Source organism: Variovorax sp. F042, assembly GCF_057814215.1.
In genome coordinates, this window is sequence record NZ_JBVASX010000001.1 from 165,517 (window position 1) to 388,023 (window position 222,507).

General features: G+C 66.7%; 209 protein-coding genes, 2 tRNA genes and 1 pseudogene (2 of these 212 cut by a window edge). 112 read left to right on the forward strand and 100 right to left on the reverse strand.

The window, feature by feature from the left end; genetic code table 11:
- The 6 genes from ACZYSP_RS00810 to ACZYSP_RS00835 form a co-directional block, all read left to right on the forward strand.
- Positions 1–683, forward strand: the 3' portion of a protein-coding gene (locus ACZYSP_RS00810; RefSeq protein ID WP_093074700.1) for a TauD/TfdA dioxygenase family protein. 265 nt of this gene lie to the left of the window's left edge; 683 of the gene's 948 nt are visible here — the last part of the coding sequence; its start codon lies off the left edge, out of view; the stop codon is at positions 681–683.
- Positions 684–811: 128 nt separating this feature from the next.
- Positions 812–1,294 (forward strand): rhodanese-like domain-containing protein, encoded by a 483-nt coding sequence (locus ACZYSP_RS00815; protein WP_093074697.1) that lies wholly within the window; start codon positions 812–814, stop codon positions 1,292–1,294.
- 37 nt (positions 1,295–1,331) lie between these two features.
- On the forward strand, positions 1,332–2,249 hold the full coding sequence (epsC, locus tag ACZYSP_RS00820) for a serine O-acetyltransferase EpsC (protein ID WP_093054607.1): 918 nt from the start codon (positions 1,332–1,334) through the stop codon (positions 2,247–2,249).
- Entirely contained in the window at positions 2,246–2,515 is a 270-nt protein-coding gene (locus tag ACZYSP_RS00825) for a helix-turn-helix domain-containing protein (protein ID WP_081269389.1), read from the forward strand. The genes epsC and ACZYSP_RS00825 overlap by 4 nt, the downstream gene beginning before the upstream one ends.
- 64 nt (positions 2,516–2,579) lie before the next feature.
- Positions 2,580–3,512, forward strand: coding sequence for a family 2A encapsulin nanocompartment shell protein (locus ACZYSP_RS00830; protein WP_093054609.1), 933 nt, complete (start codon positions 2,580–2,582; stop codon positions 3,510–3,512).
- Between the two features lie 66 nt (positions 3,513–3,578).
- Positions 3,579–5,459, forward strand: coding sequence for a family 2A encapsulin nanocompartment cargo protein cysteine desulfurase (locus ACZYSP_RS00835; RefSeq protein WP_256216684.1), 1,881 nt, complete (start codon positions 3,579–3,581; stop codon positions 5,457–5,459).
- On the opposite strand, the gene ACZYSP_RS00840 is transcribed toward ACZYSP_RS00835, so the two are convergent.
- The gene (locus ACZYSP_RS00840) at positions 5,456–6,451 is read right to left on the reverse strand and encodes an alpha/beta hydrolase family protein (protein ID WP_093075236.1); all 996 of its coding nucleotides are present in this window, start codon (positions 6,449–6,451) and stop codon (positions 5,456–5,458) included. The genes ACZYSP_RS00835 and ACZYSP_RS00840 overlap by 4 nt on opposite strands.
- Positions 6,452–6,594: 143 nt before the next feature.
- On the opposite strand from ACZYSP_RS00840, the gene ACZYSP_RS00845 reads away from it, so the two are divergent.
- A complete protein-coding gene (locus tag ACZYSP_RS00845; RefSeq protein WP_093074694.1) occupies positions 6,595–7,953 on the forward strand; it encodes an NAD(P)/FAD-dependent oxidoreductase in 1,359 nt (452 codons plus the stop codon).
- On the opposite strand, the gene ACZYSP_RS00850 is transcribed toward ACZYSP_RS00845, so the two are convergent.
- From ACZYSP_RS00850 to solA, 3 genes are all read right to left on the reverse strand, one after another.
- A complete protein-coding gene (locus tag ACZYSP_RS00850) occupies positions 7,940–8,602 on the reverse strand; it encodes an aspartate/glutamate racemase family protein (protein WP_093074692.1) in 663 nt (220 codons plus the stop codon). The genes ACZYSP_RS00845 and ACZYSP_RS00850 overlap by 14 nt on opposite strands.
- A 5-nt stretch (positions 8,603–8,607) precedes the next feature.
- Positions 8,608–9,540 (reverse strand): 2-dehydropantoate 2-reductase, encoded by a 933-nt coding sequence (panE, locus tag ACZYSP_RS00855; RefSeq protein WP_093074689.1) that lies wholly within the window; start codon positions 9,538–9,540, stop codon positions 8,608–8,610.
- 71 nt (positions 9,541–9,611) lie between these two features.
- Positions 9,612–10,850 (reverse strand): N-methyl-L-tryptophan oxidase, encoded by a 1,239-nt coding sequence (gene solA, locus ACZYSP_RS00860; RefSeq protein WP_093074686.1) that lies wholly within the window; start codon positions 10,848–10,850, stop codon positions 9,612–9,614.
- 151 nt (positions 10,851–11,001) lie between these two features.
- On the opposite strand from solA, the gene ACZYSP_RS00865 reads away from it, so the two are divergent.
- Complete coding sequence (locus tag ACZYSP_RS00865; RefSeq protein ID WP_093054619.1) at positions 11,002–11,556, forward strand: NADPH-dependent FMN reductase; 555 nt, start codon at positions 11,002–11,004, stop codon at positions 11,554–11,556.
- A gap of 72 nt (positions 11,557–11,628) precedes the next feature.
- Here the strand turns inward: ACZYSP_RS00865 and ACZYSP_RS00870 are convergent, their stop codons facing one another.
- Positions 11,629–12,276: an FMN-dependent NADH-azoreductase gene (locus tag ACZYSP_RS00870; protein ID WP_093054621.1), complete on the reverse strand. Its 648-nt coding sequence runs from the start codon at positions 12,274–12,276 to the stop codon at positions 11,629–11,631.
- Positions 12,277–12,412: 136 nt separating this feature from the next.
- Here ACZYSP_RS00870 and ACZYSP_RS00875 point away from each other — a divergent pair, with 136 nt between their 5' ends.
- The 8 genes from ACZYSP_RS00875 (at position 12,413) to ACZYSP_RS00910 (ending at position 19,089) form a co-directional block, all read left to right on the forward strand.
- Complete coding sequence (locus ACZYSP_RS00875; protein WP_093074682.1) at positions 12,413–13,327, forward strand: LysR family transcriptional regulator; 915 nt, start codon at positions 12,413–12,415, stop codon at positions 13,325–13,327.
- Positions 13,328–13,429: 102 nt separating this feature from the next.
- Entirely contained in the window at positions 13,430–14,071 is a 642-nt protein-coding gene (locus ACZYSP_RS00880; RefSeq protein WP_093054625.1) for a peroxiredoxin, read from the forward strand.
- Between the two features lie 21 nt (positions 14,072–14,092).
- Positions 14,093–14,668 carry an RBBP9/YdeN family alpha/beta hydrolase gene (locus ACZYSP_RS00885; protein ID WP_093074679.1) on the forward strand — a complete coding sequence of 192 codons (576 nt, stop codon included), beginning with the start codon at positions 14,093–14,095 and terminating at the stop codon, positions 14,666–14,668.
- Complete coding sequence (locus ACZYSP_RS00890; RefSeq protein WP_093054629.1) at positions 14,665–15,681, forward strand: sulfate ABC transporter substrate-binding protein; 1,017 nt, start codon at positions 14,665–14,667, stop codon at positions 15,679–15,681. The genes ACZYSP_RS00885 and ACZYSP_RS00890 overlap by 4 nt, the downstream gene beginning before the upstream one ends.
- Positions 15,682–16,569 carry a sulfate ABC transporter permease subunit CysT gene (gene cysT, locus ACZYSP_RS00895; RefSeq protein WP_093054631.1) on the forward strand — a complete coding sequence of 296 codons (888 nt, stop codon included), beginning with the start codon at positions 15,682–15,684 and terminating at the stop codon, positions 16,567–16,569. It abuts the gene before it with no gap.
- Between the two features lies 1 nt (position 16,570).
- Positions 16,571–17,473, forward strand: a complete 903-nt coding sequence (gene cysW / locus ACZYSP_RS00900) for a sulfate ABC transporter permease subunit CysW (protein WP_093054633.1) — start codon at positions 16,571–16,573, stop codon at positions 17,471–17,473.
- A gap of 18 nt (positions 17,474–17,491) precedes the next feature.
- The gene (locus ACZYSP_RS00905) at positions 17,492–18,589 is read left to right on the forward strand and encodes a sulfate/molybdate ABC transporter ATP-binding protein (RefSeq protein WP_093054635.1); all 1,098 of its coding nucleotides are present in this window, start codon (positions 17,492–17,494) and stop codon (positions 18,587–18,589) included.
- The gene (locus tag ACZYSP_RS00910) at positions 18,586–19,089 is read left to right on the forward strand and encodes a disulfide bond formation protein B (protein ID WP_093054637.1); all 504 of its coding nucleotides are present in this window, start codon (positions 18,586–18,588) and stop codon (positions 19,087–19,089) included. The genes ACZYSP_RS00905 and ACZYSP_RS00910 overlap by 4 nt, the downstream gene beginning before the upstream one ends.
- Before the next feature lie 60 nt (positions 19,090–19,149).
- Here the strand turns inward: ACZYSP_RS00910 and ACZYSP_RS00915 are convergent, their stop codons facing one another.
- Positions 19,150–19,476 carry a hypothetical protein gene (locus tag ACZYSP_RS00915; RefSeq protein ID WP_093074676.1) on the reverse strand — a complete coding sequence of 109 codons (327 nt, stop codon included), beginning with the start codon at positions 19,474–19,476 and terminating at the stop codon, positions 19,150–19,152.
- A 255-nt stretch (positions 19,477–19,731) separates the two neighbouring features.
- Here ACZYSP_RS00915 and macA point away from each other — a divergent pair, with 255 nt between their 5' ends.
- From macA to ACZYSP_RS00930, 3 genes are read left to right on the forward strand one after another with little or no spacing between them, the layout of a single operon-like run.
- Entirely contained in the window at positions 19,732–20,898 is a 1,167-nt protein-coding gene (gene macA / locus ACZYSP_RS00920) for a macrolide transporter subunit MacA (protein WP_093054641.1), read from the forward strand.
- A complete protein-coding gene (macB, locus tag ACZYSP_RS00925) occupies positions 20,895–22,886 on the forward strand; it encodes a macrolide ABC transporter ATP-binding protein/permease MacB (protein ID WP_093074673.1) in 1,992 nt (663 codons plus the stop codon). Before macA ends, macB begins: the two co-directional genes overlap by 4 nt.
- Before the next feature lie 19 nt (positions 22,887–22,905).
- Positions 22,906–24,264 (forward strand): efflux transporter outer membrane subunit, encoded by a 1,359-nt coding sequence (locus ACZYSP_RS00930; RefSeq protein WP_177192738.1) that lies wholly within the window; start codon positions 22,906–22,908, stop codon positions 24,262–24,264.
- Positions 24,265–24,302: 38 nt separating this feature from the next.
- On the opposite strand, the gene ACZYSP_RS00935 is transcribed toward ACZYSP_RS00930, so the two are convergent.
- The 4 genes from ACZYSP_RS00935 to ACZYSP_RS00950 are packed head-to-tail and all read right to left on the reverse strand — an operon-like array spanning position 24,303 to position 27,714.
- Positions 24,303–25,079, reverse strand: a complete 777-nt coding sequence (locus ACZYSP_RS00935; RefSeq protein WP_093074668.1) for a glycosyltransferase family 2 protein — start codon at positions 25,077–25,079, stop codon at positions 24,303–24,305.
- The gene (locus tag ACZYSP_RS00940; protein WP_093074666.1) at positions 25,046–25,843 is read right to left on the reverse strand and encodes a lysophospholipid acyltransferase family protein; all 798 of its coding nucleotides are present in this window, start codon (positions 25,841–25,843) and stop codon (positions 25,046–25,048) included. The genes ACZYSP_RS00935 and ACZYSP_RS00940 overlap by 34 nt, the downstream gene beginning before the upstream one ends.
- A 42-nt stretch (positions 25,844–25,885) precedes the next feature.
- Positions 25,886–26,923, reverse strand: coding sequence for a chorismate transformation FkbO/Hyg5 family protein (locus tag ACZYSP_RS00945; protein WP_489012819.1), 1,038 nt, complete (start codon positions 26,921–26,923; stop codon positions 25,886–25,888).
- 2 nt (positions 26,924–26,925) lie between these two features.
- Complete coding sequence (locus tag ACZYSP_RS00950) at positions 26,926–27,714, reverse strand: class I SAM-dependent methyltransferase (RefSeq protein ID WP_093074661.1); 789 nt, start codon at positions 27,712–27,714, stop codon at positions 26,926–26,928.
- A gap of 118 nt (positions 27,715–27,832) precedes the next feature.
- On the opposite strand from ACZYSP_RS00950, the gene ACZYSP_RS00955 reads away from it, so the two are divergent.
- Genes ACZYSP_RS00955 through rng form a run of 9 tightly spaced genes read left to right on the forward strand, consistent with a single transcriptional unit; the run spans position 27,833 to position 35,420 of the window.
- On the forward strand, positions 27,833–28,558 hold the full coding sequence (locus tag ACZYSP_RS00955) for a YebC/PmpR family DNA-binding transcriptional regulator (protein WP_056518292.1): 726 nt from the start codon (positions 27,833–27,835) through the stop codon (positions 28,556–28,558).
- 41 nt (positions 28,559–28,599) lie between these two features.
- A complete protein-coding gene (gene purD, locus ACZYSP_RS00960; RefSeq protein ID WP_093054657.1) occupies positions 28,600–29,898 on the forward strand; it encodes a phosphoribosylamine--glycine ligase in 1,299 nt (432 codons plus the stop codon).
- Complete coding sequence (hemF, locus tag ACZYSP_RS00965) at positions 29,898–30,824, forward strand: oxygen-dependent coproporphyrinogen oxidase (RefSeq protein WP_093074659.1); 927 nt, start codon at positions 29,898–29,900, stop codon at positions 30,822–30,824. The genes purD and hemF overlap by 1 nt, the downstream gene beginning before the upstream one ends.
- The gene (nadD, locus tag ACZYSP_RS00970; protein ID WP_093074656.1) at positions 30,821–31,453 is read left to right on the forward strand and encodes a nicotinate (nicotinamide) nucleotide adenylyltransferase; all 633 of its coding nucleotides are present in this window, start codon (positions 30,821–30,823) and stop codon (positions 31,451–31,453) included. Before hemF ends, nadD begins: the two co-directional genes overlap by 4 nt.
- Positions 31,453–32,115, forward strand: a complete 663-nt coding sequence (gene rsfS / locus ACZYSP_RS00975) for a ribosome silencing factor (RefSeq protein ID WP_093074654.1) — start codon at positions 31,453–31,455, stop codon at positions 32,113–32,115. Before nadD ends, rsfS begins: the two co-directional genes overlap by 1 nt.
- Entirely contained in the window at positions 32,112–32,579 is a 468-nt protein-coding gene (rlmH, locus tag ACZYSP_RS00980; protein WP_042579728.1) for a 23S rRNA (pseudouridine(1915)-N(3))-methyltransferase RlmH, read from the forward strand. The genes rsfS and rlmH overlap by 4 nt, the downstream gene beginning before the upstream one ends.
- Positions 32,576–33,280, forward strand: coding sequence for a phytanoyl-CoA dioxygenase family protein (locus ACZYSP_RS00985; RefSeq protein WP_093074651.1), 705 nt, complete (start codon positions 32,576–32,578; stop codon positions 33,278–33,280). The genes rlmH and ACZYSP_RS00985 overlap by 4 nt, the downstream gene beginning before the upstream one ends.
- 3 nt (positions 33,281–33,283) lie before the next feature.
- Entirely contained in the window at positions 33,284–33,886 is a 603-nt protein-coding gene (locus tag ACZYSP_RS00990; protein ID WP_093074648.1) for a Maf family protein, read from the forward strand.
- Positions 33,887–33,893: 7 nt separating this feature from the next.
- Positions 33,894–35,420 (forward strand): ribonuclease G, encoded by a 1,527-nt coding sequence (rng, locus tag ACZYSP_RS00995; protein WP_093054667.1) that lies wholly within the window; start codon positions 33,894–33,896, stop codon positions 35,418–35,420.
- A gap of 3 nt (positions 35,421–35,423) precedes the next feature.
- Here rng and msbA read toward each other — a convergent pair whose 3' ends face one another.
- Positions 35,424–37,208 (reverse strand): lipid A export permease/ATP-binding protein MsbA, encoded by a 1,785-nt coding sequence (msbA, locus tag ACZYSP_RS01000; protein WP_093074645.1) that lies wholly within the window; start codon positions 37,206–37,208, stop codon positions 35,424–35,426.
- 164 nt (positions 37,209–37,372) lie between these two features.
- On the opposite strand from msbA, the gene tolB reads away from it, so the two are divergent.
- The 5 genes from tolB to ACZYSP_RS01025 all read left to right on the forward strand — a co-directional run bounded on the left by tolB (position 37,373) and on the right by ACZYSP_RS01025 (position 40,978).
- Entirely contained in the window at positions 37,373–38,689 is a 1,317-nt protein-coding gene (gene tolB, locus ACZYSP_RS01005; RefSeq protein WP_093054671.1) for a Tol-Pal system beta propeller repeat protein TolB, read from the forward strand.
- Between the two features lie 28 nt (positions 38,690–38,717).
- Positions 38,718–39,233 carry a peptidoglycan-associated lipoprotein Pal gene (pal, locus tag ACZYSP_RS01010; protein ID WP_093074643.1) on the forward strand — a complete coding sequence of 172 codons (516 nt, stop codon included), beginning with the start codon at positions 38,718–38,720 and terminating at the stop codon, positions 39,231–39,233.
- Positions 39,233–39,982 (forward strand): tol-pal system protein YbgF, encoded by a 750-nt coding sequence (gene ybgF, locus ACZYSP_RS01015; protein WP_093054675.1) that lies wholly within the window; start codon positions 39,233–39,235, stop codon positions 39,980–39,982. The genes pal and ybgF overlap by 1 nt, the downstream gene beginning before the upstream one ends.
- Before the next feature lie 19 nt (positions 39,983–40,001).
- Positions 40,002–40,850, forward strand: a complete 849-nt coding sequence (locus ACZYSP_RS01020) for a tRNA threonylcarbamoyladenosine dehydratase (protein WP_093074640.1) — start codon at positions 40,002–40,004, stop codon at positions 40,848–40,850.
- A gap of 52 nt (positions 40,851–40,902) precedes the next feature.
- Positions 40,903–40,978 (forward strand) — tRNA-Lys (locus ACZYSP_RS01025).
- Between the two features lie 55 nt (positions 40,979–41,033).
- Here ACZYSP_RS01025 and ACZYSP_RS01030 read toward each other — a convergent pair.
- A pseudogene (locus ACZYSP_RS01030) lies at positions 41,034–41,159 on the reverse strand (manganese efflux pump); the annotation flags it as partial.
- Between the two features lie 98 nt (positions 41,160–41,257).
- On the opposite strand from ACZYSP_RS01030, the gene chrA reads away from it, so the two are divergent.
- The gene (gene chrA / locus ACZYSP_RS01035) at positions 41,258–42,628 is read left to right on the forward strand and encodes a chromate efflux transporter (RefSeq protein ID WP_093074637.1); all 1,371 of its coding nucleotides are present in this window, start codon (positions 41,258–41,260) and stop codon (positions 42,626–42,628) included.
- A 54-nt stretch (positions 42,629–42,682) separates the two neighbouring features.
- On the opposite strand, the gene ACZYSP_RS01040 is transcribed toward chrA, so the two are convergent.
- The 4 genes from ACZYSP_RS01040 to ACZYSP_RS01055 form a co-directional block, all read right to left on the reverse strand.
- Positions 42,683–43,708: a DMT family transporter gene (locus ACZYSP_RS01040; protein ID WP_093074634.1), complete on the reverse strand. Its 1,026-nt coding sequence runs from the start codon at positions 43,706–43,708 to the stop codon at positions 42,683–42,685.
- Positions 43,709–43,830: 122 nt separating this feature from the next.
- Positions 43,831–46,911 (reverse strand): efflux RND transporter permease subunit, encoded by a 3,081-nt coding sequence (locus tag ACZYSP_RS01045; protein WP_093054681.1) that lies wholly within the window; start codon positions 46,909–46,911, stop codon positions 43,831–43,833.
- Between the two features lie 10 nt (positions 46,912–46,921).
- On the reverse strand, positions 46,922–48,094 hold the full coding sequence (locus tag ACZYSP_RS01050; protein WP_093074631.1) for an efflux RND transporter periplasmic adaptor subunit: 1,173 nt from the start codon (positions 48,092–48,094) through the stop codon (positions 46,922–46,924).
- Positions 48,095–48,134: 40 nt separating this feature from the next.
- Positions 48,135–49,637 (reverse strand): efflux transporter outer membrane subunit, encoded by a 1,503-nt coding sequence (locus ACZYSP_RS01055; protein WP_093074628.1) that lies wholly within the window; start codon positions 49,635–49,637, stop codon positions 48,135–48,137.
- 369 nt (positions 49,638–50,006) lie between these two features.
- Between ACZYSP_RS01055 and ACZYSP_RS01060 the strand changes: the two genes are divergently transcribed.
- On the forward strand, positions 50,007–50,567 hold the full coding sequence (locus ACZYSP_RS01060) for a fasciclin domain-containing protein (protein ID WP_093054685.1): 561 nt from the start codon (positions 50,007–50,009) through the stop codon (positions 50,565–50,567).
- A gap of 291 nt (positions 50,568–50,858) precedes the next feature.
- Here ACZYSP_RS01060 and ACZYSP_RS01065 read toward each other — a convergent pair whose 3' ends face one another.
- Positions 50,859–51,575 (reverse strand): helix-turn-helix domain-containing protein, encoded by a 717-nt coding sequence (locus tag ACZYSP_RS01065; RefSeq protein WP_093054687.1) that lies wholly within the window; start codon positions 51,573–51,575, stop codon positions 50,859–50,861.
- 70 nt (positions 51,576–51,645) lie between these two features.
- Here ACZYSP_RS01065 and ACZYSP_RS01070 point away from each other — a divergent pair, with 70 nt between their 5' ends.
- Both ACZYSP_RS01070 and ACZYSP_RS01075 read left to right on the forward strand, forming a co-directional pair.
- Complete coding sequence (locus tag ACZYSP_RS01070; protein WP_093074625.1) at positions 51,646–51,879, forward strand: helix-turn-helix domain-containing protein; 234 nt, start codon at positions 51,646–51,648, stop codon at positions 51,877–51,879.
- 7 nt (positions 51,880–51,886) lie between these two features.
- Positions 51,887–52,123 (forward strand): hypothetical protein, encoded by a 237-nt coding sequence (locus ACZYSP_RS01075; RefSeq protein ID WP_143042582.1) that lies wholly within the window; start codon positions 51,887–51,889, stop codon positions 52,121–52,123.
- On the opposite strand, the gene ACZYSP_RS01080 is transcribed toward ACZYSP_RS01075, so the two are convergent.
- The 10 genes from ACZYSP_RS01080 to ACZYSP_RS01125 all read right to left on the reverse strand — a co-directional run bounded on the left by ACZYSP_RS01080 (position 52,074) and on the right by ACZYSP_RS01125 (position 64,255).
- Entirely contained in the window at positions 52,074–52,577 is a 504-nt protein-coding gene (locus tag ACZYSP_RS01080) for a hypothetical protein (RefSeq protein WP_093054693.1), read from the reverse strand. The two genes, ACZYSP_RS01075 and ACZYSP_RS01080, sit on opposite strands and share 50 nt — an antisense overlap.
- 31 nt (positions 52,578–52,608) lie before the next feature.
- A complete protein-coding gene (locus ACZYSP_RS01085; protein ID WP_489012820.1) occupies positions 52,609–54,603 on the reverse strand; it encodes an ABC-F family ATP-binding cassette domain-containing protein in 1,995 nt (664 codons plus the stop codon).
- Positions 54,604–54,772: 169 nt separating this feature from the next.
- Entirely contained in the window at positions 54,773–55,654 is an 882-nt protein-coding gene (gene prmB, locus ACZYSP_RS01090) for a 50S ribosomal protein L3 N(5)-glutamine methyltransferase (protein WP_489012821.1), read from the reverse strand.
- Positions 55,651–56,829, reverse strand: coding sequence for a succinyl-diaminopimelate desuccinylase (gene dapE / locus ACZYSP_RS01095; protein ID WP_489012822.1), 1,179 nt, complete (start codon positions 56,827–56,829; stop codon positions 55,651–55,653). The genes prmB and dapE overlap by 4 nt, the downstream gene beginning before the upstream one ends.
- Before the next feature lie 16 nt (positions 56,830–56,845).
- Positions 56,846–57,994, reverse strand: a complete 1,149-nt coding sequence (locus tag ACZYSP_RS01100; protein WP_093054701.1) for a PilT/PilU family type 4a pilus ATPase — start codon at positions 57,992–57,994, stop codon at positions 56,846–56,848.
- Between the two features lie 66 nt (positions 57,995–58,060).
- A complete protein-coding gene (gene dapD / locus ACZYSP_RS01105; RefSeq protein ID WP_093054703.1) occupies positions 58,061–58,885 on the reverse strand; it encodes a 2,3,4,5-tetrahydropyridine-2,6-dicarboxylate N-succinyltransferase in 825 nt (274 codons plus the stop codon).
- A gap of 40 nt (positions 58,886–58,925) precedes the next feature.
- Positions 58,926–60,137 carry a succinyldiaminopimelate transaminase gene (gene dapC, locus ACZYSP_RS01110; RefSeq protein WP_093054705.1) on the reverse strand — a complete coding sequence of 404 codons (1,212 nt, stop codon included), beginning with the start codon at positions 60,135–60,137 and terminating at the stop codon, positions 58,926–58,928.
- Positions 60,138–60,211: 74 nt separating this feature from the next.
- On the reverse strand, positions 60,212–60,850 hold the full coding sequence (locus ACZYSP_RS01115; RefSeq protein ID WP_093173888.1) for a LysE family translocator: 639 nt from the start codon (positions 60,848–60,850) through the stop codon (positions 60,212–60,214).
- A gap of 35 nt (positions 60,851–60,885) precedes the next feature.
- Positions 60,886–62,232 (reverse strand): amino-acid N-acetyltransferase, encoded by a 1,347-nt coding sequence (argA, locus tag ACZYSP_RS01120; RefSeq protein ID WP_307614096.1) that lies wholly within the window; start codon positions 62,230–62,232, stop codon positions 60,886–60,888.
- A gap of 40 nt (positions 62,233–62,272) precedes the next feature.
- Positions 62,273–64,255, reverse strand: coding sequence for an AAA family ATPase (locus ACZYSP_RS01125; RefSeq protein WP_489012823.1), 1,983 nt, complete (start codon positions 64,253–64,255; stop codon positions 62,273–62,275).
- Between the two features lie 475 nt (positions 64,256–64,730).
- On the opposite strand from ACZYSP_RS01125, the gene hrpA reads away from it, so the two are divergent.
- Positions 64,731–68,516 (forward strand): ATP-dependent RNA helicase HrpA, encoded by a 3,786-nt coding sequence (gene hrpA / locus ACZYSP_RS01130; RefSeq protein WP_489012824.1) that lies wholly within the window; start codon positions 64,731–64,733, stop codon positions 68,514–68,516.
- 67 nt (positions 68,517–68,583) lie between these two features.
- Here the strand turns inward: hrpA and ACZYSP_RS01135 are convergent, their stop codons facing one another.
- The 7 genes from ACZYSP_RS01135 to lptF all read right to left on the reverse strand — a co-directional run bounded on the left by ACZYSP_RS01135 (position 68,584) and on the right by lptF (position 74,079).
- Positions 68,584–68,742 carry a DUF3309 family protein gene (locus ACZYSP_RS01135; RefSeq protein ID WP_093054714.1) on the reverse strand — a complete coding sequence of 53 codons (159 nt, stop codon included), beginning with the start codon at positions 68,740–68,742 and terminating at the stop codon, positions 68,584–68,586.
- A gap of 98 nt (positions 68,743–68,840) precedes the next feature.
- Complete coding sequence (locus ACZYSP_RS01140) at positions 68,841–69,296, reverse strand: DUF3592 domain-containing protein (RefSeq protein ID WP_426392974.1); 456 nt, start codon at positions 69,294–69,296, stop codon at positions 68,841–68,843.
- A 22-nt stretch (positions 69,297–69,318) separates the two neighbouring features.
- Positions 69,319–70,491, reverse strand: a complete 1,173-nt coding sequence (locus ACZYSP_RS01145) for a pyridoxal phosphate-dependent aminotransferase (RefSeq protein ID WP_489012825.1) — start codon at positions 70,489–70,491, stop codon at positions 69,319–69,321.
- Positions 70,488–71,429: a CysB family HTH-type transcriptional regulator gene (locus ACZYSP_RS01150; protein WP_007832298.1), complete on the reverse strand. Its 942-nt coding sequence runs from the start codon at positions 71,427–71,429 to the stop codon at positions 70,488–70,490. Before ACZYSP_RS01150 ends, ACZYSP_RS01145 begins: the two co-directional genes overlap by 4 nt.
- A gap of 66 nt (positions 71,430–71,495) precedes the next feature.
- On the reverse strand, positions 71,496–71,855 hold the full coding sequence (locus tag ACZYSP_RS01155) for a sirohydrochlorin chelatase (protein WP_093074602.1): 360 nt from the start codon (positions 71,853–71,855) through the stop codon (positions 71,496–71,498).
- Positions 71,852–72,961, reverse strand: a complete 1,110-nt coding sequence (gene lptG, locus ACZYSP_RS01160) for an LPS export ABC transporter permease LptG (RefSeq protein ID WP_093054722.1) — start codon at positions 72,959–72,961, stop codon at positions 71,852–71,854. Before lptG ends, ACZYSP_RS01155 begins: the two co-directional genes overlap by 4 nt.
- Positions 72,958–74,079: an LPS export ABC transporter permease LptF gene (gene lptF / locus ACZYSP_RS01165; protein WP_093054723.1), complete on the reverse strand. Its 1,122-nt coding sequence runs from the start codon at positions 74,077–74,079 to the stop codon at positions 72,958–72,960. The genes lptG and lptF overlap by 4 nt, the downstream gene beginning before the upstream one ends.
- 21 nt (positions 74,080–74,100) lie before the next feature.
- On the opposite strand from lptF, the gene ACZYSP_RS01170 reads away from it, so the two are divergent.
- The 4 genes from ACZYSP_RS01170 (at position 74,101) to ACZYSP_RS01185 (ending at position 77,803) form a co-directional block, all read left to right on the forward strand.
- A complete protein-coding gene (locus tag ACZYSP_RS01170; RefSeq protein ID WP_093074600.1) occupies positions 74,101–75,618 on the forward strand; it encodes a leucyl aminopeptidase in 1,518 nt (505 codons plus the stop codon).
- Entirely contained in the window at positions 75,615–76,055 is a 441-nt protein-coding gene (locus ACZYSP_RS01175; RefSeq protein WP_093074597.1) for a DNA polymerase III subunit chi, read from the forward strand. The genes ACZYSP_RS01170 and ACZYSP_RS01175 overlap by 4 nt, the downstream gene beginning before the upstream one ends.
- 1 nt (position 76,056) lies before the next feature.
- Complete coding sequence (locus ACZYSP_RS01180; RefSeq protein WP_093074594.1) at positions 76,057–76,452, forward strand: hypothetical protein; 396 nt, start codon at positions 76,057–76,059, stop codon at positions 76,450–76,452.
- A 136-nt stretch (positions 76,453–76,588) separates the two neighbouring features.
- Positions 76,589–77,803 (forward strand): branched-chain amino acid ABC transporter substrate-binding protein, encoded by a 1,215-nt coding sequence (locus tag ACZYSP_RS01185; protein WP_093054731.1) that lies wholly within the window; start codon positions 76,589–76,591, stop codon positions 77,801–77,803.
- 92 nt (positions 77,804–77,895) lie between these two features.
- Here ACZYSP_RS01185 and ACZYSP_RS01190 read toward each other — a convergent pair whose 3' ends face one another.
- The 5 genes from ACZYSP_RS01190 to ACZYSP_RS01210 form a co-directional block, all read right to left on the reverse strand.
- Positions 77,896–78,285 carry a response regulator gene (locus tag ACZYSP_RS01190; RefSeq protein ID WP_093054733.1) on the reverse strand — a complete coding sequence of 130 codons (390 nt, stop codon included), beginning with the start codon at positions 78,283–78,285 and terminating at the stop codon, positions 77,896–77,898.
- A gap of 91 nt (positions 78,286–78,376) precedes the next feature.
- On the reverse strand, positions 78,377–78,733 hold the full coding sequence (locus ACZYSP_RS01195; RefSeq protein WP_093054735.1) for a hypothetical protein: 357 nt from the start codon (positions 78,731–78,733) through the stop codon (positions 78,377–78,379).
- A gap of 206 nt (positions 78,734–78,939) precedes the next feature.
- Positions 78,940–79,030, reverse strand: a tRNA-Ser gene (locus tag ACZYSP_RS01200).
- Between the two features lie 25 nt (positions 79,031–79,055).
- Positions 79,056–79,985: an SPFH domain-containing protein gene (locus ACZYSP_RS01205; RefSeq protein ID WP_093054740.1), complete on the reverse strand. Its 930-nt coding sequence runs from the start codon at positions 79,983–79,985 to the stop codon at positions 79,056–79,058.
- A 33-nt stretch (positions 79,986–80,018) separates the two neighbouring features.
- On the reverse strand, positions 80,019–80,444 hold the full coding sequence (locus tag ACZYSP_RS01210) for an NfeD family protein (RefSeq protein ID WP_093054742.1): 426 nt from the start codon (positions 80,442–80,444) through the stop codon (positions 80,019–80,021).
- Positions 80,445–80,660: 216 nt separating this feature from the next.
- On the opposite strand from ACZYSP_RS01210, the gene ACZYSP_RS01215 reads away from it, so the two are divergent.
- The gene (locus tag ACZYSP_RS01215) at positions 80,661–82,958 is read left to right on the forward strand and encodes an arginine/lysine/ornithine decarboxylase (RefSeq protein WP_093054744.1); all 2,298 of its coding nucleotides are present in this window, start codon (positions 80,661–80,663) and stop codon (positions 82,956–82,958) included.
- Between the two features lie 27 nt (positions 82,959–82,985).
- Here ACZYSP_RS01215 and ACZYSP_RS01220 read toward each other — a convergent pair whose 3' ends face one another.
- Positions 82,986–83,861, reverse strand: coding sequence for a DNA ligase (locus ACZYSP_RS01220; RefSeq protein WP_436318300.1), 876 nt, complete (start codon positions 83,859–83,861; stop codon positions 82,986–82,988).
- A 31-nt stretch (positions 83,862–83,892) separates the two neighbouring features.
- Entirely contained in the window at positions 83,893–84,675 is a 783-nt protein-coding gene (gene fabI, locus ACZYSP_RS01225; protein ID WP_007832278.1) for an enoyl-ACP reductase FabI, read from the reverse strand.
- Positions 84,676–84,781: 106 nt separating this feature from the next.
- Between fabI and ACZYSP_RS01230 the strand changes: the two genes are divergently transcribed.
- The 12 genes from ACZYSP_RS01230 (at position 84,782) to ACZYSP_RS01285 (ending at position 100,941) form a co-directional block, all read left to right on the forward strand.
- Positions 84,782–86,545 carry an extracellular solute-binding protein gene (locus ACZYSP_RS01230; RefSeq protein WP_354336080.1) on the forward strand — a complete coding sequence of 588 codons (1,764 nt, stop codon included), beginning with the start codon at positions 84,782–84,784 and terminating at the stop codon, positions 86,543–86,545.
- A 22-nt stretch (positions 86,546–86,567) separates the two neighbouring features.
- Positions 86,568–87,581 (forward strand): microcin C ABC transporter permease YejB, encoded by a 1,014-nt coding sequence (locus ACZYSP_RS01235; protein WP_093054750.1) that lies wholly within the window; start codon positions 86,568–86,570, stop codon positions 87,579–87,581.
- Positions 87,574–88,617 carry an ABC transporter permease gene (locus tag ACZYSP_RS01240; protein ID WP_093054752.1) on the forward strand — a complete coding sequence of 348 codons (1,044 nt, stop codon included), beginning with the start codon at positions 87,574–87,576 and terminating at the stop codon, positions 88,615–88,617. Before ACZYSP_RS01235 ends, ACZYSP_RS01240 begins: the two co-directional genes overlap by 8 nt.
- A complete protein-coding gene (locus tag ACZYSP_RS01245; RefSeq protein ID WP_093074588.1) occupies positions 88,617–90,254 on the forward strand; it encodes an ABC transporter ATP-binding protein in 1,638 nt (545 codons plus the stop codon). The genes ACZYSP_RS01240 and ACZYSP_RS01245 overlap by 1 nt, the downstream gene beginning before the upstream one ends.
- Positions 90,255–90,270: 16 nt before the next feature.
- The gene (locus ACZYSP_RS01250; RefSeq protein ID WP_093074585.1) at positions 90,271–91,470 is read left to right on the forward strand and encodes a YbfB/YjiJ family MFS transporter; all 1,200 of its coding nucleotides are present in this window, start codon (positions 90,271–90,273) and stop codon (positions 91,468–91,470) included.
- 177 nt (positions 91,471–91,647) lie between these two features.
- Positions 91,648–92,295, forward strand: coding sequence for a ribosome maturation factor RimP (gene rimP, locus ACZYSP_RS01255; protein WP_093074583.1), 648 nt, complete (start codon positions 91,648–91,650; stop codon positions 92,293–92,295).
- A gap of 16 nt (positions 92,296–92,311) precedes the next feature.
- Positions 92,312–93,805, forward strand: a complete 1,494-nt coding sequence (nusA, locus tag ACZYSP_RS01260; RefSeq protein ID WP_093054760.1) for a transcription termination factor NusA — start codon at positions 92,312–92,314, stop codon at positions 93,803–93,805.
- A gap of 24 nt (positions 93,806–93,829) precedes the next feature.
- A complete protein-coding gene (gene infB / locus ACZYSP_RS01265) occupies positions 93,830–96,817 on the forward strand; it encodes a translation initiation factor IF-2 (RefSeq protein WP_093054762.1) in 2,988 nt (995 codons plus the stop codon).
- A gap of 21 nt (positions 96,818–96,838) precedes the next feature.
- On the forward strand, positions 96,839–97,210 hold the full coding sequence (gene rbfA / locus ACZYSP_RS01270; protein ID WP_062479819.1) for a 30S ribosome-binding factor RbfA: 372 nt from the start codon (positions 96,839–96,841) through the stop codon (positions 97,208–97,210).
- Positions 97,211–97,212: 2 nt separating this feature from the next.
- On the forward strand, positions 97,213–98,169 hold the full coding sequence (truB, locus tag ACZYSP_RS01275; RefSeq protein WP_093074580.1) for a tRNA pseudouridine(55) synthase TruB: 957 nt from the start codon (positions 97,213–97,215) through the stop codon (positions 98,167–98,169).
- A complete protein-coding gene (typA, locus tag ACZYSP_RS01280) occupies positions 98,166–100,004 on the forward strand; it encodes a translational GTPase TypA (protein ID WP_093054766.1) in 1,839 nt (612 codons plus the stop codon). The genes truB and typA overlap by 4 nt, the downstream gene beginning before the upstream one ends.
- Positions 100,005–100,023: 19 nt before the next feature.
- Positions 100,024–100,941 carry a DMT family transporter gene (locus ACZYSP_RS01285; protein WP_093074578.1) on the forward strand — a complete coding sequence of 306 codons (918 nt, stop codon included), beginning with the start codon at positions 100,024–100,026 and terminating at the stop codon, positions 100,939–100,941.
- A 17-nt stretch (positions 100,942–100,958) separates the two neighbouring features.
- On the opposite strand, the gene ACZYSP_RS01290 is transcribed toward ACZYSP_RS01285, so the two are convergent.
- The 6 genes from ACZYSP_RS01290 to smpB all read right to left on the reverse strand — a co-directional run bounded on the left by ACZYSP_RS01290 (position 100,959) and on the right by smpB (position 105,291).
- Positions 100,959–102,380 (reverse strand): hypothetical protein, encoded by a 1,422-nt coding sequence (locus ACZYSP_RS01290; RefSeq protein ID WP_093074576.1) that lies wholly within the window; start codon positions 102,378–102,380, stop codon positions 100,959–100,961.
- Positions 102,381–102,492: 112 nt separating this feature from the next.
- Entirely contained in the window at positions 102,493–102,888 is a 396-nt protein-coding gene (locus ACZYSP_RS01295; RefSeq protein WP_093054772.1) for a COG4315 family predicted lipoprotein, read from the reverse strand.
- Positions 102,889–102,980: 92 nt separating this feature from the next.
- The gene (locus ACZYSP_RS01300) at positions 102,981–103,799 is read right to left on the reverse strand and encodes an anti-sigma factor family protein (protein ID WP_093074574.1); all 819 of its coding nucleotides are present in this window, start codon (positions 103,797–103,799) and stop codon (positions 102,981–102,983) included.
- Between the two features lie 13 nt (positions 103,800–103,812).
- Positions 103,813–104,328: an RNA polymerase sigma factor gene (locus ACZYSP_RS01305; RefSeq protein ID WP_093074572.1), complete on the reverse strand. Its 516-nt coding sequence runs from the start codon at positions 104,326–104,328 to the stop codon at positions 103,813–103,815.
- Positions 104,329–104,346: 18 nt separating this feature from the next.
- Positions 104,347–104,715 carry a COG4315 family predicted lipoprotein gene (locus tag ACZYSP_RS01310; protein WP_093054778.1) on the reverse strand — a complete coding sequence of 123 codons (369 nt, stop codon included), beginning with the start codon at positions 104,713–104,715 and terminating at the stop codon, positions 104,347–104,349.
- 99 nt (positions 104,716–104,814) lie between these two features.
- Complete coding sequence (smpB, locus tag ACZYSP_RS01315; RefSeq protein ID WP_007832247.1) at positions 104,815–105,291, reverse strand: SsrA-binding protein SmpB; 477 nt, start codon at positions 105,289–105,291, stop codon at positions 104,815–104,817.
- Positions 105,292–105,354: 63 nt separating this feature from the next.
- On the opposite strand from smpB, the gene ACZYSP_RS01320 reads away from it, so the two are divergent.
- Positions 105,355–105,801: a type II toxin-antitoxin system RatA family toxin gene (locus ACZYSP_RS01320; RefSeq protein WP_093054780.1), complete on the forward strand. Its 447-nt coding sequence runs from the start codon at positions 105,355–105,357 to the stop codon at positions 105,799–105,801.
- Positions 105,801–106,139, forward strand: coding sequence for an RnfH family protein (locus ACZYSP_RS01325; RefSeq protein WP_093074570.1), 339 nt, complete (start codon positions 105,801–105,803; stop codon positions 106,137–106,139). The genes ACZYSP_RS01320 and ACZYSP_RS01325 overlap by 1 nt, the downstream gene beginning before the upstream one ends.
- 15 nt (positions 106,140–106,154) lie before the next feature.
- On the opposite strand, the gene ACZYSP_RS01330 is transcribed toward ACZYSP_RS01325, so the two are convergent.
- A complete protein-coding gene (locus tag ACZYSP_RS01330; RefSeq protein ID WP_093074568.1) occupies positions 106,155–106,685 on the reverse strand; it encodes a DUF4124 domain-containing protein in 531 nt (176 codons plus the stop codon).
- Between the two features lie 128 nt (positions 106,686–106,813).
- Here ACZYSP_RS01330 and guaB point away from each other — a divergent pair, with 128 nt between their 5' ends.
- From guaB to guaA, 4 genes are all read left to right on the forward strand, one after another.
- Positions 106,814–108,283, forward strand: coding sequence for an IMP dehydrogenase (gene guaB / locus ACZYSP_RS01335; RefSeq protein WP_093054786.1), 1,470 nt, complete (start codon positions 106,814–106,816; stop codon positions 108,281–108,283).
- Positions 108,284–108,448: 165 nt separating this feature from the next.
- Positions 108,449–108,697, forward strand: a complete 249-nt coding sequence (locus ACZYSP_RS01340; protein ID WP_093074566.1) for a type II toxin-antitoxin system Phd/YefM family antitoxin — start codon at positions 108,449–108,451, stop codon at positions 108,695–108,697.
- 11 nt (positions 108,698–108,708) lie between these two features.
- On the forward strand, positions 108,709–109,128 hold the full coding sequence (locus ACZYSP_RS01345) for a type II toxin-antitoxin system VapC family toxin (protein WP_093054789.1): 420 nt from the start codon (positions 108,709–108,711) through the stop codon (positions 109,126–109,128).
- Between the two features lie 11 nt (positions 109,129–109,139).
- Positions 109,140–110,759, forward strand: a complete 1,620-nt coding sequence (gene guaA, locus ACZYSP_RS01350) for a glutamine-hydrolyzing GMP synthase (protein WP_093074564.1) — start codon at positions 109,140–109,142, stop codon at positions 110,757–110,759.
- A 67-nt stretch (positions 110,760–110,826) separates the two neighbouring features.
- On the opposite strand, the gene ACZYSP_RS01355 is transcribed toward guaA, so the two are convergent.
- The gene (locus ACZYSP_RS01355) at positions 110,827–111,891 is read right to left on the reverse strand and encodes an AraC family transcriptional regulator (protein ID WP_093074562.1); all 1,065 of its coding nucleotides are present in this window, start codon (positions 111,889–111,891) and stop codon (positions 110,827–110,829) included.
- Between the two features lie 56 nt (positions 111,892–111,947).
- Here ACZYSP_RS01355 and ACZYSP_RS01360 point away from each other — a divergent pair, with 56 nt between their 5' ends.
- Positions 111,948–112,811, forward strand: coding sequence for an SDR family NAD(P)-dependent oxidoreductase (locus ACZYSP_RS01360; protein ID WP_093075231.1), 864 nt, complete (start codon positions 111,948–111,950; stop codon positions 112,809–112,811).
- 58 nt (positions 112,812–112,869) lie between these two features.
- Here the strand turns inward: ACZYSP_RS01360 and ACZYSP_RS01365 are convergent, their stop codons facing one another.
- Positions 112,870–113,478 (reverse strand): porin family protein, encoded by a 609-nt coding sequence (locus ACZYSP_RS01365; protein ID WP_176928782.1) that lies wholly within the window; start codon positions 113,476–113,478, stop codon positions 112,870–112,872.
- A gap of 1 nt (position 113,479) precedes the next feature.
- Here ACZYSP_RS01365 and ACZYSP_RS01370 point away from each other — a divergent pair, with 1 nt between their 5' ends.
- A complete protein-coding gene (locus tag ACZYSP_RS01370) occupies positions 113,480–113,632 on the forward strand; it encodes a hypothetical protein (RefSeq protein ID WP_177192722.1) in 153 nt (50 codons plus the stop codon).
- An 8-nt stretch (positions 113,633–113,640) separates the two neighbouring features.
- Positions 113,641–114,267, forward strand: a complete 627-nt coding sequence (locus tag ACZYSP_RS01375) for a 2'-5' RNA ligase family protein (RefSeq protein WP_093074558.1) — start codon at positions 113,641–113,643, stop codon at positions 114,265–114,267.
- Positions 114,268–114,300: 33 nt separating this feature from the next.
- Here the strand turns inward: ACZYSP_RS01375 and ACZYSP_RS01380 are convergent, their stop codons facing one another.
- Positions 114,301–115,215, reverse strand: a complete 915-nt coding sequence (locus ACZYSP_RS01380; protein WP_093074556.1) for a LysR family transcriptional regulator — start codon at positions 115,213–115,215, stop codon at positions 114,301–114,303.
- A gap of 127 nt (positions 115,216–115,342) precedes the next feature.
- On the opposite strand from ACZYSP_RS01380, the gene ACZYSP_RS01385 reads away from it, so the two are divergent.
- The 5 genes from ACZYSP_RS01385 to ACZYSP_RS01405 all read left to right on the forward strand — a co-directional run bounded on the left by ACZYSP_RS01385 (position 115,343) and on the right by ACZYSP_RS01405 (position 119,014).
- Positions 115,343–116,332 carry a 2Fe-2S iron-sulfur cluster-binding protein gene (locus ACZYSP_RS01385; protein WP_093074554.1) on the forward strand — a complete coding sequence of 330 codons (990 nt, stop codon included), beginning with the start codon at positions 115,343–115,345 and terminating at the stop codon, positions 116,330–116,332.
- Between the two features lie 36 nt (positions 116,333–116,368).
- On the forward strand, positions 116,369–117,625 hold the full coding sequence (locus tag ACZYSP_RS01390; protein WP_093074552.1) for an aromatic ring-hydroxylating dioxygenase subunit alpha: 1,257 nt from the start codon (positions 116,369–116,371) through the stop codon (positions 117,623–117,625).
- A complete protein-coding gene (locus tag ACZYSP_RS01395) occupies positions 117,622–118,104 on the forward strand; it encodes an aromatic-ring-hydroxylating dioxygenase subunit beta (protein WP_093054805.1) in 483 nt (160 codons plus the stop codon). The genes ACZYSP_RS01390 and ACZYSP_RS01395 overlap by 4 nt, the downstream gene beginning before the upstream one ends.
- An 8-nt stretch (positions 118,105–118,112) precedes the next feature.
- On the forward strand, positions 118,113–118,433 hold the full coding sequence (locus tag ACZYSP_RS01400; protein ID WP_093074550.1) for a non-heme iron oxygenase ferredoxin subunit: 321 nt from the start codon (positions 118,113–118,115) through the stop codon (positions 118,431–118,433).
- 86 nt (positions 118,434–118,519) lie between these two features.
- Positions 118,520–119,014, forward strand: a complete 495-nt coding sequence (locus ACZYSP_RS01405; RefSeq protein ID WP_093074548.1) for a RidA family protein — start codon at positions 118,520–118,522, stop codon at positions 119,012–119,014.
- Here the strand turns inward: ACZYSP_RS01405 and ACZYSP_RS01410 are convergent.
- Positions 119,011–120,075, reverse strand: coding sequence for a DUF72 domain-containing protein (locus ACZYSP_RS01410; protein WP_093074546.1), 1,065 nt, complete (start codon positions 120,073–120,075; stop codon positions 119,011–119,013). The two genes, ACZYSP_RS01405 and ACZYSP_RS01410, sit on opposite strands and share 4 nt — an antisense overlap.
- Positions 120,076–120,137: 62 nt before the next feature.
- On the opposite strand from ACZYSP_RS01410, the gene ACZYSP_RS01415 reads away from it, so the two are divergent.
- From ACZYSP_RS01415 to ACZYSP_RS01450, 8 genes are all read left to right on the forward strand, one after another.
- Positions 120,138–121,619, forward strand: a complete 1,482-nt coding sequence (locus ACZYSP_RS01415; RefSeq protein ID WP_489012826.1) for a sensor histidine kinase — start codon at positions 120,138–120,140, stop codon at positions 121,617–121,619.
- Entirely contained in the window at positions 121,616–122,254 is a 639-nt protein-coding gene (locus tag ACZYSP_RS01420) for a response regulator transcription factor (RefSeq protein ID WP_093074543.1), read from the forward strand. Before ACZYSP_RS01415 ends, ACZYSP_RS01420 begins: the two co-directional genes overlap by 4 nt.
- 117 nt (positions 122,255–122,371) lie before the next feature.
- The gene (locus tag ACZYSP_RS01425) at positions 122,372–122,872 is read left to right on the forward strand and encodes a GlcG/HbpS family heme-binding protein (RefSeq protein ID WP_093054817.1); all 501 of its coding nucleotides are present in this window, start codon (positions 122,372–122,374) and stop codon (positions 122,870–122,872) included.
- Positions 122,872–123,570, forward strand: a complete 699-nt coding sequence (locus ACZYSP_RS01430; RefSeq protein WP_093074541.1) for an ankyrin repeat domain-containing protein — start codon at positions 122,872–122,874, stop codon at positions 123,568–123,570. The genes ACZYSP_RS01425 and ACZYSP_RS01430 overlap by 1 nt, the downstream gene beginning before the upstream one ends.
- Positions 123,571–123,613: 43 nt before the next feature.
- Entirely contained in the window at positions 123,614–124,258 is a 645-nt protein-coding gene (locus ACZYSP_RS01435; RefSeq protein ID WP_093074539.1) for an FMN-binding negative transcriptional regulator, read from the forward strand.
- A 1-nt stretch (position 124,259) separates the two neighbouring features.
- Entirely contained in the window at positions 124,260–124,496 is a 237-nt protein-coding gene (locus tag ACZYSP_RS01440) for a hypothetical protein (protein ID WP_093074537.1), read from the forward strand.
- Positions 124,486–125,595, forward strand: a complete 1,110-nt coding sequence (tadA, locus tag ACZYSP_RS01445) for a tRNA adenosine(34) deaminase TadA (protein WP_093074535.1) — start codon at positions 124,486–124,488, stop codon at positions 125,593–125,595. Before ACZYSP_RS01440 ends, tadA begins: the two co-directional genes overlap by 11 nt.
- The gene (locus ACZYSP_RS01450) at positions 125,592–126,563 is read left to right on the forward strand and encodes an LD-carboxypeptidase (RefSeq protein ID WP_093074533.1); all 972 of its coding nucleotides are present in this window, start codon (positions 125,592–125,594) and stop codon (positions 126,561–126,563) included. The genes tadA and ACZYSP_RS01450 overlap by 4 nt, the downstream gene beginning before the upstream one ends.
- A gap of 59 nt (positions 126,564–126,622) precedes the next feature.
- On the opposite strand, the gene ACZYSP_RS01455 is transcribed toward ACZYSP_RS01450, so the two are convergent.
- On the reverse strand, positions 126,623–126,961 hold the full coding sequence (locus tag ACZYSP_RS01455) for a hypothetical protein (RefSeq protein ID WP_093074531.1): 339 nt from the start codon (positions 126,959–126,961) through the stop codon (positions 126,623–126,625).
- Positions 126,962–127,272: 311 nt separating this feature from the next.
- Here ACZYSP_RS01455 and ACZYSP_RS01460 point away from each other — a divergent pair, with 311 nt between their 5' ends.
- The 5 genes from ACZYSP_RS01460 to ACZYSP_RS01480 all read left to right on the forward strand — a co-directional run bounded on the left by ACZYSP_RS01460 (position 127,273) and on the right by ACZYSP_RS01480 (position 132,607).
- Positions 127,273–128,220, forward strand: coding sequence for an adenylate/guanylate cyclase domain-containing protein (locus ACZYSP_RS01460; RefSeq protein ID WP_093054831.1), 948 nt, complete (start codon positions 127,273–127,275; stop codon positions 128,218–128,220).
- Positions 128,221–128,351: 131 nt separating this feature from the next.
- Positions 128,352–128,702: a hypothetical protein gene (locus ACZYSP_RS01465; protein ID WP_093054833.1), complete on the forward strand. Its 351-nt coding sequence runs from the start codon at positions 128,352–128,354 to the stop codon at positions 128,700–128,702.
- Between the two features lie 210 nt (positions 128,703–128,912).
- Positions 128,913–130,745, forward strand: a complete 1,833-nt coding sequence (locus ACZYSP_RS01470) for a DUF1800 domain-containing protein (protein WP_489012827.1) — start codon at positions 128,913–128,915, stop codon at positions 130,743–130,745.
- A gap of 27 nt (positions 130,746–130,772) precedes the next feature.
- Positions 130,773–132,239: a DUF1501 domain-containing protein gene (locus ACZYSP_RS01475; protein ID WP_093054837.1), complete on the forward strand. Its 1,467-nt coding sequence runs from the start codon at positions 130,773–130,775 to the stop codon at positions 132,237–132,239.
- A gap of 5 nt (positions 132,240–132,244) precedes the next feature.
- Positions 132,245–132,607, forward strand: coding sequence for a hypothetical protein (locus ACZYSP_RS01480; protein WP_256216662.1), 363 nt, complete (start codon positions 132,245–132,247; stop codon positions 132,605–132,607).
- Here the strand turns inward: ACZYSP_RS01480 and ACZYSP_RS01485 are convergent.
- Entirely contained in the window at positions 132,580–133,491 is a 912-nt protein-coding gene (locus ACZYSP_RS01485; RefSeq protein ID WP_093074526.1) for a LysR family transcriptional regulator, read from the reverse strand. The genes ACZYSP_RS01480 and ACZYSP_RS01485 overlap by 28 nt on opposite strands.
- Positions 133,492–133,593: 102 nt before the next feature.
- Here ACZYSP_RS01485 and ACZYSP_RS01490 point away from each other — a divergent pair, with 102 nt between their 5' ends.
- Together ACZYSP_RS01490 and ACZYSP_RS01495 are read left to right on the forward strand one after the other, a co-directional pair.
- Complete coding sequence (locus ACZYSP_RS01490) at positions 133,594–134,577, forward strand: aldo/keto reductase (RefSeq protein WP_093074524.1); 984 nt, start codon at positions 133,594–133,596, stop codon at positions 134,575–134,577.
- Between the two features lie 36 nt (positions 134,578–134,613).
- Positions 134,614–135,444: an SDR family oxidoreductase gene (locus tag ACZYSP_RS01495; RefSeq protein ID WP_093074522.1), complete on the forward strand. Its 831-nt coding sequence runs from the start codon at positions 134,614–134,616 to the stop codon at positions 135,442–135,444.
- A 10-nt stretch (positions 135,445–135,454) separates the two neighbouring features.
- On the opposite strand, the gene ACZYSP_RS01500 is transcribed toward ACZYSP_RS01495, so the two are convergent.
- From ACZYSP_RS01500 to ACZYSP_RS01520, 5 genes are read right to left on the reverse strand one after another with little or no spacing between them, the layout of a single operon-like run.
- Positions 135,455–135,811, reverse strand: a complete 357-nt coding sequence (locus tag ACZYSP_RS01500) for a response regulator (protein WP_093074520.1) — start codon at positions 135,809–135,811, stop codon at positions 135,455–135,457.
- A complete protein-coding gene (locus ACZYSP_RS01505; RefSeq protein WP_093074518.1) occupies positions 135,808–137,037 on the reverse strand; it encodes a hybrid sensor histidine kinase/response regulator in 1,230 nt (409 codons plus the stop codon). Before ACZYSP_RS01505 ends, ACZYSP_RS01500 begins: the two co-directional genes overlap by 4 nt.
- Complete coding sequence (locus tag ACZYSP_RS01510; RefSeq protein ID WP_256216661.1) at positions 137,027–137,644, reverse strand: chemotaxis protein CheB; 618 nt, start codon at positions 137,642–137,644, stop codon at positions 137,027–137,029. Before ACZYSP_RS01510 ends, ACZYSP_RS01505 begins: the two co-directional genes overlap by 11 nt.
- Entirely contained in the window at positions 137,641–138,477 is an 837-nt protein-coding gene (locus tag ACZYSP_RS01515) for a CheR family methyltransferase (RefSeq protein WP_093075227.1), read from the reverse strand. The genes ACZYSP_RS01510 and ACZYSP_RS01515 overlap by 4 nt, the downstream gene beginning before the upstream one ends.
- Positions 138,478–138,512: 35 nt before the next feature.
- The gene (locus ACZYSP_RS01520; protein ID WP_093074516.1) at positions 138,513–141,989 is read right to left on the reverse strand and encodes a response regulator; all 3,477 of its coding nucleotides are present in this window, start codon (positions 141,987–141,989) and stop codon (positions 138,513–138,515) included.
- A 151-nt stretch (positions 141,990–142,140) separates the two neighbouring features.
- Here ACZYSP_RS01520 and ACZYSP_RS01525 point away from each other — a divergent pair, with 151 nt between their 5' ends.
- The 3 genes from ACZYSP_RS01525 to ACZYSP_RS01535 are packed head-to-tail and all read left to right on the forward strand — an operon-like array spanning position 142,141 to position 145,653.
- The gene (locus tag ACZYSP_RS01525) at positions 142,141–144,462 is read left to right on the forward strand and encodes an ATP-dependent DNA helicase (protein WP_093074514.1); all 2,322 of its coding nucleotides are present in this window, start codon (positions 142,141–142,143) and stop codon (positions 144,460–144,462) included.
- Positions 144,449–145,066, forward strand: coding sequence for an alpha-ketoglutarate-dependent dioxygenase AlkB (locus ACZYSP_RS01530; protein WP_093074512.1), 618 nt, complete (start codon positions 144,449–144,451; stop codon positions 145,064–145,066). Before ACZYSP_RS01525 ends, ACZYSP_RS01530 begins: the two co-directional genes overlap by 14 nt.
- Positions 145,063–145,653, forward strand: a complete 591-nt coding sequence (locus tag ACZYSP_RS01535; RefSeq protein ID WP_093054858.1) for a DUF4304 domain-containing protein — start codon at positions 145,063–145,065, stop codon at positions 145,651–145,653. The genes ACZYSP_RS01530 and ACZYSP_RS01535 overlap by 4 nt, the downstream gene beginning before the upstream one ends.
- 7 nt (positions 145,654–145,660) lie before the next feature.
- On the opposite strand, the gene ACZYSP_RS01540 is transcribed toward ACZYSP_RS01535, so the two are convergent.
- Genes ACZYSP_RS01540 through ACZYSP_RS01565 form a run of 6 tightly spaced genes read right to left on the reverse strand, consistent with a single transcriptional unit; the run spans position 145,661 to position 152,744 of the window.
- Positions 145,661–147,226, reverse strand: a complete 1,566-nt coding sequence (locus ACZYSP_RS01540; protein WP_354336090.1) for an ABC transporter substrate-binding protein — start codon at positions 147,224–147,226, stop codon at positions 145,661–145,663.
- Between the two features lie 35 nt (positions 147,227–147,261).
- Positions 147,262–148,926, reverse strand: a complete 1,665-nt coding sequence (locus ACZYSP_RS01545; protein ID WP_489012828.1) for an ABC transporter ATP-binding protein — start codon at positions 148,924–148,926, stop codon at positions 147,262–147,264.
- The gene (locus ACZYSP_RS01550) at positions 148,923–149,750 is read right to left on the reverse strand and encodes an ABC transporter permease (protein ID WP_093054950.1); all 828 of its coding nucleotides are present in this window, start codon (positions 149,748–149,750) and stop codon (positions 148,923–148,925) included. Before ACZYSP_RS01550 ends, ACZYSP_RS01545 begins: the two co-directional genes overlap by 4 nt.
- A 5-nt stretch (positions 149,751–149,755) precedes the next feature.
- Positions 149,756–150,700 carry an ABC transporter permease gene (locus tag ACZYSP_RS01555; protein ID WP_093054864.1) on the reverse strand — a complete coding sequence of 315 codons (945 nt, stop codon included), beginning with the start codon at positions 150,698–150,700 and terminating at the stop codon, positions 149,756–149,758.
- A gap of 15 nt (positions 150,701–150,715) precedes the next feature.
- Positions 150,716–151,597 carry an alpha/beta hydrolase family protein gene (locus ACZYSP_RS01560; protein WP_489012829.1) on the reverse strand — a complete coding sequence of 294 codons (882 nt, stop codon included), beginning with the start codon at positions 151,595–151,597 and terminating at the stop codon, positions 150,716–150,718.
- A 13-nt stretch (positions 151,598–151,610) separates the two neighbouring features.
- The gene (locus ACZYSP_RS01565) at positions 151,611–152,744 is read right to left on the reverse strand and encodes a C45 family autoproteolytic acyltransferase/hydrolase (RefSeq protein ID WP_489012830.1); all 1,134 of its coding nucleotides are present in this window, start codon (positions 152,742–152,744) and stop codon (positions 151,611–151,613) included.
- A gap of 166 nt (positions 152,745–152,910) precedes the next feature.
- On the opposite strand from ACZYSP_RS01565, the gene ACZYSP_RS01570 reads away from it, so the two are divergent.
- The 6 genes from ACZYSP_RS01570 to bioD all read left to right on the forward strand — a co-directional run bounded on the left by ACZYSP_RS01570 (position 152,911) and on the right by bioD (position 158,724).
- On the forward strand, positions 152,911–153,804 hold the full coding sequence (locus tag ACZYSP_RS01570) for a LysR substrate-binding domain-containing protein (protein WP_093054870.1): 894 nt from the start codon (positions 152,911–152,913) through the stop codon (positions 153,802–153,804).
- Between the two features lie 103 nt (positions 153,805–153,907).
- Entirely contained in the window at positions 153,908–154,219 is a 312-nt protein-coding gene (locus ACZYSP_RS01575) for a plasmid stabilization protein (RefSeq protein ID WP_093074500.1), read from the forward strand.
- A gap of 13 nt (positions 154,220–154,232) precedes the next feature.
- The gene (locus tag ACZYSP_RS01580) at positions 154,233–155,102 is read left to right on the forward strand and encodes an NmrA family NAD(P)-binding protein (RefSeq protein WP_489012831.1); all 870 of its coding nucleotides are present in this window, start codon (positions 154,233–154,235) and stop codon (positions 155,100–155,102) included.
- Positions 155,103–155,385: 283 nt separating this feature from the next.
- Complete coding sequence (gene bioA / locus ACZYSP_RS01585) at positions 155,386–156,768, forward strand: adenosylmethionine--8-amino-7-oxononanoate transaminase (RefSeq protein ID WP_489012832.1); 1,383 nt, start codon at positions 155,386–155,388, stop codon at positions 156,766–156,768.
- A complete protein-coding gene (gene bioF, locus ACZYSP_RS01590; protein ID WP_489012833.1) occupies positions 156,752–157,984 on the forward strand; it encodes an 8-amino-7-oxononanoate synthase in 1,233 nt (410 codons plus the stop codon). Before bioA ends, bioF begins: the two co-directional genes overlap by 17 nt.
- Complete coding sequence (gene bioD, locus ACZYSP_RS01595; protein ID WP_093074492.1) at positions 157,981–158,724, forward strand: dethiobiotin synthase; 744 nt, start codon at positions 157,981–157,983, stop codon at positions 158,722–158,724. Before bioF ends, bioD begins: the two co-directional genes overlap by 4 nt.
- On the opposite strand, the gene ACZYSP_RS01600 is transcribed toward bioD, so the two are convergent.
- Complete coding sequence (locus ACZYSP_RS01600; RefSeq protein WP_093054881.1) at positions 158,707–159,759, reverse strand: aldo/keto reductase; 1,053 nt, start codon at positions 159,757–159,759, stop codon at positions 158,707–158,709. The two genes, bioD and ACZYSP_RS01600, sit on opposite strands and share 18 nt — an antisense overlap.
- Positions 159,760–160,003: 244 nt before the next feature.
- On the opposite strand from ACZYSP_RS01600, the gene ACZYSP_RS01605 reads away from it, so the two are divergent.
- Both ACZYSP_RS01605 and ACZYSP_RS01610 read left to right on the forward strand, forming a co-directional pair.
- On the forward strand, positions 160,004–160,996 hold the full coding sequence (locus ACZYSP_RS01605; protein WP_093054883.1) for an AraC family transcriptional regulator: 993 nt from the start codon (positions 160,004–160,006) through the stop codon (positions 160,994–160,996).
- A gap of 154 nt (positions 160,997–161,150) precedes the next feature.
- Positions 161,151–162,383, forward strand: a complete 1,233-nt coding sequence (locus ACZYSP_RS01610; RefSeq protein ID WP_258355008.1) for an SAM-dependent methyltransferase — start codon at positions 161,151–161,153, stop codon at positions 162,381–162,383.
- A 49-nt stretch (positions 162,384–162,432) separates the two neighbouring features.
- Here ACZYSP_RS01610 and ACZYSP_RS01615 read toward each other — a convergent pair whose 3' ends face one another.
- Positions 162,433–164,166, reverse strand: a complete 1,734-nt coding sequence (locus ACZYSP_RS01615) for a carboxylesterase/lipase family protein (RefSeq protein WP_489012834.1) — start codon at positions 164,164–164,166, stop codon at positions 162,433–162,435.
- Between the two features lie 125 nt (positions 164,167–164,291).
- Entirely contained in the window at positions 164,292–165,224 is a 933-nt protein-coding gene (locus ACZYSP_RS01620; RefSeq protein WP_489012835.1) for a LysR substrate-binding domain-containing protein, read from the reverse strand.
- A 127-nt stretch (positions 165,225–165,351) separates the two neighbouring features.
- Between ACZYSP_RS01620 and ACZYSP_RS01625 the strand changes: the two genes are divergently transcribed.
- Positions 165,352–166,839, forward strand: a complete 1,488-nt coding sequence (locus ACZYSP_RS01625; RefSeq protein ID WP_489012836.1) for an MFS transporter — start codon at positions 165,352–165,354, stop codon at positions 166,837–166,839.
- A gap of 23 nt (positions 166,840–166,862) precedes the next feature.
- Here ACZYSP_RS01625 and ACZYSP_RS01630 read toward each other — a convergent pair whose 3' ends face one another.
- From ACZYSP_RS01630 to ACZYSP_RS01645, 4 genes are read right to left on the reverse strand one after another with little or no spacing between them, the layout of a single operon-like run.
- Positions 166,863–167,726, reverse strand: a complete 864-nt coding sequence (locus ACZYSP_RS01630; RefSeq protein ID WP_489012837.1) for a substrate-binding periplasmic protein — start codon at positions 167,724–167,726, stop codon at positions 166,863–166,865.
- A 13-nt stretch (positions 167,727–167,739) separates the two neighbouring features.
- Entirely contained in the window at positions 167,740–168,567 is an 828-nt protein-coding gene (locus ACZYSP_RS01635) for an ABC transporter permease (RefSeq protein WP_489012838.1), read from the reverse strand.
- Positions 168,564–169,373, reverse strand: a complete 810-nt coding sequence (locus ACZYSP_RS01640; RefSeq protein WP_093054897.1) for an ABC transporter ATP-binding protein — start codon at positions 169,371–169,373, stop codon at positions 168,564–168,566. Before ACZYSP_RS01640 ends, ACZYSP_RS01635 begins: the two co-directional genes overlap by 4 nt.
- A gap of 10 nt (positions 169,374–169,383) precedes the next feature.
- Positions 169,384–170,448, reverse strand: a complete 1,065-nt coding sequence (locus tag ACZYSP_RS01645) for an ABC transporter substrate-binding protein (protein WP_489012839.1) — start codon at positions 170,446–170,448, stop codon at positions 169,384–169,386.
- A gap of 215 nt (positions 170,449–170,663) precedes the next feature.
- Between ACZYSP_RS01645 and mgrA the strand changes: the two genes are divergently transcribed.
- From mgrA to ACZYSP_RS01700, 11 genes are all read left to right on the forward strand, one after another.
- A complete protein-coding gene (gene mgrA / locus ACZYSP_RS01650; RefSeq protein ID WP_093054901.1) occupies positions 170,664–171,704 on the forward strand; it encodes an L-glyceraldehyde 3-phosphate reductase in 1,041 nt (346 codons plus the stop codon).
- 106 nt (positions 171,705–171,810) lie between these two features.
- Positions 171,811–172,008: a hypothetical protein gene (locus ACZYSP_RS01655; protein ID WP_307614151.1), complete on the forward strand. Its 198-nt coding sequence runs from the start codon at positions 171,811–171,813 to the stop codon at positions 172,006–172,008.
- Positions 172,009–172,046: 38 nt separating this feature from the next.
- Positions 172,047–172,547 carry a P-loop nucleotide/nucleoside kinase family protein gene (locus ACZYSP_RS01660; RefSeq protein ID WP_489012840.1) on the forward strand — a complete coding sequence of 167 codons (501 nt, stop codon included), beginning with the start codon at positions 172,047–172,049 and terminating at the stop codon, positions 172,545–172,547.
- Between the two features lie 101 nt (positions 172,548–172,648).
- Positions 172,649–173,659 carry an LLM class flavin-dependent oxidoreductase gene (locus ACZYSP_RS01665; RefSeq protein ID WP_489012841.1) on the forward strand — a complete coding sequence of 337 codons (1,011 nt, stop codon included), beginning with the start codon at positions 172,649–172,651 and terminating at the stop codon, positions 173,657–173,659.
- A 42-nt stretch (positions 173,660–173,701) separates the two neighbouring features.
- A complete protein-coding gene (locus ACZYSP_RS01670; RefSeq protein WP_489012842.1) occupies positions 173,702–175,042 on the forward strand; it encodes an LLM class flavin-dependent oxidoreductase in 1,341 nt (446 codons plus the stop codon).
- A complete protein-coding gene (locus ACZYSP_RS01675) occupies positions 175,042–175,581 on the forward strand; it encodes a GNAT family N-acetyltransferase (RefSeq protein WP_489012843.1) in 540 nt (179 codons plus the stop codon). The genes ACZYSP_RS01670 and ACZYSP_RS01675 overlap by 1 nt, the downstream gene beginning before the upstream one ends.
- Entirely contained in the window at positions 175,578–177,413 is a 1,836-nt protein-coding gene (locus ACZYSP_RS01680; protein WP_489012844.1) for an amino acid ABC transporter permease/ATP-binding protein, read from the forward strand. Before ACZYSP_RS01675 ends, ACZYSP_RS01680 begins: the two co-directional genes overlap by 4 nt.
- Positions 177,414–177,449: 36 nt before the next feature.
- The gene (locus ACZYSP_RS01685) at positions 177,450–178,370 is read left to right on the forward strand and encodes an ABC transporter substrate-binding protein (RefSeq protein WP_489012845.1); all 921 of its coding nucleotides are present in this window, start codon (positions 177,450–177,452) and stop codon (positions 178,368–178,370) included.
- An 8-nt stretch (positions 178,371–178,378) separates the two neighbouring features.
- Entirely contained in the window at positions 178,379–179,317 is a 939-nt protein-coding gene (locus ACZYSP_RS01690; RefSeq protein ID WP_489012846.1) for an ABC transporter substrate-binding protein, read from the forward strand.
- Positions 179,314–180,321, forward strand: a complete 1,008-nt coding sequence (locus ACZYSP_RS01695) for an LLM class flavin-dependent oxidoreductase (protein ID WP_489012847.1) — start codon at positions 179,314–179,316, stop codon at positions 180,319–180,321. The genes ACZYSP_RS01690 and ACZYSP_RS01695 overlap by 4 nt, the downstream gene beginning before the upstream one ends.
- A 193-nt stretch (positions 180,322–180,514) precedes the next feature.
- Entirely contained in the window at positions 180,515–181,309 is a 795-nt protein-coding gene (locus tag ACZYSP_RS01700; protein ID WP_489012848.1) for a tetratricopeptide repeat protein, read from the forward strand.
- 8 nt (positions 181,310–181,317) lie between these two features.
- On the opposite strand, the gene ACZYSP_RS01705 is transcribed toward ACZYSP_RS01700, so the two are convergent.
- Genes ACZYSP_RS01705 through ACZYSP_RS01715 form a run of 3 tightly spaced genes read right to left on the reverse strand, consistent with a single transcriptional unit; the run spans position 181,318 to position 187,048 of the window.
- Complete coding sequence (locus ACZYSP_RS01705) at positions 181,318–183,255, reverse strand: esterase/lipase family protein (protein WP_489012849.1); 1,938 nt, start codon at positions 183,253–183,255, stop codon at positions 181,318–181,320.
- Complete coding sequence (locus ACZYSP_RS01710) at positions 183,255–184,286, reverse strand: Lnb N-terminal periplasmic domain-containing protein (RefSeq protein ID WP_093173748.1); 1,032 nt, start codon at positions 184,284–184,286, stop codon at positions 183,255–183,257. The genes ACZYSP_RS01705 and ACZYSP_RS01710 overlap by 1 nt, the downstream gene beginning before the upstream one ends.
- A 59-nt stretch (positions 184,287–184,345) precedes the next feature.
- Positions 184,346–187,048 (reverse strand): bifunctional acetate--CoA ligase family protein/GNAT family N-acetyltransferase, encoded by a 2,703-nt coding sequence (locus ACZYSP_RS01715; RefSeq protein WP_489012850.1) that lies wholly within the window; start codon positions 187,046–187,048, stop codon positions 184,346–184,348.
- Positions 187,049–187,149: 101 nt separating this feature from the next.
- Here ACZYSP_RS01715 and ACZYSP_RS01720 point away from each other — a divergent pair, with 101 nt between their 5' ends.
- Positions 187,150–187,644: an arsenate-mycothiol transferase ArsC gene (locus ACZYSP_RS01720; protein ID WP_489012851.1), complete on the forward strand. Its 495-nt coding sequence runs from the start codon at positions 187,150–187,152 to the stop codon at positions 187,642–187,644.
- 34 nt (positions 187,645–187,678) lie between these two features.
- On the opposite strand, the gene ACZYSP_RS01725 is transcribed toward ACZYSP_RS01720, so the two are convergent.
- The 6 genes from ACZYSP_RS01725 to ACZYSP_RS01750 form a co-directional block, all read right to left on the reverse strand.
- Positions 187,679–187,885, reverse strand: coding sequence for a dodecin (locus ACZYSP_RS01725; RefSeq protein WP_093058332.1), 207 nt, complete (start codon positions 187,883–187,885; stop codon positions 187,679–187,681).
- A 66-nt stretch (positions 187,886–187,951) separates the two neighbouring features.
- A complete protein-coding gene (locus ACZYSP_RS01730) occupies positions 187,952–189,115 on the reverse strand; it encodes a c-type cytochrome (RefSeq protein ID WP_489012852.1) in 1,164 nt (387 codons plus the stop codon).
- Position 189,116: 1 nt separating this feature from the next.
- On the reverse strand, positions 189,117–189,920 hold the full coding sequence (locus ACZYSP_RS01735; RefSeq protein ID WP_489012853.1) for an ABC transporter ATP-binding protein: 804 nt from the start codon (positions 189,918–189,920) through the stop codon (positions 189,117–189,119).
- Positions 189,914–190,987, reverse strand: coding sequence for an ABC transporter permease (locus tag ACZYSP_RS01740; RefSeq protein ID WP_093058335.1), 1,074 nt, complete (start codon positions 190,985–190,987; stop codon positions 189,914–189,916). The genes ACZYSP_RS01735 and ACZYSP_RS01740 overlap by 7 nt, the downstream gene beginning before the upstream one ends.
- Complete coding sequence (locus ACZYSP_RS01745) at positions 190,984–192,000, reverse strand: ABC transporter substrate-binding protein (protein WP_489012854.1); 1,017 nt, start codon at positions 191,998–192,000, stop codon at positions 190,984–190,986. Before ACZYSP_RS01745 ends, ACZYSP_RS01740 begins: the two co-directional genes overlap by 4 nt.
- Before the next feature lie 95 nt (positions 192,001–192,095).
- Positions 192,096–193,007, reverse strand: coding sequence for a LysR family transcriptional regulator (locus ACZYSP_RS01750; protein WP_307614165.1), 912 nt, complete (start codon positions 193,005–193,007; stop codon positions 192,096–192,098).
- 66 nt (positions 193,008–193,073) lie between these two features.
- Between ACZYSP_RS01750 and ACZYSP_RS01755 the strand changes: the two genes are divergently transcribed.
- The 3 genes from ACZYSP_RS01755 (at position 193,074) to ACZYSP_RS01765 (ending at position 195,698) form a co-directional block, all read left to right on the forward strand.
- Positions 193,074–193,724 carry an HAD family hydrolase gene (locus ACZYSP_RS01755; protein WP_489012855.1) on the forward strand — a complete coding sequence of 217 codons (651 nt, stop codon included), beginning with the start codon at positions 193,074–193,076 and terminating at the stop codon, positions 193,722–193,724.
- A gap of 11 nt (positions 193,725–193,735) precedes the next feature.
- Entirely contained in the window at positions 193,736–194,872 is a 1,137-nt protein-coding gene (locus ACZYSP_RS01760) for a DSD1 family PLP-dependent enzyme (protein WP_489012856.1), read from the forward strand.
- Between the two features lie 169 nt (positions 194,873–195,041).
- Entirely contained in the window at positions 195,042–195,698 is a 657-nt protein-coding gene (locus ACZYSP_RS01765; protein ID WP_489012857.1) for a dihydrofolate reductase family protein, read from the forward strand.
- A 46-nt stretch (positions 195,699–195,744) separates the two neighbouring features.
- Here ACZYSP_RS01765 and ACZYSP_RS01770 read toward each other — a convergent pair whose 3' ends face one another.
- Positions 195,745–197,079 carry an aminotransferase-like domain-containing protein gene (locus tag ACZYSP_RS01770; RefSeq protein ID WP_489013659.1) on the reverse strand — a complete coding sequence of 445 codons (1,335 nt, stop codon included), beginning with the start codon at positions 197,077–197,079 and terminating at the stop codon, positions 195,745–195,747.
- 85 nt (positions 197,080–197,164) lie between these two features.
- Between ACZYSP_RS01770 and ACZYSP_RS01775 the strand changes: the two genes are divergently transcribed.
- A complete protein-coding gene (locus tag ACZYSP_RS01775) occupies positions 197,165–197,767 on the forward strand; it encodes a DJ-1/PfpI family protein (protein ID WP_093074436.1) in 603 nt (200 codons plus the stop codon).
- A 26-nt stretch (positions 197,768–197,793) separates the two neighbouring features.
- On the opposite strand, the gene ACZYSP_RS01780 is transcribed toward ACZYSP_RS01775, so the two are convergent.
- From ACZYSP_RS01780 to ACZYSP_RS01865, 18 genes are all read right to left on the reverse strand, one after another.
- A complete protein-coding gene (locus ACZYSP_RS01780; protein ID WP_489012858.1) occupies positions 197,794–199,290 on the reverse strand; it encodes a mannose-1-phosphate guanylyltransferase/mannose-6-phosphate isomerase in 1,497 nt (498 codons plus the stop codon).
- Between the two features lie 28 nt (positions 199,291–199,318).
- On the reverse strand, positions 199,319–200,098 hold the full coding sequence (locus ACZYSP_RS01785) for a LuxR C-terminal-related transcriptional regulator (RefSeq protein WP_093058343.1): 780 nt from the start codon (positions 200,096–200,098) through the stop codon (positions 199,319–199,321).
- Positions 200,091–201,215 (reverse strand): UDP-glucose 4-epimerase GalE, encoded by a 1,125-nt coding sequence (galE, locus tag ACZYSP_RS01790; RefSeq protein WP_489012859.1) that lies wholly within the window; start codon positions 201,213–201,215, stop codon positions 200,091–200,093. The genes ACZYSP_RS01785 and galE overlap by 8 nt, the downstream gene beginning before the upstream one ends.
- Before the next feature lie 28 nt (positions 201,216–201,243).
- Complete coding sequence (locus ACZYSP_RS01795; protein ID WP_489012860.1) at positions 201,244–202,491, reverse strand: glycosyltransferase WbuB; 1,248 nt, start codon at positions 202,489–202,491, stop codon at positions 201,244–201,246.
- A complete protein-coding gene (locus tag ACZYSP_RS01800; RefSeq protein ID WP_093173719.1) occupies positions 202,488–203,747 on the reverse strand; it encodes a lipopolysaccharide biosynthesis protein in 1,260 nt (419 codons plus the stop codon). Before ACZYSP_RS01800 ends, ACZYSP_RS01795 begins: the two co-directional genes overlap by 4 nt.
- Positions 203,748–203,767: 20 nt before the next feature.
- Positions 203,768–204,700, reverse strand: coding sequence for a hypothetical protein (locus ACZYSP_RS01805; RefSeq protein WP_440531491.1), 933 nt, complete (start codon positions 204,698–204,700; stop codon positions 203,768–203,770).
- A gap of 45 nt (positions 204,701–204,745) precedes the next feature.
- Positions 204,746–205,705 (reverse strand): hypothetical protein, encoded by a 960-nt coding sequence (locus ACZYSP_RS01810; protein ID WP_489012861.1) that lies wholly within the window; start codon positions 205,703–205,705, stop codon positions 204,746–204,748.
- Positions 205,702–206,799, reverse strand: coding sequence for a glycosyltransferase (locus tag ACZYSP_RS01815; protein WP_489012862.1), 1,098 nt, complete (start codon positions 206,797–206,799; stop codon positions 205,702–205,704). The genes ACZYSP_RS01810 and ACZYSP_RS01815 overlap by 4 nt, the downstream gene beginning before the upstream one ends.
- 11 nt (positions 206,800–206,810) lie before the next feature.
- The gene (locus ACZYSP_RS01820) at positions 206,811–208,136 is read right to left on the reverse strand and encodes a hypothetical protein (protein WP_093173713.1); all 1,326 of its coding nucleotides are present in this window, start codon (positions 208,134–208,136) and stop codon (positions 206,811–206,813) included.
- 34 nt (positions 208,137–208,170) lie between these two features.
- On the reverse strand, positions 208,171–209,169 hold the full coding sequence (locus ACZYSP_RS01825) for a GDP-L-fucose synthase family protein (protein WP_093173711.1): 999 nt from the start codon (positions 209,167–209,169) through the stop codon (positions 208,171–208,173).
- Between the two features lie 79 nt (positions 209,170–209,248).
- Positions 209,249–209,953: a sugar transferase gene (locus tag ACZYSP_RS01830; RefSeq protein ID WP_093173709.1), complete on the reverse strand. Its 705-nt coding sequence runs from the start codon at positions 209,951–209,953 to the stop codon at positions 209,249–209,251.
- The gene (locus ACZYSP_RS01835) at positions 209,950–212,283 is read right to left on the reverse strand and encodes a polysaccharide biosynthesis tyrosine autokinase (RefSeq protein ID WP_093074420.1); all 2,334 of its coding nucleotides are present in this window, start codon (positions 212,281–212,283) and stop codon (positions 209,950–209,952) included. The genes ACZYSP_RS01830 and ACZYSP_RS01835 overlap by 4 nt, the downstream gene beginning before the upstream one ends.
- Positions 212,284–212,319: 36 nt before the next feature.
- Complete coding sequence (locus tag ACZYSP_RS01840; protein WP_426393096.1) at positions 212,320–213,531, reverse strand: polysaccharide biosynthesis/export family protein; 1,212 nt, start codon at positions 213,529–213,531, stop codon at positions 212,320–212,322.
- 67 nt (positions 213,532–213,598) lie between these two features.
- Positions 213,599–214,531, reverse strand: coding sequence for an alpha/beta hydrolase family protein (locus ACZYSP_RS01845; protein WP_256330728.1), 933 nt, complete (start codon positions 214,529–214,531; stop codon positions 213,599–213,601).
- A 1-nt stretch (position 214,532) separates the two neighbouring features.
- The gene (locus ACZYSP_RS01850) at positions 214,533–215,354 is read right to left on the reverse strand and encodes a serine aminopeptidase domain-containing protein (protein ID WP_093058355.1); all 822 of its coding nucleotides are present in this window, start codon (positions 215,352–215,354) and stop codon (positions 214,533–214,535) included.
- Positions 215,351–216,124: a 4'-phosphopantetheinyl transferase family protein gene (locus tag ACZYSP_RS01855; RefSeq protein WP_256330727.1), complete on the reverse strand. Its 774-nt coding sequence runs from the start codon at positions 216,122–216,124 to the stop codon at positions 215,351–215,353. Before ACZYSP_RS01855 ends, ACZYSP_RS01850 begins: the two co-directional genes overlap by 4 nt.
- 5 nt (positions 216,125–216,129) lie before the next feature.
- On the reverse strand, positions 216,130–221,127 hold the full coding sequence (locus tag ACZYSP_RS01860; protein WP_489012863.1) for an amino acid adenylation domain-containing protein: 4,998 nt from the start codon (positions 221,125–221,127) through the stop codon (positions 216,130–216,132).
- Positions 221,124–222,507, reverse strand: partial view of a hybrid non-ribosomal peptide synthetase/type I polyketide synthase gene (locus ACZYSP_RS01865; RefSeq protein WP_489012864.1) — the final stretch only. The gene runs 5,933 nt beyond the window's last position; 1,384 of the gene's 7,317 nt are visible here — the last part of the coding sequence; its start codon lies off the right edge, out of view — the gene reads right to left on this strand; it ends in the stop codon at positions 221,124–221,126. The genes ACZYSP_RS01860 and ACZYSP_RS01865 overlap by 4 nt, the downstream gene beginning before the upstream one ends.

The following is a 222,507-nucleotide window of genomic DNA, read 5'->3' on the forward strand; positions in this document are numbered from 1 at the left end:
ACGGCACGCGGCTGCTGGAGCTCGACTCACGCCACGGCGGTCGCGCCAATTCGTGGCACACCGACGTGACTTTCGAGGTCGCCTATCCGCAGGTGTCGATCCTGCGTGCGGTGGTGATCCCGGCCTATGGCGGCGACACCGTCTGGGCCAACACGGTGGCGGCCTACGAGAGCCTGCCCGATGACCTCAAGGCGTTGGCCGACCGCCTGCGCGCCATCCACGGCAACGACTACGACTACGCCGCCGCGCGCCTGCCGGTCGACCTGAACGACGAGGGCGCCCGTCGCTACAAAGAAGTGTTCACGCGCCGCCTGCTCGAAGCCGAGCACCCGGTGGTGCGCGTGCACCCCGAAACCGGCGAGCGCAGCCTGGTGCTGGGCCATTTCGTGAAGAGGCTGGCCGGCCATTCGACGCACGACTCGGGCCATCTGCTGAGCGTGCTGCAGAGCCATGTGCACCGCCTGGAGAACACGGTGCGCTGGCGCTGGACGCAGGGCGACGTGGCGATCTGGGACAACCGCGCCACGCAGCACTATGCAATCAATGACTACGGCGACCAGCACCGAGTGGTGCGGCGGGTGACGATCGCGGGCGACGTGCCGTATGGCGTGGATGGCGCGACGAGCGTGGACCGGACGGCTCCGGCCGTGCGCGCTGCCGAAGCTGCAGAAGCGGCTGCCTGAGCCTGTTTCTATAGATCGGATGGTTGTTAGGAATCGACTTTTCAGTTGTTTGAGCTTCGGCGTGCGGCTCCTACAGTGGTGGTTATCGCCATCAAGGCGTATCCAACGCACAACAGGAGCCGCACAGCATGTCAGTGGAAGTTGAAGAAGAACTCGTCTTGCCCGAAGCACTGGAACAGGCGCGCGCCAAGGCCGCCGAAAGCAATTGGCCCTATGCCGGCGGCGTGACGCCACCGGTGGCCTGGGAACTGGTGCAGAAGGGCCATGCCGTGCTGGTTGACGTGCGCTCGGGCGAAGAGCGCAAGTTTGTCGGGCACGTGCCCGACAGCCTGCACGTGGCCTGGGCCACGGGCACGGCGCTCACGCGCAACCCGCGCTTTGTGCGCGAACTCGAGGCCAAGCTGGCGAAAGACGGCGGCAAGGACGCCGTGGTGCTGCTGCTGTGCCGCAGCGGCAAGCGCTCCGCACTGGCTGCCGAGGCGGCTGCCAAGGCCGGTTTCACGAATGTCTTCAACGTGCTCGAAGGTTTCGAGGGCGAGATCGACGCGCACCAGCACCGTGGCGGTGCAGACGGCTGGCGTTTCCACAAGCTGCCGTGGGTGCAGGACTGAAATCCCCAACACAAGACGTTCCCCGAGAGAAAAACACATGGCCCATTTCGAGGTAAGCGACATCGTGCGTGCGCTGCATGGCGTGCGCGACGAGTGGCGCGATTCACAGCGCCGATCGCGGGAGCCCGGTGCGCGCGAGTTTCCGTCGCGCGACGCGCTCGCGCAGATCGTCGAGTCGCTGAAAGGTGCGCTCTTTCCGATGCGGCTCGGCCCGCCGGACCTGCGCCACGAGAGCGAAGACTTCTATGTCGGCCACACGCTCGATGCCGCCCTGCAGGCGCTGCTCGTGCAGGCCCGGCTCGAACTGAACTTCAACGCGCGCCACGAGCCGCGCCCCGCGAGCGAGATCGACGACACGGCCACCGAAGCCGTGCGCCGGTTCGCGAACGCGCTGCCCGGCCTGCGCCGCCTGCTCGACAGCGACGTGCTCGCTGCCTACCAGGGCGACCCCGCCGCGCGCAGCGTCGACGAGGTGCTGCTGTGCTACCCCGGCGTGCTCGCGATGATTCATCACCGCTTGGCGCATGAGCTTTACAAGCTCGGCCTGCCGCTGCTGGCGCGCATCGTGGCAGAGCTCTCGCATGGGCAGACGGGCATCGACATCCACCCGGGCGCGCAGATCGATGCGGGCTTCTTCATCGACCACGGCACGGGCGTCGTGATCGGCGAGACGGCCGTCATCGGCAAGCGCGTGCGGCTCTACCAGGCCGTCACGCTCGGCGCCAAGCGCTTTCCGACCGACACCGAAGGCAACCTGCAGAAGGGCCTGCCGCGGCATCCGGTGGTGGAAGACGACGTGGTCATCTACGCGGGCGCGACGATCCTCGGACGGGTCACGCTGGGCAAGGGCGCCGTCATCGGCGGCAATGTCTGGATTACCGACGACGTGCCGCCAGGCGCGAGCGTCACGCAGGCCAGCCTGCAGAACGCACCGAAAGCGGGTGGGGCAGCATGAAAGCATTTGTAGAAGACTTCGGCGTGACGATTCGCCAGTTGCGCGAGGGCAAGGGCTGGTCGCAGGAGGAGCTGGCTGAGCGCTCCGATCTGAACCGCTCCTACGTGGGCGAGATCGAGCGCGGCCGTGTCATTCCGTCGATCGTCACTGCGCAAAAACTCGCGACCGCGCTGGGCATCAACATGGTCGGCCTGCTCATGCGCTGCGAGCAACTGGAGCAATCGCGCCTCGCAAGAAGGATCAACTTGGCGGCTATAGCCTGTTGAGGGAAAACCCGTGGCCGCCGGACACTGGCGGCCACTTTTTCCTTAACACCCGGAGCCCTGATCCATGAGCGCAACAGTTGGTGGTACGACCGCCCTTGGCGACAACGCCGCAAGACAGCTAGCCAATGCCACCAAGACAGTCCCCCAGCTCGAGACCATCAGCCCCCGCTGGCTGACGCACCTGCTGCAATGGGTGCCGGTGGAAGCGGGCATCTACCGCGTCAACAAGGTCAAGAACCCCGAGTCGATCAAGGTCACCTGCACCTCGCGCGAAGAAGAAAACCAGCTGCCGCGCACCTTCGTCGACTACGAAGAGAACCCGCGCGAGCACTACCTCAATGCCGTGAGCACCGTGCTCGACGTGCACACCCGCATCTCCGACCTCTACAGCAGCCCGCACGACCAGATCAAGGAGCAGCTGCGCCTGACGATCGAGACGATCAAGGAGAACCAGGAGAGCGAGCTCATCAACAACCCTGACTACGGCCTGCTGGCCCAGGTGACGGAAGAGCAGCGCATCTTTCCGCTGACCGGCGCACCCACGCCCGACGACCTGGACGAGCTGCTGACCAAGGTGTGGAAGGAGCCCGCGTTCTTCCTCACGCACCCGCTGGCCATTGCCGCCTTCGGCCGCGAAGCCACGCGCCGCGGCACGCCGCCGCCGACCGTGAGCCTGTTCGGCTCGCAGTTCATCACCTGGCGCGGCATTCCGCTGATTCCGTCGAACAAGGTGCCGGTGGCTGACGGCAAGAGCAAGATCCTGCTGCTGCGCGTGGGCGACAAGCGCCAGGGCGTGGTGGGGCTGTTCCAGCCAGGTCTGTCGGGCGAGCAGGGCCCGGGGCTGTCGGTGCGCTTCATGGGCATCAACAACCATGCGATCGCGTCGTACCTGATCTCGCTGTACTGCTCGCTCGCGGTGTTGACCACCGACGCGCTGGCGGTGCTCGACGACGTCGAGATCGGCAAGTACCACGACTACACCGACACCTACAAGTAAGCCGCGGTGAGCAGCACTCCATCGATTCCGGGCGAGGCGCCGTTCGATCCGGCCATCCTCGCGCGCATGGCGAGCGCCATGTTCGCTGCACTGCCGGGCACGCCGCCAAGCTCGCTGCCCGGTGTGGCGAGCGGGCTGGTGCCGGGCGCGCAGTTTCCCGCCAACATTGCGCCGCCGGGTTCGCCGCTGGCGAGCCCTGCCGGCTTCGGGCCGAGCGTGCCGGGCACGCCGATTCCGCAAGGGCAGATTCCCGGCGCCAACGTGCTGCCGGCATCGCCCACGCAACTGCCTTCGCTTGCGAACCGCGCGCCGGCCTTGTTGCCGCACGCGGTGGCGGGCAATGGCGTGCCGGACACGGTGCTGTCTGTGGCGCCGGCTTTCGAGCCGCGCTCGGGTGGCACGGTGCAAGGCGTGCCACAGGTGAATGCGCCCACGACGCCGCAGGCCGCGGCCTCGCCGTTCTACTTCGTGGGCAACAGCTACGGCCATCCATCGGCGGGTGCTACCGATGGCATTGCGATCCACGATCCGTTCGCGGGTCTTGCGTTGCCGCCAACGGCCGCGCCCGTCTCGCCACCGAGCCCGCCATCGGCGCCGGCCGGCCGCGATGCGCAGTTCTACTTCGTCGATGCGGTGCGCCTGCCCAACGGCTTCGTCACGCCGGCCAAGCCCGATCCGCGCGGGCCCGATGCCGTGCCATTGGCCGGCAGCGGCCAGCACCCGCCGTTCGACGTCAACGCCGTGCGGCGCGACTTCCCGATCCTGCAGGAGCGGGTGAACGGCAGGCAGTTGGTGTGGTTCGACAACGCGGCCACCACGCACAAGCCGCAGTCGGTCATCGACCGCATCGCGTACTTCTACGAGCACGAGAACTCGAACATCCACCGTGCGGCGCACGAGCTGGCCGCGCGCGCGACCGACGCCTACGAAGGCGCGCGCGAACGCGTCCGCAAGTTCATCAACGCGCCGGAAGTCGAAGAGGTGATCTTCGTGCGCGGCACCACCGAGGCCATCAACCTCGTGGCCAAGAGCTGGGGCGGACAGCACGTGGGCGAGGGCGACGAGATCATCGTGTCGAACCTCGAGCACCACGCCAACATCGTGCCGTGGCAGCAGCTCGCCGCCGCCAAGGGCGCGAAGCTGCGCGTGATTCCGGTGGACGATTCGGGCCAGGTGCTGCTGGACGACTACCGCAAGCTGCTCAACGACCGCACGAAGATCGTCGCCGTCACGCAGGTCTCGAACGCGCTGGGCACCGTGGTGCCGGTGAAGGAGATCGTCGAGCTGGCGCACCGTGCGGGCGCGAAGGCGCTGGTCGACGGCGCGCAGTCGGTCTCGCACATGCGGGTGGACGTTCAGGACATCGGTGCCGATTTCTTCGTGTTCTCCGGCCACAAGGTGTTCGGCCCCACCGGCATCGGCGTGGTGTGGGGCAAGCGCGAAGTGCTCGAAGACATGCCCCCGTGGCAGGGCGGCGGCAACATGATTGCCGACGTGACCTTCGAGAAGACCGTGTTCCAGCCGATCCCGAACAAGTTCGAGGCCGGCACCGGCAACATCGCCGATGCCGTGGGGCTGGGCGCCGCCATCGACTACGTCAACAAGATCGGCATCGAGAACATCGCGCGCTACGAGCATGACCTGCTGGTGTACGGCATGCGGCAGCTCGGCGCGATTCCGGGTGTGCGGCTGATCGGCACGGCGGCCGATAAGGCCAGCGTGATGTCCTTCGTGCTCGACGGCTACACCACCGAGGAGGTGGGGCATGCGCTGAACGACGAGGGCATTGCGGTGCGCACGGGGCACCACTGCGCGCAGCCGATCCTGCGGCGCTTCGGTGTCGAGACGACGGTGCGGCCCTCGCTGGCGTTCTACAACACCTTCGACGAGGTCGATCGGCTGGTGGCTGTGGTGCGGCGGCTGTCGTCGCAGCGGCGCGCGGGCTAGGGCTTTGGCGCGAGGTGCTGCCTGAAGAAGGCAACCACCTCGGCGTTGAACCCGGCATGAAACGCCACGCGGTCGAAGCCCGGCCCGTCGCGGCAGATCTCGGGCAGTGCGCTGGCCATGGCCGGTGAGCACGGCGCGAGGAAAGCGAAGTGCGCGGCGCCGGTTGCCACATGCCATTCGGGCGGCGCAGGCAGGTTGCGGCGAACTGCCGCCACGTTCTCGGGCGTGACGCCATCGCCGCCGTACTCGGAAGCCCAGAGCTGGATCGGTATCGTCACGCTCTTCAGGCTGTCGGCATCGAAGACCATGCTGAGCGGGTCGGCAATCACGGCGGCCTTGATGCGGGTGTCACGGGTCAGCGGCGAGGCGAGCAGTTCCTGGAATCTCTGCCGCATCAGCGCGCACGCCGGGCCTTCCGGCGTCGATGCGCAGGGGGACGAAGGCAGGGGCGGGAGCCGCTCGAAGTTCGGACGTGCACCGCTGAGCACAAGGCCCGTATAGCCGCCCCTTGAAAACCCATAGAAGCCGATCTGCCCGGCGGCGAGCCTGTCATGCGCGGGCCACTGCTGGAGCATGTGGTCGATCAGCCGGGCGATGTCCGTCGTGCGCGTTGCGAGTGCCGAAATCTTGTCGCCCGGGCCGCCCCGGATCTGGGAGTTGTCGTCCGAATGGCTGATGGCGGCGACCACGAAGCCCGCGTCGGCCAGCGCCTGTGCCGTGTCGTAGTGGCCGAGGAACGAGCCTCCATATCCATGCGACAGCACGATCAACGGCAGCCGGCTGCCGTCGATCGGGCAATCACGTACGCCGGAGATGGTGGAGCGGCCGAGCCTGATTTCGCCAGCTGGCGCGGCGCAGGGCGTCCACACGCCGCCGTGCAGCGCCGGGCCTTTCTGGTCGGCAGGTATCTCGATGGTGCTGAAGCCCGCGGCCTGGGCAAGCGTCGCCGAAAGGCAGAAGACGGCGAGGAAGAGGGAGCGAAGAATGGGCATGGCGAGTCGGTCCTGCATGAGGATGGGAGTCGGCCTGCAGTGTGCTGCTGCCCGGCGGGCGCCGCTTAGCCGACTTTGCTATCTTTCTTCGAGCGGCCGGCGCGCTATGCTTGACCTTTGTTAACAATGTCGCTTGTCCACGCATGTCCTTGCCCCAAGCTTCTTCCCCCACCCCTCAGACGGCCGATGAATCCTGCGACGTGATGGTTGTGGGCGGTGGCCCCGCCGGCTCGACCATCGCCGCGCTGCTGGCCCAGCAGGGCCGCAAGGTGGTGCTGCTCGAAAAGGCGCATCACCCGCGCTTTCACATCGGCGAATCGCTGTTGCCCGGGAACGTCGAATTGTTCGAGAAGCTCGGCGTGCGCGACCAGGTCGACAAGATCGGCATGCCGAAGTTCGGCATCGAGTTCGTCTCGCCCGAACACGAGCACCGCAGCTATGTGGAATTTGCCGAGGGCATGGACAAGTCGCTCGACTCCGCCTGGCAGGTGCGCCGCTCCGAACTTGACGAGCTGCTGTTCCGCAACGCGGCCACGCGCGGCGCGCAGACCATCGAAGGCTGCAAGGTGCGCGACGTGGCCTTCGATGCCGACGGCGCCACGGTGCAGGCCGAAATGGACGACGGCGCGCGCCGAAGCTGGCGCGCCCGCTTCGTGGTCGACGCCACCGGCCGCGACACGCTGCTGGCCAACAAATTCCGCTGCAAGGAAAAGAACCCCGACCACAACAGCACCGCGCTGTTTGGCCACTTCACGAATGCCGAACGGCTCGAAGGCAAGAAGGAAGGAAACATCAGCATCTGCTGGTTTCCGCATGGCTGGTTCTGGTTCATTCCGCTGGCCGACGGCACCACCAGCGTGGGCGCGGTCTGCTGGCCGTACTACCTGAAGACGCGCGACAAGCCGCTGAAGGAGTTCTTCTACGACACCATCGCCACCTGCCCGGTGCTGGTGGAACGCCTGAAGAACGCCACGCTGGTCGACGACGCGGTGCACGCCACCGGCAACTTCTCGTACTCGAGCACGCACGCCACGGGCGACCGCTACCTGTTGCTGGGCGACGCCTTCACCTTCATCGACCCGATGTTTTCCTCGGGCGTGTACCTCGCGATGCACAGTGCCTTCGACGGCGCCGAACTGGTGGCGAAGGCGCTCGACCGGCCCACCGAGCTGGCGGCCGCGCGCAAGGACTTCGAGGCCATGATGCGCAAGGGCCCGCGCGAGTACTCGTGGTTCATCTACCGCGTGACCAACCCGACCATCCGCGACATGTTCATGCACCCGGGCAATCCGTTCCGCGTGAAGGAAGGGCTGATGTCGCTGCTGGCCGGCGACATCTACCGCGGCACGCCGACGCGCGGGCCGCTCGGCATGTTCAAGTTTCTGTACTACTTCATCTCCGTCACGCACATGCGGCGGACCTGGGAGGGGTGGAAGCGGCACCGCTTCAACATCCGGGACATGGGGATGCTGAAGGGGGAGACGATCCTCAAGTCAGACTAGCAGCCAGTGCCACGGCGTGTCGGGCACCCAGCGCGGGGCTGCTGAGCACGTCGATGCCGAGGTCCGCGAGCAGGGCGGCCGCGGGGGCCATCGAGGCCTGGGCCAGCACGATGACGTCGGCTTCGCCTGCCGCAGCGCGGATCGAGCGGGCCAGGGTTTCGATGTAGCGCGCGTTGTCGCCTGCTTCGAAATGGGGCCACGCTTCTTCGACCAGCAACGTGTTCGGCTGCACCGCGATGCCTGCGTTTGCCGCGGCGGAACGCACCAGTTTCATCGTTGGCCCGAGCGTGCTTTCGACCGCTGCCACAACCAGCACGCGCGGCCCGGTGCGCACTGCGCGGTCGGCCATGGCGCGATCGATGCGCAGGGCCTTGAAGGTATTGCCTGTGGGCATTTGTTCGGCGACGGCACCGATGGTCGAGCAGGTGCACACCACGACTTTCGCGCCGCTGGAGGCGGCTTCGTGCATGGCACGGTGAACGCGGGCGATCAGGCCTGTGTCGTCGGTGCCCACGACACGCGCGTCGGCCAGCAGGTCTGCTTGCACGAGATGTCGCACACGCAGGCCAGGCGCCATCTCGGCCACCAGCTGCTCGAAGGTCGGCACATGCACCTGCGCCGTGTGCAGGAACGCCAGCGCGTCGCGCATGACGCTCAGGTTGCCGTACGGGCGCGCTGCGCTTCGTAGGCTTTCAGGTGAACGTAGGCCGTGCGCAGCACCGACGGCACTGGCAGGTTGCTCGGCGCCGCGCGGCCCAGCAGATCGCCGACGATGTGGTCGGCCTCGACCGCCGCGCCGCGTACCATGTCCTTGTACATCGACGCGGTCATTGGCGAGCCGGCAGTCGTCATGATGGCGCGACCGCGCTGCACGGCTGCGGCCCGCGGCGCGAAGCCGTTGTGCGTGGCGATGGCGCAGCATTCGTCGAAGATCGACAGCGCCACGTCCTGTCCGCCAGCGGCCACGATGTCGCCGATGGACGCACGCATCAGGCTCGTTAGGCCCGCCGCCGAGGCGATGAAGACCCACTTTTCCCACATGTCCTGCATGATGTTTTCGCTGGCCGTGGCGTCGAACTTCGCGCCCGCGAACTGCGCTGCGATGGCATCGACGCGCGCCGAGCGGCCGCCCGAGCGTTCGCCATAGCTCAGGCCGTGCATGTCGTTCAGATGCAGCACGCGGCCCTCGTCGTCGAGCGTGGCGGAGATCATGCAAAGGCCACCCAGCACGCGCTCGCTGCCGAAGCGTTCAGCCAGCCGGTCGATGTGCTTCATGCCGTTGAGCAGCGGGAGGATCACGGTGTCGGGGCCGACTGCCGGCGCGAACGAGTCCATCGTCGAGTCGAGGTCGTAGGCCTTGCTGCCGACCACGACCACGTCATACGGGCCATCGATGCCGTCGGCCAGCACGTGCTTCGGGGCTGGCAGTTGCAGGTTGCCGAAGGGGCTCTGCACCACCAGCCCGGTCTTCGCGAGTTGCGCCGCGCGGCGCGGGCGCAGCAGGAAGGTGACGTCGCGTCCCGCCTCCAGCAGACGGCCGCCAAAGTAACCACCGAGTGCGCCGGCACCCACCACCAGAAATCTCATCGCGCTTCGCTCCTGAGTCAGACAGACAAAAAAGATCGAAGGCATGATGCCCGGGATCGCCCGGGCCTGCTTCAGGCTGGCGCTTTCTCCAGCAGGCGTTGGCGGGCAAAGGGCCGCAGGTCGAGCTCGCTCGGGCGGTCCAGCACGTGGTCGGCGATGGCTTCGCCAAGCCCGGCCGAGTGCTTGAAGCCGTGGCCCGAGCAGGCCGAGGCGATGAGCACGCGGGGCAGGCCGTCGAGCGCATCGATCACGAAGCGGCGGTCGGGCGTCACGGTGTACATGCAGGCGCGCGCCTTGAGGGCACGGCCGCCGATCTGCAGAAAGCGGCCGGCCACGCGGTCGCGGTACATGGCGGCGGTTTCTTCCGCGCTCACGGTGCGGTCGATGGTGTCCGGCGTGGTGGCGGCCACGTATTGCTCGGTCGCCACCTTGAGCGCGGGCTGCGACGGGTCGGAAGACGGAAAGCCGTACATGTAGTCTTCCGGCCCGTCGCCGAACATCCAGATGAAGATGGGGAAGCGGCCGGGTGCGAAGTCGGCTGTGGCGCTGCCGGTGTCGAACCAGTGCATCACCTGCCGGTGCACGGAGAAGTCGGCTTGCCAGTCGGCTCGCGCCTGCGCGCCAAGGAAGGCGGGGAGCCACGCGCCGGCCGCGACGACCACGCGGTCGGCCGTGAAGCTTGCGGAGCCTGTGCGCACGCGCACCGTGTCGCCGTTGCCGATGGGCTCGACGGCTTGCACGCGCTCGCCGGTGAGTGTTTGAGCGCCCGAGGCGCGGGCCACGGCCAGCTGGGCGCCGATGGCGTCTTCGGGGCGGACGAAGCCGGCGTCGTGCTCGTAATAGCCGATTTCGTCGCCCTGCAGGTGGAACTGCGGAAAGCGAGCGCGGATGCCGGCTGCGTCGAGCACTTCGTGCGCGATGCCGAAGCGCTCGGCGCAGGCGATGGTGCGGCGCACGAAATCGGATTTACCGTGGTGCTCCGCCACGCGGTCGCGCGGCGCGAGGATCAGGCCGCCTGTGGTGGTCATCAGCGGCTTGCCGGTGCGGGCCTCGAGTTCGCGCCAGATGGCATGCGAGCGCTGCACGAAGGGCACGTACTCGTCGCCTTCGCCGATGGCCAGCCGTGTGATGCGCGAATCGCCGTGCGAGGAGCCCTGGTCGTGCGGCGGCGCGAACTGGTCGATGCCCAGCACGCGCACGCTGCGCTGCGAGAGTTGGTAGAGCGTCGCGGCGCCGAGGGCGCCAAGGCCGACGACGATGACGTCGTAATGGGAGGAAGGGGATGAAGAGGAAGACTGAGACTGGGTCACGGGAGCGTCCTGCGCTTCGATGGGGTTGGGGGATGCGGTTTATCTTGCCGCCGTTCGTCCGGCTCTGCATGAACTTTTCCCGAAAAGGTCTTGGGCGCTTCGCATAATCGCGTTCGTCATTCCGACCCCTCTCACTCAAGGAGTTTCACCCATGGCCCAGACCCGGATCGCTGTCATTGTCGGCAGCCTGCGCAAGGATTCGTTCAACCACAAGCTGGCCCTCGCGCTGGCGCATCTCGCGCCCTCGGACTTCACCTTCGAAACCCTGCGCATCGACGACCTGCCGCTGTACAACCAGGACGACGACGGCAATCAGTCCGCGCCGGTGAAGCGCCTGAAGACCGAGATCGCGGCGGCCGACGGCCTGCTGTTCGTTACGCCCGAATACAACCGCTCGATTCCCGGCGTGCTGAAGAACGCCATCGACCAGGCCTCGCGCCCCTATGGCCAGAGCGCCTGGGCGGGCAAGCCGGCCGGCGTGGTCGGCATCTCGGTGGGGGCCATCGGCACCGCGCTGGCGCAGCAGCACCTGCGCAACATCCTGGCCTATCTTGACGTGCCCACGATGGGCGCGCCCGAAGTGTTCCTGCAGGCCAAGGATGACCTGTTCGACGACAAGGGCCACGTCGGCAACGAAGGCTCGAAGAAGTTCTTGCAGGGCTGGATGGACAAGTACGTGGCCTGGGTGAAGAGCCACTCGGCCTGATCGATCCGCTGCGTCTCCGGACGAAAAAAAGCCGCCCGATGGGCGGCTTTTTTACTGGTGCCAGAGCGGAACTCAGGCAGCGATAGCAGCGTCGCGCTGGTTCGCGGCTTCCGCCGTCGCCACCAGGATGTCGGCGCGGGCCGTTGCCAGGGCATTGTTCCGGGCTTCGTCGCCCATCGCCACACCTTCAGCGCGCACGACGCGCACGTCGGTGATGCCGAAGAAGCCGAAGACTGCCTTGAGGTAGCTTTCCTGGTGCTCCATGGCCTGGCCACCTTCGCTGGTCGAATAGATGCCGCCGCGGGACAAGGCCACGATGACGGTCTTGCCGCCGGCCAGGCCCACGGGGCCCTTCTCGGTGTATTTGAAGGTGCGGCCGACTTGTCCCAGGCGGTCGATCCAGGCCTTGAGTTGCGTCGGGATCGAGAAGTTGTAGAAAGGCGTGCCGATGACGACCACGTCCGAGGCCAGGAACTGGCTCACGAGCTTTTCGGACACGGCGTTTTCACGCTGCTGGGCTTCGGTCGGCTGTTCTTGCAAGCCGGTCTTGATGCCCAGCGCGTCGGCGCTGAAGTGCGAGGGGGTGTCGACGGCCAGATCGAGGTATTCGACGGTGGTGTCGGGGTGGGCGGCGCGCCATGCGGTCACGACTTCGGCCGAGAGCAGGCGCGAGGTCGAGTGGGCGCCGAGGATGCTGGAGTCAATGTGGAGCAGCTTCATTTCAATCAATCACTTTCTGTGTTGGCTGTCGGCGCTCAAAGTGGCCGGCGGATGGAAGAATTCTATTTTTGGATCTAGTGATCGATAAGTACCCAAAAATTGCCTAGATCGTTCTACCTGCGGGACAATCACCACCATGCAGGACCTCAACGACATGGTTTTCTTCGCCGAAGTGGCCGAACGCGGCGGCTTCGCAGCCGCCAGCCGGGCGCTAGGCATCCCCAAGTCGCGCCTCTCGCGCCGCGTCGCCGACCTGGAAGAGCGTCTCGGCGTGCAGCTGATGCAGCGCAGCACCCGGCGCCTGTCGCTCACGCCGGCGGGCGAGATCTACCTGCGGCATTCGTCCGCCATGCGCGACGCGGCGCAGGCGGCAGCCGAGGCGGTGGCGCAGGTGCAGAACGAGCCCAGCGGGCTGGTGCGGCTGAGCTGCCCCGTCACCATCGCGCACAGCGGCCTGGCGCAGCTGATGCCGGTGTTCATGGCGCGCTATCCGGCGGTACGCATCGACATGCGGGTGATCAACCGGCCGGTCGACCTGATCGAGGAGGGCATCGACATCGCGCTGCGCGTGCGGCTCGTCATCGAGGACAGCACTGTGCTGGTGGCAAAGACCTTCGGCCACAGCCGCGGCGTGCTGGTGGCGAGCCCGGCGCTGCTGGCGCGCTACGGGCCGGTGGAAACGCTGGCCGACCTCGGCAAGCTGCCGACGGCGGCCATGTCGGTCAACGGGGAAGGGCGCAGCGACTGGCGCCTGGAGGGCCCCAAGGGAGAGAGCTACGTGCACTCCCACACCCCGCATTACGTGGCGGACGACCTCGCGACGCTGCAGTTCGGCACGCTGGGCGGCATAGGCGCGACCATGCTGCCTGACTACATGTGTCGCGCCGACATCGATGCCGGCCGATTGGTGCGGTTGCTACCCGGTTGGGGGCCGCCACCGGTGATTGCGCACATGGTGTTTCCGGCACGGCGGGCGCTGGTGCCGGCTGTGCGAAAGCTCATCGACTTCCTGATGGAGCATCTCCAGAGCGAAGATATGCGGATGTTCTAGGCTCGTTATGCGAAAAACGTCATATCCAAACAAGCAGATATTCGTTTGGCATTGAAGCAAGGGTTCGCACAATCCGAGGCTCCCATCCATCCAGGAGCGTCCATGGCTACTCTGCGACTCGGCGACACAGCCCCCAATTTCACCCAGGATTCCAGCGAAGGCACCATCGACTTCCATCAGTGGGCCGGCGATTCGTGGGTCGTGTTCTTCTCGCATCCCGCCGATTTCACGCCCGTGTGCACCACCGAACTGGGCAAGACCGCGGCACTGTCGGGCGAATTCGCCAAGCGCGGCGTGAAGCCCATCGCGTTGAGCGTCGATCCGGCCACCAAGCACAAGGAATGGATCAGCGACATCAACGACACGCAGAACACCACGGTCAACTTCCCCATCATTGCGGATGCCGACCGCAAGGTGGCCGACCTGTACGACCTGATCCACCCGAACGCCTCGGCCACGGCCACCGTTCGCAGCGTGTTCATCATCGACCCGAAGAAGGTCATCCGCACCACCATCACCTACCCGGCGTCCACCGGCCGCAACTTCGACGAGATCCTGCGCGTGATCGACTCGCTGCAGCTCACCGACAGCCACAAGGTGGCCACGCCCGTGAACTGGAAGGACGGTGACGACGTGGTCATCATCCCGGCCATCCAGGACCCGGCCGAACTGGCGGAGCGTTTCCCCAAGGGCTTCAAGGCCGTGCGCCCCTACCTGCGCATCACGCCGCAGCCCAACAAGTAAGCGGGCAGGGCAAGCGTCGTCATGCAGACCCGAGTGATCATCGTGCCGGGGTGGCGCGACTCCGGGCCCGGCCACTGGCAAAGCCTGTGGGAAGAGCGCATTCCGGGTGCGGCGCGGGTGGTGCAGGACGACTGGGCCTCGCCCAAGCGCGAGGCGTGGGTGTCCACGCTGGCGAAGCTGGTGCTGGAGAGCGACGGGCCGGTGGTGATCGCAGCGCACAGCCTGGGCTGCATCGCCACGGCGCACCTGCCGCCCGATGCCGCGGCCCGCATCCAGGGCGCGCTGCTGGTGGCGCCTGCGGACCCCGAGCGCCGCGCCGTGCTCTCCGACTTCGCGCCTGTGCCCTACGCTGCGCTGCCGTACCGCAGCATCGTGGTGGCCAGCAGCAACGACCCCTTTTGCCCGATCCGCCTGGCTGGTGCATATTCGCGCGCCTGGGGCAGCGAGTTCGTGCGCATGCAGAATGCGGGCCACATCAACGTCGACTCGGGGCACGGGGATTGGCCGCTGGGCCTTGCCCTGCTCCAGTCCTTGACCGACGAGCCCGCCGCCTGGCCGGCGGGCCGTGAATTTTCAGAAACCTTGGCAACCACATGACTTCCAGAATAAAGACCTTCGTCGCCGTGCTCGCGCTGGCGTCCTCCGCACTCGCCGGCAGCAGCGCCTTCGCCCAGGGTACGGGGCTGCTGAACGCCTCGTACGACGTGGCCCGCGAGTTCTACAAGGACTACAACGCGGCCTTCGTGGCGCACTACAAGAAGGCCACAGGCAAGGACGTCAAGATCGACCAGTCGCACGGCGGCTCCAGCGCGCAGGCCCGCGCGGTGGCCGACGGCCTCGATGCCGACGTGGTGACCATGAACACCTCCACCGACATCGACTTCCTCGCCAATGCCGGCGTGGTTGCCAAAGACTGGAACAAGAAATTCCCCGAGAACGCATCGCCGACCACGTCAACCATGCTGTTCCTCGTTCGCAACGGCAACCCCAAGGGCATCAAGGACTGGGACGACCTGGTCAAACCGGGCGTGCAGGTCGTGATCGTCAACCCCAAGACCGGCGGCAACGGGCGCTATGCGTACCTGGCCGCATGGGGCTACATCAAGAAGAAGGGCGGCACCGACGCCCAGGCTGCCGAGTTCGTCGGCAAGCTGTTCAAGAACGTGCCTGTTCTGGCGCGCGGCGGCCGCGACGCGACCACCGCCTTCCTGCAACGCAACATCGGCGATGCGCTGATCACCTTCGAATCGGAAGTGGTGTCGATCGACCGCGAATTCGGCACCGGCAAGGTCGACTCGGTGTACCCCTCGATCAGCATCGTGGCCGAGAACCCGGTGGCCGTGGTCGAGCGCACCGTCGCCAAGAAGGGCACGGGCGAGCTCGCCAAGGCGTATCTCGACTGGCTGTACTCCGAAGAAGCACAGGAAATCGCGGCCAAGCACGCGCTGCGTCCACGTTCGCCGGCCGTGCTCAAGAAGTACGCCTCGACCTTCAAGCCGCTGCAGCTCTTCACAGTGCAAGAACTGTTCGGCAGCCTCGGCGAAGCGCAGAAGGTGCACTTCAACGACGGCGGCCAGTTCGACAAGCTCTACACGCCCGGCGGCAAGTAAATGAGCGGCGCTGTTTCTTCGGCGCTCCCGTCCGCGGGAGCGCCTTTTTCGCGTGCCAACCGGGCAGGGGGCGCCAAGCGCGTGCTGCCGGGTTTCCACATCACGCTCGGCTTCTCGATTCTCTACCTCAGCCTGATCGTGCTGATCCCGCTGTCGGCGCTGGTCTTCAGGACCTTCACGCTGACCTGGGACCAGTTCTGGGTGGCCGTGACTGCCCCGCGCGTGATGGCTTCGTATCGGCTGACCTTCGGCGCCTCGCTGATCGCGGCCGTGGTGAATGCGGTGTTCGGCCTGCTGGTGGCCTGGGTGCTGGTGCGCTACAAGTTTCCGGGCAAGCGCATCGTCGATGCGCTGGTCGACCTGCCGTTTGCGCTGCCGACGGCGGTGGCGGGCATTTCGCTGACCGCGCTGCTCGCGGGCAACGGCTGGGTCGGACAACTGCTCGAACCGCACGGCATCAAGCTGGCGTTCACGCCGGCGGGCATCGTGATTGCGCTGATCTTCATCGGGTTGCCCTTCGTGGTGCGTACGGTGCAGCCAGTGCTCGAAGACGCCGAGAAAGAGCTGGAAGAAGCAGCCACCTCGCTCGGCGCGACGCGGCTTCAGACCTTCACCAAGGTGATCTTTCCGTCGATTGCGCCTGCGCTGCTCACCGGCTTTGCCATGGCCTTCGCACGCGCCATCGGCGAGTACGGCTCGGTGATCTTCATCGCTGGCAACATGCCGATGATCTCGGAGATCACGCCGCTCATCATCATCGGCAAGCTGGAGCAGTACGACTACGCGGGCGCCACGGCGGTCGCGCTGGTGATGCTCGTCATTTCCTTCGTCCTGCTGCTGGTCATCAACGGCCTGCAAGCCTGGCAGCGTCGCCGCGCAGGAGCCTGACATGAGCGCACCTTCCAAAGTCATCCGCCGCGCGCAAGCCGGCACTACTGAATCCGCCTGGGTGCGCTGGACGCTGATCGGCATTGCGCTCGCGTTCATGTTCCTGTTCCTCGTATTGCCGCTGGCCGCTGTTGCGACCGAGGCGCTACGCAAGGGCGTGGGCGCGTATCTCGACGCGCTGAAGGAGCCCGACGCCTGGAGCGCGATTCGCCTCACGCTCATCACCGCCGCCATCGCGGTGCCGATGAACCTCGTGTTCGGCGTGGCGGCGGCCTGGGCCATTGCCAAGTTCGAGTTTCGAGGCAAGGCATTTCTCACCACGCTGGTCGACCTGCCGTTCGCGGTGTCGCCGGTGGTGGCGGGCCTGATCTACGTGCTGGTGTTCGGCGCGCAGGGCTGGCTCGGTCCGTGGCTGGCTGAGCACGACATCAAGATCATCTTTGCCGTACCCGGCATCGTGCTGGCGACCGTGTTCGTGACCTTCCCGTTCATCGCGCGCGAACTTGTGCCGCTGATGCAGGCGCAGGGCACCGACGAGGAGCAGGCCGCCATCGTGCTCGGCGCGACCGGCTGGCAGACCTTCTGGCGCGTGACGCTGCCCAACATCAAGTGGGGCCTGCTGTACGGCGTGATCCTGTGCAACGCGCGCGCCATGGGCGAATTCGGCGCGGTGTCGGTGGTGTCGGGCCACATCCGGGGCCAGACCAACACCATGCCGCTGCACGTGGAAGTGCTCTACAACGAATACCAGTCGGTGGCCGCGTTTGCCGTGGCTTCGCTGCTGGCCATCCTGGCGCTGGTCACGCTGGTGATCAAGTCGGTGATCGAATGGCGCCACGAGCGCGAGATGAAGGCCATTGCCGAACTGCCCCCCGAGCGTCCCCCCGAAGCCGCGGCGGCCTGAGAGAGAAAGAACAAGATCATGAGCATCGAAATCCGCAACATCAGCAAGCAGTTCGGCGACTTCCGCGCGCTGCGCGACGTGAACCTCGACGTGGAGTCGGGCGAACTGGTCGCGCTGCTCGGCCCCTCGGGCTGCGGCAAGACCACGCTGCTGCGCATCATCGCGGGGCTGGAAACGGCCGACGCCGGCAGCATTTTGTTCTCGGGCGAGGACACCACCGACGTGCACGTGCGCGAGCGGCAGGTGGGCTTCGTGTTCCAGCACTACGCACTGTTCCGCCACATGACCGTGTTCGAGAACGTGGCCTTCGGCCTGCGCGTGAAGCCGCGCAAGGAGCGCCCGAGCGACGCGCATATCAGGCAGAAGGTGACCGACCTGCTCAAGCTGGTGCAGCTCGACTGGCTGGCCGACCGCTATCCTTCGCAGCTTTCCGGCGGCCAGCGGCAGCGCATTGCGCTGGCCCGCGCACTGGCGGTGGAACCCAAGGTGCTGCTGCTCGACGAGCCCTTCGGCGCGCTCGACGCCAAGGTGCGCAAGGAACTGCGCCGCTGGCTGCGCCGGCTGCACGACGAACTGCACGTGACCTCGATCTTCGTCACGCACGACCAGGAAGAAGCGCTCGAAGTGGCCGACCGCGTGGTGGTCATCAACAAGGGGCAGATCGAGCAGGTCGGCTCGCCGCAGGAGGTGTGGGACCAGCCGGCCAGCCCGTTCGTCTACGGCTTCCTGGGCGACGTGAACCTGTTCCATGGCCGGGCCGACAACGGCGCGGTGCAGCTCGACGGCATGCGCCTCGATTCACCCGAGCACAGCGGCGCGCGCGACGCCAAGGCACGCGCTTATGTGCGCCCGCATGACATCGATGTGACACGCTATGTGGCCGGCGCTTCGGGCATCGTTGCCACGCTGTCGCGGGCAATCGTCGTCGGACCCATCGCGCGGCTGGAACTTGAGCCCACCGAATCGAATCCAGATAATCCGGGCTCCGGAACCATCATCGAGGCGCAACTCCCTGCGCAACAGTTCCGTGACCTGGGCTTGAAGGAAGGCGACACCGTCGTTGCCAACCCGCGCAAGGCCAGGGTGTTCGTAGAAGAAGATTGGGTATCTCCTTGATCGATTGGTACTTCGGCGCGCCGCGCCGCGCGTTCGGGCTGATCTGCTTGGCCTGTGTTCTCATGCTGGCCTTCGGGCTCTACCTGCAGCACGTGGTCGGGCTCGAACCCTGTCCCATGTGCATCGTGCAGCGGTATGCGCTGGTGCTGGTGGCACTCTTCACCGGCCTGGCCGGCGTGTTCCGCAACGTGGGCCTTCGGGTCGTGGGTGGATTGCTGGCGCTGGTGGCTGCGGTGGGCGGCGCCTACACGGCGGCCTCGCAGAGCTGGCTGCAGTGGTATCCGCCCGAAGTCGTTTCCTGCGGGCGCGACCTCTACGGGATGATCGAAACCTTTCCGCTGAAGCGTGCGCTGCCGATGATCTTTCGCGGCGGCGGCGACTGCTCGAAGATCGACTGGTCGCTGTTCGGCCTGACGCTGGCGAACTGGTCGTTTATCGCGTTCGTGGTTCTCTCGCTGCTGCTCATCACGCTGCTCGTGCGCTCGCGTCGGGCACGCTGAGAGGCGAAAGAGGCGACGCCGCCCCACGGCGGGCGGCGTGCCGAAGAGGGCGGGGCTGCGTCAGTTGAACCAGCCTTGGCCCGAAAAGCCGCATCCCATTTCTTCGAGCAGGCTGCGCCAGTACCAGCGTTCGGCGCAGCTGCTGACCATCGCCATGTTCACCGGCTGAGCCGCCGTCGGCTTGACGTCGCTGCTGATGCTTGCAAGGCCCAGCGGGGCGCTGGCTTCGGGGCTGCGCACCGGCGTGGTGAACGTCAGTGGCGACTGCGCCTCGGGTGTGTCTGCCTTCGTGTTGGCGGCACTGGCCGCGCAGCTGAAGGCCATCGCGGCGGTGATCGCACCGGCCAGTGCCACGTGGCGCAGAGTGTTCGACTGTTGGAATTTCATGGTCGTTTTCCCTTCCTAGAACTATCGGTTTATGCGTGGCAACGCGCCACGCATCCGAAAAAATGTAGGACGCCCAAAGCTGTCGTGCCAGTGCCGAAAGTCACGCGCTCGTAACGCTGCGAATCGGTTTGTCGATCGCCCGTGGGCCTTTAAAGAATCTTCAGTAAACGCGGCTAGGATGACACCGGACCTCGTGGTTCCGTGCCCCTTCCGCGCAGTCGACTCGCCGCGCAGCGTCTTCCTGATTTCCCCCGCATGCCCACTACACAACCCAGGCGATCACGCAAACTAGTCATCGGCATTGCCGTTCTCGTCGTGCTGGCGGTCGTCGCCTCTTTCTGGCTCAGCCCGGGCAAGAAGGCCGAATACCTCACCGCCGCGGTGCAACGCACCGACCTCGAAAACGCGGTACTCGCCACCGGCGTGCTGCAGGCGCTCAAGCAGGTCGAGGTGGGCGCACAGGTCAGCGGCCAGCTCAAGTCGCTGAAGGTGGTGCTGGGGCAGACCGTGAAGAAGGGCGACTGGCTCGCCGAGATCGACCCCGTCATCTCGCAGAACACCTTCGCGCAGGAGCAGGCCAAGCTCGACAACCTGCAGGCGCAGAAGCTCGCGAAGGAAGTGCGCATCAGGCAGGCCCAGCTCACCTGGACGCGGCAGCAGGAAATGCTCGCGCAGGACGCCGCCGCCAAGCAGGACATGGAAAGCGCCGACGCCGAGCTGCGCGCGCTGCGTGCCGACCTGGTGTCGCTCGAAGCGCAGATCCGCCAGCAGAAGCTGGCCGTGGCCTCGGCGCAGACGAATCTCTCGTACACGCGAATCATCGCGCCCATCGACGGCGACGTGGTTTCCATCAGCACGCTCGAAGGCCAGACCGTGGTCGCCGCCTTCCAGGTGCCCACGCTGATGAAACTGGCCGACCTGTCGACCATGACCGTGAAGGCGCAGGTGTCCGAAGCCGACGTGGTGCGCGTGAAGCCGGGGCAGCCGGTGTACTTCACCATCCTCGGCGACCCCGACAAGCGCTACCACGGCACGCTGCGCGCGGTGCAGCCTTCGCCCGAGAAGATCAACAACGCCGTGTTCTTCAACGCGCTGTTCGACGTGCCCAACCCCGATCGCACGCTGCGCGTGGACATGACGGCGCAGGTCGCCATCCTGCTGGGCGAGGCAAAGCAGGCGCTGACCGTGCCGCTGACCGCGCTGGGTCCGCGCGACAAGGATGGCCGCCAGGAAGTGCGCGTGCTCAAGGCCGACCAGACCGTGGAAAAACGGCAGGTGCGCGTGGGCATCTCCAACAACTTCCAGGCCCAGGTGCTCGAAGGTTTGAAAGAGGGCGACAACGTCATCACGGGCGATGCCTCGGCTGTTCTGGAGCGGGGCGAAAGCGGAGACGGCGGCGGCGGGCGGGGCAAGCGCCCATGACGCAGGAAAAGCAGCCGCTGCTGACCCTGCGCGGCATCGGCCGCAGCTTTCCTTCGGGCGAGCAGGAAGTGCAGGTACTGAAAGACGTCAACCTCGACATCGGCAACGGCGAAATGCTGGCCATCGTCGGCGCCTCGGGCTCGGGCAAGTCGACGCTGATGAACATCCTCGGTTGCCTCGACCGGCCGAGCACCGGTACCTACATCGTCTCGGGCCAGGACGTGGGCACGCTCGACAGCGATGCGCTGGCCCAACTGCGGCGCGAGCATTTCGGCTTCATCTTCCAGCGCTACCACCTGATGCCACACCTGACGGCGACCGGCAACGTCGAAGTGCCCGCCGTGTATGCCGGCACCGACGGCGAGGCGCGCGACACGCGTGCGCGCCAGTTGCTGGTGCGCCTGGGTCTTGGCGACCGCACCGAGCACCGGCCAAGCCAGCTTTCCGGCGGCCAGCAGCAGCGGGTGAGCATTGCGCGCGCGTTGATGAACGGCGGGCAGGTGATCCTGGCCGACGAGCCGACCGGCGCGCTCGACAGCAGGAGCGGCCAGGAGGTGATCGGCATCCTGCGCGAGTTGCATGTGCAAGGGCACACCATCATCATCGTGACGCACGACATGCAGGTGGCGAGCTGCACCGAACGCATCATCGAGATTGCCGATGGCGTGATCGTGGGTGACCGGCCCAACGTGCCCACTGTGGTGGCGTCGGTACAGGCCGTGCAGCCCGACGCACCAATTCCCGAGGCGATGACGAAGCCCAAGCTGGGCATTGCGCGCTTCAGCACCAGCTGGGCCCGCTTTGCAGAAGCCTTCCGCATGGCCTGGCGTTCGATGATGGCGCACCGCATGCGCACCGCGCTCACCATGCTGGGCATCGTCATCGGCATTACCTCGGTGGTGTCGATCGTGGCCATCGGGGAGGGTGCCAAGCGCTTCGTGCTGTCGGATATCCGTGCCATCGGCACCAACACGCTCGACGTGTACCCGGGCCGCGACTTCGGCGACGACAAGGCCTCGAGCATCCGCACGCTGATACCGTCCGACCTCGACGCACTCGCCGCGCAGCCCTATGTGCACAGCGTGACGCCCTCGACCTCGCGCAGCCTGCGGCTGCGCTACCGCAGCGTCGACATCAACGGCACGGTGAACGGTGTGAGCGACAGTTTCTTTCGTGTGCGCGACATCCAGATGGCCAGTGGCGCAGCCTTTACGGCGAGCGACGTGCGCCACCAGTCGCAGGTGGTGGTGATCGACCAGAACACGCGGCGCAAGCTGTTCCCTGACGGCGCCGAGGCGGTGGGCAAGATCATCCTGGTGGGCAACCTGCCGTGCACGGTGATCGGCGTATCGCAGGAAAAGAAGAGCATGTTCGGCGAGAACAAGTCGCTCAACATCTGGCTGCCCTACAGCACGGGCGCGAGCCGGCTCTTCGGGCAGCAGCACTTCGACAACATCACGGTGCGCATCCGCGACGACCAGCCGACCAAGGCCGCTGAAGACAGCGTGGTCAAGCTGCTCACGCTGCGCCACGGCAGCAAGGATTTCTTCACCTTCAACATGGACAGCATCGTGAAGACGGCCGAGCGCACCAGCCAGTCGCTCACGCTGCTGCTGTCGCTCATTGCGGTGATCTCGCTGGTGGTGGGCGGCATCGGTGTGATGAACATCATGCTGGTGTCCGTGACCGAGCGCACCCGCGAGATCGGTATTCGCATGGCGGTGGGCGCGCGCCAGAGCGACGTGCTGCAGCAGTTCCTGACCGAGGCGGTGCTGGTGTGCCTGGTGGGCGGGTTGATCGGCGTGACGCTGTCGTATGGCATCAGCTTTCTGTTTTCGCTTTTCGTCAAGCAATGGCAAATGATCTTTTCGATGGGCGCCGTGGTGTCGGCGTTCTTGTGCGCGTCGCTGATCGGCGTGCTGTTCGGCTATCTGCCGGCGCGCAACGCGGCGCGGCTGGACCCGATCGAGGCGCTGGCTCGTGAGTAGGGCACGCGTTCTTTCCGCGATGGCTGTTGCCGTGCTGGTGCTCGGCGGGTGCACCCTGTTCCAGCCTGAGCAGCGGGCGCAGCGGCCGCTGGAGGTGCCGCAGGGCTGGCAGCAGTCGCCGGGAGCGGGGAGTGCGGCGGCGATGTTGTCCGCCAACTGGTGGACGGCGTTCAACGATCCGCAGTTCGACCGGCTGATCGACAGCGCGCTGCGTACCAACAACGACCTGGCGGCGGCGGGCATTCGCGTGCAGCGTGCGCAATTGCAGGCTGGTTTGGCGAACACGAACCTCACGCCCAGCGTAGTGGGGCAGGCCAGCACCAGCCGCAGCTATGACCTGAAGCGCGGCGGCGTGGCCGGCTCCGCATCGAGCTCGCTGGTGACACTGAGCTACGAGCTCGACCTGTGGGGCCGACTCTCGGCGCAGCGCAGCGCCGCCGACTGGGAGCTGAAGGCCACCGAATCCGATCGCCAGGCCACTGCGCTGGCGCTCGTCGGTACTACGGCGGGACTCTATTGGCAGACCGGCTACCTGAACCAGCGCATCGCGCTGAGCGAAGCGGGCATGGAAGACGGCCGACGCATCCTCGCGCTGGTGCGGGTGAAGTACGCGGCGGGCGCCGTGTCGGGGCTGGACGTGGCGCAGGCGGGTCAGAACCTCGCGACGCAGGAGGCGGCGCACACGCAGTTGCTTCAGCAGCGCGTCGAGGCGCACAACGCGCTGGCGATTCTGTTCGACCAGCCGCCGGAGTCGATGGCCGTCGAGCCCGCGCGGTTGCCAGACATAGCCTTGCCGGTCATCGATGCCGGCGTACCCGCGAGCCTGCTGGGCCGCCGCCCGGATCTGCGCGCGGCCGAGCAACGGTTGCGCGGTGCACTGGCGAATGTCGACGCCACTCGCACCGGGTTCTATCCGGCGCTGAGCCTGACGGGGTCGCTGGGCACGTCGAGCACTGCGCTGGGCGAATTGCTGAAGAATCCTGTGGCCACGCTTGGCGCAGGGTTGGCGTTGCCGTTCTTGCAATGGAACACCGCGCGGCTGACTGTGGCCGTGTCGCAGACGCAGTACGAAGAGGCGGTGTTGGGGTTTCGGCAGTCGCTGTACACGGCGTTGTCGGAGGTCGAGAACGCGTTGTCGTCGCGCACGCAACTGCGCGACGAGAGCGAAAAACTGGTGCTGGCGCTGCAGGAGGCGCAGCGCGCGGAGCGGCTGTCGGAGGTGCGCTATCGCGCTGGTGCGACCGCGTTGCAGCCGGTGCTCGACGCGAAGGACCGGCGCCGTACGGCCGAGGTTTCGCTGGCCCAGAACCGGTTGAACCAGCTCAATGCGACGATGACCTTGTACAAGGCGCTGGGCGGGGCAGCTATCGCGCTGTAGGGTGAGTGGGGTCTACCTAAATCAGCGAGCAAGCGTCGTCAGTCCTGAAACGGCGCCTTCTTCGCCAGCTTGCGAAACACCAGCCCAGGCAGCCGCAACACGAACTCCACCATCAGCCGCGCGTGCATCCAGGTAAGCAGCACGTTGTCGCGCCCATAGCGGAAGTGCGAAACCCCGCCTTCCTCCGCCGTCAGGTACTTCACCGGCGCATCGATGTTCACGGGCTTGACGCCGCGCCATGCCAGCCGCACGACAGCCTCAGTGTCGAAGTCGAAGCGCCGCATCCATGGCTGCCGCTCCATGACGGCGATCAGGTCCGTCACCGGATACACGCGAAAGCCGTAGAGCGAATCGCCCACGCCGGCGAACAGCGTTTCGAGCTGCGTCCATCCGTTCGACACACGCCGACCGCGCACGCGCAGCAGCGGTGCGCTTGCGTCGAACACCGGTCGCCCGAGCACCATCGTCTCGGGGCGGGCCAGCGAGGCCTTCATGAACTCGGGGATCAGGTCCGCCGGATGCTGCCCGTCGGAATCCATCGTCAGCGCATGGGTGAAGCCGGCTTCCTTCGCGGCGCGCAGGCCGTGCAGCACGGCCGAACCCTTGCCCTGGTTCTGCGGCAGCACCCACACGCGCAGGCCCGGGTCGCCGGCCGCCATCTGCTGCAGCCGCTCGCCCGTGCCGTCGTCGCTGCCGTCGACCACCACCCACACCGGGTTCCACTGCGCGCGCGCTGCGGCGACGGTCGAGAACAGGCGCTCGCCGGTGTTGTAGCTGGGGATCAGGACAAGGTGGGTGCGCGAGGCGTCTGGCATTCGGGGGACGCGTCGGTGGCGCGCTGCTCCAGGTTTTGTCGGAAGTATTGTTCGAGCTCGGCCTGCAGCACGTCGCTGTCCTGCGTGGGCGAGAAGCGCTTGCCGATCCGCAGGGTGAAGACGATGGGAAGCGGTGGCACGCGCCACAGCGGCCAGCCCTTGGCGAGGTAGGGCGAGTCGGTGTCGATGAACACCGTTTGTATGGGCGCCTGCGCCAGCTTGGCGATCAGCGTGGTGCCGGGGCGGAACACATTGAGCGGCGGCGTCACCGTGCGCGTGCCCTCGGGAAAGATCACCAGCTGGCCGCCGTTGCGCAGGTCGTTCACGGCAAGGCGCACCATCGTGCGGGCTGACTTGTTGCTGATGTAGCGCGCCAGCCGGGCGCCCGCGCCCAGGAAGATGTTGCCCATCAGGTCGGCCTTCATGATGCAGGCACTGCGGGGCAGCCGCGCCACCAGCAGCAGCGCGTCGAGCATGGTCGGGTGGTTGGCCACGAAGATCACGCCGGGTTCCTTGCGCATCGGGTCGAGGCAGGCGGCGTCGATGCGCATCATGCCGGTCACCGACGCCAGCCACCAGAACATGCGGTAGGCGAAGGCGATGGTCGTGCGTCCCAGCACGCGCGCGGGCGCCGCCGGCATGATCGGGTGGATCAGCATGGCGACGACGTTCCAGACCAGCGAGATCAGGCCCAGGAACAGCAGCAGCGCGTAGAGCATCAACGCGAGCGGAATCGACGTGAGAATTCGCAGCACGCGAGTCATTGAATCAGTCAATCGGGCAATGCGCGGTCGGACAACGACCGGTCATGCCCGTAGCAGGCCGGCCGCCGCCGTGTGGGCCTCAATCTCGACCAGCAGGTCGCTGCGGCAGATGTCGGCTTCGAGGTACACCGCGTGGCGCGCCATCGGCGCGTCGGCGCCGAGCGTGCCTTCGATGATGCTGCGTACAGCTTCGGTGTCCGACGGGTGACGCACGTAGACCACGCAATCGAGCTCGGCCAGCGAGAACTTCGCGGTGCCGCGTTCGTTGGCGGCGGCAATCACCGCCTGCAAGTTGCGCAGGGTTTCGCGCGTCTGCTCGAGCACGTCGCCGTGGTGCACGGTTTCGTGGCCGACGATGCTCGCAGTGCCGGAGATGAAGAGGGCGATGTTGCCGTCGCCGATGTCCGCCAGCGCGGCGCGCGAGAAGGTCGGCGAGCGCGGGCCGTAGGTTTCGGGATAGCGGTAGGCCGAAACCTGACGCGGGTTTTCGACCGGCAGCGGCGCCTGCTGGCCGGCCAGGAAGCGGATCGACAGGGCGCCCTGGTGGATGCCCAGTGCACAGGCCGCAGGCGCGCCCTCGAAGGCGGCGCGGCCGGCTTCGAGAAACGCTTCCTGCCGGCCGAGATTGAACTGCCGGTAGCGCTCCAGCCCGCCGCCGTCGGCGTTGATCTGCGGCAGATAGTTCCAGATGCGCTGCAGGTGCGGCGTGCCGGCCTGATCGAGCGTCTTGAAGAGGTCGCGGTAGGCGCGGTGCGCGAGTTCGGCGAGGCCCTGTTTTTCGGTGGCTTCGTCCAGGTCGATGGCGCCGAGCAGCCAGTGCCCGTCGGTGCGCCAGCGCGCGATGCCGGTGGTGCCCGACTTGACGTGTTGCGGACGGCTCACGCGCCACACATCGGCCATGGCACCGTTTGCCGACAGCACACGCGCGTTGACGGTCGGCATCCAGGCCACGCCGTGCGGCGTGCCGTAGCCGAGCGCCGCGAAGGGCGCCTTGCCGTCAACAGCCAGCGCAAGGCTGGCCGGCAGCGACAGGCGCTCGACGCGCAGATGGGAAGAAGGGGTTTCGTCCTGAGCTCGCACTATCAGCTGGCCTCGACGGTGTGTTCGGGTTTGATGGCGGTGTAGGCAGAGAAGACGCCGAGGCTCGCATGCCGGCGCACGTCGCGAAAACCCGCGTCGGCCAGCGCCTGTATCACCCGTTCGGGCGGAATGCAGGCCTCGATCGTGTCCCAGTAGTAGCGCCACAGTTCCGAGGTGTTGCGTTGGCGACCGACCACGCGGGCGATCAGCGGCACCACGGCACGCATGTAGCCCTTGAGCAGCGCGGTTGCGAAGCGGCCCTCGGGCTTGGTGATTTCGAGTACCGCCACGCGCCCGCCGGGGCGCAGCACGCGATGGAACTCGCTGAAGGCGGCCGCCACGTCGCTGATGTGGCGCATGGCGTAGCCCATGCTCACGAAGTCGCTGCTGGCATCGGGCCGGGGCAGGGCTTCGGCCACGCCGCGCACCAGTTCGATGCCGGGCAGCTTGACCTGGCCCAACATGCCGGGGCTGGGGTCGATGCCCACGAGCTGGCCGGTGGAGCCGATGAGTTTCAGCGCCTCGCGGGCCACGAGCCCGGTGCCGATGCCCACGTCGAGCACCTGCATGCCCGCCGAGAGGCCGGCTTCCCGCAGCGCAGCACGGCGGTACGAGGGGCCGGTGCCGAAGGCCAGCACGCTCTCGATGCGGTCGTAGTCCGCGGCCGTGCTGTCGAAGATGCGCAGCAGGAACGCCTGATGCTCGGCCTCGGTCTTGTAGTACAGCGGCAAAGGGGCGTGCGGCGGCAGGATGTCGGGATTCCCGGGCCCGACGGAAGGCGATGGCGTCATCGAACGATTATCACCAAAAGCCCCGGCCCGAATTCCGGGCCCCAGGGCGGGCGTTGTGTGCGCCGGACAGTAAACTCGGAGCCTGCTCAGAAAACACAGGACAGCGAGATAGAAAGCCATGGCCGGACATAGCAAGTGGGCGAATATTCAGCACCGGAAGGGCCGCCAGGACGAGAAGCGGGGCAAGCTCTGGACCCGCGCCATCCGCGAAATCACAGTGGCCGCCCGCGCCGGTGGCGCCGACCTGGGCTCCAACCCCCGGCTGCGGCTGGCCGTTGAAAAGGCCAAGGCGGTGAACCTGCCCATCGACACCATCAAGCGCAACATCGACAAGGCCACGGGCAACCTCGAAGGCGTCAATTACGAAGAAATTCGTTACGAAGGGTACGGCATCGGCGGCGCGGCGATCATCGTCGACACCATGACCGACAACCGCGTGCGCACCGTGGCCGAAGTGCGCCACGCCTTCTCCAAACACGGCGGCAACATGGGCACCGAGGGCTCGGTGGCCTTCCAGTTCAAGCACTGCGGCCAGTTCATCTTTGCGCCGGGCACCAATGAAGACAAGGTGATGGAAGTGGCGCTCGAGGCGGGCGCCGAAGACGTCGTTACCGACGACGACGGTGCCATCGAGGTGATCACCGCCGTCGCCGACTTCGAAGCCGTGAAGAACGCGCTCGAAGCCGCGGGCCTGAAGCCCGACGCCGCCGAAGTCACCATGCGCGCCGAAAACACGGTAGACGTGACCGGCGAAGACGCCGCAAGAATGCAGAAGTTGCTCGATGTGCTCGAGGACCTGGACGACGTGCAGGACGTTTATCACAACGCCTCGCTGTCCGAATGAATGTTGTTTGTTGAATCACAGCGAGAAATGAAGGCCCGCGAATGAAGGTACTGGTAATTGGGGGAGGGGGCCGTGAACACGCTCTGGCATGGCGGCTGGCACAGGCTGCCCGGGTGAGCCGTGTGTACGTGGCGCCGGGCAACGGCGGCACCGCAGCCGACGAGCGCTACGACTGCGTCGACATCACCGAGCCCGCCGCGCTGCGCGAATGGGCGATGAAAGAAAAGATCGCGCTGACCGTCGTCGGCCCCGAGGCGCCGCTGGCTGCCGGCGTGGTGGACGAGTTCCGCGCGCACGGCCTGCGCATCTTCGGCCCCACGCAGGCGGCCGCCCAGCTCGAAAGCTCGAAGGCCTTCTCCAAGGCCTTCATGAAGCGCCACAAGATTCCGACCGCCGAGTACGAGGCTTTCACCGACGCCGCCGCGGCACACGCATACATCGACGCCAAGGGCGCGCCCATCGTCGTCAAGGCCGACGGCCTAGCGGCTGGCAAGGGCGTGGTGGTTGCCATGACCGCAGAGGAAGCGCACGAGGCCGTCGACTTCATGCTGGTCGACAACAAGTTCGGCGTGTCGCATAACGAAGGCGGCGCGCGCGTCGTCATCGAAGAATTCCTGCAGGGCGAGGAAGCCAGCTTCATCGTGCTGTGCGACGGCAAGAACGTGACCGCGCTGGCCACCAGCCAGGACCACAAGCGCCTGCTCGACAACGACGAAGGCCCCAACACCGGTGGCATGGGGGCGTATTCGCCCGCACCGGTGGTCACGGCCGAGGTGCATGCGCGCGCCATGCGCGAGATCATCCTGCCGACCATCCGCGGCATGGAGAAAGACGGCATTCCTTTCACCGGCTTCCTCTACGCCGGCCTGATGATCGACGCCACGGGCCACCCCAAGACGCTCGAGTTCAACTGCCGCATGGGCGACCCCGAGACGCAGCCGATCATGATGCGCCTGAAGTCCGACCTGTTCGAGGTGTTCTGGCACGCCACCGACGGCACGCTCGACCAGGTCGAGCTGCAATGGGACCGGCGCGTGGCGCTGGGCGTGGTGATGGCTGCGCACGGCTACCCGCTGTCGCCGCGCAAAGGAGACCGCATCACCGGCATTCCGGCCGAGGCGCCCGATGCCGTGGTGTTCCACGCCGGCACGACGCTGGAAAACGGCGAGCTCAAGACCAGCGGCGGGCGCGTGCTCTGCGTGACCGTGCTGGCCGACAGCGTGAAGCAGGCGCAGCAGCGGGCCTACGAGGTTGCGGCGCGCGTCAACTTCGACGGCGCTCAATACCGCAAGGACATCGGATTCCGCGCGGTGCACGCGCGCAACACCCACGGCGCTTGATGCAGCAAACCAACCCGGCAGCGGTCGGCGAGTACCTGCGCGGACTGCAGCAGTCGATCATCGCGGCGGTCGAGAAGGCCGACGGCGGCACCTGCGTGCGCGATGCCTGGGAGAAAGCGCCGGGCGAACCGCTGCAGGGCCATGGGCTGACCTGCATCCTCGAAGGCGGTGAACTGTTCGAGCGCGCGGGCTGCGGCTTCTCGCAGGTGCGCGGACCGAAGCTCCCGCCCTCGGCCACGCAGAACCGGCCCGAGTTGGCAGGTGCGCCTTTCGAGGCGATGGGCGTGTCGCTGGTGTTCCATCCGCGCAACCCCTACGTGCCGATCGTTCACATGAACGTGCGCATGCTGGCTGCGCTGCCCAAAGAAGGTGCAGGAGGCGAGCCGGTCTGCTGGTTCGGCGGCGGCATGGACCTCACGCCGTGCTACGGCTTCGAGGAAGACGCGGTGCATTTCCACACCACGTGCCGAGACGCGCTCGCACCTTTCGGTGACGACAAGTACCCGCGCTTCAAGACCTGGTGCGACGAGTATTTCTTCCTGAAGCATCGCGGCGAACAGCGCGGCATCGGCGGCATCTTCTTCGACGATTTTTCCGAGGGCGGTTTCGAGAACGGCTTCGCGCTGATTCGCTCGGTGGGCGATGGCTTTTTGCCGGCGTATCTGCCGATCGTCGAGCGCCGCCGCGCCACGCCTTACACGGAGCGCGAACGCAGCTTCCAGCTCTATCGGCGCGGCCGTTACGTCGAGTTCAACCTCGTGTGGGACCGCGGCACGCACTTCGGCCTTCAGTCGGGTGGGCGTACCGAATCGATCCTGCTGTCGATGCCGCCGCTGGCCAGCTGGGCCTACCAGCAGCAGCCCGAGCCGGGCAGCCCCGAAGCCGCGCTGTACAGCGACTTCATCGTGCGGCGCGACTGGTTGTGAACCGCTCCGGCACTGCGGTGCGTCGCATCGGCGTTTTCGGCGGCGCATTCGATCCGCCGCACAACGCCCATGTCGCGCTAGCCGAAGCCGCGCTGGCGCAACTCGACCTTGCCGAACTGCACGTCATTCCCACAGGGCAGGCCTGGCACAAGAGCAGGGCGCTCACGCCGAAGGAAGACCGCCTTGCGATGACGCGGCTGGCCTTCGCTGACCTGAAAGGCACCGTCGTCATCGACAGCCGCGAAGTGCTGCGCGACGGGCCCACCTACACACTCGACACCCTGCACGAATTGCAGCGCGAGCAGCCCGGCGCACAGCTGGTCCTGATCATGGGCGCCGACCAGGCGAGCGCGTTGCCGACCTGGCACGGCTGGCAGGATATACTCGGCATTGCTATCGTTTCTGTAGCGTATCGCGCACTATCGACGAGCAACACTGCTCGTTTTGATCCGAAAATGCTGCCCGGCCTCCCGGCTGGCGCGCGTTTCGAGGCGCTCGAACTGCCACCTATGAACAACAGCGCCACCGAGATTCGACGGCGCGCGGAGCTTGGCGTGGACATTTCCTCGCTGGTTCCGCCCACGGTTGCACGCTATATTGACCAACACCACCTCTACCGCTCTGCCTGATGACCACTGAAGCCGCCGCCAAGAAAGACACCCAGAAACTCCAGCGAGCCATCATCGATGGTCTCGAAGACGTCAAGGCGCAGGACATCCAGGTATTCGACACAGAACATCTTTCACCGCTGTTCGAGCGCGTGATCGTGGCGTCGGGCACCTCCAACCGCCAGACGAAGGCGCTGGCCGCCAGCGTGCGCGACGCGGTGCGCGAAGCCGGTTTCGGCAAGCCGCGCATCGAGGGCGAGGACAACGGCGAGTGGATCATCGTGGACTGCGGCGCGGCCGTGGCGCACATCATGCAGCCCGCCATCCGCCAGTACTACCACCTCGAAGAGATCTGGGGCGACAAGCCGGTGCGTGCAAAGCTCGGCGGCGCGAAGCCCGCGGTCGCCACCGCATCGAAGGTCGGCACCGAAGAGAAGAAGCCGGCCACCAAGACGCCGACGCTGCGCCGCTCCAGCGCTGCCAAGACCGCGATCCGCGCGGCAGAACAAGAAGCCAAGGCTGCGAAGACCCCGGCCAAGAAAACCGCTGCCAAGAAGGCGCCCGCCCGGAAGTCCACCACCGCGCGCGTGCCGGTCAAGGTCGTCGGCAAGCCCGCTGCCAAGAAGCCCGCTGCAAAGAAGACGACGACGGCTGCCAGGAAGGCGCCAGCCCGCCGCGCATGAAGCTGCTGGTGGTCGCCGTCGGGCAGCGCATGCCCGATTGGGCACAGACTGCCTGGGACGACTACGCCAAGCGCTTCCCGCCCGAGCTCAAGCTCGAGCTGCGAGCAGTCAAGACCGAGCCGCGCGGCTCCAAGTCGCTTGAAACGCTGTACGCCGCGGAGCGCGAGCGCATCGAAGGCGCAATTGCGCGCGGCATGCGCATCGTCGCGCTCGACGAGCGCGGCACGGCGCTGACCACCAAGGCGCTTGCCGCGCGCCTGCAGGCCTGGCAAGGCGAGGGCGACGACGTCGCCCTGGTCATCGGCGGGCCCGACGGGCTCGACCCGGCCTTCAAGGCCGCGGCCCACGAACGCATCCGCCTGTCCGACCTGACGCTGCCGCACGCGATGGCGCGGGTGCTGCTGGTCGAGCAGCTGTACCGGGCGTGGTCGGTCAATGCGGGTCATCCTTACCACCGCGAATGACAAGCGCCGACGGGCGGGTCGCGTTGCTCGAGGAGAAGGGCCATGCGCTGCTGCCGGCGCTGTTGCCGTTTGATCTGCTGGACGCAACCGCGCGGTCGCTCGACCATTGGCTGGGGCAGGCGGCAGGCAGCCGCAACCTTTTGGCCCAGCCGCGCTGCAGTGAGATTGCTGTTCAGCTGAAAACACGGCTGGTCGGCATGGGCCTGCTCGATGCTTCATCGGTGGCCGTGCAATGCACGCTCTTCGACAAGACGGCCGACAGGAACTGGCTGGTCGCGCTGCATCAGGACACCTCGATTCCCGCCTCGGGCGCCGGCATGCCTGCCGTCCTCAAGGAGGGCGAGCCGTATATGCAGCCGCCGGTCGACGTGTTGCGATCGCTGCTCGCCGTGCGGGTGCATCTGGATGATTGCGGCGTGGATGCGGGGCCGTTGCGCGTCGTATCGGGCAGCCACCGCGCCGGACGGTTGAGCGATGCCGAAGCGCAGGACTTGCGCGTCGAACACGGCGAGACGGCCTGTACGGCGGCGCGTGGCGACGCCCTGCTGATGCGCCCCTTGCTGCTGCATGCGTCCTCTCGCGCCCGGTCACCGGCTCGTCGCCGAGTTCTTCACTTTCTTTTCGGACCCGCGCGCCTGCCGCACGGACTGGTCTGGAACCGTACTGTGGCCGGCGGGCAGCCGGCCCTTCAGGAGAACTGAACCTTGCCGGACTTCATCTACCTCGCTTCGCAGAGCCCGCGTCGTGCCCAACTGCTCGGCCAACTCGGCGTGCGCCACGAACTGCTGCTGGCCGATGCCGACGAAGACGCCGAATCGCTCGAAGCCGTGCTGCCCAACGAGGCTCCTGCAACGTATGTGCAGCGCGTCACGGCCCTGAAGCTCGATGCCGCGGTGGCCAGGCTCCGGCGCCGCGGCCTTGCCGACGCGCCGGTGCTCTGCGCCGACACCACAGTCGCACTCGGCCGCACCATCCTCGGCAAGCCCGAAGACGCGGCCGATGCGGCACGCATGCTGCGATTGCTCTCAGGCGCCACGCACCGCGTGCTGACCGCCGTTGCGCTGCAGCATGGCGCACAACGCCACGCCGCGCTCAGCGTGTCGCGCGTGCGCTTCGCCAACATCACAGACGCCCAGATCGCCCGCTATGCGGAAAGCGGCGAGCCGCTGGGCAAGGCCGGTGCCTACGCCATTCAAGGCGCGGCGGCCGCGTTCATCGAGCACATCAGCGGGTCCTATTCGGGCATCATGGGCCTCCCCATGTTCGAGACAGCAGGGCTGCTTCGAAACGCCGGTTTCAATACTTGAGAATTCCATGCAAGACATCCTGATCAACTGGTCTCCGCAGGAGACCCGTGTGGCGCTGGTCGAGCACGGCGCGGTGCAAGAGCTGCACGTCGAGCGAACGCTGGAGCGAGGCTTGGTCGGCAACATCTACCTCGGCAAGGTGTCGCGCGTGCTGCCGGGCATGCAGTCGGCGTTCATCGACATCGGCCTGGAGCGCACCGCTTTCCTGCACGTGGCCGACATCGTGGCGCCGTTCACTCCGGGCTCGCGGCCCAGTGCGCCGGCGCCCGAGCGCGACCACCGCAACGGCGGGCCGATGGTGCCCATCGAGAAGCAGGTGTTCGAGGGCCAGTCGCTGCTGGTGCAGGTCATCAAGGACCCCATCGGCACCAAGGGCGCGCGCCTGTCCACGCAAATCAGCATTGCCGGGCGGCTGCTGGTGTTCTTGCCGCAGGACAACCACATCGGCGTGTCGCAGAAGATCCCGTCGGACCAGCGCGAGTCGCTGCGCAACCGCATGCTGGCGCTGATCGAAGCGGCCGCTGCGGCCGACAGTGGCGGCGTGGTGCCGGCCAACACCGGCGGCTTCATCCTGCGCACCAACGGCGAGGACTCCACCGACCCCGAGCTTGCCGAAGACATTGCCTACCTGCGCAAGACCTGGTCGCGCATCCGCGATGCCTCGATGCGCATGCCACCGATGTCGCTGCTGCACCAGGATCTGAGCCTGCTGCAGCGCGTGCTGCGCGACATGACCAGCGAAGACACGCAGACCATCCGCATCGACTCGCGAGAGCAGTTCGAGGTGCTGCTGAAGTTCGGGCTCGAATTCATGCCCAAGGCGGCGGGCAAGCTGCAGCATTACAAGGGCGAGCGGCCGATCTTCGATTTGTATTCGGTCGACGAGGAAATCGCGAAGGCGCTGGGCCGGCGCGTCGAACTCAAGTCGGGTGGGTATCTGGTGGTCGACCAGACTGAAGCGTTGACCACGGTGGACGTGAACACCGGCGGCTTCGTCGGTGCGCGCAACTTCGACGACACCATCTTCAAGACCAACCTCGAGGCGGCGCAGGCCATTGCGCGGCAGCTGCGGCTGCGCAACCTGGGCGGGATCATCATCGTCGACTTCATCGACATGGGTCGCGACGACCACCGCGAACAGGTGCTGGCGGAGTTCCGCAAGCAACTGGCGCGCGACCGCGTGAAGACCACGGCCGGCGGCTTCTCGCAGCTCGGGCTGGTCGAGATGACGCGCAAGCGCACCCGCGAATCGCTGGCGCACATGCTGTGCGAGCCCTGTGCGGCCTGCGGCGGCCAGGGCATCGTGAAGACCGCGCGCAGCGTGGCCTACGACGTGATGCGAGAGATATTGCGCGAGGCGCGGCAGTTCACGCCGCGCGAGTTCCGCATCGTGTCGTCGCCGCAGGTGATCGAGCTGTTCCTCGACGAGGAGAGCCAGCACCTGGCGGGGCTGAGCGACTTCATCGGCAAGCCGATTTCGCTGCAGTCCGAGCCCGCGATCGGGCAGGGACAGTACGACATCGTGCTGCTTTAAGGCCTAAAGCGTCGGGTCTTGCCCCGGCGGCGCGCTGCGCACCGCCAGTGTCTGCAGCCGCGCGTAGAGGCCGTCCAGCGCCATGAGTTGCTCGTGGCTGCCTTGCTCGGCGATGCGGCCTTGCTCCATCACGATGATCCGGTCGGCATGCTGGATGGTCGACAGGCGGTGGGCGACGATCAGCGTGGTGCGGTTCTGCATCAGCCGCTGCAGGGCGTCCTGCACCAGCCGTTCGGATTCGGTGTCGAGCGCCGAGGTAGCCTCGTCGAGCAGCAGCACGGGCGCATTCTTGTAGAGCGCGCGGGCAATGGCGAGGCGCTGGCGCTGGCCGCCTGAAAGCTGCGTGGCGTTGTGGCCGAGTACCGTGTCGAGGCCCTGGGGCAGGCTTTCGACGTGCGCACTCAGGTTGGCCGCCTCGATGCACTGCAGCACGCGCTCGCGGTCGATCTCGCCGCCCAGCGCCACGTTGGCCGCCAGCGTCTCGTTGAGCATCACCACGTCCTGGCTCACCATGGCGAACTGGGCGCGCAGGCTTTTCAATTGCCATTCGCTGGTGTCGTGCCCGTCGAGCAGCACCTGCCCGCCGCTGGGCTGCACGAAGCGCGGCAGCAGGTTGACCAGCGTGGTCTTGCCCGAGCCCGAAGGGCCGACGAAGGCCACCACCTGGCCGGGTTCGATGGTCAGGCTCACGCCGTCGAGCGCGCGCTGTTCGTCTTCGCCGCGGTAGCTGACTTGTACGTTACGCAGTTCGATGCGTCCTTCGGCGTGTTCGACCTGGAACGTGCCCTGCGACTCCGGGGCCACGTCGTCGATCAGTATCAGTCCGCGCTCCAGTGCGGCGAGGCCGCGTGTGATCGGGCCGGCCACTTCGGCGAGGCGCCGGATCGGCGCGATCAACATCAACATGGCCGTGATGTAGGCGACGAAGCCGCCTACCGTGAAGCCCTGCTTGCCGCTTTGCCACAGCGCGATCATCACCACGATCGACAGCGCGAGCGACGCCATCATCTGCGTGAGCGGCGTGGTGGCGGCCTGGGCGATGGTCGACTTCACGGCCAGCCGGTTCAGGCGCTGGCTCAGTTGCTCGAAGCGGCGGCCCTGCGCGCCTTCCGCGCCGTGCAGGCGCACCACGCGGTGGGCGAGCACGTTTTCCTCGACCACGTAGGCCAGCTCGTCGGTGGCCTGCTGACCCTGCTGGGTCAGGCGGTAGAGCCGCTTGGAGAACACCTTCATGATCCAGGAGATGCTGGGCACCAGGAAGGCGACGATGAGGGTGAGCTTCCAGTTCAGGTAGACCAGATAGCCCAGCAGCGCGATCAGCGTGAAGCCGTCGCGCGAGAGTCCGAGAATCGCTTGCACCAGCAGCATCGCGCCGGTCTGCACTTCGTAGACCACCGTGTTCGAAAGGGTGCTGGCCGACTGCCGGGCGAACAGCGCGAGTTCGGCGCCGAGCAGCCGCTCGAACAGCACCCGCCGCAGCTTCTGCATGCCTTCGTTGGCGATGCGCGACAGCGCGTACTGGGAAATGAACTGGGCGATGCCGCGCACTGCAAACAGCAGCAGCACGGCGGCGGGCACGAACCACAAGGGCATCTCGCCGCGCGTGAAGCCCCGGTCGAGCAGGGGCTTCAGCAGGGCGGCCATCAGCGGCTCGGTGATTGCTGCCAGCATCGCTCCGCTCAGTCCAAGGGCCCACCATTGGCGGGAGCCGCCAAACCAGGTCATGAGTCGCGCCATACGGCGCATCAGGGGAGGGCGTACGTTCTCGCCGCCGGGGGGTGCTTGCATGGCGGCGGATTCTACGGGGGGCCTCATTCAGGGCCTTCCGCAGGTGCTTCTGTAGGACCGCGCCGCCGGATAAACGTTTTGTGACGGCGGCTTCAAGCCAGTGTGTAACATGTGGCCCGTTACAGCCGGGGAGAACTTTTTACCCGGAAACCTCTCCGAACCGCATGAACAAGCCGTTGCCAACTCTAATTCCAACTCCTTCTTCATCGTTATTTGCACGCCGCACGCTCATCGCGGCTCTCGCTGCCACTCCCATGCTTCCTGCACTGGCCCAGTTCCGGGTCGAGGTGTCGGGCGTCGGGCTCACGCAGCTGCCGATTGCGCTCGTTCCTTTCAAGGGCCAGGAAGGCTCGCCCCAGAAGATCTCGGACATCGTCCAGGCCGACCTGGAACGCAGTGGCCAGTTCCGCGGCGTCGACGCTTCGGGCCAGGCGCTGGACGAGGCCTCGCGCCCCGACCTGTCGCTGTGGCGCCAGCGCACGGCCGATTCGCTCGTGGTGGGCAGCGTCAACCGGCTGGCCGATGGCCGCTTCGACGTGCGCTTCCGCCTGTGGGACGTGGTGAAGGGGCAGGACCTGGGTGGCCTGAGCTACACCGTTCCTCAAGGTGACCTGCGCCTTGCCTCGCACCGCATTGCCGACTACGTGTACGAGAAGCTGACCGGCGAAAAGGGCATCTTCTCGACCCGCATCGCCTACGTCACCAAGGGCGGCAGCCGCTACTCGCTGTGGGTGGCCGATGCCGACGGCGAGAACGCCCAGGCCGCGCTCGCCAGCCCCGAACCCATCATCTCGCCCTGCTGGTCGTCCAACGGGCAACAGTTGGCGTATGTGTCCTTCGAGTCGCGCAAGCCTGTCGTGTACGTGCACAACGTGGCCACCGGCCAGCGCCGGCTGCTTGCCAACTTCAAGGGTTCCAATAGCGCGCCGGCCTGGGCGCCAGACGGCAATTCCCTTGCCGTCACGCTCAGCCGCGATGGCGGCTCGCAGCTGTTCTCCATTCCGGCCAGCGGCGGCGAACCGCGCCGCCTGACGCAAAGCTCCAGCATCGACACCGAGCCGGTGTACTCGGCCGACGGCGGCACCATCTATTTCGTGAGCGACCGCGGCGGTGCGCCCCAGATCTACAAGATGAGCGCCGGCGGCGGCAACCCGACGCGGGTGACCTTCAGCGGCACCTACAACATTTCTCCGTCTGTCAGCGGCGATGGCCGGTGGTTGGCCTACATCTCCCGAGTGGGCGGTGCCTTCAAACTCCATGTGATGGAGTTGGCAACCGGCAACGTCAGCGCAATCACCGACACCTCCGCGGACGAAAGTCCAAGTTTTGCCCCGAACAGCAAGCTGATCGTCTATGCAACGCAATTGCAGGGCCGCGAAGCCCTGATGACGACCACGCTCGATGGAAAAATAAAGGCACGACTGGCGGGACAGGCGGGAGACATCAGGGAACCGGACTGGGGTCCGTTTCAAAAGCAATGACCAAGGTTTATTTGAGGAGTTTGAAAATATGTTGAAACGTACGATTTATTCGCTGGCCATCGTGGCTCTCATCGCCGGTTGCTCGTCGGGCACCAAGCTCAACGAAACGCCGGTGACCGACCGTTCGGGTACGGCCGGCGGCCAGCAAGGCGCCAGCACCGTGGCACCTGTCACCATTGATCCGACCGCGGGCACCGCGCAAGGTCCGATTGGCGTTGAGCGCATCGTGTATTTCGACTACGACAGCTACACGGTCAAGCCCGAGTTCCAGGCGCTGATCGACGGCCACGCCAGGTTCCTCAAGGCCAACCCGCAACGCCGCGTCTCGATCGAAGGCCACACCGACGAACGTGGCGGCCGCGAGTACAACCTTGCACTCGGCCAGAAGCGTTCCGAAGCCGTGCGCCGCGCGCTGACCTTGCTGGGCGTGAGCGACAGCCAGATCGAAGCCGTGAGCTTCGGCAAGGAAAAGCCTGCCGTCACGGGTTCGGGTGAAGAAGTGTGGGCGCAGAACCGCCGCGCCGAAATCCGCTACACCCGGTGATGCCACGCGCCATGCTGCGAGGCGCGGCGCTGGCTGCCGCCTTGCTCTGCGTCTCGATGGGGTCGCAGGCTGCACTGTTCGAGGATGACGAGGCTCGCCGCGCCATCCTCGACTTGCGCCAGCGCGTCGAGGCCATGCGCCAGCAGACCGACCAGCGGCTGACCGACGAGAACGGCCAGCTACGCCGCAGCCTGCTCGACCTGCAGAACCAGATCGAGCAGATGCGTGGCGACCTGGCGCGCATGACCGGCCAGAACGAGCAGCTCACCCGCACGGTGAGCGAGATGCAGTCGCGCCAGACCACCATCGACGACAAGCTCAAGCAGAGCGAGCCTTCGAAGGTGTCGGTGGACGGCCGCGAGTTCACCGCCGATCCTAAGGAAAAGGCCGACTTCGACGCCGCCCTCGGCGTGTTCCGCTCGGGTCAGTTCGCGCAGGCGCAGACCGCGTTTGCCGAGTTCGTCAAGCGCTACCCGCAAAGCGGCTACAACGCCTCGGCGCTGTTCTGGCTCGGCAATGCGCAGTACGCCACACGCAACTACAACGAGGCCATCGCGAACTTCCGCTCCATGCTCTCGCTCGCGCCCGACCATGCCAAGGCCCCCGAGGCCGTGCTGTCGATCGCGAACTGCCAGATCGAGCTGAAGGACACGCGCGCCGCGCGCCGCACGCTGGAAGACCTGACCAAGGCCTATCCGCAGTCCGAAGCCGCACAGGCCGGCCGCGAGCGCCTCTCGCGCCTGCGCTGATGCCGGCGGAGCTTTCCGCTTGAGCGCCATCATCGCTGCCGCGTTCACCACTCCTCCTGCCGCCGCGGATGTCGTCACCGACACCGCGGCGCCTGACTTTGCGCGCCGCTTCGGTGGGCTCGAGCGGCTGTATGGCGTGGCCGGTGCCGCGCGCATCCGCAACGCGCACGTGCTGGTCGTCGGCATCGGCGGCGTGGGCTCGTGGGCGGTCGAGGCGCTGGCGCGCAGCGGGGTGGGGCGGCTGACCATGATTGACCTCGATCATGTGTCGGAGTCGAACATCAACCGCCAGATCCACGCACTCGATGCGACCGTGGGGCAGGCCAAGGTCGAAGCCATGCGCGACCGCATCGCGCAGATCAACCCCGAGTGCAAGGTGCAGGCGATCGACGAGTTCGTCGAGCCCGGCAACTGGCTCTCGCTGCTCGACGCGGCACAGGCTGCGAACGGGCCGGCAACGGCCGTCATCGATGCCTGCGACCAGGTGAAGGCCAAGGTGGCCATGGCGGCATGGGCGCGTGCATCGTCGCGCACGGCGTTCGTCACGGTGGGCGCGGCGGGCGGCAAGCGGCAGGCGCACAAGGTCGACATCGACGATCTATCGCTCGTCACGCACGACCCGCTGCTTGCGCAGTTGCGTCAGCGCCTGCGCAAGGAGCATGGTGCCCCGCGTGAAGGCCGCAAGATCGGCGTTGCCTGCGTCTTCAGCCGCGAAAGCGTGGCGCCGCCGGATGCGTCGTGCGCAATCGAAGGCGACGGTTCACTCAACTGCCACGGCTACGGCTCGGTGGTGAGCGTGACGGCAACCTTCGGTCAATGCGCTGCAGGTTGGGTGCTCGACAAAATCGCGTCAAACGTCGCGCTATAATCTTTGGCTTTGCCGGATTCAACGTCGGCAAGAGCAAGAATAAAAAAGGTTTGGGACGTTAGCTCAGTTGGTAGAGCAGCGGACTTTTAATCCGTTGGTCACTGGTTCGAATCCAGTACGTCCTACCAGACTTTCAAGAATCCCCGCCTGCCTTGTGCACGCGGGGATTTTTTCTGCGCGCGATCAAGCCAGACCGTTCAGGTGCTCATAGAGGATCAACACGCCGATCCCGATCAGCACGAGGCCGCCAATGATCTCCGCTCGCTTGCCGAGCACCGCGCCCAATACGCGCCCCACCATCACGCCGATAGGTCTGCTACGATTTCGGTCCCGGGGAAACAGCCTCCCGGTCTGCAAAGGAAGACGGTGTCCCGTCCAAGCGCTGGCGACTCATAACGGAGCTATCCGTGGACACCGTACTGCCTGACTCCTCTCCCGCGCATTCCGCGCCAATCCAGCCCGTATCCTTCGCCGAAGCATTCCGCTTCTGGCTCAAGCTCGGCTTCATCAGCTTCGGCGGTCCTGCCGGGCAGATCGCGATCATGCATACCGAGCTGGTCGAGCGGCGGCGCTGGATCAGCGAGAAGCGCTTTCTGCATGCGCTCAACTACTGCATGCTGCTGCCCGGCCCCGAGGCCCAGCAGCTGGCCACCTACATCGGCTGGCTGATGCACCGCACCTGGGGCGGCATTGTTGCCGGCGCGCTGTTCGTGCTGCCGTCGCTGTTCATCCTGATCGCGCTGTCCTGGATCTACATGGCCTACGGCAACGTGCCCGCGGTGGCCGGCATCTTCTACGGCATCAAGCCGGCCGTCACTGCGCTGGTTCTGCACGCGGCCCATCGCATCGGCACGCGGGCACTGAAGAATTGGTGGATGTGGGGCATTGCGGGCGCGGCCTTCGTGGCCATCTTCGCCTTCGACACACCGTTCCCGGCGATCGTGATCGGGGCTGCGCTGATCGGCCATCTCGGGGCGCGCCGGGCGCCGGGTGTGTTCGCGCTGGGCGGTGGCCATGGCGGCGCCAATCAGGGCTACGGACCGGCGCTGATCGACGATGACACGCCGACCCCCGCGCATGCCCGCTTCACGCGCGGCCGCCTTGCCAAGGTGTTGGCAGCGGGACTCGGCCTGTGGGCCCTGGCGGTGGGCGTGCTCGTGGCCACGCAGGGCTGGCAGAGCGCGCTGGCGCAGATGGGCTGGTTCTTCACCAAGGCTGCGCTGTTGACCTTCGGCGGCGCCTACGCCGTTCTGCCTTATGTGTACCAGGGGGCGGTCGAGTATTACCACTGGCTCAACGGCACGCAGATGATCGACGGCCTGGCGCTCGGCGAGACCACGCCCGGGCCGCTGATAATGGTGGTGGCCTTCGTCGGCTTCGTGGGCGGCTGGCTGCAGCAGGTCGCGGGGCCGGGCGCCTTGTTCATAGGCGGGGCGTTGGCGGCCACGGTGGTGACCTTCTTCACCTTCCTGCCGTCGTTCGTTTTCATCCTCGCGGGCGGGCCACTGATCGAGGCCACGCACGGCAAGCTCGGGTTCACCGCGCCGCTGTCCGCTGTTACGGCCGCGGTGGTCGGCGTGATCCTGAATCTCGCGCTGTTCTTCGCGTACCACGTGCTGTGGCCGCAAGGTTTCGGTGGGCGCTTCGACGCGCTGTCCGCGCTCATCGCGGTGGCTGCGGCCGTGGCGCTCTTTCGCTTCAAGGTCGGCGTGATGCCGCTGCTCGGCGCCTGCGCGGCCGTCGGGCTGCTGGCGACCCTGGTGCCCGGGCTGCGCTGAGGAGCTGCGCGCGGCCGGCTGGTCTTGCGCTTCATCGAGCCCGAGGGTTCTTCTTCAGTGCGGATGCGCGTGGTGCGCGTCCGGCACGTGCGCATGCGTGTGGTGCAGCGGCGTGTGGTGGTGTGGGTGGCTGTGCTCGCCCACCGGCATCGGGTCGTGCGTATGGTCGTGATGCCCGTCGTCGTGCCGGTGCGCGTGCTCATGGTCGAGCGGCTCGTGGTCGTGCGCATGGCCGTGGGATTCGGCCAGGTGCAAGGCAACGCCTGCAAGCATCAGCAAGCCGCCGGTTGCCATGCCCCAGCTCAAGGCACGGTCCCCCAGCGCGATGGCGACCGCTGCGCCGATGAACGGTGCGAAGGCGAACACCGAGCCCGTGCGCGCCGCGCCGAAGGCACGCTGCGCCAGCAGGTAGAGCCGCAGACTGAGCCCGTAGCCGCTGGCACCGATGGCGAGCAGAGCCAGGGCCGCGGTCCAGCCAGGCAGCGGTTCGCCGGTCGCAATTGCGAGCAGGGCGGTCGCGCCCGCGCCCAGCAGCGACTTGCCGAGCACCACCTGGCCGGGATCGCGCTCGGCCAGCGCGCGCGACAGGGTGTTGTCGATGCCCCAGGCAGCCGTGGCAGCCAGCACCGCGAGCAGGCCCAGCAGCTGCACGCCGCCGCTCAGGCCCCGGTCGATCACCAGCACCATGCCGCCCGCGAGCAGCAACAGCATCGCGCCCCACACCCGGCGGTCCATCACCTCGCGGTAGAGCGTGCGCGCCAGCACCGCGGTGAACAAGGCTTCGAGCGCGAGCATGAGCGAGGCGCTGGTGCCGCTGGTGTGCTGCAGGCCCCAGGCGAGCGCCACGGGGCCGATGACGGCGCCGAACAGCGCCATCAACGACAGCCGCTTCAAGTCGGCGCGGCGCAGCGCTGCTTCGCGTTCCACCGGCTGGCGCAGCCAGGCGCCCATGAACGCGGCGCCGGCGTAGAGCAGGGCGGCGGTGGTGAAGGCGCCGAGTCCCGCGCCCGCGCGCTGGACCAACGGCGTGCTGATGCCGAAGAGTGCCGCGGCCGCGAGGGCCAGCAGGCCACCGCGCATTGCCGGGAGATGGAAGAGGGGCACGTCTTCAGTACTTCAAGAGTCGTTGCTGCAATTCTGAAACGAAAAAGCCCGCTGCTTTCACGGCAGCGGGCTCGACCGGTGCGACCTGGCCCGAAGGCTCAGGCCTCCGGTGCTACCGCCCCTGGCAACGCCGGTTGTTCCGGCGGGTTCTCCGCGCTTTCTTCCTTCTGATGCCGCGCCGCGATGAACAGGTACATCGCAGGCACGACAAACAAGGTGAACAGCGTGCCGATCGACAGCCCGCTGAAGATCACGATGCCCATCGCCTTGCGCCCGGCCGCGCCGGCGCCCGAGGCAATGACCAGCGGCAGCACGCCGAACACCATTGCCGCGGTGGTCATCAGGATCGGGCGCAGCCGCGTGCCGGCCGCCTCGACGATGGCGTCGAGCTTGCTCAGCCCCTGTTTCTGCAGCCGGTTCGCCACTTCGACGATCAGGATGCCGTGCTTGCTGATCAGCCCCATCAGCGTGACCAGCCCCACCTGCGTGTAGATGTTCATCGAGGCAAAGCCCCAGAAGATGAAGATCATTGCGCCGAAGAGGGCCAGCGGCACCGACACCAGGATCACCACCGGGTCGCGGAAGCTCTCGAACTGCGCCGCCAGCGCCAGGAACACGATGATCAGCGCGAACAGGAAGGTGATGGCGAAGTTGCCCGACTCCTGCACGAACTGGCGCGACTGGCCCGAGTAGTCGACGGTGTAGCCGCTGGGCGCCAGCTGCTGCACCACGCCGCGCAGGTACTCCAGCGTTTCGCCCTGCGTGCCGCTGGGCACGCCCTGGATGGTCACGGAGTTGAGCTGCTGGAAGTGGTTCACCGTCTCGGGCTGCACGGTGTACTTCAGGCTAGCGACCGTGCTTGCTGGCACCACGCCGTTCGGGGTCTTGATGTAGAAGTTGAGCACGTCAGACGGGTTGAGCCGGTCGACCTGCTGCACCTGCGGGATCACCTTGTACGAGCGGCCCGAGATCGAGAAGTAGTTGACATACCCGCCGCCCAGCGCGGCGCCCATCGCGTTGCCCACGTCCTGCTGCGTGATGCCCAGCGTGGCGATCTTGTCGCGGTCGACCACCACGGTGGCCTGCGGCAGGTCGATCTTCAGGTCGGCATCGATGTAGTAGAACTTTCCGTCCGCGCGCGCCTTGTCCATGATCTGCTGCGCGAGCGTGTTCAGGTTCTCGAAGGGCTCGGTCGTCTTGATGACGAACTGCACCGGCAGGCCCGAGGCACCCGGCAGCGCCGGGAACTGGAAGGCCACGACCTTCGCGCCCGCAATGCCGTTCCAGCGGTTCTGCAGATCGGCCTGGATCTCGTGCGCGCTGCGCGTGCGCTGGTCCCAGGGCTTGAGCAGCACGCCGGCAATGCCCGCGTTGGTGCTCGGCACGCCGGTCAGCTGGAACAGCTGCGCGTATTCGGGCGTGTCGTGCGCAACCTTGAAGATCTGGTCCGCATAGGTCTGCATCTGGTTGATGGTGGCCGTGGGGGCGCCCACCACCTGCGACAGCACGATGCCCTGGTCTTCCTCGGGCGCAAGCTCCGACTTCGACATCTTGAACATCACGAACAGCAGCGCCACGAGGATGGCGCCCATCACGATCATCACCGGCCAGGTCTTCAGCACGCCGCGCAATATCAGCTGGTAGCGGCGGTGCACGCGTTCGAAGGTGTGCTCGATGAAAGTCGCGAACTTGCCGGTGTCCTGCTCGGGCTTGAAGAAGCGCGAGCACATCATCGGCGACAGCGTGAGCGCAACCACGCCCGACACCACCACCGAGCCCGCGAGCGTGAACGCGAATTCGGTGAACAGCGATCCGGTCAGCCCGCCCTGGAAACCGATGGGCACGTACACCGCAACCAGCACCACCGTCATGGCAAGAATGGGCCCGCCCAGTTCACGTGCCGCGAGCAGCGAAGCCTGCATCGGCGACTTGCCCTCCCGCATGTGCCGGTCGACGTTCTCCACCACGATGATCGCGTCGTCCACCACCAGCCCGATCGCCAGCACCAGCGCCAGCAGCGTGAGCAGGTTGATGGAGTAGCCAAGCACCAGCATCACGAAGAAAGTGCCGATCAGCGACAGCGGCATGGCAATCACCGGCACCACCACCGCGCGGAAGCTGCCCAGGAAGAGATAGATCACCACCGTCACGATGATCAGCGCCTCGACCAGCGTCTTGATCACTTCGCTGATGGAGGTGTTGATGAAGTCGGTCGAGTCGTAGACGATCTTTCCGGTCAGGCCCGTGGGCAACTGGGCCTGCAGGTCGGGGAACACGGTGCGAACCTGTTTGGCCACTTCGAGGATGTTGGCCTCGGGCGCGACCTTGATGCCGATGAACACCGAGCGCACGCCGTTGAAGGCCACGTTGAAGTCGTAGTTCTCAGAGCCGAGCGTGACATTGGCCACGTCCTGCAGCCGCACGATGGCGCCGTTGCTGCTCTTCACAGAGAGCTGCTTGAACTCGTCCACGCTGTGCAGCGAAGTGCCGGCCGTGAGCGGCACGCTCACCATCTGGCCCTTGCTGGTGCCCACGGCCGCCAGGTAGTTGTTGGCGGCGAGCGCGGTGCTCACGTCGGTGGCGGTCACGCCGTAGGCGGCCATCTTCTGCGCGTCGAGCCAGGCCCGCAGCGCGAAGGTGCGCGCACCGAGGATTTCGGCAGTCTGCACGCCCGCAATGGCGTTGAGCTTGGGCTGCACCACGCGCACCAGGAAGTCGGTCACGTTGTTGTTGGGCAGCGTGTCGCTGTAGAAGCCGATGTACATGGCATCGGTGGTTTGGCCCGTGGCCACCGTGAGCACCGGCTGCTGCGCCTGCGGCGGCAGCTGGTTGCGCACGGAGTTCACCTGCGTGTTGATCTCGGTCAGCGCGCGGTTCGAGTCGTAGTTCAGCCGCAGCGTGGCGGTGATGGTCGACACGCCCAGGCTGCTCGACGACGACAGGTAGTCGATACCCTGCGCCTGCGACACGGCGGCTTCGAGCGGCTGCGTGATGAAGCCTGCGACCGTGGCCGCGTCGGCGCCGTAGTAGGCGGTGCTGATGGTGACCACGCCGTTCTCGGTCTTCGGATACTGGTTGACCGGCAGGCCGGCCAGTGCGCGCAGCCCCAGCACCACGATCAGCAGGCTCACCACCATCGCCAGCACGGGCCGGCGGATGAAGATGTCGGTGAAGTTCATGCGGGATGCCTCACTTTTCCTGCGGCGTCGGCGCCGCGTCGTTGGTGGGCTGCACGCTGTTGTCCACCGTCACGGGCGAGCCGTTCTTCAGCTTGTTCTGTCCGCTGCTCACCACCACCTGGCCGGCTTTCAGCCCCTTGACGATGGAGATCTGGTCGCCGCGCGTCGGGCCGGTCTCGATGAAGACCTGCTCGGCGATGAGCTGCGGCTTGCCCGACGGGTTGGCCGCGGGGGCCGGCGTACCTGCAGCACCGGCAGAACCAGCCTTTGGCGGCTCGGCTTCCTTCACCACGTACACCGTGGAGCCGTACGGGTTGTAGGTGACGGCGGTGGACGGCAGCGTCAGCTGCTCCTGCACGCCGCCAATGTCGATCTTCACGTTCGCGAACATGCCGGGCAGCAGCAGCAGCTTGGGGTTCGACACCGTGGCCTCGACCTGCACGTTGCGCGTGGCGGAATCCACCTTCGGGCTGATCGCGTTGATCTTGCCGGTGAAGCTCTGGCCCGGGAAGGTGTCGACAGTCAGGTTCACCACCTGGCCCACCGCGAGGCCCGCGAGCTGCTGCTGCGGCAGCGAGAAGTCGGCGTAGATCGGGTCCAGCGTCTGCAGCGTCACGAGCTTGTCGCCCGCGTTCACGTACTGGCCCGGGTTCAGCGCGGTGATGCCGAGGCGACCCGAGAAGGGCGCGCGGATCGACTTCTTCGCCACCACGGCCGCCTGTTGCTCGACCTGTGCGCGCTTGGCCTTCAGGTCGTTGGTGTCGGCGTCGATCTGCGCCTGGCTCACGGCCTGCACAGCCAGCTGCGCCTGGTCGCGCTTGAGCACGGTGGCGGCCTGCGCGGCGGCGGCTTCGGCCGAATGCAGCAGGGCGATGTCGGAGTCGGCATTGAGCTCGACCAGCAGCGCGCCGGCCTTCACGTCCTGGCCCGACTTGAAGTGCACCGTGCGCACCAGGCCCGCCACTTCGGTGCTGAGGTCGGCGCCGCGCACCGGGTTCAGCGTGCCGACCGCGGTGAACTGCGTCTGCCACTGCAGCTTCTGCACCTGGGCCGTCGACACCGTCTGCGGCGCCGGCTTGGGCACGGCCGCGATCAGCGCGCGGATCTGCAGGAACTTGCCGAGCGCGAGCGCGGCGACCAGCAGCAGCACGCAGCCGATCATGATGATCATTCTCCGGGTCATAGGTAGGCTTTTCTTCGTGTTATTTGATGGAGGTGTTCGGTCAGTTCTGTGCGGCGGGCTGTGCCGCAGGTTGCTGCCCCGGTGCGATCACCGCATCGGCCAGCGCGCCACGGTTCCACCAGCCGCCTCCGAGCGCCTGGAAGAGGGCGGCGGTGTCGGCATAGCGCGCGGCCTGCGCCTGCACCAGCGCGGTGTGCGTCTGCAGCCAGGCCTGCTGCGCGGTCAGCAGCGTGACGTAGCTCACCGCGCCGGCACGGAACTGCGCGGTCGACAGGTCGAGCGACTGCCTTGCAAGGGATTCGGCCGTGGCCTGGGTCTGCAGGGCATTGGCGTCGAGTTCCAGTGCGCGCAAGGCATCGGCCACGTTCTGGAAGGCGCCGAGCACTGTATTGCGGTACTGCGCCGCCGCCGAGTCGTAGGCCGCGACCGCCGCGCGCTGCTGCGCGCGCAGGGCCCCTCCGTTGAAGATCGGCTGCGTGAGCCCGGCGCCGATGCTCCACAGGGTGGTCGGGCCGGTGAACAGGTCGCGCGCCCGCAAGGCGCTGTTGCCGTAGCTGGCGCTCAGCTGGATCTGCGGATAGAGGTTGGCTGTGGCCACGCCGACTGCCGCGCTGGCCTGGTGCAGTTGAGCCTCGCTGGCACGCACGTCGGGGCGCTGGCGCGCGAGTTCGGAGGGCAGAGACAGCGGCAGCGCCTGCGGCAGCGAGAGGCTAGCCAGGTCGAACTCGGGCAGGCCCGCTTCGGACGGCAGCCGGCCCGCGAATACCGCGAGCTGGTGGCGCGTCTGCGCGAGCGATTTCTCGATGGGCGGCACTGTGGCTTCGGTCTGTGCGACCTGCGTGCGCTGCTGCAGCACGATCGACTTCGCGATCGCGCCGGTGTCGAACTGCTTTTCGATCACGTTCAGCTGCTCGCGCTGCGCCTGCAGCACCTCGCGCACAGCCTGCAGCTGCGCGCGCAGCGAGGCTTCGCGGATGGCGGTGGTGACAAGGTTCGAGGTCAGCGTGAGGTAGACCGCCTCGACCTGATAGCGCTGCGCTTCCACCGCGGCCCGTTCGCCTTCGATCTGCCGGCGCGAGCCGCCGAACACGTCGAGGTTGTAGCTGACGTTGACCGAGGCGTTGTACAGCGTGAGCAACTGGCCGCCCGGCACCTGCGTGCTGACTTCGGATGCGCGCTCGCGCTGCACGCCGAGCTGTCCCGTGACCTGCGGCCACAGCAGGTTGCCCGACTTGGCGTCGTACGTCGCTTCGGCCTGGCGCAATGCGGCCTGCGCAGAAGCCAGCGTGGGGCTTTGCGCGAGCGAGGCGCGGATCAGCTGGTCGAGCGGCTCCGAGTGAAACACGTCCCACCACTGCGCGGGAATGTCACGGCCCGGCAGCAGTTCCTGGGCCTGGCCGGCCGGCACGTTGGCCTGTGCGGTGCGCGCGGGCATAGGCGCGGGCGTGTAGTCGGCGCCGCTGGCGGCGGCCGGCAGGTCGGGCGTCTTGAAGTCGGGGCCGACCGCACAGGCGCTCAACAGCAGCAGGACGGCACCGAGCAAGGCACCCTGGGCAGGCCGCCCCATCCGCCGGCGCGCGGAAGCCGCGCGCGGAGAACTGGGGGGACCCTCCAACGCATTGTTTTCTTGATTTGGCATGGGGCAGCGGTTGTACACCCGGACCGTCCGGGATACCTGACTTTCCTGAAATGTCGTCGTCTGCGCTCCACGCCGCAAGAGCGATGCGACGAAATTTGCACTGCGTGGTGCGAAATGCATGGGCACGGCGCGAACCGCGGCTACCGGAATGCAGTCCTTTGCTTTCCTTTTTCTTTTCGCCGTTGCCGAATCTGTTCCGCGCGGGCTCCCGTATTGAAGACAGCCGCTGCCATTTCGCGGTGGTCGGTCATTCATTCAACCAGGAGCATCTTCATGCAGCGCAAACTTCATCGCCTCGCCGCCGTCTCTCTCGCCATCGCACTGTCTGCCGGCGCGGTCTCGGCCCTCGCGGCTTCGGTCATGGTGGGCGGCGCGCCGATGTTGCCGACCAAGGACATCATCGACAACGCAGTCAACTCCAAGGACCACACGACGTTGGTTGCCGCAGTCAAGGCTGCTGGCCTGGTCGACACGCTCAAGGGCCCCGGTCCGTTCACCGTGTTCGCGCCCACCAACGCCGCCTTCGCCGCACTGCCGGCCGGCACCGTCGATACCCTGCTCAAGCCCGAAAGCAAAGACGCCCTGACCGGCGTGCTGACCTACCACGTGGTGGCCGGCAAGCTGGACGCAGCCGCGCTGAAGAAAGAGATCAAGGCCGGCAAGGGCTCGGCCGAACTCAAGACCGTGGCCGGCGGCACGCTCGTAGCCAAGGAAAAGAGCGGCAAGATCACCCTCACCGACGAGAAAGGCGGCACCGCCACGGTGACGATTCCCAACGTCTACCAGTCGAACGGCGTGATCCACGTGGTCAACAAAGTGCTGCTCCCCAAATAAGCAAGGCGCCCCCGCCCCCTTCCAGAAACACCGAGGAACCGGCTCCGCCGGGCCTCAGGTGTTGCCCCCGGTAGGGGGAAGGAGAAGCGACACGAAGTGCGCGCAGCCTGGGGGCGAGCAAAAAAAAGCCCGCACTAGGCGGGCTTGAAGGTGACCTGCTGGAGGAGGGAGGATCAGAGGATGCAGGCCACAGGGAGAGACATGAATATCGCCTGTGAACCTGCACGCAACCTGACCTCGCTGGAATCTTGTTCCAGGCTCATTCCTCGCTAATTTTTGGACCGTCTGCGCTCAGTCTTCGTCTTCCCATTTGCCGACGACGGTGCCCAGCACGGTGAAGGCCTCGCGCACTGGCTCGTGCTTCGGATTCAGCGGCAGCAGCCAGCGTCGGCCGTCGTCTTCCTTGTAGACCTTGAACGTGACTTCGCCGCTGTCCTCGAGCTTCGCGATGATGCGTTCGCCGTCCTCGGGCTTCCTCAGCGACGTATCGACGAACACGATCGACTCTGCGGGATAGCTCTTCAGGTGGCCGCTGGACGCCGTCATGCTGTCGCCGCGCACGCGCAGGGCGTAGCTCTGGAGGCTGTGGTGGGCGATGCAGGGAATCCAGCGCTCGGCACGCGGCTGTTGCGAGACTTCGTGGCTGTCCCAGTTGGCGGCATCCGCCCAGGAAATAAGGGGCACGGTGCCGGGCGTGCGGGGCGAGAACGACGGAATCAACGGCGCTATGTGCGTCACCCGGTACGGGCCCGGCGGCTCGTTGGCCTTGTCGCGGGCCTGGCGGATCTGGTCTTCGTCCCAGGGGGCGGGGCCGTCGCCGGTGTCGAGCCAGTGCGGGTCGGCGCGGTAGGCGCGTGCCAGCGCGAGCACGCTCATCGACCGGCTGACGTCCCCCCGCTCGATCTTGGAAATGCTGGACTGTTTGACGCCGGAAGCCGCTTCGGCCTGCTTCTGCGTCATCTTGGCGAATTTGCGCGCAGCCAATGCGCGTGTGGCAATGCTCTCCATCGGTTGGGGATTTAAGCCCAAACGAATATTCTTCCCAAACTCTAGAATATTAAAAAAAGGGAGTAATGCCATGAAGCCACGCGAGTTGGTGCTGGCGCTGAGGGCCATGGGGCTCACGCAGAAGCAGATCGAACAGAGAACCGGAATTCCGCAGCCAACGGTCAGCAAGATCGGCCTGGGGAGGGTGGGCGACGTCATGTCGCGCCACTACCTCGCGCTGCTGGCGGCCTACGAGCAGCGGATGAAAGAAGAAGCGCTCAAGCCCTCGCCGCAGGGCTTTCGCCAGCCATCGATCAATGAATGAATAGGCCGTGCGCCGCAGACGATTGCCGTCGGGCCTGTGGCTCGACCGCGCGCTGTGCGTGCTGCTGGCGCTGCTGTCCCTGGCGGGGCTGGTTGTCGGGCTGATCGCGGCGCACCCGGCCATCGCTGGCGGCGGCTGCTTCGGGCTGGTCTGCGCGGCGTGGGCGGCGCAGGTGCTGTTCGACCGCGAGGCGCTCAGGCGCTCGCGTGCGGTTCGGGCGGCGCGAGAGCGAGGGTGGAGCTGACGCGCACGCAGTCCTTGATGTGCTGCTCGCCGAGCGCCCGCAGCGCCGCATAGCCGAGCGCGGCCGACACGATCTGCCCCGCAATGGGCACGTACTTGGTCGCCTGCTTGGCGGTGAGGCGCACGCCCGCGTGCTTTGCCAGCCGGATCAGCAGGTCGCGCGTGACGAGCCGCCCGACCAGCAGGGCGCCGACCGTGGTCGCGGCCTTCTGGATGCGCTCGCGCTGGTGCGGCGCGAGCTTTTCGACCTGGGTGACCGAAAGGCCGAATTCCGCGCTGATCTGCGGTACCAGCCGCGAGAGCAGCGCGGCGTCGGCCATCCAGTCGATGCCGGGCAGGGGAACGGCGCTGGCTGCGGCCGCCATCAGCGCCTTGCGGGTGATGAGGCGGCGGCTGCGGTGCACGGCGGCGATGAGTTTTTCGTCACCCCGGGCCAGTTCGATTGCAGACGGCATCCAGCGACTCCCTTGTTGTCGGCTTCCAGGCTCAGGCCGCGAGCGCTTCCAGCTGGTCCGACAGGGCCAGCCAGCGCTCTTCGAGGCGGCCGATTTCATCGTTGAGCGCCTTCAGCCGCTTGCCGGCTTCGGCGATCTCGACCGAAGGCAGCGGTTGCGCCAGGCGCGCCTCGAGCGCGGTGCGCTCGGTGCCGGCCGCGGCCAGGCGTTCGTCGATCTGGGCGATCTCGCGCTTGATCGGCTTGGCCTGGTCGCTGCGCTGCTGGCGCTCTTGCGCGTCTTGCTTGCGCTGCTGCGGGGCGGCGGGCGCGGCCACCGGCGGCGCAGCAGCGGCCGCAGCCGCCGCGCTGACGGCCTCGCGCACGGCCACCTTGGCCTCTTCGCGCAGGCGCTTGGCTTCGTCGAGCAGGTAGCGCTGGTAGTCGTCCAGGTCGCCGTCGAAGTCACCGACCACGCCGCGGCCCACCAGCCAGAACTCGTCGCACACCGAGCGCAGCAGCGCACGGTCGTGGCTCACCAGCATCAGCGTGCCCTCGAACTCGTTGAGCGCCACGGCCAGGGCTTCGCGGGTGGCGAGGTCCAGGTGGTTGGTGGGCTCGTCGAGCAGCAGCAGGTTGGGGCGCTGCCACACCATCATTGCCAGCACGAGGCGGGCTTTTTCGCCGCCGCTCATGGTGCCCACGGCTTGCTTGACCATGTCGCCGCTGAAGTTGAAGCTGCCGAGGAAGCCGCGCAGCGCCTGCTCGCCAGTGGCTTCCTTCACGCTGCTGCCGAGTTCGCGCGCCATGCGCACCATGTGTTCGAGCGGGGTGTCTTGCGGGCGCAGCACGTCGAGTTCCTGTTGCGCGAAGTAGCCGATGTTCAGGCCCTTGCCCTCGGTCACCTGGCCGGCCAGCGCGCCCATTTCGCGCGCGATGGTCTTCACCAGCGTCGACTTGCCCTGGCCGTTGGCGCCCAGGATGCCGATGCGCTGGCCCGCCAGCACCGAGCGGCTGACGCCGCGCAGGATGGTTTTAGGCTCTTCGTTCTCGATCTCGTAGCCGAAACTCGCGTTGCTGATCGACAGCATCGGGTTGGGAATGTTGCCCGGCTCCTTGAACTCGAAGGTGAAATCGGCCTCGGCCAGCAGCGGTGCCACGCGCTCCATGCGCTCCAGCGCCTTGACCCGGCTTTGCGCCTGCTTGGCCTTGCTGGCCTTGGCCTTGAAGCGGTCGATGAACTTCTGCAGGTGGGCGATCTTGTCCTGCTGCTTGCTGAAGGCGACCTGCTGCTGCTCCATCTGCAGCGCGCGCATGTCCTCGAACTTGCTGTAGTTGCCGCCGTAGCGCGTGAGCTGGGCGTTGGCGATGTGCAGGGTGACGTCGGTCACGGCGTCGAGAAACTCGCGGTCGTGGCTGATGACGATCATGGTGCCCGGGTACTTCTGCAGCCAGGCTTCGAGCCAGACGAGCGCGTCCAGGTCCAGGTGGTTGGTGGGTTCGTCGAGCAGCAGCAGGTCGCTCGGGCACATCAGCGCGCGGGCCAGCTGCAGGCGCATGCGCCAGCCGCCGGAGAAGCTGTTGACGGGCTCGTCGAGCTCGTGCGACTTGAAGCCCAGCCCCAGGATGAGCGCCTGTGCGCGCGGCACGGCGTCGTGCTCGCCGGCGTCGGCCAGGTCGGTGTAAGCGTGGGCCAGCTCCATGCCGATGTCGGCGTCGTCGGGGTTCTCGGTGTAGGCGGCCTCGATGGCGGCCAGCGACTCGCGCAGCTCGGTCAGGCGGGTGTCGCCGCCCACCACGAAGTCGGTTGCCGACTCTTCGGTTTCGGGCATGTTCTGCGCCACCTGGGCCATGCGCCAGTGCTTGGGCACCGAGAAATCGCCGCCGTCTTCGTGCAGCGTGCCGTTGAGCAGGGCGAACAGGGTCGACTTGCCGGCGCCGTTGCGCCCCACCAGGCCGACCTTTTCGCCGGGGTTGAGGGTGACGGTGGCGCCGTCGAGCAGAACCTTGGCGCTGCGGCGAAGAATGACGTTTTTGAGAGTGATCATGAAAGAGGAACCGTAGGGGCGATTATCCCGCCCGTCCTTTGCGGCCCGGCGAAAGGGGGCAAAAGCGCAGGGGAAAGGCGCGGCAGGCGCGGGGAATGGCCCGGTGAATGGGGTTTCGCGGCCAATGGCTGCGAGAAAGCGGCTGAAGGCGGGCTTGCGGCGGGCGCCGCTAACGCACGCCGGCGCCGGCCACCAGGGCGTCACGCGTGACAAGCAAGACCTGGTCCTCGCCCGCCGAGGTTTCGAGCCAGACGACTTCGAGCTGCGGGAAGGCGGTTTCGAAATAGTCGCGCTCGTTGCCGATTTCCAGCACCAGCACGGACTGTTCGCTCATGCGCGAGGGCGCGTCGGCGAACAGCTGGCGCACGAAATCCATTCCGTCGGCGCCGCCGGCCAGCGCAAGCTCAGGCTCGGCGCGGTATTCAGCGGGCAGGGCGGCCATGCTGGCGCTGTTCACGTAGGGCGGGTTGCACAGCACGAGGTCGTACGGGCCGGGCAGGTTCTTCAGCCCGTCCGATTCGATCAGCGTGACGCGGGCGTCCAGCTGGTGGCGGGTGACGTTGATTGCGGCCACTTCAAGTGCCTCGACCGACAGGTCGGCTGCGTCCACCGTCACGTCCGGGTAAGTCAGCGCCGCGAGCACCGCGAGGCTGCCGTTGCCGGTGCACAGGTCGAGCACGCGCTGCGTGTGTTCGCCCAGCCAGTAGTCGATGCTGCCATCGGCGATCAGCTCGGCGATGAAGCTGCGCGGCACGATGGCGCGCTCGTCCACATAGAAGGGCACGCCCTGCAGCCACGCTTCCTTGGTGAGGTAGGCGGCAGGCTTGCGCGTGGTGATGCGCTCGTCGATGAGTTTGGCGACCTTGCCGGCGTCCGCGGGCGACACGGGCCTGTCGGCCACGCTGTCGATGTCGTCCAGCGGCAGCTTCAGGCGCCACAGCACGAGCCATGCGGCTTCGTCGAAGGCGTTGGCGGTGCCATGGCCGAAGGCCACACCGGCCTCTTCAAGTCGCTTGGCGCCCGACTCGATCAGTTCGATGACGGTGCTCATGCAGCAAGCGCAGCGTCGAGACGCTTCAGCGTACGCACGTAGATGTTCTTCAGCGTCTCGATCTCGGCCACGTCGATGTGCTCGTCGATCTTGTGGATGCTGGCGTTCACCGGGCCCAGCTCGACCACCTGCTTGCAGATCTTGGCGATGAAGCGAGCGTCGCTGGTGCCGCCGCTGGTCGACAGCGCGGTCTCGATGCCGGTCTCGTCGCGGATGGCGCCCTGCACGGCCGTGACCAGTTCGCCCGGCGTGGTCAGGAAGGGCAGGCCGCCGATGGTCCAGGCCAGCGTGTAGTCGACCTTGTGCGCGTCGAGCACGGCGTGCACGCGCTGCTGCAGCGACTCGGGCGTGGATTCGGTCGAGAAGCGGAAGTTGAAGTCGATCACCGCGCTGCCCGGAATCACATTGCTCGCGCCCGTGCCCGAGTGGAAATTGCTGATCTGCCAGCTGGTCGGCTGGAAATAGGGGTTGCTTGCGGCGTCCCAGCCGCCGGCGGCGTTGATGGCCACCAGTTCGGCCAGCGCGGGCGCCACCGAATGGACCGGGTTCTTCGCCAGGTGCGGATAGGCGATGTGCCCTTGTACGCCCTTGACCGTGAGCTTGCCGCTCATGGTGCCGCGACGGCCGTTCTTGATCATGTCGCCGCAGCGCTCCACGGCAGTGGGTTCGCCGACGATGCAGTAGTCGATGACCTCGCCTCGGGCGGCCAGCGCGTTGCAGACGATGACGGTGCCGTCGACGCCGGGGCCTTCTTCATCGCTGGTGAGCAGCAGCGCCAGCGTGAGCTTCGGCTCGGGCGCGGCCTGCAGGAATTCCTCGATCGAGGTCACGAAGGCCGCCACCGAGGTCTTCATGTCGCAGGCGCCACGGCCGTAGAGCTTGCCGTCGCGGTGCGTGGGCGTGAAGGGGTGGCTGGTCCATTGCTCGACGGGGCCGGTGGGCACAACGTCGGTGTGGCCGGCGAACACGAGCGTCTTGGTCGCGACCGCGTTCGCGGGGCGGCGCACCGCCCACAGGTTGGTCACGCGGAAGTCGGCCGGGCCGCTTTCGATGGTTTCCAGCGTGAAGCCCAGTTGCGCCAGCCGCTCGCCGAGGATCTGTTGGCAGCCCGCATCGTCGGGGGTGACGGAGGGGCGCGAGATGAGTTGTTCGGCGAGCTGGAGCGTACGGGACATCGGGAAAAGGCTTGGTTCAGAACTTCACGTCGAGCGTGATGTCGGTGAAGGTGGGTTCGTCGACCTGGTCGGTCAGATTGCGGTCGTCGACCTGTGGCTTGGGCGCGGCGCGGTTCTGCAGGCGCCACATCAGGTTGGTGGGCGAGTCGGCTTGCGACAGGCCTTCTTCGCGTGTGACGCGCTCTTCGGTGATGAGGCGGGCGATGTCTTCCTCGAAGGTCTGCGAGCCTTCGGCCATCGACTTTTCCATCGCTTCTTTCACGGCGGAGAAGTCGCCCTTTTCGATCAGCTCGGCCACCAGCGCGGTGTTGAGCATGACTTCGAGCGCCGGCACGCGGCCGCCGGCCGGCGTGCGCAGCAGGCGCTGCGACACGATGGCGCGCAGCGCGCCGCCCAGGTCGCCCAGCAGCGTGGGCCGCACCTCGACCGGGAAGAAGCTCAGGATGCGGTTCAGCGCGCGGTAGCTGTTATTGGCGTGCAGCGTGGCCACGCACAGGTGGCCCGACTGCGCGTACGCGATGGCGGCGGTCATGGTGTCGCGGTCGCGGATTTCGCCGATCTGGATCACGTCGGGCGCCTGGCGCAGCGCGTTCTTCAGCGCCGTCTGCAGCGAGGTGGTGTCGCTGCCCACGTCGCGCTGGTTCACCACCGACTTCTTGTTGGTGTAGGTGAACTCGATCGGCTCCTCGACCGTGAGGATGTGGCCGCTGGCGTGCTCGTTGCGGTAGTCGAGCATCGAGGCCAGCGTGGTGGTCTTGCCCGCGCCGGTGGCGCCGACCATCAGGATCAGCCCGCGCTTTTCCATGATCAGCGTCTTCAGGATGTCGGGCAGGTTCAGATCGGCAAAGCTCGGGATGTCTGCGGCAATGTGCCGCACCACCACCGCGTAGGTGCCGCGCTGGCGCATGGCGCTCACGCGGTAGTTGCCGGCGCCTTCGAGGGCGACGGCCATGTTGAGTTCGCCCGTGCTTTCCAGCTCCTGGATGCGGGCGGCGGGCACCACTTCGGACAGCAGCGCGAGCGGTGCGGTCGCAGGCAGCACCTGCGCGTTGATGGGCACGCAGATGCCGTTGATTCGGATCAGCACCGGGGAGTGGGCCGAGAGGTAGATGTCGGAGGCCTTGCGCTCGGCCATCAAACGAAGAATTCGCTCCATCATGTTCATCGGTCTCTCTCCTCGGGTGCTGTTGTTTTCTCTAAGGGGAAAAGGGTTCGGCCTTGAAGGAGCCGATCAGTCGCGCAGCAGGTCGTTCAGCGAAGTGGTGGAACGCGTCTTGGCGTCGACCTTCTTCACGATGATGGCTGCGTACATGCTGTAGCGGCCGTTGTCCTTGGGCAGGCTGCCTGCCACGACGACCGAGCCGGCGGGCACGCGGCCGAAATGGGTTTCGCCGGTGGCGCGGTCGTAAATGGGGGTGCTCTGGCCGATGAACACGCCCATCGACAGCACCGAGTTTTCTTCGACCACCACGCCTTCGACCACTTCCGAGCGCGCGCCGATGAAGCAGTTGTCTTCGATGATGGTGGGGCCGGCCTGCAGCGGCTCGAGCACGCCGCCGATGCCGACGCCGCCCGACAGGTGCACGTTGGCGCCAATTTGTGCGCACGAACCCACGGTGGCCCAGGTGTCGACCATGGTGCCTTCGCCCACGTAGGCGCCGATGTTCACGTACGAGGGCATCAGGATCGCGCCCTTGGCGATGAAGCTGCCGCGGCGGGCCACGGCCGGCGGCACGATGCGCACGCCCGATTCCTTCAGCTCACCGGCCGACAGGTGCGAGAACTTGGTGGGCACCTTGTCGTAGAAACCGAGCGAGCCGGCCTGCATCTGCTCGTTGTCCTTCAGGCGGAACGACAGCAGCACGGCCTTCTTGATCCACTGGTGCACGGTCCACTGGCCGACGGCTTCGCGGGTTGCCACGCGCAGCTTGCCGTTGTTGAGCTCGGTGATGACGTGCTCGACGGCGTCGCGCACTTCGGCCGACGAGGCGGTGGGCGAGATGTTGGCGCGGTCGTCCCACGCGGCGTCGATGATTTGTTGCAGTTGCTGGGTCATTGAGAAGGTCTCGGGTGAAAAATCGGGGCAGGAAAGCGGGTCAGCGGCGGGCGTCCTTGCAGAAGCGGACGATGCGCTCGGCGGCCTCCACGCATTCGGCTGTTTCGGCCACCAGTGCCATGCGGATGCGGCCGCGGCCCGGGTTGGCGCTGTGCGCGGTCTCGCGCGCGAGATAGCTCCCCGGCAGAACCGTCACATTGTATTGAGCGTAGAGCGCGCGGGCGAAGGCTTCGTCGTCGCCAGCCCACACTTCGGGCACGCCGGCCCAGAGGTAGAAACTGGCGTCGGGCAGCCGCACGTCGAGCACGGGTTCGAGCAGCGGCGTGACGGCCGCGAACTTGGCGCGGTACTGGGCGCGGTTGTCGACCACATGCGACTCGTCGCCCCAGGCCGCGATGCTGGCCGCGGCCACGGTGCCGCTCATGGCGCTGCCGTGGTAGGTGCGATAGAGCAGAAACTTCTTGATGATGGCCGCGTCGCCCGCCACGAAGCCGCTGCGCAGGCCGGGCACGTTGCTGCGCTTGGACAGCGAGGTCAGCGCGATCAGGTTGCGGAAGTCGGGCCGGCCGAGCTTCACCGAGGCTTCGAGGCCGCTGAGCGGGGGCTCGTCGCGGAAGTAGATCTCGCTGTAGCACTCGTCGGCGGCGATCACGAAGCCGTGGCGGTCCGAGAGGGCGAAGAGCTTCTTCCACTCGTCCAGCGACATCACCGCGCCCGTCGGGTTGCCCGGCGAGCAGACGAACACCAGCTGCGTGCGGGCCCAGACGTCCTCGGGCACGCTGTCCCAGTCGACTGCGAAATTGCGCGCGGGCACGCTGGCTGCGTAGTACGGCTCGGCGCCCGAGAGCAGGGCCGCGCCCTCGTAGATTTGATAGAACGGATTGGGCGACATCACCACCGGCTGCGGCGAAACGGTGGGGTCGACCACGGTCTGCGCCAGCGAGAACAGGGCTTCGCGCGAACCATTGACGGGCAGTACCTGGGTGGCTGGGTCGAGGGCGAGGCTGTAGCGGGTTTTCAGCCAGTCGGTGAAGGCGGTGCGCAGCGCCAGGTCGCCGGCGGTGGCGGGGTAGGCGGCCAGCGCGCCGAGGCTGGCGCTCAGGGCGTCCTTGATGAAGCCCGGCGTGGCGTGCTTGGGTTCGCCGATGCCCAGGCTGATGGCCGGGAACTCGGGGTTGGGCGTGACGCCCGCGAACAGTTGCTTCAGCCGTTCGAAGGGATAGGGTTGCAACCGGGAAAGCAGGGGATTCATGCCCGGGATTATCGGTGACAGGTGTTACCGCTCCTGCCGAAGCGGCTACTGGCAGCCATGACGGCTGGCAGGCGTCAGGCCGCGCTGCGCCGGTAGAAGGCCAGCGAGCCGGCCAGCGCCAGCAGCATGCCGCCGCAGGCGCGATCGATCCAGCGCGTGGCCGACACCGTCAGCAGCCGGATCGCGCGGGCGCCGACGAAGGCATAGGCCAGCATCACAGCCATGTCCAGGCCCGCGAAGATCAGGGCAATGACGATGTATTGCGGCGCCTGCGCGGCCGAGGGATCGATGAATTGCGGCAGCAGGGCCGAGCAGAAGATGTAGCCCTTGGGGTTTGTCACCGCCACCAGGAAAGACTTGAAGAAAATGCGCCGGCTTTCGCCCGCCGTGACCGAAGGCGCGGCATCGGCGGCCGGCAGGTGAAAACCGCCCTTGGAGCGCAGCATGCGCAGCCCGAGCCAGGCCAGGTACACCGCACCGACCCACTTCAGCATCGAGAACCAGAACTCCGACGCCGCCAGCAGCGCGCCCAGGCCGAGCGCCACGGCGCCGACCAGCACGAAATCAGACAGCACCGCGCCGAGCATGCCCGGCAGCGCCCGGCGCACGCCGTGGCGCGAACCGTTGCTGAGCGCCAGCAGCACCGTGGGGCCGGGCGTGGCGATGGCCGCGAAGGCCACGATGGCGAAGAGAAGGGCGGTGGCGAGCGTCATCGGGGCAGTCTCCTTCGTGGGTTTTCAGCGGGCGGTCAGATCTTCTTGACCAGCACCTGGCTCTTGCGATCCCAGTTGTACTTGCGCTTGCGCGCTTCGGGCAGCCAGTCGGGGTTGACCTGCTGGAAGCCGCGCTTGAGGAACCAGTGCATGGTGCGCGTGGTGAGCACGAAGATGCTGTCCAGGCCCATGGCCTTGGCGCGGTGCTCGATGCGCTTGAGGATGCGCTCGCCGTCGCCCTGCGACTGCGATTGGGGCGACACCGTAAGCGCGGCCATCTCGGCGGTGCGCGCCTCGGGGTACGGATAGAGCGCCGCGCAGCCGAAGATCACGCCGTCGTGCTCGATCACCGTGTAGTGGCCCACGTCGCGCTCGATCTCGTTGCGGTCGCGCTTGACCAGCGTGCCATCGCGCTCGAAGGGCTCGATCAGTTGCAGGATGCCTCCGATGTCGTCCACCGTGGCTTCGCGCAGGCTTTCGAGCTTCTCGTCGATCACCATGGTGCCGACGCCGTCGTGCACGTACACCTCCAGCAGCAGCGAGCCGTCGAGCGCAAAGGGCAGGATGTGGTTGCGCTCCACGCCGCCCTTGCAGGCCTTCACACAGTGCTGCAGATAGAAGGCCGTGTCGGTCGGCTTCTGGGCCGGCGGCAGCGAGGCCAGCAGCTTTTCGGCGGCGTCCAGCGGCAGCTCGGTGTCGATCGGGTTGTCTTCGCTCTCGGGCAGCTCGCTGTCGATGCGGATGCCCGGGATCTCGGTCAGGAAGATCAGCTTGTCGGCCTGGATGGAGATGGCGACGCTGGTGGCCACCTCTTCCATCGTCAGGTTGAAGGCCTCGCCGGTGGGCGAGAAGCCGAAGGGCGACATCAGCACCATCGCGCCGAAGTCCAGCGTGCGGCGGATGCCGGCCGCGTCTACCTTGCGCACCAGGCCCGAATGCTTGAAGTCCACCCCGTCGACCACGCCGACAGGGCGCGCAGTGATGAAGTTGCCCGAGATCACCCGCACCGTCGAGCCCGCCATCGGCGTGTTGGGCAGGCCCTGGCTGAAGGCAGCCTCGATTTCGTAGCGCAGTTGGCCGGCGGCTTCCTGCGCGGAGTCGAGCGCCACTTCGTCGGTGATGCGGATGCCGTGCGAATAGCGCGCCTCGTGGCCCTTGGCCGCGAGCTGTTCGTTGACCTGCGGCCGGAAGCCGTGCACCAGCACGATCTTCACGCCCATGCTCTGGATCAGTGCCAGGTCTTGCGCAATGTTCTGCAGCTTGCCCGCCGCAATCGCCTCGCCCGCCAGGCCGACCACGAAAGTCTTACCGCGGTGCGTGTGGATGTAGGGCGCGACCGAGCGGAACCAGGGCACGAAGGTGAAATTGAAGACGGTGGACATGGGGCGTGATTGTGCATTCATGAGGCGTCATTTGCCTGACTCAGGCGATCGCGCGCAGCACGCGGGCTGCGCTGGCGGGAATGGCCGCTCCTGCGCCCGTGGGTGGCGTCGGCGGTGGCAGGCCGGCGTTGCGGGCGCGGAAGGTCGCCAGCAGCGCCGCGTAGGCATCCGTGGCCGCGCCGGCCGCCGGGTCCGGCAGCTCGAGCATCGCGGCCAGTTCGGCCGGCGCGATGGAGCCCTCGCGCAGCAGTGCGTCGACCACCGCCATCAGCGCAGGCGTATGCGCGTCGAGCAGCGCCAGTGCGCGTGCGTGCTCCTGCGCCAGCAGGGCCTCGATCTCGGGGTTGGTCACCTCGATGTCGGTGTTGACGTTGTCGCCCGGGTCGTTCGCGACGTCGGTGCGGCTCAGGCGCGTGCCGAAGGCGAAGTGGCGCACGTACTGCGCGGCATAGGCGGTCGCCTGCATGAAGTCTTGCGTGGCGCCGGAGGTGCAGGCCTGCTCGCCGAACACCAGCTGTTCGGCGGCGCGGCCCGCGAGGCTCACGCAGATGCGGTCGCGCAGGTTCTCCTTCGACCAGGCCTTGCGCTGCTCGTAGCTGTTGTAGCCGCCCTCGAACGAGGCCACATTGATCTTGATCTCCTGCGGCGCGCGGGCGAACAGCAGGCCGTAGGCCACGCCGTGGCCTGCCTCGTGCACGGCGAGCAGGGCGCGGAAGTCTTCGCTCGAACGCTGCTTGAGGCGGTTCAGCTCCAGCGCAACCGGAAACTGCCGGCGCGCCTTGCGGTACTTGGCCGTGATGCACGACGCGCCCGCGTCCAGCGTGAGCCACACCGGCTCGCTGCCGTCGGCGCGTTGCTCCAGCGCCCACAGCGCGGCATTGACCAGCGTCGCGCTCAGGATCGCGTGGATCGACGAGAACAGCGGGCGCGTGCCCTGTGCCGGGAACACGGCGTTGGCGTAGATCTGCTCGTACACGCTCGCGTCGAGCACGAAGCGCACGCCGGAGCTTTCCTGGATCTCGCCCACATAGCGGTCGCAGATCGACAGGATCAGGCGCACGTAGGTCGCGCGGTTGAACGAGGGGTAGATCACGTGGTTGTTGCCCAGTCGGGCGATCTGCTCGGGGCGGAAGCGCTCGGCCAGCGCCTTCTTCACGTCGATGACGGAGAGCTTCTTCGTCAGCGCGTGGAAGATGTCGGCGTCGGTGTCGCAGTCTTCGACGCGCTGGGCCGTCTCGGCGTACATCTCGTCGAGGTTGCCCGAGACGAACACCAGCAGCTTGCTGTAGTCGGTCTCCCAGCTCTGCTGCGTGTCGCGGAAGGCGCGCAGGCGCGCGTGCACCTCGGCGGGCTTCCACGCCATGATCTGCAGCAGGGTCTCGGAGAGCTTCAGGCAGCGCTGGACTTCGCGCGCCTCCCAGGGCGACAGGTGCAGCTTGCGCTTCTTGTCGAACTTCTTCTTGTCGGCGCCGTCGCGGTCCTGCACGAACTCGGCATGCGCGAGCGACGACTCGATCTCGCCGAGCATCGAGAGCGCGGGCGGCAGGCGGCCGTCGGACAGCAGTGCCCACACGTCCTGGTAGCGCTCGACCTTGGCATCGTTGCCGTTGCCGTCGACCGTGCGGAAGCGCTGGAACTCGTCGAGCACCAGGATGCCGGGCGTGCCTTCGGCGATGCCCGATTCGGCCAGCATGGCCGAGATGGAGCCGCGGCTGTGGTAGCCCGAGCCGTGGCTGAAGCCGTCCATCTGCACTTCGATGAAGCGGTCGTAAAAGCCCAGGTGCTGCGCGAGCTTGCGCACCAGCTGCGTCTTGCCGGTGCCGGTGAGGCCCCAGAGGCAGACGATGACGGGGCGGCTGATGATCTGCGGCAGCACATACCAGGCACGCAGCGAATCGATCACGCGGTCGATGATGTCGTCGATGCCGAAGAGCTCGGTCTTCAGGGCTTCGGCAACGGTCTGCAGGTGGCGCGTGCGCTCTGCGAGCTCGGCGTGCAGGCGGGAATGGATGTCTTTGGACATGGTGTTTTTCTTTTTTTGATTCTTTTGAATCGAGCAGGTACGACAAAGGCGGCCGCTCCTTCGAAATGAAGGAGTCGGCAGGCAAGACGCTGTGGGTGTCGGTTGCGGCGCTTCAGTGTCCGAAGCGCGCCGACATGAGCGAGGGCGCGGGCTTCAGGCCGGGCGAGGCAACTTGACCCTCCCATGCGCGGCGGGCGCATGGCTTGCGCAGCGACGGCGCAAGGTGGTGGGGGCAAGGCGATAGGACATGGGACGTGATCGTAGTAGCGGTTTGCAATTGAGTAAAGACTATTTACGGATCGTGTTGCAGCGAAGCAGCGCGCTGTGGATGCCGTGCAACAGCCGCGGTGCGCACCGATAATCAATGGTTTGCCCGCCGCGCCAGCCCGACGACTGCCTTCCCTTGACGACCACGACACCTCTCCGCATCGAATTTCCCGAATCGCTCCCTGTCTCGGGCAGGCGCGACGAAATCATGGCCGCCATATCGGCGCACCAGGTCGTGATCGTTTGCGGCGAGACGGGCTCGGGCAAGACCACGCAGCTGCCGAAGATCGCGCTCGCGCTGGGCCGCGGCAAGCTCAACGCCGAGCCGGGCAAGGGCCGGCTCATCGGCCATACGCAGCCGCGCCGCATCGCCGCGAGTTCGGTGGCCAAGCGCATTGCCGAAGAGCTGAAGACGCCGCTGGGCGACGTGGTCGGCTTCAAGGTGCGCTTTCAAGACCGCTTGAGCCGGGACGCCTCGGTCAAGCTGATGACCGACGGCATCCTGCTGGCCGAGACGCAGACCGATCCGCTGCTGAAGGCCTACGACACGCTCATCATCGACGAGGCACACGAGCGTTCGCTGAACATCGACTTCCTGCTGGGCTACCTCCGCGAGATCCTGCCGCGCCGGCCCGACCTGAAGGTGATCGTCACTTCGGCCACCATCGATGCCGACCGCTTCGCGCAGCATTTCGCCTCGGCCAAGGGACCGGCGCCGACCATCATGGTGTCGGGCCGCACCTTCCCGGTGGAGCAGCGCTACCGGCCCTTCGAAGAATCGCGCGAGCATGATCTGAACGACGCCATTGCCGATGGCGTCGACGAACTTTGGCGCGATCCGCACAACGCAGGCGACATCCTCGTCTTCCTGCCCGGCGAACGCGAAATCCGCGAGGCGGCCGACCACCTGCGCCGCCACCTGAGCCACCAGCCGCTGCTGCGCAATGCCGAGGTGCTGCCGCTGTTCGCGCGGCTCTCGGGGCCCGAGCAGGACCGCATCTTCGACGGCCACACGGGCCGGCGCATCGTGCTGGCCACCAACGTGGCCGAAACCTCGCTCACGGTGCCGGGCATCCGCTACGTGATCGATACCGGCACGGCGCGCGTCAAGCGCTACAGCTTCCGCAGCAAGGTCGAGCAGCTGCTGGTCGAGCCGATCAGCCAGGCGGCGGCCAACCAGCGCGCGGGTCGGTGCGGGCGCGTGGCGAACGGCATCTGCATCCGGCTCTACGACGAGAAAGATTTCGAAGGCCGCCCGCGCTTCACCGATCCGGAAATCCTGCGTTCGTCGCTGGCCGGCGTGATCCTGCGGATGAAGTCGCTGCGCCTGGGCGACGTGGCGCGCTTTCCGTTCCTGGAGGCACCGTCGCCGCGCGCGATTGCCGACGGCTACCAGTTGCTCAACGAACTGGGCGCGGTCGACGATGCCAACGAGCTGACGCACACCGGCGCCGAGCTGTCGAGGCTGCCGCTGGACCCGCGCGTGGGCCGCATGATCCTGGAAGCCCGCTCGCGCGGCGCGCTCGAAGAAGTGCTCATCATCGCGTCGGCCCTCAGCGTGCAGGACGTGCGCGACCGCCCGATGGAAGCCCAGCAGCAGGCCGACCAGGCGCATTCGAAGTTCGACGACGAGAAGAGCGAGTTCAGCGGCTACCTTCGCCTGTGGAAATGGATCGCCGACGCGCGCGGCGGCCATGGCGACACCCATAAGCTCAGCAACCGGCAGTACGAACAGCTTTTGCGGCAGAACTTCATCAACATCCGTCGCGTGCGCGAATGGCGAGATATCCATTCGCAGCTGCTCACGGTGGTCACCGAGCACAAGTGGCGCCTGAATGCGGAGCCTGCCGGCTACGAGCCGCTGCACCTGTCGATGCTCGCAGGCCTGCTGGGCAACGTCGGCTGGAAGCTCGAAGACGACGAGGCCTACCTCGGCGCGCGGGGCATCAAGTTCTACAAGCACCCCGGCGCGCACCTGAAGAAGAAGCCGGGCCGATGGATCGTCGCGGCCGAACTGGTCGAGACCACGCGGCTCTTCGGGCGCGGCATCGCCAACATCGAGCCGCAGTGGCTCGAACAGGTGGCGGAGCATCTGCTGAAGAAGCAGTTGCTCGATCCGCACTGGGAGAAAAAGGGCGCGCAGGTGTCGGCGCTGGAGCGTGCAACGCTGTACGGCCTTGTTGTCTACAGCGGGCGGCGTGTCGATTTCACCAAGGTCGATCCGGTCGCGGCGCGCGAGATCTTCATCCGCGAAGCGCTGGTCGCCGGGCAGTGGGAGAGCAAGTTTCCGTTCCTGCAGGCCAACCGCAAGCTGGTGCGCGAGGTCGAGGGGCTGGAACACAAGTCGCGCCGGCAGGACGTACTGGTCGACGACGAACTGATCTTCGCCTTCTACGACGCCCAGCTGCCCGCCGACGTGGCCAGCGGCATCACCTTCGAGAACTGGTATCGCCATGCCTCCAAGGAACAGCCGCGCCTGCTGTTCCTGACGCGCGACGAGCTGATGCGCCACCAGGCGGCCGGCATCACGACGCAATCGTTCCCGCCGACGCTGCGGCTCGGCGGCGTGGATTGCGCCGCGACATACCTGCACGAGCCCGGCGACGCGAAGGACGGCCTCACGGCCAGCGTGCCGCTGTTCGTGCTCAACCAGGTGAGCGAGGAGCGCTGCGAGTGGCTGGTGACGGGCATGCTCAAGGACAAGATCCAGGCACTGCTCAAGAGCCTGCCGCAGCGTCCGCGCTCGCGGCTGGTCCCGCTGCCCGAGTCGGCCTCGAAGCTGGCGGAAGAATTGTCCGTGCCTGAGCTGTTCGGCACAGGCTCGCTGACCGACGTGCTGCTCAAGCGCGTGCGCGACATGACCAGCATCGACGTCAAGCGCGCGGACTTCAAGCTCGACATGCTGCCGCCGCACCTGTTCATGAACCTGCGCGTGATCGACGAGCACGGCCGGCAATTGGGCATGGGGCGCAACCTCGGTGCGCTGAAGGCCGAGCTTGGTGCGCAGGCGCGTGGTGCCTTCCAGGCGCTGGCGGGGCTCAACGTCAAGGCGTCGCCGGAGAAGAATGCGGCTGCTGTGTCCGAAAGCAAGTCCGGGGCGCCCGCGAAGGACGCGAGCCAGCCCGCACCCGCCGCATTGCCTGCCGGCCAGCGCTACACGGGCTGGACCTTCGGCGAGCTGCCCGAGCTGATGGAAGTGCGCCGCGGCTCGCAATCGCTGATCGGCTTTCCGGCGCTGCGCGACGAAGGCGACGCGGTGACCATCGAGGTGTTCGACGAGCCCGCCGTGGCAGCCGCCAAGCACCGCGCCGGCCTGCGCCGCCTGTTCGCGCTGCAACTGAAAGACGCGCTCAAGTACCTCGAGAAGAACATTCCCGACCTGCAGAAGATGTCGGTGGCCTACATGCCGCTAGGCACCTCCGAAGAGCTGCGCACGCAGATCATCGATGTCGCGATCGACCGCGCCTTCCTGCAGGAGCCGCTGCCAACCGACGAGTTCGCGTTCAAGCGCCGGCTGGAGGAGGGGCGTGGCCGCCTCACGCTGATTGCCAACGAGGTGGCCCGGCTCGCGTCGACCATCCTCGTCGAATACGCGGCGGCCGCGCGCAAGATCAAGGACACGAAGATCCAGCCCGACGCCGTGCAGGACGCCGCGCAGCAACTGCAGCGCCTCGTCGGCAAGCGCTTCATCGCCGATGCGCCGTGGACGCAGCTGCAGCACTTCGCGCGCTACCTCAAGGCGATCGTGCTGCGGCTCGACAAGCTGCGCGCCGACCCGGCGCGCGACGCCGCCAAGCTCGCGGAGCTGAAGCCGCAGGACCAGCGCTACTGGCGCCTTGTGGCCGAACGCAAGGGCGTGGTGGACGACCGCATGCTCGAGTTCCGCTGGCTGCTCGAAGAACTGCGCGTGAGCTTCTTCGCACAGGAGCTGCGCACGCCGCAGCCGGTGAGCGTGAAGCGGCTCGACAAGGCCTGGGCGCAGTTGCAGGCCTGATCCGCTGGCCGCAGTGGACGAAAAAAAGCCCGCTTGCGCGGGCTTTTTCTTTACGGCGTGCCCGGGCCTATATGCGTCCCATGAGAACCAGGATCACGACGATCAGCACGACCAGGCCGACACCGCCGCTGGGACCATAGCCCCAGGCCCGGCTGTATCCCCAACTCGGCAGCGCGCCGATCAATATCAGGATCAGGACGATCAGCAGAATGAACGAGAGCGACATGTTTTCTCCAGGGCGGTTGTTGTGACGAGCTTTCATGCTCCCCCTGACATGTCGCGCGGATCGCCGGAGAGCCGCCCCTTCGGTGGTCGGTGAACGTCCTACCCTGGCCGTCGGCGCGTTGCCGGCGCCAGCGCAGGCAGGAACAGCATCGCCACCGCGACGAGCAGGAAAACGAGGCCAATGCCGCCGGTGATGACGGCGCCGCCCCACAGCGAGAAAAAGCCGTTCAGCATGGCGTCCTGCGGGTTGCGTGGATCGAAGAAGACGTCGACTTTCTCGCCGACGTCGTAGGCTGGCGGGTTGCTGCTGCTCGACGGCGTGAACTCGATGATCTCGCCGCCCGGCGCCTTGAAGCGCACCAGCGGCTTCCAGGTGCCCGAACTGTTGCTCTTCGAGCTTTCCACGTGGAGCAGCCGCAGGACTTCGCCCTGCGTGCGGCTGGCCGACGCGATGAAGGCCGACGTATGCTGGTACAGCAGCAGGGCAATGCCGCACAGCAGCGCGCCGACCACGCTGAAAACGAGCCTGATGATGGTGGTGGGCTGTTTCGTCATCGACGTGCGGCTGCCGCAGGCGTCAGAGCCGCGCGAGGCGCTCCAGCGCGGCGAGCAGCGTCTCGTCCTTCTTGGCGAAGCAGAAGCGCACCACGCGCTGGTCGAAGCTGTCGCCATAGAAAGCCGACAGCGGGATCGCCGCCACGCCGATCTCGCGCGTGAGCCACAGGCAGAACTCGGCTTCGGACAGATCGCTGACTGCCGAGATGTCGACGCACTGGAAGTAGCTGCCTTCGCTGCGCAGCAGCTTGAAGCGGGTTTTTTCGGCCAGGCCCGCCGCGAACAAGTCGCGCTTGCGCTGATAGAAGGCCGGCAGTTCGAGGTACGGCGCCGGCTCGCCCATGTACTGCGCAAGCGCATGCTGCATCGGTGTGTTCACGGTGAACACGTTGAACTGGTGCACCTTGCGGAACTCGGCCATCAACGGGGCCGGCGCGGCCACGTAGCCGACCTTCCAGCCGGTGACGTGGTACGTCTTGCCGAAGCTGCTGACGATGAAGCTGCGCGCGGCCAGGCCCGGAAAGCGCGCCACGCTTTCGTGGCGGGCGCTGTCGAACACCATGTGCTCGTAGACCTCGTCGCTGATCACGAACACGTCGGTGGGGGCGAGCAGTTCTTCGAGTTGCCGCATCTCGGCTTCTGTCCAGACCGTGGCGCTCGGGTTGTGCGGCGTGTTGATGATGATGGCGCGCGTGCGCGGCGTGAGCGCTGCGGCGATCTTGTCGAAGTCGGGGCGGAAGGTGCCCGGCGTGAGCGGTACGCGCACCACGCTGCCGCCAGCCAGCTCGATGTTGGGCACGTAGCTGTCGTAGCAGGGTTCCAGCACGATCACTTCGTCGCCTGGGCGCACGATGGCGAGGATGGCAGTGATGATGGCCTGCGTGGCGCCGGCGGTAACGGTGATTTCCGCGGCCGCGCTGTAGCTGTAGCCGTACATCGCCGAGATCTTGGCGGCGATGGCGTCGCGCAGCGCCGGGATGCCGGGCATCGGCGGGTACTGGTTGTGGCCCGCGGCCATGGCGGCCGTGACGTCTTCGAGCAGCTTCGGATCGCAGTGGAAATCCGGAAAGCCCTGGCCCAGGTTGACCGCGTTCTTCTCGGCGGCCAGCGCCGACATCACGGTGAAGATGGTGGTGCCGACGGCCGGCAGCTTGGTGACGATGTCGGGCGTGCGTGGGGATTGAACTGTGCTCATAGCTCGTAGTCTTGTTGGTGGCCGCTCAGGGCCTTGGCGATCAGGTTGCGGTCGAGGCGGTCGGACAGCAGCTCGGCGAACTTGAAGACGAAGTTGCGCAGATAGGCGCTACGCTTGAACGCGACACGCGCAATATTCTGGCCGAACACATGCCCCATCGGGCGCACCACGAGGTCGGCGTTCGACTCGTCGCGCACGGCCATTTCGGCCACGATGCCCACGCCCAGCCCGAGGCGCACGTAGGTCTTGATCACGTCGGAGTCGATGGCTTCGAGCGCGATGCGCGGCGTGAGCTTTTTCTGTGCGAACGCATGGTCGATGCGCGTGCGGCCGGTGAACGAGGGGTGGTAGGTGATGATCGGCTCGCTCGCCAGGTCTTCGAGCGAAATGCGCTCCTTGGCGGCCAGCGGATGGTCCTTGGGCAGCACCAGAACGTGCTGCCATTCGTAGCAGGGCAGGGTCACCAGCTCGGCGTAGCCGTCGAGTGATTCGGTGGCGATGCCGATCTCGGCGATCTCGTCGATCACCATGCGAGCCACCTGGTCGGGCGAGCCCTGGTGCAGGCTCACGTTGACCTTGGGATAGGCCTCGCGCAGGTTGGCCACAGGCACGGGCAGCACGTAGCGCGCCTGCGTATGGGTTGTGGCGATGGAGAGGGTGCCGCTGTCCTGCGCGCTGAACTGTTCGCCGATGCGCTTGAGATTGCCCACCTCGCGCATGATGAGTTCGATGCTGGCGATGACGTGCTGGCCCGGCTCGGTAACGCGTTTGAGCCGCTTGCCGTGGCGCGCGAAGATTTCAACGCCCAGTTCTTCCTCGAGCTCGATGATGGCCTTGGAGACACCGGGTTGCGAGGTGTGGAGCGCCTTGGCCGCCTCGGTGAGGTTCAGGTTGCGCCGCACGGCCTCCTGAACAAACTTGAACTGATGCAGATTCATATCAAATTCCGTCTTATTGCGGAATTCATTATGCCTTCGGAATCTATCGAAATTGCCGGATGTTCACTATTTGACCGCAATTCTGGCCAGGAGATCGACCAGTTCGGGCTCTTCGCCCACGATGCGGGCAAGTGAGAAGCCGATGTCGGGCCAGCGCTGGCGCAGCGCCTCGAGTTGGTGCGGCAGGTCTTCGCGGGCGTGCTTGCCCATGCCCAGGAACAGCGGAACCACGCGGATGGCGGTGGCGCCACTGGCAATCAGCGCCGCCGTCGCCGTGGGCAGGTCGGGCGTTGCCAGCTCCATGTAGGCGCAGGCCACGCGGGCATTCGGCTCGTTTTTGCACACGCGTTCGGCCACGGCCTCGATGGGCTCGCGCCAGCGATCGTCGCGCGAACCGTGCGCCAGTAAAACGATGCCCTGGGTCATCGTCGCAAGACCAGCCAGCTGAAGGCCGTCAACGACATCACCGAATAGATCATGCCTGGCGCCGCCGCCGTGAGCCATGGCGACCAGTTGCTGAGGTTGCCGAGATAGCCGAACACGTTGTTCAGCAGGAAGAAGCTGATGCCGATCATCACGCCGCCGAACACGTAGGTGGTGATACCGGCCTGGCGGAAGTGCAGGTAGGCGAAGGGCAGGGCGAGCACCACCATCACCAGGCACGAAAGCGGATAGAACACCTTGCGCCAGAACTCGATCTCGTAGCGCTGCGCGGTCTGGCCGTTGGCGTCGAGGTGGCGGATGTAGTCGAACAGGTCGATCGTGCTCATGCGGTCGGGGCGCAGGAGCGCGACCGAGACCATTTCGCTGGTCAGCGAGGTGGCCCAGTTCAGCTGCGGGGTCTTGGTCGTGGCGATGCGGGCCTGGTCGGCCGCGCCGCGCGTGTCGTACTTCTGCTCTTCCACGTCGGTGAGCATCCAGTGCCCGTCGCCGATGCGGGCAGAGCCTGCGGTGATCTGTGTGCTGATGTAGCCGTTGTCGTCGAATTCGAAGATGCGCGGGCTCTTCAGCGCGCCTTTGCGGTCGATGGACAGCACGTTCACCGCGTACGAGACATTGCCCCGTTTTTCCTTGAGCCAGGCGCCCGTGTTGCCCGCCAGCGAATAGATGCCCTGGTACTTGGCCTTGAGCAGTTGCCCCGTGCGCTCGGAGGCCGGGGCGACATAGTCGCCGACGGCGAAGGTCAGCACGACGAAGCCGACGCCCAGCAGCAGCAGGGTGCGCAGCGCGCGCCAGGGCCCCAGCCCGCTGGTGCGCAGAATGGTGTATTCGGAGCTTTGCGCCAGCCGGGCCATCACGAAGATGGAGCCGATCAGCACCGTGATCGGCAGCAGTTCGTAGAGGTGGCTCGGCACCAGCAGCATCACGTAGGCCAGCGCCTGTGCGGGCCCGTAGTTGAGGCTGTCCGGCTTGCCGATGGATTGCAGTTCGTCGACGAAGTCGAAGAAGAAAAAGAGGCTCAGGAAGCCGAGCGTCACGAACGCAACGGCCTTCAGCACCTCCACGTAGATCAGGCGTCTTATCGTTTTCACGTGGGTTCGATCTTGGGTGTGGGCAGCACGGCGGCGGACGGGCTTTGCTTTGATCGCCGGCCCCAATTGTTCTGGCGAACGCCGAGCCATGCCAGGTTGATCAGCAGCACGCCGCCATGCAACAGCAGCATGAAACTGCCCATGCTGTATTTGCCCGAGCTGATCCAGCTTTGGCCCAGGTTGAGCATGTTGTAGTACACGACGAACGCGAACAGCGCGAGAAGCAGGTTGCCGCTTCGGCCGACGCGCGGGTTGGCGCTGGATACATTCAGCGCCAGCAGCACGAAGTTGATGGCCGTCAGCAACATGCCGATGCGCCAGGCCAGTTCGCCGCGGCTGGGGTCGCTGGTGTCGGGCAGCAGGGACAGTGTGCTGCGCGCGCGCGGCGGTGTCGCGTCGTTGACCAGGCCGCTGTTGCCGCCTGCCCGGGTGCCGTAAGTCTTGAACTCGCTGATCTTCAGGCCAGTGTTGGTCATGGGCTGCTCGAGCCGCTGGCCGCTGTTGAGCAGCAGGTAGCGCGAATCGCCGATGTTCTCGATGCTGCCGCTGCGCGCCGAGGTCGTGATCTGCATGTTGCGCTCGATCGACCAGATGAAGACGTTGGTGGCCTTGGAGTTGTCCGGCGTCTCCTTGTCGATGAAGAACACGCGCACCCGGCCAGCGGATTCGCGGAACTCACCAGGCGCCACCCGCTCGATGTCGCTGCGCTGCTCGTACTGCTTGCGCATGCCGATGGTCTGCGAGTTGGCCCACGGCCAGCCCACCAGCGCCATCACCGCGATCAGGATCAGCACCGGCCAGGCGAAGCGGAAGAGTGGCTTGATGAAGTCGGTCAGGCCCCGCCCGCTGGAAAACCAGATCACCATCTCGCTGTCGCGGTACATGCGCGACAGGGTGCCGACGATGGCGATGAACAGGCTCAGGCTCAGGATGGTCGGCATGTAGCCGAGCACCGTGTAGGCCATCACCAGGAACACCTCCTGCGGGTTCACACTGCCCTTGGACGCGAGCCCGAGGGTACGGATGAGCATCATGGTCATCACGATGGTGACCAGTACCACGAGGGTCGCTCCGAAGCTGCGGGACAGCTCCTTGCGTAGGGAAGAATGGAATAACATCGTTCGAGGAAAAAAAGGATTATGGACTTTCAACTCAAGACCCTCACCGTCGCCCAGGCCGCAGCCGAGAAATCCGATGTCCTGATCGTGCTCGTCGGCAGCGCTCCTCTTACCTCCAAAGACCCGTTGTCGGTGCTCGCCGCCAGTGCCCGCAAGGCCGGCGACCTGCCCGACAAGGCCGGCAAGCTGCTGGGGCTTTACCGTCCGGAAGACGTCGTGGCGTCCCGCGTGGTGCTCGCCGCCATCGGCGACGGCAAGCCCGCCTCGGTTCGCAGCGGCGTGGTCGCGGCGGTCAATTCGGCCAAGGCCCAGGCCCCCAAGCGCGTGACCGTGGTGTTCGCCCAGCCTGCTGAGGGCGCGGCGGTGGCCAGCGCCGTCACGGCGGCGGCTGACGCCAGCTACGTCTACACCGCCACCAAGTCGAAGGCCGAACCCCGCAGCATCCGCCACCTGACCGTCGGCGTGGCCGATGCCGCCGCCGTCACCGGCGCCTTCGACGCCGCCCGTGCCACTGTCGCGGGCATCGAACTGGCCAAGGAGTGGGGCAACCGACCCGCCAACCATGCCACGCCCACGCTGCTGGCCGAGGCCGCCAAGGGGCTGGCCAAGCTGCCGAACATCAAGTGCGAGGTGCTGGGGCCGAAGGAAGTCGAAAAGCTCGGCATGGGCTCCTTTGCCGCCGTGGCGCAGGGCTCGGCGGAGCCGCTGCGCTTCATCGTGCTGCGCTACCACGGGGCGCCCAAGGACCAGGCGCCCGTAGTGCTGGTCGGCAAGGGCATCACCTTCGACACCGGCGGCGTCTCGCTCAAGCCCGCTGCCGAAATGGACGAGATGAAGTTCGACATGTGCGGCGCGGCCAGCGTGCTTGGTACCTTCCGCGCGCTCGGCGATATCCAGCCCGCCATCAACGTCGTCGGCCTCATTCCTTCGTGCGAGAACATGAACGACGGCCGCGCGGTGAAGCCGGGCGACGTGGTGACCAGCATGAGCGGCCAGACCATCGAGGTGCTCAACACCGACGCAGAAGGCCGGCTCATCCTGTGCGACGCGCTGACCTATGCCAAGCGCTTCGAGCCGGCGGCAGTGATCGACATCGCCACGCTGACGGGCGCCTGCGTGGTGGCCCTGGGCGGCGTGCGCAGCGGCCTGTTCTCGACCAACGAAGCATTGGCCGCGGCGCTCGAAGCCGCTGGCGAGACCTCGCAGGACCGCTGCTGGCGCCTGCCGCTCGACGACGACTACGCGGAAGGCCTCAAGAGCAACTTCGCCGACGTGGCCAACATCGCCGGCCGCGCGGGTGGCGCCATCACTGCCGCCAAGTTCCTGCAGCGCTTCGCGGGCGACTTCGCCTGGGCGCATCTGGATATCGCGGGCACTGCGTGGAAGAGCGGAGCGGCAAAGGGTTCGACCGGTCGACCGGTGGGCTTGCTGGTGTCGTACCTGACGAGTCGCGCGGCCAGCGGCGACGCCAAGACCGGCAAGGCCAAGAAAACCAAGACCCCTGGAGTTCCGGCCAAAGAGGCCCGGGCCACGAAGTGACGGAAATCGGCTTTCACTACAACGCGCGTGACAAGCTGAACTACGCCTGCCGGCTGGTTCGCAAGGCCGTGAACGCGCGCGGCCTGCGCGTGGTAGTCGTGGGCGATGCGCAGGCGCTCGACGCGGTGGATGCGGCACTCTGGCAGCTGTCGCCGGTGGACTTCGTCGCGCACTGCCGAGGCGATGCGCCGGCTCATGTGGTCGCGCGTTCGCCCGTCGTGCTGTCGGCCCAGGGCGCTGATGCGGCCTCGCTGCCGCACCGCGAAATGCTGGTGAATCTGGGCCTCGAAGTGCCTGCGGGCTTCGAGCGCTATGAACGCATGATCGACATCGTGAGCAACGAGGACAACGACCGCCAGGTCGGTCGTTCGCGCTGGCGCCACTATGCCGATCGTGGCTACACCATCCAGCCGCACGACTTCGCAAAGAGTCCCTGACATGGCCAGCACACTGCGCACGCCGCCCCGGTTCGTTCCCACGCTGACCACGGTGCTCGAGATCCCGGAGGAGCCCGCGGTCCCCGAGCCGCAGGCCGCACCGACGCCCCAGCCCGACCCGGCGAGTGCCATGGCATTGCCGCCGGCCGCGCAGCTTTCGCAGGCGGAAATCGTCAGCCTCGAAGAGCAGTTGCTGCACCGCGTTCTGCAGCGCGTCGACCTGTCTCTGGAAGAGCGTTTGAGCGACACCGTGTCAGCTGCCGTTCAGCATCAACTCGATGCGATGGTGCCGCGATTGCGCAATGAAATCGAAGCCGTTTTGCGCGCGTTGGTGATCGAGGCCATGGCCGCCGAACTCAGCGAAAACACAGGGTCTACGCCAGCTTCCGGAGCCTGAATCCTCGGCTAAACTGCGCCGCAGGTCGGAAGGGCGTGAGGGTGCCGCTGGTCCGCGGCGCGAAACTTGCGAGGTCAGCGCGCCCGGATCACACGACCGGTTTTTTATTCTTTTCATCCAAGTTCTGGAGGTTCTCATGCAATTGAAATGGACTGCGGTCGCACTGGCTGCAATCACGCTCGTGGCTTGCGGCAAGAAGGAAGAAGCTGCTGCTCCCGCTGCAGCGCCCGCGCCAACGGCTGCGGCCCCGGCTGCACCTGCACCCGCACCTGCCGGAGAAACCCTGGTCGTCAAGATCGGTCACGTGGGACCGACCAGCGGTGCCATCGCCCACCTCGGCAAGGACAACGAGTTCGGTGCCAAGATGGCCATCGAAGACCTGAATGCAAAGGGCCTCAAGATCGGCGACAAGGTTGCCAAGTTCGAACTGATCGCCGAAGACGACGCAGGCGATCCGAAGCAGGGCACGGCTGTGGCCCAGAAGCTCGTGGACGAAAAGGTCAACGGCGTGGTCGGTCACCTGAACTCGGGCACCACCATCCCCGCCTCGAAGCTCTACAGCGACGCCGGCATTCCACAGATCTCGCCTTCGGCCACCAACCCGAAGTACACGCGTCAAGGCTTCAAGACCACGTTCCGCGTGGTGGCTGACGACACGCAACTCGGCGGCACGCTGGGCAAGTACGCAGTCGAAACGCTCAAGGGCAAGAACATTGCCGTGATCGACGACCGTACCGCCTACGGCCAAGGCGTTGCCGAAGAGTTCGAGAAGTCGGCCAAGGCCGCTGGCGCCACCATCGTGGGCCACGAGTTCACCACCGACAAGTCGACCGACTTCAACGCCATCCTGACCAAGCTGAAGGCCTCCAAGCCCGACGTGCTGTTCTTCGGCGGCATGGACGCCGTTGGCGGCCCGATGCTCAAGCAGGTCAAGCAACTCGGCCTGAACGTCAAGTTCATGGGCGGCGACGGCCTGTGCACCAGCGAACTGCCGAAGCTGGCTGGCGATGCCATCGGCGAAGAGATGGTTGTTTGCGCCGAAGCCGGCGGTGTGGACGGCGACTTCAAGCAGCCGCTGGAAGACTTCAAGGCCAAGTTCAAGACCAAGAACGGCGTCGAAGTGCAGATCTATGCACCGTACGTGTACGACGCGGTCAACGTGCTGGCCGAAGCCATGGTGAAGGCCGGTTCGTCCGACCCCGCCAAGTACCTGCCTGAAGTTGGCAAGGTGCAATACAAGGGCGTGACCGGCCCGATCGCCTTCGACGAAAAGGGCGACATCAAGAACGGTGCCCTGACGCTGTACACCTACAAGGGTGGTGCACGCACGCAGATCGCCGTGGTGCGCTGATTCATTTCGGCAAACCTGCGGTTATCCGCAAAAGAGAAAAGGGCCTTCGGGCCCTTTTTTCATGGCCGCTTCGAAGGCGACTTATTCAGAGTTCAGAGCGGAGCAAGGCCCGATGGGCGGTTGGCATTGCAGTACTCGATGAAGGCATCGAGGTCGCGTGACTTGTCGAACACCGCATCGGCGCCGAGCGCCGTGCAGCGCGCCCGGATATCCGCCGTCACGTAGTTGCTGAGCACGACCACTCGCTGGCTGGGTTTGCGGGTCTTGCAGCCGCCCAGCACGCCGAGGCCGGAGCCTTCCTTCAGGAACAGGTCGACGATCAGGAGCTGCCAGTCATCAGGATGCGCCGCGAGCCATGCAAGGGCTTCCGTTTCGGTTTCGGCGAAGCCGACCACGCGGCCGTTGACCAAGTCCTCGAGTGCCGGGACCAGGTTATCCCTGATGGTCTTGTTGTCCTCGACGAGGAACGTGATGAGGGCCATGCCGTGGTTTCGCTTTGAGAACCAATAGCGTAGCGTGCCTGACGCTGATGCAGCGTAGGAGAAAGGATACGGACGGCGTATTGCGCGCCGGTCAGTCGGAGCTTTCGGCGCGGATCTTTGCCTTGAGCTTCTCGGCCAGAGCCTGGCTTTCGTCGCGCTCAGCCGTGACCTCGAGACGCTTCTCGATTTCCTCGCTCAGCGCGGCATTGACCTCGGCCAGCTTTTCGGCGGATTTAGCCAGCTTCTCTTCCAGCTGGCTGGTGTGTTCGATGGCCTGTGCCACCTCGCCAACCTGCACTTCTTCGGGCAGTTCCTGTTCGAGCACCGTGTTCACCACGGCGAGGTTGTCCGACGCCCGTTGCACGTCGGCAGCCACCTGCTCGCTCTTTTCGAGGGTGCGGTCCAGCGGTGTCTTGCCACGCGGCTGGGTTTTCGGTTGTCCGGCCATCGAGGCTCCTTTGTGGGCTGAAATGAAAACCTTTGGATGGTACTGCCAGAAGAAAGTGTCTGAGTTCGGGGGGCAAGTTGTTGCAAAGCAACGCACTGCCTTTCAAGTCTGGTTGGGCCAGACGACAAAAAAGCCCAAGTGCTTGTGGCAACTTGGGCTTCTTGCTTTGTCTTCATGTTCGTGAACGGTTACGAACAATCAATCTCTGGCGGAGCAGGCGGGATTCGAACCCGCGGAGGGCTATTAACCCTCACACGCTTTCCAGGCGTGCGACTTAAACCGCTCATCCACCGCTCCTGAGCCCATGATTGTAGCAGTCAGTTCAGGTCGGATTCGACGGCTTGCCTGCCTGGACCATGCGCATCGCTGACGCGATGAGCGCGGCGGTCTCGCTCATGTTGCTCGGCACGATCAGCGTGGTCTTGGAGTCGGCCGCGACCTTGCCGTAGGCGTCGACAGCGCGCTCGGCCACCTTCAGCTGCACGGCCTGTTCGCCGCCCGGCTGGCGGATGGCGGCTGCCACGCGTTCGATGGCATCCGCCGTTGCGGTGGCGACCGCGGTAATGGCGGCGGCTTCACCCTGGGCGTTGTTGATCTGCGCCTGCTTCTCGCCTTCGGAGCGGGCGATGAAGGCCTCGCGTTCGCCAGTGGCGATGTTGATCTGCTCCTGGCGGCGGCCTTCGGAGGCCGCGATCAGCGCGCGCTTGCCGCGCTCGGCCGTGATCTGCGCCTGCATGGCCAGCAGGATTTCCTTCGGCGGCGTCAGGTCCTTGATTTCATAGCGCAGCACCTTTACGCCCCAGTTGAGCGCGGCCTCGTCGATGGCAGCGACCACCTGGGCGTTGATGACGTCGCGTTCCTCGAAGGTCTTGTCGAGCTCCAGCTTGCCGATCACGCTGCGCAGCGAGGTCTGTGCGAGTTGCGTCACGGCCACGATGTAGTTCGACGAGCCGTAGCTCGCGCGCATCGGATCGGTCACCTGGAAGTACAGGATGCCGTCAACCTGCAGCTGCGTGTTGTCGCGCGTGATGCAGATCTGGCTCGGCACGTCGAGCGGGATTTCCTTCAGGCTGTGCTTGTAGGCCACCCGGTCGATGAACGGAATCAGGAAGTTGGGGCCGGGCGTCATGGTGCCGTGGTACTTGCCGAGGCGCTCGCGCACCCAGGCGTTCTGCTGCGGCACGAACTTCACCGACTGGCTGATGAAGATGATCGCGATGACCAGGATGATGAGTGGGACCGAAAATTCCATGGTGCGCTTCCTTTTCTGAGTTCTACGTATTGACTAAACCTTGTCGACGACCAGCCGGCTGCCGATGACTTCGACCACGCGGTGCTCGCCGGTCGACGGCGTGCGGCCTGCGCGCTGGACCACCGTCCATTGCGCACCCCGGTAGCGCACGGTTGCCGTGCCGTCGGCATTCCAGGCGTCGACGTGAACGGTCTCGCCGATGTCGAGGTTCACGTCGCGGTTGGTTCCGGTGGGCGGGGCAGGGGGGCGCTTGCGCTGGATCGAGTACCAGGTCAGCACGGCGCCCACGCCGATGACCGAGGCCACGATCAGTTGGGTGACGGTGCCGAAGCCCAGGTGCGCTGCAATTGCCGCGGCCGCGAAACCGGCGGCCAGCAGCAGAAGATATACGGTGCCCGAGAGCAACTCGACCACGATGGCTACCCCCGCAATCAGCCACCAGACGGTGGAATTCGCCATGTCGACTCCTCTTTTCCTTATTCGATGCGCGCCATTCTGATGCATCTGCTCCAAGCGCTTGCCCTGCGTAGGGGTACTGCGCCCGAGCCGACGAAAGGGACCATGCCGGACAGGCCCGAATGGCTTGCACGAGCCTGACCAGATTCGTCATCCGAATTCCGTACACTTCGCGCCTCGCCTTATTGCCTGTCTGTCAGCCTGCCCGGAGCCCCGCTCATGAAATTCCGCTTTCCCATCGTCATCATTGACGAGGACTTCCGCTCCGAAAACACCTCGGGCCTCGGCATTCGCGCGCTCGCGCAGGCCTTCGAAAGCGAGGGCTTCGAGGTGCTGGGCGTCACGAGCTACGGCGACCTGAGCCAGTTCGCCCAACAGCAAAGCCGTGCCAGTGCGTTCATCCTGTCGATCGACGACGAGGAGTTCACGGTCGGCCCCGACCTCGATCCGGCCGTGCTGAACTTGCGCAACTTCATCGGCGAAGTGCGGCGCAAGAACGCCGACGTGCCGATCTACATCTACGGCGAGACCAAGACCTCGCGCCACATCCCGAACGACATCCTGCGCGAGCTGCACGGCTTCATCCACATGTTCGAGGACACCCCCGAATTCGTGGCGCGCCACATCATCCGCGAGGCCAAGAGCTACCTCGAGGGCGTGCAGCCGCCGTTCTTCAAGGCGCTGATCGACTATGCGGAAGACGGCTCCTATTCGTGGCACTGCCCGGGCCACTCGGGCGGCGTGGCGTTCCTGAAGAGCCCGGTGGGCCAGATGTTCCACCAGTTCTTCGGCGAGAACATGCTGCGTGCCGACGTCTGCAACGCAGTCGAAGAGCTGGGCCAACTGCTCGACCACACCGGCCCGGTGGCGGCCAGCGAACGCAATGCGGCGCGCATCTTCAACGCCGACCACTGCTTCTTCGTGACCAACGGCACCAGCACCAGCAACAAGATGGTGTGGCACCACACGGTGGCGCCGGGCGACGTGGTGGTGGTCGACCGCAATTGCCACAAGTCGATCCTGCACGCGATCATCATGACCGGCGCGATTCCGGTGTTCATGAAGCCCACGCGCAACCACTTCGGCATCATCGGCCCGATCCCGAAGAGCGAGTTCGAGCAGAGCGCCATCAAGGCCAAGATCAAGGCCAACCCGCTGCTGGCCGACGTGGACCCCGACAAGGTCAAGCCGCGCGTGATGACGCTCACGCAGTCGACCTACGACGGCGTGATCTACAACACCGAGACCATCAAGAACATGCTCGACGGCTACGTCGACACGCTGCACTTCGACGAGGCGTGGCTGCCGCACGCGGCCTTCCACCCGTTCTATGGCGCCTATCACGCGATGGGCAAGCGCCGCGTGCGCCCGAAGGAATCGCTGGTGTTCGCCACGCAGTCGACGCACAAGCTGCTGGCCGGCATCAGCCAGGCCAGCCATGTGCTGGTGCAGGACTCGCAGAACCGTCAGCTCGACCGCGACCTGTTCAACGAGGCCTATCTGATGCACTCGTCGACCAGCCCGCAGTACGCGATCATCGCGAGCTGCGACGTGGCTGCCGCCATGATGGAGCCGCCCGGCGGCACCGCGCTGGTGGAAGAAAGCATCCTCGAAGCGCTCGACTTTCGCCGCGCCATGCGCAAGGTCGAGGCGGAGTTCGGCAAGGACGAGTGGTGGTTCAAGGTCTGGGGCCCCGAGAAGCTCGTCGAAGAAGGCATCGGCCGCGCCGACGACTGGATCATGCAGGGCGAGAAGAACGGCAAGCCCAAGAACAAGAAGTCGCCGCGCAACTGGCACGGCTTTGGCGAATTGGCCGACGGCTTCAACATGCTTGACCCGATCAAGTCGACCATCGTCACGCCGGGTCTCGACCTCGAAGGCAACTTCGCCGAAACCGGCATCCCGGCCAGCGTGGTGACCAAGTTCCTCGCCGAGCATGGCGTGATCGTGGAGAAGACCGGGCTCTACAGCTTCTTCATCATGTTCACCATCGGCATCACCAAGGGCCGCTGGAACACGCTGCTGACGGCGCTGCAGCAGTTCAAGGACGACTACGCGCGCAACCAGCCGATGTGGCGCATCCTGCCCGAGTTCTGCCAGCAGCATCCGGGTTACGAACGCCTCGGCCTGCGCGACCTGTGCCAGCACATCCACCAGCTGTATGCGCGCTACGACGTGGCCCGCCTCACGACCGAGATGTACCTGAGCGACCTGACGCCGGCGATGAAGCCCAGCGACGCCTTCGCCCACATCGCGCACCGCAAGACCGAGCGCGTGGAAATCGACGAGCTCGAAGGCCGCATCACCACCAGCCTGATCACGCCTTACCCGCCGGGCATTCCGCTGCTGATTCCGGGCGAGGTGTTCAACAAGAAGATCGTCGACTACCTCAAGTTCTCGCGCGAGTTCAACACGCAGTGCCCGGGCTTCGAGACCGACATCCACGGCCTGGTTGCGCGCGTCGACGAGACGGGCAAGAAGCGCTACTACGCAGATTGCGTCAGGGAAGTGAAGTAAGGAAGCGGGCCGGCTGGACGGGCCGGCCTAACCTTCGCGCACCCGCATGAAGCGCGCGAATCGCGGCAGGCCCTTGGCGGTGGTGCCGTTGTAGCGGTAGGTCACCCAGCTGCCGACGGCGGGCGGGTTCTCGCGTTCGGCGTCGGTCAGTCCGGTGCCGAGCTTGAAGCGCTTGCCGTCGGCCGTCTCGACCACCAGCGCGCCGAGCCGGCCACTGTGCTTGCCCTTGCCGGGCACGTGCTCGACCACGCGGGCTTCGGCGTCTTCGTAGGGCTTGACCTTCAGCAAGTCGCTGTTGCGCTCGCCACGGTATTGGGAGCTGCCGCGGTGGAGCATCAGACCCTCACCGCCCATTTTTACCGTCTTGTCGAGCAGCGCCTGCAATGCGGCGTGCGTGGTCGCGCGTTCCTGCGGGACCGCGACGACCCATGGTGCGTCGGTAATCGGCAGCAGCTTGCGCAGCACGGCGAGGCGCGTCGTGAAGTCGCCACCCTGCGCGGGCAGGTCGAACACCATGAAGTGCATCTCGCGCCAGGCGATGTCGTTGGGCGTCTGGCTGCGCACCGTGGAGACGGCGCGTGCGAACTGGCCGCGGCCCACCCACAGTTCGCCGTCGAGGGGTTGCTTCGGCAGCGGTGCGGTGAACCATGCCGGCGCCACGATCCGTTCGCCGCCGCGTGTCCAGAGCTGCTTGCCGTCCCAGTAGCCGCGTACGCCGTCGTACTTCTCGCTGACCCAGTAGTCGTGCAGCGACATGCCGGGGCGGTAGACGTCGGCCAGCATCAGCGAGGGCGCCGCCTCGCGCGCGAACGCGGCAGGCGCGGCGATCACGCCGAAAGCGGCAAGCAGGAGGGAGCGTCGGTTCAGCACGATGCTATGAAATGAATAGCGCAGCACGGCCATCTGGTGGCCGTGTGAGGGCTCGATGGCAGGGTTACTCGGCCATCCCGCCGACGACGTTGCTGAAGCCGCCGTCCACGTAGGTGATCTCGGCGGTCACGCCGCTGGCCAGGTCGCTCAGCAGGAAGGCGGCCACGTTGCCGACTTCCTCGATGGTCACGTTGCGGCGGATGGGCGAGGCGTCGGCCACGGCCGCCAGCATCTTGCCGAAGCCCTTGATGCCGCTGGCTGCCAGCGTCTTGATCGGGCCCGCACTGATGCCGTTCACGCGCATGCCCTTCGGGCCGAGCGAGGCGGCGGTGTAGCGCACCGAGGCTTCGAGCGAGGCCTTGGCCAGGCCCATGGTGTTGTAGTTGGGCAGCGCGCGTTCGGCGCCCAGGTAGGTCAGCGTGAGCAGGGCCGCCTTGTCGTTGAGGTAGGGCAGGGCCGACTTGGCCATGGCCGGAAAGCTGTACGCACTGATGTCGTGCGCGATCTTGAAGCCTTCGCGCGAGAGCCCGTCGAGGAAGTCGCCCGCAATGGACTCGCGCGGCGCGAAGCCGATGCTGTGCACGAAGCCGTCGAACTTCGGCCAGGTCTGCGAGAGGTCTGCAAAGAGCTTGTCGATCTGCGCGTCGTCGCCCACGTCGCAATCGAAAATCAGCTTCGAGCCAAAGTCTGCGGCATATTCGGTGATACGGTCCTTGAATCGCTCGCCGACATAGCTGAAGGCGAGCTCTGCGCCCTGTTCATGACAGGCCTTGGCAATGCCATAAGCAATGGAGCGATTGCTCAACACACCGGTGATCAACAGTTTTTTGCCGGAAAGAAAGCCCATGAAGTTGCCTCGTGAAAATCTTGGGCAGAATTCTCGCATGCGAGGTTGGCTGCTTCTGATATTGGCTCTCTTGGCGCTCCCCTCGTGGGCAGCGCATGGTCTGGGCATGGGTTACGAGCCGAAGTACCCGGCGTCGTTCAAGAATTTCGACTACGTGAATCCCGATGCCCCCAAGGGCGGCGAGCTGATCCTCTCGGCCAGCGGAACCTTCGACAAGCTCAACCCCTTCACGCTGCGGGGCGTGCCGCCGCAGGGCATGGGCTACAGCGCCAACGGCTTTGTGTTCTCCGAGTACGGCCTGATCTTCGATTCGCTGATGACGCCGAGCGAAGACGAGCCCTTCTCCAACTACGGCATGCTGGCCGAAGACGTGCAGCTTGCCGCAGACCGCCTGAGCGTCACTTTCCGCCTGAACCCGAAAGCCAAGTTCTCCGATGGCTCCCCGGTGCTCGCGAAGGACGTGAAGTACTCCTTCGACACCCTCATGAGCAAGCAGGCGGGGCCGACCTTCCGCTCGTACTGGGTTGACATCAAGGGCGCCGTGGTGGTGGGGGAGCGCACGATCCGCTTCGACTTCAAGCGCCAGAACTCCGAGCTGCACATGATCATCGGCCAGCTGCCGGTTTTCTCGAGTGCCTGGGGCAAGGGCAAGCCCTTCGACCAGATCGTGAGCGAGCCGCCCATAGCCAGCGGGCCGTACGTGGTGGACAAGGTCGACTTCGGGAAGTACATCTCGTACCGCCGGCGGCCGGACTACTGGGCCGCCGATCTTCCGGTGCGCAAGGGGATGTTCAATTTCGGCGAGGTGTCGTACCAGTACTTCAAGGACTCGCTGGGTGAAGAGGAGTCGCTCAAGGCCGGCTCACTCGATGCGATGGAAGAACGCTCGATCATCGCCTGGGTGCGCCGCTACAAGGGGCGGCGTTTCGATTCCGGCGAGCTGGTCAAGGAAGAGATTTCGCACCGCCGCTTCACCGGCATGCAGGGCCTCTCGCCCAACCTGCGGCAGCCTCGCTTCCAGGACATGCGCGTGCGACAGGCATTGGCGCTGGCCTTCGATTTCGACTGGCTCAACCAGCATCTCTTCTACGGACGCAGAGCCCGCACGATGAGCTACTTCCAGAACAGCGATGACCTCATGGCCCAGCCCGAGATCAGCCCCGAGGAGCAGGTGCTGATCGAGCACCTGAAGAACAGGCAGCGATACATCGACAACACGAAGGGCGAACTGCCGCGCCCCGCCAGCAGCGGAGACACCGCCGAAGGCCTGCGGCGCAACCTGGTCCGCGCGCAGGAACTGCTCAAAGAGGCGGGCTGGACATACAGGGATGGCGCCTTGCGCGACAAGGACGGAACGCCTTTCGTCATCAATTTCGACATTGGGGATCGCAGTTCGGGCGTGGTGCTGGCGCCTTACGCGCGCAACCTCGCCAAGCTGGGAATCGCGCTGGACTATCGCTTGCGCGACCCGAGCCTGATAAAGAAGAAACAGGACGATCTCGACTTCGACATGGTCATCAACATCGCGGGTGGCTCATCGAGTCCGGGCAACGAGCTGTACGACGATTTCGGCTCGAAATCGGCCAACGAAAAGGGGAGCCAGAACCTCAGCGGCATCAGCGATCCGGTGATCGACGAGATTCTCGAAGTGATCGTCAACAGCCCGGACCGCAAGTCGCTCGCAGCAGGCGCGCGGCTGCTGGACCGTTACTTGCTCCACCAGCATTACGTGATCCCGATGTACTACGGCAAACAATATTTCATTGCCCACAAGCGCAAGCTGCGCCGCCCCGAAGCGCCATTGCCGCAACGTCTTCTCGCCGGCTCGGCGATGCTGACGACGTGGTGGATCGACCCGGCAGCGAAGTAGACGACAGACCCAGACAGACCGCATGGCCGCCTACCTGCTCCGACGCCTTCTGCTGATCATTCCCACGCTGTTCGGGGTGCTGCTGATCAATTTCGCCATCGTTCAATTTGTTCCGGGCGGTCCGGCCGAGCAGTTGCTGTCGCAACTGACCAACAAGGAAAACCGCCTCTCGGGCGGCCCCACGGGGCGCTCCCTCGACGCCAAGCAGGTGGCGGAGATCAAGGCCCTCTACGGCTTCGACAAGCCGGCACCCGAGCGCTTCTGGCAGATGCTCAAGCAGTTCGCGCGCTTCGACCTGGGCAAGAGCTTCTTCCAGAGCAAGGACGTGTGGCAGCTCATCAAGGAGAAGCTGCCGGTCTCGATCAGCTTGGGGCTCTGGACCTTCTTCATCAGCTACCTGATAGCGGTGCCGCTCGGCGTTGCGAAAGCGGTTCGCGCCGGTTCGCGCTTCGACTTTCTGACGACGCTGCTGGTGCTCGTTGGCTACGCCATTCCGGGCTTCGTACTGGGCGTGGCGCTGCTGGTGATCTTCGGCGGCCAGCTGCAATGGTTTCCGCTGCGCGGGCTGACTTCGCCGAATTGGGAGTCGCTGAGCTGGGGCGCGCGCATCGTCGACTACCTGTGGCACATCACCTTGCCGGTGACGGCGATGGTGCTCGGCAGCTTCGCGATCACCGCGATGCTCACCAAGAACTCCTTCCTCGAAGAGATCCGCAAGCAGTACGTGCTGACGGCGCGTGCCAAGGGACTGGCCGAGCGCCAGGTGCTCTGGAAGCACGTGTTCCGCAACGCGCTGATTCCGATCATCACGGGCTTCCCGACAGCCTTTATCGGCGCCTTCTTTTCGGGCGCGCTGCTGATCGAGACGCTGTTCTCGCTCGACGGGATGGGCCTGCTCAGCTACGAAAGCGTGCTGCGGCGCGACTACCCGGTGTTTCTGGGCACGCTCTATCTGTTCACGCTGATCGGTCTGGTGACCAAGCTCATCTCCGATCTTTGCTATGTCTGGGTCGATCCGAGGGTGAAGTTTGACTAAAGCGCCTGTCGTGTCCGTGAGCCCCGGCCGCCGCGCCTGGCGCCGTTTTCGCCGCAATCCGCTGGGGTTCTGGAGCCTGTTGATCTTCTCGGCGCTGGTGGTGCTGAGCCTTTTCGCCGATGTGCTTTCCACCGACAAGCCGCTCGTGGTGCGCTACGAAGGCAAGACCTATTTCCCAGTGTTGCGGGACTATTCCGAGAAAACCTTCGGCGGCGATTTCGAAACGCCGGCCGACTACCTTGATCCGTTCATCGAGCAGCGCATCACCCAGGGCGGCAACTGGGCGATCTATGCGCCGAACCGCTATGGCCCGGCCACGCTCAACTATTTCTCGAAGCCTCCGAACCCTGCGGCCCCTTCGAGCGAGAACCTGCTCGGCACCGATGAGCGGGGCCGCGACCTGCTGGCCCAGCTGATCTACGGCTTTCGCGTGAGCGTGCTGTTCGCGCTGGCGCTCACGGTAATAGGGGTGGTGCTGGGTATCGCGACCGGCGCGGTGCAAGGCTTCTTCGGCGGAAAGATCGACCTGACCTTCCAGCGGCTGATCGAGATCTGGGGAGCGATGCCCGAGCTGTACCTGCTGATCATCTTCAGTGCGATCTTCACGCCCAGCGTGGCGCTGCTTCTGATCCTGCTGAGCCTGTTCGGCTGGATGGGGTTGTCGGACTACGTGCGCGCCGAGTTCCTGCGCAACCGGCAGATGGACTACGTGCGTGCGGCGCGGGCGCTCGGTGTGGGCAATCTGCAGATCATGTGGCGCCACATCCTGCCCAACAGCATGGTGCCGGTCGTCACCTTTCTGCCGTTCCGCATGAGCGCGGCCATTCTGGCGCTGACCTCTCTGGACTTTCTCGGCCTTGGCGTGCCGCCAGGCACACCGTCGCTCGGTGAGCTGCTGAGCCAGGGCAAGGGCAACATCGACGCCTGGTGGATCTCGCTGTCCACTTTCGTCGTGTTGGTCGTCACGCTGATGCTGCTGACTTTCATGGGCGACGCGCTGCGCGATGCGCTCGATCCGCGCAAGGCAGACAAGTGATGAGCGATTCACAACAACCCAACCAGCCCCTGCTCGACGTAAAGGGCCTGCGCGTCGCATTCAGCGGCAAGGAGGTCGTGCACGGCATCGACTTCCAGATGGCCGCTGGCGAAAAGCTCGCGCTCGTCGGCGAGTCGGGTTCGGGCAAGACGGTCACGGCGCTGTCGCTGCTGCGGCTGGTGCAGAACGCCGATCTTTCTGGCACTGCCCGGCTCTTTGGCGGCGGGCGCTCGCAGGGCGCGCGCGACCTGTTGTCGATTCCCGAGCGCGAATTGCGCGGCATCCGCGGCAAGGAGATCGCGATGATCTTCCAGGAGCCGATGACTGCACTGAATGCGCTCTACAGCGTCGGCGACCAGATCGCCGAGGTTCTCGAACTGCACGAAGGGCTGTCGGCCCGCGCCGCGCAGGCGGCGGCCGTCCAGCTGCTGGCTGACACCGGCATTCCGGAGCCGGCGCGACGGGCGAGGGCGTTTCCGCACCAGCTCTCGGGCGGCCAGCGCCAGCGCGCGATGATCGCGATGGCTCTGGCCTGCAAGCCGCGCCTGCTGCTGGCCGACGAACCGACCACCGCGCTCGACGTGACCGTGCGCGCGCAGATCCTCGAATTGCTGGCTGACCTGCAGCGCAAGTACGGCATGGCGGTGCTCCTCATCACGCATGACCTGAACCTGGTGCGGCGTTTTGCCGATCGCGTGGTGGTCATGGAGAACGGCCACATCGTCGAGCATGGCGCGGTGGCGCCTGTGTTCGATGCCCCGCAGCATCCCTACACGCGCAAGCTGATCGACAGTCATCCGGAGCGCAACGTGGCGGCCGTCGCTGCGCGCGCCGACGCGGCGCCAGTGATCGAGGCCAAGGCCCTGCGCGTGATCTATCCCGTGCCGAAGCCGGGCTTCGCCGGCTGGTTCCGCAAGGGCGAATTCGTGGCGGTGCAGGGGGCGGATTTCCGCATCGTGCCGGGCGAGACGCTCGGCGTGGTCGGTGAGTCGGGTTCGGGCAAGTCGACGCTGGCGCTGGCGGCGCTAGGGCTGCTGAAGCACCAGGGCGCGCTGACGGTCGCGGGCAAGGGCTGGGCGGTCGACCGCGCCTCCGATCTCGGCCTGCGCCGCGTGATGCAGGTGGTGTTCCAGGACCCGTTCTCGTCGCTGTCGCCGCGCATGACGGTGGAGCAGATCGTGGGCGAGGGGCTGCGCGTGCATGCGCCCGAACTCGACACCGCGGCGCGCCGTGCCCGTGCACTCGTCGCGCTGGCCGATGTCGGGCTGACGGAGGCCCAGTTCCCCTCGCTGCTCGACCGCTATCCGCACGAGTTTTCGGGCGGTCAGCGGCAGCGCCTGGCGATTGCGCGCGCGCTGATCGTCGACCCGCAGCTGCTGGTGCTCGACGAGCCCACCAGCGCGCTGGACGTGACGATCCAGAAGCAGGTGCTGAGCTTGCTGCAGCGCCTGCAGCGCGAGCGGGGGCTGAGCTATCTGCTGATCACGCACGACGTCGAGGTGATCCGGGCGATGGCGCACCACGTCATCGTGATGAAGGACGGGGCCATTCTCGAAACAGGGTCGGTCGAGCGCGTGCTCGACGCGCCCGAGCACCCCTATACAAAGAAGCTGGTGGCCGCCGCGCTGCTGGAATAAACGGAGACAGCAAGAAATGTCGGAAATCGGACGCGACCGGCGCGGAGCCTGGCGCGCGGCGCTGGCCTGCATGGTCACCCTCGCAGTGGCGATGGGCCTGGGGCGCTTTGCCTTCACACCCATGTTGCCCATCATGCTGCACGAGGGAAAGCTGGAGCTGGCGGCGGGCGGGGTGCTGGCGTCGCTCAACTACCTGGGGTACTTCCTCGGTGCGGTGAGCTGTGCCGCCATCGGCATCAAGGCGTCGAGCATGGTGCGGGGCGGGCTGGTGGCCACGGCCGCTCTGCTGATCGGCATGGGCTTGCTGCACAGCTTCACGAGCTGGGGCGTGCTGCGCACGGCGGCAGGCGTGATGAGCGCCTGGGTCTTCGTCTTCGCCTCAGGCTGGGGCCTGCGCCGGCTGGCGGAGACGAACGCGCCGACGCTGGCCGGCGTGATCTACACCGGGCCGGGAATCGGCATCGCGATGACGGGCCTGCTCGGTGGTGCGCTGGGGCGCTGGGGTTCCGAGGCGGGGTGGATCGGCCTTGGCATCCTGGCGGTCGTGCTGATCGCGGTGATCTGGCGGGTGTTCGACGACGGCGAGCGGGCATCCGCAGGTGGCGGTGCCGCTCCGGCGCCTGCTGCGGCGGTTCGCGTGGCCGGGCCGGCCGATCGCAGCGATGCGATCTGGCTGGTCGCGCTCTATGGGCTGGCGGGCTTCGGTTACATCATTACCGCCACCTTCCTGCCGGTGATCGCCCGGCAGGCGCTGCCGGGATCGCCCTGGCCGGACTTCTTCTGGCCGCTGTTCGGGCTGGCCATCATTCCAGGCGCGCTGATCGGGGCCCGCGCGCCGACGCATTGGGACAACCGGCTGCTGCTGGCCTGCGCCTACGCGTTGCAGGCGCTGGGCGTCGTGCTGTCGGTGGCATGGCCGAGCATTGCCGGATTCGCGCTCGGAAGCCTGCTGCTGGGCATGCCGTTTACCGCGATCACTCTTTTTGCCATGCGGGATGCGCGCCGGCTGCGCGGCAATGCGGCTGCCGGGCTGATCGGCTACGCGACGGCATCCTATGGAGTGGGGCAGATCGTCGGGCCGCTGTTTGCGGCGCCACTGGCCCAGCGGACGGGGTCTTTTCAGCTGCCGTTGCTGGTCGCGGCGGCGGCATTGGCACTCGGCGCGGTGCTATTCGCATTGGTTTGGTTCAAATCGCGCCAATCAATAGGTGGCTGAGCCTCGAAGCCCCTTCATTTATTACACAAATAGCATATAATTCGAGGCTCACGACCAAACGGGCGGGTACCAACCGCCCGTTTTTTTTGGTCTATGCATTCTGAGCATTCATGGCGATCTGGCATCCGTGGCGGGCGGATGGCATGAACCCAGTATTTAAAAGGCACCTTCGAACACGTGGCATTGCAGCAAATAGTGGAACAAACCGTGGCCGGTCTCGGCTATGACCTGGTCGAGATCGAACGCTCGGCCGGGGGATTGCTGCGCGTGACGATTGATTTGCCCTGGACGGCCCCCACCTTGGAAGATGCGGCTGCCGGCGTGCCAGAGCCCTTCGTGACGGTCGAAGACTGCGAGAAGGTAACGCGCCAATTGCAATTTGCGCTCGAGGTCGATGGTGTCGATTACAAGCGGCTCGAGGTGTCCTCGCCCGGTATTGACCGTCCGCTGCGCAATGAGCAGGATTTCGAGCGTTTCGTGGGCGAGGTGATCGACATCACGCTCAAGGCGCCCATGGGTGCTGCGGCGGCGGGCCAGGTGTCGGCCACTCGCAAGAAGTTTCGCGGCACGCTGGAGCGTGTTGCACAGGTTGAGGGCGCTGTCGGCGCCCAGGGCTGGCAAATCGTCTGGAGCGATGCGCCGGAGCCCAAGCCGGGTCAAAAAGTGAGCAAGAAGCGCGCGCCTGCAACGCTGCAGGCGCTGGGCTTCGTGCTGGACGAGCTGCGCGAGGCGCGGCTCGCGCCTATTGTGGATTTCAAGGGCCGCAAGGCCAAAACCCAACCGGGTTTTTCGGATATTGACGACGGAACGCAGGTTCCGGACTGACTAGAGGAGTGGTGGCATGAATCGCGAAATGTTGATGTTGGTGGATGCGATCTCGCGCGAGAAGAACGTCGAGCGTGACGTGGTCTTCGGCGCGGTCGAGTCCGCTCTGGCGCAAGCCACCAAGAAGCTCCATCAGGGCGACGTGGACATTCGCGTCGCGGTCGATCGCGACAGCGGCGACTACGAAACCTTCCGCCGCTGGCACGTCGTGCCCGACGAGGCTGGCCTGCAGCTGCCCGACCAGGAAATCCTCCTGTTCGAAGCCAAGGAAGAAATGTCGGACATCGAAGTCGGCGAGTACATCGAAGAAGCGGTGGACTCGGTGCCGATCGGCCGCATCGGCGCCATGGCCGCCAAGCAGGTCATCCTGCAGAAGATCCGCGACGCCGAGCGCGAGATGCTGCTCAACGACTTCATGTCGCGCGGCGACAAGATCTTCGTGGGCACCGTCAAGCGCCTGGACAAGGGCGACATCATCGTCGAGGCCGGCCGTGTCGAAGGGCGCCTGCGCCGCAGCGAGATGATCGCCAAGGAAAACCTGCGCAACGGCGACCGCGTGCGCGCCATGATCATGGAGGTTGACCTGACGCTGCGCGGCGCGCCGATCATCCTGTCGCGCTCGGCCCCCGAGTTCATGATCGAGCTGTTCCGCCAGGAAGTGCCCGAAATCGAGCAAGGCCTGCTCGAAATCAAGAGCTGCGCCCGTGACCCGGGTTCGCGCGCCAAGATTGCCGTGCTATCGCACGACAAGCGCGTCGACCCCATCGGCACCTGCGTCGGCGTGCGCGGCACCCGCGTCAACGCCGTGACCAACGAGCTCGCTGGCGAGCGCGTGGACATCGTGCTGTGGAGCGAAGACCCGGCCCAGTTCGTGATCGGTGCGCTGGCCCCGGCCAACGTGTCGTCGATCGTGGTGGACGAAGAAAAGCACGCCATGGACGTGGTGGTCGACGAGGAAAACCTCGCCATCGCCATCGGCCGCGGCGGCCAGAACGTGCGCCTGGCTTCCGACCTCACCGGCTGGAAGATCAACATCATGGACGCCAACGAGTCGGCCCAGAAGCAGGCGACCGAAACGGACGCCAGCCGCAAGCTCTTCATGGAAAAGCTCGACGTCGACGAGGAAATCGCCGACATCCTCATTTCGGAAGGTTTCAACAGCCTCGAAGAAGTGGCCTACGTGCCAATTTCCGAAATGCTGGAAATCGAGGCGTTCGACGAAGACACCATCAATGAGCTGCGCTCGCGTGCCAAGGATGCGCTGCTGACCATGGAAATCGCCAAGGAAGAGGGCGTCGAGGCCCAGTCGACGGTGTCGCAAGACCTGCACGACCTCGAAGGCCTGGACCCCGAGCTGATTCCCAAGCTGACCGAAGCGGGTGTGAACACCCGTGACGATCTTGCCGACCTCGCGGTCGATGAACTCACCGAGATCACCGGCCAAAGCGCCGATGACGCCAAAGCCCTCATCTTGAAAGCCCGCGAACACTGGTTCGCCGGCCAAGAGTGACGGTCATGGAGGCACGAAACCAATATGTCCAGTACCACTGTCGCCGAGTTCGCGAACGAGCTCAAGAAGACTCCCGAAACCTTGCTTGACCAGCTCAAGAGCGCAGGTGTGCCCAAAGCGGCCGCCACCGATGCGCTCACCGAGGCTGACAAGCAGCGCCTGCTCGGCCACCTGAAGGCCAGCCACGGCACCGTCGAGCCCGAGCGCAAGAAAATCACGCTGACCAAGAAGTCGACCAGCGAGATCAAGCAGGCCGACGCCACCGGCCGCGCCCGCACCATCCAGGTCGAGGTGCGCAAGAAGCGCACCTTCATCCAGCGCGAAGACGGCCATCCCGCCACGCCCGAGACGGCGCAGCAAGTGGCCGAGGCACCTGCCGCCGCGCCCGCCGCTCCCCGCATCGACGAAGCCGAACTGGCCCGCCGCGAGGAAGAAGCGCGCCGCCAGGCCGAGCTGATCCGCCGCCAGGAAGAAGAGCTGGCTGAAAAGCGCCGCCTGCGCGAAGAAGCCGAAGCTCGCGAACGCGAGCAGGCCGAAAAGGCTGAGAAGGCCGAGCAGGAAGCCGCACGTGTCGCCGCCGAAACCGCCGAGAAGAAGGCCGCTGCCGCAGCAGCTGCTGCCGCCGCGAGCGCAAAGGACAGCACCACGGCCACCAAGCCGGCGGCTGCCCCCGCGCCCGCCGTGACGGCCGCCGCCGCTGCTGCAGAGCAGAAGGCTGCCGATACCAAGCTCGCCGCGCAAACTGCTGCGACGCAGGCCAAGGAAGACGCGAAGGCCAAGGCCGCCGCCGAATCGAAGGCCCGCGCCGACGAAGAAGCCGCGCGCGCCAAGGATCTCGACGAGCGTCGCCGCAAGGCCCTGGCCGAAGCCGAAGCCATCCGCGCCATGATGAACGCACCGGCCCGCGTGCTGGTGCCGCACAAGGCACCCGAGAAGCCGCAGCCCGAAAAGGCCGCGGTCAAGGGAACGCTGCACAAGCCGACCGCGCCCGCAGCGCGTGCCGGCGCACCTGCCGCGCCCGGCGCTGCAGCAGCTGCACCCGGCGCTGCCGGTGCCGCAGGCAAGGAAGTCAAGTCCGCCAAGCTCTCGTCGAGCTGGGCTGGCGATCCTGCCAAGAAGAAGGAAATCAAGACCCGCGGCGATGCCAGCGGTGGTGTCGGTCGCGGCAACTGGCGCGGAGGCCCGCGCGGTCGCCGTGGCAACGACCGCGGCGGTCACGACGAGCAACATGCGCCGGCCGCACCGGTCGAGGCGCGCATTCTCGAAGTGCATGTGCCCGAAACCATCACGGTGTCCGAGCTCGCGCACAAGATGGCCGTCAAGGCGCAAGAGGTCATCAAGCAACTGATGAAGCTCGGCCAGATGGCGACCATCAACCAGTCGCTCGACCAGGACACCGCAATGATCCTGGTGGAGGAAATGGGCCACAACGCGGTGGTTGCCGCGCTTGACGACCCGGAAGCCTTCACCGACGAGGACGTGTCGGCGCAAACCGCCGAAGCCCTGCCGCGTGCACCGGTCGTGACCGTCATGGGTCACGTCGACCACGGCAAGACCTCGCTGCTCGACTACATCCGCCGCGCCAAGGTCGCTGCGGGCGAAGCCGGCGGCATCACGCAGCACATCGGCGCCTACCACGTGGAAACCGATCGCGGCATGGTGTCGTTCCTCGACACCCCGGGTCACGAGGCCTTCACGGCCATGCGTGCTCGCGGTGCGCAAGCTACCGACATCGTGATCCTGGTGGTGGCGGCCGACGACGGCGTCATGCCCCAGACCAAGGAAGCCATCAAGCACGCGAAGGCGGCTGGTGTGCCGATCGTGGTTGCCATCAACAAGGTGGACAAGCCCGACGCCAACCTGGACCGCGTGAAGCAGGAACTGGTGGCCGAAGAGGTCGTGCCCGAAGAGTACGGCGGCGACGTGCCGTTCGTGCCGGTGTCCGCGAAGACGGGCCAGGGCATCGACGACCTGCTCGAACAGGTGCTGCTGCAGGCCGAAGTGCTGGAACTCAAGGCGCCGGTGGATGCCGCCGCCAAGGGCCTGGTCATCGAAGCCCAGCTCGACAAGGGCCGCGGCCCGGTTGCTACCGTGCTGGTTCAGTCCGGTACGCTCAAGACCGGCGACGTGGTGCTGGCTGGCTCGACCTATGGCCGCGTGCGTGCCATGCTGGACGAAGACGGCAAGTCGACCAAGACTGCAGGCCCGTCGATCCCGGTCGAAATCCAGGGTCTGACCGAAGTGCCGCAAGCGGGCGACGAGTTCATGGTGATGAGCGATGAGCGCCGTGCGCGCGAAATCGCTACCTACCGTGCCGGCAAGTTCCGCAACACCAAGCTGGCGAAGGCCCAGGCCGCGAACCTGCAGAACATGTTCACCGACCTGTCGGCGGGCGAAGTGCAGACGCTGCGCATCATCATCAAGGCCGACGTTCAGGGCTCGCAGGAAGCTCTGGCGCAATCGCTGCTCAAGCTGGCGACGGACGAAGTCAAGGTGCAGGTGGTGTACGCCGGCGTGGGTGGTATCAGCGAAAGCGACATCAACCTCGCCATCGCCTCCAAGGCGGTCGTGATCGGCTTCAACGTGCGTGCCGATGCCGGTGCGCGCAAGCTGGCCGAGAACAACGGCGTGCAGCTGAACTACTACAGCATCATTTACGACGCCGTGGACGAGATCAAGGTCGCGATGTCGGGCATGCTGGCGCCGGAGCGCCGCGAGGAAATCATCGGCTCGGCCGAAATCCGCACGGTGTTCGTGGCCTCGAAGATCGGTACCGTTGCAGGTTCCTACATCACCTCGGGCTCGGTCAACCGCACTGCGCATTTCCGCCTGCTGCGCGACAACGTGGTGGTCTACACGGGCGAAATCGACTCGATCAAGCGCATGAAGGACGATGTGCGCGAAGTCCGCGAAGGTTTTGAGTGCGGTATCAAGCTCAAGAACTACAACGACATCAAAGAGGGCGATCAGCTCGAATTCTTCGAGATCAAGGAAATCGCCCGGACGCTGTAAGCGTTCCATGCGAGAAAGTCCATGCCGAAGAGAAAAGCCGCCGCCCCCAACCGCGCGTTCAAGGTTGCCGATCAGATCCAGCGCGATCTGACGGAGCTGATCGCGCGCGAGTTGAAGGACCCGCGCGTGGGCATGGTCACGATCCAGGCCGTCGAGGTCACGCCCGACTATGCGCACGCGAAGATTTTCTTCAGCCTGCTCACGGGCGACGTGGCCGAGACGACCGAAGCGCTGAACCAGGCCGCGGGCTTCCTGCGCAACGGCCTGTTCAAGCGCCTGCACATCCACACCGTGCCCACGCTGCACTTCCTGTTCGACCGCACCACCGAGCGTGCGGCCGACATGAACGCGCTCATCGCGCAAGCCGTCGCTTCGCGCTCGAAAGACGACTAGCCATGAACGCGCCACGCACAAGGGTGCAGCGGCGCCCTGTGCATGGGGTGTTGTTGCTCGACAAGCCGCTGGGACTCTCCAGCAACCAGGCCTTGCAAAAGGCCAAGTGGTTGCTGCGCGCGGAAAAAGCAGGCCACACCGGCACGCTCGATCCGCTCGCGACGGGAGTCCTGCCGCTTTGTTTCGGCGCAGCCACCAAATTCAGCCAGTTGCACCTCGATGCCGACAAGACCTATGAGGCCACGGCTCGCCTGGGCATCAAGACCGCGACCGGCGATGCAGAGGGCGAAGTGATCGCCGAGCGGCCGGTGCACGTCACGCCTGAAGACCTGGCGCGCGTCGAGGCACAGTTCACCGGCCCGATCCGCCAGGTGCCCCCGATGCACAGCGCGCTCAAGAAGGACGGCAAGGCGCTGTACGAATACGCGCGTGAGGGCGTCGAAGTCGAGCGGGCACCGCGCGACGTCGTGATCCACAAGCTCGAACTCAGCGCGATCGGCGACGACGTCATCCGTATCCTGGCCTCCGTCAGCAAGGGCACCTACATCCGCACCCTCGGCGAAGACATCGGCGAGGCGCTTGGGTGTGGTGCACACCTGAGCTCGCTGCGCCGGACCGCCACGGGCGGCTTCGTCGAGGCCCAGTGCATCACGCTCGAAGCGCTCGAAGCCATGGACGAGGAAGAGCGCCTGGCACAACTCCTGCCTGCCGAAGCCCTGGTGGATGGCCACAGCCGCGTCACGCTCGGCGTGGAAGATGCGGCACGTTTTCTTTCGGGCCTGCGCCGCCGTGGCGGCTGGGCCGATGCCGATGAGGTGGCCGTGTTCGGCTCCGACCCGCGGGCGTTCCTGGGCACAGCCCATGTAACGGCCGGCGAATTGATCCCGGGGCGCTTGCTGAACCCCATCGAAATCCAGCAAATTCTTTTGAACGCACAACAGACCGAAGCGACACCATGAGTACCAAGCAAATTCGCAATATCGCCATCATTGCCCACGTGGACCATGGCAAGACCACGATGGTCGACCAATTGCTGCGCCAGTCCGGCACCTTCGCCGAGCACGAGAAAGTGGTCGACACGGTAATGGACAACAACGCCATCGAAAAGGAACGTGGCATCACGATCCTGGCCAAGAACTGCGCCGTGACCTGGGAAGGCACGCACATCAACATCGTCGACACCCCGGGCCACGCGGACTTCGGCGGTGAAGTGGAACGCGCGCTGTCGATGGTCGACGGCGTGGTGCTGCTGATCGACGCGCAGGAAGGCCCGATGCCGCAGACGCGCTTCGTGACCAAGAAGGCGCTGGCCCTCGGCCTGAAGCCCATCCTCGTGGTGAACAAGGTCGACAAGCCGGGCGCCAACCCCGACAAGGTGGTCAACGCCGCCTTCGACCTGTTCGACAAGCTCGGCGCGACCGACGAACAGCTGGACTTCCCCGTGGTGTACGCCTCGGGCATCAACGGCTGGTCGTCGCTGGAAGAAGGCGCGCAGGGCGAGCAGTGGGGCCCCGACATGTCGGCCCTGTTCAACACCATCCTGAAGCACGTGCCGGCGCAAAAGGGCGATCCCGCCGCGCCGCTGCAGCTGCAGATTTCCGCGCTCGACTTCTCGACCTTCGTCGGTCGCATCGGCGTGGGCCGCATCAGCCAGGGCACCCTGAAGCCGATGATGGACGTGGTGGTGATGGAAGGCCCGGACGGCAAGGCCATCAAGGGCCGCGTCAACCAGGTGCTGACTTTCCAGGGCCTTGACCGCGTGCAGGCCACTGAAGCCGGCCCGGGCGAGATCGTGCTGATCAACGGCATCACCGACATCGGTATCGGCGTTACCGTGACCGACCCCGCGAACCCCGCGCCGCTGCCGATGCTCAAGGTCGACGAACCGACCCTGACGATGAACTTCTGCGTCAACACCAGCCCGCTGGCCGGCCGCGAAGGCAAGTTCGTCACCAGCCGCCAGATCTGGGACCGCCTGCAGAAAGAACTGCAGCACAACGTTGCGCTGCGCGTGAACGAAACCGACGAAGAAGGCATCTTCGAAGTGATGGGTCGCGGCGAACTGCACCTGACCATCCTGCTGGAAAACATGCGTCGCGAAGGCTATGAAATGGCCGTGTCGAAGCCGCGCGTGGTGTTCCGCACCGTCAACGGCGAGAAGCACGAGCCGATCGAACTGGTGACGGCCGACATCGAAGACCAGCACCAGGGCGGCGTGATGCAGGCACTGGGCGAGCGCAAGGGCGAACTGGTCAACATGGAACCGGACGGCCGTGGCCGCGTGCGCCTCGAATACCGCATTCCGGCGCGTGGCCTGATCGGCTTCACGAACGAATTCCTGAACCTGACGCGTGGCTCGGGCCTCATCAGCAACATCTTCGACAGCTACGAGCCGCACAAGGGCGACATCGGCAGCCGCAAGAACGGCGTGCTGATCTCCATGGACGACGGTGAAATCTTCACCTACGCCCTGGGCAAGCTGGACGACCGCGGCCGCATGTTCGTGAAGGCGAACGACCCGGTGTACGAAGGCATGATCGTCGGCATCCACAGCCGCGACAACGACCTGGTGGTGAACGCCACGCGCACCAAGCAGCTGACGAACTTCCGCGTCTCGGGCAAGGAAGACGCGATCAAGATCACGCCCCCGATCGAACTCACGCTCGAATACGGCGTGGAATTCATCGAGGACGACGAGCTGGTCGAAATCACGCCCAAGAGCGTGCGCCTGCGCAAGCGCTACCTGAAGGAACACGAGCGCAAGCGCGCCGGCCGCGATACGTCGCAAGGCTGATCGACTCCGTCGATTTGCCATGCGCCTGACGCACGGCGGCGCCGTCTGGCTGATGGTCGTCGTGACCCTGATGTGGGGCACGGCGGGCGTCGTCACCCGCCACCTGGCGCAGGCGCACAGTTTCGAGATCACCTTCTGGCGCAGCCTCTTCACGACGCTGGCGCTGCTGGTGATCTTGCCGCTTTGGCGGGGCCGCGCCGTGTTCTCGCAACTGCGCCGCGGCGGGCGCGAACTCTGGATCTCGGGCGTGTGCTGGGCCGTGATGTTCACGGCCTTCATGGTCGCGCTCACGCTGGCTTCGACGGCCAGCGTGCTCGTCACCATGTCGCTCGGGCCGCTGCTCACGGCGCTGGCGGCGCGCTTCTTCATCGGCCATAAGCTGCCCGCGCGCACCTGGCTGGCCATCGTGGTCGCGGGTGCGGGCATCGGCTGGATGTACGGCACGCAGCTCATGCAGGGCGGGGGCGGATCGCTGGCCGGCACGCTGCTCGCGCTGTGCGTGCCGCTGGCGGGCGCGGCCAACTGGACCGTGGTTCAGCACGCGCAGGCGAAGGGCCACAAGGTGGATCTGGTGCCTGCGGTGCTCATCGGCGCGGTGCTCACGGCGCTCTTCACGCTGCCCTTTGCATGGCCGTTCCGGGCCAGCGCTCACGACCTTGGGCTGCTGGCCTTCCTGGGCGTGTTCCAGCTCGCCATTCCCTGCGTTCTGTCGGTGTTGTGCGCCCAGGTGCTGAAGGCGCCTGAAGTCGCGTTGCTGGCCTTGCTGGAAGTCATTTTCGGCATCGCGCTGGCCTGGATTGGTGCGGGCGAGCAGCCTGCAGCAAGCGTGCTGACCGGCGGGGTGCTGGTCATCGGCGCGCTGGTGTTCAACGAACTGCTGGCGCTGCGCGGCCGGCGCACCACGGTCGCCGACACCGCGGTGCCGGGCGCGCACTGATCGACTGGCGCTTCTGCCTACTGCGGCATGGCTGCGTCGGTGACGCCCATGCTGCTCAGCCGCGCTTCGAGCACCTTGCGCACGAAGGTCTTCGGAAAGTCGTCGCTGACGCGCCAGTTGCCGTTGTCTTCCACGAAGGTGAATTCTCCGGTCACGGGCAATGAGGTGTCGCTGCCTGAGAGGGCGCCCAGCAGGCTGTCGTTGTATTCGATGACCAGCGGGCAGGTGTGGCCCATGCCATCGTCCAGCTTGCGGCAGGGGCCCGTGGGCTCGATCTCGGCGATTTCTCGCGAGCGGTTCGGGTCCTTGCGCACCAGGCCCGAGTCGGTGCGCGGACGCATGCGCATGGCCGAAGCCGATCGTGCCGCGCTCAGCGGCGCCGCGCCTTCGCGGAAGGCTTTTTCCATCGCCTCGCGGCCGATGGGCTCAGCGTTGTAGAGCGGCCTGCCATCGGCGTCGAGGTGCCCGAAGCGTGCCTCGACGATGGCTACGTCCGCGCCGCGCACCACCATCTCGTCGCTCTTCGGCTCCGTGGGACCGATGGTGTACGCCATGGGTTCCTTGCTGTCGCCCCGCGTCATGACCGCCACGCAGCCTCGCACGCGCTCCGGCTTGCGGTAGCCGACTTCGCGCATGCTGCCGACGGAGGGCGTTTCGATCACGGTGCCGGCGTTCGGGTCGAGGTGGCGCATGCGCACGTCCATGGTCACGCGGCGCATGAGGCTGTCGAGTGTCTTGCGCGTGGAGGCGGCGTCGCAGGCGGGCACGCTCGCCGGGGCGAACAGGTACCAGCCGAGGCCGCCGCCGATCACCGCCACGGCCAGGATGAACTTCCACGCGCCGATGCGGCGGCTGCGTTGCGCGCGAGCCTGCCATGCCTTGATGGCCTGCTCGTCGGCCTCGATCAGGGCCTGTGCCTCGTTCACGATGCGCGTGCGCTCGGCGGCCATGGCAAAGGCCGGCTCGGCGGCGACCTGGGCGCTCAGGGCGTCGAAGCGTTCCTTTTCGAGCGGGCCTTCGGTTGCCAGCCAGGCCAGCGTGGCCACGGGTGACGCAGCCACGGTGCCCACGACCGGCGTTTCCGTCAGCGCCATGTCGCGCGTCTCGGCGTCGATGAGGCTGTCCCTGAAGAGCACCTCGATTGCCTCGTGCGTGATGCCTTGCCCGGCCAACTCGATGAGGTCGTCGGCATCGATGGCGGTATCCGCCGCGTCGTCGGCGTGCGGGGCGTCGTCGCCGATCTTGTCGAGCGCCGCGTTCTGTTCTTCCTCGGTGACCATGCCGCGTACGCGCATCCAGGCCAGCGCATGGGCCGGGTTGGGGAGCGGGGGAAGGGCGGCGGTTTCGGGGTGGGCGCGCGCGGCGTCGTGCTGTGCGTCGCTGATCAGGCCCTGGGTCAGCAGGGCGAGGAACGCATCCGGATTGGCGTCAGAGCTCATGCGGGGATTCTGCCGTGGGTGGTGCCGGCCTCTACACCGGGAAACGCCGGGAAAAGCCGATAAAAGAAAACGCCGGCAGGCGCCGGCGTTCTTGCGTCAGATCCTTGATGGATCAGGGACGAGCGACTTTCCAGGCGCCGTTTGCCACGCCGTCGCCGGTCTTGTCACCGGGCTTGGCATCTTTCGCCCAGTAGTACAGCGGCCAGCCCTTGTAGGCCCACTGGCGCTTGCCGTCTTCGCGAATGATGATGGTGTAGCCGCCGATGGGCTTGGCGGTGTCGGCCACGGCGAGCGCGGGCCAGTTGGCGGCGCACTGGGCGTTGCAGGCGGAGGTGCCGGAGCCGGCGGTGTCCTTGGTGAAGGTGTACAGCGTCATCCCGTTCGGTCCGACCAGCACGCCGTCGGCGGTGCGGGTTGGCGTGTCGGGGGCGCTGGCGGTCTTGTTGGACATGCCGCCGCAGCCGGCGAGCAGGGCCGCCGCGAGGATCGAGGCGCTGAGCAATTTCATGCAGTTTCTCCTTCAGTTGAAAAATCGCGAAAACAAGCCAGGTGACGGAAAGCCAGGCAATGTGATTGCGCGACCGGCAGTTTATGCGGTCGTTACGACAAATCGCGGTAGGCCAGCGTCGCAAGTTTGAGCAGAACTTCTCGCGGCAGCTTGCCGGCGAGGGCATAGCCGAAGCCCTGGTCGACCCAGTAGAAGCTGGGCACGGGGCCTTCGGAGGCGAAGCGGAAGGCGGTTTCGCGTGCGGCGGTGGCTCCGGCGGCATTGGCGTCCAGCGTGCCGATGTAGAGCGTCACGCGCTCGCCGGCCGCATCTTCGAACATGAACTGGGCGCGCGCGCCGGTTTCCCCGGGCAGCAGGCGGCCGCCGACCAGGGTGTAGCCCTGGGTGGAGAGGTCGGGCACCTTCAGCGGCCTGTCGAGGCGCCTGGAGAGCCACTGGACCAGGTGCTGCTGCTCGGAGGCAGCCACTTCGACGGGGTGTCTTTTCTCGGGTGCGTAGACGGCGTGCGCGACCGAGGCGTCGTGCACGAATTCGCGCACCGCCGGCACCTTGGCCAGTTGCGTGCCGCCGCGCGGCGCGGACCATTGGGCATTCCCGAGCCAGCCGGCAGCGAAGGCGATCAGCAGACCTGCCGCCATGCCGCCCCAGCGAAGCCAGGAGACGTGCCGTGCCGTTCGCGGCAGATGCCGATCGAGTGCGCCCATCAGGGCAGCGGGAATCGGTTCGTCGAGCAGTTCGCCATGCAGCCGGCGCAAGGCATCGCGCTGCGTGTGCCAGGCAGCGACCTTGGCGGCCACGGCGGGATCGCTGGCAATGGCTTCCTCGACCGCGCCATGACGATCGGCGGCCAACTGGCCATCGACCCAGGCGTGCAGCTCGTCGTCGGTAGGGGGCGGGGCGGGGCGGCTCATGGTGCGGCGGGTTTCATTTGAGGCGGCGCAGGCCGGGGCGAACGGGCGCCGATGCGCCGTCCATCAGTTCCTGCAGCCGGACGCGGGCGCGCGACAGGCGCGACATCACCGTGCCGGCCGGGATGCCGAGCACCTTGGCCACTTCGGCATACGACAGGTCTTCGAGCGTCACCAGCAGCAGCACGGCGCGCTGTTCGTCCGGCAACTGCATCAGGCAGCGCTGCAGGTCGAGGCTGGTGCCCTGGTCGCGACCAGGATCGACGCCGCCCTGCAGTTCGTGCGGCAGGTCGTCGAGCGGCACCACGGCATGGGGTGGTGGCGTGCGGCGCACCTGGCTCGCGAAGATGTTGTGCATGACGGTGAAGAGCCACGCGCGCAGGTCGCTGCCCACCACCCACAGACGCCATTTGCTGCAGGCGCGCTCCAGCGTGTCCTGCACCAGGTCGTCGGCCGCCCACGCATTGCCCGTGAGTGCCCGCGCATAGCGGCGCAGGCTCGGGATGTGCTCGACCAGCAGGCGGGCGTCCATGGAGCGTGGATCGATCGGTCAGGGCTTGGCGGTTTTCCAGGTGCCGTTGACGCCGTCACCGGTCTTGTCGCCCGGCTTGGTGTCCTTGGCCCAGTAGTACAGCGGCCAGCCCTTGGCGGCCCATTGCTTCTTGCCGTCGTCGCGGGTGACGATGGTGAAGTCGCCGCTCGGCTTGTCGCTGTCGGCGGCCATGAAAGGTGGCCAGTTGGTGGCGCAGCCGCCATTGCAGACCGACTTGCCGTTGCCGGCCGTGTCCTTGTCGAAGGTGTAGAGCGTCATGCCGTTCGCACCGACCAGCGCGCCGTCGGCGGGCTTGGGCTGGGCGAAGGCGGGGAGCGCGAGAACGGCGCTCAGCAATACGGCGGAAGATGCGCGAAAAGGCGACATGGAAAGACTCCTGGGTTGTGTGTGGCGACACCGGTGGTCCGGTGACAACCGCACAAACGCCCGCAGCCCGTCTTTTATTCCATTGCCCGCAAAAAAGATTCAGCGACTGCGGTTCTTCATTGCGCGCTCGACTTCGCGCTTGCCTTCGCGGTCCTTGATGGTGTCGCGCTTGTCGTGCTCGGCCTTGCCCTTGGCGAGCGCGATCTCGCACTTCACCTTGCCGGCCTTCCAGTGCAGGTTGAGCGGCACCAGCGTGTAGCCCTTTTGCTCGACTTTGCCGATCAGGCGACGGATTTCGTCCTTCTTCAGCAGCAGCTTCTTGGTACGGACCGAATCGGGGTTGACGTGGGTGGATGCGCTCTTGAGCGGGTTGATCTGGCAACCCACGACGAACAGTTCGCCATTGCGGATCACCACGTAGCCGTCGGTGAGCTGCACTTTGCCTTCGCGCAGCGATTTGACTTCCCAGCCTTCGAGGACCATGCCGGCCTCGAAGCGTTCTTCGAAGAAATAGTTGTACGCGGCCTTCTTGTTGTCGGCGATGCGGGAGGAGGTATCTTGTTTCTTTGTGGCCATGACTCGGGAATGTGGGGGCTGCATGGCTTCAATACAATCCGTCGCGCACGCTGTGTCGATTCTATGAAAACAGTCAACAAGTCCGTCCTCATCTGGTACAGCGCCGAAGAGATGTATGCGCTCGTCACCGATGTGGCGAGGTATCCGCAGTTTCTTCCCTGGTGCGACAAGGCCCGCATCATCGAGCAGGACGAGGCCGGCATGACGGCCGAGGTCGGCTTGGCCTTTGCCGGTTTGCACCAGAGCTTTACCACCCGCAACACCCATGTTCCGGGGCGCGAGGTGCAGCTGAAGCTGGTCGATGGGCCGTTCTCCAACCTCGACGGCAAGTGGAAGTTCGTGCCTGTGGGCGAGCAGGGCGAGCGCGCCTGCCGCGTCGAGCTGCACATGAGCTACGGCTTCAGCAATTTCGCGCTGCAGGCGCTGGTCGGACCGGTGTTCGACACCATCGCCTCCAGTCTTGTCGAAGCCTTCGTCAAGCGCGCCGAGCAGGTCTACGGCGCACCCTGATGACCATCGAGGTCACGCTGAGCTGCTCGCCCGCGGCACGCGAGGTGTTCGAGCAGGTGCTGCAGCTCTTGCCCGAGACGACACTGGCCGATGCGGTGCGGGCCAGCGATCTTTCGCTGCGTTTTCCGGACCTGGATTGGCGTCATGCGATGACGCCGGGCATCTGGGGCAGGGTGGTCGAGTGGGGCCAGGCCCTGAAGGACGGCGACCGCATCGAGCTGTGCCGCCCTCTCGCAGTGGACCCCAAGGTGGCGCGCCGGGAGCGCTTCCAGCGCCAGGGCTCGAAGGGAACCGGCCTGTTCGCGAATCGCCGCAAGGGCGGCAAGGCCGGCTACTGAGCTCGAGCTGCCGGGCTACTTGCAGTCGCTGTTGATGACCGTCTGAAGGCGCTTCTGCTCGGCGGCGCGCGCGGCGTCGTCCATGATCTCGCGCTCGCCCTGCGAATTGACCTTGGCAATGCGCATGCCGCTGTCGACGGTGGCCTTGCCCTGGCGTGCGAGAGCGCAGTTGTCGGCCTTGGCCTTTGCGACCTTGGCGGCTTCTGCGGCTTCCTTGGCCTTTGCTTCGGCCTCGGCCTTCTTGGTCTTTTCCTCGAGTTCCTTGTCGACACCAGTCGGCTTCGGCGTGCCCGCCGTCTTGGCCGGTGCAGTTGCCTCGGCCGGCGTACCTTCAGCGGGCGGCGCATCGACGTTGGGGTTCGCAGTGGAGCGCGCCGCTGGCGGCGGGCCCACGCGGCGCAGGATGTTCTTCTCGGGCACATCGGGCGGTGGCGCCTGATCGCTGAAGACCTTCTTGCCGTTCTTGTCGAGCCATTGCCATTGCGCGCTTGCCGAAAGCGGCAGCGCAACGACACATCCCAGTACCAGCCAGTGCACGAATTTCATCCCCGAAGTTTAGCCGGGCCTTACTTTTTGCAACATCCCGCTTAGGTAGTTTTGCAACGCCCATGAAAAGCCCGGGCCGGCGAACAGGTCGGGCGCCTCGTTACAATCCGTCTTTTGGAGCTTCACCCATGCGCCTTCTCGGCAAAGCGCTCACCTTCGACGACGTGTTGTTGGTGCCAGCGTTCTCCCAGGTCCTGCCCAAGGACACCTCCCTCGCCACCAAACTCTCCCGCAACATCACGCTGAACCTGCCGCTCGTCTCGGCGGCCATGGACACCGTGACCGAAGCCCGCCTTGCGATCGCCATCGCGCAAGAGGGCGGCATCGGGATCGTGCACAAGAACCTCACCGCGCAACAGCAGGCCGCCGAAGTGGCCCGCGTGAAGCGCTACGAGTCGGGCGTTCTGCGCGACCCGGTGGTGATCACCCCGACGCACTCGGTGCGCCAGGTGATGGCGCTGTCAGACCAGCTCGGCATCTCGGGCTTCCCGGTGGTTGACGGCGGCAAGGTCGTTGGCATCGTGACGGGGCGCGACCTGCGCTTCGAGAATCGCTATGACGTGCCGGTCAGCGAAATCATGACCCAGCGCGAGAAGCTCATCACCGTGCCCGACGGCACCACGCTGGCCGAAGCCAAGGCATTGCTCAACAAGTACAAGCTCGAGCGGCTGCTCGTCATCAACGGCGACTGGGAGCTCAAGGGCCTCATCACCGTCAAGGACATCACCAAGCAGACCAGCTTCCCCAATGCAGCACGCGACGCCAACGGCCGCCTGCGAGTGGGCGCTGCGGTCGGCGTGGGCGACGGTACCGAAGAGCGCGTCGAAGCCCTGGTGAAGGCCGGCGTCGACGCCATCGTGGTCGACACCGCCCACGGCCATAGCTTTGGCGTGATCGAGCGCGTGCGCTGGGTCAAGAAAAACTACCCGCAGGTCGAAGTCATCGGCGGCAACATCGCCACCGGCGACGCCGCGCGCGCGCTGGCCGACGCCGGCGCCGACGCGGTCAAGGTCGGCATCGGCCCGGGCTCCATCTGCACCACCCGCATCGTGGCCGGCGTGGGCGTGCCGCAGATCATGGCGGTCGACAGCGTCGCCACCGCGCTGCAGGGCACGGGCATTCCGCTGATTTCCGATGGCGGTGTGCGCTACTCGGGCGACATCGCCAAGGCCATCGCGGCCGGCGCAAGCACCGTCATGATGGGCAGCATGTTCGCCGGCACCGAAGAGGCACCGGGCGAAATCGTTCTGTACCAGGGCCGCAGCTACAAGAGCTACCGCGGCATGGGCTCCATCGGCGCGATGCAGCAGGGCAGTGCCGACCGGTACTTCCAGGAATCGACCACCGGTAACCCCAACACCGACAAGCTGGTGCCCGAAGGCATCGAAGGCCGCGTCCCCTACAAGGGCTCGATCGTCTCCATCGTCTACCAGATGGCTGGCGGCGTGCGCGCCAGCATGGGCTACTGCGGCTGCGCGACCATCGAGGACATGCAGAACAAGGCCGAGTTCGTCGAGATCACCACGGCCGGCATCCGTGAGAGCCACGTCCACGACGTGCAGATCACGAAGGAAGCGCCGAACTACCGCGCTGAGTAGTCTGGCCCCCACGCTCCCCCCTGCGTGTGGGTCGCTGTCCCCCGAGGGGGCCGCAGGCCGCCTTGGGACGGCCCGGCGCCGGCCTGAAGCCCATTCTGGCCAGACCTTGAAAGTCAGGCCAGAATGGGTTTAGAATTTGGGCCAGATTCAAATTTTCTGGCCCAAATGCAATCCATCGGCATCGCTGAAGCCAAGAACAACTTCTCGGCCCTGATCGACCTGGTCGAAAAGGGCGAGGAGGTTCGCATCACCCGCCACGGCAAGGAAGTCGTGCGCATGCTGCCGGTGCGCCGCAAGCCGGTCATCACCGACGAGCAGATCGAGCGCGAACTCGGCCAGATCGACGCGCTGCACGCCACCATCCAACCCGGCCTGCCATTGCGCGCCCTGCTCGACGAAGGGCGCCAATCGTGACAGCCTTCGTCATGGACGCCTCCGTCACCGCCGCCTGGCTGCTGCCCGACATGGCCAGCGAACACACCCGCAAGCTCTACGCCGCCATCCGCCGCGACGAGGTCGAGCCGCAGGCGCCCAACGCCTGGCAGTGGGAATGCGCCAACATTCTTGCCAATGGCGTACGCAGCGGCCGCATTCCGGCGTCCGCGGTCGAAGGGCTGTGGAGCGTGCTCGACGCCATCCGCCATCGCGTCGAGCTGCATGAACTCGCGCCGGCCCAGCACAAGGCTGTGCTCGCGGTCGCCATCGATGCCGGCGTCTCTCTCTACGACGCGGGCTACCTCTGGCTCGCCAAGTCGCTCAATCTCCCGCTCGCCACCTTCGACGAGCACCTCATCCAGGCGGCGCCGCAAGCGGGCGTCAAGCTGTTCGACATTTCAACGCTCTGAGTCCTTTCGCCATGCAACACGACAAGATCCTCATCCTCGACTTCGGCTCGCAAGTCACGCAGCTCATCGCACGCCGCGTGCGCGAGGCGCACGTGCTGAGCGAAGTGCACCCCTGCGACGTTACCGATGAATGGGTGCGCCAATACGCCGCCGACGGCCACCTCAAGGGCGTGATCCTTTCCGGCAGCCACGCCAGCGTGTACGAAGAGACCACCGACAAGGCACCGCAGGCCGTGTTCGACCTCGGCGTGCCCGTGCTCGGCATCTGCTACGGCATGCAGACCATGGCGCACCAGCTCGGCGGCAAGGTCGAGGGCGGCCACAAGCGCGAGTTCGGCTTCGCGGCCGTACGCGCCCATGGCCACACCGCGCTGCTGAAGGACATTGCCGACTTCACCACGCCTGAAGGCCACGGCATGCTCAACGTGTGGATGAGCCACGGCGACAAGGTCACCGAACTGCCACCGGGCTTCAAGCTCATGGCAAGCACCGACAGCTGCCCCATCGCCGGCATGGCCGACGAGGCGCGCCGCTACTACGCGCTACAGTTCCACCCCGAAGTGACGCACACCGTGCAGGGCAAGGCGATCATCGAGCGCTTCGTGCTCGGCATCTGCGACGCCAAGCCCGACTGGGTCATGCGCGACCACATCGCCGAAGCCGTCGAGAAAATCCGCGAGCAGGTGGGCGACGAGGAAGTGATCCTCGGCCTTTCGGGCGGCGTGGATTCGAGCGTGGCAGCCGCGCTCATCCACCGCGCCATCGGCGACCAGTTGACCTGCGTGTTCGTCGACCACGGCCTGCTGCGCCTGAACGAGGGCGACATGGTCATGGAGATGTTCGAAGGCAAGCTGCACGCGAAGGTGATCCGCGTCGACGCCAGCGACCTGTTCCTCGGCAAGCTCGCAGGCGTGAGCGACCCTGAAGCCAAGCGCAAGATCATCGGCGGCGAGTTCGTCACCGTGTTCAAGCAGGAGGCCGCCAAGCTCAAGGCGGGCGACGGTGGCCACAAGGGTGCGACCTTCCTGGCGCAGGGCACTATCTATCCCGACGTCATCGAGTCTGGCGGCGCCAAGAGCAAGAAGGCCGTCACCATCAAGAGCCACCACAACGTGGGCGGCCTGCCCGAGCAGCTTGGCCTGAAGCTGCTCGAACCGCTGCGCGACCTGTTCAAGGACGAAGTGCGCGAACTCGGCGTGGCACTCGGCCTGCCGCCCGAGATGGTGTATCGCCATCCGTTCCCCGGCCCGGGCCTGGGCGTGCGCATCCTCGGTGAAGTGAAGAAGGAATACGCCGACCTGCTGCGCCGCGCCGACGCGATCTTCATCGAGGAGCTGCGCAACTTCACCGACGCCGAAACGGGCAAGACCTGGTACGACCTCACGAGCCAGGCCTTTACCGTGTTCCTGCCCGTGAAGAGCGTGGGCGTGATGGGCGACGGCCGCACCTACGACTACGTGGTGGCACTGCGCGCCGTGCAGACCAGCGACTTCATGACGGCCGACTGGGCCGAGCTGCCTTATGCGCTGCTCAAGAAGGTGTCGGGCCGCATCATCAATGAAGTGCGGGGCATCAATCGCGTGACGTACGACGTTTCGAGCAAGCCGCCGGCGACGATCGAGTGGGAGTGACGAAATCGAGCAGTGGCAGCGGGCTCTCCGGGACGCCGGCAATCGCCGCCACTGACTCCGAAATCGTTCAGGGATTGCCGGGCTGTTCATCCAAGTCGCCGCGTAGCAGTGCGATGTCGCGAATGGGCGGATTGCCGAACAGCCGCCTGTACTCGCGACTGAACTGGGTCACGCTTTCATAGCCGACACGATACGCGGCGGAGGTCGCGTCCAGCCCCTCGGTCAACAGCAGACGTCGTGCTTCATGGAGCCGAATGTGCTTTTGATATTGCAGCGGACTCATGTGCGTGATGGCGCTGAAGTGATGGTGCAGAGTCGAAACACCCATTGCCGCTATTTCCGCCAGATCCTCGATGCGGATCGCTTCAGCGTAATGCTCGCGTAGCCAAGCGATTGCAGTCAGGATCTTGTCGCGCCGGGGATCTTGTCTGGCAATGCGACGAAGATGACCGCCCGACGGCCCCATGAGCAGGCGATATGTAATTTCGCGCAGCACCAGCGGCGCCATGATCGCGATGTCCTGCGGTTTGTCAGCAAGCGCGGAAAGTCGCACGAAAGCGTCAAGCAGTTCCGTGGTCATGTGCCCGAAAGTCATGCCGGATTCGGCGTTGCTCGTCGCGGCGATGCCTTGCAGGTCGATCTCCCCTCCGATCGCCTGCACCAAGGCAAAGTCCAGCTTCAACATCATGGACAGGCAGGGGCGGCTGGGGTTGGCCTCCAGCACATGCGAGATCGTGGGTAGATCCACCGCCGTCAGGACAAATTTGGCCGCGTCATATTCATAGGCATCCGAGCCCAGGACGACACGCTTGCGGCCCTGAACGACGAAGCCGACGCTGGACTCGTAAAGCATCGAGGCGGGTTCGGTGGGGCCATCGCGGCGATACAGAGTCAGGCCGGGCAACGCGGATACGTGGTCGCCAGCTTTAGGCAAGCGCGCCAATAGATGTGAGCGAAGGCGCGCGCGCAGCCACACGCCCTCCGAATCTTCATCGGGCCGAGCCAGCTGAAGCTGGGCGTCATTTATCAGAACCATGGAGTCATTGTGCCCAGCGGGCTGCTGCTCGGACAAGAAATCCGCGCCCGGCAAGACGATCAGGCAATGATCGGGAAGGATCAGGCTACCGACCACCTGCAGCCATGCATAGAGTCAGACCCCATCACAAACTGATGGATACGAGATCGAATATGTCTAAGGTATGGCTTGTTACGGGTAGCGGCTCCGGCTTGGGCCGGGCAATCACAGCTAAAGCGCTGGAGGCGGGCCACCGCGTCGTCGCGACTGCGCGTGATGTGAGCCAGTTGGATGACTTGGTCAAGTCTTATGGTTCCCGCGTCATCCCGGTCCGTCTCGACGTTACCGATGAGCGAGAGGGCGTCGCAGCGGTAGACGCTGCCATCTCTGCTTTTGGGCGCCTTGATGTTCTCGTAAACAATGCGGGATTTGGTGAAACGCGGCCATTTGAAGAGGTTTCATCGGGCGACTTTCGCCGTGTTGTGGAAACCAATTTCTTTGGTGTCGTGAACCTCACGCGGGCTGCCCTTCCTGTGATGCGCCAACAGAGGAGTGGTCACATCATCCAGATCTCGTCCGTCGGTGGGAGGTCGGCCTTGGCCGGCAATGCTGCTTACGTTGCTGCCAAGTGGGCGGTAGGCGGCTTTGCCGAAACCGTCGCTCTTGAGTCCGCATCGTTTGGAGTCAAAGTGACCGCACTCGAACCAGGCGGCATGCGCACGAATTGGGGTAAGCGAGCGTTTGGAAGCGTGCCTGCCATGTTGCCGGACTATGAAGCCTCGGTTGGGGAAACCGTCCGGCAACTGGAAGCATATTGGGGCAATGAACCAAGCGATCCTGAAAAGGTCGCGCAGGTTGTAGTCGGTGTCGCTGGAGCCGATCGTCTGCCGCCTCACATCCTCCTCGGCTCGGACGCATTCCAAGGAGCACTTGGAGCTGACGCGGCGAGAAATGCCGCTGCCGAGCGCTGGAAGGCTGTAAGCGCATGGACGGATATTGCTTCCGAGGGGCCACTGCCCGCTTTCCCTTCCGAGTAACCGAGCGAGTCCTCCCGCAGGATGACTTCTCGGGTTGGCGGCGCGCCACTCTTCTTGCTCAGAAACTCGCCTTCAGACCCACCGTCAGCATGCCGCCCTTGGCCTGCTTCGACAGCTTGCCGAAGTAGTCGTAGTCCGCGGTGATGGCAAGGTTCTGCGTCACGCGGTACTCCGCGCCGAAGCCCGCCATCACGCCGGTCGAACTGCCCGAGATGCGCTGGTTGACCGGCACCCAGTTGTTGTCGCCGGAAATGCGTCCACGCGAAACACCGAGGCGGCCGTTGATGGCGAAGGAATCGCCCAGCGGCAGGCGCGCGGTGGCGGCTGCGTAGAAGACCTGGCCCGTGCCGCTTTGCAGGCGGGAGTAGGCGCCGCCCGAGCTCCACTGGCTTACGCGGCCGAGGCGCGCATAGCCGGCTTCCACACCGAAGTTTTCCGTCAGCCTGTAGCCGCCGTAGAGCTTGTAGGCCGTGCCGGCCTTGCTGCTCTTCTCGCCGCCCCACGGCACGGGCACGCGGTTGGACGACGGCAGGCTGTAGCTCGAGCGGCCGATGGCGCCGCCTACATAGAGTCCGGTATCTGCGTTCGGAGCGGCGGCGTGCGCGCCGATGGCAGTGGTGCCGAGCAAAAGTGCGGCGAGGGCAGAGCAGGCAAGCGAATGCTTCAAGATGAAATTCCTGGTTGGAGCTGTTGAGATTTGTGCGACGCGTGACCGGCTGTTTAACCCGGTCACCGGCGTGCGACGATTCTCAAATTCCAATCTGAAGAAGAGCTTTGTGCTTGCTGAAGGGCTCATGAAGCGCACTCTCGATGCGCGATGATCGGAGCAATGCCAGAACAGCTTTTTCTTCCCGGAATCGATCCCCCGCCGCGGCCCCTGCCGCGTCCACGAAGCAAGGTGCTCCGCAAGGAACCACTGCCGCACGCACTCTTTTTCGCACTGCTCCCCGACATGCAAGACGCCGCGATGATCGCCGCGCTCGGCGAGCGCATGAATTCGCAACACGCCCTGAAGGGAACGCTGGTCGAGGCGCATCGCCTGCATGTCACGCTGTTCGATCTCGGCGACTACGCGCAGGTGCCGGCCGACAAGGTGGCGCAGGCTTCGAACGCTGCTGCCTCGGTGCCTGTGCCGGTATTCGATGTCGTTTTCGAGAAATCCATGAGCTACGCGAAAGGCGCGCTGGTGCTGTGCGCCGACGATGAGGAGAGCGTCTCAGCCCTGCGGGCTTTCAGGCAGCGTCTGGGCGAGGCACTGGCCGATGCCGGCCTGAAACCCTCGCGCTCATTCACGCCGCACATGACCGTCGCCTACGCGCGGCGCAAGCTCGAGAAGCACGCGCTCGAAGCGCCAGTCCGGTGGACCGCAGGTTCACTCGTTCTGATCGACAGTCACGTCGGCGAGGGCGTGCACGAGGTGCTGGGGCGGTGGCCTGACAACACTGCGGTCGCCTGAGGCGAGCGTGCCGCGTCTCCCTGCCAGTCGCGATCAATCGCCGTCCGCGAAGTTGTCGAACAGCAGCCCGCGCAGCCATTGGTTGCCCGGGTCGCGGTGCGCCTTCGCGTGCCAGAACAGATTGATCGCAATCTGCGGCAGTGCCACCGGGTGAGGGCGCCACACCAGCCCGAAAGGCTCGGCGATGCTCTGCGCGAGCCGCTCGGGCACGGTCGCGATCATGTCGCTGGAGCGCAGGATGTGGCCGATGGCCACGAAGTGCGGCACCTTGAGCTTGATACGCCGGTGAATGCCCTGAGCCGCCATCACGTCGTCGGCCTTGCCATGGCCCGTGCCGGCCGCCTGCACCTGCACGTGGTCGGCCGCGCTGAAGTCCTTGAGCGACACGCTGCGCTTGCGTGCGAGCGGATGCTCCTTTGAAAAGATGCACACATAGCGCTGCAGGAACAGCCGGCGCTGGAACACGCCGGCTTTCAGCTGCGGCAGCAGGCCGATGGCGATGTCGACGTGGCCGGCTTCCAGCTCATCGCGCAGGCTGGTCGCGGTGTTGTTGCGCACCGTGCTGATGGTCACGCCGGGCGCTGCCGCGGACAGCGCCTCCATCAGCCGTGGCGTGAAGTAGATCTCGCCGATGTCGGTCATCGCGAGCGTGAAGCCGCGCGTGCTCGTGGCGGGGTCGAACACCACCTGCTGGTTGAGCGCCGTGTGCAGCGCGCCCATCGCGTAGGCCACCGGTTCGGCCAGCTGCAGCGCGAAGGGCGTGGGCTCCATGCCGCGCGCAGTGCGCAGGAACAGCTCGTCGCCCAGCAGCTTGCGCAGCCGCGCCAGCGCATTGCTGATGGCCGGCTGCGAGAGCCCGAGTGACTCGGCCACGGCCGACACGCGTTTCTCGGCCAGCATGCGGTCGAACACCAGCAGCAGGTTGAGGTCGATGTCCTTGAGTTGCATGGCGCACCTTTATTCATCGTGGTGATGCAGAGGATTCACCAAATTCTATTGGTCAATTGGCAGCGGCCGCGCATCATCCGGCCCCAGAGACAAGCCGGCCATGACGCCGGCGCAAGAGAACCCCACGATGGACCTGCATATTCACCCCCTTGCCCGTACCCTCGAAGTTCGCCCCGGCGCGAACCTGCTCGAAGTGCTGCGCGAGCACCATGTGCCGGTGTCGTACAGCTGCATGTCGGGGCGCTGCGGCACCTGCCGCTGCAAGGTGGTTTCGGGCCAGGTGCTCGACGCTGGCCAGGACGCGATCCGGCCCGACGGGCAAGGCGAGCGCTACGTGCTGGCCTGCCAGAGCACGCTGACCGAAAGCTGCGCCATCGAGATCCCGGAGCCCGACGAAGTGGTGGTACACCCGGCGCGCATCCTCAAGGCCACTGTCACGGGCATCGACGTGCTCACGCATGACATCCGGCGCCTGCGCCTGAAGCCGAACAAGCCGTTGGAGTTTTCTCCAGGCCAGTATGCGCAGCTGCAATTCGCGCCCGACCTGGCGCGGCCGTATTCGATGGCGGGGCTGAGCCACGACTCGGAGCTTGAATTCCACGTGCGCAGGGTGCCCGGCGGGCGAGTCACGGCGCACATCTTCGAGCAACTGTGCGTAGGCGATTCTGTGCGCGTGAGCGGGCCGTTGGGAACGGCCTACCTGCGCACGAAGCATCGAGGGCCGATGCTCTGCGCAGCGGGTGGCACGGGGCTGGCGCCCATCCTGTCGATCGTGCGGGGCGCCATCGCGGCGGGGCTCAAGCAGGCCATTCACCTCTACCTGGGCGTGCGCTCCGATGCCGACGTCTACGGCCTGGGTGAACTGCGCGAGCTGCAGGCGCAGCACCCTGGCCTGAACGTCCACGTGATCGTCGTCACCGGCCCCTCGCGCGACGGCCAGCGCGTCGGCCTCATTACCGATGCCATCCGCGCCGACTGGCCCGGCAGCCTCGATGGCTGGCGCGCCTACCTCTGCGGCTCGCCGCCGATGGTCGAAGCCGTGACGCAACTGGTGCGCGGACGCGGCCTTGCCCCCGAGCAAACCCATGCCGATGCCTTCTACCTGCAAGGCACCTGAAGCAAAGACCCACGAAAAAAGAAAAGGAGACCCGCGATGACCACGCAAGCCGTGTTCCCCATCGAGCTGAAATGGGAAAGCGAAAAGAGCAGCCGCATTCCCTTCATGGCCTATACCGACGAGGCACTGCACAAGAAGGAGCTGCAGCGCTTCTTCTACGAAAAGCACTGGTGCTACGTCGGCCTGGAAGCCGAGATCCCGAACCCGGGCGACTTCAAGCGCACCACCATCGGCGAGCGCTCGGTCGTCATGTCGCGCGACGAGGAGGGTGCCATCCACGTCTTCGAGAACGTCTGCGCTCACCGCGGCATGCAGTTCTGCCGCGAGCGCCAGGGTAACCGAAAAGAGTTCGTCTGCCCCTACCACCAGTGGAACTACACGCTCAAGGGCGACCTTCAGGGCGTGCCGTTTCGCCGCGGCGTGAAGCAGGACGGCAAGGTCAACGGCGGCATGCCGGCCGACTTCAAGACCGAGGAGCACGGCCTCACCAAGCTCAAGGTGGCCTCGCGCGGCGGCGTGGTGTTCGCGTCGTTCGACCATGAAATCGAGTCGTTCGAAGACTTCCTCGGCCCCGACATCCTTCATTACTTCGACCGCCTGTTCGATGGGCGCAAGCTCACCATCCTCGGCTACAACCGCCAGCGCATTCCGGGCAACTGGAAGCTCATGCAGGAGAACATCAAGGACCCGTATCACCCGGGCCTGCTGCACACCTGGTTCGTCACTTTCGGGCTCTGGCGCGCAGACAACAAGTCGGAGCTGAAGATGGACGCTCGCGGCCGCCACGCCGCCATGATTTCCACGCGCGGCAACGCCGGCAAGGCTGCGCAGGTCACGCAGGTGTCGAGCTTCAAGGAGAGCATGCAGCTGAAAGATCCGCGCTTTCTCGACATCGTGCCCGAGCCCTGGTGGGGCGGGCCGACCGCGGTGATGATGACGCTGTTTCCGAGCCTGATCCTGCAGCAGCAGGTCAACAGCGTGTCGACGCGGCATATCCAGCCGGTGGGGCACGACGCCTTCGATTTCGTCTGGACGCACTTCGGCTTCGCGGACGACACCGAGGAGATGACGCAGCGACGCCTGCGCCAGGCCAATCTGTTCGGGCCAGCCGGCTTCGTCTCGGCCGACGACGGCGAGGTGATCGAGTTCTCGCAGGAGGGCTTCGAGCAGAAGCCCTTCCACCGCACGCTGGCCGAGCTCGGCGGACGCGAGGTCGAGAACACTGACCATATGGTGACCGAGACGCTGATCCGCGGCATGTATCGCTACTGGCGCGAGGTGATGGAAGCATGACGAACCTCGACGCCAACACTTATCTCGATCTGTCGCGGCTCTACGCGGCCTACGCGCATGCCGTCGATTCCGGCAACTGGGACCTGTGGCCCGCGTTCTTCATCGAGCAATGCAGCTACCGCCTGCAGCCGCGCGAGAACCACGAGCGCAACCTGCCGCTGGCCACGCTCTCCTTCGAGAGCCGGGGCATGCTGGAAGACCGGGTCTACGGCATCAAGGAGACGCTGTTCCACGACCCGTACTACCAGCGCCACGTCGTCGGACTGCCGCTGGTGCACAAGGTCGATGACAACGGCACGATTCACAGCGAGGCCAACTACGCGGTGTTCCGCACCAAGCTCGACCAGGCCTCGACCGTGTTCAACGTGGGGCGCTACCTCGACACCGTGGTGCCCACGCCCGAGGGCCTGAAGTTCGCCACGCGCCTGTGCGTGTTCGACAGCGAAATGATCCCGAACTCCATCATCTACCCCATCTGAAAGCAACCATGAGCACGATGACCTGGGTCGACGCCGCGGCAGTCGACGACGTTCCCTCCGACGACGTGGTGGGTATCGAGGTGCAGGGGAGGGACATCGCCCTCTACGGCACCGAGGACGGCATTCACGCCACCGACAACATCTGCACGCACGGCCACGCGCGGCTGTGCGACGGCTTTCTCGAAGGCCACGAGATCGAATGCCCACTGCACCAGGGGCGCTTCGACGTGCGCACGGGCAAGGCGATGTGCGCGCCGCTCACGGAAGACCTGCGCAGCTACCCGGTGAAGATCGAAGGCGGGCGGGTGTTTCTCGCGTTCGAGGGCTGATCTGTTCTGCCTCTTGTCCGCACCGTCTGTATCTGTTCTGCCGCGAAAGGGCTGGCGACAATGACGCTCCCCTTCACGGAACAGCCATGACAGCAGAAAAGACCCGGGACCAGATCGCCGACCAGATTGCCGCCGAGCTCGGCCACAGCTTCGACGGCGAAATCATCGCCGGCGGCCACTACGTGCCGCTGGTGCGCGACGGCCGCACGATCTACCTCAGCGGCCAGGTGCCGCGCGTGGGCACCACGGTGGTGGTTACCGGCCGCGTCGGTGACGCGGTGTCGCTCGACAAGGCCCGTGAAGGCGCGCAGATCAGCACACTGCGCAGCCTCGCGCTGCTGCGGCGTGCGCTCGGTTCTCTCGATGCGGTAGAGAAGGTCTTGCGCGTCGGCGTATTCGTGCAGTGCACAGCCGACTTCACCCAGCAGAGCGAGGTGGCCGATGCCGCATCCGACCTGCTGCACCGCGTGTTTGGCGATGCCGGCGTGCATGTGCGCACGGCGGTCGGTGTCTATGCGCTGCCGAAGAATGCGACCGTCGAGGTCGAGATGACGGTCGCTGCCAAGCAGAACATCGGCTAACGCGACGTCAGGCCGGTGAGGTCGCGCGCCAGCTGTGCGATGGTCAGCGGTGCGCAGCCTTCGGCGTTGTTGCTCACGGTGACGAAGGCGTTCTGGCCTGCACGGGTGGTGCCCGCAATCACTTTGGCCAGTGCCTCGCGCGTCTCGGGATCGGGGTCGACGATCTTGTCGAACGGGCCGTAGAGCTTTTCCGCATCTTCGTAGCCGAAGCGGCCGTGGCGTCGGTGCAGGTTCCAGCGGCACACCAGCGGGCCGGGCCACAGCGCGCGCAGCATGGGCAATTGCTCTTCGATGGGGGGCATCTTGGCGTGCAGGCCCATGCAGAAGGTGGCGCGCACGCTGCGCAGCATTTCGGCAAAGGCGGGGTTCAGCAGTTGCGGGTCGCGCACCTCGACGGCTACTACCGCGTCGGGCGCGACCGATGTGAGGTCGGGCAGCGATTCGAGCATTGCCGCGATGCGCGCGAGCAGCGCGGGCTGGTCGGCGAGGATGTGCCCGGGAATCGGGCTCAGCTGGAACACCAGCACGCCGATGCGATGGCCCAGGCCTTCGAGCGCGGGCAGCACGAATTCCTGCCGCGCGATCTCGCTGCTGAGGAAGACGGGGTTGGCCTGCATGCCGCGTCCGCTTTCATCGCGCACGGTGGCATCGGTGACAAGGCTCGGCGCTTTCACCACGAAGCGGAAGTCGTCGGGCACCATGGCCGCGTAGCGTGCGTACTGGCTGGCTGTGAGGGCGCGGTAGAAGTTGCGGTCCAGGCTCACGGTGCGGAACAACGGGTGCTTCGCCAGTGCGGAGAGGCCGTTTTTCGACAGCACGGTCTCGGCGTATTCGCCGTCCCACACCAGGTTGGCCCAACCCGGATAGCTCCACGACGAGGTGCCTAGCCGCAGCTTGGGCGGCAGTGCTGCGGCGAGCTCGACCAGCTCCGGGTCGGTGGGCGCGGGCTCGACCGTGCCGGTGCGCGATTTCTTTTTCGCGGGTGGCTCGGGGGCGGGGGCCGCAGCCGCCTCTTGAGGGCGCGGCAGTTCGGGGAAAAGGGAGTCCTGTACTTCAGCCATGTCTGGACCCGCATTCTGGGCCAACATCGAAGGCGCCTGCCGCGCCGGGCACAATCCGCGCCATGAAACAGTGGTTGCGTACGCAGGGTGGTTGGTGGCTGGCATGGCTGGCGCTCACCGCCGTGGGCGCGGTGTGGATCGCGCGCGCAGAGCTGGCGCAGATGCATCAGGACTTCGAGACTGACGTGCGCATCGCGCACCGGCTCATGAGCCAGCAGATGGTGCAGTACGACGCGGTGCTGGCCACGCTTGCGCTGCTGGAGCCGAGCACCGGCGCGGACCATCCGGAGCAGCGGCTGCCGTCCGTGTACTCGTCGATCCTGCGCGTGCAGCGGCGCGACCGTGATGAGCCCTGGGCAGACAGCGCGCAGGCCAGCGCACTGGCCGCGGCGGAGGCGCGCTCGCGCAGCCAGCAGCGCGCAGAGTTGGCGATTCTCGACCTGGCCCACGGCCGCTACGTGCTGGTGATCGGCGCCACACCGTTCAGCTATGCACTCGACATCGACCTGGCCGGCTCCGTGCCGTGGCGCGACTGGCCTATGAACCCGCAGCGCAGCCCCGTGCGGCTGAGCCTGCAGCGCGACGGCCAGCAACTGGTGCTGCAACCGGGCGTGCCGGCCGCGAATGGCTGGCGCTTCGACCTGACAAAGCCACTGGCGTCGCCGAGCCAGCCGTTCGGCCTCGTTGCCGAGCGGCAGGTGGGCTGGGGAGAACTGCCGTGGCGTGGCATCGCCGGCTGGGCCGTGGCGATTGCGGTGTTGCTGGCGGGCCTGTGGGCCGCGCAGCGCCAGCGGGTTGCGCGGCGGCGGGCCGAAGAACTGCTGCGGCTCGGGCAGGTCGCGCGGCTCAATGCGCTGGGCGAGTTGTCGGCCGGCCTGGCGCACGAACTCAACCAGCCGCTCACGGCTGTGCTGGCCAACGCGCAGGCTGCGCGCCGCCTGCTCGACGACGACCCTCCCGACCTGGCCACGGCACGCGACGCGATGGGGCAGGCCGTGGAGCAGGCACGCCGCGCGGCCGGTGTGGTGGGGCGCCTTCGCCGCGTCATCGAGCGGCCTGAGGCGGGTGGCGAAGAAGCGAAGCCGCTGGTGCTGCAGGAGGTAGTGCGCAGCGCCATGCACCTGCTGGTGCCGGAGTTCACCAAACACGCGATCACCGCGCAGTTCGATGCCACTGCGCAGGCGCCGGTGCGCGTACAGGCCGAGGCGGTGGCGCTCGAACAGATCGTGCACAACCTGCTGATGAACGCGCTGCAGGCGCTCGACCTCGTGCCGGCGGCCGAGCGGCGCCTCGTCGTATCCGTCGGCCGCAATGGGCAGGAGGGCGTGCTGACCGTGACCGACAACGGACGCGGCATCGCCCCCGAAGCCCTGCCGCGCCTCTTCGAACCTTTCTTCAGCACACGCGAAGGCGGGCTGGGCCTCGGCCTGAGCCTCAGCGAAACGCTGGCCAGCGGCATGGGCGGCAGCCTGAGCGCGGCCAATGCCTCGCCGCGCGGTGCGCGCTTCACCTTGCTGCTTCCGCTTGTTGCGCCGTCTCAATGAACATACCGAGCACCCATCAGCCGCAATCCCCGCTGGTCCACCTGATCGACGACGACCAGGCGGTGCGTGACAGCCTGTCGCTGCTGATCGGCACGGTCGGCCTGCGCGTGCAGGCCTGGGCCGACCCGCAGGTCTTCATCGACGGCTTTGATCGCGCAAGCGTGGGCGCCATCGTGCTCGACGTGCGCATGCCCGGTATCAGCGGTCTTACGGTGCTCGACCGGCTGGTGGCGCAGGGTGTCGACCAGCCCGTGATCATGCTGACGGGCCACGGCACGGTCGAGATGTGCCGCCGCGCCTTCAAGGCCGGGGCAGCGGAGTTCCTCGAAAAACCGGTGGACGACGAGCAACTGCTTGAGGCGCTGCAGCAGGCGGTGCGGCAGCACGTGCGCTCGCGCCAACGCTCGCAGGCCGACAACGCGGCGCGCGAGCGGGTGGCGCAACTGTCGGAGCGCGAGCGCGAGGTGCTGGCCTTCATCGTGCAGGGGCTCACCAACAAGGAGATCGCGCGCACGCTGGCGCTGTCGCCGCGCACGGTCGAGACGCACCGCGCCAACCTGTTCGCCAAGCTCGACTGCGATTCGCTCGCGCAGCTGATCCGGCGCTATGCCGTGCTGGTGGACAGCGCTCCGTAGTTCTACGGAGTGCCGGGCGTAGCCGTACGAATGGCTGCGGCGGCGCATGTTTTCTACAGTGGCGCAGCTGTCGGCAACAGCCGGCGCAACCACCCGTTTCACTGGAGAAAACGAACAATGCAATCCATCCTTCGCCTCGGCGGCCTCGCCGTTCTGCTCGCCGCTTCCGTCGCCCAGGCCCAGACGCCCGCACCTGCGGTGCGCACCGAAAAGAACATGTCGCTCGTGCTGGCCAACCAGATCGCGGCCGAAGCCGTGGCGGCCTGCGCTGCCAACGGCTACAACGTGGCGGCCACCGTGGTCGACCGCGCCGGGACCGTGCGTGCCGTGCAGCGCGCCGACAACGCCGGCCCGCACACGCTGGCATCGAGCGAGCGCAAGGCCTGGACTTCGGCTTCGGCCAAGAGCCCGACGCAGGCCATGATGGAAGGCGCACAGAAGAACCCGGCCGCCGCCAACCTGGTGTACCTGCCGGGCTTCCTGGTGCTGGGTGGCGGTGTGCCGATCAAGTCGGGCAATGAAGTGATCGGCGCGGTTGGCGTGGGCGGCGCGCCCGGCGGCCACCTCGATGAGCAGTGCGCCAACGCGGCGCTCGAGAAGGTCAAAGGTCTGCTCTGATGGTGGCGCGCGGTATCTGGTCGGGGGTGCTGGCGGCTGCGCTCGGGTTGGGCGTGACGGTAGGCGCGCTCGCCCAGGTGCCGCCGCTGGCGGCCGAGGTGCTGGCCTACGAAGGGCTGCACCAGGCTGCGTGGCATGGCGACCTGCCAAAGCTGAAGGCGCTGATCGCCTCGGGCGCCAATCTCGATGCGCGCGACACGCGCGGTCGCACGCCGCTGCATGTCGCCACGCATGCTCGGCAGCGCGAGGCGATCAAGCTGCTGGCCAAGGCCGGCGCCAACCTCGACCTGCTCGAAGACGACCGCTACGACGCGGTCACCATCGCCTCCGTGGCCGACGATGCCGCGACGCTCTCGCTGCTGCTTTCGCTCGGTGCCAAGCCCGGGCAGACAACGAGCCGCTACGACGGCACGGCGCTGATCGCGGCGGCACACCTCGGGCATGACGAGGTGGTGCGCAAGTTGATTGCCGCCGGCGCGCCGCTCGACCATGTCAACAACCTGCACTGGACGGCAGTGATCGAATCCATCGTGCTCGGCGACGGCGGCCCACGCCACCAGCGCACGCTGGCCGCGCTGGTCGAGGCTGGCGCCAATCTCAAGCTGACCGACCGCCAGGGCAACACGCCGCTGCAGCTGGCGAAGGCGCGTGGCTACATCGCCATGGTGAAACTGCTGGAAGCTCCGCGCGCAAGATAGGCGGCTCGGGGACAATGGCGTTTCTCCACGAGGAAACCGCCCCATGTACATGCCCCCGCAGTTCAATGCCAAGGACCCGGCCATCGCGCTGGAACTGATGCGCTCGCACCCGTTCGCGAGTCTGATCTCGAACGACGACGACGGACTGCCGTACGTCACGCACCTGCCACTGGTGGCTGAGCAGCGAGAGGGCGATGAGCTTGTGCTGTGGGGCCATTGCGCCAAGCCCAATCCGCATTGGCGTTATCTGCAGGCGCGGTCCAAGGCGGCAGTGACCTTTCTCGGTCCGCACTCGTACCTTTCGCCCTCGGTCTATCCCGACTTGGCCCGCGTTCCGACGTGGAACTACCTGGCCGTGCACTGCACGGTCGAGGCCCGGCTGATCGAGGAGCCGTCCGACAAGGACACACTGCTCAAGAAGCTCATCGGCGAGCACGAGCCCGCCTACGCGCAGCAGTGGCGCGACCTGGGCGAGGAATTCCAGCTCAAGATGCTGGCCGGCATCGTCGGCTTCGAGTTGCGCGTGACGGCGCTGCAATGCAAGATCAAGCTCAACCAGCATCGCCGCGAGTCGCATGCGGCAATGCATGCGGTCTACAGCGCAGGCACGCCGGACGAGCAGGCGCTTGCCGTGTGGATGGATCGCCTCGGCATGAACGCCGCGGCAACCGTGGCGGAAGGACGCTGAGATGCGCGCGTTCGGGCTGATCGGCCTTGTGCTGGCGCTGGTGATCGTCGGGTTGGTCGCGAAGAAGCAGATGACGAGCATGGCTTCTTCCACGCGGCCGGCCGTGCCCGGCGTTGTCGCACCGGCCGCCGGCGAAGCGCCTGCGAATGCGCGCGATCAGGCGCAGCAGGTGCAGCAGCAAGTCAAGGAAGCGCTCGACGCGGCGGCGAAGGCGCGGCAGATGCCGGATGACAACTGAGGCCCTTCCAACGCTGGCGGCGAAAGACGAGCACTGGATGGCGCTCGCGCTCGCCCAGGCGCGGCTTGCCGCCGAGGCAGGCGAGGTGCCCGTCGGCGCGGTGCTGGTCAAGGATGGCCAGCTGATCGCGACGGGGCGCAACACGCCGGTCGCGCAGCACGACCCGAGCGCGCATGCCGAGATCAACGCGCTGCGCGCTGGCGCCGCTGCGCTTGGCAACTACCGGCTCGACGGCTGCGAGCTGTTCGTCACGCTCGAGCCCTGCGCGATGTGTTCGGGTGCCATGCTGCATTCGCGCCTGGCGCGCGTCGTGTATGGCGCGGCCGATCCGAAGACCGGCGCGGCCGGCTCGGTGCTCGATCTCTTCGCCGAGCCGCGGCTGAACCATCACACGCAGGTGCAGGGCGGCGTGCTGGCGCAGGAATGCGCTGCAGTGCTGCAGGCCTTCTTCCAGCAACGCCGAAGCGCCGCGCGCGCACAGGCCGAGCCCTTGCGCGACGATGCGTTGCGCACGCCAGCGGAACGCTTCGACGCATTGGCCGGCTACAGCTTCGCACCGCAGTACGTGCAGGACCTGCCGAGCCAGCAGGGCTGGCGCATGCACTACATCGATGAAGGTGGCGACGCCGCCTGCTGCCTGTGCCTGCACGGCCCCGGCGAATGGGGCTACTTCTTCCGGCATCTCGCGGGCCTGCCCGGGCTGCGCACGCTCGTGCCTGACCTGATCGGCTTCGGCAAGAGCGACAAGCCAAAGCGCGAAGCACCGCATCGCCTCGAATGGCACCGCGACGTGCTGCTCGAATGGCTGGCCCGCGTGCAGCCCGCACCGGCGACCATGGTGCTCGCGCACAGCGCGGCCGCCGCCGACCTGGCCGCGCTGCTGATGGCCGCGGCACCTGAACGCTTCGCGGCGGCGCTCGTCGTATCTGAGGGCTACGAGCACATCGAAGACGCATGGCGCGCACCTTTCCCCGACCGTGGCTACGAAGCCGCGCTGCGCGCGCTCGGCCCCATCGCCACATCGTCGGGACCAACGCTGATGCAAGCCCGAACGTTCGTGCTGCAGGCGCGAAACGCAATGGGATACTCGAACACGTGACCAAACACATCTACATCTATTCCCCCTCCAGCGCGGTGCGCGACAAGGCCGCCTTCCGGCGCGGCGTGAAGCGGCTCAAGGCACTGGGCCATGAAGTCGAAGTCGACGATGCGGCACTCTCGGTGCATCAACGCTTTGCGGGTGACGACGCCACGCGGCTCGCCGCGATTTCACGCGCGGCCGCGAGTGGCGCCGACGTGGCGCTCATTTCACGCGGTGGCTATGGCCTCACGCGCATCCTCGACGCCATTCCGTACAAGGCCGTGGCCAAGGCGATCGACAAGGGCACCGAGTTCGTCGGCTGCAGCGACTTCACCGCACTGCAGAACGCACTGCTGGTCAAGACCGGCGCCGTGACCTGGTCGGGCCCTGCGGTCGGCGAAGACTTCGGTGCCGAGGCCGGCGCTGACGACATCATGGAAGCCTGCTTCGACGACCTCGTTACGGGGCAGGGCGAAGGCACCGGCTGGCGCATGCCGGCGCGCGATGCAGACCTGAAGTTCAAGCCCGTGCAAGACGCGGTGCTGTGGGGCGGCAACCTTTGCGTGCTGGCCAGCCTGATCGGCACGCCGTACTTTCCCGTGGTGGACAAGGGCGTGCTCTTCATCGAGGACATCAACGAGCACCCGTACCGTATCGAACGCATGCTCGACCAGTTGAAGATGGCCGGTGTGCTGGCGCGCCAGCGCGCCATCGTGTTCGGGCAATTCACGGGCATTCGCAAGGCGCCGGGCTACGACCGGGGCTTTGGCCTGAACACGGTGATCGACCGGCTGCGCGCATCGCTCAAGGTGCCCGTGCTGGCGGGACTGCCGTTCGGCCATGTGCCCACGAAGGTGCTACTGCCCGTGGGTGCGAAGGTGTCGATGGCGGCGGAGGGGCGCGATGTCTTTCTCGTCTGGGGTCATCGTCACACGCCAGCGCATGACGATCATCACGGCCATGACCATCATCATCACGGCCACTGACCCGGCAATGGGGGGAGAAAGCAGGAAAAAGAAAACGGCCCCGAAGGGCCGTCGCAACTTCAACCGTTGTTGTTGGTAAAGCGCTGATGCGCGCGAGGCCCCATCGAACCGGGCAATCCGCCCTTGAACATGCTGTTGATGGTTTTCATCTGGCGGCGTGCGGCGGTTTCACCGTCGATGGCGCTCAACGCCATCATCACGTCCTGCCGCAGGTACCAGAGGGCTTCGACATCGGCCGCAAAGCGCACGCGCTGGCTCACGCGCTGCACCGAGTGGCCGCCATGGCCCTGGAGCACCGACAGCATCGCCATGCGAATGCGCCCCAGCTGACTTTCCGTCGCCTGGCGGGATCCGAAGCCGGGTACGTTCAGCAGACGAAGAATGCGGCGGAAGAGCATGGGGACGAAAAGCGTATTGCCGGAAGCCAGAACGGCCGCTACCTTAAGCCTCAGTTAACCATTTCACAAGATCTGAAACGGTGTTTCTTGTTTGTAAACAACACGCTTTACTTAGCGTATTTAACAGACGTTGTATTTTGTAATCCAAAGTACTACAAATTGAGGAATGCCCCTCTTGCATCTGCTCCGTTGCCCGCGGCGTATACCTATATGGTCAACACGATAGGTGCGAAGACCGTTTCTCCCGTGCGTAAATGAACGTATGCCCTGAGCATTTACAACCTGCGATAGAAATCGAGAATCACAACAGTATGGGTGTCAATTCCACAGTCGTATTCGCGGACTTGACGGGGAGCACCAGGGTCTTCGAGGCCATGGGGAATGCTCGAGCCACCGAGACCGTGACGCGGCTGACGCAATGGATCGGCGGCGTGTGCCAGGCGCACGGCGGACGGGTGGTGAAGTCGCTCGGAGACGGTGTGTTCGCCATCTTCACCAGCGGCGCCGCCGCCACGCACGCGGTCGTCGAGCTGCAGCGCTATCACCAGAAGCGCCTGCTCGCATGGCCGGCGCCGTTGCGCATGGCGCTGCAGATCGGCGTGGCCAGCGGCGAGGTGGTCGAGGTCGAGGGCGATTGCTACGGCGACGCCGTCAACCTGGCCTCGCGCCTGAGCGACCTGGCCGGCCCCGGCCAGATCTGGGTGACCGACGCCGTCATTTCCCAATTGCGCGAAGGCGCGGTGCAGCACCGCGACCTGGGCCTCATCAACATCCGGGGTCGAAGCGAGATGTCGGTCGTGCACCGGATCGACTGGCAGGAGGAGGTGACGAGCTTCCTCACCGTGCCCGCCGCGCTCGCCCCGTTGCGCATGCCGGATTCTTCCTTCGGCCAGATCGAGCTGGCCTGGCTCGACGTGCGGTCGATGTTCCGCACCGAAGAGCTCCCGATTCATCTGGGTCGCGTCGACGACGCGCAGTTCGTGGTCAACGACCCCCGCGTCTCGCGGCTGCATGCGCGCATCGAGTTGCGGCAGGGCAGTTGCGTGCTGATCGACGTCAGCACCTATGGCACCTGGGTGCGCTTCCATGGCAATGGCGGGCCGAGCACCGAGATTGCCCTGCGGCGCGAAGAGTGCGTGCTGCACGGCCGCGGTGAAATCGGCCTGGGCGCGCCGCTCAGCGATTTCAGCGCGCCGACCATCGCCTTCAACACGAACAGCGGCGACGTGATGTTGTCGCGTCGCGAAATCGCGGGTTGAGCGTTGGTTGCAATGCACCGCGCGGCAGTGACGTTTGGCAACCAGCCTTCGCGGTGACGGGTGCACCACGGGTACACGTCGGGCGTTGCGTATCAACCTGGGCGCTGTCCGCCCTTGGCCTTGGAGCCTCAGTGAACTTCAAACATCAATCTTCTGTTTTCAAGTGGGCCGCAATCGGTGCCGTCGTTGCCGGTGCATTGCTGGCGGCGGGTGCCGCCAACGCGCGCGGAAGCTGGTCAGTGCAGATCGGCACGCCCGGCTATGTCGCCGGCGGCTACCCGGCGCCGTACTACGCACCCCCGCCGGTCTATCCGTATCCGGCCCCCATCTATTACGAGCCACCTCCGCCGGTCTACTACCGGCCGCCGCCACCGGTGTACTACCGCCCGGCGCCCATCTACAGCCCGCCGCCCGGCCGCATCTACTACGGCCCCGGCTATCCCTATCGTCCGCCGAACGGCTGGGACGACGAGCGCGACTGACGACTGGCACTGTCACCTGAATGTTTGCTGAAACATTGGCATGCGTGCTGGCATGCCAATTTTGTTTCAAGGGGTGACTAAAAAGTCACATTGGCACACATTTATGTGGTGACTTCGCCAGTTTTAGACACCCGTCCAGCTGTTTTTCACAGGGCATGCCGCTTGCCTTGATTGCTCGACCGGCGTTGATGCGCCGCAGGAGCGAGGAACATGGTGGAACAGTTCGAGGCCGGCTGCGCAAGCCCGGTCGACGAGGTGATGCGCGTTACTGCGCCGCCTGCGTATGCAGCAACAAGAACGACGGCGGCAATCGATGAAACAACGCGGCCCCTGAAGGCCGCGGCTGCGTTCTCCATCGCGGCGGCACTGGCCGCATGCGGTGGTGGCGGAGGAGGAGGCGGCTCTTCCGGTGGCTTCGGCTTCCCCATCGGCGGCAGCCCCAATCCGGGCGAGCAGCCCGACACCGGCCCCTATCACTACACCCAGGCGCAGAACGACGCGGAGGCCGCGCGCTTCCTGTTGCAAGCGCAGTTCTCGGCCTCGGACGCAGAGGTCGCCGCAGTGCGCGCCAAGGGCTACATGCCGTGGCTCAGCGAGCAGTTCAGCGCGACGCGCGAGCCCACGGCCTGGGAATGGGTCAACGGCAAGACCTACGGCACCGTCGACACCGACGCGATGATCTGGCGCCAGCTCATGGTCGCAGCCGACCCGGTGCGCAAGCGCATGGCACTGGCCCTCAGCGAAATCTTCGTGGTCTCGGGCACCGAGATCGGGTCGAGCTGGCCCACCGCCATGATGGCCCAGTACTGGGACACACTGGCCAACGGCGTCACCGGCAACTTCCGCCAGCTGCTGGAAGACGTCTCGCTCAACCCCGCGATGGGCTTCTACCTCAACACCCGCGGCAACCGCAAGGAAGACGCCTCGGGCCGGCAGCCCGACGAGAACTACGCGCGCGAAGTCATGCAGCTCATGACCATCGGCCTGTACCAGCTCGAAGCCGACGGCACGGTGAAGACCGGCGCCGACGGCCAGCCGCTCGAAACCTACGTGCAGAGCGACGTGTCGAACCTCGCGCGCGTCTTCACCGGCTACGACCTCGACATCCGCTCCGCGGAGCGCAACGCCTTTCTTCCGCCCGCTGCAAGCAGCCGCATCGAGACCAACGCCTGGACCACGCGCCCCATGGCGTATACGGCGGGTAATCACTCGATGCTCGAAGCGCGCTTCCTCGGCGCCGCCGTGCCCGCCGGCACACCCGGTCCGGCGGCATTGAAGATCGCGCTCGACACGCTTTTCAACCACCCGAACGTCGGTCCCTTCATCGGTCGCCAGCTCATCCAGCGGCTGGTTACCAGCAACCCCAGCGTGGCCTACGTCAAGCGCGTGGCCGACATCTTCGCCAACAACGGCGCGGGCGTGCGCGGCGACATGAAGAGCGTATTTGCGGCTGTGCTGCTCGACGACGAGGCACGCGGCCCCACCGGTCTTTCCGACCCGAACTTCGGCCACCTGCGCGAACCTATGCTGCGGCTCGTGCAATGGGGCCGCACCTTCGGCATCGGCTCGGCGCAAGACACCTGGGCGATCGGCAACACCTCCGACACGAGCCAGAGCCTGGGCCAGTGTCCGCTGCGCTCGCCCTCGGTGTTCAACTTCTTCCGGCCCGGCTACGTGCCGCCCTCTACCGCCATCGCCAGCAACAAGCTGGTGGCGCCCGAGTTCCAACTGGTCAACGAGACCAGCGTGGGCGGCTACCTCAATTTCATGCAGGGCATTCTGCAGAACGGCTTCAACAGCAAGGACGTGGTGGCGAACTACGCGGCCGAGAAGACGCTGGTGACCGATCCCGCCGCGCTGGTGCGGCGGCTCAACCTGCTGCTCACGGGCAACCAGCTGTCGGCCGCCACCGTGGCGTTGATCACCGACGCGCTGACCAAGGCGCCGCTGCTGAACCCCACCACCGACGCCCGCAAGCTCGACCTCATCTGCGCCGGCGTGCTGCTGGTGATGGGCTCGCCCGAATACCTTGTCCAGAAGTAATAAAGAAGAAGCCGGAGCGAACCGACCATGCACCTGATAAATCCTGCCCAGCATTCGCGCCGCGCCTTCCTGCGCCGCACGGGCCAGCTCGCGATGGCCGGCACCGCGCTGCCGTTCGCGCTCAACCTCGCCGCCATGGGTGAAGCCGCTGCGCAGGCCGCGCCCGGTGACGACTACAAGGCGCTGGTCTGCGTCTTCCTGTTCGGCGGCAACGACTACGCCAACACCCTCGTCAACTACGACGCCGACAGCTACGCGAAGTACAGCGCCATCCGCGGCGCGATCGCGCTGCCGTCCGATGCCGCGCTCGCGGCCACCGAGCTCAAGCCCGCCGTCTCGCTAGCCAACGGACGCAAGTACGCGCTGAACCCGGCGATGACCAAGCTCGCGACGCTGTTCGACGAGGGCAGGATGGCAGTGCAGCTCAACGTCGGCCCGCTGGTCAAGCCACTCACGCGCGCGCAGTTCAACAGCTCCAACCGCAAGGACTTCCCGATTCCGCCCAAGCTGTTCTCGCACAACGACCAGCAGTCGATCTGGCAGTCGTCCTCGCCCGAGGGCTCCACCATCGGCTGGGGCGGTAACCTCGGCGACCTGATGCTGGCCGGGCAGCGCAATGCGTCGCTCTTCACCTGCGTCTCGGTGGCGGGCAACGCGGTGTTCCTGTCGGGCGACGAGGCGCTGCAGTACCAGGTTGGCACGCGCGGCGCGGTGCGCATCAACAGCGTGAGCAGCGCCACGGGCAACGTCTACGGCTCGTCGGCGGTCAAGGCGGCCATGCAGCAGCTGGCGCAGCAGGCGCGCAGTCACACGCTGGAGAACGAATACAACAAGGTCACGCTGCGCGCGGTCGAGGCGGAAGGCAAGATCACCGCCGCCATCCAGCCCGACGACCTGAACGGCAACTTTCCCACCGGCAACAACCTGGCCGACCAGCTCAAGATGGTGGCCCGCCTCATTCGAGGGCGCGTCTCGCTGGGCGTGAAGCGCCAGGTGTTCTTCGTTTCCATGGGCGGCTACGACCTGCACGACGACCTCGACACGAAGCAGGGCGGCCTGATGCTGCGGCTGTCCGAGGCCATGTTTGCCTTCCAGCGGCAGATGAAAGCTCTGGACATCGACGACAAGGTGACGGCCTTCACCGCCTCCGACTTCGGCCGCACGCTTTCGAGCAACGGCAATGGTTCCGACCACGGCTGGGGCAGCCATCACTTCGTGGTCGGCGGTGTCAATGCCGTGAAGGGCAAGGCGTTCTACGGCACGCCACCGCCGGTGAGCATCGGCAACACTGCCGCCGACGACGACCAGTGGCACGTCGGCCAGGGCCGGCTGCTGCCGACCACCTCGGTCGACCAATACGCGGCCACGCTGGCCAAGTGGTTCGGCGTGCCTGACGCGGACCTCAACGGCATCCTGCCCAACCTGAAGAATTTCAACAACGTGACTGCGCCGAGTGGCATCAGCTATCCGCGCGATATGGGGTTCATGACATGAACGCAATGAGCAGCATGGCCGCCATCGGCGGCCTCAACGGCATGGAAGGTGGGGCCAGCGTGAACTTCAGCGCGGACCCTCCCGAGGCGCCCGCACTGGCGCGCAGCAAGGCCGTGACGCACGTGCGCCCCTTCACCAGCGTCGAGGCCGCCATCGCGGCACTGGAATCGCTGGACCGCGAGCTCAAGAAGTTCGAGCTCGCGGTGGCCGACAGCCTGCAGGATTACCTCGGCGTGCAGATGGCGCAGATCACCGACTGCGCGCTCGCACGCGGCTGGGAGCCGGTCAGCTTCTTGCAGAAGGACGGATTCCGCGTGTACCGCTACGAGGCCATGCGCAGCTACAAGGGGCGCAGCAAGAGGCGCTGAGTTTCCGGAGGCCGCAACGCCTCCACGACGAGCATCAAGGCTGGCGAAGCGCGTCGGCCGGCATAGTAGGCGTGATACCCGTCAAAGGTTGCCGCCCAATCGTCGAGTACCGGCACCAGCCGGCCTGCCTCGATGTGTTTCTCGACGAGGTCGGAGGGCAGCCATGCCAGCCCGTGCCCGGACAGCGCTGCGGCGACGATCAGCTCGCTCGAGTTGAAGACGAGCCGGCCCGTGACGTGCGCGTTGACGCCTTTCCGGCGCCGCGTGAATTCCCATTTCAGAAGGCCGCCGTGGGATGCCAGGCGCAATCCGATGCAGTCGTGCAGGGTCAGATCCTGCGGGGTAGACGGCCGGGGGTGGCGCGAGAAGTAGTCGGGGCTGCCCACCACGGTCATGCGCATGTCGGGCGCGATGCGTACGGCGATCATGTCCTTGGCCACGTCGCCGCCCAGTCGCACGCCGATGTCGAAGCGCTCGGCAACGATGTCGGTGAAGCGGTTGTCGCCGCTGATCTCCACCTTGATGTCGGGGTACAGGGGCAGCCATGGTTGAAGCCTGGGCCAGATCAAGGTTCGCATCGAGTGTTCGGTCGCCGTGATGCGGACCATGCCGGCGGGCTTGCCGCGCATCTCGCCCAGAACGGCGAGTTCTGCTTCGATGTCCTCGAAACGCGGGCCGACGGCTTGGTACAGGCGTTCGCCCGCTTCCGTGGGCGCGACGCTGCGCGTGGTCCGGTTGAGCAGCTTCAGGTCGAGGCGGCGCTCCAGCGCGCGGACGGTCTGGCTGAGCGCGGACTGCGTCACCCCAAGCTGGGCCGCCGCGCGCGTGAAACTGCCTGCGCGCACCACGGCTGCAAAACTGGCCAAGTCGTCGAAGCGTGCCATTGATTAGCCTGTCTTCTAGGTACATGTCGATCCAGCAGTCTAGTCATTGGCAAGCAGGCTGCCTAAAGTTCTTGTGATCGGTTAGCGACAAGGACACACACCATGAAAACACGTCAACTGGGCCGCGGCGGCCTCAACGTTTCGGCCCTCGGTCTCGGCTGCATGGGCCTGAGCTTCGGCTATGGGCCGGCGACCGGCACGGCCGAAGCGGTCAAGCTCATCCGCGCGGGCTTCGAACGCGGGATCACGTTTTTCGACACGGCGGAAGTCTATGGGCCCTTCGTCAACGAAAGCGTGGTCGGGGAAGCGCTGGAACCTGTGCGTGACCAGGTCGTGATCGCGACCAAGTTCGGGTTTCGCGAGGGTGACGCCGGCAAGGGCCTCGACAGCCGGCCGGAACGGATCCGGCAGGTGGCCGACGAGGCGCTGAAGCGCCTGCGCACCGACCGCATCGATCTGTTCTATCAGCACCGTGTCGATCCGCAGGTTCCGATGGAAGACGTGGCGGGCGCCGTGAAAGACCTGATCCGCGAAGGCAAGGTGAAGCACTTCGGTCTTTCCGAGGCCGGCGTCGACAGCATTCGCCGCGCGCACGCGGTTCAGCCGATCGCCGCCCTTCAGAGCGAATATTCCCTGTGGTGGCGCGAGCCGGAGAAAGAGATTCTTCCGCTGCTGGAGGAACTGGGCATCGGCTTTGTGCCATTCAGTCCGCTCGGAAAGGGTTTCCTGACGGGAGCGATCGACGCGCAGACATCGTTCGGCGCGACAGATTTCCGCAGCACAGTGCCTCGTTTTGCACCGCAGGCGCGCCAGGCGAATCGCGCCCTGGTCGATGTTCTGGCGGAGATCGCCGCGCGCAAGCAGGTCACGCCTGCCCAGCTTGCACTTGCCTGGCTGCTCGCCCAAAAGCCGTGGATCGTGCCGATTCCCGGCACGACGAAGTTGCTCCGCCTCGAGGAAAACGCCGGCGCCGCCTCTGTCGTGTTGTTGCCGGAAGACCTGAAGGAAATCGAGGCGGCCGTCTCGGGTGTTCAGGTTCACGGCGACCGCTATTCGGCGGATCGACAAAAGCTCGTCGGCCGCTGAGCGATGACGACTGACGCCGAGCAAAAGGAATTGATCATGACCCAAGTAGTTGTTGTCATCGGAGCTGGGTCCATCGGCCAGGCCATCGCCCGCCGTGTCAGCGCGGGCAAGCACGTTCTGCTCGCCGACTTGCGGCAGGAGGGGGCCGACGCAGCGGCCAAGGTGCTCGCGGATGCCGGCTTCGAAGTGAGCACGGCAGTCGTGGACGTGTCTTCGCGCGCCTCGGTCCATGCGCTCGTGGAGACGGCCACCGCGCTTGGCAGCGTCACCGGCCTGATCCACGCTGCGGGCGTTTCTCCTTCGCAGGCATCGCCGGCCGCGATCCTCAAGGTCGACCTGTACGGCACCGCGCTCGTCCTGGAAGAGTTCGGCAACGTTGTCGCGGAAGGCGGCGCTGGCGTCGTCATCGCGTCGCAGTCAGGACACCGCTTGCCGGCGTTGAGCCCTGAACAGAATGCGGCTCTCGCGACGACGCCGACAGAAGACTTGCTTGCGCTGCCGATGCTTCAGCCCGAGCAGGTGAAAGACTCCCTGCACGCGTACCAACTTTCCAAGCGCGGAAATTCCCTGCGGGTCATGGCGGAGGCCGTGCGATGGGGCAAGCGTGGCGCCCGGGTGAACACCATCAGCCCCGGCATCATCTTCACGCCGCTCGCAAGAGACGAACTGACAGGCCCTCGCGGCGAAGGCTACCGGCGCATGATCGAAGCGTCGTCCGCCAAGCGCGGTGGCACGCCGGACGAGGTCGGTACCGTCGGCGCGCTGCTGCTGGGGCCGGACGGCGGCTTCATCACCGGCAGCGACTTTCTCATGGACGGCGGCGTCACCGCGGCCTACTGGTACGGAGAGCTCGCTCCGGCGAAGTGACTCGCCAGGCTCAGGTCTGTGCCAGGATTCGCCCCAGCTCGTCGATGTCGATCGGCTTCTGCAGATGGTGGTCGAACAGCCCCTCGGCCGCCTTGCCGCCCGCATCCTGCGCCGAGAAACCCGAGATCGCGACCAGCAGCTTCGGCGTGCCTTCCGCCGTGCTCGCGCGCAGCCGGCGTGCTACTTCGGTGCCCGGAAGGTCGGGCAGCGTGAGGTCGATCAGCGCGGCGTCGAAGCTTTCGGCCGCTGCCGCGTCGAGCGCCTGCTGAGCGGTGTAGGTACAGCGCGCGGTGTGGTCGTGCAGGCTCAGCAGCTCCTGCAGCAGATCGGCCGCGGCCTTGTTGTCGTCGACGATCAGCACGTTCACAGAGGTGTCTCCTTTTGGGTGTCGGCCGGGGGCGCCGGTGGTTGCAGCGGCAGGTCGACCACGAATCGCGAGCCTTCGCCCGGTGCGCTTTCCACGCCGATCTGCCCGCCGTGCAGGGTCACGATCTTGCGCGTGATGTAGAGCCCGAGGCCCAGCCCCGCGGCGTGCTTGCGGCTGTCGTCGGTGCGCTCGAACTGCTCGAAGATGCGGCCCTGGTCTTCGGGCGCAATGCCTATGCCCTGGTCGCGTACGGCCACCTGCGCGGTGTTTCCCACTTGCTGCACGACCATCTCGACCGGCTTGCCGCCGCCGTAGCGCAGCGCGTTGGTCAGCAGGTTGGTCAGCACCTGTTCGATGCGGAACTCGTCCCATTCGCCGCGCAGTTCGGCCGGCGCCGCGAGCGTGATGACCGAGCCCGCGGCCTCGGCCTGGTGCCGCAGGCTCTCGACCACCGCCTGCGCCAGCGTCGCGAGGTCCACCGGTGTGGTCTTGATCGACAGCGCGTCGCGCCGCATGCGGGTGACGTCGAGCATGTCGTCGATCAGCCGCACCATGTTGCGGATCTGCCGCTGGTCGCGCTCGATCATCGTGGGTAGCCGCTCGGGCGTGAAGTTGGCGAGGTTGCCTTTCGACAGATGCAGCTGCCGCAGCTGCGCTTCGAGGTAGAGCGTGTTGAGCGGCGTGCGCAGCTCGTGCGACACCATCGACATGAAGTCGTCGCGCATGCGCACGGCGCGTTCCAGCTCGTGCTGCGTCTGCTGCAGCTGCTGCACCAGCTCTTCCTGTTTCTTGTGCGCAGCCGCGAGCGATTCCATTTCGTGGCGCAGCGCCTTGCGGTGCTGGTACAGGTCGACGAACACGTTCACCTTGCTGACCACCGCGTGCGGATCGAGCGGCTTGTGCAGGAAGTCGACCGCGCCGCTCTCGTAGCCCTGGAAGGCGTAGTTCAGCTCGCGCCCGGCGGCGCTTACGAAGATGATGGGAATGTGCCGCGTGCGCTCGGTGCCGCGCATCAGCTCGGCCAGCTCGAAGCCGTTCATGCCCGGCATCTGCACGTCGACGATGGCGAGCGCGAATTCATGCTCCAGCAGCAGCGTCAGCGCCGCATCGGCCGAGTCGGCCCGGTACACGAGGCGCCCCGGGGCGCGGATCAGCGCCTCCAGTGCCAGCAGGTTCTCCGGCAGGTCATCGACGATCAGCAGCTTGCTTTCGATGTCAATGTTCATGGGCGGCCTCCAACTGGAGCAGCAGCGTGCGCAGTTCGCGCAGGGGGAGCACGTAGTCGGGAATGTGGCGCGCAATGGCGGCTTGGGGCATGGTTGGAATAAGAGCTTCTTTCGGTTCCTGGACGGCGGTGAGTCCGCCGGCCAGATGAATGCGGTGCAGGCCTTCGGCGCCGTCGTCGTTCGCGCCGGTCAGCAAGAAGCCGGCAAGGGCGGGGCCGTAGACGTCTGCGGCCGAGCCCATCAGCACGTCGATGGACGGCCGCGAGAACAGCACCGGCGGCTCGCAGCTCAGCGAGAAGGTGCGCTCGCGCTCGATCGACAGGTGGTAGCCGGGCGGCGCGAAGTACAGGCTGCCGGCCGCCAGCGGCATCTTGTCGTTGGCCTCGTGCACCGGGATCGGCAGTCGCTGCGCGAAGATCTCGGCGAGATGGCTCTCGTGATCCCCGGGCAGGTGCAGCACCACGGCCATCGGAATGTGCCAGCCTGCGGGCAGGTCGTGCAGCAGCGTGGAGAGCGCATCGATGCCGCCGGCTGAGGCGCCCAGCACCACGGCGTCGACGCGCTTGCGAACGGGGGGGCGAAGGTGGCGCTGCATGTGGCCCGTCATGCGGCCTTCTTGCGGTAGATGCGCTCGACGCGCGCGTGCGTGTCGAAGCGGTCGGAGTAGCCCGAAAAGTCGATGCTCTCCTTCGAGCCCAACCCGAGAAAACCGCGGTGCGACAGCGACTCGTGGAACAGGCCCAGCGCCCGGTCCTGCAGCTCCCGGTTGAAGTAGATCAGCACGTTGCGGCACGACACCAGCTGCGTTTCCGCGAACACGCTGTCGGTTGCCAGGCTGTGGTCGGCAAAGATCACGCCGGCGCACAGCGAGGGGTCGAAGCGCGCGGCGTCGTAGGCGGCGGTGTAGTAGTCGGAGAACTCGCCGCGTCCGCCCGCGCGCTGGTAGTTGGTGGTGTAGCCGCGGATCGCTTCCAGCGGAAAGATGCCCTGGCGCGCCTTCTCCAGCGAGGCGGGGTTGATGTCGGTGGCGTAGATCTGCGTGCGCGCGAGCAGGCCCTCTTCGCGCAGCAGGATGGCCAGCGAGAACACTTCCTCGCCCGTGCTGCAGCCCGCCACCCACACCTTGACGGACGGGTAGGTGTGAAGAATCGGCACCACATGCTGGCGCAAGGCCAGAAAGTAGGCCGGGTCGCGGAACATCTCGCTCACCGGGATCGTCAGGAACTGCAGCAGCTGGCCGAACAGCGACGGGTCGCGCAGCACCCGCTCCTGCAGCGCCGAGATGCTCGGCAGCCCGAGCTGGTCGAGCGCGTGCAGCACGCGGCGCTTCTGCGAGGCCACCGTGTAGTCGCGGAAGTCGTAGCTGTACTTGAGGTAGATCGCCTCCATCAGCAGGCGCAGCTCGATCTCCGTGTCGCTCAGCGGATGCAGCGGCGGCATATGCGTGGCGGTCTTCGAGGTGCCGTGGCGTGTTGTCACAGGCGCTCCATCTTCGGCATCCACACCCGCAGCAGCGAGAACAGGCGCTCCAGGTCCACAGGCTTGGCAAGGTAGTCGTTGGCGCCGGCGGCAAGGCATTGCTCGCGGTCGTCCTTGGTGGCCTTGGCGGTGATGGCGATTACTGGCATCTTCTCGAAGCGCGGGTCGCCGCGCAGGCGGCGCGTGGCTTCCAGGCCATCCATCTCCGGCATCATCACGTCCATCAGCACGAGGTCGATCTCGCTCACCTGGTCGAGCCGCTCCAGCGCCTCGCGGCCGTTGCGGCCGATCTCCACGATGGCGCCGCGCTGCTCCAGCGCGCTGGTCAGCGCGAAGATGTTGCGCACGTCGTCGTCCACCAGCAGGATGGTGCGGCCCTCGAAGATGCGGTCGCGTCCGCGCGCCGTCTTCAGCATGCCCCGGCGCTCGCTCGAAAGCTCGGCCTCCACCTTGTGCAGGAACAGCGTCACTTCGTCGAGCAGGCGTTCGGGCGAGCGCGCGCCCTTGATGATGATCGAGCGCGAGTAGCGCTGCAGCTCGGCTTCTTCGTCGCGCGTGAGGTTGCGCCCGGTGTAGACGATGACCGGCGGGAACGACACGATTTCTTCCGCCGCCATGGCCTTGAGCAGCTCGCTGCCCTGCATGTCGGGCAGCTTCAGGTCGGTGATCATGCAGTCGAACACGCGGGTGCGCAGCAGCTCCAGCGCTTCTTCGCCGGAGCCGACGGCAACGATCTCGATGTCGTCGTCGCCGATCAGCCTGATGACGCTCTCGCGCTGCAGCTCGTCGTCTTCCACCAGCAGCACGACCTTGACCTTCTGCGTGAGCTTTTCCTCCAGCCGGCCGAACACCTTCATCAGCTCGTCGCGCGTGGCCGGCTTCAGCGCATAGCCGATTGCGCCCATCTGCAGCGCCGCACCCTGTACGCCTTCGGCGGCGGACACCACGTGGATCGGAATGTGGCGCGTGTGCGGCGAATCCTTCAGCCGCTGCAGCACGTCGAGGCCGGTGCTGTCGGGCAGGCGCATGTCGAGCAGGATCGCGTCGGGCAGGAACTGCGTGGCCAGTTCGAAGCCATCGGCCGCGCCGTGCGCCACCAGGCAGCGGTAGCCCAGCTCGTGCGCCAGGTCGTAGAGGATGTGCGCGAACTGCGGCTCGTCCTCGATCACGAGCACGCGGCGCACCTGGTCGCGCGGGATGGAGCGGTCGTCGGCGAACTGCGGTGCGGGCACCGGGGCAGGGGGCTTCGGCGCCAGCGAGGCAACGGATGGCGCCTGCGCGGGCCGGGGCGTGTAGACCGCCGATGGCTGAAGCGCTGCCGGCGAAGCCTGTGGTGCCTTTGCCGGAAGTTGCAGGACGAAGGTGCTGCCCTGGCCCGGCTCGCTCTGCACCGTGAGCGTGCCGCCCAGCAGCTGCGTGAGGTCGCGCGAGATCGACAGGCCCAGCCCGGTGCCGCCGTAACGTCGGCTGGTCGTGCCGTCGGCCTGGCGGAAGGCTTCGAAGATCAGCTCGTGCTGCTGCGGATCGATGCCGATGCCCGAGTCGGACACCGCGAAGGTGGCGCCGCCATCAGCGGCCGGCGAGACCGTCAGCGCCACTTCGCCGCGCTCGGTGAACTTGATCGCGTTCGACAGCAGGTTCTTCAGGATCTGCTCGACCCGCTGCCGGTCGGTGACCAGCGAGGCCGGTGCATCGGGCCGCACTTCGAGCTTGAAGCTCAGGTTCTTCTGCATCGCAAGCGGACTGAACGTGCTCTCCAGGCTGCGGCCCAGCTTGGCGAGCGTGACGTCTTCGGGCACCACTTCGAGCTTGCCGGCCTCGACCTTCGCGATGTCGAGGATGTCGTTGATCAGCACCAGCAGATCGTTGCCCGACGAGTAGATCGACTCCGCGAACTTCACCTGCTCCGGGGAGAGATTGCCCTGCGGGTTGTCGCCCAGCAGCTTGGCGAGGATGAGCGCGCTGTTGAGCGGCGTGCGCAGCTCGTGCGACATGTTGGCGAGAAATTCCGACTTGTAGCGGCTTGCGCGCTGCAGTTCGTCGGCGCGGTCTTCGAGGTCGCGCTGCACGCGGCGCAGCGCGGTGTTGCGCTGGTCCAGTGCCTCGGTGCGTTCGGAGAGCTGGCTGTTGGTCTGCTCCAGTTCGGCCTGCTGGTTCTCCAGCATGGCCTGCGAGGCGCGCAGGGCGCGCGACTGTTCTTCCAGTTCTTCATTGGCGGTGCGCAGCTCTTCCTGCTGCACCTGCAGTTCCTCGTTGAGCTGCTGGGTTTCGCCGAGCACCTCCTGCAGCTGCTCGCGGTAGCGAGCCGCCGCCAGCGAGGTGCCGATGTCGTCGGCCACCAGGTCGATCAACTGGCTGCCGCGGTCGTCCAGCGCGCCTGGCAGGCCAAGCTCGACCACGCCGTTGACCATGCCGCTGCTTGCAACGGGTACCAGCAGCACGGCCTTGGGCGCCATCTCGCCAAGGCCCGAGTTGACCTTCAGGTAGTCGGCATCGACCGGGTCGATCAGCATGCGCCGGCGCTCGGCAGCCGCCTGGCCCACCAGGCTTTCGGTAGGGGAGAAAACCTGCGGCGTGGCCTCGGCCGCGCTCGAAAAGCCGTAGCTCGCCGCCCGGCGCAGCGGGCCATGGCGCTCACGCACGTACATGGCGCCAACCGAGGCGCCCAGGTAGCGCGAGAAGAACGCGAGCACCTTGCGGCCCATGTCCGGCGCGCTGAGTTCGCCGACCAGCTCGCCCACCAGCCCGGTCTGCGCGTTGCGCAACCAGGCCTCGTGAGCGAGCCGTTCGGCGTGCGCAGCTTGTTCCTTCAGCACCACGTCGTAGCTGTCGGACAGCAGCACCAGCTGGCGCCGCCCGAAGTAGGCCATCAACCCGGTGAAGCTCAAGGTGAACAGCAGGAACAGCCCGACGACCCACCAGGCAGTGCTGTTGGCCGCGTTGTTGCGCTGGAAGCGCAGGGCCTGCTCGGTCTCCATGAAGGCGGTGAACTCGGCGCGCATGTCGTCCATCAGCCGCTTTTCGTCGCCGAGGCGCATGGCGGTTTGCGTGCCGCTGCTGGCGTCGCGCGCGGCAATCATGCCGTTGGCAAATTCGAGCCAGGCTGTCTGCAGCGTGGCGAGGCGATCGATGCGCTCCACCTGCTGGGGGTTGTCCGACACAAGGTTGCGCAGCCCGACGGTATCGCCCTTGAGGCGGGTCAGGGCGCTTTGATAGGGCTCCAGAAAGCTCCGCTCACCGGTGATCAGGAAGCCGCGCACGCCGGTTTCCATGTCGATGGTGCGGCGCTGCAACTCGCTGGCGGCGCGGGTGACACGGTCGGTGTGCTCGACCCAGCCGATGGTGTTGAGCAGGAACAGGATCAACCCCACGAACACCACGGCACCGAACACACCGCCGATCAGGGGCAGCTTGATGTTCCGGCTGAGCAGGCGCTCGAAGTCGTCAGGGTCGATCGCGGTGGGAGTGTTCATCGGTCGCAGTTGTAGGCAAAACTTGTCAAGTTTTGTCGATAAATCGAAGACGCCCTGTCGGAGAAGGCCCCGTCACGGTCTTGATGCGGATAGGGAAACCGCAAGCGGCGTATTGGCGTGGCTATACTGTAAATTCATACAGCATTCCCAGATGGGCTCCGAACCCTCCAACCCGCAGGATGCGGCCTCCATGATCGCGCATGTAGTTTCCGTCAAGGCCCTGTGCGCTTTCGGCGCGAAGGCGGGCGACCTCGACCTGCGCTTCGTGCCCGCACCCAGCGCGCTCGAAGGCATGGCCGGGCACGCGATGGTGCAGCACCGGCGTGATCCCGAGCACTACGCCTGCGAGGTCGGGCTCGAAGCCACCTGCGGCGCGGTCCGCGTGCGCGGCCGGGCCGACGGCTACGAGGCCCGCGCATCCCGCGTCGAAGAAATCAAGACCTTCCGCGGCGATTTCGACGCCATCCGCGGCAACCACCGCGCACTGCACTGGGCGCAGGCCCGCACCTACGGCTGGATGCTGTGCGAACTCAACGGCCACGAAGAGATGACCGTGGCGCTGGTGTACCTCGACCTGGCCACCGGCGACGAAACCGTGCTCGAAGAGCACCACACCCGCGAAGCGCTGCGGGAGCACTTCGAGCAGCTGTGTGGCCGCTACAGCGCCTGGGCGCACAGCGAAGCCGGCCACCGCGCTGCGCTCGCCGCCACGCTAGGCCAGCTCGAGTTTCCGCACCGCGCCTTTCGCACCGGCCAGCGCGAACTGGCCGAAGCCGTCTACCGCGCAGCCGTGGGCGGCCGTTGCCTGATGACGCAGGCGCCCACCGGCATCGGCAAGACGCTGGCCACCATCTTCCCGCTGCTCAAGGCCCGCGCGGCACGCAAGATCGACAAGCTTTTCTTCCTCACCGCCAAGACCTCCGGCCGGCCGGTGGCGCTCGACGCGCTTCGCGTGCTCGACAAGGGCAGGGGACAGGGTCGCCTGCGCGTGCTCGAACTCGCGGCCCGCGAGAAGGTCTGCGAATACCCCGACCGCGCCTGTCACGGCGACGCCTGCCCGCTCGCCAGGGGCTTCTACGACCGCCTGCCCGCCGCGCGCGAGCAGGCCGCGCAGGTGGCGTGGCTCGACCGCGAAGCGCTGCGCAACATCGCGCTTGCGCACGAGGTGTGTCCCTATTTCCTCGCGCAGGAAATGGCGCACTGGGCCGATGCCATCGTCGGCGACTACAACTACTACTTCGACAGCAGCGCCTTCCTCTACGCCACCATGCGCGACGCCGACTGGCGCGTGGCCGTGCTGGTGGACGAGGCCCACAACCTGCTGGAGCGCTCGCGCGGCATGTACACCGCGCAACTCGAAGGCGCGGCGCTCGAAGAGGCGCATCGCGTGGCGCCCGCCGCATTGCGCGGCCCGCTGGCCCGGCTGTTCCGCGAATGGGATACGGTGCAGCAGTCGCAGGTGGCCGACTACGAAACCGCCGACGAAATTCCGGAACGTTTCCTGCGAACCCTGCAGGCATCCAACACCGCCATGGCCGAGTATTTCGCGGCCACGCCCGATGCCTCGCAGGGGCCGCTGCAGCGCTTCTTCTTCGACGCACTGCACTTCGCCCGGCTGGCCGAGGCCTTCGGTGACCACTCGGTGTTCGAGCGCACGCTAGGGGCCACGCAGCAGGATCGCAGCCTGGCCATTCGCAATCTCGTGCCTGCGCCGTTCCTCGAAGCGCGCTTCGGCGATGCGGTGTCGGTCACGTGCTTCTCGGGCACGCTGTCGCCTTTCGAGTTCTATCGCGATGCGCTGGGGCTGCCGGAAGACACCGCGCTGCTCGATGTGGCCTCGCCCTTCGACAGCCATCAATTGCGCGTCGAAGTGGCGATGCATGTGTCGACGCGCTTTCGCGACCGCGCGGGGTCGCTGCGCAACGTGGCCGACATCATCGGCGCGCAGTTCGAGCGCCTGCCGGGCAACTACCTGGCCTTCTTCAGCAGCTTCGACTACCTCGAAAAAGCCTGCGCTGCGTTCTCGCAGCGACACCCCGGCGTACCCGTGTGGACGCAGACGCGCGGCATGCGCGAGGCCGACCGCCACGGCTTCATCGCACGATTCGAGGAGGGCGGGCAGGGCATCGGCTTCGCGGTGCTCGGCGGCGCGTTCGGCGAGGGCATCGACCTGCCGGGCAGCCGGCTGATCGGCGCCTTCGTCGCCAGCCTGGGCCTGCCGCAATACAACGAACTCAACGAGATCACGCGCGAGCGCATGCAGACGCGCTTCGGCAAGGGCTACGAGTACACCTATCTCTACCCCGGCCTGCAGAAGGTGGTGCAGGCGGCCGGCCGCGTGATCCGCACCGAGGAAGACCGCGGCGTGCTGCACCTGCTCGACGACCGCTTCGCGCGCGCCGAGATCCGCGAACTGCTGCCGCGCTGGTGGCATGTGCAACTGGCCGGGGGCAACGAAGATGCGCTCCGCTAGACGCATCGAACACGCAGGTCAGCCGGACCTGTTCGGTGAAGCGCCCGTGGCCGCTATCGAAGGCCTGCGCTACGAGCGCGACTTCCTGTCCGCCGAGGAAGAAGCCGACCTGCTGCACATCGTGCAGGGCCTGCCGCTCAAGGAGATGCGCTACAAGGAATACACGGCACGGCGGCGCGGCACCAGTTTCGGGGGCAGCTACGACTTCGAGAACAACCGCCTCAAGCCCGGCGCGCCGCTGCCCGAAGCGCTGCATCCGCTGCGCGCGAAGGCGGCCGCGTGGGCCGGCTTCGCGCCCGAAGAGCTCACTCACATGCTGATTGCCGAGTACCGTCCCGGCACGCCGCTGGGCTGGCATCGCGACGTGCCGGACTTCGAGGACATCATCGGCGTTTCGCTGCGCAGCGACGCGGTGATGCAGTTCCGGCCCTACGTGCCCGGCACACCGGCCTCAGGCCCCGCCACGCTCGAATTCCTGATCGAGCCGCGCTCCGTGTACCTGCTGCGCGGCCCGGCGCGCTGGGCATGGCAACATGCCATCGCACCGACCGAGGCCTTGCGCTATTCCATCACCTTGCGCACACGGAGAATTCGCGCCCCATGAACCGCACCACCTTCCTCAAGCTGCTCACGCAAAAACTCTTTCCTGTCCTGAAGGCCGAAGGCTTCGAGGGTTCGGGCCAGACGCTGCGGCGCATCGATGGGCCGCTGATCCATGTGTTCAACGTGCAGGGCGCGAGTGGGGGGAAGGCGTGCTACCTGAACCTCGGCGCGCATCTCGACTTCCTGCCGACCGAAGGCGGTGCCCAGGTGGCGCCCGACGCGCTGGAGGAATCGCATTGCGTCTTTCGCGACCGGATGGAGCCGCCGCCCGGCGCCGCTTTCGGATGGGCCTATGGCGCGACGAAAGAGCAGGCGGAAGAGAACGTCGAGTTCATCGTGAGCGAATGGGCGGGCCCGGGGCGCGCTTTCTTTGCACGGCATGGCAGCTACCCGCAAAGCTTCGAGCAGATGCTGCGCGAGACCGACCCGAACCAGATCCATGCGCGAACGGCTTTGCATCTCGCGCGCATTGCGGTGCACCTGGGCGATCGTGCACGAGCGCAGGCCCTGGTCGATGCCGGGCTGGCGCGCGCGCCGGAGCGGGCCACGTCCTTGAAGGCGGACCTTGCGAAGGTCCTGACGGCCTAGCGCTCGGCTAGCTGCGCGCAGCAGCAGCTGAAACGCCCCACATGCGCGGCTTGCCTTCCCACACCGCAAACCCGCTGATGCGCTTGCGCACCGCCCAGGCGTCGAGGCCGTTGAACAGCATCACCATCGGCACCTGCTGGATCATCAGCGCGTGGATCTGGTCGAACAGGGCCTGGCGCTTCTTCGGGTCAGACTCGGCGAAGCTGTCGTCGATCAGCTTCAGCGCCTGCGGGTCTTCCCACACCTTGCGCGCCTGCTTGTCCTTCGGGCCCGAGAACTGCTCGTAGCTCAGCGCCGGGTCGAGGCGGGAGGAGTAGCTGAACGAGCTCATCTGGTAGTTGCCGCTGTTGTAGCGGTCGAGCTGCGTGGCCCATTCGAGCACCTCGATCTGCGCGTTGATGCCCACCGCCTGCATCATGGCCTGCGCCAGCACCGCCACCGTATAGCTGGGCACATGGGCGCGCTTGTTGGTCTGGATGGTGATCTTCTCGCCCTTGTAGCCGGCTTCGCGCAGCAGCTTGGCGGCCTGCGCGGGGTCGTAGTGCCAGCCCTTTTTCTGCGCGGCGCTGTAGAAGGCCGAGCCCTTGTGGATGGCCGAGTTGTTGACAGAGCCCAGCCCTTCGGAGGCGGCCGCCACGATCTGCTCGATGTCGAGCGAGGCCGCGATGGCCTGGCGCAGCTTCTGGTTCTTCAGCTGCGGGTCGCGCGTCTGGATCAGCAGCACGTTCTTGATGGCCTCGGGCGGTGCCTGCACCGTAAGGTTGCGATCGTTCTTCAGCTCCTGCGCATCGCTCGACGTGATCTGGCCCGCATCGATGGCGCCCGACTTCAGGCCAGCGGCCGCGGTGGCCGCGTCGGGCACGACGAGGAACTTCACCGTGTCCACCAGCGGCGCCTTCAGGCCGGTGTAGCCGTCGGATTTGGTGGCGCCGGCCGGCGAGGTGTAGCCCTTGAAGGCCGTCACAGTGACGTATTCGCCGCGCTTCCACTCGCCGAACTTGAAGGGGCCGGTGCCCACGGGCTTGTCCCAGCTGCCGTCGGCCTTCACCGAGCTCTTGTGCAGGATGGCAGTCATGCCGCAATCGGTGCGCGCGAGCGTGTCGAGGAACACGGCCGAGGGCTTGTTGATCTTCATGACGAAGGTGCTGTCGTCGGGCGTGGCGGTCTCGACCACCTTCAGGCCGTTGCGGCCGTCGTACTCGCTGGTGCAGCGCCAGTCGGTCTTCGGGTCCATGTAGCGCTTCCAGTTCCACGCCACATCGGCCGAGGTCATTGGTGCGTCGTTGTGGAACTTCACGCCCTTGCGCAGCTTGAAGGTGTAGGTCAGGCCATCCTTCGACACGTCGACCGACTGCGCCAGCAGCGGGCCCACGCTGCCGTCCATGCGGTAGCCGACCAGCCCTTCGACGATGTTCAGCACCACGCCGTCGGTGGTGTTGTCGCGGTTCACGCCGGGGTTGGTGGAGCGGATGTCCGCGGGCTGGGCCACTGTGACGGTGGTCTGGGCGAAGGCGCCCGAGGCGGCCAGGCAGGCAGCGGCGATGGCAGCATGGCGGAAGGTGAAGCGGTGCATGAAGGACTCCTGCGGTGCGATTGCAAAAAGAAAAATCAGGCGAAGGCCGGGGCTTCGGCGCCGAAGCGCCAGCGCAGCCGCACACCGCCGCCGGCGGTCGGCTCCAGCGCCGGGATGGCCGACAGCAGCTTGCGCGTGTAGTCCTGCTGCGGCGCGTCGAACACTGCATCGCGCGGGCCCTGCTCGACGATGCGGCCGTCCTGCATCACGATCACGCGGTCGGCGACCTGCTCGACCACGCCGAGGTCGTGGCTGATGAAAAGACACGAGAAGCCGTGGCGCTTCTGCAGCTCGGCGAACAGCTCCAGCACCTGCGCGCGCACCGTCACGTCGAGTGCCGACACCGGTTCGTCGGCAATCACGAAGGCCGGCCGGCGCACGATGGCGCGCGCGATCGCCACGCGCTGGCGCTGGCCGCCCGACAGCTCGTGCGCATAGCGCGTCGCAAAGGACGCGCCGAGCCCGACCTCGTCGAGCACTTCTTGCACGCGGCGCGCCTTGTCGGCCGCTGACACGCCCTTGATGAGCCGCAGGCCTTCGCCCACCAGCTGGTCGATGGTCATGCGCGGATCGAGCGAGGCATACGGGTCCTGGAAGACCATCTGGCACTGCAGCCGGTAGTCGGACCACCCCGCATCGGAGCGCAGGATGGGCCGGCCGCGGAACAGGATGTCGCCACCGCTGGGCTTGAGCAGCCCGGCGATGGTGCGGCCCAGCGTGGTCTTGCCCGAGCCCGAGCCGCCGACCACCGCAACCACCTCGCGCGGGCGCACCACCAGGTCGATGCCGTGCAGCGCGCGCTTGGGTACAGCCTTGGTGAACAGGCGGCGGTGGCCCGCGTAGTCGACCACCAGGTTGCGCACTTCGACGACCGGAGCCTCGTCGGCCACCTGCCGCGCGGGCAGGCGGCGCGGCATGGCCTGCAGCAGCTCGCGCGTGTATTCGTGCTTAGGCTGTTCGAGCATGTCGTCGGTGCGGCCGGTTTCCTTCACCTCGCCGTGCCGCATCACGACCATGCGTTGCGTGAAGCGCGCCACCATCGGCAGGTCGTGGCTGATCATCAGCACGGCCGTGTTGTGCTCGCGCGTAAGGCCCACCATGAGTTCCAGCACGTCGCGCTGCACCACGGCGTCGAGCGCGGTGGTCGGCTCGTCGGCAATCAGCAGCGCGGGCTCCAGCAGCATCACAGAGGCCAGCATCATCCGCTGGCGCATTCCGCCCGAGAACTCGTGCGGCCATGCATCGAGGGCGCCCTTGGGGTCGCGGATGCCGACGCGCGCCAGCATGTCGAGAATGCGCGCCTGTCGCGCGGCCGCAGGCAGCTCGCGTCGGTGCAGCGCCAGCGCCTCTCCGAGCTGCTTGCCGATAGTCATCGACGGGTTCAGCGAAGTCATCGGCTCCTGGAACACCATGCCCACGCGCGCGCCGCGCAGCTCGCGCAGCCGCGCCGGCCTGGCCAGCGCCAGGTCTTCGCCCTCGAACAGGATGCGCCCGGCGGTGCGCACCAGCGGCGGGGGCGTGAGGCCCATGATGGCGCGCGCCGCCTGCGTCTTGCCGCTGCCCGATTCGCCCACGATGCCGACCATCTCGCCCGGTGCGATGTCGAAGGACACGTTGCGCACGATCTCGCGCCCGCCCATGCCGACGGCGAGCGTCAGCCCTTCCACGCTGACCAGCGGGCCGTTTGTTGTGGTCGTCATTGCACGCCCTTCATGCGCGGATCGAGCCAGTCGCGCACCGCGTCGCCCAGCAGGTTGATGCCCAGCAGCGTCAGTGCGATGCACAGGCCCGGAAGAATCGAAAGGTAGCTGGCCTGCGCCATGAACGGGCGGGCCGAGGCAAGCATGTTGCCCCAGGTGGGCGCCGGCGGCGGCACGCCGAGGCCAAGGAACGACAGCGCGCTCTCGGCCAATATGACCCAGCCGAACATCGAAGTGGCCAGCACCGTCAGCGGCGCGGTGCAGTTGGGCAGCACGTGGCGCACCATGGTGTAGAGCTCGGAGTTGCCCAGCACGCGCGAGGATTCGATGAATTCCTTTTCGCGCAGCGACAGCACCGTGCCGCGCACGATGCGCGTCACCGATGGCGTGTAGGCCAGCCCGAGCGCCAGGATGATGCCGTACTGGTTCGCGCCCACCACCGCGAGCAGGCCCAGCGCCAGCAGCAGGCCGGGGAAGGCCAGCAGTGCGTTGTTGAAGGCCATCACGATGCGGTCGGTCCAGCCGCGCAGGAAGCCCGTCAGCACGCCGACGATGCTGCCCACCACGATCGAGAAGCCGACAGTCAACACTGCGATCCACACGCTGGTGGCGGCGCCGGCCATGAGGCGGGAGAGCTCGTCGCGACCGAATTCGTCGGTGCCCAGCAGGAAGGCGCCGCCCGGCAGCTTCAGGCGCGAGCCGAAGTTGATGCGCAGCGGATCGTGCGGCGTCCACACGAGGCTGACGAGCGCCGCTGCCGCGATCAAACCGACGATGACGATGCCGATCAGGGCGTTGAGGGGAATGCGCTTCTTGCGTTTCATCGTGCTCATTCGACGGCGACTCTCGGGTCGAAGAAGGGGTAGCAAAGGTCGATGACGAGATTCACCACCACGTAAATCACTGCCACGAACAGCAGGCAGCCCTGTATCACCGGGTAGTCGCGCGCGAAGATCGCATCGACCAGCAGCCGGCCCAGCCCGGGAATGGTGAACACCGTTTCCACCACCGCGATGCCGCCGAGCAGGTTGCCCAGCACCAGGCCGATGAGCGTCCACGTTGGCCCGAAGGCGTTCTTGAAGGCATGGCGCATCAGCACCGCGCGCTCCGACAGGCCCTTGGCGCGCGCATGCGTGATGTAGTCCAGCCGCAGCACTTCGAGCGTGCTGGCGCGCGCCATGCGCATCAGCACGCCGATCTCGTGCAGGAACAGCGTGAGCACCGGCAGCACCAGGTAGAGCAGGCCGTTCTTCCAGTCTTCGGCGATGCCCACGTAGCCCACCACCGGCAGCCAGCCCAGCTTCAGGCCGAACAGCAGCAGCAACAGCAGGCCCAGCCAGAAGGTCGGAATGGAGACCAGCAGCGTGGCCGTGCCGACCAGCAGCAGGTCGGGCGCGCGGTTCTGCTTCCACGCGGCGATCATGCCGGCGGGCACCGCCACCATCGCGGCCAGTGCCACGGCCACCAGCACGATGCGGCCGCTGATGAGAAAGCGGTCGGTCACCAGCGAGAGTACGTCCTGCCCGCTGTTGATCGAGGTGCCCAGGTCGCCCTGCAGCACGTGGCCGAACCAGATGCCGAACTGCGCCGGCAGCGAGCGGTCGAGCCCGAGGCGGGCACGCAACTCGGCCAGGCTGGCGGGCGTGGCGAGGTCGCCCAGCAGCAACTGCGCGGGGTCCCCGGGAATCAGCCGTATCAGCACGAACACCGACACCGCCACGATGAGCAGTGTGGGTATCGCCATGGCGATGCGGGACGCTGCGAAACGGAACATGGGCCGTCTTCCTTGTTACGTGGCGCGCGGCTCGCGCAGTGCATGCAGTGCGTCGGCGAAGAAGTCCTGCACGTGGCCCACGCAGGCCAGGCCGTTGTGCGGCACGTTGTCGAGCAGGTCGAAAGTGACCTTCACGCCCGCCGCCTCGAAGGAGCGGCGCAGCGTTTCCAGCCGCTCGGGCCGGGTGCGGCCGGCATCGTTGGCGCCGGGCATGTAGTACTTGCCGCCTTCGCGGTGCGTGATCTCCCAGGTCTCGATGTCGGCCTTGCCGGCAATCATGTGGACCGGCACGCGGCGCAGGGCTTCGAGGTTCATCGGCTTGCCGAAGCGGCCGGCAAAATCTTTCGTGCCCACCCACCAGCCTTGCTCGGGGTCGATCAGCGTGACCGAGCCGGGCGCGCCGATGGACACGGCCCACAGTCGCTCGGGGTGCAGCATTGCGAAGCGATTGGCGAACTGGCCGCCGCCCGAGTAGCCGAAGAGCGCGAACTGGCTGAAGTCGCAGCCGAACTTCTCGCCCACCTCGGCGACCATGTCGAGCAGGATGCGGTCGTAGTGGATGTCGGCCTCGATCAGGTGCTTGAAGCCGTCGCGATTGCCGTCGCCGCGCACGCCGGCCGGGAACAGCGGGCACAGCACGATGCAGTCGTTCCACTTGGCGAAGCCGCTGAAGGCCTCGCGGTAGTTGACGAAACCGCGGCCAGTGCCGTGCATCACCACCACCAGCTGCATCGGCCGCGCGCCGGGCTTGCCGATGTGCTCGGGCACGTAGGTGCAGTAAGAAAAGCGCGGGTCGCTGCGCGAGGCGTAGATGGTGCTGGGGCCCAGGTCGTAGATGGAGCGGGCGCGCTGGTCGGCCAGCGCCGTGGGGGCTTCGGTGGAAGTGTTCTGGGTCATGGGAGCGGGGCGATCAAAGCGTGTATTCCTGGAAATTGCGGGCCTCGTAAGGCTTGCGCGCGACCCACATTACGCGGTTGGCCGCGTCCATGAGCGTGGTGGCGACGGTGGCCGAGATGCTGCTGAAGTCGGCCGGCTTCGGGGTGCGCAGCACGCCGTCGGGCTTGCCGAACTCGTCGGCGAGCGAGGCCTTCACGTCGGTCCAGTCGATGCGGCCCTCCACGCGGCGCAGGGCGTTCTCCACGCGGTGCTGGCGGTAGATGCTGTCAGGGCGCTGCGGCAGGCCCGGGTCGCGCAGCTTGATGACGGCCGAGGGCGACATCCAGTGGTTGGCATGCACGAGCAGGTCGTTTTCGGGCAGCGTCCAGAAGATCTCGCCGGGCGAGGTCTCGAGGCTGATGCCCGAGCCGTCGTTGCCGGTGGACTGCGCCAGGATCATGTTGTTGGCGCAGTAGCGCTTCGAGGCCCAGATGGTCTTCATTGCCTGCGCGAGGTTGGTGGCCTCCAGTACACGTCGGCGCAGCAGCACCAGCGGCACGCCGGCGCCTTTCTGGAAGTCTTCATGGCAGGTCAGCGAATTACCGGTGAGCGACACGCCGTTGCTGTTGAAGCCGTGCCGAGCCAGCGCGCCGGCTTCGGTGAAGGTGAGCATGTCGGGGCCGCCTGCATTGCGGATGCGCAGCACGATGCCGGTGTCCACGCATTCCTGGCGCCAGTCCCAGTTGTGGGCGTGCATCAGGCGGCCGGTGGCCGAGCGCGCGGGCAGCACGACGAGGCCGGTGCAGTCGCCGTCTTCGGAGGGTGCCGCGTCGACAGAAGCTTCGGCGGGGCGCTTCATGTCGGCATAGCCGAAGAGCATCTCGGTGCGGCAGTTGAGCATCACGATGTCTTCGAGCGGTACGCCCGCGCCTTCGGCGATGCCGCGCATCTCCTCGAGATAGCTCGCGTCGTAGGCCTCGATCAGCGGCAGCATCGAATGCGCCAGGTGGCGGATGGTGGCGTCGTCCAGGCCGCGGCGGCCGAGTTGGGCGCGGTAGAGCGCCACGCCGCCGGCCACGCGCTCGGGCACGGCGCGGCCGTGCTGCAGGCCGCGCGCATGCGGCGTGCCGGAAACATCGACGAGGGGAAAGTATTCAGGGGTGGTCATGAGGTGAAAGGGGCTGGGGCGTTCCTGTCATCGGCCTGCCGCCTGAAGGCGCTAGGGCAATGACCATGGCCCGCATTCTTCGGCAGGTACAGGAAAAAATAAATTTAAAAATTATTTAGAATTAGTAAATAAATTCTTTTCCTTTCAACGCGGCACGCAACACGCCATGAGCAGCATCCGCTTTCTTCGCACCTTCGTGGCCGCCGCCCGTGGCGGCTCCTTTGCCGCGGCTGCCGACCAGGTCGCGCTGACGCAGGCCGCCGTGGGCCAGCAGATGCGCGCGCTCGAAGCGGAAATGAAGAAGACGCTGTTCGACAAGACCGGCCGCACCATGGTGCTGAGCCCCGCGGGCCATCTGCTGCTGCCGCGCGCCGAAGAGCTGCTGGCGCAATACGAGTCGATGCGGCGCGACCTGCAAGACCAGCGGCAGATCGCCGGCACCATCAAGCTCGGCTCGCTGATCTCGGCCATGGGCTTGCTGTCGAGCACGCTGGCGCAGCTCAAGTCGCTGCATCCGAACCTCGAAGTCGAACTGCGCGTGCGTGAGCAGACTCAGCTGATGCAGGACGTGGTGAGCGGCGAGCTCGACGCGGCCGTGGTCGTCGAGCGGCAATGGCCCGAGGTGCCGGGCCTGCTGTGGACGCCGTGCTACGACGAGACGCTCACCGTCATCGCCAACTCGGGCATCGCCGCGCCCGACACGAGCATTGCGAGCCTGTTCGCCAGCCAGCCCTTCATCCGCTTCGACCGGCGCACGCCGACCGGCGCGCGCATCGACCGCATCCTGCGGCGGCTGCAGCTGGTGCCGAAAGAGTTCCTGGAGCTCAACTCGCTGCTGGCCATTGCGGAGCTCGTGCGCAAGAACGTGGGCTTCACCATGGCGCCGCTGCTGAAAAATTTCGACTGGGAAAGCGACCCTGCGCTGTGCGTGCTGCAGCTGCCCGGCCGGCCGATCGCGCGGCGGCTGGGCATGCTGGAGAACGGGCGGCGCAGCCACATCACCGGCGTGGTCCGAGAAGAGATGCTGGCGCACCTGCGCCGCATGAAGCCGGGCTCCTGACACGCACGACAGACAAGGCTGACGCGCGGCCCGCGCGTCTTCCGACCCACGGCGCGTCTCGCGCGCCCAGCATGGAGGCTTCTCATCGAGCAGGAGCAATGCCATGCCAAGAGGCGACAAGTCGTCCTACACGGACAAGCAGAAGCGACAGGCCGAGCACATCGAGGAAGGCTACGAACACCGCGGCGTGGGCAAGGCCGAAGCCGAGCGCCGCGCCTGGGCCACGGTGAACGCCGAGACCGGCGGCGGCAAGAAGTCGGGCTCCGGGCGCGGCAAGGCCGAGAACCATGCGCCGGCACGCAAGGGTGGGCGCATGGGTGGTGCGGCCGCCGCGCATCGCCCGGCGGCCGCTCGCTCGGCTTCCGCGATGAAGGCCGCCGCCACGCGCAGGCGCAACGCCGAAAAGCGCGGCTGACACGCAGCCGACGATGCACATCATTCTGGGAGCGACGGGCCACGTCGGCTCGGCGCTGGCGCAAGACCTGCTCGCGCGCAGCGAACCGGTGACAGTGGTGACGCGCGATGCGCACAAGGCCGAAGCCCTGCGAACCAAGGGCGCGCACGTGGCCGTGGTCGACGTGTTCGACACACATGCGCTGCACCGCGTGTTCAAGGGCGGCCATCGGTTGTTCGTGTTGAACCCGCCGGCAGCGCCCTCGACCGACACGGTGGCCGAAGAGCACAGGAGCCTGCGCGCCATTCTCTCGGTGCTCGAAGGCTGCAGGCTCGAGAAGATCGTCGCCGAGTCGACCTATGGCGCGCAGCCCGGTGAGGGCCTGGGCGACCTGGGCGTGCTGTACGACATGGAGCAGGCGTTGCGCGCCGGCCCGACGCCGTTCTGCGCTATTCGCGCCGCGTACTACATGAGCAACTGGGACGCTTCGCTGAAGACCGCGCGTGAGGAAGGCAAGGTGTACAGCATGTACCCCGCCGACTTCAGGTTGCCGATGGTGGCGCCGCACGATCTCGGCCAGTTCGCCGCCAGGCTCATGCTGGGCTCGCCCGAGTCCTCGGGACCGCATCACGTCGAGGGGCCGGAGCGCTATTCGGCGGGCGACGTGGCGAGGGCTTTCTCGCAAGCGCTGGGGCGACCGGTGGAGGTGGTCGAGACGCCGCGCGAGCAGTGGGAGAAGGCGTTCAAGTCGCTGGGCTTTTCCGACGCTGCCGCCAGGTCGTACGCGGCCATGACGCGCGTCACGCTGGACCAGCACTACGAAACGCCCGACAAGCCGGAGCGCGGCGCGATTTCATTGGGTGAGTACATCTCCGCGCTGGTGAAGAAGAGTCCGGACCGCTGAAACCCGCCAATATGCTGTCCGATATCCGGGGCTCAGGCCGTGAAGCCGCTAAAACCGGACATTCGTGACCTGTTTCTGGCGGCAGCCGGACAACTTGCGTTTTCCCGCCATGGCGGCCCGGGCGCGAGAAGCCGTCTTGTTCGTTGACGTTGCTCCGAACGCGGCTTCTACGCCTGGAAACGTCGCTGATTCGTCCGTCATTTCGCATGCCGTCCAGCGGTTTGCCGCACGGCGAACCCATCGATACGATCCCGCGCCTTGCCCTCACGAAAGGAATGCGCGGGTGCCTTCTACGACTGCTTCTTCCTCATCTCCCAATACCGACTTGCAGCAACGCAGCCGGCGCCATGTCTGGCATCCGTGCACGCAGAGCATTCGCCTCGAAGCAGTGCCGCCATTGCCCATCGCGCGAGGCGAGGGCGCCTGGCTTTTCGACCATGAAGGCCGCCGCTACCTCGACGCCACCAGTTCGTGGTGGGTCAACCTCTTTGGCCACGCACACCCCGCGCTCAACGCTGCGTTGAAAGACCAGCTCGACAAGCTCTCGCACGTGATGCTCGCGGGCTGCACGCACGCCCCGGCCGTGGAACTGGCCGAGCGCCTGTCCGCGCTGACGGGGCACGCGCTGGGCCATTGCTTCTACGCCTCCGATGGCGCTTCTGCGGTGGAGATCGCGCTGAAGATGAGCTTCCACGCCTGGCGCAACGCTGGCCGTGGCGGCAAGCAGCGCTTCGTCGCGCTGAAGCAGGGCTACCACGGCGAGACGCTCGGCGCCCTGCACGTGACCGACGTGCCGGTGTTCCGCGACGCCTACGCCCCCTTGCTCGCGAATGCGCACCTCGTTGCTTCACCTGATGCACGCAACGCCAAGCCGGGCGAAGACGCGGCCGTCGTCGCCCGCCGCGCCGCAGCCGAACTCGAAGCTCTGCTGGCCGAACAGCACGACACCATCGCCGCCGTGATCGTCGAGCCGCTGGTGCAATGCGCCACCGGCATGGCGATGCACGACCCCGAATACCTGCGGCTCGTGCGCGCCTTGTGCGACCGCTACCAAGTTCACCTCATCGCCGACGAGATAGCGGTGGGCTGCGGCCGCACCGGCAGCTTCTTCGCGTGCGAGCAGGCCGGTATCTGGCCCGACTTCCTGTGTCTCTCGAAGGGCATCAGCGGCGGCTACTTGCCGCTGGCGCTGGTGATGACGCGTGACGCCATCTACGAAGGCTTTGTCGACGACGACGTGGCGCGCAGCTTTCTGCATTCGCATTCGTACACCGGCAACGCGCTGGCCTGCCGCGCGGCGGTGGCCACGCTGGACCTGTTCAAGAGCGAAGACGCGCTGCAGCGCAACCGCGGCCGGGCGGCGCGCCTGCTGCAGCGACTGCACGACGGGCTGGAGGGCCAGCCTGTCGATCACCTGCGGCAGCGAGGAATGATCACGGCCTTCGACGTGCGCGAGCCCGGCGCGCGCTTTGCCGAGCGCTTCCACATGGCGGCGCGTGCGCAGGGGCTGCTGATGCGGCCGATCGGCAACACCGTCTACCTCATGCCGCCGTATGCGATCAACGACGGAGAGATCGACCAGCTGGTCGACGGCACGCTGGCCACGCTGAAAGCCGTCATGGCCACGAGTTCAAAGGAAGGAGCCCGCGATGTCGCGCTTGCTTGACCGCCTGCAGGGCGAGATCCATGCGCTCGACGCCCAGTCGCTGCGCCGCCGCAGGCAGATCGCCGAAACCGCCTGCGCACCCGAACAGACCCTGACGCTGGCCGGCGCCACTGCTCCGCGCACCATGCTCGGCTTCAGCAGCAACGACTATCTCGGCCTCGCCGCGCATCCCGCATTGGCTGCTGCGTGGGCCGAAGGCGCTGCGCTGTATGGCACCGGCAGCGGCGGTTCGCACCTGATCCTTGGCCACTCGCGTGCCCACGCACAGCTCGAAGAGCGGCTGGCCGGCTGGATGGCGCCTTTCATCCCCGAGGCGCAGAGCCTGTTCTTCTGCACCGGCTACATGGCCAATCTCGCGGTGCTGTCGGCGCTCGGCGGTGCCGAGGCTGTCATCTTCTCGGAGTCGCTCAACCATGCCTCGCTGATCGACGGCGCGCGACTGGCCAAGGCGCGCGTCGAGCGCTATCCACATTGCGACGTGGCCGCGCTCGATGCGCAACTCGCCGCTTGCGACGCGCCGGTCAAGCTCATCGTGAGCGATGCCGTGTTCAGCATGGACGGCCACATCGCGCCGGTTGCCGAACTGCTCACACTGGCCGAGCGGCACGACGCCTGGCTGGTGATCGACGACGCGCATGGCTTCGGCGTGCTGGGCGACACGGGGCGCGGCGTGCTCGAAGCAATGAGCCTGCGCTCGGAGCGACTGGTGCTGGTGGGCACGCTGGGCAAGGCGGCTGGCGTGTCGGGCGCTTTCGTAGCGGCGCACCGTACCGTCATCGACTACCTGGTGCAGCGTGCGCGGCCCTACATCTTCACCACCGCCGCGCCGCCAGCCGTCGCACATGCGCTGCTCGCGAGCCTGACGCTGATCGAGGGCGAGGAGGGCGCGGAACGCCGTGCACAGTTGCTGGCCCGCATCGCGCAGTTGCGTCGCGGCCTGAAGGAAGTGCTGCCAGCAGATAGAAGCGCGTGGCTGCCGGAGTCACCCACCGCAATCCAGCCGCTGATCGTCGGCGACAACGCACGCGCGATGCGAGTCATGGCACAGCTCGATGCGCGCGGCCTGCGTGTGGGCGCGATCCGCCCGCCGACCGTGCCCGCCGGCACGGCGCGGTTGCGCATCGCGCTGTCGGCCAGCCACAGCGAAGCCGATGTCGCGCGGCTGGTCGATGCATTCGGTGAAGCGCTCGCGCAGCCTTTGAAGGAAGCCGCATGACGCGCCGGGCCTGGTTCGTGACCGGCACCGACACGGGCATCGGCAAGACGCTGGTCAGCAGCGCCATGCTGAGCCTGCTGGCCGGCTCGGGCCTGCGCGCGGTCGGCATGAAGCCGGTGGCCGCGGGGCTGGAAGACATGAATGGCGAATGGCGCAACGAAGACGTGGAGCAGCTGCACGCGGCCGGCAACGTCGATGCGCCGCTGGCGCTGCGCTGCCCGTACCTGCTGCGTGCGCCGATGTCGCCGCACCTGGCGGCCAGGGAAGAGGGCGTGCACATCGCGCTGCAGCCGATGCTCTCGGCCTTCGCGGAACTGTCGGCGCGTGCCGATGCGGTGGTGGTCGAAGGCGTGGGCGGCTTCTGCGTGCCGTTCGGCGACGACCTCGACAGCGCCGACCTCGCCGTGGCACTGGGCCTGCCTGTGATCCTCGTGGTCGGCCTTCGGCTGGGCTGCCTCAACCATGCGCTGCTGAGCGCCGAGGCGATTCGCGCGCGAGGCCTTGTGCTGGCGGGCTGGGTGGCGAGCATGGTCGATCCATCGATGCTCGCGCCGCAGGCCAATCTGCAGACGCTGCGCGCGCGTCTCGGTGCGCCCTTGCTCGGCATCGTGCCGCACCTCGAACACCCCGATGCGGCCAGCGCTGCCCGCCACATCGACCTGCGCGCACTGCGCGCGACGGCAGCGCATGCCGCGCGCCGCGCTGCGTCGTCGGAGACGCTCTCAGCCGCGCTGGTTTGATTCCACCAGCCGCTTGCCGCGCACGCCGCCCTGGCGTTCCAGCATCCAGCCCGGGTACTCGGCCGGCAGCGCGCTTACCTTGTCCAGCGTGGCGAGTTCATCGGCCGTGAGCTTGATGGCCGTGGCGGCGATGTTGTCGTCCAGCTGCTCGGCGCGCTTGGCGCCGATGATCACGCTGGTCACCACCTGCTGGTGCAGCAGCCATGCCAGCGCGATCTGCGCGACCGACACCTTGCGCGCCTCGGCCAGCTGGCGCATCACGTCGATGCAGTCGTAGGCGCGTTCGACGTTCACCGGCGGAAAATCGAAGGTGGTGCGGCGGCTGCCTTTTTCCGCTTCGGTGTTGCGGCCGAACTTGCCGCTCAGCAGGCCACCCGCAAGCGGGCTCCAGACCATCAGCCCGACGTTTTCGCTACGCAGCATCGGGGCCAGCTCGCGCTCCAGGTCGCGTCCGGCGATGGTGTAGTAGGCCTGCAGCGACTCGAAGCGCGCCAGCCGGTCGCGCTCGGCGATGCCCAGCGCCTTCGCGATCTGCCAGGCCGCCCAGTTCGACACGCCCACGTAGCGCACGTGGCCCTGGCGCACGAGGTTGTCCAGCGCGTGCACGGTTTCCTCGATGGGCGTGGCCGGGTCGAAACCATGGATCTGGTACAGGTCGATGTGGTCGAGCTGCAGACGCTGCAGGCTGGCTTTCACGCCATCCATGATGTGAAAACGCGAGGCGCCGGCCGAGTTGACGCCCTTGCTGCCGGTTTCGCCCAGCACCTTGGTGGCCAGCACGAAGCTGTCGCGCGGCGCCTTGAGGTTCTTCAGTGCCTGGCCGGTGATGATTTCTGACTGGCCGTCGGAGTACACGTCCGCCGTGTCGATGAAGTTGATGCCGGCGTCCATGGCCTTGCCGATCAGCCCTTCGGCCTCGGACTGCTGCAGGTTGCCGATCTGGCCCCAGATGCCGGAGGAGCCGCCGAAAGTCATGGTGCCGAGGCACAGCTCGGAAACGAAGAGGCCGGTGCGGCCGAATTTGCGGTATTGCATGGAGGAATCCTTTGCGGTGGAGGCGCCCGAGGGAGGCCGAAAGGGCCGGAAAGCCCGGGCGACTGCAAAAAGTATCCGGCTGCCGCCCCCGGCGTGGCGAGCGCGTTCCTGCAAAGTATTTGCCTGATTCTCCAGACCTCCCCGCCGGCAGGTGCGAATCCAAGGGAGGCGCGCTAAGCTACAAAACCGCTCAATCCTCCATGGTGGCCATTCCCTGGCCTCCCACCGCGACAAGGCCCCGAACATGTCCGACGAAACACCTGAAATCGCCGCCGTCATCGCCCAGCCGATGCCGCTGGAACCCGAACTCGACGAAGCCCGCAAGGAACTGGTGGCGCTGATCGAGCACATCACCCAGGGGCAGGACGGCACCGTCATCACCGCCGTGCCCGGCCTGCAGGTGTTCTGCATCAGCAAGCCCGAAGGCCCCAAGCACGGCTTTGCGTCGCCGGCGCTGGGCCTCATTGCGCAGGGCTCCAAGCGGATCATCGTGGGCGACGACATCTACGTGTACGACCCCATGCACTACCTCGTCACCTCGGTCGACCTGCCGGTGTGCGGCCAGGTGTGCGTCACGAGCGAGAAAGAGCCGTACCTCGGCGTGCGGCTGGAGCTGGCCCTCGACGAAATCGGCGACCTCATCGGCGACGAGAAGCTGCCGGCCAAGGCCAACGCGCCGGCCTCGCGCGGCATGTACGTCAACCGCATCGCCATGCCGGTGCTGGAGCCGGTGCTGCGCCTGCTGCGACTGCTCGACACGCCGGAAGACGTGCCGATCATGGCGCCGCTCATCAAGCGCGAGATCATGTACCGCCTGCTGGTGAACGGCGAAGGCGCGCGCCTGCGGCAGATCGCGCTGCAGGACAGCCACACCCAGCGCATCGCCAAGGCCATCAGCGCGCTGCGCGTGAACTACGCGCAGTCGCTGCGGGTGGAAGACATGGCGCGGGCGGTGCACATGAGCGTGTCGTCGTTCCACCATCACTTCAAGGCCGTTACCGCGATGAGCCCGCTGCAGTACCAGAAGCAGCTGCGCCTGCAGGAGGCGCGCCGCCAGATGCTGATTGCCGGCGCCGACGTGGCGAGCGCCGCGCACAACGTGGGCTACGAAAGCCCGTCGCAGTTCGCGCGCGAGTACGGCCGCATGTTCGGCGCACCGCCGCTGCGCGACAAGCGCCGCTGGCTCGGCGAGGCGGGCAACGATGCGATGGGGGCGGAGTCGATGGAAGCGGCCTGAGCGTTCGCTTGCGGTGGGCCGGCCGCCTTGTAGCACTTGCTGCAATTTCTTGCGTCGTCCCGACCATGCAGGTTTTGCAAAATTTCGCTATTGTTTTGTTCGCTGCAGCAGCCCGCTCATGTGATCGGGAGAACCAAACAACACGGAGAAATGCATGCTTTGGGAAAAGAAGCTGGCGCAGTGGAGCGCCGCCGTTCGTGCACGCGCCAACCTGCCTGCGCGGCTCACCTTGTGGGACGGCCAGTCTTATGACTTCGGCACCTTCAGCGGGCCCTCGGTCACGCTGCACGTGAAGTCGCCCGCGGCGCTGTCGCTGATGCTGCAGCCCACGCTCGACAACCTGGGCGAGGCCTACGTCAAGAGCAAGATCGACATCGAAGGCAAGCTCAGCGACGTCATCGACATTGCCTACGGGCTGGCCAAGACATCGATGGACAAGCCCGGCGGCGCGCTGCGGCACATGGCGCGCTACTTCGCGCACACCAAGTCGTCGGACAAGAAGTCCATCGAGTACCACTACGACGTTTCCAACGACTTCTACCGGCTGTGGCTCGACCCGAACATGGTCTATTCGTGCGCCTACTTCGAGAACGGCGACGAAGACCTCGCCACCGCGCAGCTGAAGAAGATCGACCACATCCTCACCAAGATCGAACTGAAGCCGGGCCAGACCCTGCTCGACATCGGCTGCGGCTGGGGCGCGCTGGTGATTCGCGCGGCGCAGAAGTTCGGCGCGCGCTGCGTGGGCGTGACGCTGTCGCAGAACCAGTTCGACCTGGCGACCGAACGCGTGAAGGCCGCCGGCCTGCAGGACCGCATCGAGATCCGCCTGCAGGACTACCGCGACGTGACCGGCCAGTTCGACCGCATCACCAGCGTTGGCATGTTCGAGCACGTGGGCCGCAAGAACCTGCCCGCGTACTTCAAGCGCGTGCAAGAGCTGCTGGCCGACGACGGCGTGGTCATGAACCACGGCATCACCTCGTCCGACCCCGAGGGCGGCGGCGTGTCTTACGGCGGCGGCGACTTCATCGACCGCTACGTGTTCCCCAACGGCGAACTGCCGCATATCAGCCTAGCACTGCAGGCCATGCAGCAGGGCGGCCTCGAAGCCTTCGACGTGGAGAACCTGCGCCGCCACTACGCGCAAACGCTGCGCTGCTGGAGCGATGCCTACGAAGCCAACAGCGAGAAGGCGCACGCGTTCGTCGACGAGGAGAAGTTCCGTATCTGGCGCATCTACCTCGCGGGCTGCGCCTATGCCTTCGAGAATGACGACGTGGCCATCTACCAGATCGTCGGGCGCAAGGCGGGCAGGTCGGCGAAGACACTGCCCTGGTCGCGCCGCTACATCTACGACGGCACTTCGGCGTTGAATGCGGGCTGACTGATGGTTGCGGCGGCGTGCGGCCCGAGGGCCGCGAGCCTGAGCCGCTTCAGTAGCCCAGAAGACCGTCCCAGATGGCGAGTTGCGCCATCTTCGGTACCGTGCCGACGACCACATCCCCGCTGCTGCCTTCGCCCATGCGCACCGCATTCGCCAAGGGGCCGGTGTAGCGCGGCCACGCTGTGCCGGTGCCGAATGCCGTGGCCTGAGGCTCACGCGCGAAAGACACCAGCGCCGCTGCCATGCTTGCCGACAGCTGCGCTTCCGCGGTGCCGTTGCCGACCTTGTCCTTGTAGTAGTCCAGCCCGTAGGTGCCGAAGAGCAATGGCAGGTCGGCGCAGTGCGGCACGCCGTGTCCCGGCGCCTTGAGAGCGTGCGCGTAGGTGCCGAAGCGCACGTCCTTGCCTTCACTGGCGAGCCTGCCGGCGTAGTGCACCGAATGGACGCGAATGGCGTAGTCGCCATAGATCTCCACCATCAGGTCGCCGGCGCCCGTCGGCCGTCCCTCGTCGGCGGCAGCCTGGCGGTAGCTTGCAAGCACCTGGCTGCTCACCGTGGCCGAGTTGGTCAGCGATGTGATGTATGCCAGCAGCTGCGTGTCGTTTTGCGGCAGGGGCGCCGTCAGCGCCTTGCCGGTGGCGGGGTCGATCAGGTCGACGAAGAAGCTGCCTTCGGTCAGCGTGGTCGTGATGATCACGGGCAGGTCGGCCGGCCATGCGGCACGCGTCCAGTCCGCGAGGCAGAACTGCGCATCCACGACCGGAACGAACTTCGAACTGCGCCCGGTCGTGATGGTGGCTGGCAACGGCTGCGCGTTGAGCGCTATCTCCGCCGCATGGAGCGTGGCGGCCGGCACGTCGCGCAGGCCCCGCGGCGTAGTGTTCAGGCGGGCGGCCAGCAGCTCGGTGTATGCCGCCGCGTCCTTCAGGCTGAAGCTGTTCGGTGCCGCGTTGCTGCCGGGGCTCAACAGCACGACCTTGCGCAGGAACTTCCGGGAGGTGGGGTTCTGCGCAATGACCGCTGCGCTGGTGCCGCCGGCCGATTGCCCCATCAGGCAGATGTTGTCCGGGTCACCCCCGAAGGCGGCGGCGTTCTGGTGCACCCATTGCAGCGCGGCCATCTGGTCCTGCAGCTGCCAGTTGGCGACGCTGCCGGTGTCGGCATCGACAAGGTCCGGGTGCGAAAGGCCGCCCAGCGCACCCAGCCGGAAGTTGACCGTGACCACCACCACGCCGAGTGCCGCGAGTGCTGCGCCGTTCATCAGCGGCATGCTGGTGGCGCCGGTGCGCCAGGCGCCGCCGTGCAGCCACACGATCACCGGCGCCCTGGCGGCATCGGCAGGCGCCCACACGTTGACCGTCAGGCAGTCCTCGCTCTGCTGCGCCGGCACGGGGTAGATCCATGTGACGTACGGCGGCAGCGTCTGCAGGCTGGCAGCGCCGAACTTGTCGGCGTTCACCACGTCGGACGCGGGCTTGAACGGTTTCGGCGACTGGAAGCGCAGCGCGCCGATGGGCGCCTGGGCATACGGAATGCCGAGGTACGACGCAACGCTGCCGCTGACCTGTCCCTTGAACCGCCCCGAGGTGGTGTCGGCGACCGGCGCAGCGGCCTGCTGTCCGGTGCCTGTGCCGTTCCCGGCAAAAGGTGTCGAGAAGCCGCCACCGCCTCCGCCGCCGCAACCGGCCAGCGGCAGCGCGATCAACGCGCCGGTCGCCTGGATGAACCGCCGCCGGCTTTCGGGCCAGATGGGGAAAGAACTCTTCTTCTCGTGATGCGCCATCGTCGTCCTCGGGTGGCCGGTTCCACAGCGGACCCGACTTGCGGCCGATGCTAGGAGCGATGACCGTGCGATGACACCCGGGCTAATGCAACGCAGCTTTCTGAATATGCAGTTTCGAAACGACGCTATCTCACCGTTTTCGAATAGGGCTCGGTGGCCTCCACCAGCATCGCCAGAAACTGCCGCCCCGCCAGCGTGAGGTCGCGGCGCGAGGGATACAGCGCGTGGATCGAGATGGTCGGCGGCGCCCACCCCGGCGCCACCACGCGCAGGCGGCCCTGTTCCAGGTCTTTGGCACACAGGCTGACCGGCAGCCGCGCGATGCCGATGCCCACGAGCGCCGCCTGGTGGATCTGCAGCAGGCTGTCGCTGGTGAAACGTGGATGCACGTTCAGCTCGACCTCGGCATCGCCGGGCCCGCGCAGCAGCCAGCGCGAGGGATGCGGGCCGAAGGTCCAGCCGATGGCGGGGCAGTCGTCCAGCGCGGCAAGCGCTTGCGGCGTGGCCGGTTCGCCCAGCGATTCGAACAGCGTCGGCGTGGCTGCCAGCAGGTACGGAAAATCGCCGAGCTTGCGCGACACCATGCTCGAATCGGGCAGCGTGTCGATGCTCGGGCGAATCAGCAGGTCGGCCGCCTCGCTCCAAGGGGAAGGGCGCCCGTCGGTGGAGTCCAGCGTCAGCGTCACCTTCGGGTGCCGCTTGACGAACTCCACGCACAGCCGCCCGACCAGGCCCGTGGCCATGGCGACGGGGCACGACACCCGCAGATGGCCCGACGGCTCGTTGAGCGTGTCCTGCGCCACGGCGAGCGCGTTGCGGGTTTCGGCGCGAATCGCCAGGCCGTGCTGGTACAGGCGTTCGCCGATCTCCGTCACCTTGAAGCGCCGGGAGCTGCGCACCAGCAGGCTCACGCCCAGGCGCTTTTCGAGGCCCGCGATGCGGCGGCTCAACCGGGACACGGGAATGTTGTGGCGCGTGCTCGCAGCGTTGAACCCGCCGGCTTCCACCACCAGCACGAGCGCGATCAGGTCGTCGACGACGCCATTGAGTTCATCCATTCGCAGCTTTCTGAAGCGCCCGGCGCCCGGATGACGCCGGCCGGCTGCACCGGACTGTAGCCAACGAACGGCACCGAGAGCCCGAGCAGCGGACAGGGACTCGTGCCGTCTATAGCATGCACGGCTCATGACCTCCCCCAACAGAACAACAAACCGCCCGCTGGTCATCGCCTCCATCATGGCCTCCATGGCGATGGTGGCCATCGAAGCCACCATCGTCTCCACCGTGATGCCGCAGATCGCCTCCGAGCTGGGCGGCCTGCATCTCTACAGCTGGGTGTTCGCCTCCTTCCTGCTCGCACAGACCGCGATGACGGTGGTGTTCGGCAAGCTCTCCGACCTGTACGGCCGCAAGCCCATCATGTTCGTGGGCATCGCCGTCTTCGTCATCGGCTCGGTGCTGGCGGGCTTCTCGTGGTCGATGCCGGCCATGATCTGCTTCCGGCTGATACAGGGCATTGGCGCGGGTGCCATCCAGCCCGTGTCGCTCACCATCGTGGGCGACCTCTATCCGGTGCGCGAGCGCGGCAAGGTGCAGGGCTGGTTGGCAAGCGTGTGGGCGGTGTCGGCCGTGGTGGGGCCGATGATCGGCGCACTGATCGTGCAGAAGCTGTCGTGGGCCTGGATCTTCTGGGTCAACGTGCCCATCGGCCTGGCCGCGGCGGCGGGCTTCTGGTTCTTCTTGCACGAGGCGCCCACGGTGCGGCGCTCGTCCATCGACATGGTGGGCGCGGTGCTGTTCACCATCGGCATTGCGGCGCTGATGATTGCGCTGACCGAGTTCGGTGTCGGCAATTCAGGCGTGGCGCTCGCGTGGGCCGGGTTGTTCGTCGTCACGCTCGCGCTGTTCATCGCGCAGGAGCGCCGCGCAGCCGACCCCATGGTGTCGCTGCGGCTCTGGGGCGCGCGGATGATCGCCACCGTGAACGGCGCGGCCATGCTCGCCGGCATGGTGCTGATCGGCATCACGACCTTTTTGCCGATGTACGTGCAGGTGGTGCTCGAGCGTTCGTCGGTCACGGCCGGCCTCACGCTCACGATGGTGATGCTGGGCTGGCCCATCGGCGCGACGCTGACCTCGCGCACGTTCCACCGCATCGGCCTGTGGCGCATGGTGGTGGCCGGTGCGGCGCTGATTCCGCTGGGCACATCGACCTTCGCCTTGCTGGGGGCCGGCAGCTCGCCGGTGCTGCCCGCCGTGGGCTCTTTCATCATCGGCCTCGGCATGGGCGTGATGAGCCTGAGCTCGCTGATCCTGATCCAGGAGGGCGTGGAGCTTTCGCAACGTGGCGTCGCCACGGCGTCGAACGTGTTCTCGCGCAACCTCGGCAGTGCGCTGGGCGCGGCCTTCTTCGGCGCGGTCTTCAATTTCGGGCTGACGCGCGGCGACGGCACGATGATGTTCACCGACGACCAGTTGCGCCTGCTGCTGCAGGGCGTGCACGGCTCCGTCGCGGGGGATGCAGGCATCCGTCTGGCGCTGGGTGGCTCGCTGCATCTCACCTTCGTGGCGATGCTGGTCGTGAGCCTGGGTGTGATCGCGCTGGCATTGCTGCTGCCCAAGGAAGGGCTGGAGAGCCACGCAGTCGGGGCGGGGAAGCCGGCGCCGAAGTAGTCCGGCCCCGAACCGCCACCCACTCAGGAATGACAGACGAACCCGTCCTTGAGCAGCGTGATCTCGAACTGCAGGTTGCCCGCGCGCGCACCGCGCGCCTGTGCCAGCGTGCCGTCCGCGCGCCATTGGCGCAGCGCGGCGGCCAGGTAGTCGCGCGAGGCGGCGTCGCCTTGCGGCAGGCGGATGGCGGCGTCCGATGGCGGGCGCAGGCCGCTTGCCAGTGGCTTGTAGAAGCGCCATTCGTCGTTCTTCAACAGGCGTTCCAGCACTTCGGCATCTTCGGCCAGCGCAGCGCATTCGCCCGCCATGAAAGCCGACACGGCATGTACGGAAGAGGGATAGCTGCGCGGCTCAGCCCCATAGCGCAGAGACACTGCACCGGCATAGCCTGAGCCTTCGCCCACGCAGACCGGCGCGCCGCGTAGCGCCTGCGCATCCTGCACGCGACCCTTGCGCAGCGCGACCACCAGGCCACTGCCTGTGTCGTAGCTGCCGGGGGCGGCGTCGATGCCTTTCGGCGCGGCGGCAGACGGCACTCCTGCGATCAGCAGGTCGACGCGGCCATCGCGCAGCGCGGCGTCCTGCGCGGCAGCGTCCAGCCCTACCAGTTCCAGCGTCACGCCCAGCGAGCGGGCCAGCTCGCGCGCCAATGCGGCATCGAAGCCATCGGGTTCCGGTGGCGTGGGTGCTTCGGGAGGGGCGGGGCGTGGATAGCGGCGCACGCCGACGACCAGCGTGCCGCGCTCAATGACCCTGGCCAGCACCGGCCCCTTGGGCAGTTCGCTCAGGCGGCTCCCCGAAGCCCAGGATGCGCCAAGGCCAGCGAGTGCGGCCGCCGCGACGAGCGAGGCGCCTGCCAGCGCGAGCCGGCGGGGGCGCGAAGCCACTGGGGAAGCAGCGTCACTCATCGAGACTCAACCCCCTGCGCCAGCGCAGCAACCGCCGCTCCAGCAGCGCAAGCAGGTAGTTGAGCACCAGCCCCAGCACTGCCAGCAGCAGGATGCCCGCATACATGGTCGGTATCTGGAAGGTCTCCTGCGAATTCAGCGTGAGAAAGCCCAGCCCCGAATGCGCGCCGATCATCTCGGCCGCCACCAGCGCGGTGATGCTGTACGCCCCCGCCAGCCGCACGCCGGTGAAGATCGACGGCAGCGACGCCGGCAGCACCACCTTGAAGAAGATGAAGCGCTGCGACGCGCCCATCGACAGCGCCGAGTTCACGAGCAGCCGGTCGACCTGCTTCACGCCGCTCACCGTGCTCAGCAGCACGGGCCAGAACGAGGCCCAGAAGATGATCGCCACCTTCGACAGCTCGCCGATGCCCAGGAACAGGATGAACACCGGAAACAGCGCGAAGGCAGAAGTCTGGCGAAAGAGCTGCAGCACCGGATCGACGATGGCCGCCAGCCGCCTTGAACTGCCGATCAGCAGGCCCAGCACCACGCCAGAGAAGCTCGCGAGCACCAGTCCCCACAGCGAGCGCTGCAGGCTCGCGGCCATGTGCTTCCAGAGCTGGCCGGTGTCGACGAGTTGGGCGATGCTCGCGATCACGGCGGAAGGCGGGCTCAGGTAGGCATCGCTCACGATGCCAAGGCGCGGCAGGGCCTCCCACAGCGCCAGGAAGATCACGATGCCGATGCCGCGTTCGGCCACCCGGCCGAGGCCGCGAGCGAACTTGAAGAGTCGGCTGGGCGAACGAACCACTGGAGCGTCGAGCACGGCACTCATGACACGACCCCTTCGAGCGATCTGGGCCGCAGGCCGATCTGCACTTCGTCCTTCAGCACCTCCCACGCACGCTGGCGCAGCGCGGCGAACTCGGCCGAGTGACGAAGCTCCGCCGAGCGCGGCCGTGCAAGCGGAATGTCGATGATGTCCTTGATGCGGCCGGGCCGCTGCGTCATCACCGCCACGCGGTCCGACAGGTACACCGCTTCTTCCAGGCTGTGCGTGATGAACACGATGGTCTTGCGGTACTGCTCCCAGATACGCAGCAGCTCGCCCTGGAGAATCTCGCGCGTCTGCGCATCGAGCGCGGCGAAGGGCTCGTCCATCAGCAGCACGTCGGGCTTGTAGGCGAGCGAGCGCGCAATGGCCACACGCTGTTTCATGCCACCAGAAATCTCGTGCGGGTATCGGTCAGCAAAGCCATGCAGCCCGACCAGTTCGAGATATTCGTGCGCGGTGCGGCGACGCTCGGCCTTGCCGACGCCACGTATCTCGAGCCCGACAGCGATGTTGTCGAGCACCGAGAGCCAAGGAAACAGCGCATAGCCCTGGAACACCACACCCTGGTTGCGATTGATGCCCGCGAGCGGCTGGCCGTTGATGGCAATGCGCCCGCCGGTGCGCTCGGTCAGCCCGGCCAGGATGCCGAGAAAGGTCGACTTGCCGCAGCCCGACGGGCCGAGCACCGAGAGGAATTCACCCTCGCGCACGTCGAGGTCGAAGCCTTCGAGCACACGCACGCGTTCGCTCGCGCCGCGGGCTGCGTAGTCCATCCGCACATCGCGGGCAGAGATCTTGATGGTCATCGGCGCGTGCTCAGGCCTTCGTGGCGATCTTGTTGGCGAAGGGGTTGAACTCGTTCGTGTACACGTCCTTCACCGCCACCTTGCCGGAGGCGAGCTTGCCTTCGGATTGCAGGATGTCGATGTAGTACTGGATCGGCGGCTCGGTCACCACCAGGTCGTCGACGTAGGCATAGCGGTCGACGTTCTTCAGGTCCATGTTGATGCGCTTGGCCACCAGCTTGCGGGCTTCCTCGGTGTTGGCGTTGACCCAGTTGCCGGCCTTGGCCAGTGCAACGACCACGTCGCGCACCGCCTCGGGGTGCTGGCGGATGAACTGGCCGTGCGCGCTGTACGGCGCCATGCCGCCGAGGCCGCCGTCGAGGTCGAAGTCGCTCCACAGCCGCATCAGTTGCTCGGCGTTGTCGGCGCGGCCCGAGAAGGGCGCGTGGATGATCGCCAGGTCGGTGTTGCGCGTTACCAGCGTCTGCTCGGCCTGCTCGTCGGGAATGACGACGAAGTTGATCTTGTTCACGTCCACGCCGTGCTGGCGCAGGTACTTCTTGGTGACGAACTCGGCGCAGGCGCCGAAGCTGTTGAAGCCGATGGTCTTGCCTTCGAGGTCCTTCGGTTCGCGGATGCCCGAGTCCTTGCGTACGAAGTACTTCATGTGCGGCGCTTCCTGCAGCGTCTTGCCGCCTGCCGCCACCACTTTGAGGTCGGCGCCCGAGGCAATGGCCGAGATCACCAGCGGCACCATGCGGCTGCCGAAGTCGATCTCGCCCGTGCCCACCAGCGGAATGATCTGCGGTGCGGCGATCTTGCCCACGTACTCGGGGCGCGTGTTCGTGCCCTCGAAGTAGCCGAGCTCGTCGGCCAGGTAGATCAGGTCGAATGAGGGGTTGTTCGGATACTTGAACGCAACCTTCTCGCCGACCTTCTTCACCACGGCCGGAGCGCCGCCGGCCGATGCGGTCTTGCCTTCGTCGCGCGAGCAACCCGCCAGCAACAGGCCACCGAGGCCCCCGGCCGCGGTCAGCGAGGCGAAAGTCTTGAGCGCAAGGCGGCGCGAAGGGAGGGAAGAGGCTTCGATGGGCATGGCGGCGCGCTCCGGCAGGGGAGCGGTCTGGGAGTTGGCGGAGCGCCGATGCTAGAAAGCGCCCCGCGCCGCGCCAACGAAGAAAACCGCCTATGCATATGCGGCGACGGATAAGCGCGACAGCGGCGTGGAAATGCTTGCCGCGCTGTGCCTGCGGGGGCATCCTCGACGGCTCTTTTCCTTTTCTCCATCCACCGTCAAGACAAGACACACCCATGACCTACCACGCCGACTCCAAGCGCTACGACGCCATTCCCTACCGCCGCGTCGGGCGCAGCGGGCTCGTGCTGCCCGCCATCTCGCTCGGGCTTTGGCACAACTTCGGGGACACCACCTCCATTGCCACGCAGCGCCAACTGCTGCGCACGGCCTTCGACCTGGGCATCAACCACTTCGACCTGGCCAACAACTACGGCCCGCCGTACGGCAGCGCCGAGACCAACTTCGGCCGGCTGCTGCGCGAGGACTTCAAGCCGTACCGCGACGAACTCATCATTTCGAGCAAGGCCGGCTGGGACATGTGGCCGGGTCCGTACGGACAGGGCGGCGGTTCGCGCAAATACGTGCTCGCGAGCCTCGACCAAAGCCTGCAGCGGCTGGGCGTGGACTACGTAGACATCTTCTATTCGCACCGCTTCGACCCGCACACGCCGCTGGAAGAAACCGCTTCCGCGCTGGCCCAGGCCGTGCAGCAGGGCAAGGCGCTGTACATCGGCATTTCGTCTTACTCGGCCGGCAAGACGCGCGAGATCGCCGCGCTGCTGCGCGAGTGGAAGGTGCCGCTCTTGATCCATCAGCCGGCCTACAACCTGTTCAACCGCTGGATCGAGAAAGACCTGTTGAACGCGACTGACGAACTGGGCGCCGGCGTCATCGCTTTCACGCCGCTCGCGCAGGGTCTGCTGACCGACAAGTATCTGAAGGGCATTCCGGCCGATGCTCGAATCAACCGGCCCGGCGGCGGCTCGCTCAAGCAGGAGCACCTGTCCGAAGCCAATGTGGAGCGTGCCCGCGCGCTCAACGAGATCGCGAAGCGCCGCGGCCAGACGCTGGCGCAGCTCGCGCTGACGTGGACGCTGCGCGATCCGCGCGTCAGCTCCGCGCTGATCGGCGCGAGCCGGCCCGAGCAGATCGTCGACAACGTTGCGGCGCTGTCGCATGCACCGTTGAGCACAGAGGAGCTGGCCGAGATCGACAAGTACGCGGTGGAAGGCGGCGTCAATCTCTGGGAGAAGCCCTCGACCGATTTCGCCTGAAGCCCGGGATCGCGATTCGCGAACCGCATCAGGTAACTTGGAATCCGTCTTTGGAAAAGCAGTGGCACTGCGCAGAATCGGCCGAAGTTTTCTTTCGACCGTTGCCATGCCACTGCGCACCCACTACGTTTCTCCGGCGGCCCAGGCCCGCCACGTTCTCGCCCTGACAACCAAGGCCTGGCGCATTCCGCCAAGCTCGGCACACGAAGTGGCGCGGCGCGCGCCGCATGGCTATGTGCCGGCAAGGGCGCTGCGGCGGCTGCATGCTGCGGCCGCTCTGGCCTTGCTGCCGCATTCGTGGTGAACTCCGCACCAGGGCCCTGAACCTGGAGACGCAAGAAGATGCTGATCGTTCTGGGTGGCCTGCCCGGCACCGGCAAGACCACCATCGCACGCGAGATAGCCGCGCTCGTGCCTTGCGTGTACCTGCGCATCGACACCATCGAGCAGGCACTGCGCTCGGCTGGTGTGCTGGCTGGTGACGTGGGGCCAGGAGGCTACGTCGTGGCCTACGAGCTGGCCCGCTCCAATCTTTCGCTCGGGCTGATGGTCGTGGCTGACTGCGTCAATCCATTGCCAGTTACGCGCGAGGCATGGCAGGCTGTTGCGGCGGACGCCTCGTCGCGCATCGTCGAGGTCGAGATCGTGTGTTCGGACATCCCCGAGCATCGGCGCCGCGTCGAGCAGCGAAGCATCGATGTGCCGGGCCTCGTGCCACCGACATGGGCGGCCGTGCAGCAGCGCGACTACGAACCGTGGACCACGCAACGTCTCGTCATCGACACTGCGTCCGTCAGCGCGCGCGAGGCCGCGCAATCGATCCTGTCTTACCTGCGCGACTGAGCACTCAGCAGATATCGATATAGAAATTCGGCGCAACCGGTGCGCACGATGCCCAAGAGAATTTGAAGCAATTCTTTCAAGGGCGCTTCCCGCCTCACACCGTGTCCTACTCGCTGTCCCTGCTCGACAAGAGCCTGATCCCCGAAGGCGCCGACGCCGCACAGGCGTTCCAGCACACCATCTCGCTCGCACAGAGCGCTGAGCGGCTGGGCTACCGCCGCTACTGGCTCGCCGAACATCACGGCAACAAGAACTACGCAGGCTCGGCGCCCGAGGTGCTGGCCGCGCACGTGCTTGCGAAGACTTCGCGCATCCGCGTGGGCACGGGTGGCGTCATGCTGCAGCACTACAGCCCGTTCAAGGTGGCCGAGACGTTTCGCGTGCTGGCCTCGCTGGCACCGGGTCGCGTGGACCTGGGCATCGGCAAGGCGCCGGGCGGCCTGCCGCTGACGAGCAAGGCGCTGCAGTGGCTGCACGATCCGGTGAAGAAGGGCGAAGACTTCGGCGTGCGCCTGGCCGAGCTCGATGCATTCCTGCACGACGGCATTGCCTCCGGCCATGCGCTGGCCGGTGCGGTCGCCACGCCAAACCCGCCACAGCTGCCGCAGCGCGTGCTGCTCGGCGGCAGCCCCGAGAGCGCGGTGCTTGCCGCGCGCCTCGGCTGGCAGTTCGTCTATGCGGGGCACTTCAACGGCGACCCGGTGAATCTCGCGCAATCACTCGATGCCTATCGCGCGGAGTCGGGGCGCGCACCGATGCTCGCGCTCTTTGCATTCGCGGCAGAGACGCACGAGAAGGCCGCGGAGCTTGTCGGCGCGCTGCGCAGCTTCCGCGTGCACCTGCCCACCGGCCAGAGCGTCAACCTGCCGAGCCTCGAAGCCGCTGCCGAGTTCGCGCGGCAGGCTGGCGTGAGCGACTACCGCACCGAAGAACGCCGCCCTCATGTGGTCGCGGGCACCGGTGAAGAGGTGCGCGATGCGCTCGATGCGCTGAGCGAGCGCTATGGCATCGAGGAGTTCGTCATCGACATCCCGGTGGCCGGTTTCGCGGAGCGTCACGCATCCGTCGAACTGCTCGCCAAGGCGCACAAATCGACACCCGTGCCGGCCTGAGCCTTTCCTTTCCATTCCAGAAGAGACAAGAGAGCAATCGTCATGAGCAACAACATCAAGTTCGGCGTCATGCTGCAGGGGGCCGGCAGCCACATGAATTCCTGGAAGCATCCGGGCGGTCCTGCGGATGCCAGCGTGAACCTCGATTTCTTCGTGCGCACCGCACAGAAGGCCGAAGCAGCAGGCATCGCCTTCGCATTCGTGGCGGACGGGCTCTACATCAACGAGAAATCTATCCCGCACTTTCTCAACCGCTTTGAGCCGATTTCGATCCTGTCAGCGCTCGCGACCGTGACCTCGAAGATCGGCCTCGCGGGCACTGTCTCCAGCTCGTACAGCGACCCGTTCACGGTGGCACGCCAGTTCGGCTCGCTCGACCTGATCAGCGGCGGGCGCGCGGGCTGGAACGTGGTGACCACGCCGCTCGAAGGCAGCGCCAAGAATTACAGCCGCGCGCACCCCGAGCACGCATTGCGCTACGAGATCGCCGACGAGTACCTGGCCGTCACGCAAGGCCTGTGGGACAGTTGGGACGACGACGCCTTCGTGCGCAACCGCGAGAGCGGCCAGTTCTTCGACCGCGAGAAGCTGCACCCGCTGGACCACAAGGGGCGCTTCTTCCAGGTGTCGGGCCCGCTGAACATCCAGCGCTCGCCGCAGGGGCAGCCGGTGATCTTCCAGGCTGGCTCGTCGGACGCGGGCATCGGGCTCGCGGGCAAGTATGCGGACGCGGTGTTCACCCATTCGCCTTCGCTGGAAGACACGCGCAGCTTCCTGCGGCAGGTGAAGGCCAGCGCCGTCGCACAAGGCCGCCAGGCCGACGACGTGAAGATCTTCCCCGGCATCGGCCCGGTGGTCGCGGCCACCGAGGCGGAGGCCGAGGCCAAGTACCGCGCCATCCGCGAGCTGCTGACGGTGGAAGAGGCACTGGCCTACCTCGGCCGCTTCTTCGACCACCACGACTTCAGCCAGTACCCGCTGGACGCGCCGTTCCCCGAGCTGGGCGAGATCGGCCGCAACAGCTTTCGCTCGACAACCGACCGCATCAAGGCCAATGCGAAGGCTAAGGGCCAGACCCTGCGCGAAGTGGCGCTCGAAGTGGCCACGCCACGCACGCAGTTCGTGGGCACCGGCGAGCGCATTGCCGACGAGATCATCCGCTGGGTGGACGAGGGCGCGGCCGATGGCTTCATCCTCGGATTTCCGGTGCTGGGGCAGGGCCTCGACGACTTCATCGAGTTCGTGATTCCGGTGCTGGAAGCGCGCGGGCGCTACCAGCGCGAACTGCCCAGTCACACGCTGCGTGACCACCTGGGCCTGCCGCGCAAGGCGAGCCGCCATGCGGCGCAGGAAGTCGCGCCCGCAGTGCGGAAGGCTGCCTGATGAGCGAACAGTTCCTCTACACCACGCCGCTCGACCCGCGCGCGAAGCCGCTCATCGAAGGCCTGGCCTTCGAGTACGACAGCCGCTACGGCGACGTGCTGCGCGAGCCGGGTGCGCCGCGCGAGATGGACCGCTATCCGCCCGAGGTGTTCGCGCCATCGCACGGCGGCAACTTCGTGCTGCTGCTGCGCGACGGCGTTGCCATCGGTGGCGGCGCGTTCATGCGCCACGACGAGCGCACAGCGGAACTCAAGCGCGTGTGGACGCACAGCGACCTGCGGCGGCAGGGCCTGGCCAGCAAGGTGCTCGCGGAACTGGAAGCACAGGTGCTGCGGCAGGGCTATGAGCGCATCTACCTGACGACCGGCTTTCGCCAGCCTGAGGCCGTGGGCCTGTATCTCGGCCATGGCTACACGGCGCTGTTCGATCCGCCTGTCGACCCGGAGACGCCGCGCAAGCTGCCGTTCGAGAAGTACTTGAACACGGGGCGCCATCACGGTCGCCTTGCAGAGCAACAGGCCGGGGCGGTGCAGCGATGAATACGACCGTTCTCGATGCCGGCGCCGAGCCGCGAAGCCCCGTACCGGTTCGCGCGCCGCAACCGCAGCGCCCAGCACCTGCACCAGTGCCCGCGAAGGGCGACTACTCGCACTTTCGCGTCGTGCCGGCCAGATACCCCGCGCGAACGGCCGGCACGATCTTCGCGGTGCTGGTCATCGGCATCGTGCTGCATTCGACACTGACCAACCCGCGCTGGGGCTGGGGCGTATTCGCGCAATGGTTCTTCGCCGAGCCTGTGCTGCAAGGCCTGGGCCGCACATTGCTGCTGACGGCGCTGGGCGCGCTGCTGGGCTTTTTCTTCGGCACTGCTCTGGCGTTGGCGCGTGTGTCCCGCTCGCCGCTGCTGGCGCGGCTGGCCTGGGTGTTCACCTGGATCTTCCGGTCGATTCCGGTGATCGTGCTGCTGCTGATCATCAACAACCTGGGCTATCTCTACGAGACGGTGACGCTGGGCATTCCGGGCACCGACGTCACCTTCTTCTCGTACCCGACAACGCAACTGATCAGCCCGTTCGTGGCGGCGCTGCTGGGCCTCACGCTGAACCAGGCGGCCTTTGCCTCGGAGATCGTGCGCGGCGGCATCCTGTCGGTGGAGCAGGGGCAGCTGGAAGCGGCGGCGGCGCTGGGGCTGTCGCGCACGCGGCAGTCCTTTCGCATCGTGCTGCCGCAGGCCATGCGAACCATTCTGCCCACGGCGTTCAACGACATCATCGGGCTGGCCAAGGGCACGTCGAACCTCTACATCCTGGCGCTGCCCGAGCTGTTCTACACGATCCAGATCATCTACCGGCGCAACCTGGAAGTGATTCCGCTGCTGATGGTGGCGACGGTGTGGTACCTCATCATCCTCACGGTGCTGTCGGTGGTGCAGCATTACGTCGAGCGGCATTTCTCGCGCGGTGCGCTGCGCAATCCGCCGAGCTCGTGGCTTGGCGGCGTGGTGCGCGGGCTGTGGCGCGTGAAGGTGCCGGCGGCGCGGCCTGTGGCCGAGGAAGCATCTGTTGCCGATGCCCCTGCACAGGTGCCGCGATGGACCGATCCGCTCACGCAGGGTGGCGAGGTCACTATCCACGGCGTTTCGAAGAGCTTCGGCGCGCTCAAGGTGCTCGACGACGTGACGCTGACCGTGGGGCAGGGCAGCGTGACGGTCATCCTCGGCCAGTCGGGTTCGGGCAAGTCGACGCTGCTGCGCGCCATCAACCACCTGGAGCGCGTGGACGACGGCTTCATTGCCATCGACGGCGAGCTCATCGGCTACCGCCGCGACGAAGACACGCTCTACGAGCTGCACGAGAAGGAAATTCTCAAGCGCCGCGTCGACGTGGGCATGGTGTTCCAGAACTTCAACCTGTTCCCGCACCTCACGGTGCTGGAGAACATCGTGGAGGCGCCGGTGTCGGTGCGCGGCCTGCCGCGTGCCGAGGCCGAGGCGCTGGCCTCCGAACTGCTGGTGCGCGTTGGCCTGAGCGACAAGACGCACGCCTATCCAAGACAGCTCTCCGGCGGCCAGCAGCAGCGCGTGGCGATTGCCCGTGCGCTGGCGCTCAGGCCGAAGGTGCTGCTGTTCGACGAGCCCACCTCGGCGCTCGACCCCGAACTGGTCGGCGAGGTGCTGGCCGTCATCAAGGAGCTGGCGCGCTCGGGCACCACGCTGGTCATCGTCACGCACGAGATCGGCTTTGCCCGCGAAGTGGCCGACACCATCGTCTTCATGGAGCGCGGGCGGATTCTCGAAACCGGCTCGCCCGACAAGGTGTTCAGCGCGCCCGAGCATCCGCGCACGGCCGAGTTCCTGGCCAAGGTTCTTTGACTTTTCCTTTCTTCCCTTCTTGCTGCATTGCCCTTCATGACCCATCGACGAAACATCCTGTCCGTTCTCCTGGCCGCACTGCTGGTGCCGTTGGCCGCATCGGCCCAGCCGGCACCCGACCTGAGCCCCGAGCAGCCCGGCCGCCCGCGCGCGCAGAAGATCGACGAGGCCATCAAGCTCGCGAAGGACTTCAAGTTCCAGAAGGAAGGCGTGCTCGTCGTCGGCACGACCACCGGCCGCCTGCCGTTCGCCGCCTATGCGACAGACACGAAGACGCCGGTGGGCAACGCCCCCGACATCGCGCAGCTGGTGGCCGACAGCCTCGGTCGCAAGCTGGAGCTTGTGTCCACCGCCTGGGCCGACTGGCCGCTGGGCTTGCAGTCGGGCAAGTTCGACGTGGTGGTGTCCAACGTGACCGTCACGGAAGAGCGCAAGGAGAAGTTCGACTTCTCGACTTACCGCAACGACCAGATCGGCATCTACGTGAAGTCGGACAGCAAGCTCGGCGCGATCAAGGAGCCGAAGGACATCGCGGGCCTGAAGCTGATCGTTTCCGCCAGCACCAACCAGGAGCAGATTCTTCTGCGCTGGAACAAGCAGAACGTGGCGGCCGGGCTGAAGCCGGTGGAGATCCAGTACTACGACGACGATGTGGTGCAGCGCCTGGCCATCCAGTCGGGCCGCGCCGATGCCTACGTGGGCCCGAACGCCATCGCTGCCTACGAGGCGCGCGACGGCAAGACGAAGCTCGCGGGCGTGTTCTCGGGCGGCTGGCCGCAGACGGCCGAGATTGCCGTTACCTCGCGCAAGGGCTCGGGCCTTGCCGATGCGGTCACGCTGGCGCTGAACACGCAAATCAAGAACGGCAACTACGCCAAGGCGCTGTCGCGCTGGAACCTGGAGTCGGAGGCCATCGCAGCCTCGCGCACCAACCCGCCGGGCCTGCCGAAGAACTGATGATGGCCATGACTTTTCTCAAGCACGCCTGGATCGCCCGTGGCCTTGTCGCGCTCACGCTCGTGGCCGGCGTGGCCCATGCCGCCGACAAGTTCGACTTCAGCCCTGAGCAACGCGGCCGCCTGCGCACCGGCAAGGACGCCGAGGCCGTCAACGCGATTCCGCCGGGCTTCAAGTTCGTGAAGGAAGGCGTGCTGACGGTCGCGATCGCACCGTTCGCGCCACCCATATCGACCTACGCCACCGACGCGAAGACCGTCGTCGGCTTCGACCCCGACTTCGCGCTGCTCATCGCCGAAGCATTGGGCCTCAAGCTCGACCTGCAGCCCATTGCCTGGGCCGACTGGCCGCTGGGCCTGAGCTCGGGCAAGTACGACGCCGTGATCTCCAACGTGGGCGTGACCGAGCAGCGCAAGGAGAAGTTCGACTTCTCGACCTATCGCCTCGGCCTGCACGGCTTCTATGTGCGCACCGACAGCGCCATCAAGTCGATCAGGGAGCGGAAGGACGTTGCGGGCCTGAAGCTGACGACCGGCGCCGGCACCAACCAGGAGCGCATCCTGCTCGAGTGGAACCGGCAGAACGTTGCGGCAGGTTTGAAGCCCGTCGAGATCCAGTACTACGACGACGATGTGACGCGCACGCTGGCGGTGGTCACCAAGCGGGTCGACGCCAATTTCAATCCGAATGCGCCACAGGCTTACGAGGCGGCGAAGAACGGGCAGATCAGGCTGGTCGGCACGGTCAATGCGGGTTGGCCGCTGAAGTCGGACGTGGCCATTGCCACGCGCAAGGGCAGCGGCCTCGCGGCGGCGCTGACCACCGCGGCCAACAACCTGATCCGCAACGGCACCTATGCCAAGGCGCTCGCGCGCTGGAGCCTGGCCGAAGAGGCGTTGCCAAAGTCGGAGACCAACCCGCCCGGGTTGCCGAAGTTCGCGCCGTGAGCATTCGCCATCTCGCATTCCTGACGCCGGGCAACTACGCCGAGGCCGACCCTTTCGCGGGCATCGAGGCCGCGCTGAAGCTCTTCGAGTTCGGCGAGAAGCAGGGCTTCAACGGCGCATGGGTACGGCAGCGCCATCTGGAGCGCGGTGTGTCGTCGGCCGCGACCTTCCTGGCCGCCGCGACGCAGCGCACGTGCCGCATCGAACTGGGCGCGGCGGTGATCCAGATGGGGTACGAGAACCCGTTCCGTCTCGCCGAAGACCTGGCCACGGTCGATGTGCTGTCGCGCGGCCGGGTGCAAGTGGGCCTGAGCGCTGGCGCGCCGCTGCATGGAGCACTGCTCGGCAACCGCTTCTACGACGTGGCGGCGAACACCATCGACTTCACGCACAAGCGCGTGGGGCGGCTCAAGGCCAATCTGGAAGACACACTGCTTGGGGATGACCAGACTTTTGTCGAATCGGCCAGCGGACGTGTGCGGCCACGTGTGCAGCCCCATGCACCGGGCCTGATCGACCGGCTCTGGTATGGCGGCGGCTCGCTGCGCTCGGTCGAATGGGCGGGGCGCAACGGGTTCAATTTGCTGCTGGGCAATGTGCTCTCGGGCGAGACCACCGACGACTTTCTGCAGGCGCAGCTGGGCTTGATCGAGCGCTATCGCGCCAGCGAGGCGGACGCGCGCAAGGGCAGGGTGGCGCTGGGCCGCGTGATCGTGCCGCTCGATGGCGCCGATGCCGCCACGCGCAAGCGCTACCGCGAGTTCGCGGCAGGACGCGTCGAACGCACGCTGGCACCGCAGGGTGAGCGGCGCACGCTGTTCGCGACCGATCTCGTGGGCACGTCCGATGAAATCCTGGAGCGCCTGCGGCACGACCCGGTGCTGCCGCATGTGAGCGAATTGCGCGTGGAGCTGCCCTACAACTTCAGCAGCGAGGACTACGAACAGATATTGACCGACCTGTCCGGCCGCATAGCGCCGGAGCTTGGTTGGCGATCGCTTTGATCTGGAGGAGGAAATGAGAGGAAGCAGGAGTTGAGTTCGAGGTGAGTCGGAGTCGGGTTGCGCTTTCTTGTGCAATTCGATGGACGGCTTTGGGCGGGCCCTTGGGCCCGCTTTTTTTCGCCTTGCGCCGAGCGGCTAAAGTGGCGCGCTCCTGCCTGTTACCCGCGTGTAGATCCTCAAGACATCCGACACCATGCCTTTCCGATTCATCCAGCGGCTTGCCGCACGTCTTGCCGGCTCGGCTTCCACATCCAATTCCCCGGCGGAAAGCCGGTTGGCGGTGAAGCCAGGCGACCTGCTTACCCAACGCGACGGACAGGTCTGGCGGGCCGTCTGGATCCTCGAAGTCGACCCATGGCCCGATGGAACGGCGGCCGCCCATTGCCTGAGCTACAAGCCGATGGACGCCAAGCCCACGGCCGATTCCCTGAACCAGGCGGAGGTGTCGATATGGCATGCCCCCATCGACGCAGGCAGCTTCGGTGAGGAGGGCTGGGAGCTGATCGGCAACCGGCAGCCCACCGAAGAAGACCTGATCGGCTTTGCCGAGTACCTGAGGCTCACGGACTTTCCGCGCTACCTCGAGGTGACCGGAAAGGACAGCAAGGAGATCGTCCGCGAGGCCAACGCGCATTACCTGCGCGGGAATGAACTCTGCGAGCAGGGCAGGAAACAGGAGGGCATTGCCGAGTACGACGCGGCGGTGGAGCTCTTTCCGCTGTTCTTCGAAGCCATCGACAACCGGGCGTTCACCCACATGGAACTCGGGAATTTCCGTGAAGCGCTGAACGACTTCGAGCAGTCGCTGCGGGTGAATCCCGACGGGCCGGCTGCTTTCTTCTCAAAGGGCGAGTGCCTCATGCGGCTGGGAGAGCTGGCCGCCGCGGAGGCAATCTTCGCGGAGGGAGCGGAGCGCTTTCCCGAGAAGAAGGCGCTCTTCCAGGACTTCCTGAAGCGCGTGCGGGCGCAGCGCTCCGCGAAGAGGTAGCCGCGCGGTCAGCGCGGCGGCTGCGAACGCAGCTGCTCCCTGAGGATCCGCCGTATCTCCAGGATCGCCAACGGATTCTCCTGCACGCTGTGCGCTGACGGAATCACCAGCTCCGATGCCGCGCCGTCCAGGTGCGAGCTTGCGTACGGCACGATGCCGTCGCTCGACAGCGCCTGCGCCACGCCCGGCGTGTCGTTGCCGATGATCGAATGAAAACGCACGCGCGGATTCATCGGCAGCCCCGATGACAGCCGCACGAACGGATCGCGGTCGCTCAGGTTGTCGATGCTGTTGGGAATGCGCAGCGGCTCCTGGCCCTGCGTGCTGGGCGCGATGCGGATCAGTTCGCGCGAGATGTCGCTCAGCTGCCCCAGCATTGCCACCGGCAGCGTGATGAGGTTGGCCACCCAGCGCGAGACGCGGTTGTTGGCAAAGTCGGTGCCGCGGTGCGGCGAGGCGATGAAGATCGCGTCGCTCACCTGCGGCAGCGGCTCGAAGCGCAGGTAGGGCGCGAGCTTTTCTTCCATGCGCTGCTGCTGCGCGCCCTGCATCGGGTAGCTGGCCAGCAGCGCCTCCCAGAGCTTGTCTTCCGACGACGACACCATCAGCCGCGACAGCACGCCGCCCATGCTGTGGCCAATCAGCGTGATGTTGTTCGAGGCCTCGGCCTTGCCCGTGGGGTCGAAGTGCGCAAGCGTCTGCGTGACGGCTTCGCGGATCGCGAAGTTGTTGATCGGCAGCGGTGCGTTGGTGGGGTAATACACCTGCCAGATCTGGTAGCGGCGGCGCAGCGTTTCGTCGCCGAGCACTTCGTTGGCCACGTTGATCCACGCCTCGGGGCTGCTCGCGAGGCCGTGCAGCATGATGACTGTGCGGCGGTTCGGGTCGTAGGGCTGCATCAGGTAGATGCGCGGCTGCGTGAGCCCGTCGCGGCCGCCGAACAGGCTGCGCAGGGCCTGCAGCGCGAAGTCGGAGCGCGCGAGCCACAGGCCATAGCCCGAGGTGAAGTTGGCGGCCAGTGGCACCTCCTGCCCGGCCAGCTGCACGTTGGCGGTGCGGTACGGGTCGTAGGCCGCAATGCGCAGCGTGTGGGTGCGCAGGATCTCGTCGAGATTGGCGCCGTCGAACAGCAGCAGCGCTGTGACGGCGGGGAAGGGCATCTCGCGGTAGGGCGGCCGGGGCGGGCGCTTGTCGTCGGCCGGGCCGGGCGTTGCCTCGTCGTCCGTGCGCTTGGCGTTTGCCGCCACCAGCTCCGCGCCGAAGCCGTCGCGCCGGTAGGTGTTGCGCAGGCCAGAGAAGGTGAGCGAGGCGGCGGGAATCAGTTCGTCAGGCAGCGGCGCGCTGGTGGGCAGGCGCAGTGCTGATACGTCGGTTTCGATGCGCCAGTCGCCTACCTGCGGCACTTCCGGGGGCGGGTCCGATGGCGAACCGGTGCGCCGGTAGGTCTTGAAGAGGCCGGTAATGGCCTGCTGCACCGCGTAGTTGTAGTAGTCGCGAACCTGCGTCTGCCGGTCTTCGAAGGCGCGGTCGCGCGGCTTGCGGGCGGTGTAGAACAGGTAGGCGTAGGCATGGCGCGCGGTTTCGAGCCAGGCCTCGATGGCCGTGGTGGCCGATGAATCTGGCTGCGCTGCGGTGCCGCCTTTGTCTGCCGCGAGCGCTACCTGCAGCCACACTTCCGACAGCGCGGACAGCCGCTGTTCGTCGCTCAGGCCCGATGAGTCGGCCAGCGCATTGCGGCAGGCCTGGCCGTCCTTGCGGCACAGATCGGCGTCGGAGCCGATCACGCGCAGCACTTCCTGTGCGGAGGTGCTGAGCTCGCCGGTGGTGAGCACGTCGCCGCGGCGCTGCGCGAGGTATTCGGCCGGCGAGATCGAGCCGACCTTCACGCCCGCGCAACCGGCCAGCAGCACGGCGGTACACAAAAGGCAAAGAAAGCGCATGCGCATCACGGCTTCGCCTTGGGGGCCTTGGAGTCCTCGAGGCCCGGCAGGCCTTGCCGGATCGCCTGCGAGAAGTTCACGCCCGGCGCCGCCTTGTCGGTGGCGATGGCACGGTCGGTGATGCGGCCCGCCGCGCGCAGCGCTTCCATGCTGTAGCCGGGCGTAAGGCCGCCCACGTCGTAGAGGTAGTCGGGCAGGTAGCCCGAGGCCAGCAACCGCCAGTCCATCGGCAGGCCGGGCACGATGCGCTTGGCCAATGCATACACGATGGTGGTGCAGTTGGCGGTGAGCGTGTTGTAGAAGCTGGCCTCGCGCACCAGCGCCGCGCTTTCGCCCAGGTAGGCCACGAACAGCGAGCGCATTTCCTGCTGCGGCAGGCGCACGCGGTACATGTAGACGTCTTCGCCACGCACGTTGGTACGCACGCGCATGATGTCGTGCTCGTCGGCCGCAACGAGGCTGGTCTCGAACTGCTTGAAGAAGCCGCCGACCGACGAGAAGCTTTCACCGCGCTCCTTGCGGATCTCGATGGAGAAGGTAACGAACTGCCCGTCATCGAAACCGAAGGACACCAGCGTGTGCGCGATGGCGGGGCCGCTCCAGTACGAGAGCGCCACGTCGACCGAGCGCAGGCGGTCGAGGTCGTAGCTGCGCGTTTCCCAGCGCTGGGTGTAGTCGGTGTCGCTGCGCCATTCGAAGTTGCGCACGTTGTCCATCGTCACGATGTTGCCGTCGACATGGGCGTGCAACTGGCGGGACACGTCATCGGCCCACAGGCGGTTCTGCGAGGGCAGGATGGTGCCCCACCAGCCCATCAGCAATGCGAAGCCAACCACGTAGGAGAGCAGGGCGCGCGCTGCCTTGCCGCGCCACAGCAGCGCGATGGCGGCAAGGCCGAAGCCGGCCCACAGCACGCCTGCGCCGATCTTCACGAAGGAAGGCCCCGGCAACTGATACCAAAGTGCCATGCAGGCCCACATCGCCGACAGCAATACGACTAGCGATGCCGCGAAGCGGCCGAGGAAGCGCAGGAACATTCAGGTCATCGGAGAGTGAGGCGCGATTATCTCCGCCCGACCCGGGCGCCCCGGGGCCTCTACAGCATGTACGTCACGAGCTTGAAGTCCGGGTCTTCGGGGAAGGGCTTCACGGTGAAGCCAAGCCTGCGCACCAGCTTCAGCATGTCGGGGTTGTTGGCCAGCACCAGCCCGTCGATCTCGGCCAGGCCCTTGTCGCGCGCCACGTCGATGATGCTTTCCATCAGCCGCGAGCCGATGCCCTTGCCGCTGAACTCGTCGGCCACCACCAGCGAGAACTCGCAGCTGGTCTGGTCGGGGTTGGTGATGTAGCGCGACACGCCCACGATGTGCTCGCTTTCGAGCACGGTGCCGTCGGGCGACACGCTGCGCTCCATCACCACCGCCACCAGCGCCATCTCGCGGTCGTAGTCGATCAGCGTGAAGCGCGACAGCATCGAGGGCGGCAGCTCGTGGAAGCGCGAGACAAAGCGGAACCAGCGGCTCTCGGGCGACAGGCCCTGCACCAGCGCCTGCAGCATCTGCGCGTCGTTGGGATGAACCGGCCGCACGATGTACGTGCCGCCACCGGGCAGCGGCCATTCACGCCGGTAGCGCGCGGGATACGGCATGATGGCCAGGTGCTGGTAGCCGTTGACCGCGTTGCTGACGTGGGCCGCCACCGCCTGCGTGGTGCTGCCGACCACGATGCGCGCATCGACCGAAATGGCGCCCGACTCGTCCACGATGATGGGGTTGATGTCCATCTCGCGCAGCTCGGGCAGCTCGCACACCATTTCGGACACGCGCAGCAGCACGTCTTCGAGTGCTTCCATGTTCACTGCATGAGCGCCGCGCCATTCGCCCAGCGTCTCGGCCACGCGCGAGCGCTCGATGAGCCGGTGCGCAAGAAACTGGTTGAGCGGCGGCAGTTCCATGGCGCGGTCGTTCAGCAGCTCGATCATGGTGCCGCCCGCGCCGAAAACGATGACGGGGCCGAAGGGCTGGTCGGTGACCATGCCCACGTAGATCTCGCGCCCGCGCCGCGCGCGCACCATCTTCTGCACGGTCACACCGTTGATGCGGGCCTCGGGCGCGAGGCGGGCAACGCGCTCCATCATCTCGACGTAGGTGTCGCGCGCGCTGGTGCCGTTCAGCACGTTGAGCGCCACGCCTTCCACGTCGGACTTGTGCGCGATGTCGGGCGAGTCGATCTTCAGCGCCACCGGAAAGCCCAGCTGCGTCGCGATCATCATGGCCTCGCTGGCGCTGCGTGCGAGCAGCGTACGCGTGATCGGAATGTGGAAGGACGACAGCAGCGACTTCGATTCCATCTCGGTCAGCACATGGCGCCGCTCGGCCAGCACGCTTTCGATGATCAGGCGCGCGCCCTCGATGTCGGGCTTGGCCAGTGCCGACAGCGGCGGCGGCGTCTGCTGCAGCAACTGCTGGTTCTGATAGAAGGCCGCGATGTTGCCGAAGGCGCCCACCGCGGCTTCAGGCGTGCGAAAGCTCGGAATGGTGGCGTCGGCCAGTACCGAGCGCGCCTTGCCCACGGACGAGTCGCCCATCCAGCAGGCCAGCAGCGGCTTGTTCATCGGCCGGGGAATGTCGGCCAGCGCTTTCGCGGTGGCAGCTGCGTCGGCGCCGGCCTTGGGAGAGAAGATGGCGAGCACGCCGTCGACCTGGCTGTCGGCCGAGGCGGCATCGATGGCGGCGCGGTAATGCGCGGGCAGGGCCTCTTCGGAAAGATCGATCAGGTCGTTCAACGATGCGAGCGGGGGCAGGGTGGGCTGCAGCAGCTTCTGCGCGGGCGCGGAAAGCTTGCCCAGGTGGAGGCCGATCTCGTTGATCCAGTCGGCCGCCAGCACACCAGGACCGCCGCCGTTGGTGACCACGGCCAGGCGCTTGCCCACCGGCCGGTAGCGCGAGGCCAGGCACTTGGCGGCCGAGAACAGCTCGACGAAGGAGCGAACCCGCACCGCGCCCGCGCGGCGCAGCGCGGCATCGAACACGTCGTCGCTGCCCACGATGGCGGCGCTGTGCGTCTGCGCGGCCTCGTTGCCCGCCGGCTTGCGCCCGGCCTTGAGCACCACCACCGGTTTGGCATGCGAGGCCGAGCGCAGCGCGCTCATGAAGCGCCGCGCATCGGCAATGCCTTCGAGGTACACGATGATGCTGTGCGTGGCCTGGTCGTTGGCCAGGAAGTCAAGCACCTGCGGAATGTCGACCGAGGTGTGCGGGCCCAGCGACACCACGCTCGAAAAGCCGACGCCGTTCTGGCGCGCCCAGTCGAGCATCGAGGCTGTGAGCGCGCCAGATTGCGCCACCAGCGCGAGCGGCCCTGGTCTGGCCAGTGGCCCGGCCACGCTGGCATTAAGGTGCAGCAGCGGCCGCTGGAAGCCCAGCGAATTCGGCCCCAGCAGGTGCACGCCTTCGCGGCGTGCGATCTTGCGCCATTGCGCTGCCTCGTCGGCGCCGATGCCACTCGAAAGAACCACCGCCGCCTTGCAGCCGATGCGCCCCGCGATTTCAAGCGCGGCCGCCACGTCGCGCGGCGCCAGCGCGATCAGCGCGAGATCGGCATGGGTCTGGGCCAGTTCTTCGAGCGTGCCCTTGGTGCGCACGTCCAGAAAGCGCAGGGTGCCGTCGAAACGGTCGGCACGGAAGGCCTCGCGCAGCGTGCGGCCCGCAGGGGTCTGGCCGCCCGGGTCGTCGGCGTGGCCGACGAAGGCCACGATGGAGGCGGGTGCGAAAAGCGGGGTCAGGAAATGCTTGTCCATGCCCCCAAGTCTGCACCGTTCCGCACCGTTCGGGGGCAGTTGCACAGGGTCTTGACCTAAGTCATGACGTGGTCAGCGCGCTTGGCTATATTCAAGGCTCCATGCAAAAACGTATTGGCGTGATCTTCGTCTCGCGACGAAATTCATTGCGCAGCATCCTTGCCGAAGCGTGCCTCGCGCACCTGGACCCGAAGCGGTTCTCGGTATCTTCCTGCGGTCAACCCGGGCACATTGCCCGTGAGTTCCATCTCGCGGCCGTTGCCGCATTGACGAGCGCCAGCATCCCCCCTCCCGAACGGCCGCTGCGCAGCTGGGACGAGCTGGTGCGCGCGAATGCCTCCCCGGCGGACTTCGTCATCACGCTGGACGCGGCCAGCGCATCCCGCCAGCCGTCATGGCCCGGCCAGCCCGACGCGGCGCTATGGGCCTACCCCGACATCGCCGGCGGCGACGACCTGGAGAAGACCGCGCACGACGCCGTCCAGATGCTGTTCTCGCTGCGCCGCCGGCTCGAACTGCTGGTGAGCCTGCCGATGCAGGGGGCGGACCGCTCGGCCGTTCGCTCCGATGTGCGGGACCTGGGATACATGCGTTAGCAGAGGCCCTGGCTCGAACGCCCCCGCGTTCGGCTCACTCCAGCGTGAAGCCGATCTTCAGCGTCACCTGCCAGTGCGCGACCTTGCCGTCCACCACGTGCCCGCGCGTCTCGGTGACGGTGAACCACTGGATGTTGCGCAGCGTTTCGTGCGCCTTGGCGATGGCGGTTTGCACGGCGTCTTCGATGCCGGTTGAGGAGGAGCCCGTCAGCTCCAGCGATTTGTAGACGTGGTTGGACATGGGGTCTGTCTCCTTCTGGGTTGATGGGCGATGGGCCCGGAAAACATCGTAGTCCTGTTGCGGGCGTCAGTGGACGAATCCGCCCTTGACGAAGCGCACGGGTTCGGCGTCCATGCGCGCGATGAGTGCGCCCAGGCCGTCCGGCGCCAACGGCCGCGTGCCAGCCGATGCAGGCTGCTCGGTGCGGCACAGCAGGTCGTCGTCACTCCACGCGCCTTTGCCGGGTTCGCCGCGCGCGCGAAGCCAGCCGTCGCGGTCCACGATCAGCTGCGTGCCCGCGAGTTGCGAGGTCGCGGCGACCAGCGAGAAGGCGGCCCATGCGGCGGGCGAGGCGGCGATGCAATCGTCGGCCTGCGATGCGGCGGCCTTGGCGTCCGGCGCAAGGAACACGGTGACGAGGCGCGGGTCGTCGAGCAGCGGCGGCACGCTCGCACCCGCAGCCACGATCCGCAAGCGCTGCCCGCGCCAACTGCTCAGACTGCGTAGCGGCTTGCCCTTGCATTGCACAGCCACATCGGGCGGAGCGACCGGCTGCGTCCACAGCCCGGCCGCACGCAGGCTTTCACCCGCGCCCTGCGCTTTCATGAAGTCGATCAGCGCCCAGGCATCCGCGTCGCGCAGCACACCGCCGAAGCCGGGCATCGTCGGGGCGCCGCGCCGGTCGCGCATGCCATTCATCACATGCCAGAGCACATCGCCGTCGGCGCGCCGCCACAGCAGCGGCCCGCCAAGATTGGGCGGCCACACGGGTTGTGAAGCTGCCAGCGGTCCTTGTCCACGCCCATCGGTGCCATGGCAGGCCACGCACTGCGCCGCATACAGCACGCGCCCGCGCTCGATGCTGTCTGCGGTGAAGCCCGTGGGCGATGTCTGGAAGCTGGTCGGGTACGCGGGTACCAGCACCACGTTGGCTTCGGGCCAGGGCGCCAGCGCGACCAGCAACGCGGCCGCCGCAACGAGCCACACGCGGCGACGACGCCAGAGGGCGGCGAGCAGCAGCGTCAGCACCGCCACCGCAAGCACGACCACCGTGAGCCCGAGCCGTCGCGCCTGGCCAAGATCGATCAGCAGGTTCTCGCCCGACAACCGCAGCGCCCACGGCCATGCCGGCTGGCCGTGCGCGTGCGAGACCAGCCCCAGCGCATCGAGCAGGCGCAACAGCTGCAGTTGCGCGCCCTGCAGCAGGCCGACCAGCAGGTTGAGCCAACCGGCCTCGGGCAAAACGTTCATGTCACCACGTGGCGTCGAGTCCCAGGTGCTTGAGCGCCTCGTGCCGCAATTCGGCCAGCCGCGGGTCGCCACGATGGCGCGGGTAAGGCAGATCGACCACCAGTTCCGCCGCAATGCGCGCCGGCCGGTCGCTCAGCACGATCACGCGGTTGGCCAGGAACAGCGCCTCTTCCACGTCGTGCGTGACCAGCAGCGCCGAGAAGCCGGCGCGCTGCCACAGGTTGACCAGCTCGCTCTGCATCGCGATGCGCGTGAGCGAATCGAGCTTGCCCAGCGGCTCGTCGAGCACCAGCAGCTGCGGGTCGTTGACCAGCGCACGCGCCAATGCCACGCGCTGCGCCATGCCACCGGAGAGGTGATGCGGAAAGGCTTTCGCGAATTCGGTGAGGCCCACGAGCTTGAGCGCTTCGTCGACGCGGGCGCGCTGTTCCTTCAGCACGCCGCGCGCCTGCAGGCCCAGCGCCACGTTGTCCCACACGCTGCGCCATGGGTAGAGCGTCGGGTCCTGGAACACGACGATGCGCGACGGGTCGGGCCGCGTGATGGCTTCGCCGTTCTGCGTGATGGTGCCGGCGGTTGCGGGTTCGAGCCCGGCCACCAGCCGCAGCAGGGTCGACTTGCCGCAACCGCTGGGCCCCAGCAGCGCGACGAACTCGCCGGGGCGCACCTGCAGGTCGACGCCGTCGAGCACCTGCAGCACGCCGCCGGACACCTCGAACCAGTGGCTGACGCCGCGGATGTCGATGTGGGCGCCGCCAGTGGTCGTTGCCGGGGCGGGTGGGGAAGGGAGTACGGCGTTCACCATTTGACGGTTCCTTTCTGCCAGGACAGCACGCGGTCGCGCACCTTGAAGAGCAGCGTGATGAGGCCCGAGCACAGCGCGGCCATGACGAACAGCGCCGCGTACATGTTGGCGTATGCAGCCCAGCCCTGGGCCCACTGCAGATACCAGCCGAGCCCGGCCTTCACGCCCATCATCTCGGCCGTGATCAGCACCGAGAACGAGGCGCCAAGGCCCATGAACAGGCCGACGAACACCTGCGGCAGGGCGGCTGGAATCGCCACCCGCAACACCAGGAAGCGCTCCGAAGCACCCAGCGTGCGCGCCACGTCGTAGTAGCTCTTGTGCACCGAGGCCACGCCCGACCAGGTGAGCACCGCCACCGGGAAGAAGGTGGCCAGCCCCACGAGGAACACGGCGGCCGAATAGCTCGACGGCGCGAAGAAGAAGGCCAGCGGCAGCAGCGCCGACGCCGGCACCGGCCCCAGGAAGCGCAGCAGCGGATGCACCCAGTACCCCGCGATGCGCGACCAGCCGATCGACACGCCAGTGACAAAGCCGATCAGCGCGCCCAGCACGAAACCATTGGCCAGCAGGCGCAGCGAATACGCGGTCGACAGGCCCAGGCGTTGCCAGTCCTCATGAACCACGTCGATCAGGCTCTGCGGCGGAGCGAAGAAAGGCGAGGGCAGCACGCCGAGCTTGGCGGTGCCGATCTCCCACAGCGCAAGCACTACGGCCAGCGCGACCAGCCATTGCCCGGCCGGCCGCAGCGTGCGCGCCAGCTTGCCCGCGCGGTGGCCCAGCAGCGAAATGGCGAAGAGCAGGGCGGCGACCACCAGCGTGGCAATGCCGAACTCGCGCGTGAAGGCCCAGTCGTTGAAGCCGACTTCCTTGTTCGGCCACAGCAGCGTGAGAAGGCCCAGCGCGACCCAGGCGGCTGCAGCGAGCAGGCCGGTGGGCCAGATGCCGGTGGGGGCGGGAGGGCGCAGCGCAACCGTCTGCGGGGTTTTCTGCCGCGGTGCGTGATGAGCGGGCGCATTGCCCTGCAACCCGAGCGGCGAGTCCAGAACCTGTTCAGCGGTGGTCATGCGAGAACGTCCAGCGACACGTGATTGGCGAAGCGCGCTACGTCAGTGCTTTTCTTCAGGATGCCGGCGTTGCGGAAGTCGGCGGCGAAAGCTTCCACCTCGTTGCGCAGCGCCTTGCCGGCCGGATGGTGCTTGTAGGTAAGCTCGGCCAGCAGCTTCTGCAGGTCTTCGAGCGGCACCTTGGGCGCGTATTTCGAATAGATCCTGGCGGCTTCGTTCGGGTTCTCCGACACGTAGTCGGAGGCCTGCGCGAGCGCGCGCACCACGGCGGCCGCGCGTGGCTTGTCGTTTCGCGCCAGCTCGCCGCGGGCGCCGACGATGCAGCACAGGCGCTCGGCGTATTCGCCCTTGGCGCTGTTGGCGATCTCGGTGAAGACGCCGGGGTTGCGCTTCTCGATGAGAAACACGTTCGGGTCGCCGTCGGCAATCGCGTGGATCTCGCCCTTCTTCACGGCCACGTCGAGCAGGTCCGCGGGGTAGACGCGCCAGTCGACGTCCTTCTCGATGTCGATGCCTTTCTTCGCGAGATGAATGGCATAGAACTGCCTGGCCGGGCTGTTCTGGTCCGACACGCCGATGGTCTTGCCCTTGAGGCTGGCAAGGTCGGTCGTCACGCCCGAGGCCTTGGCCCCCACCAGCCGCAGGCAGCCGCCGTGCACGCTGCCCACCACCTTGACGTCGAAGCCCGCCTCCAGCGGCTTCACCCAGCGGTGGATCAGGCCCACGCCCACGTCGGCCTTGGCGGTCGCCAGTGCCTCCAGCATCTGGTCGGACGAGCCTGCCCAGTTGAGCAGCTCGACGTCGAGCCCGTTCTTCTCGAAGAAACCCCGCTCCAGTGCCACCGGTACCGGGGCCAGGCAGAAGCCGGCCTGGCTCCAGGCGAAGGTGAGTTTGCGTGGCTGCGAGCGTGCCACGGAGGCGAGCAGGGCACCGGAGCCCACGATGGCTGCCGCCGCCCCGGCCTGCAGCACGCTGCGGCGCGAAGGCGGTAAGTGATCGAGAGGAACGGTCATCGCAAGCTTCTCCACCGAAAAATTGGAAGCAGCGAGTGTTGGCGCGCGAGGCCCGCGCGGCCAACGAATGAATGCGGCTATGGATATGCGCGCAACTACTTTTCCCTGGCGCCGAAGCTCTCCGCCAGGAATTCGACGATGGCCTGCACCCGCGCCGTGCGCCCCTTGCGGCTAGGCACCAGCAGCGTGACCGGCGCGCTGTCGAACTGCCAGTCGGCCAGCACGCGCACCAGCGTGCCGCGTGCCACGGCGTCGGCCGCGTCCCATTCGGAGCGCAGCACCAAGCCCATGCCCTGTTCGGCCCACTGGCGGGCCACGCCGCCGTCGTTGGTAACGTAGGCGGGCGAGATGCGCAGGGTCTGGGGTTTGGCCCTGGCGGCTGCGCGGCTGGCCGGGCGCACGTGCCATAGCGTCACGTCTTCATCGTTCTCGCGGATGCTGATGCAGCCGTGCGCCATCACGTCGCGTGGCACGCGGGGCACGCCGTGCAGGCGCAGGTATTCCGGGCTCGCACACAGCCAGCGCTCGTTGGCGCTCAGCGTGCGCGCCACCCACGACGAGTCGCGCACCGTGCCGATATGGATCACTGCGTCGGCGTCGTGCCGGTCGGGCCATGGGGTTTCGCGCAGGTCGAGCTGCACGCTCAGCCCCGGGTGCAGCCGGGCGAAGCGCGCGAGCATGGGCGCTATGTACTGCCGGCCGTAGCCGAAGGGCGCGGCGATGCGCAGCGTGCCGGTGAGCCGCTGGTCGTCGCGCTGCATCGATTCGCGCAGCCCCTCGATCTGGCCGAGCAGCGCTGCCGCCTCGCGCGCGAAGCGTTCGCCCTCGGGCGTGAGGCTCAGCCGCCGCGCGGTGCGGGTGGCGAGCGACAGGCCCAGCGTGGCTTCGAGCTTGCGCAGCCGCATCGACAGCGCGGGCGGTGTGACGTCGAGCGCGCGCGCCGCGGCGCTCAGCGAAGGTTCGCGCAGCAGGGCGGCCGCAAGCTGCATGTCTTCGATCTGGATCATTAACTTGTACTTAACGATTGATGACCGTGCATTGAAGCACAAGCATGGCCTTGAAACGTACAGTCGATGCCCATGCAAGCCCACAACGCCTATCCACGCGCCGTGCTTTTCGACCTGCTCACGGCGCTGCTCGATTCCTGGACCGTCTGGAACACCGCCGCAGGTTCCGAAGAGAAAGGCCGCGCCTGGCGCGCCGAGTACCTGCGGCTCACTTACGGCTGCGGTGCCTACGTGCCCTACGAGCAGCTGGTGAAAGACGCTGCGCGCCACACAGGCATGGCCGACTCCGTGCCCGACGCACTGGAAGCCCAATGGGACACCCTGCCCGTGTGGGACGGCGCACGCGAGCTGTTGCTGGCGCTGAAGCCGCACTGCAAGCTTGCGGTGGTCACCAACTGCTCGAAGCGGCTCGGTCATCGCGCGGCGGCGCGGCTGGGCATCGACTGGGACGTGGTCGTCACTTCGGAGGAGGCCGGCTTCTACAAGCCCGATCCACGTCCGTATCGCTTGGCGCTCGACCGGCTGGGTGTGAAGGCTGAAGAAGCGGCTTTCGTTGCCGGTTCGGGCTACGACATGTTCGGCACATCGGCGGTCGGGCTGCGCACCTACTGGCATAACCGCGTCGGGCTGGCGCTGCCGCAGGGTGCTCCGACGCCCGAACTGCAGGCGGCAACGCTGGCACCCACGCTGCCCTGGCTGCAATCCTTCAGCAAATGACGAGCTTGCTCATGAACAACACCCTCGCCACCATCGACACACCCGCCGCCCTCATCGAGCGCTCGCGCATGCAGCGCAACATTGCGCGCATGCAGCAGCGCATGAACGAACTCGGCGTGCGCTTTCGCCCGCACGTGAAGACCAGCAAGTGCATCGCCGTTGCCAAGGCACAGCGTGATGGGGGCGCGCAGGGCATCACCGTCTCCACGCTGAAGGAGGCCGAGCAGTTCTTTGCCGAGGGCTTCACCGACATCCTCTATGCCGTCGGCATGGCGCCGCACCGGCTGCAGCATGCGATGGACCTGCGCCGTAGAGGCTGCGCGCTGGGCATCCTCACGGATGGTGTCGAGTCGGCGCGCGCGATCGTGGAGTTCGGCCGCGCGAACGGCGAGGTGTTCGACGTGCTGATCGAGGTCGACACCGACGGCCATCGCTCCGGCATCCGGCCCGAAGAAGACGCGCTGCTCGAAGTGGCGCACGTGCTGCACGACGGCGGCATGCGCCTCGGCGGCGTGATGACGCATGCCGGCTCCAGCTACGAGCTCGATACGCCCGAAGCCCTGCGAGCCATGGCCGAACAGGAGCGCTCGGGCTGCGTGCGCGCTGCCCAGCGGCTGCGCGACGCGGGCCTGCCGTGCCCGGTGGTCAGCGTGGGCTCCACGCCCACGGCGCTGATGGCCGAGGCGCTCGAGGGCGTTACCGAGGTGCGGGCCGGCGTCTACGTGTTCTTCGACCTCGTGATGCGCGACATCGGCGTATGCACCGAGGACGACATCGCCCTCAGCGTGCTCACCACGGTGATCGGCCACCAGGCCGACAAGGGCTGGGCCATCGTCGACTCAGGCTGGATGGCGATGAGCCGCGACCGTGGCACGCAGAAGCAGAAGCGTGACTTCGGCTATGGGCAGGTCTGCTCCGTGGATGGGACCGTACTCGACGGCTATGTGCTCAGCGGTGCCAATCAGGAGCACGGCATCCTCTCGCGCGAAGGCGCGCCGGACACGGGCATTGCGGCGCGTTTTCCCATCGGGACGCGGCTGCGCATATTGCCGAACCACGCTTGTGCGACTGGCGCGCAGTTTCCCGAATATCAGGCGCTATCTGAAGACGGCTCGCTGGAAACCTGGGGGCGTTTCCACGGCTGGTGAGTGCACAGCGTCGGCGCTTGAGCGAGAGCGGCCTCGTGTCGGTCAGCCAAGTCGAGCCGCCGCAGCAGGGTGCGCGTGGAGGGTTCCTGAATCTTGCCACCAGCCCTGTCACCTCAGAGGAGGCCGACCGCGCTAGGATGTGGCCTCTCTTTTTTCAGGAGACAGCCCCATGACCCGAGTACTGGTGCGCAGCTTCAGCGTTTCGCTCGACGGCTTCGCCGCTGGCCCAGACCAGAGCCTGGAGCACCCGCTGGGCGTTCGTGGTCCTGAACTCATGGACTGGTTCTTTCCCACGCGCGTCTGGCAGCAGATGCACAAGACGGGCGAGGCCAACGGCGAGACCGGCATCGATAACGAGATCGCCGAACAAGGCTTCGCCGAAATAGGTGCCTGGATCCTCGGACGCAACATGTTCGGGCCGGTGCGCGGTCCCTGGCCGGACGAGAGCTGGAAAGGCTGGTGGGGCGATGAGCCCCCGTACCACGTGCCGGTCTTCGTGCTGACCCACCATGCCCGCGCGCCGCTGACGATGCAGGGTGGCACTACTTTCTACTTCGTCACCGGCGGCATCCGCGAAGCGCTGGCACAGGCACAGGTCGCCGCGGGTGCGCGGAGCGTGCGCGTGGGCGGCGGCGTGGCCACCGTACGCGAATACTTGAAGGCCAGGCTGATCGACGAACTGCACCTGGCCGTGCGTCCGGTGCTGTTGGGCAAAGGCGAGGCGCTGTTCGCAGGCCTGGACCTGCCGGCGATGGGCTACAGCTGCGAACGACAGGTGGCAGGCGAGCGCGCCACGCATATGTTCCTGCGCCGCAGCGCGCCTTGACATGGGAAGAGTGGCTCAAATGTCGACAGGGTCCTGCCACGTCATCTCAGAACGACCGCTCCTCGATCACCCGTCGCACCGTCCGTAGCGCACTGCGCAGCTCGTCCAGCCCGACCGACCCCAGTGCGAGGCGCAGCGCATGCGGCACGTGCTGTGACGTCGCGAAGGGCTCGGCAGTGGACACCGAGACGCTATCGCGCATCAGCGCCGCCGCAACCAAGTCGGCGCGGGTTTCGTCCGGCAGGCACAGCCAGACGAAGTACGACGAAGGGTGCCGCACGCACCGCAGTCCGGCAAGCTCCTCGCTGGCGATGGCTTGCCGCGCCGCGGCGTCCTGCCGTTTCTCTGCCTCGAGGCGGTTGACCGTGCCGTCTTCCAGCCACGCGCAGGCGATGGCCGTGGTCACGCCCGGCGTGCACCACGTCGTGGCCCGGATTGCGCGTTCGAGCTTGGACACCAACACATCGGGCGTGGCGACGAAGCCCACGCGTAGCCCGGTCGCCACGCTCTTGGAAAGACCCGAGACGTACACCGTCGTCTCCGGTGCCAGCGTTGCCAGCGGCGGCGGCGGGTCATCGGCCAGAAAGGCGTAGGCCGCGTCTTCGATGATGAGCAGGCCATGCCGTCTTGCGATGGAGGCCAGCGGGCGGCGCCGGCTTGCGCTCATCACCCAGCCCAGCGGGTTGTGCAGGGTCGGCATCGCGTAGATGGCCTTCACGCGGCGGCGCGCGCACAGGCGTTCCAGCGCGTCCAGGTCCGGCCCCTGTCCGGATGCCGGTATGGGCGCCAGTTCCAGCCGGTGTGCCTCGGCGAGCACCTTGAAGCCGGGGTAGGTGAGGGCGTCGACGGCGACCACGTCGCCCGGTTGCAGCAGCGCCATCACCGTTACTGCCAGCCCGTGCTGTGCGCCGTCGACGAGCAGCACGCTCGACGGCTCGGCCGCCAGTCCTCGCGACGCGAGATGCCGGGCGACGCAGGCGCGTTCATGCATTCGGCCGCCATGGGGTGCATAGCGCAGCATGGCGTCCAGTTCACCACCGGCGGCGAGCTGCCGTAGTGCGGCGCGCAGCAGCTCGGCCTGTCCGGGCAGCGATGGGTAGTTGAAGTTCAGGTCCACCAGGTCCGGTGCCATGGTCCGCTGATCGACGCCAACACCGCCGTGCATCGCCGCTTCGCGCACGAAGGTGCCGCGGCCGACTTCGCCGCTGACCAGCCCCATCGCCTCCAGCTCCGCATAGACGCGCGAAGCAGTAACCAGCGCCAGGCCGTGGCGCTCGGCCAGCCGCCGGTGCGTAGGCAGGCGGGTGCCCGGCTGCAGGCGTCCCGCGCGGATCTCGGCGGCGAGTTCATCGACCAGTTGCTTGTAGCGGGCTTCGGCCATCGTGCGATGTATGCATGACAATTTTTTGATTGTATTGATCGCGCGACCTACGATGAGCGCATCTCAGCCCTCACGCACGAATCCTATGCACATCGCGATCCTCACCTTCGACGGCTTCAACGAACTGGACTCGCTCATCGCGCTGGGCGTGCTCAATCGCATCAAGAAGCCGGATTGGCGCGTGAGCCTGTGTTGTCCGACCCCTGAAGTCACGTCAATGAACGGCGTGACCGTACGCGCCCAGTCGTTGCTGGAGGATGCGCGCCTTGCTGATGCCGTCGTCGTCGGCAGCGGGGTGAAGACGCGGGAGGTCGTCGCCAGCCCCGAGCTGATGGGGCGCCTGGCGCTCGATCCGGCCCGCCAGTTGATCGCAGCGCAGTGCTCGGGCACTTTGATCCTGGCCAAGCTCGGCCTCGTGGGCGGCATACCGGCCTGCACCGACCTGACCACCAAGCCCTGGGTGCAGGAGGCCGGCGTGGAGGTCTTGAACCAGCCCTTCTATGCGCGTGGCAATGTCGCAACTGCGGGCGGCTGCTTTGCCGCGCCTTATTTGGCCGGCTGGATCATTGCCCGCACCGAAGGGCTGGAGGCTGCCGCCGCAGCGCTTCACTACGTCGCCCCCGTGGGCGAGAAGGAAGCCTACGTGGCCAACGCACTCGGGAACATCACGCCGTACCTGCCGCAATGACCTCTTGTGCGGGCTGAATCGACAGCTCAGCGCCTTATGGGCGCATGCAGCACCGCATTCGCCCCCGACCCGGCCGAAGCCTGCGTCGGCGACGCATCGGCCAGTGTCCTGACCGGGCCGCAGCGCCCGTAGGTGTCGTCGAAGCGCACGATGTCGTCTTCGCCCAGGTATCCGCCGGTCTGCACCTCGATCACTTCGAGCACGGTCTTGCCCGGGTTCTCCAGCCGGTGGATGGCGCCCGAGGGCAGGTAGATCGATTCGTTCTCGCGCACCAGCGTGACTTCGCCGTTGCAGGTGGCGCGCGCCGTGCCCTTCACCACGATCCAGTGCTCGGCGCGGTGGTGGTGCATCTGCAGCGACAGTTTGCCGCCGGGCTTCACGGTCAGGCGCTTGACCTGGAAGCGCTCGCCCAGGTCGATGCTGTCGTACGCGCCCCAGGGCCGCACCACGCGGCGGTGCTCGGTGGCCTCGGCGCAGCCTTCCAGCGAGAGCTTGCGCACAACGTCGGCCACCTGCTCCGCGCAGCCCGCGCCGGCCACCAGCACGGCGTCGGGCGTGTCCACGATGATCAGGTTTTCGGTACCCAGCGCCACCACCGGCCGGTGCGGCGCGTGGATGAAGGTGTTGCGCGAGTTCAGCGCGCTGGCCTTGCCGCTCAGCCGGTTGCCCGCGTCGTCCGCCGGGTGCAGGCTGGCAACCGCGTTCCAGCTGCCGACGTCGCTCCACAGGCCTTCGAACTTCACGACAGCGATGTCCTTGTGCTTTTCGAGCACGGCGTAGTCGATGCTGTCGGCTCGGCAATCCTCGAAGGCTGCGCGGTCCAGCCGCAGGAAGCTGCCGTCGGTTGCAACGGCGGCAGTGGCGCGCTCGCAGGCCAGCAGGATGTCGGGTGCATGCCCGCGCAGCGCTGCGATCAGCGTGCGCGCCTGCACGAGGAAGATGCCCGCGTTCCAGCTGTAGCCGCCATGCAGGATCAGCTGTTCCGCTACCACCGCCGTCGGCTTTTCGACAAAGCGCACCACGGCCTGGCTGCGCCCGTCGGCCGAGGGTTCGCCGGCTTCGATGTAGCCGTAGGCGGTGCTCGGAAAACTCGGCACCACGCCGAAGGTGACGATCTTGCCGGCCAATGCGGCCTCGACGCCGGTGCGCACGGTGCGGGCGAACAGCGCGGCGTCGGGAATGTGGTGGTCGGAGGGCGCGAACAGCAGCAGGTCGTCGGGCTCGGCCAGCAGGGCGGCCGAGGCCATGGCCGCGGCTGTATTGCGCGCCACCGGCTCGAGGATCTGCCGGCCCGTGGCGTGCGCGTTTTCCACCGCTTCCTTCACCAGGAAGCGATGGTCTTCCGACGTGATGCAGGTGATGTCGGCATTCAGCACCGCCAGCCGTTCGAGCGTGAGGTGCAGCAGGCTCTTGCCGCCGACCAGCGGCGCGAACTGCTTGGGCAGCGCCTTGCGCGACAAAGGCCACAGCCGCGTGCCGCTGCCGCCGCACAGGACCACGGGATGGATGAGGGGGGTGTTCATGATCGTTTGCGTTGTGGCGGGGCGGGGTTCAGATCAGGCCGGAGTACGCCGCATAGCTCACGGCCTGGGCACGCGAATGCACGTGCAATTTCTTGTAGATGTTCTTGATGTGGGCGTTGACGGTCTGCCCCGAGATGCCCAGCTTGACGCCGATCTCCTCGGTGACGTGGCCGCGCGCCACGAAGCGCAGGATCTCGCACTCGCGAGCCGTCAGCGTCGCTTCGCGCGGAGGCGGCTCCACCGACGGCGGCGTGCGGCTGTCGGGCCGGTGGCTCAGCCGCGAGAGCAGTCGGCGCGCGAGCCGCGGCGTGATGGCCGCGCCGCCGTTGACCACCTGCAGCACGGCCTGCGCGAAGCTCTGGAGCCACGCGTCCTTCAGCAGGTAACCAGTGGCGCCCAGTTCGAAGGCATGCAGCACGTGCGACTCGTCCTCGAGCGCGGAGATCACGATGATTTCTCCTGTGCGATGTTGCTCGCGGGCTTCCTGGATCAGGTCGAAGCCGGTGCCGTCGCCAAGCCGCAGGTCGACCATCAGCACGTCGAACTCGTGCGTGGCCAGCAGACGGCGGCCGTCGCGCAGGCTGCCTGCCTGGCCTTCGAGCTGGATGCGCAGGTCCGACAGCAGCTCCTGCGCTATCACCCGGCGCATGAATTCGTCGTCATCCACGAGCAGCACGCGCACCGGCGCATCTTCCTGCCCCGTCAGGAAGCCAGGCCACAGCGGTGCAACAGGCGGAACGATGCCCGGTGGAAACCCCGAGCGGCCATCGGCCTGCTCGCCAAGAAAGGGGGATGGGTTGTCAGACATGGGTGTGTCCCAGGTTGGAGTTGATGTGGGTGCTGGTGCCGTTGCTCTGAAAGCGCGGGAGGTCCGCGGTAAAGGCCGGCGCCGGATCGTCGAAGCCGTGCGGGTTCGCGGCCTGCCAGCGCCAGCTGTCCGCGCACATCTGGTCGAGGTCGCGGCGCGCGCGCCAGCCGAAGGCGAGGAAGGCGCTGCGCGCGTCGGCCCAGTAGGCGGGCGCGTCGCCGGGGCGGCGCGGCCCGATGCGCAGGGCGATGCGGCGGCCGCTTGCGCGCTCGAAGGCCGACACAACCTCCAGCACCGAGGCGCCGCGGCCGGTGCCGAGGTTGGTCATGAGAATTCCGCTGTGGCGCACCGCATGGCGCAGTGCCGCCACATGGCCTTCGGCCACGTCCATCACGTGCACGTAGTCGCGCACGCCGGTGCCGTCGATCGTTTCGTAGTCGTCGCCGTGCACCACCAGGCATTCACGCTCGCCGGCCGCGACCTGCGAGATGTAGGGCATCAGGTTGTTGGGTGGGCCGTGCGGGCGCTCGCCGAGCAGGCCGCTTTCGTGCGCGCCGACGGGGTTGAAGTAGCGCAGGCAGGCAATGCCCCAGCGCGCATCGGCCTGCGCGAGGTCGGCCAGCACGGTCTCGACCATTGCCTTGGTGCGGCCGTAGGGGTTGACCGCGCCGTAAGGTGCGCTCTCTGCAATGGGCGAGGGCTGCGAGTCGCCGTACACAGTGGCCGATGAGGAGAACACCAGAGTGCGCACATCGGCTCGGCTCATGGCCTGCACCAGCGCCAGGGTTCCAGCCAGATTGACGTCGTAGTAGCTCACCGGGTCGGCCACCGATTCGCCGACCGCCTTCAGCCCCGCGAGATGCACGACCGCCTCGATCCCGTGTGCCGCGAACACGCGGTCGAGCGCCGCCGCGTCGCGCACGTCGCCGCGCACGAGAACGGGTTCTACGCCCGTGATGCACGCCACCCGCTGCAGCGAACGCGCGTCGCTGTTGACGAGCGAGTCGAGCACCACCGGCAGGTAGCCCGCCGCGATCAGCGCCACGCAGGTGTGGCTGCCGATGAAGCCGGCGCCGCCGGTCACGAGGACCCTGGGTGCGGATGTGGACTTGGGCATGGTCGTGGTCCTCGTGTGGGGTGTCGCGTCAGCCGGCGATGCAGCGCTGCAGTTCCTCTTCGAGGCGCTGCAGGATTGCGTTGCGGTCAAGTTCGGCCTCGGCGAAGCGGCGGCCGGCCGAGCCCAGCAGCTCGCGCGTTTCGGGCGACATGGAGAGCTGTTCGATGGCATCGGCCAGCGCCGCCGCATCGCCCGGCTCGACCACCACGCCGCGGCCCCACACGGCCTCGCTGAGCGCGGTGCCGGCGTGCGCGGTCACGATCACGGCGCGGCCGCTTGCGAGCATGCCGCCCAGCTTCGACGGCATGACGAGGTCGGCGGCATCGGCGCGCTGTGGCAGCACGTGGATGTCGGCCATGCCCAGCAGCTCGTTGAGCCTTTCGGCAGGCTGCAGATCGAGAAAATGCGTGTTGCCCAGCCGGATGCACGCGTCCATCAGCGAGGCCCGGCTCGGGCCGTTGCCGCAGAACACGAAGTGGATGTTGTGGGAGCACACCAGCAAGCGCGCCGCTTCGGCCAGCAGCTCGATGCCCTGCTTGCTGCCGAGGCTGCCCGCGTAGAGCACGACCACGGCGCCAGCGGGAATGTTCAGCTCGGCCCGGAAGCCCTGCGCCGGCACGCCTTCGGTCACCGGCGGTCGCGCAACGGGCTGGATGGCTTCCACGTCGACCCAGTTCGGAAACAGCACCAGCCGCGATTCGTCCACGCCTTTCTCCAGGGCCTTGGTGCACATCGTGGAAGAGATGGACGACACCCGGTCGAACTTGCGCATCAGCCAGCGCTCGGCGGCCAGGGCGAAGCGCCGCACGCGTTCGCCACGCAACCAGCCGAGGCCGAATGCAGCGTCCACTTCGTAGTCCTGCACGTGCAGCCAGGAGCGGATGCCGAGCAGCTTCGCGAAGCACAGCGCGGCCGGCGCGCAGGAGATGGGCGGCTCCACCACGAACACCACGTCAGGCTTCCAGCGCAATTGCGCCAGCAGCAGCGGAATGCTCGACAGCGTGAACGACAGCAGGTGCCCGATGCGCCCCAGCGCACGAGGCTTTGAAGGCACCCAGGTGGGCGCGCGGCAGACCGTCACGCCGTTCCAGTCGGTCTTGCGGTAGGCCCATGCCGAGTAGCCCTCGAGCACCGACCACTGCGGAAAGAAGGGCGGCGACGCAATCACCCGCACCTCATGCCCGCGGGCGTGCAGCCACTCGGCCATCTCGCCCGAGTACTTGCCGATGCCGGCCAGTTCGGGAGCGAAGTTCATCGAGTAGACGAGGATCTTCACGATGCCTGCCTCCGCGTCAGCAGGCGCACGATCGGGAAGAAGCCGAATTGCAGGCGCATGCGCGTCTCGTACAGCACGAAGTCGGTCACGCAGGCAATGAAGAACACGTAGTGCGGCCTGTCCGGAAAGACCATCACCACCGCGCCGTATGACGCCAGCCGCAGCGCAACCTCCACCAGCGCCCAGGCGCCGAGCGAGCCCATCGAGGTCTTCAGCGACAGCACCATCTCGTGGTGGATCGTGTAGGTGCGCAGCAGGAAGTACGGCGCAATGCACATGAAGATGGTGCGCGCCTCGTTGCCCAGCTTGAGCAGCGGCGCGGCCACCGAGATGAGGGCAGCCAGCCCGACGAAGAGCCCGCAGCCCAGCAGGAAGGAATGCTTCGCCAGGCGCAGCTTGGCCGCAGTGAAATTGCCTGCGTCCGTTTCCAGCATCGCGGGCGTCTTCGTGACCAGGAAGGCCTGCACGAACTGCGACGGCGCTTCGGCCAGCAGGAACGCGAGCTTGAAGGCCCCCACGTAGCTCAGCGGCATGAAGTACGCCACGATGAGCAGGTCCGACTTGCGCAGCAGGAACATGAGCAGCGAATACACCGTCGCACCGGCCTGCGATGCCAGCCCGAGCGCGGCCCGCCCGGCCGGTGGCGCCGCGCCATTGCCCGGCAGGCCGACGGCCACGCACACCACCACGACGGCGAACAGGTTGATGAGCAGCAGGTGCGCCACGCCCAGGTCGAAGCGCACCGCCACGCACAGGCCTATGCCCACGACCAGGATGGTCGCGCGGATGCCGGCCTCCAGGTTGAGCAGCCCCGCGTGGCCCAGGCCGCGGCTGAACGAAAGGCGCAGGCTGTTGAACGAGAAGACCGCCAGCGTGGCCACCAGCAGAAGGAAGGGCGCGTCGCCCACGGGCATGTGCTGCACCGTGAGGATCACCGTCACCAGCACCGTGGCCAGCGGCAGGCCGATGGCCAGCGTGCGCACGACGTCGCCGCGCGTCACGCCCGGCGGCACGCTCGCCGCATTGCGCGAGAACAGCAGCGAACTGCCCAGCGTGCCCATCACCAGCGCCACTTCCATGACCGACTGGTAGATGGAGTACTCGCCGAAGCGCGCCGGCGAAATGCTCGCCGCCATCAGGAAGATCGCCAGGAAGCCCGACAGGTACACATACAGCCGCGAAGCAAGCGCGCCCAGGCCCGACAGCCAGGCCATGCGCGCGCCGGGCGGAGCAAGTGACAGGCTGAAGTGCTTCATGGCGTCGGCTGGCTTCACGCTTACTTGCCGACCGGGGCGCGGGATACGCGGCCGGTGTCGAACAGCCGGCGCACGAATGCACCGGCCCGGAACGCGTTGTTCTTCGCGCGGCGAGCCATCTGCAGCGCGTAGGTCACGGCCGCCACGGTGTGCATGTGGCCGCGCAGCGCGAAGGGCATGGCCATCTTGGCGCTGCCCTGGAAGTGCAGCGCGACCACGCGCGTCAGTTCGCCGGCGGTGCTCGTCAACCAGGCCTTGCCATCGCGGTACGCAATGCGCTTGGCGCCGCCGAGCACCTTGAACTCCCGCCGCACGAGGTTGTGCATGCCGTTGATGTTGTGGTCGATGACCGTGCCGTCGAGCACCCGGTTGATGGGGGCGTCATTGCCCGTGGCGTGAGCCCAGAGATAGAGCAGGGTCATGTCGGACACGCCGCCGCGCACACCTCGCGCTGCGAAGCGCGCTGCAATGTCGCGCAGCTTCCTGCGGCCCGAGGGGGTGGCGTAGCTGTCGAGCACGTAGGCCACGAAGCGGCGCAGGCCGTTCGCGGTCCAGTAGCTCACGTGCGGCGAGATCTGGCAGGGGTTCCAGCCGTCCGCGGACTGCATGCAGGAACCCGAGAAGTCGGACTTGCCCGCGAGCCGCGCGATATGCGGCGCCGCACCCTGAAAAAGCAGCACATCGCTGTCGATCAGCACGAATTCGCGCACTTCGGGGTGGGATTCCAGAAACTGCGCTAGGAGAAAGTAGCGCCGGAAGCAGATCTTCTCGAACTCCGGCGGGTTGCTCGACAGATGCACGTAGGACCGGCAGAAGCGTTCGTAGGCCGGGCCCGCGTCGGTGTCCGACAGCACGAAAAGCGGCTCGCCGGCCAGCGCCGCCGATTCGCGGCACAGCGCGAGGGTCTTGTTCTGGCGGTCTTCCACGACGATGAAGGGCAGGGTTGGGTTCATGGCGCTTGGTTGAGGGTTGACGGGATGTGACAGCGTTCTTTGTGCTCAGGGCTTGCGCGCCGTAACGCTCTTCATCAGCGCGACGTGCGCGGGAAGAAAGCGGCCGGTGGCGTCGATGGGCATGTCCAGCGTGAAGAGGCCGCGCACGGCAGCCGCTTCCGAAATCCAGCTGCGCAGCTGCGCAGCCGTGAAGCGCGCCGGCGCCTCGCGGCCCCACGAGGCGCTCAGCGGCGTCAGCACGTGCAGCGCCAGCTCCGACGGCGGGGCGGTGAGATGCGCGGGCGGCTGCATGTATTCGCCGGCCATCAGGTTCTGGCAGGGCGCCGACTTGGCGCTGAAGCGCTCAGCTCCTTCGCCCGCGTTGAAGGCCAGCCAGCGGTTGGCGGCGCCCGTGCGGGCCGCGCTGCACAGCATTTCCCAGCCGGCGGGCGTGATGCCCTTCGTGTTGTAGGTACCGTCGAACCACCAGCCGCTCACGAGCGAGCCGTAGCGTTCCGACCAGTCACGGATCACGCTCGACCATGCGGCGATGAAGCGCGCGGGCGGCGGCTCCTGCTCGGATACGTCGCCCAGGCAATCCATCAGCGCGGGGTCTGCCTGCGGCGCACGAAACGGCAGGTAGAGGATCAGCGAGATGCCGCGCTTGCGCAGCGCCTGGCCGATCTCCATCGGCAGGTCGCGCGGCGAGCGGTTCGCGGCGCTGCCCGGGCAGAGCACTTCGAGCGCGGCATTGGGCGCGATGTACTGGCCGTTGTTCTGGCCCAGCGTCAGGATCAGGTGCGAAGCGCGCATGTCCGCCAGCGTCGACGCGAAGGCCTCGACGTCGAAACGCTTGATTTCGTTGATCGACTGCTTGTCGGGCAGGTAATGCACCATCACGCCGAAGCCCGGCATCGGGGCGCCCGCCGATGCGCCCGCGGGTTGTGCGCGGCCGGCCAGCGGCATCACTGCCAGCAACAGCAGCGCTGCAAGAAAACGCATCGAGGGGAACGGCCATTTCGTCATGGCATGGCCCGGGCGAGCGACAGCGCGCCGCGCTTGAGCATGAGATAGCGTCCCGCGACCGCGGCTGGCGCGCAGGCAGTGGCATGGACCCACACCGGATGCGTGCGCTCGTGGCACGCGAGGTGCTTGGCCAGCCTGTACGGATCGCTGGCAGCGCTGCCCACGAAGAAGGCGTAGTCCGTGAAAAGCTCGCGGTGCACCGGAATGTCCGACAGCAGCAGCGGCACGCCCAGCGTTGCCGCTTCGGCCGCCGAGAGGTTGAAGCCCTCGAAGGTAGACAGCGAGATGAACGCGGTGGCGCCCTGGTACAGCCGCAGCAGCTCGTCGCGCGACACCAGCCCCCGGTGCCGCACCGAGCCACGCACCTCGGGCGCCAGCGCGGCCACCATGCGCTCGACATCGGCGGCGCCGTTGCCGGTGATGTCGAGGTAGTCGACCAGGCCCGCGCGCTTCATGCGCTCGAAGAGGGTGAGGATGCCGCCGAAGTTCTTGTGCGGGTAGTAGTGGTAGGCCGCGATGAGGTAGCGCTCGCCCGGTGCCGCATTCGTTGCCGCACCCGGTGTAGTGGGTGCTGCCGCGACCCGGGGCGCGTCCACCGGGTTGAAGATCACGGCCGAATGCTCGCAGTGGCCGAAATGGCGCTCGAAGTCCAGCTGGCTGCTGCGGCTGATGAAGACCACATCCGCCGCGCTGTGCGCCGCGCGCCAGAGGCTCCAGTCCAGGAAAAGCCGCTTGCTGCGCCTGAAGTACTGCGGGTAGGCCTTGTACTGCAGGTCATGGACGATGACGATCGAATCGCGATGACGCCCGAACGGCGTCACCGGCAGGAAGTAGTTGGGAAACACCGAGAACAGCTGCTCGCCCGTGAGCAGCGCGCGCAGGTAGTGGAAGTTGTAGAGCAGCGTGTCGAGCACGAAGCGGCTGATCTTCAGGCGCTGCGCCAGCGCGTAGATGCGCGGATGCCGCTCGCTGACCGGCTCGACGCGGTCGTCCTGCGACATCCGCATGTGGCGCAGCAGCACCTCGGACACGTTGAGCACGCCGCCGGCAGCTTTGTTCAGGCGCACGGTGTCGTAGTAGAGGTAGGTGGCCATGTGCGACGTCCTCACGCACTCGGAAGGCCGTGCCGCACCGCGCGCGGCAGCGGCCGGCGGGCGCGGGAGCTCAGGGCGCCGGCAATGACGGCGGCGATCAGGCCCGAGACCGCGAACGGTCCCCAGCCCAGGATCGGGCCGCGCATGAACGGCACGTAGGCGGCGAGCAGCACCAGCGCCGACAGGTAGGAGCCCGACAGCGGCCGGTTCGGATCGATGGCGCGGTCGACAACGCGAAAGCCCGCCGAGATCGCATAGCCGAACAGCGCCGGCCCCGCCAGTCCGAAGTCGAAATACGCCGTGGTGAAGGGCGGCAGCGACAGGTTGCTCTGCGAGAAGTTGCCCAGGATGGCCGACCAGCCGAGTGGGTCGAAGTCCGGGAACATCTTCAGGTCGCGAGGCAGGAAGAACGAGAACGCCGAGAGCAGGTAGCGGCCCCAGCCGAGATCGGGAATGGGTGCGCGCTCCAGGATGCCCGCGACCACGAACATGGCGTCGAAGTCCTGGCTGAACGGAAAGGTCGTGAGCTCCTCGCCCCAGAAGCTGCCGCGCGAGATCAGGTTCAGCACCGGGCCCAGGCCTGCGATGGAGCCGAAGATCACGCTGCCGAGCAGCCAGCGCCGGCTGCGCCCCAGGGCGTGGATGAGCAGAGGCAGCAGCCCGATCAGCAAGACCTGCCGCGCCGTGTTCACCGGGTTGGCCGCAGCCAGCGCCAGGCCGAACGCCAGGCCCGCCGCGCACCAGGACCACAGCGTGCGACGGCGCACGGCGTGGATGGCCAGGGCCACGAAGCACATCAGCACCACCAGCTTGGGCAGCGTGGAATAGAAGATGAAGTCGATCGGCACGTTCTCTTCGCCGCCGCTGGTGCCAGTGAGACCGCGCGCCACGAAGTTGAGCTCGGGCTTGATGAACAGCGTGGCGAAGGCCGCGAGCGAGCAGCTCAGCAGCAGAAGAAGAGGGTGGGCCACGCCGACCAGCCGCCGGTCGTGCCCCCCGGGCAGGTGCGCGGGTACGTCGGGCACGCCCAGCCGCGCGGCCTCCACGCCGGCCATGTACAGCAGCAGGAGCATCAGTGCCTGCGTGTGCGCCGCCGTGCTCATCACGCCTGCCTCCCAGAACTCCACGTCGTGCGAGATCTGCATCGCCGGCGCGATCGAGAAGTACGTGAGGATCGTCGCGTAGTGGATCAGCAGGAACACGCTGGAGCCCGAGGACCCCAGCAGCGAGAGCTGGATCAGCGACAGCGCGCACACCGCCGCATAGCCCCACACGGGGTCGACCAGGCCGCACAGCATGGCGCAGACGATGCCGGACCAGAAGGAGAGGATGCGCATGGTGGGCCTGCTGTGGTGTGGCTGCCGGGGTGGCTCAGGCGGCGACCTGCGCCGTCTGGATCGGGTCGATTTCCTCGACCGGGCGGATCGCCGTCTGGTAGTCGGCGTAGGTGCGGCGAAGGCCTTCGGCCAGCGACACCGTCGCGTGCCAGCCGAGGCTGCTGGCGCGCGACACGTCGAGCAGCTTTCTCGGAGCGCCGTCGGGCTGGGCGAGGTCGTAGCGGATGGCGCCTGTGTAGCCCACCACGTCGCGGATCAGCTCGGTGAGCTCGGCGATCGACACGTCTTCGCCGGTGCCGAGGTTGATGTGCCCGCGCATCGCGTCGGTCTGCCGGTCGTATTCGGCGCGCGACAGGTTCATCACCTCGATGCAGCCCTCGACCATGTCGTCGACGTACAGGAACTCGCGCCGCGCGCGGCCGCTGCCCCAGATCAGCACGCTGGGCGCATTGCTGATTTTTGCCAGGTGAAAGCGCTGGATCAGCGCCGGCACTACGTGGCTGTTTTCAAGGTGGTAGTTGTCGCCGGGGCCGTACAGGTTGGTCGGCATCACGCTGCGGTAGTCGATGCCGTGCGTGGCGCCGTACTGGCGGTTGTAGCTCTCGCACAGCTTGAGGCCTGCGATCTTGGCGATCGCATAGGGCTCGTTGGTGGGTTCGAGCTTGCCGCCCAGCAGGTACTCCTCGCGGATCGGCTGCTCTGCCATGCGCGGGTAGATGCAGCTGGAGCCGAGGAACAGCAGCCGCTTGACGCCCGAAACGAATGCCTGGTGCGTCACGTTGGTGGCGATCGCCAGGTTCTCGTAGATGAACTGCGCGGGGTAGGTCATGTTGGCGTGAATGCCGCCGACCTTCGCCGCCGCCAGGTAGACCTGGTCGATCTGCTCCGTCGCGAAGAAACGGGCCACGGCCGCCTGGTCGAGGAGGTCGAGTTCGCTGTGGGTTCGCGTCACCACGTCGTGGCCCAGTTCGCGCAGGCGCCTTGACGTCGCCTGACCCACCATGCCGCGATGACCTGCAACAAAGATACGCATATGAGCTTTCGTGAAGAGGTTGATGAAGTTCGAGGGAGACGAAGTCGAAAGGAATCGAAGGAAGCGGTGACGGCCGCGGCTAGCGCGACCCGCGCGCACCGGTCACCACGCCGAAGGTCTTCAGCAGGATCGCGAAGTCGCGCCACAGCGACAGGTGGGCCACGTACTCCGCGTCCATCGCGGCGCGGCGGCGGTAGCTGATCTCGTTGCGCCCGCTGATCTGCCACAGGCCCGTGATGCCCGGGCGCACGGCGCAGTAGTGGTCCCAGTAGTCGCCGTACAGGTCCTTCTGCGTGAACATGCAGGGGCGCGGGCCGACCATGCTCATGTCGCCCTTGAGCACGTTCCAGAACTGCGGGAATTCGTCGATGCTGTACTTGCGCAGGAAGGCGCCGAAGCGGGTGATGCGCGGGTCATGCACCAGCTTCTGGTAGATCGCCCATTCGCGCCGCGCGGCCTCGTTCTCGCGCAGGTGGCGCGCCAGCACTGCGTCTGCGTCGGCCACCATCGAGCGGAACTTGTAGAACTTGAAGACGCGGCCGTCCTTGCCGTAGCGCGGCTGCATGTAGATGGCCGGGCCGCCCGAGGTGTAGAGCACGCCGAGCCAGATGAGCGCGTAGGCCCAGCCGAAGAAAACGAAGAACGAGCCGGCCATCAGGATGTCGGCCGCGCGCTTGGCATGGCGCAGCCAGGGCGAGCCGCCGAGCGGCCCGTACGCGGCAGTGTTGGCCGCCGCGCTGCCTGTTCCTCGCCCTGCGGAGCTGGTCGATCGAAGCGTGCTCATGATGTTGCGTGCTCCGGTTCGATGCGTTTGGGCATGACGGTGTCGGCCGTGTCCAGCGCGTAATGGGGTTCGCTGCGTGTTGTCGTGGCCGGGGCATAGCCGTAGTAGCCGTAGCCGTAGCTGCGGTGCTGGCGCCGCGAGGTGTCCACCGCGTTGAACACCACGCCGTGGAAGGCCGCGCCCACGTGGGCCAGGCGCTTGGCGCTTTCCACCAGCTCGCCCATCTCGCTGCTGTCGGCCCGGGCCACCAGCAGCAGCGTGCCCATGTTCGGTGCCATCGCGGCGGTCTCCGATGCCAGCAGGGTGGGGGGCGCGTCGACGATCACCACGTCGTAGCGTGCGGACAGCGTTGCCAGCGTGTGCTCGAAGGCGTCGCTGGCCATCAGCCCGGCGGGGTCGGGATGCAGCGTGCCCGCGCTCATCACGTCCAGGTTCAGCAGCACGCGGTGGTGGATGCCCTGCTCGAGCGGCACGCCGCCGGCGAGCACGTCGGACAGGCCGTTCTTGCGCTGCAGGCCGAACTCCTCGCTCAGGCTGCCGCGGCGCAGGTCGCCGTCGATCAGCAGCACGCGCTTGCCCGAGGATGCGAGCAGCGTGGCGAAGTTCGACGACACGAATGTCTTGCCCGCACCGGCCGTGGCGCTGGAGATGAGCACCCGGTTGTTGGGCGCGCCCAGCATCGCGTACTGCAGCGTGGTGCGCAGGCGGCGCAGGCCTTCCAGCGCCGGGTCTTCCACGTGCAGCGCCGCCAGCACCTTGACGCCGGGCTTGCCGGTGCGGATGGCGCGGTCGAGCACGCGCTGCTGGGTGCTCAGCGGAATCGTGCTGTACACGCTCAGGCCTGTGACGGCCTCGATGTCCTCGGGGCTGCCGATGGAGCGCTTCAGGTTCTTGCGCGCCAGCGCCGCAGCGCCGCCGAGGAACAGGCCGCCCGCCAGCGCCAGTGCGATGACGATCAGCGGCTTCGGCCGCACGGGCTTCTCGGCCAGCAGGGCCTGGTCGAGCACGCGCACGTTGGCAACCTTGCCTTCCTTGGCCAGCCGCATCTGCAGCGAGCTGTTCAGAAGCGTCGCGTAGAGGTCTGTGTTGACCTTGATGTCGCGCTGCATGCGCAGCGAGTTCTGCTGCAGCATGGGCATGCGGCGGATGCGGCCGTCGACCGCGCCGAGCTCTTTCTTCAGCGAAGCGATCTGCGAATCCAGCGTCTGCACCATCGGGTGCGCGGAAGTGAAGCGGCCCACCAGGTCCAGCCGCTTCTGCTTTGCATCGAGCAGCTTGGCCTGCAGGTCCACGTTCTGCGCCAGGGCATTGCGGGCCTCGTCGTCCAGGTTGATGGTGCCGTTCTGGTTGCGGTACTGGTTGTAGGCGTCTTCCGACTGTTCCAGCTGCTGCTTGAACTTGGGCAGTTCGGTGCCCAGGAAGGACAGCGCGCGCTCGGCTTGCACCGTCTTCTGGTCGATGTTCTGGCGCACGTACAGGCGCGAGATCTCGTTGAGCACGTTGGCCAGCTGGCCGCGGTTGTCGGCCTGCAGGCTGACGTCCATCACGCCGGACTGCTTGCCTTTCTCGACCACGCGCAGGTCTTTCTGCAGCCCAAGCAGGGTGAGCTGCTTCGAATGGCGCACCAGCTCGAAGGCGCCGCCGGGCTGGGCCTCGAACGAACCCACCAGCAGATGCAGCGCGCCGCCGGGCACGGTGGCGTCGAGCGGCACGCCGGCCTTGCCGTTCAGGGGCGTTTCCAGGTCGGGGTTGGTCAGGGTGTAGTTGCCGCCTTCGCCCGCGATCAGCGTGAACTTCTTGCCCTCGAACGCGCTCGGCACGTCCATCTGCGCCACGGCGATCTGCTCGGTGCCCGAGACATAGTTGCCCATGCCGAAGATGCCTGGCGTGGAGAGATGGCTCGAATGCCGCGCGAGGAACTCGCCCACCAGCGGCGTGTAGAGCGGCTTGGCGCTGATGAAGAGCTTGGTGTTCTCCATGGCCTGGCCGAGCACCATGCGCGAGCGCAGGATCTCGGTCTCGCCGGCGGTCGACGTCTTCACGCTGATGCCCCCGCCGCCGTTGGCGTCGCCAGGGAAGTTGCCGCCCGAGCGATCGGGATCCTCGACCTGGATCAGGATGTTGGCCTCGTACATGCGCTGGCCGAACAGCGCATAGCCCACGCCCACCAGCAGGGCCAGCGCCGCGATGATGGCAATCAGCCAGCGACTGTCGATCAGGATGTCGAGGTATTCATGGAACCGGGATTCCCGGGTCCAGGCGGTGGTCTCGAGCACCGTCACGGGTGCGGCCGCGGGTGCGGGAAGCGTAGGTTGCCAACGCGCGTTCATGGGATTCACCTTTTCCTGTTGCGGGGTGCTAGGCGCTTACCGGCGTGCGGTGTCGCGGGCAAGGTTGATGACCTGGGCGGCCGGCAGAATCAGGCCGAACACGCGGCTCAGGCTGACCAGCGGCACGCGGTCGACGTACACCACGTCGCGCGGCTGCAGCTCGAAGCGGTCGGCCAGCGCAAGCGCCACCGGGTTCTTCGCGTTGAGGTTGTAGACCTGCTGCACGTCGAGGTTGTCGGGCGAATTGCGCACCACGTAGATCTGGCCGGGGTCGGAAGTCGCGAGGTCAGGTCCGCCCGCGTCGCCCAGCGCCTCGTTCAGGCTCAGCCGGCCGTTGTTGCGCATCTGCAGCGCCGACGGGGCCTTGACTTCGCCCATCACGTAGACACGGCTGTCCTCGCGGGTGCCGACGTTCACCACGTCGCCGTTGCGTAGCGGGATGTTGTTGCCGTCGGCGCCCAGGGCCTGGAGCGCCGGCAGGTTGATCTCCGTCGAGACACCGCCGCGCGTCAGCGTGATGCGCGAACGATCACCGGCCTGCGTGAAGCTGCCGGCGCGGCTGATGGCCTCCGACAGCGTCATCGGCACGTCGGTGAAGATCTGCAGGCCGGGCGTGCGCACCTCGCCCTGCACGTAGGCACGTTGGCTGCGGAACGACTGGATGCGCACCGAAACCTGCGGGTCTTTCACGAAGGCCTTGATGCGCTTCGCGACCAGCTCCGACGCGCCGCTCTCCGTCAGGCCCTGCAGCTTGGCACGCCCGATGTAGGGGAAGAAGATCTCACCCTTGGCATCGACGATGAAGCCGGGCGCGACGGTCACGCCGGTCGGGTCGGACTGCTGCGCGATCACCGCGCCGGCGTTCGGCAGCAGCTCGGGGTGGTCGTACACGATGATGCCGACCACGTCTCCCGGCCCGATGGTGTAGGTCGGCGGCGCGGCGAACAGGCGCTTGATGCTGTCGGGCACGCTCTTGGGCTTCTGCGCGATCTGCGCGCGGATCAGGTCGGGCGTGATCGCAATGACCTTGCCGCTGCCGGCGGAGGCCGTGCTGTCACCGGTGGAGCTGTCTAGGCCCAGTGGCCCCACCGAGCCGAAGCCCGGCGCGCAGCCCGAAAGCACGACCAGCCCGAGCGAAAGCAGCATGGCCAGGCCAAGCCATCGCAAGCGGGACTCCACCTGTGCCTGGGCACGGACTGCGAGAGGGCGCGTTCCGCATGACTGCGTCGCTGGATCTTTGCGTTGCATGGTGATCTCCTTGACGGCCGGTTGAAGGTGGGTGCTCGGGGTGAATGAAAGGGTGAAAAGGCGCGCCTCAGGGCGCGGCCCAGGTGGTGGGCATGGCGTGTTCGGCGCCCGCGAGCGGGCGGCTCTGGCTGCGTCGTTCGGTGCTGGCGCCGAAGCAGCGGTCGGTGACCCAATCGCCAACACACTGGAGGAACAGACGCTGCCCCTTCTCCGTGCAGACGGTGTGATCGACCTCGCCCATGAACTCGTACTGCACTGCCTGCGTGTAGGGCAGGCGGGCGAAGGCGCCGAGCTGGTCGCGGCCGCGGTCGCATACATGCAGCGAGCCCGAATACAGAAGCTGCACCGCCACCTTGCGTTCGACCAGGCTCTGCAGCGCAGTGCCGAACCAGGCCGCATTGACTTCGGGCGCGCGCTTCTCCGCGAAGAAGCCAGGCAGCGCCGTTGTCGAGTGGCTGCGCGAAAAGTGGCGCTGCAGCCAGCGCCTGGCCTTGCCGGGAAACGACGGGTGCGCGGGCGCCGCCAGCGCGCGGCGCAGGTTGCGCTCCCAGCGGGCGCGCCGCTCGGGGAAGGCGAAGCCGTCGAACAGCGACACAGCCACCACGCGCGCATCGGCCAGGGCCGCCGACATGGCATGTTCCACGCCCGAGCACATGGCGACGATCACGAACTGCCGGGCCCCCAGCATGCGTTCGGCGATGTCCATGGCCGCCTGCAGGCTGTGCACGGCACGCGCCTGCAGGTCGGGCGAGGTGTCGAGCGCGTCGCTGTCGCCCACGCCGCCCAGATCGAAGCGCAGGCTGCTCACGCCGCGCGCGGCCAGCACGTGCGCCAGCTTCACGTTGATGCGGCGCGGGCCCACGCGGTGGTTGGCGCCCATGTTGAACATGAGGCAGGCAATGCCGCCCGGCGCCTGCTGCGCGGGTGCCGTGAGCATGCCCACCAGCGCCTCGCCGGGGCCGAAGCGCATCGGCGTCTGTGTTGCTCTTGCTGTCGTCATGTCATTCATGAAGAGCCCCCTGGAGGCGGTTGAGCGCATCGGCCGGGACCATCGCGCTGTTGGGATACGGATCGGAGGCCCAGTCGAGCTGGTGCTTGAAGTACGCGAGGCGAACCGGCATGTGGCGCGACTGCTGGTCGGCCGCCCATTGCGCGGTGCGCTCGTCGTCGGGCTCAGCCAGCACCAGCGTGTCGTGCAGGGCGGTGAGCGGCAGTGACTCGGGAACCAGCGCCGCAAGCTGAGCGCGCAGCGCGGGGGAGAGCGCGGTGCCCAGGGCTTCCTCGGGCAGCGCGTCGGGCTCCTGCACGAGGCCGCGGCGCCAGGCCAGGTCGGGAATGCAGAAGGTCGTGTCGATGGCGGCCACGTGCTGTTCGCGCAGCAGCCGCGCGTAGCGGCGTCCGTCGATCACCGGCTCCCACAGCACCAGCCGCACGGGGTCGCAGCGTCCGCCACGCGCGGCCAGCACGGCCAGCGTGGCGCCGAGCCGTGCGCCGATCCACACGATGGAGGCGCCCGGCGCGCGCCGCCGCAGTTCTTCGTGCGCCGAGCACAGGTCGCGGCGCCAGCCGTCGAGTTCGCCCTCGCTCTCGTCGCCGGGCGAGTCGCCCGATCCGTAGAAATCGAAGCGCAGCGTGGCGATGCCGGCGCGCGAGAGGCGTTCGGCCAGCACCTTGAAGAAGCGATGGGTGCGCAGGCCCTCCTGCCCGAAGGGCGGACACAGGAGCACCGCGGTATTCTCCGCCCGGTCTTCGTCGGCCGCATGGAACACGCCGAAGACCTGGCGCGAGGCCGGCCCGAACATGAGCGGCGTGAAGCGGGTCATTGCGTGGCCCCTGCGTAGCGCGCTGCAGTGCTCGTCTTGGGAGCGGTCGACCGGCTCATGTGTGTGCCGCCGTCATCCGACCCGAACGACTGGGCGCGGGCTTCGGTCTGGCGCCATTCGGCGAGCGAGCCCACGCAGTCGAGCCGCTCGGGCGCCGGCCCCACCACCAGCCACAGGATGCGGCCGGCCACCGAGAGCTCGACGCTGCGGCGCTCCGGCGCCAGGCCCACCTCGAAGGTCTGCGACGACACCAGCAGGCCCACGCCGATGGCCTTCAGGCAGGCTTCCTTGCGGCTCCAGCAGGTCAGGAAGGCACGGTCACGTTCATGCGCGGGCAGGGCGGCCAGCGCTTCCTGTTCGCGATGGGTGAAGTATTCCGCCGCGAGCACCGCCGCATCCGGCACCGGGCGCAGCAGTTCGACGTCGGCGCCCAGCGGGCCGCGCCCGCCGATGGCGATCAATGCCAGGCCCTGGCTGTGGCTCAGCGAGAACTGGGTGCGCGTGTGACCCGACAGCGAGGGCCTGCCGAAGGAGCCGGTGGACAGTTGCAGCGCGGCGTTGTGCAGGCCCGTGTACTCGCTGAGCGCCTGCCGCAGCGCGATGTGCGCAGCCACGAAGCGCTGGCGGTCGATGGGAGAGCGCAGGTTCTCGGCGCGCGCGCATTCTTCTTCGGAGAGCACCTGGGCGGGCAGCAGGTCGGTGAAGCTGTCCAGATCGACGTACCGGCAGACCGGCGCGTCGATGGAAAGTGCGTAGGCGGAGCTGTTCATGCTCTTCACCCCTTGCGCAACCAGTGGCCGAGGGCGCCGAACAGCCCGCCGCGCTGTGCTTGCGCGGCCGTGCCGGCAGCCAGTTCCGCGAGGTCCGACGGCACGCCCTGCGGCGCGGCGTGGGCCGAAGAGGCGATCTGCCCGAGGTTCTCGAACAGATAGCGGCGCGGCTCCACGCGGTGCCCCAGCATCTGCGCGGCCTGCTGCACCGCGCGCAGCACCAGCAGCGAGTCGCCGCCGAGGTCGAAGAAGTTGTCGCTGGCGCGGATGTCGCTGACGTCGATGCCGATCACGCCGGCCCAGATCTGGGCGAGCTGCGCCTGCTCGGGGTTGAGCAGGCTCTGTGGCGCCTTGTGCCCGTTGCCATTGATGGCATCGGCCGGTGCGCTCTTGTCGGCATCCGCGGCTGCCAGCTTGCGCAGGTAGGCCGCGCTGGTCGAGCCTTCGGTGCTGGCGATCTGCGCAAGCGTGGCGACGGGATCGTCGGCAACACGGCGCAGCACTTCGAGATAGCGCTCGCGCAGCTGGGCGCCGGTCTCGCGCAGGTACACGTCGGCGTTGTAGATCAGTGCGCCTTCAAGGCCGTGCGGCTTGTCCATCAGCCACACGCCGATGTCGTCGGTGGCGCCGTGCTGCATCACGTGCATCTGGCGGGTCTGCAGGCTGCCGACGCTGCGGGCGCGTTCGCGTGCGTCCTGGAACGAGAACATCGCCTGGTAGGGGCCGGAGGTCTTGATCTGCCCCGCATAGCCCGGCTCTGCCATCAGGCGCTCGAACGGCACCTGCTGGTTGTTCATCATCGACAGCAGCTCCTGCTTCACGTAGCGCATGAAGGCAGGCAGCGGCAGCGACTGGTCGACCGCGAGCGAGACCGGCAGCACGTTGTTGAAGAAGCCCATGACGTCTTCCGTCTCGGCCTGCTGGCGTCCGCGCACCGGGTTGGCGATGACGATGGTGTCGTTGCCTGTTACCTGCGCCATGGTCAGCGCGTAGATGCCGAAGGTCAGCATGCTGAGCGTCACGTCCATGTCGCGCGCGATCTCGCGCAGATGCTGCGTGCTCTGCAGGTCGACGTGGATCCAGTGCGCGCCGCCCTGGCCGCTCTTGCCCGCGCGGCGTGGCATGTCTGTCTTTGGCGGGCGCACGGCCTTTGCGCCTTCGAGCCGGCCGCGCCAGAACGCGAGCTGCTCTTCGCAGGCAGGCTCCGTCAGCCACTTTTCCAGCCACTCGGCATAGTCGCCGTGGGTGGTGGCCAGCGCCGGCAGGTTGTGCGGACGGCCGCGTTCGGCGGCGTCGTAGAGCGCGCCCAGCTCGCGCTGCATCAGGTCGAAAGACCAGCCGTCCCAGATCAGGTGATGCGGCACGAACAGGAAGACGTGCTCGTTGTCGTCGAGCTGGAACAGCGTCGTGTTCATCATCGGCGCGCGATGGATGTCGATCGGCCGGTCCGACAGCTCTTGCATGCGTTCGGCCAGCTCGGCTTCGCGCTGGTCAGCGGGCAGGCCGCGCAGGTCGACCAGCGGCAGGGCGAATTCCACAGACTCCGCGATCATTTGCATCGGCTTGCCGCTCTGCGCATCGATGCCGATGGAAGTGCGCAGCGAGGGCTGGCGGCGGATCATTTCGCGCAGCGCGCCTTCGAAGCGCGCCGCGTCGAGCTGCCCGGTCAGGCGCTGTGCCGAGGGCGCGTTGTAGACCGAGCGGCCCGGGTGCAGCTGCTCCATGAAGCGGATGCGTTCCTGCGCGAGCGTGAGCGGCGCGCTGCGGCGCTCGCTGCGGCAGGCGATCGGCGCCTCCAGGCCGACGCCTGCGCCCTGCAGGCCCTGGATGGCCGCGGCCAGCTTCTCGGCTGTAGGCGCCTCGAACAGGGTGCGCAGCGGCAGCGTGACCTGGAACTCGCGGCTCAGCAGCGTGGTGAGCCGCGCAGCCAGCAGCGAGTGGCCGCCCATGGTGAAGAAGTTGTCGTGCATGTCGAGGCCCGGCAGGCTCAGCACCTTTTCCATGACCGCGAGCACCTTGCGTTCATGCTCATTGCGCGGGGCGGCGCCGCGCCGTACCTCGTTGCGCGCAACCGCTTGCGGCGGCGGCAGCGAGACGCGGTCGATCTTTCCGTTCGGCAGGGTCGGCAGTGCGTCGAGCGTCACCACGTGCTGCGGCAGCATGAAAGCTGGCAGGTGCTTGCGCAGATGCACCATCAGCGCATCGAGGTCGAAGCCGGCGCCCTGGGCGAGCGCGAGGTAGGCCACCAGGCGCACGTCGCCGGGGTTGTCTTCGCGGGCCACGACCACGCTGCGCGAGACGCCGGCCACCTCGCAGCAGCGCACCTCGATCTCGCCGGGCTCGATGCGATAGCCGCGCACCTTCACCTGGAAGTCGAGCCGGCCGAGGTGGTCGAGCAGCCCGTCGTTGCGCCAGCGGCCGCGGTCGCCCGAGCGGTACACCTTCTTCGCGGTGCCGAAGATGCGCACCGTGACGAAGCGCTCGGCGGTCAGCTCGGGGCGGTCGAGGTAGCCCAGCGACACGCCTTCGCCCGCGATGCAGATTTCGCCCGGCACGCCGATGGGGCAGGGCTGCAGGTTGGCGTCGAGGATCCAGATCTCGGTGTTGTCGACGGGCTTGCCGATCGACACGCCGCGCGATGCGATCTCTTCGGGGCGAACGTGCCAGGCCGTGGAGTACACCGTTGTTTCGGTCGGGCCGTAGCCGTTCCACAGGCCTTCCATGCGCTCGCACAGCGCCAGCGCCATGCTCGGGCGCAGCGCTTCGCCGCCGGTCCATCCGCGAAAGCCGGGCGCGCCGCCAGCCCACTGCGCATCGAGCAGCAGCTGCCACATGCCGGGGGTGGCTTGCAGGAGCGTGATCTGTTCTTCGTCGAGCGCTTTTGAGAGGCGATTGCCGTCCATGGCGACTTCGCGCTTCACCATCACGAGTTCGGCGCCCGCCGCCAGCGGCAGCAGCAGGTCGGGCACGGCCATGTCGAACGACAGGGTCGTGACGGCGGCGATGCGGTCGGCCGGGCCGATGCCCGATTCGCGCTGCATCCACTGCAGCAGGTGCGCCACGCCCCGGTGATGGGCGATGACCCCCTTGGGCAAACCGGTCGAGCCGGAGGTGTAGATCACATAGGCGGCGTCTTCGGGCCCCGGGTCGTCGGTGCTCGGCGGCAGCGCATCGCCGGACAGCTTGAGCCAGGCGGTGTCGCGGTCGATCTCGAAGACCCGCAGGGCCGCGTCGGCACGCCAGCCGCGCGGCGCCGCCGCGATGTCCGACGTGGTCAGCATCTGGCTGAGGCTGGCGTCAGTCGCGTAGTGGTCCAGCCGCGCCTGCGGAAACGCGGTGTCGAGCGGCACATAGGACGCACCCGCCTTGAGAATGCCGAGCATCGCGACGACCATCTCCAGGCTGCGCTCCAGGCACAGCCCCACGCGCTGGCCGCGGCCCACGCCGCGCATGCGCAGTGCACGCGCCAGGCGGTTGGACTGCGCGTCGAGCTCGCCGTAGCTGCAGCTTCGCGCGCCGTCGCGCACCGCCGGGTGATTGGGTTGCCGCGGCACGCGTGCAAGAAAGCCGGCGTGCGCCAGCGGTTCGCCGACCAGCGGAACGCGCGCGGGCTGCAGCGCCAGCAGCGAACGCGCGGCGGTGCTGGACAGCACTTCGAGCCGGCCGACCGTTTCGTCGGGCTTGTGCGAGGCCGACTGCAGCACGCACTCGAACATGCCGAGCCAGCGCTGCACGCTGACCTCGTCGAACAGGTCGGTGTTGTACTGAACCTCCACTTGCAGGCCGCCATCGAGCGGGCGCAGGTTGACGAACAGTTCGAAGTTCTCGTACTGGCGGGCGATCGTGTCCTGCACGACGTCGAGGGTCGTGAATGCCTGTGCGCTGCTCGCCACGTCGGGGTCTACGTTGAAGGCCACGCTCACCAGCGGCAGCCGGCTCGGGTCGCGCTCCAGCGACAGCTGGCCCAGCAGCGCGCCGTAAGTCAGCGCCTGGTGGTCGAAGGCGTCGAGCACGGCGGTGCTGCATTCGTCCATCAGCGCGTCGAAGCGCATGCCCGAATGAGTGGCGATACGCAGTGGCAGCAGGTTCACGCAGTGGCCGACCAGGCCGGGCATGTCGTGCGCGAGCTGGCCCGACGCCGGAATGCCGACGACGATGTCTTCATGACTCGTGAGGCGGTGCAGCGTGGCAACGAAGCCGCTGAGCAGGCCCGTGAAAAGGCTGACGCCGGCCCTGGTGCTCGCCGTGCGCACGGCACTGACCAGGCGCTTGTCGAGCAGGCGCTCGGCGCGGCGCGAATTGAAGGTGCGAACAGCCGGACGCGGGCGGTCCAGCGGCAGGTCGAGCACCGGCAGCGTGCTGCCGGAGAAGCGGCCCAGCCAGTAGTCGATGTGCGGCTGCATGTCGGCACTCGCGGCAGCGGCAGCTTCCTCGGCGGCAAAGTCGGCGAAGAGCGGCGCGGGCTTGAGCTTCAGGCCAATGCCGGTTTCCTCGGCATAGAGGTGGCCCAGCTGCTCGGTGATGACAGCCCACGACCAGCCGTCGCACACCACGTGGTGCGCCGACATCACGAGTTCGTGCTCGGCGTCGTCCAGGCGGTACAACGCGGCCCGGAACAGCGGGCCATGCTCCAGCGAGAAGGGCGTGCACACCGCATCGTCGTGGGCGTCGCGCAGTGCTTGCGCGCGGGCTTCCGGCTCGAGACCGCCCAGGTCCTGCTCCAGCAGCAGGTTCTCGCCCGGAGGGCTGACCAGCATGTAGGTGCCGTCGGGCGAGATGGTGGCGCGCAGCGCCTGGTGGCGCTCGAGCAGCCGGGCCATGGCACGCGCCAGGGCCGGGCAGTCCAGCGCGCCGCGCAGGCGCAGCACGACCGACTCGTTGTAGGCCATCGAGGCTTCTGTGCTCAAGGCTGCGCCGAGCCAGACTTCGCGCTGCGATTCCGTCGTCGGAATGATGCATTCGATGACACCACCGCTGGCGGTGGGCTTGAGGACGGCGTTCATGCTGCGGCCTTTCCATTGATGAGGTGTTGATGGGAGGCGGCGTCCTCGGGCACGTACCAGAAGGGCTGGCCGTCGATGTCGCGGGCCAGGACGCAGCCGTCCTCGACGGGCTTGCGCACGTCGAAGCGGGTGGGGGCGGGAGCGCGGCGCGGCAGGAAGCCGGACTCCTGCATCTCGGCGACCGAGTCCTTGAAGGCGCGCTGGATGAAGGCGATGTCCTCGGCGCTGTGCGCGCTCGTGAGGAAGCACGGGAAGTTGTCCAGGATGTGCACGCCGCGGCTGCGCATCATTGCGAACAGCAGGTCCTGCAGCGGGTGGTCTTCGAGCCAGCTCACGCGCCACAGCGAAGCGAAATGGCGGATCTCGATGGGTGCGCCGACTTCCTTGCACCAGCCCGAAAGCTCGGCTGCCATGGCGGCGGTGTTGCCCGTGAGCCCGGCCTGCAGCGCGGGCCCTGCCTCTTTCAGATGCGTGAGCGAGGCCTTGGCTGCGGCCAGCGCCAGCGGATGACGCACGAAGGTGCCCGCGAAGTAGGTCACGCCCACGCCCGGGATCGAGTCGTCGCCGTACTGCCAGGGGCCGCCGTCGAGCGCGTCCATGAATTCGCGCTTGCCCGCGATCACGCCGACCGGAAAGCCGCCGCCGATCACCTTGCCGTAGGTGGCGAGGTCGGCGCGCACGCCGAACAGCTCCTGCGCGCCGCCCAGTGCCGTACGAAAGCCGGTGATGACCTCGTCGAAGATCAGGCAGCAGCCGCTCTTGGCGGTGATGTCGCGCACCTCGTGCAAGAACTCGCGCGGCTGAAAGTCGGGGCGGCGGCTTTGCACCGGCTCGGCCAGCACGGCGGCCAGGTCGTCTGCGTTCTCGCGGATGAAGTCCAGTGCCTCGGGCGTGCCGTAGTCGAGCACGCGGATGTCGCCGAACATGCCGCTCATCACGCCCGGCGCAGCCGACAGGCCCTTGCCGCCCTTGCCGGCGCGCACCAGCACTTCGTCGAAGGTGCCGTGGTAGGAGCCGGTGAACACCACCACCGTGCTGCGGCCGGTGACGGTGCGCGCGATACGCAGCGCGGCCATCACTGCTTCGGAGCCGGTGTTGCACAGGCCCGCGCGGTCGCTGCCGGTGAGCTCGCAGATCAGCGCCGTGACTTCGGCTGCCAGCGGGTGCTGCGGGCCGATCTCGTAGCCGTCGTCGAGCTGCTTGCGCACGGCGTCCTGCACGAAGTCGGGCTGCCAGCCGAACATGTTCATGCCGAAGCCGTTGAGCGCATCGACGTACTCGTTGCCGTCGAGGTCCCACATCTTCGAACCCTTGGAGCGCTCGATGACGATCTGGTAGGTGATCTCTTTGGTGACCGGACGGAAGCCGTTGACCACGCGC

What these genes read in the sequence shown, in the direction of transcription:
- ACZYSP_RS00815 (WP_093074697.1), top strand. Translation starts at nt 812, where the DNA reads ATGTCAGTGGAAGTTGAAGAAGAACTCGTCTTGCCCGAAGCACTGGAA.
- epsC (WP_093054607.1), top strand. Translation starts at nt 1,332, where the DNA reads ATGGCCCATTTCGAGGTAAGCGACATCGTGCGTGCGCTGCATGGCGTG.
- ACZYSP_RS00825 (WP_081269389.1), top strand. Translation starts at nt 2,246, where the DNA reads ATGAAAGCATTTGTAGAAGACTTCGGCGTGACGATTCGCCAGTTGCGC.
- ACZYSP_RS00830 (WP_093054609.1), top strand. Translation starts at nt 2,580, where the DNA reads ATGAGCGCAACAGTTGGTGGTACGACCGCCCTTGGCGACAACGCCGCA.
- ACZYSP_RS00835 (WP_256216684.1), top strand. Translation starts at nt 3,579, where the DNA reads ATGGCGAGCGCCATGTTCGCTGCACTGCCGGGCACGCCGCCAAGCTCG.
- ACZYSP_RS00840 (WP_093075236.1), bottom strand. Translation starts at nt 6,451, where the DNA reads ATGCCCATTCTTCGCTCCCTCTTCCTCGCCGTCTTCTGCCTTTCGGCG.
- ACZYSP_RS00845 (WP_093074694.1), top strand. Translation starts at nt 6,595, where the DNA reads ATGTCCTTGCCCCAAGCTTCTTCCCCCACCCCTCAGACGGCCGATGAA.
- ACZYSP_RS00850 (WP_093074692.1), bottom strand. Translation starts at nt 8,602, where the DNA reads ATGCGCGACGCGCTGGCGTTCCTGCACACGGCGCAGGTGCATGTGCCG.
- panE (WP_093074689.1), bottom strand. Translation starts at nt 9,540, where the DNA reads ATGAGATTTCTGGTGGTGGGTGCCGGCGCACTCGGTGGTTACTTTGGC.
- ACZYSP_RS00865 (WP_093054619.1), top strand. Translation starts at nt 11,002, where the DNA reads ATGGCCCAGACCCGGATCGCTGTCATTGTCGGCAGCCTGCGCAAGGAT.
- ACZYSP_RS00870 (WP_093054621.1), bottom strand. Translation starts at nt 12,276, where the DNA reads ATGAAGCTGCTCCACATTGACTCCAGCATCCTCGGCGCCCACTCGACC.
- ACZYSP_RS00875 (WP_093074682.1), top strand. Translation starts at nt 12,413, where the DNA reads ATGCAGGACCTCAACGACATGGTTTTCTTCGCCGAAGTGGCCGAACGC.
- ACZYSP_RS00880 (WP_093054625.1), top strand. Translation starts at nt 13,430, where the DNA reads ATGGCTACTCTGCGACTCGGCGACACAGCCCCCAATTTCACCCAGGAT.
- ACZYSP_RS00885 (WP_093074679.1), top strand. Translation starts at nt 14,093, where the DNA reads ATGCAGACCCGAGTGATCATCGTGCCGGGGTGGCGCGACTCCGGGCCC.
- ACZYSP_RS00890 (WP_093054629.1), top strand. Translation starts at nt 14,665, where the DNA reads ATGACTTCCAGAATAAAGACCTTCGTCGCCGTGCTCGCGCTGGCGTCC.
- cysT (WP_093054631.1), top strand. Translation starts at nt 15,682, where the DNA reads ATGAGCGGCGCTGTTTCTTCGGCGCTCCCGTCCGCGGGAGCGCCTTTT.
- cysW (WP_093054633.1), top strand. Translation starts at nt 16,571, where the DNA reads ATGAGCGCACCTTCCAAAGTCATCCGCCGCGCGCAAGCCGGCACTACT.
- ACZYSP_RS00905 (WP_093054635.1), top strand. Translation starts at nt 17,492, where the DNA reads ATGAGCATCGAAATCCGCAACATCAGCAAGCAGTTCGGCGACTTCCGC.
- ACZYSP_RS00915 (WP_093074676.1), bottom strand. Translation starts at nt 19,476, where the DNA reads ATGAAATTCCAACAGTCGAACACTCTGCGCCACGTGGCACTGGCCGGT.
- macA (WP_093054641.1), top strand. Translation starts at nt 19,732, where the DNA reads ATGCCCACTACACAACCCAGGCGATCACGCAAACTAGTCATCGGCATT.
- macB (WP_093074673.1), top strand. Translation starts at nt 20,895, where the DNA reads ATGACGCAGGAAAAGCAGCCGCTGCTGACCCTGCGCGGCATCGGCCGC.
- ACZYSP_RS00930 (WP_177192738.1), top strand. Translation starts at nt 22,906, where the DNA reads ATGGCTGTTGCCGTGCTGGTGCTCGGCGGGTGCACCCTGTTCCAGCCT.
- ACZYSP_RS00935 (WP_093074668.1), bottom strand. Translation starts at nt 25,079, where the DNA reads ATGCCAGACGCCTCGCGCACCCACCTTGTCCTGATCCCCAGCTACAAC.
- ACZYSP_RS00940 (WP_093074666.1), bottom strand. Translation starts at nt 25,843, where the DNA reads ATGACTCGCGTGCTGCGAATTCTCACGTCGATTCCGCTCGCGTTGATG.
- ACZYSP_RS00950 (WP_093074661.1), bottom strand. Translation starts at nt 27,714, where the DNA reads ATGACGCCATCGCCTTCCGTCGGGCCCGGGAATCCCGACATCCTGCCG.
- ACZYSP_RS00955 (WP_056518292.1), top strand. Translation starts at nt 27,833, where the DNA reads ATGGCCGGACATAGCAAGTGGGCGAATATTCAGCACCGGAAGGGCCGC.
- purD (WP_093054657.1), top strand. Translation starts at nt 28,600, where the DNA reads ATGAAGGTACTGGTAATTGGGGGAGGGGGCCGTGAACACGCTCTGGCA.
- hemF (WP_093074659.1), top strand. Translation starts at nt 29,898, where the DNA reads ATGCAGCAAACCAACCCGGCAGCGGTCGGCGAGTACCTGCGCGGACTG.
- rsfS (WP_093074654.1), top strand. Translation starts at nt 31,453, where the DNA reads ATGACCACTGAAGCCGCCGCCAAGAAAGACACCCAGAAACTCCAGCGA.
- rlmH (WP_042579728.1), top strand. Translation starts at nt 32,112, where the DNA reads ATGAAGCTGCTGGTGGTCGCCGTCGGGCAGCGCATGCCCGATTGGGCA.
- ACZYSP_RS00985 (WP_093074651.1), top strand. Translation starts at nt 32,576, where the DNA reads ATGACAAGCGCCGACGGGCGGGTCGCGTTGCTCGAGGAGAAGGGCCAT.
- rng (WP_093054667.1), top strand. Translation starts at nt 33,894, where the DNA reads ATGCAAGACATCCTGATCAACTGGTCTCCGCAGGAGACCCGTGTGGCG.
- msbA (WP_093074645.1), bottom strand. Translation starts at nt 37,208, where the DNA reads ATGCAAGCACCCCCCGGCGGCGAGAACGTACGCCCTCCCCTGATGCGC.
- tolB (WP_093054671.1), top strand. Translation starts at nt 37,373, where the DNA reads ATGAACAAGCCGTTGCCAACTCTAATTCCAACTCCTTCTTCATCGTTA.
- pal (WP_093074643.1), top strand. Translation starts at nt 38,718, where the DNA reads ATGTTGAAACGTACGATTTATTCGCTGGCCATCGTGGCTCTCATCGCC.
- ybgF (WP_093054675.1), top strand. Translation starts at nt 39,233, where the DNA reads ATGCCACGCGCCATGCTGCGAGGCGCGGCGCTGGCTGCCGCCTTGCTC.
- ACZYSP_RS01040 (WP_093074634.1), bottom strand. Translation starts at nt 43,708, where the DNA reads ATGCGCGGTGGCCTGCTGGCCCTCGCGGCCGCGGCACTCTTCGGCATC.
- ACZYSP_RS01045 (WP_093054681.1), bottom strand. Translation starts at nt 46,911, where the DNA reads ATGAACTTCACCGACATCTTCATCCGCCGGCCCGTGCTGGCGATGGTG.
- ACZYSP_RS01050 (WP_093074631.1), bottom strand. Translation starts at nt 48,094, where the DNA reads ATGACCCGGAGAATGATCATCATGATCGGCTGCGTGCTGCTGCTGGTC.
- ACZYSP_RS01060 (WP_093054685.1), top strand. Translation starts at nt 50,007, where the DNA reads ATGCAGCGCAAACTTCATCGCCTCGCCGCCGTCTCTCTCGCCATCGCA.
- ACZYSP_RS01065 (WP_093054687.1), bottom strand. Translation starts at nt 51,575, where the DNA reads ATGGAGAGCATTGCCACACGCGCATTGGCTGCGCGCAAATTCGCCAAG.
- ACZYSP_RS01070 (WP_093074625.1), top strand. Translation starts at nt 51,646, where the DNA reads ATGAAGCCACGCGAGTTGGTGCTGGCGCTGAGGGCCATGGGGCTCACG.
- ACZYSP_RS01080 (WP_093054693.1), bottom strand. Translation starts at nt 52,577, where the DNA reads ATGCCGTCTGCAATCGAACTGGCCCGGGGTGACGAAAAACTCATCGCC.
- ACZYSP_RS01085 (WP_489012820.1), bottom strand. Translation starts at nt 54,603, where the DNA reads ATGATCACTCTCAAAAACGTCATTCTTCGCCGCAGCGCCAAGGTTCTG.
- prmB (WP_489012821.1), bottom strand. Translation starts at nt 55,654, where the DNA reads ATGAGCACCGTCATCGAACTGATCGAGTCGGGCGCCAAGCGACTTGAA.
- dapE (WP_489012822.1), bottom strand. Translation starts at nt 56,829, where the DNA reads ATGTCCCGTACGCTCCAGCTCGCCGAACAACTCATCTCGCGCCCCTCC.
- ACZYSP_RS01100 (WP_093054701.1), bottom strand. Translation starts at nt 57,994, where the DNA reads ATGAACATGATGGAGCGAATTCTTCGTTTGATGGCCGAGCGCAAGGCC.
- dapD (WP_093054703.1), bottom strand. Translation starts at nt 58,885, where the DNA reads ATGACCCAGCAACTGCAACAAATCATCGACGCCGCGTGGGACGACCGC.
- dapC (WP_093054705.1), bottom strand. Translation starts at nt 60,137, where the DNA reads ATGAATCCCCTGCTTTCCCGGTTGCAACCCTATCCCTTCGAACGGCTG.
- ACZYSP_RS01115 (WP_093173888.1), bottom strand. Translation starts at nt 60,850, where the DNA reads ATGACGCTCGCCACCGCCCTTCTCTTCGCCATCGTGGCCTTCGCGGCC.
- argA (WP_307614096.1), bottom strand. Translation starts at nt 62,232, where the DNA reads ATGTCCACCGTCTTCAATTTCACCTTCGTGCCCTGGTTCCGCTCGGTC.
- ACZYSP_RS01125 (WP_489012823.1), bottom strand. Translation starts at nt 64,255, where the DNA reads ATGTCCAAAGACATCCATTCCCGCCTGCACGCCGAGCTCGCAGAGCGC.
- hrpA (WP_489012824.1), top strand. Translation starts at nt 64,731, where the DNA reads ATGGCCGCCATATCGGCGCACCAGGTCGTGATCGTTTGCGGCGAGACG.
- ACZYSP_RS01135 (WP_093054714.1), bottom strand. Translation starts at nt 68,742, where the DNA reads ATGTCGCTCTCGTTCATTCTGCTGATCGTCCTGATCCTGATATTGATC.
- ACZYSP_RS01140 (WP_426392974.1), bottom strand. Translation starts at nt 69,296, where the DNA reads ATGACGAAACAGCCCACCACCATCATCAGGCTCGTTTTCAGCGTGGTC.
- ACZYSP_RS01145 (WP_489012825.1), bottom strand. Translation starts at nt 70,491, where the DNA reads ATGAGCACAGTTCAATCCCCACGCACGCCCGACATCGTCACCAAGCTG.
- ACZYSP_RS01150 (WP_007832298.1), bottom strand. Translation starts at nt 71,429, where the DNA reads ATGAATCTGCATCAGTTCAAGTTTGTTCAGGAGGCCGTGCGGCGCAAC.
- ACZYSP_RS01155 (WP_093074602.1), bottom strand. Translation starts at nt 71,855, where the DNA reads ATGACCCAGGGCATCGTTTTACTGGCGCACGGTTCGCGCGACGATCGC.
- lptF (WP_093054723.1), bottom strand. Translation starts at nt 74,079, where the DNA reads ATGTTATTCCATTCTTCCCTACGCAAGGAGCTGTCCCGCAGCTTCGGA.
- ACZYSP_RS01170 (WP_093074600.1), top strand. Translation starts at nt 74,101, where the DNA reads ATGGACTTTCAACTCAAGACCCTCACCGTCGCCCAGGCCGCAGCCGAG.
- ACZYSP_RS01180 (WP_093074594.1), top strand. Translation starts at nt 76,057, where the DNA reads ATGGCCAGCACACTGCGCACGCCGCCCCGGTTCGTTCCCACGCTGACC.
- ACZYSP_RS01185 (WP_093054731.1), top strand. Translation starts at nt 76,589, where the DNA reads ATGCAATTGAAATGGACTGCGGTCGCACTGGCTGCAATCACGCTCGTG.
- ACZYSP_RS01190 (WP_093054733.1), bottom strand. Translation starts at nt 78,285, where the DNA reads ATGGCCCTCATCACGTTCCTCGTCGAGGACAACAAGACCATCAGGGAT.
- ACZYSP_RS01195 (WP_093054735.1), bottom strand. Translation starts at nt 78,733, where the DNA reads ATGGCCGGACAACCGAAAACCCAGCCGCGTGGCAAGACACCGCTGGAC.
- ACZYSP_RS01205 (WP_093054740.1), bottom strand. Translation starts at nt 79,985, where the DNA reads ATGGAATTTTCGGTCCCACTCATCATCCTGGTCATCGCGATCATCTTC.
- ACZYSP_RS01210 (WP_093054742.1), bottom strand. Translation starts at nt 80,444, where the DNA reads ATGGCGAATTCCACCGTCTGGTGGCTGATTGCGGGGGTAGCCATCGTG.
- ACZYSP_RS01215 (WP_093054744.1), top strand. Translation starts at nt 80,661, where the DNA reads ATGAAATTCCGCTTTCCCATCGTCATCATTGACGAGGACTTCCGCTCC.
- ACZYSP_RS01220 (WP_436318300.1), bottom strand. Translation starts at nt 83,861, where the DNA reads ATGGCCGTGCTGCGCTATTCATTTCATAGCATCGTGCTGAACCGACGC.
- fabI (WP_007832278.1), bottom strand. Translation starts at nt 84,675, where the DNA reads ATGGGCTTTCTTTCCGGCAAAAAACTGTTGATCACCGGTGTGTTGAGC.
- ACZYSP_RS01230 (WP_354336080.1), top strand. Translation starts at nt 84,782, where the DNA reads ATGGGTTACGAGCCGAAGTACCCGGCGTCGTTCAAGAATTTCGACTAC.
- ACZYSP_RS01235 (WP_093054750.1), top strand. Translation starts at nt 86,568, where the DNA reads ATGGCCGCCTACCTGCTCCGACGCCTTCTGCTGATCATTCCCACGCTG.
- ACZYSP_RS01245 (WP_093074588.1), top strand. Translation starts at nt 88,617, where the DNA reads ATGAGCGATTCACAACAACCCAACCAGCCCCTGCTCGACGTAAAGGGC.
- ACZYSP_RS01250 (WP_093074585.1), top strand. Translation starts at nt 90,271, where the DNA reads ATGTCGGAAATCGGACGCGACCGGCGCGGAGCCTGGCGCGCGGCGCTG.
- nusA (WP_093054760.1), top strand. Translation starts at nt 92,312, where the DNA reads ATGAATCGCGAAATGTTGATGTTGGTGGATGCGATCTCGCGCGAGAAG.
- infB (WP_093054762.1), top strand. Translation starts at nt 93,830, where the DNA reads ATGTCCAGTACCACTGTCGCCGAGTTCGCGAACGAGCTCAAGAAGACT.
- rbfA (WP_062479819.1), top strand. Translation starts at nt 96,839, where the DNA reads ATGCCGAAGAGAAAAGCCGCCGCCCCCAACCGCGCGTTCAAGGTTGCC.
- truB (WP_093074580.1), top strand. Translation starts at nt 97,213, where the DNA reads ATGAACGCGCCACGCACAAGGGTGCAGCGGCGCCCTGTGCATGGGGTG.
- typA (WP_093054766.1), top strand. Translation starts at nt 98,166, where the DNA reads ATGAGTACCAAGCAAATTCGCAATATCGCCATCATTGCCCACGTGGAC.
- ACZYSP_RS01285 (WP_093074578.1), top strand. Translation starts at nt 100,024, where the DNA reads ATGCGCCTGACGCACGGCGGCGCCGTCTGGCTGATGGTCGTCGTGACC.
- ACZYSP_RS01290 (WP_093074576.1), bottom strand. Translation starts at nt 102,380, where the DNA reads ATGAGCTCTGACGCCAATCCGGATGCGTTCCTCGCCCTGCTGACCCAG.
- ACZYSP_RS01295 (WP_093054772.1), bottom strand. Translation starts at nt 102,888, where the DNA reads ATGAAATTGCTCAGCGCCTCGATCCTCGCGGCGGCCCTGCTCGCCGGC.
- ACZYSP_RS01300 (WP_093074574.1), bottom strand. Translation starts at nt 103,799, where the DNA reads ATGAGCCGCCCCGCCCCGCCCCCTACCGACGACGAGCTGCACGCCTGG.
- ACZYSP_RS01305 (WP_093074572.1), bottom strand. Translation starts at nt 104,328, where the DNA reads ATGGACGCCCGCCTGCTGGTCGAGCACATCCCGAGCCTGCGCCGCTAT.
- ACZYSP_RS01310 (WP_093054778.1), bottom strand. Translation starts at nt 104,715, where the DNA reads ATGTCGCCTTTTCGCGCATCTTCCGCCGTATTGCTGAGCGCCGTTCTC.
- smpB (WP_007832247.1), bottom strand. Translation starts at nt 105,291, where the DNA reads ATGGCCACAAAGAAACAAGATACCTCCTCCCGCATCGCCGACAACAAG.
- ACZYSP_RS01320 (WP_093054780.1), top strand. Translation starts at nt 105,355, where the DNA reads ATGAAAACAGTCAACAAGTCCGTCCTCATCTGGTACAGCGCCGAAGAG.
- ACZYSP_RS01325 (WP_093074570.1), top strand. Translation starts at nt 105,801, where the DNA reads ATGACCATCGAGGTCACGCTGAGCTGCTCGCCCGCGGCACGCGAGGTG.
- ACZYSP_RS01330 (WP_093074568.1), bottom strand. Translation starts at nt 106,685, where the DNA reads ATGAAATTCGTGCACTGGCTGGTACTGGGATGTGTCGTTGCGCTGCCG.
- guaB (WP_093054786.1), top strand. Translation starts at nt 106,814, where the DNA reads ATGCGCCTTCTCGGCAAAGCGCTCACCTTCGACGACGTGTTGTTGGTG.
- ACZYSP_RS01340 (WP_093074566.1), top strand. Translation starts at nt 108,449, where the DNA reads ATGCAATCCATCGGCATCGCTGAAGCCAAGAACAACTTCTCGGCCCTG.
- ACZYSP_RS01345 (WP_093054789.1), top strand. Translation starts at nt 108,709, where the DNA reads ATGGACGCCTCCGTCACCGCCGCCTGGCTGCTGCCCGACATGGCCAGC.
- guaA (WP_093074564.1), top strand. Translation starts at nt 109,140, where the DNA reads ATGCAACACGACAAGATCCTCATCCTCGACTTCGGCTCGCAAGTCACG.
- ACZYSP_RS01360 (WP_093075231.1), top strand. Translation starts at nt 111,948, where the DNA reads ATGTCTAAGGTATGGCTTGTTACGGGTAGCGGCTCCGGCTTGGGCCGG.
- ACZYSP_RS01370 (WP_177192722.1), top strand. Translation starts at nt 113,480, where the DNA reads ATGAAATTCCTGGTTGGAGCTGTTGAGATTTGTGCGACGCGTGACCGG.
- ACZYSP_RS01375 (WP_093074558.1), top strand. Translation starts at nt 113,641, where the DNA reads ATGCCAGAACAGCTTTTTCTTCCCGGAATCGATCCCCCGCCGCGGCCC.
- ACZYSP_RS01380 (WP_093074556.1), bottom strand. Translation starts at nt 115,215, where the DNA reads ATGCAACTCAAGGACATCGACCTCAACCTGCTGCTGGTGTTCGACCGC.
- ACZYSP_RS01385 (WP_093074554.1), top strand. Translation starts at nt 115,343, where the DNA reads ATGGACCTGCATATTCACCCCCTTGCCCGTACCCTCGAAGTTCGCCCC.
- ACZYSP_RS01390 (WP_093074552.1), top strand. Translation starts at nt 116,369, where the DNA reads ATGACCACGCAAGCCGTGTTCCCCATCGAGCTGAAATGGGAAAGCGAA.
- ACZYSP_RS01395 (WP_093054805.1), top strand. Translation starts at nt 117,622, where the DNA reads ATGACGAACCTCGACGCCAACACTTATCTCGATCTGTCGCGGCTCTAC.
- ACZYSP_RS01400 (WP_093074550.1), top strand. Translation starts at nt 118,113, where the DNA reads ATGAGCACGATGACCTGGGTCGACGCCGCGGCAGTCGACGACGTTCCC.
- ACZYSP_RS01405 (WP_093074548.1), top strand. Translation starts at nt 118,520, where the DNA reads ATGACAGCAGAAAAGACCCGGGACCAGATCGCCGACCAGATTGCCGCC.
- ACZYSP_RS01410 (WP_093074546.1), bottom strand. Translation starts at nt 120,075, where the DNA reads ATGGCTGAAGTACAGGACTCCCTTTTCCCCGAACTGCCGCGCCCTCAA.
- ACZYSP_RS01415 (WP_489012826.1), top strand. Translation starts at nt 120,138, where the DNA reads ATGAAACAGTGGTTGCGTACGCAGGGTGGTTGGTGGCTGGCATGGCTG.
- ACZYSP_RS01420 (WP_093074543.1), top strand. Translation starts at nt 121,616, where the DNA reads ATGAACATACCGAGCACCCATCAGCCGCAATCCCCGCTGGTCCACCTG.
- ACZYSP_RS01425 (WP_093054817.1), top strand. Translation starts at nt 122,372, where the DNA reads ATGCAATCCATCCTTCGCCTCGGCGGCCTCGCCGTTCTGCTCGCCGCT.
- ACZYSP_RS01430 (WP_093074541.1), top strand. Translation starts at nt 122,872, where the DNA reads ATGGTGGCGCGCGGTATCTGGTCGGGGGTGCTGGCGGCTGCGCTCGGG.
- ACZYSP_RS01435 (WP_093074539.1), top strand. Translation starts at nt 123,614, where the DNA reads ATGTACATGCCCCCGCAGTTCAATGCCAAGGACCCGGCCATCGCGCTG.
- ACZYSP_RS01440 (WP_093074537.1), top strand. Translation starts at nt 124,260, where the DNA reads ATGCGCGCGTTCGGGCTGATCGGCCTTGTGCTGGCGCTGGTGATCGTC.
- tadA (WP_093074535.1), top strand. Translation starts at nt 124,486, where the DNA reads ATGACAACTGAGGCCCTTCCAACGCTGGCGGCGAAAGACGAGCACTGG.
- ACZYSP_RS01455 (WP_093074531.1), bottom strand. Translation starts at nt 126,961, where the DNA reads ATGCTCTTCCGCCGCATTCTTCGTCTGCTGAACGTACCCGGCTTCGGA.
- ACZYSP_RS01460 (WP_093054831.1), top strand. Translation starts at nt 127,273, where the DNA reads ATGGGTGTCAATTCCACAGTCGTATTCGCGGACTTGACGGGGAGCACC.
- ACZYSP_RS01470 (WP_489012827.1), top strand. Translation starts at nt 128,913, where the DNA reads ATGGTGGAACAGTTCGAGGCCGGCTGCGCAAGCCCGGTCGACGAGGTG.
- ACZYSP_RS01475 (WP_093054837.1), top strand. Translation starts at nt 130,773, where the DNA reads ATGCACCTGATAAATCCTGCCCAGCATTCGCGCCGCGCCTTCCTGCGC.
- ACZYSP_RS01480 (WP_256216662.1), top strand. Translation starts at nt 132,245, where the DNA reads ATGAGCAGCATGGCCGCCATCGGCGGCCTCAACGGCATGGAAGGTGGG.
- ACZYSP_RS01485 (WP_093074526.1), bottom strand. Translation starts at nt 133,491, where the DNA reads ATGGCACGCTTCGACGACTTGGCCAGTTTTGCAGCCGTGGTGCGCGCA.
- ACZYSP_RS01490 (WP_093074524.1), top strand. Translation starts at nt 133,594, where the DNA reads ATGAAAACACGTCAACTGGGCCGCGGCGGCCTCAACGTTTCGGCCCTC.
- ACZYSP_RS01495 (WP_093074522.1), top strand. Translation starts at nt 134,614, where the DNA reads ATGACCCAAGTAGTTGTTGTCATCGGAGCTGGGTCCATCGGCCAGGCC.
- ACZYSP_RS01505 (WP_093074518.1), bottom strand. Translation starts at nt 137,037, where the DNA reads ATGAACATTGACATCGAAAGCAAGCTGCTGATCGTCGATGACCTGCCG.
- ACZYSP_RS01510 (WP_256216661.1), bottom strand. Translation starts at nt 137,644, where the DNA reads ATGACGGGCCACATGCAGCGCCACCTTCGCCCCCCCGTTCGCAAGCGC.
- ACZYSP_RS01515 (WP_093075227.1), bottom strand. Translation starts at nt 138,477, where the DNA reads ATGCCGCCGCTGCATCCGCTGAGCGACACGGAGATCGAGCTGCGCCTG.
- ACZYSP_RS01520 (WP_093074516.1), bottom strand. Translation starts at nt 141,989, where the DNA reads ATGAACACTCCCACCGCGATCGACCCTGACGACTTCGAGCGCCTGCTC.
- ACZYSP_RS01525 (WP_093074514.1), top strand. Translation starts at nt 142,141, where the DNA reads ATGGGCTCCGAACCCTCCAACCCGCAGGATGCGGCCTCCATGATCGCG.
- ACZYSP_RS01530 (WP_093074512.1), top strand. Translation starts at nt 144,449, where the DNA reads ATGCGCTCCGCTAGACGCATCGAACACGCAGGTCAGCCGGACCTGTTC.
- ACZYSP_RS01535 (WP_093054858.1), top strand. Translation starts at nt 145,063, where the DNA reads ATGAACCGCACCACCTTCCTCAAGCTGCTCACGCAAAAACTCTTTCCT.
- ACZYSP_RS01540 (WP_354336090.1), bottom strand. Translation starts at nt 147,226, where the DNA reads ATGCACCGCTTCACCTTCCGCCATGCTGCCATCGCCGCTGCCTGCCTG.
- ACZYSP_RS01545 (WP_489012828.1), bottom strand. Translation starts at nt 148,926, where the DNA reads ATGACGACCACAACAAACGGCCCGCTGGTCAGCGTGGAAGGGCTGACG.
- ACZYSP_RS01550 (WP_093054950.1), bottom strand. Translation starts at nt 149,750, where the DNA reads ATGAAACGCAAGAAGCGCATTCCCCTCAACGCCCTGATCGGCATCGTC.
- ACZYSP_RS01555 (WP_093054864.1), bottom strand. Translation starts at nt 150,700, where the DNA reads ATGTTCCGTTTCGCAGCGTCCCGCATCGCCATGGCGATACCCACACTG.
- ACZYSP_RS01560 (WP_489012829.1), bottom strand. Translation starts at nt 151,597, where the DNA reads ATGACCCAGAACACTTCCACCGAAGCCCCCACGGCGCTGGCCGACCAG.
- ACZYSP_RS01565 (WP_489012830.1), bottom strand. Translation starts at nt 152,744, where the DNA reads ATGACCACCCCTGAATACTTTCCCCTCGTCGATGTTTCCGGCACGCCG.
- ACZYSP_RS01570 (WP_093054870.1), top strand. Translation starts at nt 152,911, where the DNA reads ATGAGCAGCATCCGCTTTCTTCGCACCTTCGTGGCCGCCGCCCGTGGC.
- ACZYSP_RS01575 (WP_093074500.1), top strand. Translation starts at nt 153,908, where the DNA reads ATGCCAAGAGGCGACAAGTCGTCCTACACGGACAAGCAGAAGCGACAG.
- ACZYSP_RS01580 (WP_489012831.1), top strand. Translation starts at nt 154,233, where the DNA reads ATGCACATCATTCTGGGAGCGACGGGCCACGTCGGCTCGGCGCTGGCG.
- bioF (WP_489012833.1), top strand. Translation starts at nt 156,752, where the DNA reads ATGTCGCGCTTGCTTGACCGCCTGCAGGGCGAGATCCATGCGCTCGAC.
- bioD (WP_093074492.1), top strand. Translation starts at nt 157,981, where the DNA reads ATGACGCGCCGGGCCTGGTTCGTGACCGGCACCGACACGGGCATCGGC.
- ACZYSP_RS01600 (WP_093054881.1), bottom strand. Translation starts at nt 159,759, where the DNA reads ATGCAATACCGCAAATTCGGCCGCACCGGCCTCTTCGTTTCCGAGCTG.
- ACZYSP_RS01605 (WP_093054883.1), top strand. Translation starts at nt 160,004, where the DNA reads ATGTCCGACGAAACACCTGAAATCGCCGCCGTCATCGCCCAGCCGATG.
- ACZYSP_RS01610 (WP_258355008.1), top strand. Translation starts at nt 161,151, where the DNA reads ATGCTTTGGGAAAAGAAGCTGGCGCAGTGGAGCGCCGCCGTTCGTGCA.
- ACZYSP_RS01615 (WP_489012834.1), bottom strand. Translation starts at nt 164,166, where the DNA reads ATGGCGCATCACGAGAAGAAGAGTTCTTTCCCCATCTGGCCCGAAAGC.
- ACZYSP_RS01620 (WP_489012835.1), bottom strand. Translation starts at nt 165,224, where the DNA reads ATGGATGAACTCAATGGCGTCGTCGACGACCTGATCGCGCTCGTGCTG.
- ACZYSP_RS01625 (WP_489012836.1), top strand. Translation starts at nt 165,352, where the DNA reads ATGACCTCCCCCAACAGAACAACAAACCGCCCGCTGGTCATCGCCTCC.
- ACZYSP_RS01635 (WP_489012838.1), bottom strand. Translation starts at nt 168,567, where the DNA reads ATGAGTGCCGTGCTCGACGCTCCAGTGGTTCGTTCGCCCAGCCGACTC.
- ACZYSP_RS01640 (WP_093054897.1), bottom strand. Translation starts at nt 169,373, where the DNA reads ATGACCATCAAGATCTCTGCCCGCGATGTGCGGATGGACTACGCAGCC.
- ACZYSP_RS01645 (WP_489012839.1), bottom strand. Translation starts at nt 170,448, where the DNA reads ATGCCCATCGAAGCCTCTTCCCTCCCTTCGCGCCGCCTTGCGCTCAAG.
- mgrA (WP_093054901.1), top strand. Translation starts at nt 170,664, where the DNA reads ATGACCTACCACGCCGACTCCAAGCGCTACGACGCCATTCCCTACCGC.
- ACZYSP_RS01655 (WP_307614151.1), top strand. Translation starts at nt 171,811, where the DNA reads ATGCCACTGCGCACCCACTACGTTTCTCCGGCGGCCCAGGCCCGCCAC.
- ACZYSP_RS01660 (WP_489012840.1), top strand. Translation starts at nt 172,047, where the DNA reads ATGCTGATCGTTCTGGGTGGCCTGCCCGGCACCGGCAAGACCACCATC.
- ACZYSP_RS01670 (WP_489012842.1), top strand. Translation starts at nt 173,702, where the DNA reads ATGAGCAACAACATCAAGTTCGGCGTCATGCTGCAGGGGGCCGGCAGC.
- ACZYSP_RS01675 (WP_489012843.1), top strand. Translation starts at nt 175,042, where the DNA reads ATGAGCGAACAGTTCCTCTACACCACGCCGCTCGACCCGCGCGCGAAG.
- ACZYSP_RS01680 (WP_489012844.1), top strand. Translation starts at nt 175,578, where the DNA reads ATGAATACGACCGTTCTCGATGCCGGCGCCGAGCCGCGAAGCCCCGTA.
- ACZYSP_RS01685 (WP_489012845.1), top strand. Translation starts at nt 177,450, where the DNA reads ATGACCCATCGACGAAACATCCTGTCCGTTCTCCTGGCCGCACTGCTG.
- ACZYSP_RS01690 (WP_489012846.1), top strand. Translation starts at nt 178,379, where the DNA reads ATGACTTTTCTCAAGCACGCCTGGATCGCCCGTGGCCTTGTCGCGCTC.
- ACZYSP_RS01700 (WP_489012848.1), top strand. Translation starts at nt 180,515, where the DNA reads ATGCCTTTCCGATTCATCCAGCGGCTTGCCGCACGTCTTGCCGGCTCG.
- ACZYSP_RS01705 (WP_489012849.1), bottom strand. Translation starts at nt 183,255, where the DNA reads ATGCGCATGCGCTTTCTTTGCCTTTTGTGTACCGCCGTGCTGCTGGCC.
- ACZYSP_RS01710 (WP_093173748.1), bottom strand. Translation starts at nt 184,286, where the DNA reads ATGTTCCTGCGCTTCCTCGGCCGCTTCGCGGCATCGCTAGTCGTATTG.
- ACZYSP_RS01715 (WP_489012850.1), bottom strand. Translation starts at nt 187,048, where the DNA reads ATGGACAAGCATTTCCTGACCCCGCTTTTCGCACCCGCCTCCATCGTG.
- ACZYSP_RS01720 (WP_489012851.1), top strand. Translation starts at nt 187,150, where the DNA reads ATGCAAAAACGTATTGGCGTGATCTTCGTCTCGCGACGAAATTCATTG.
- ACZYSP_RS01725 (WP_093058332.1), bottom strand. Translation starts at nt 187,885, where the DNA reads ATGTCCAACCACGTCTACAAATCGCTGGAGCTGACGGGCTCCTCCTCA.
- ACZYSP_RS01730 (WP_489012852.1), bottom strand. Translation starts at nt 189,115, where the DNA reads ATGAACGTTTTGCCCGAGGCCGGTTGGCTCAACCTGCTGGTCGGCCTG.
- ACZYSP_RS01735 (WP_489012853.1), bottom strand. Translation starts at nt 189,920, where the DNA reads ATGGTGAACGCCGTACTCCCTTCCCCACCCGCCCCGGCAACGACCACT.
- ACZYSP_RS01740 (WP_093058335.1), bottom strand. Translation starts at nt 190,987, where the DNA reads ATGACCACCGCTGAACAGGTTCTGGACTCGCCGCTCGGGTTGCAGGGC.
- ACZYSP_RS01745 (WP_489012854.1), bottom strand. Translation starts at nt 192,000, where the DNA reads ATGACCGTTCCTCTCGATCACTTACCGCCTTCGCGCCGCAGCGTGCTG.
- ACZYSP_RS01750 (WP_307614165.1), bottom strand. Translation starts at nt 193,007, where the DNA reads ATGATCCAGATCGAAGACATGCAGCTTGCGGCCGCCCTGCTGCGCGAA.
- ACZYSP_RS01755 (WP_489012855.1), top strand. Translation starts at nt 193,074, where the DNA reads ATGCCCATGCAAGCCCACAACGCCTATCCACGCGCCGTGCTTTTCGAC.
- ACZYSP_RS01760 (WP_489012856.1), top strand. Translation starts at nt 193,736, where the DNA reads ATGAACAACACCCTCGCCACCATCGACACACCCGCCGCCCTCATCGAG.
- ACZYSP_RS01765 (WP_489012857.1), top strand. Translation starts at nt 195,042, where the DNA reads ATGACCCGAGTACTGGTGCGCAGCTTCAGCGTTTCGCTCGACGGCTTC.
- ACZYSP_RS01770 (WP_489013659.1), bottom strand. Translation starts at nt 197,079, where the DNA reads ATGGCCGAAGCCCGCTACAAGCAACTGGTCGATGAACTCGCCGCCGAG.
- ACZYSP_RS01775 (WP_093074436.1), top strand. Translation starts at nt 197,165, where the DNA reads ATGCACATCGCGATCCTCACCTTCGACGGCTTCAACGAACTGGACTCG.
- ACZYSP_RS01780 (WP_489012858.1), bottom strand. Translation starts at nt 199,290, where the DNA reads ATGAACACCCCCCTCATCCATCCCGTGGTCCTGTGCGGCGGCAGCGGC.
- ACZYSP_RS01785 (WP_093058343.1), bottom strand. Translation starts at nt 200,098, where the DNA reads ATGTCTGACAACCCATCCCCCTTTCTTGGCGAGCAGGCCGATGGCCGC.
- galE (WP_489012859.1), bottom strand. Translation starts at nt 201,215, where the DNA reads ATGCCCAAGTCCACATCCGCACCCAGGGTCCTCGTGACCGGCGGCGCC.
- ACZYSP_RS01800 (WP_093173719.1), bottom strand. Translation starts at nt 203,747, where the DNA reads ATGAAGCACTTCAGCCTGTCACTTGCTCCGCCCGGCGCGCGCATGGCC.
- ACZYSP_RS01805 (WP_440531491.1), bottom strand. Translation starts at nt 204,700, where the DNA reads ATGAACCCAACCCTGCCCTTCATCGTCGTGGAAGACCGCCAGAACAAG.
- ACZYSP_RS01810 (WP_489012861.1), bottom strand. Translation starts at nt 205,705, where the DNA reads ATGACGAAATGGCCGTTCCCCTCGATGCGTTTTCTTGCAGCGCTGCTG.
- ACZYSP_RS01815 (WP_489012862.1), bottom strand. Translation starts at nt 206,799, where the DNA reads ATGGCCACCTACCTCTACTACGACACCGTGCGCCTGAACAAAGCTGCC.
- ACZYSP_RS01820 (WP_093173713.1), bottom strand. Translation starts at nt 208,136, where the DNA reads ATGCGCATCCTCTCCTTCTGGTCCGGCATCGTCTGCGCCATGCTGTGC.
- ACZYSP_RS01825 (WP_093173711.1), bottom strand. Translation starts at nt 209,169, where the DNA reads ATGCGTATCTTTGTTGCAGGTCATCGCGGCATGGTGGGTCAGGCGACG.
- ACZYSP_RS01830 (WP_093173709.1), bottom strand. Translation starts at nt 209,953, where the DNA reads ATGAGCACGCTTCGATCGACCAGCTCCGCAGGGCGAGGAACAGGCAGC.
- ACZYSP_RS01835 (WP_093074420.1), bottom strand. Translation starts at nt 212,283, where the DNA reads ATGAACGCGCGTTGGCAACCTACGCTTCCCGCACCCGCGGCCGCACCC.
- ACZYSP_RS01840 (WP_426393096.1), bottom strand. Translation starts at nt 213,531, where the DNA reads ATGCAACGCAAAGATCCAGCGACGCAGTCATGCGGAACGCGCCCTCTC.
- ACZYSP_RS01845 (WP_256330728.1), bottom strand. Translation starts at nt 214,531, where the DNA reads ATGACGACAGCAAGAGCAACACAGACGCCGATGCGCTTCGGCCCCGGC.
- ACZYSP_RS01850 (WP_093058355.1), bottom strand. Translation starts at nt 215,354, where the DNA reads ATGACCCGCTTCACGCCGCTCATGTTCGGGCCGGCCTCGCGCCAGGTC.
- ACZYSP_RS01855 (WP_256330727.1), bottom strand. Translation starts at nt 216,124, where the DNA reads ATGAACAGCTCCGCCTACGCACTTTCCATCGACGCGCCGGTCTGCCGG.
- ACZYSP_RS01860 (WP_489012863.1), bottom strand. Translation starts at nt 221,127, where the DNA reads ATGAACGCCGTCCTCAAGCCCACCGCCAGCGGTGGTGTCATCGAATGC.